This window comes from Pseudomonas putida (genome assembly GCF_050989985.1).
GTDB lineage: Bacteria > Pseudomonadota > Gammaproteobacteria > Pseudomonadales > Pseudomonadaceae > Aquipseudomonas > Aquipseudomonas putida_AI.
The window spans coordinates 4,724,023-4,954,708 of record NZ_CP158815.1; the positions used below are offsets into that span (position 1 = coordinate 4,724,023).

200 protein-coding genes, 5 tRNA genes and 1 other RNA gene (1 of these 206 cut by a window edge) are annotated in these 230,686 nt (G+C 59.6%); 76 read left to right on the plus strand and 130 right to left on the minus strand.

Features of this window, described 5'->3' with window-relative positions; translation table 11 throughout:
• Window positions 1-26: 26 nt before the first annotated feature.
• The 16 genes from ABTV29_RS21675 to leuC form a co-directional block, all read right to left on the minus strand.
• Entirely contained in the window at window positions 27-800 is a 774-nt protein-coding gene (locus ABTV29_RS21675) for an SDR family oxidoreductase (protein WP_110967340.1), read from the minus strand.
• Complete coding sequence (locus tag ABTV29_RS21680) at window positions 797-2,008, minus strand: O-succinylhomoserine sulfhydrylase (protein WP_433766713.1); 1,212 nt, start codon at window positions 2,006-2,008, stop codon at window positions 797-799. Before ABTV29_RS21680 ends, ABTV29_RS21675 begins: the two co-directional genes overlap by 4 nt.
• 73 nt (window positions 2,009-2,081) lie before the next feature.
• Window positions 2,082-3,587 (minus strand): amidophosphoribosyltransferase, encoded by a 1,506-nt coding sequence (gene purF, locus ABTV29_RS21685; protein ID WP_110967338.1) that lies wholly within the window; start codon window positions 3,585-3,587, stop codon window positions 2,082-2,084.
• Between the two features lie 41 nt (window positions 3,588-3,628).
• On the minus strand, window positions 3,629-4,189 hold the full coding sequence (locus tag ABTV29_RS21690; RefSeq protein WP_433766714.1) for a CvpA family protein: 561 nt from the start codon (window positions 4,187-4,189) through the stop codon (window positions 3,629-3,631).
• 98 nt (window positions 4,190-4,287) lie between these two features.
• Entirely contained in the window at window positions 4,288-4,968 is a 681-nt protein-coding gene (locus ABTV29_RS21695; protein WP_433766715.1) for an SPOR domain-containing protein, read from the minus strand.
• Complete coding sequence (gene folC / locus ABTV29_RS21700; protein WP_433766716.1) at window positions 4,952-6,259, minus strand: bifunctional tetrahydrofolate synthase/dihydrofolate synthase; 1,308 nt, start codon at window positions 6,257-6,259, stop codon at window positions 4,952-4,954. The genes ABTV29_RS21695 and folC overlap by 17 nt, the downstream gene beginning before the upstream one ends.
• Window positions 6,256-7,176, minus strand: a complete 921-nt coding sequence (gene accD / locus ABTV29_RS21705) for an acetyl-CoA carboxylase, carboxyltransferase subunit beta (RefSeq protein ID WP_433766717.1) — start codon at window positions 7,174-7,176, stop codon at window positions 6,256-6,258. Before accD ends, folC begins: the two co-directional genes overlap by 4 nt.
• 200 nt (window positions 7,177-7,376) lie before the next feature.
• Complete coding sequence (locus ABTV29_RS21710) at window positions 7,377-7,994, minus strand: phosphoribosylanthranilate isomerase (RefSeq protein WP_433766718.1); 618 nt, start codon at window positions 7,992-7,994, stop codon at window positions 7,377-7,379.
• Window positions 7,995-8,057: 63 nt separating this feature from the next.
• Window positions 8,058-8,882 (minus strand): tRNA pseudouridine(38-40) synthase TruA, encoded by an 825-nt coding sequence (truA, locus tag ABTV29_RS21715; protein ID WP_433771970.1) that lies wholly within the window; start codon window positions 8,880-8,882, stop codon window positions 8,058-8,060.
• A gap of 309 nt (window positions 8,883-9,191) precedes the next feature.
• Window positions 9,192-11,858 carry a FimV/HubP family polar landmark protein gene (locus tag ABTV29_RS21720; RefSeq protein WP_433766719.1) on the minus strand — a complete coding sequence of 889 codons (2,667 nt, stop codon included), beginning with the start codon at window positions 11,856-11,858 and terminating at the stop codon, window positions 9,192-9,194.
• 207 nt (window positions 11,859-12,065) lie between these two features.
• Complete coding sequence (locus ABTV29_RS21725) at window positions 12,066-13,076, minus strand: aspartate-semialdehyde dehydrogenase (RefSeq protein WP_433766720.1); 1,011 nt, start codon at window positions 13,074-13,076, stop codon at window positions 12,066-12,068.
• Window positions 13,077-13,315: 239 nt separating this feature from the next.
• Entirely contained in the window at window positions 13,316-14,428 is a 1,113-nt protein-coding gene (gene asd / locus ABTV29_RS21730) for an aspartate-semialdehyde dehydrogenase (RefSeq protein ID WP_433766721.1), read from the minus strand.
• Between the two features lie 68 nt (window positions 14,429-14,496).
• A complete protein-coding gene (leuB, locus tag ABTV29_RS21735; protein WP_433766722.1) occupies window positions 14,497-15,579 on the minus strand; it encodes a 3-isopropylmalate dehydrogenase in 1,083 nt (360 codons plus the stop codon).
• 65 nt (window positions 15,580-15,644) lie between these two features.
• Window positions 15,645-16,412, minus strand: a complete 768-nt coding sequence (locus ABTV29_RS21740) for a class I SAM-dependent methyltransferase (RefSeq protein ID WP_433766723.1) — start codon at window positions 16,410-16,412, stop codon at window positions 15,645-15,647.
• A 137-nt stretch (window positions 16,413-16,549) separates the two neighbouring features.
• Window positions 16,550-17,194, minus strand: a complete 645-nt coding sequence (leuD, locus tag ABTV29_RS21745; RefSeq protein WP_433766724.1) for a 3-isopropylmalate dehydratase small subunit — start codon at window positions 17,192-17,194, stop codon at window positions 16,550-16,552.
• A gap of 11 nt (window positions 17,195-17,205) precedes the next feature.
• Window positions 17,206-18,624 (minus strand): 3-isopropylmalate dehydratase large subunit, encoded by a 1,419-nt coding sequence (leuC, locus tag ABTV29_RS21750; RefSeq protein WP_433766725.1) that lies wholly within the window; start codon window positions 18,622-18,624, stop codon window positions 17,206-17,208.
• A gap of 147 nt (window positions 18,625-18,771) precedes the next feature.
• Between leuC and ABTV29_RS21755 the strand changes: the two genes are divergently transcribed.
• The 3 genes from ABTV29_RS21755 (at window position 18,772) to ABTV29_RS21765 (ending at window position 25,644) form a co-directional block, all read left to right on the plus strand.
• Entirely contained in the window at window positions 18,772-19,662 is an 891-nt protein-coding gene (locus ABTV29_RS21755) for a LysR family transcriptional regulator (protein ID WP_433766726.1), read from the plus strand.
• A 65-nt stretch (window positions 19,663-19,727) separates the two neighbouring features.
• On the plus strand, window positions 19,728-23,006 hold the full coding sequence (locus ABTV29_RS21760; RefSeq protein WP_433766727.1) for a PAS domain S-box protein: 3,279 nt from the start codon (window positions 19,728-19,730) through the stop codon (window positions 23,004-23,006).
• 361 nt (window positions 23,007-23,367) lie between these two features.
• Entirely contained in the window at window positions 23,368-25,644 is a 2,277-nt protein-coding gene (locus tag ABTV29_RS21765; RefSeq protein ID WP_433766728.1) for a nitric-oxide reductase large subunit, read from the plus strand.
• Between the two features lie 50 nt (window positions 25,645-25,694).
• Here the strand turns inward: ABTV29_RS21765 and ABTV29_RS21770 are convergent, their stop codons facing one another.
• The 10 genes from ABTV29_RS21770 to gltX all read right to left on the minus strand — a co-directional run bounded on the left by ABTV29_RS21770 (window position 25,695) and on the right by gltX (window position 31,688).
• The gene (locus ABTV29_RS21770) at window positions 25,695-26,141 is read right to left on the minus strand and encodes an Hsp20 family protein (protein ID WP_175388347.1); all 447 of its coding nucleotides are present in this window, start codon (window positions 26,139-26,141) and stop codon (window positions 25,695-25,697) included.
• Between the two features lie 131 nt (window positions 26,142-26,272).
• The gene (locus tag ABTV29_RS21775) at window positions 26,273-27,232 is read right to left on the minus strand and encodes a tRNA dihydrouridine synthase (RefSeq protein WP_433766729.1); all 960 of its coding nucleotides are present in this window, start codon (window positions 27,230-27,232) and stop codon (window positions 26,273-26,275) included.
• A gap of 166 nt (window positions 27,233-27,398) precedes the next feature.
• The gene (locus tag ABTV29_RS21780; protein ID WP_433766730.1) at window positions 27,399-27,854 is read right to left on the minus strand and encodes an acyl-CoA thioesterase; all 456 of its coding nucleotides are present in this window, start codon (window positions 27,852-27,854) and stop codon (window positions 27,399-27,401) included.
• A 48-nt stretch (window positions 27,855-27,902) separates the two neighbouring features.
• Complete coding sequence (locus ABTV29_RS21785) at window positions 27,903-28,736, minus strand: alpha/beta fold hydrolase (RefSeq protein ID WP_433766731.1); 834 nt, start codon at window positions 28,734-28,736, stop codon at window positions 27,903-27,905.
• A 30-nt stretch (window positions 28,737-28,766) separates the two neighbouring features.
• A complete protein-coding gene (locus ABTV29_RS21790) occupies window positions 28,767-29,306 on the minus strand; it encodes a TetR/AcrR family transcriptional regulator (protein WP_095193294.1) in 540 nt (179 codons plus the stop codon).
• A 184-nt stretch (window positions 29,307-29,490) separates the two neighbouring features.
• A tRNA-Glu gene (locus ABTV29_RS21795) sits at window positions 29,491-29,566 on the minus strand.
• A 79-nt stretch (window positions 29,567-29,645) separates the two neighbouring features.
• Window positions 29,646-29,721, minus strand: a tRNA-Ala gene (locus ABTV29_RS21800).
• A gap of 53 nt (window positions 29,722-29,774) precedes the next feature.
• A tRNA-Glu gene (locus ABTV29_RS21805) sits at window positions 29,775-29,850 on the minus strand.
• A gap of 79 nt (window positions 29,851-29,929) precedes the next feature.
• A tRNA-Ala gene (locus tag ABTV29_RS21810) sits at window positions 29,930-30,005 on the minus strand.
• Between the two features lie 201 nt (window positions 30,006-30,206).
• Complete coding sequence (gene gltX / locus ABTV29_RS21815; protein WP_433766732.1) at window positions 30,207-31,688, minus strand: glutamate--tRNA ligase; 1,482 nt, start codon at window positions 31,686-31,688, stop codon at window positions 30,207-30,209.
• 231 nt (window positions 31,689-31,919) lie between these two features.
• Here gltX and ABTV29_RS21820 point away from each other — a divergent pair, with 231 nt between their 5' ends.
• Both ABTV29_RS21820 and ABTV29_RS21825 read left to right on the plus strand, forming a co-directional pair.
• On the plus strand, window positions 31,920-33,008 hold the full coding sequence (locus tag ABTV29_RS21820; protein ID WP_433766733.1) for an HlyD family secretion protein: 1,089 nt from the start codon (window positions 31,920-31,922) through the stop codon (window positions 33,006-33,008).
• Between the two features lie 49 nt (window positions 33,009-33,057).
• A complete protein-coding gene (locus ABTV29_RS21825) occupies window positions 33,058-34,548 on the plus strand; it encodes an MDR family MFS transporter (protein ID WP_433771972.1) in 1,491 nt (496 codons plus the stop codon).
• A gap of 131 nt (window positions 34,549-34,679) precedes the next feature.
• On the opposite strand, the gene uvrB is transcribed toward ABTV29_RS21825, so the two are convergent.
• Window positions 34,680-36,695 (minus strand): excinuclease ABC subunit UvrB, encoded by a 2,016-nt coding sequence (gene uvrB, locus ABTV29_RS21830; RefSeq protein WP_433766734.1) that lies wholly within the window; start codon window positions 36,693-36,695, stop codon window positions 34,680-34,682.
• Window positions 36,696-37,044: 349 nt separating this feature from the next.
• Between uvrB and ABTV29_RS21835 the strand changes: the two genes are divergently transcribed.
• From ABTV29_RS21835 to ABTV29_RS21845, 3 genes are all read left to right on the plus strand, one after another.
• The gene (locus ABTV29_RS21835; protein ID WP_433766735.1) at window positions 37,045-38,241 is read left to right on the plus strand and encodes an amino acid aminotransferase; all 1,197 of its coding nucleotides are present in this window, start codon (window positions 37,045-37,047) and stop codon (window positions 38,239-38,241) included.
• A gap of 239 nt (window positions 38,242-38,480) precedes the next feature.
• Window positions 38,481-38,690 (plus strand): hypothetical protein, encoded by a 210-nt coding sequence (locus tag ABTV29_RS21840; RefSeq protein ID WP_433766736.1) that lies wholly within the window; start codon window positions 38,481-38,483, stop codon window positions 38,688-38,690.
• Between the two features lie 122 nt (window positions 38,691-38,812).
• Window positions 38,813-38,888, plus strand: a tRNA-Asn gene (locus tag ABTV29_RS21845).
• Window positions 38,889-39,024: 136 nt separating this feature from the next.
• Here ABTV29_RS21845 and ABTV29_RS21850 read toward each other — a convergent pair.
• Entirely contained in the window at window positions 39,025-40,542 is a 1,518-nt protein-coding gene (locus tag ABTV29_RS21850; protein WP_433766737.1) for a nucleobase:cation symporter-2 family protein, read from the minus strand.
• A gap of 244 nt (window positions 40,543-40,786) precedes the next feature.
• Between ABTV29_RS21850 and ABTV29_RS21855 the strand changes: the two genes are divergently transcribed.
• Both ABTV29_RS21855 and ABTV29_RS21860 read left to right on the plus strand, forming a co-directional pair.
• Entirely contained in the window at window positions 40,787-41,068 is a 282-nt protein-coding gene (locus ABTV29_RS21855) for a BrnT family toxin (RefSeq protein ID WP_433766738.1), read from the plus strand.
• 3 nt (window positions 41,069-41,071) lie between these two features.
• Complete coding sequence (locus ABTV29_RS21860) at window positions 41,072-41,395, plus strand: BrnA antitoxin family protein (protein WP_433766739.1); 324 nt, start codon at window positions 41,072-41,074, stop codon at window positions 41,393-41,395.
• Between the two features lie 64 nt (window positions 41,396-41,459).
• Here ABTV29_RS21860 and ABTV29_RS21865 read toward each other — a convergent pair whose 3' ends face one another.
• A complete protein-coding gene (locus tag ABTV29_RS21865) occupies window positions 41,460-42,287 on the minus strand; it encodes an arylamine N-acetyltransferase family protein (RefSeq protein WP_433766740.1) in 828 nt (275 codons plus the stop codon).
• 111 nt (window positions 42,288-42,398) lie between these two features.
• The gene (gene xth / locus ABTV29_RS21870; protein WP_433766741.1) at window positions 42,399-43,193 is read right to left on the minus strand and encodes an exodeoxyribonuclease III; all 795 of its coding nucleotides are present in this window, start codon (window positions 43,191-43,193) and stop codon (window positions 42,399-42,401) included.
• A 125-nt stretch (window positions 43,194-43,318) separates the two neighbouring features.
• On the opposite strand from xth, the gene ABTV29_RS21875 reads away from it, so the two are divergent.
• Window positions 43,319-43,909 carry a GNAT family N-acetyltransferase gene (locus tag ABTV29_RS21875; protein WP_433766742.1) on the plus strand — a complete coding sequence of 197 codons (591 nt, stop codon included), beginning with the start codon at window positions 43,319-43,321 and terminating at the stop codon, window positions 43,907-43,909.
• A 238-nt stretch (window positions 43,910-44,147) separates the two neighbouring features.
• A complete protein-coding gene (locus ABTV29_RS21880) occupies window positions 44,148-44,483 on the plus strand; it encodes a hypothetical protein (RefSeq protein ID WP_433771974.1) in 336 nt (111 codons plus the stop codon).
• A 31-nt stretch (window positions 44,484-44,514) separates the two neighbouring features.
• On the opposite strand, the gene ABTV29_RS21885 is transcribed toward ABTV29_RS21880, so the two are convergent.
• Window positions 44,515-45,924, minus strand: coding sequence for a DUF1254 domain-containing protein (locus ABTV29_RS21885; RefSeq protein WP_433766743.1), 1,410 nt, complete (start codon window positions 45,922-45,924; stop codon window positions 44,515-44,517).
• A 199-nt stretch (window positions 45,925-46,123) separates the two neighbouring features.
• A complete protein-coding gene (locus ABTV29_RS21890; RefSeq protein WP_433766744.1) occupies window positions 46,124-47,875 on the minus strand; it encodes a L,D-transpeptidase family protein in 1,752 nt (583 codons plus the stop codon).
• Window positions 47,876-47,958: 83 nt separating this feature from the next.
• Between ABTV29_RS21890 and ABTV29_RS21895 the strand changes: the two genes are divergently transcribed.
• Together ABTV29_RS21895 and ABTV29_RS21900 are read left to right on the plus strand one after the other, a co-directional pair.
• Window positions 47,959-48,663, plus strand: a complete 705-nt coding sequence (locus ABTV29_RS21895) for a murein L,D-transpeptidase catalytic domain family protein (protein WP_433766745.1) — start codon at window positions 47,959-47,961, stop codon at window positions 48,661-48,663.
• A gap of 92 nt (window positions 48,664-48,755) precedes the next feature.
• Window positions 48,756-49,541, plus strand: coding sequence for a transporter substrate-binding domain-containing protein (locus ABTV29_RS21900; protein WP_433766746.1), 786 nt, complete (start codon window positions 48,756-48,758; stop codon window positions 49,539-49,541).
• Between the two features lie 53 nt (window positions 49,542-49,594).
• Here ABTV29_RS21900 and ABTV29_RS21905 read toward each other — a convergent pair whose 3' ends face one another.
• Window positions 49,595-49,816, minus strand: coding sequence for a hypothetical protein (locus ABTV29_RS21905; RefSeq protein ID WP_433766747.1), 222 nt, complete (start codon window positions 49,814-49,816; stop codon window positions 49,595-49,597).
• A gap of 459 nt (window positions 49,817-50,275) precedes the next feature.
• Between ABTV29_RS21905 and ABTV29_RS21910 the strand changes: the two genes are divergently transcribed.
• Entirely contained in the window at window positions 50,276-50,545 is a 270-nt protein-coding gene (locus tag ABTV29_RS21910) for a short-chain dehydrogenase (protein WP_433766748.1), read from the plus strand.
• A 238-nt stretch (window positions 50,546-50,783) separates the two neighbouring features.
• On the opposite strand, the gene ABTV29_RS21915 is transcribed toward ABTV29_RS21910, so the two are convergent.
• A complete protein-coding gene (locus ABTV29_RS21915) occupies window positions 50,784-51,917 on the minus strand; it encodes a putative phage abortive infection protein (protein ID WP_433766749.1) in 1,134 nt (377 codons plus the stop codon).
• A gap of 957 nt (window positions 51,918-52,874) precedes the next feature.
• On the opposite strand from ABTV29_RS21915, the gene ABTV29_RS21920 reads away from it, so the two are divergent.
• Together ABTV29_RS21920 and ABTV29_RS21925 are read left to right on the plus strand one after the other, a co-directional pair.
• Complete coding sequence (locus ABTV29_RS21920; RefSeq protein ID WP_433766750.1) at window positions 52,875-53,444, plus strand: DUF4760 domain-containing protein; 570 nt, start codon at window positions 52,875-52,877, stop codon at window positions 53,442-53,444.
• Between the two features lie 198 nt (window positions 53,445-53,642).
• Window positions 53,643-54,557 carry a hypothetical protein gene (locus ABTV29_RS21925; protein ID WP_433766751.1) on the plus strand — a complete coding sequence of 305 codons (915 nt, stop codon included), beginning with the start codon at window positions 53,643-53,645 and terminating at the stop codon, window positions 54,555-54,557.
• 224 nt (window positions 54,558-54,781) lie between these two features.
• On the opposite strand, the gene ABTV29_RS21930 is transcribed toward ABTV29_RS21925, so the two are convergent.
• A complete protein-coding gene (locus tag ABTV29_RS21930) occupies window positions 54,782-55,147 on the minus strand; it encodes a hypothetical protein (RefSeq protein WP_433766752.1) in 366 nt (121 codons plus the stop codon).
• A gap of 275 nt (window positions 55,148-55,422) precedes the next feature.
• On the opposite strand from ABTV29_RS21930, the gene dusA reads away from it, so the two are divergent.
• Complete coding sequence (dusA, locus tag ABTV29_RS21935; protein ID WP_433766753.1) at window positions 55,423-56,418, plus strand: tRNA dihydrouridine(20/20a) synthase DusA; 996 nt, start codon at window positions 55,423-55,425, stop codon at window positions 56,416-56,418.
• A gap of 96 nt (window positions 56,419-56,514) precedes the next feature.
• Here the strand turns inward: dusA and ABTV29_RS21940 are convergent, their stop codons facing one another.
• The gene (locus ABTV29_RS21940) at window positions 56,515-57,348 is read right to left on the minus strand and encodes an undecaprenyl-diphosphate phosphatase (RefSeq protein WP_433766754.1); all 834 of its coding nucleotides are present in this window, start codon (window positions 57,346-57,348) and stop codon (window positions 56,515-56,517) included.
• 546 nt (window positions 57,349-57,894) lie between these two features.
• Between ABTV29_RS21940 and ABTV29_RS21945 the strand changes: the two genes are divergently transcribed.
• From ABTV29_RS21945 to ABTV29_RS21955, 3 genes are all read left to right on the plus strand, one after another.
• Window positions 57,895-58,638: a winged helix-turn-helix domain-containing protein gene (locus tag ABTV29_RS21945; RefSeq protein WP_433766755.1), complete on the plus strand. Its 744-nt coding sequence runs from the start codon at window positions 57,895-57,897 to the stop codon at window positions 58,636-58,638.
• Window positions 58,639-58,909: 271 nt separating this feature from the next.
• Complete coding sequence (locus tag ABTV29_RS21950) at window positions 58,910-59,569, plus strand: winged helix-turn-helix domain-containing protein (protein WP_433766756.1); 660 nt, start codon at window positions 58,910-58,912, stop codon at window positions 59,567-59,569.
• Window positions 59,570-59,948: 379 nt separating this feature from the next.
• Complete coding sequence (locus tag ABTV29_RS21955) at window positions 59,949-61,343, plus strand: undecaprenyl-phosphate glucose phosphotransferase (protein ID WP_433766757.1); 1,395 nt, start codon at window positions 59,949-59,951, stop codon at window positions 61,341-61,343.
• Between the two features lie 390 nt (window positions 61,344-61,733).
• Here the strand turns inward: ABTV29_RS21955 and ABTV29_RS21960 are convergent, their stop codons facing one another.
• The 6 genes from ABTV29_RS21960 to galE form a co-directional block, all read right to left on the minus strand.
• Window positions 61,734-63,812, minus strand: a complete 2,079-nt coding sequence (locus ABTV29_RS21960; RefSeq protein ID WP_433766758.1) for a YjbH domain-containing protein — start codon at window positions 63,810-63,812, stop codon at window positions 61,734-61,736.
• Window positions 63,809-64,570, minus strand: a complete 762-nt coding sequence (locus ABTV29_RS21965) for a capsule biosynthesis GfcC family protein (protein ID WP_433766759.1) — start codon at window positions 64,568-64,570, stop codon at window positions 63,809-63,811. The genes ABTV29_RS21960 and ABTV29_RS21965 overlap by 4 nt, the downstream gene beginning before the upstream one ends.
• On the minus strand, window positions 64,567-65,232 hold the full coding sequence (locus tag ABTV29_RS21970) for a YjbF family lipoprotein (RefSeq protein WP_433766760.1): 666 nt from the start codon (window positions 65,230-65,232) through the stop codon (window positions 64,567-64,569). The genes ABTV29_RS21965 and ABTV29_RS21970 overlap by 4 nt, the downstream gene beginning before the upstream one ends.
• 14 nt (window positions 65,233-65,246) lie before the next feature.
• On the minus strand, window positions 65,247-66,308 hold the full coding sequence (locus ABTV29_RS21975; RefSeq protein WP_433766761.1) for a polysaccharide biosynthesis/export family protein: 1,062 nt from the start codon (window positions 66,306-66,308) through the stop codon (window positions 65,247-65,249).
• 144 nt (window positions 66,309-66,452) lie between these two features.
• Window positions 66,453-66,689: a hypothetical protein gene (locus tag ABTV29_RS21980; RefSeq protein WP_433766762.1), complete on the minus strand. Its 237-nt coding sequence runs from the start codon at window positions 66,687-66,689 to the stop codon at window positions 66,453-66,455.
• A 250-nt stretch (window positions 66,690-66,939) separates the two neighbouring features.
• Complete coding sequence (gene galE, locus ABTV29_RS21985) at window positions 66,940-67,956, minus strand: UDP-glucose 4-epimerase GalE (protein WP_433766763.1); 1,017 nt, start codon at window positions 67,954-67,956, stop codon at window positions 66,940-66,942.
• A 387-nt stretch (window positions 67,957-68,343) separates the two neighbouring features.
• On the opposite strand from galE, the gene galU reads away from it, so the two are divergent.
• Both galU and ABTV29_RS21995 read left to right on the plus strand, forming a co-directional pair.
• Window positions 68,344-69,177, plus strand: coding sequence for a UTP--glucose-1-phosphate uridylyltransferase GalU (galU, locus tag ABTV29_RS21990; protein ID WP_433766764.1), 834 nt, complete (start codon window positions 68,344-68,346; stop codon window positions 69,175-69,177).
• A 53-nt stretch (window positions 69,178-69,230) separates the two neighbouring features.
• Window positions 69,231-69,647: a mannose-1-phosphate guanylyltransferase gene (locus ABTV29_RS21995; RefSeq protein ID WP_433766765.1), complete on the plus strand. Its 417-nt coding sequence runs from the start codon at window positions 69,231-69,233 to the stop codon at window positions 69,645-69,647.
• Between the two features lie 146 nt (window positions 69,648-69,793).
• On the opposite strand, the gene ABTV29_RS22000 is transcribed toward ABTV29_RS21995, so the two are convergent.
• The 8 genes from ABTV29_RS22000 to ABTV29_RS22035 are packed head-to-tail and all read right to left on the minus strand — an operon-like array spanning window position 69,794 to window position 79,289.
• Window positions 69,794-70,939: an SGNH/GDSL hydrolase family protein gene (locus tag ABTV29_RS22000; RefSeq protein WP_433766766.1), complete on the minus strand. Its 1,146-nt coding sequence runs from the start codon at window positions 70,937-70,939 to the stop codon at window positions 69,794-69,796.
• Between the two features lie 3 nt (window positions 70,940-70,942).
• Window positions 70,943-71,983, minus strand: a complete 1,041-nt coding sequence (locus ABTV29_RS22005) for an acyltransferase family protein (RefSeq protein WP_433766767.1) — start codon at window positions 71,981-71,983, stop codon at window positions 70,943-70,945.
• A gap of 17 nt (window positions 71,984-72,000) precedes the next feature.
• Complete coding sequence (locus tag ABTV29_RS22010; protein WP_433766768.1) at window positions 72,001-73,113, minus strand: hypothetical protein; 1,113 nt, start codon at window positions 73,111-73,113, stop codon at window positions 72,001-72,003.
• Window positions 73,104-74,333 (minus strand): phosphoribosylaminoimidazole carboxylase, encoded by a 1,230-nt coding sequence (locus ABTV29_RS22015; RefSeq protein WP_433766769.1) that lies wholly within the window; start codon window positions 74,331-74,333, stop codon window positions 73,104-73,106. The genes ABTV29_RS22010 and ABTV29_RS22015 overlap by 10 nt, the downstream gene beginning before the upstream one ends.
• The gene (locus ABTV29_RS22020) at window positions 74,330-75,442 is read right to left on the minus strand and encodes a polysaccharide pyruvyl transferase family protein (RefSeq protein WP_433766770.1); all 1,113 of its coding nucleotides are present in this window, start codon (window positions 75,440-75,442) and stop codon (window positions 74,330-74,332) included. Before ABTV29_RS22020 ends, ABTV29_RS22015 begins: the two co-directional genes overlap by 4 nt.
• A gap of 14 nt (window positions 75,443-75,456) precedes the next feature.
• Window positions 75,457-76,539, minus strand: a complete 1,083-nt coding sequence (locus tag ABTV29_RS22025) for a glycosyltransferase (protein ID WP_433766771.1) — start codon at window positions 76,537-76,539, stop codon at window positions 75,457-75,459.
• Window positions 76,540-76,580: 41 nt separating this feature from the next.
• Window positions 76,581-78,809: a polysaccharide biosynthesis tyrosine autokinase gene (locus ABTV29_RS22030; protein ID WP_433766772.1), complete on the minus strand. Its 2,229-nt coding sequence runs from the start codon at window positions 78,807-78,809 to the stop codon at window positions 76,581-76,583.
• A gap of 39 nt (window positions 78,810-78,848) precedes the next feature.
• Window positions 78,849-79,289 (minus strand): low molecular weight protein-tyrosine-phosphatase, encoded by a 441-nt coding sequence (locus ABTV29_RS22035; RefSeq protein ID WP_433766773.1) that lies wholly within the window; start codon window positions 79,287-79,289, stop codon window positions 78,849-78,851.
• Window positions 79,290-79,580: 291 nt separating this feature from the next.
• Here ABTV29_RS22035 and ABTV29_RS22040 point away from each other — a divergent pair, with 291 nt between their 5' ends.
• Together ABTV29_RS22040 and tal are read left to right on the plus strand one after the other, a co-directional pair.
• Window positions 79,581-80,546, plus strand: a complete 966-nt coding sequence (locus tag ABTV29_RS22040; RefSeq protein WP_433766774.1) for a cellulase family glycosylhydrolase — start codon at window positions 79,581-79,583, stop codon at window positions 80,544-80,546.
• A gap of 212 nt (window positions 80,547-80,758) precedes the next feature.
• Complete coding sequence (gene tal, locus ABTV29_RS22045) at window positions 80,759-81,685, plus strand: transaldolase (protein ID WP_433766775.1); 927 nt, start codon at window positions 80,759-80,761, stop codon at window positions 81,683-81,685.
• 73 nt (window positions 81,686-81,758) lie between these two features.
• On the opposite strand, the gene rssC is transcribed toward tal, so the two are convergent.
• From rssC to ABTV29_RS22060, 3 genes are all read right to left on the minus strand, one after another.
• Entirely contained in the window at window positions 81,759-82,241 is a 483-nt protein-coding gene (gene rssC / locus ABTV29_RS22050; protein WP_110967230.1) for an anti-sigma factor antagonist RssC, read from the minus strand.
• Window positions 82,241-83,422, minus strand: a complete 1,182-nt coding sequence (gene rssB, locus ABTV29_RS22055; RefSeq protein ID WP_433766776.1) for a two-component system response regulator RssB — start codon at window positions 83,420-83,422, stop codon at window positions 82,241-82,243. The genes rssC and rssB overlap by 1 nt, the downstream gene beginning before the upstream one ends.
• Window positions 83,423-83,802: 380 nt before the next feature.
• Window positions 83,803-84,492 (minus strand): MlaA family lipoprotein, encoded by a 690-nt coding sequence (locus tag ABTV29_RS22060; protein WP_433766777.1) that lies wholly within the window; start codon window positions 84,490-84,492, stop codon window positions 83,803-83,805.
• Window positions 84,493-84,688: 196 nt separating this feature from the next.
• On the opposite strand from ABTV29_RS22060, the gene ABTV29_RS22065 reads away from it, so the two are divergent.
• A complete protein-coding gene (locus ABTV29_RS22065; RefSeq protein ID WP_433766778.1) occupies window positions 84,689-85,309 on the plus strand; it encodes an HAD family phosphatase in 621 nt (206 codons plus the stop codon).
• Between the two features lie 124 nt (window positions 85,310-85,433).
• A complete protein-coding gene (locus ABTV29_RS22070; protein WP_433766779.1) occupies window positions 85,434-85,697 on the plus strand; it encodes a DUF4404 family protein in 264 nt (87 codons plus the stop codon).
• A 174-nt stretch (window positions 85,698-85,871) separates the two neighbouring features.
• On the opposite strand, the gene queF is transcribed toward ABTV29_RS22070, so the two are convergent.
• Both queF and copI read right to left on the minus strand, forming a co-directional pair.
• Window positions 85,872-86,702 (minus strand): NADPH-dependent 7-cyano-7-deazaguanine reductase QueF, encoded by an 831-nt coding sequence (gene queF / locus ABTV29_RS22075; RefSeq protein WP_433766780.1) that lies wholly within the window; start codon window positions 86,700-86,702, stop codon window positions 85,872-85,874.
• 61 nt (window positions 86,703-86,763) lie between these two features.
• Entirely contained in the window at window positions 86,764-87,312 is a 549-nt protein-coding gene (copI, locus tag ABTV29_RS22080) for a copper-resistant cuproprotein CopI (protein WP_433766781.1), read from the minus strand.
• A 155-nt stretch (window positions 87,313-87,467) separates the two neighbouring features.
• Here copI and ABTV29_RS22085 point away from each other — a divergent pair, with 155 nt between their 5' ends.
• Both ABTV29_RS22085 and ABTV29_RS22090 read left to right on the plus strand, forming a co-directional pair.
• Complete coding sequence (locus tag ABTV29_RS22085) at window positions 87,468-88,148, plus strand: heavy metal response regulator transcription factor (RefSeq protein WP_433766782.1); 681 nt, start codon at window positions 87,468-87,470, stop codon at window positions 88,146-88,148.
• A complete protein-coding gene (locus tag ABTV29_RS22090) occupies window positions 88,148-89,497 on the plus strand; it encodes a heavy metal sensor histidine kinase (RefSeq protein WP_433766783.1) in 1,350 nt (449 codons plus the stop codon). The genes ABTV29_RS22085 and ABTV29_RS22090 overlap by 1 nt, the downstream gene beginning before the upstream one ends.
• A 114-nt stretch (window positions 89,498-89,611) precedes the next feature.
• Here ABTV29_RS22090 and ABTV29_RS22095 read toward each other — a convergent pair whose 3' ends face one another.
• From ABTV29_RS22095 to ABTV29_RS22105, 3 genes are all read right to left on the minus strand, one after another.
• Window positions 89,612-90,856 carry a lipoprotein-releasing ABC transporter permease subunit gene (locus tag ABTV29_RS22095; protein ID WP_433766784.1) on the minus strand — a complete coding sequence of 415 codons (1,245 nt, stop codon included), beginning with the start codon at window positions 90,854-90,856 and terminating at the stop codon, window positions 89,612-89,614.
• A gap of 67 nt (window positions 90,857-90,923) precedes the next feature.
• A complete protein-coding gene (gene lolD / locus ABTV29_RS22100; protein WP_433766785.1) occupies window positions 90,924-91,607 on the minus strand; it encodes a lipoprotein-releasing ABC transporter ATP-binding protein LolD in 684 nt (227 codons plus the stop codon).
• A gap of 7 nt (window positions 91,608-91,614) precedes the next feature.
• A complete protein-coding gene (locus tag ABTV29_RS22105; RefSeq protein ID WP_433766786.1) occupies window positions 91,615-92,865 on the minus strand; it encodes a lipoprotein-releasing ABC transporter permease subunit in 1,251 nt (416 codons plus the stop codon).
• A 94-nt stretch (window positions 92,866-92,959) separates the two neighbouring features.
• Here ABTV29_RS22105 and ABTV29_RS22110 point away from each other — a divergent pair, with 94 nt between their 5' ends.
• Entirely contained in the window at window positions 92,960-93,541 is a 582-nt protein-coding gene (locus ABTV29_RS22110) for a PilZ domain-containing protein (RefSeq protein ID WP_433766787.1), read from the plus strand.
• A gap of 14 nt (window positions 93,542-93,555) precedes the next feature.
• The gene (locus ABTV29_RS22115; RefSeq protein ID WP_433766788.1) at window positions 93,556-94,278 is read left to right on the plus strand and encodes a glycerophosphodiester phosphodiesterase; all 723 of its coding nucleotides are present in this window, start codon (window positions 93,556-93,558) and stop codon (window positions 94,276-94,278) included.
• A 42-nt stretch (window positions 94,279-94,320) separates the two neighbouring features.
• Here ABTV29_RS22115 and sthA read toward each other — a convergent pair whose 3' ends face one another.
• The 3 genes from sthA to ABTV29_RS22130 all read right to left on the minus strand — a co-directional run bounded on the left by sthA (window position 94,321) and on the right by ABTV29_RS22130 (window position 98,541).
• The gene (gene sthA, locus ABTV29_RS22120) at window positions 94,321-95,715 is read right to left on the minus strand and encodes a Si-specific NAD(P)(+) transhydrogenase (RefSeq protein ID WP_433766789.1); all 1,395 of its coding nucleotides are present in this window, start codon (window positions 95,713-95,715) and stop codon (window positions 94,321-94,323) included.
• 207 nt (window positions 95,716-95,922) lie between these two features.
• Window positions 95,923-96,909, minus strand: coding sequence for an FAD:protein FMN transferase (locus ABTV29_RS22125; protein ID WP_433766790.1), 987 nt, complete (start codon window positions 96,907-96,909; stop codon window positions 95,923-95,925).
• Between the two features lie 168 nt (window positions 96,910-97,077).
• Window positions 97,078-98,541 carry a glyceraldehyde-3-phosphate dehydrogenase gene (locus ABTV29_RS22130; protein ID WP_433766791.1) on the minus strand — a complete coding sequence of 488 codons (1,464 nt, stop codon included), beginning with the start codon at window positions 98,539-98,541 and terminating at the stop codon, window positions 97,078-97,080.
• A 362-nt stretch (window positions 98,542-98,903) separates the two neighbouring features.
• On the opposite strand from ABTV29_RS22130, the gene mfd reads away from it, so the two are divergent.
• The 3 genes from mfd to ABTV29_RS22145 are packed head-to-tail and all read left to right on the plus strand — an operon-like array spanning window position 98,904 to window position 105,634.
• On the plus strand, window positions 98,904-102,353 hold the full coding sequence (mfd, locus tag ABTV29_RS22135; protein WP_433766792.1) for a transcription-repair coupling factor: 3,450 nt from the start codon (window positions 98,904-98,906) through the stop codon (window positions 102,351-102,353).
• 10 nt (window positions 102,354-102,363) lie between these two features.
• Window positions 102,364-102,930: a CsiV family protein gene (locus tag ABTV29_RS22140; protein WP_433766793.1), complete on the plus strand. Its 567-nt coding sequence runs from the start codon at window positions 102,364-102,366 to the stop codon at window positions 102,928-102,930.
• A 10-nt stretch (window positions 102,931-102,940) separates the two neighbouring features.
• Window positions 102,941-105,634: an SNF2-related protein gene (locus tag ABTV29_RS22145; RefSeq protein ID WP_433766794.1), complete on the plus strand. Its 2,694-nt coding sequence runs from the start codon at window positions 102,941-102,943 to the stop codon at window positions 105,632-105,634.
• A 97-nt stretch (window positions 105,635-105,731) separates the two neighbouring features.
• On the opposite strand, the gene ABTV29_RS22150 is transcribed toward ABTV29_RS22145, so the two are convergent.
• The 3 genes from ABTV29_RS22150 to ABTV29_RS22160 form a co-directional block, all read right to left on the minus strand.
• The gene (locus ABTV29_RS22150) at window positions 105,732-106,469 is read right to left on the minus strand and encodes an S-methyl-5'-thioinosine phosphorylase (RefSeq protein ID WP_433766795.1); all 738 of its coding nucleotides are present in this window, start codon (window positions 106,467-106,469) and stop codon (window positions 105,732-105,734) included.
• Window positions 106,470-106,481: 12 nt separating this feature from the next.
• Window positions 106,482-107,480 carry a beta-N-acetylhexosaminidase gene (gene nagZ / locus ABTV29_RS22155; protein WP_433771976.1) on the minus strand — a complete coding sequence of 333 codons (999 nt, stop codon included), beginning with the start codon at window positions 107,478-107,480 and terminating at the stop codon, window positions 106,482-106,484.
• Between the two features lie 168 nt (window positions 107,481-107,648).
• A complete protein-coding gene (locus ABTV29_RS22160; protein WP_433766796.1) occupies window positions 107,649-108,356 on the minus strand; it encodes a TetR/AcrR family transcriptional regulator in 708 nt (235 codons plus the stop codon).
• 229 nt (window positions 108,357-108,585) lie between these two features.
• On the opposite strand from ABTV29_RS22160, the gene lexA reads away from it, so the two are divergent.
• Both lexA and sulA read left to right on the plus strand, forming a co-directional pair.
• Window positions 108,586-109,194 (plus strand): transcriptional repressor LexA, encoded by a 609-nt coding sequence (lexA, locus tag ABTV29_RS22165; RefSeq protein WP_433766797.1) that lies wholly within the window; start codon window positions 108,586-108,588, stop codon window positions 109,192-109,194.
• Between the two features lie 10 nt (window positions 109,195-109,204).
• Window positions 109,205-109,681, plus strand: a complete 477-nt coding sequence (gene sulA / locus ABTV29_RS22170) for an SOS-induced cell division inhibitor SulA (protein WP_433766798.1) — start codon at window positions 109,205-109,207, stop codon at window positions 109,679-109,681.
• A gap of 85 nt (window positions 109,682-109,766) precedes the next feature.
• On the opposite strand, the gene ABTV29_RS22175 is transcribed toward sulA, so the two are convergent.
• The 7 genes from ABTV29_RS22175 to ABTV29_RS22205 form a co-directional block, all read right to left on the minus strand.
• The gene (locus ABTV29_RS22175) at window positions 109,767-110,000 is read right to left on the minus strand and encodes a hypothetical protein (protein ID WP_047538925.1); all 234 of its coding nucleotides are present in this window, start codon (window positions 109,998-110,000) and stop codon (window positions 109,767-109,769) included.
• Window positions 110,001-110,155: 155 nt separating this feature from the next.
• Window positions 110,156-110,680 carry a DUF6586 family protein gene (locus ABTV29_RS22180; protein WP_433766799.1) on the minus strand — a complete coding sequence of 175 codons (525 nt, stop codon included), beginning with the start codon at window positions 110,678-110,680 and terminating at the stop codon, window positions 110,156-110,158.
• Between the two features lie 125 nt (window positions 110,681-110,805).
• A complete protein-coding gene (gene topA, locus ABTV29_RS22185) occupies window positions 110,806-113,433 on the minus strand; it encodes a type I DNA topoisomerase (protein WP_433766800.1) in 2,628 nt (875 codons plus the stop codon).
• A gap of 114 nt (window positions 113,434-113,547) precedes the next feature.
• Window positions 113,548-113,784, minus strand: a complete 237-nt coding sequence (locus ABTV29_RS22190) for a DUF1653 domain-containing protein (RefSeq protein ID WP_008050054.1) — start codon at window positions 113,782-113,784, stop codon at window positions 113,548-113,550.
• A gap of 98 nt (window positions 113,785-113,882) precedes the next feature.
• Window positions 113,883-115,058: an acetyl-CoA C-acyltransferase FadA gene (gene fadA / locus ABTV29_RS22195; protein ID WP_433766801.1), complete on the minus strand. Its 1,176-nt coding sequence runs from the start codon at window positions 115,056-115,058 to the stop codon at window positions 113,883-113,885.
• 29 nt (window positions 115,059-115,087) lie between these two features.
• The gene (gene fadB, locus ABTV29_RS22200) at window positions 115,088-117,235 is read right to left on the minus strand and encodes a fatty acid oxidation complex subunit alpha FadB (RefSeq protein WP_433766802.1); all 2,148 of its coding nucleotides are present in this window, start codon (window positions 117,233-117,235) and stop codon (window positions 115,088-115,090) included.
• 580 nt (window positions 117,236-117,815) lie between these two features.
• On the minus strand, window positions 117,816-118,253 hold the full coding sequence (locus ABTV29_RS22205) for a hypothetical protein (protein ID WP_433766803.1): 438 nt from the start codon (window positions 118,251-118,253) through the stop codon (window positions 117,816-117,818).
• Between the two features lie 104 nt (window positions 118,254-118,357).
• On the opposite strand from ABTV29_RS22205, the gene ABTV29_RS22210 reads away from it, so the two are divergent.
• Window positions 118,358-118,798 carry a universal stress protein gene (locus tag ABTV29_RS22210; RefSeq protein ID WP_433766804.1) on the plus strand — a complete coding sequence of 147 codons (441 nt, stop codon included), beginning with the start codon at window positions 118,358-118,360 and terminating at the stop codon, window positions 118,796-118,798.
• 73 nt (window positions 118,799-118,871) lie between these two features.
• Here the strand turns inward: ABTV29_RS22210 and ABTV29_RS22215 are convergent, their stop codons facing one another.
• Entirely contained in the window at window positions 118,872-120,791 is a 1,920-nt protein-coding gene (locus ABTV29_RS22215) for an ATP-binding cassette domain-containing protein (RefSeq protein WP_433766805.1), read from the minus strand.
• Window positions 120,792-121,004: 213 nt separating this feature from the next.
• On the opposite strand from ABTV29_RS22215, the gene ABTV29_RS22220 reads away from it, so the two are divergent.
• The gene (locus tag ABTV29_RS22220) at window positions 121,005-122,933 is read left to right on the plus strand and encodes a transglycosylase SLT domain-containing protein (protein WP_433766806.1); all 1,929 of its coding nucleotides are present in this window, start codon (window positions 121,005-121,007) and stop codon (window positions 122,931-122,933) included.
• 181 nt (window positions 122,934-123,114) lie between these two features.
• Here the strand turns inward: ABTV29_RS22220 and ABTV29_RS22225 are convergent, their stop codons facing one another.
• Window positions 123,115-124,902 (minus strand): ABC transporter transmembrane domain-containing protein, encoded by a 1,788-nt coding sequence (locus tag ABTV29_RS22225; RefSeq protein WP_433766807.1) that lies wholly within the window; start codon window positions 124,900-124,902, stop codon window positions 123,115-123,117.
• A 250-nt stretch (window positions 124,903-125,152) separates the two neighbouring features.
• Here ABTV29_RS22225 and ABTV29_RS22230 point away from each other — a divergent pair, with 250 nt between their 5' ends.
• Window positions 125,153-125,332 carry a PA1571 family protein gene (locus ABTV29_RS22230; protein WP_433766808.1) on the plus strand — a complete coding sequence of 60 codons (180 nt, stop codon included), beginning with the start codon at window positions 125,153-125,155 and terminating at the stop codon, window positions 125,330-125,332.
• Between the two features lie 187 nt (window positions 125,333-125,519).
• Here the strand turns inward: ABTV29_RS22230 and pdxB are convergent, their stop codons facing one another.
• On the minus strand, window positions 125,520-126,662 hold the full coding sequence (pdxB, locus tag ABTV29_RS22235; RefSeq protein ID WP_433766809.1) for a 4-phosphoerythronate dehydrogenase PdxB: 1,143 nt from the start codon (window positions 126,660-126,662) through the stop codon (window positions 125,520-125,522).
• 257 nt (window positions 126,663-126,919) lie between these two features.
• On the opposite strand from pdxB, the gene ABTV29_RS22240 reads away from it, so the two are divergent.
• Complete coding sequence (locus ABTV29_RS22240; protein WP_433766810.1) at window positions 126,920-128,329, plus strand: MATE family efflux transporter; 1,410 nt, start codon at window positions 126,920-126,922, stop codon at window positions 128,327-128,329.
• A 45-nt stretch (window positions 128,330-128,374) separates the two neighbouring features.
• On the opposite strand, the gene tusA is transcribed toward ABTV29_RS22240, so the two are convergent.
• Window positions 128,375-128,626: a sulfurtransferase TusA gene (gene tusA, locus ABTV29_RS22245; protein WP_433766811.1), complete on the minus strand. Its 252-nt coding sequence runs from the start codon at window positions 128,624-128,626 to the stop codon at window positions 128,375-128,377.
• A 205-nt stretch (window positions 128,627-128,831) separates the two neighbouring features.
• Window positions 128,832-129,905 (minus strand): 23S rRNA (cytidine(2498)-2'-O)-methyltransferase RlmM, encoded by a 1,074-nt coding sequence (gene rlmM / locus ABTV29_RS22250; RefSeq protein ID WP_433766812.1) that lies wholly within the window; start codon window positions 129,903-129,905, stop codon window positions 128,832-128,834.
• 223 nt (window positions 129,906-130,128) lie between these two features.
• Here rlmM and acnA point away from each other — a divergent pair, with 223 nt between their 5' ends.
• The 3 genes from acnA to ABTV29_RS22265 all read left to right on the plus strand — a co-directional run bounded on the left by acnA (window position 130,129) and on the right by ABTV29_RS22265 (window position 135,571).
• The gene (gene acnA, locus ABTV29_RS22255) at window positions 130,129-132,870 is read left to right on the plus strand and encodes an aconitate hydratase AcnA (protein WP_433766813.1); all 2,742 of its coding nucleotides are present in this window, start codon (window positions 130,129-130,131) and stop codon (window positions 132,868-132,870) included.
• Window positions 132,871-133,108: 238 nt separating this feature from the next.
• Window positions 133,109-133,900, plus strand: coding sequence for a CPBP family glutamic-type intramembrane protease (locus tag ABTV29_RS22260; protein ID WP_433766814.1), 792 nt, complete (start codon window positions 133,109-133,111; stop codon window positions 133,898-133,900).
• Window positions 133,901-134,005: 105 nt separating this feature from the next.
• On the plus strand, window positions 134,006-135,571 hold the full coding sequence (locus tag ABTV29_RS22265) for a methyl-accepting chemotaxis protein (RefSeq protein WP_433766815.1): 1,566 nt from the start codon (window positions 134,006-134,008) through the stop codon (window positions 135,569-135,571).
• A 93-nt stretch (window positions 135,572-135,664) separates the two neighbouring features.
• Here ABTV29_RS22265 and ABTV29_RS22270 read toward each other — a convergent pair whose 3' ends face one another.
• The 3 genes from ABTV29_RS22270 to ABTV29_RS22280 form a co-directional block, all read right to left on the minus strand.
• Window positions 135,665-136,819, minus strand: a complete 1,155-nt coding sequence (locus ABTV29_RS22270) for a hypothetical protein (protein WP_433766816.1) — start codon at window positions 136,817-136,819, stop codon at window positions 135,665-135,667.
• An 83-nt stretch (window positions 136,820-136,902) separates the two neighbouring features.
• Window positions 136,903-138,408 carry a hypothetical protein gene (locus ABTV29_RS22275; protein ID WP_433766817.1) on the minus strand — a complete coding sequence of 502 codons (1,506 nt, stop codon included), beginning with the start codon at window positions 138,406-138,408 and terminating at the stop codon, window positions 136,903-136,905.
• A gap of 480 nt (window positions 138,409-138,888) precedes the next feature.
• Window positions 138,889-139,566: an alpha/beta family hydrolase gene (locus ABTV29_RS22280; protein WP_433766818.1), complete on the minus strand. Its 678-nt coding sequence runs from the start codon at window positions 139,564-139,566 to the stop codon at window positions 138,889-138,891.
• An 86-nt stretch (window positions 139,567-139,652) separates the two neighbouring features.
• Here ABTV29_RS22280 and ccoN (ABTV29_RS22285) point away from each other — a divergent pair, with 86 nt between their 5' ends.
• The 17 genes from ccoN (ABTV29_RS22285) (at window position 139,653) to ABTV29_RS22365 (ending at window position 155,553) form a co-directional block, all read left to right on the plus strand.
• Window positions 139,653-141,077, plus strand: coding sequence for a cytochrome-c oxidase, cbb3-type subunit I (gene ccoN, locus ABTV29_RS22285; RefSeq protein WP_433766819.1), 1,425 nt, complete (start codon window positions 139,653-139,655; stop codon window positions 141,075-141,077).
• A gap of 10 nt (window positions 141,078-141,087) precedes the next feature.
• The gene (ccoO, locus tag ABTV29_RS22290; RefSeq protein WP_433766820.1) at window positions 141,088-141,696 is read left to right on the plus strand and encodes a cytochrome-c oxidase, cbb3-type subunit II; all 609 of its coding nucleotides are present in this window, start codon (window positions 141,088-141,090) and stop codon (window positions 141,694-141,696) included.
• 3 nt (window positions 141,697-141,699) lie between these two features.
• Window positions 141,700-141,897, plus strand: coding sequence for a cbb3-type cytochrome oxidase subunit 3 (locus tag ABTV29_RS22295; protein WP_433766821.1), 198 nt, complete (start codon window positions 141,700-141,702; stop codon window positions 141,895-141,897).
• Entirely contained in the window at window positions 141,894-142,847 is a 954-nt protein-coding gene (gene ccoP, locus ABTV29_RS22300) for a cytochrome-c oxidase, cbb3-type subunit III (RefSeq protein ID WP_433766822.1), read from the plus strand. The genes ABTV29_RS22295 and ccoP (ABTV29_RS22300) overlap by 4 nt, the downstream gene beginning before the upstream one ends.
• A 482-nt stretch (window positions 142,848-143,329) precedes the next feature.
• A complete protein-coding gene (gene ccoN, locus ABTV29_RS22305) occupies window positions 143,330-144,772 on the plus strand; it encodes a cytochrome-c oxidase, cbb3-type subunit I (protein ID WP_110967184.1) in 1,443 nt (480 codons plus the stop codon).
• Window positions 144,772-145,380 carry a cytochrome-c oxidase, cbb3-type subunit II gene (gene ccoO / locus ABTV29_RS22310; RefSeq protein ID WP_095197330.1) on the plus strand — a complete coding sequence of 203 codons (609 nt, stop codon included), beginning with the start codon at window positions 144,772-144,774 and terminating at the stop codon, window positions 145,378-145,380. Before ccoN (ABTV29_RS22305) ends, ccoO (ABTV29_RS22310) begins: the two co-directional genes overlap by 1 nt.
• A 5-nt stretch (window positions 145,381-145,385) precedes the next feature.
• Window positions 145,386-145,571: a CcoQ/FixQ family Cbb3-type cytochrome c oxidase assembly chaperone gene (locus tag ABTV29_RS22315; protein WP_032831505.1), complete on the plus strand. Its 186-nt coding sequence runs from the start codon at window positions 145,386-145,388 to the stop codon at window positions 145,569-145,571.
• On the plus strand, window positions 145,568-146,551 hold the full coding sequence (gene ccoP, locus ABTV29_RS22320) for a cytochrome-c oxidase, cbb3-type subunit III (RefSeq protein WP_433766823.1): 984 nt from the start codon (window positions 145,568-145,570) through the stop codon (window positions 146,549-146,551). Before ABTV29_RS22315 ends, ccoP (ABTV29_RS22320) begins: the two co-directional genes overlap by 4 nt.
• Before the next feature lie 125 nt (window positions 146,552-146,676).
• Complete coding sequence (locus ABTV29_RS22325) at window positions 146,677-146,841, plus strand: hypothetical protein (protein ID WP_433766824.1); 165 nt, start codon at window positions 146,677-146,679, stop codon at window positions 146,839-146,841.
• Window positions 146,842-147,047: 206 nt separating this feature from the next.
• Window positions 147,048-148,463, plus strand: coding sequence for a cytochrome c oxidase accessory protein CcoG (gene ccoG / locus ABTV29_RS22330; RefSeq protein WP_433766825.1), 1,416 nt, complete (start codon window positions 147,048-147,050; stop codon window positions 148,461-148,463).
• Window positions 148,464-148,474: 11 nt separating this feature from the next.
• Window positions 148,475-149,014 (plus strand): FixH family protein, encoded by a 540-nt coding sequence (locus ABTV29_RS22335; RefSeq protein WP_433766826.1) that lies wholly within the window; start codon window positions 148,475-148,477, stop codon window positions 149,012-149,014.
• A gap of 127 nt (window positions 149,015-149,141) precedes the next feature.
• Window positions 149,142-151,592 carry a heavy metal translocating P-type ATPase gene (locus ABTV29_RS22340; RefSeq protein ID WP_433766827.1) on the plus strand — a complete coding sequence of 817 codons (2,451 nt, stop codon included), beginning with the start codon at window positions 149,142-149,144 and terminating at the stop codon, window positions 151,590-151,592.
• Between the two features lie 22 nt (window positions 151,593-151,614).
• On the plus strand, window positions 151,615-151,833 hold the full coding sequence (ccoS, locus tag ABTV29_RS22345; RefSeq protein WP_433766828.1) for a cbb3-type cytochrome oxidase assembly protein CcoS: 219 nt from the start codon (window positions 151,615-151,617) through the stop codon (window positions 151,831-151,833).
• Window positions 151,826-152,509: a sulfite exporter TauE/SafE family protein gene (locus ABTV29_RS22350; protein WP_433766829.1), complete on the plus strand. Its 684-nt coding sequence runs from the start codon at window positions 151,826-151,828 to the stop codon at window positions 152,507-152,509. Before ccoS ends, ABTV29_RS22350 begins: the two co-directional genes overlap by 8 nt.
• A gap of 203 nt (window positions 152,510-152,712) precedes the next feature.
• Entirely contained in the window at window positions 152,713-154,095 is a 1,383-nt protein-coding gene (hemN, locus tag ABTV29_RS22355) for an oxygen-independent coproporphyrinogen III oxidase (protein ID WP_433771978.1), read from the plus strand.
• 93 nt (window positions 154,096-154,188) lie between these two features.
• Complete coding sequence (fnr, locus tag ABTV29_RS22360) at window positions 154,189-154,923, plus strand: fumarate/nitrate reduction transcriptional regulator Fnr (RefSeq protein ID WP_433766830.1); 735 nt, start codon at window positions 154,189-154,191, stop codon at window positions 154,921-154,923.
• 81 nt (window positions 154,924-155,004) lie between these two features.
• Window positions 155,005-155,553 carry an adenine phosphoribosyltransferase gene (locus ABTV29_RS22365; RefSeq protein ID WP_433766831.1) on the plus strand — a complete coding sequence of 183 codons (549 nt, stop codon included), beginning with the start codon at window positions 155,005-155,007 and terminating at the stop codon, window positions 155,551-155,553.
• A gap of 122 nt (window positions 155,554-155,675) precedes the next feature.
• Here ABTV29_RS22365 and ABTV29_RS22370 read toward each other — a convergent pair whose 3' ends face one another.
• The 5 genes from ABTV29_RS22370 to dnaX all read right to left on the minus strand — a co-directional run bounded on the left by ABTV29_RS22370 (window position 155,676) and on the right by dnaX (window position 161,481).
• Complete coding sequence (locus tag ABTV29_RS22370) at window positions 155,676-156,824, minus strand: acyl-CoA dehydrogenase family protein (protein ID WP_433766832.1); 1,149 nt, start codon at window positions 156,822-156,824, stop codon at window positions 155,676-155,678.
• Window positions 156,825-157,025: 201 nt separating this feature from the next.
• Entirely contained in the window at window positions 157,026-157,628 is a 603-nt protein-coding gene (gene recR / locus ABTV29_RS22375; RefSeq protein WP_110967172.1) for a recombination mediator RecR, read from the minus strand.
• Window positions 157,629-157,702: 74 nt separating this feature from the next.
• The gene (locus ABTV29_RS22380) at window positions 157,703-158,737 is read right to left on the minus strand and encodes an NADP-dependent oxidoreductase (RefSeq protein WP_433766833.1); all 1,035 of its coding nucleotides are present in this window, start codon (window positions 158,735-158,737) and stop codon (window positions 157,703-157,705) included.
• A gap of 262 nt (window positions 158,738-158,999) precedes the next feature.
• The gene (locus ABTV29_RS22385; RefSeq protein ID WP_175377957.1) at window positions 159,000-159,338 is read right to left on the minus strand and encodes a YbaB/EbfC family nucleoid-associated protein; all 339 of its coding nucleotides are present in this window, start codon (window positions 159,336-159,338) and stop codon (window positions 159,000-159,002) included.
• A gap of 67 nt (window positions 159,339-159,405) precedes the next feature.
• Complete coding sequence (dnaX, locus tag ABTV29_RS22390) at window positions 159,406-161,481, minus strand: DNA polymerase III subunit gamma/tau (protein ID WP_433766834.1); 2,076 nt, start codon at window positions 161,479-161,481, stop codon at window positions 159,406-159,408.
• A gap of 134 nt (window positions 161,482-161,615) precedes the next feature.
• Between dnaX and ABTV29_RS22395 the strand changes: the two genes are divergently transcribed.
• On the plus strand, window positions 161,616-162,356 hold the full coding sequence (locus ABTV29_RS22395) for a substrate-binding periplasmic protein (RefSeq protein ID WP_433766835.1): 741 nt from the start codon (window positions 161,616-161,618) through the stop codon (window positions 162,354-162,356).
• Window positions 162,357-162,361: 5 nt separating this feature from the next.
• Here ABTV29_RS22395 and ABTV29_RS22400 read toward each other — a convergent pair whose 3' ends face one another.
• The 6 genes from ABTV29_RS22400 to ABTV29_RS22425 form a co-directional block, all read right to left on the minus strand.
• Complete coding sequence (locus ABTV29_RS22400) at window positions 162,362-164,062, minus strand: putative bifunctional diguanylate cyclase/phosphodiesterase (protein ID WP_433766836.1); 1,701 nt, start codon at window positions 164,060-164,062, stop codon at window positions 162,362-162,364.
• A gap of 389 nt (window positions 164,063-164,451) precedes the next feature.
• Window positions 164,452-164,548, minus strand: an RNA gene (gene ffs, locus ABTV29_RS22405) — signal recognition particle sRNA small type.
• 199 nt (window positions 164,549-164,747) lie between these two features.
• A complete protein-coding gene (gene ligA, locus ABTV29_RS22410; protein ID WP_433766837.1) occupies window positions 164,748-167,105 on the minus strand; it encodes an NAD-dependent DNA ligase LigA in 2,358 nt (785 codons plus the stop codon).
• A 151-nt stretch (window positions 167,106-167,256) separates the two neighbouring features.
• The gene (gene zipA, locus ABTV29_RS22415) at window positions 167,257-168,108 is read right to left on the minus strand and encodes a cell division protein ZipA (RefSeq protein WP_433766838.1); all 852 of its coding nucleotides are present in this window, start codon (window positions 168,106-168,108) and stop codon (window positions 167,257-167,259) included.
• 247 nt (window positions 168,109-168,355) lie between these two features.
• Window positions 168,356-171,844: a chromosome segregation protein SMC gene (gene smc, locus ABTV29_RS22420; RefSeq protein WP_433766839.1), complete on the minus strand. Its 3,489-nt coding sequence runs from the start codon at window positions 171,842-171,844 to the stop codon at window positions 168,356-168,358.
• A gap of 2 nt (window positions 171,845-171,846) precedes the next feature.
• Window positions 171,847-172,506, minus strand: a complete 660-nt coding sequence (locus ABTV29_RS22425) for a GntR family transcriptional regulator (RefSeq protein WP_433766840.1) — start codon at window positions 172,504-172,506, stop codon at window positions 171,847-171,849.
• 265 nt (window positions 172,507-172,771) lie between these two features.
• On the opposite strand from ABTV29_RS22425, the gene xdhA reads away from it, so the two are divergent.
• The 4 genes from xdhA to guaD all read left to right on the plus strand — a co-directional run bounded on the left by xdhA (window position 172,772) and on the right by guaD (window position 178,948).
• Window positions 172,772-174,226, plus strand: a complete 1,455-nt coding sequence (xdhA, locus tag ABTV29_RS22430) for a xanthine dehydrogenase small subunit (protein WP_433766841.1) — start codon at window positions 172,772-172,774, stop codon at window positions 174,224-174,226.
• Window positions 174,219-176,618 carry a xanthine dehydrogenase molybdopterin binding subunit gene (xdhB, locus tag ABTV29_RS22435; protein ID WP_433766842.1) on the plus strand — a complete coding sequence of 800 codons (2,400 nt, stop codon included), beginning with the start codon at window positions 174,219-174,221 and terminating at the stop codon, window positions 176,616-176,618. Before xdhA ends, xdhB begins: the two co-directional genes overlap by 8 nt.
• Window positions 176,619-176,760: 142 nt before the next feature.
• Entirely contained in the window at window positions 176,761-177,618 is an 858-nt protein-coding gene (xdhC, locus tag ABTV29_RS22440) for a xanthine dehydrogenase accessory protein XdhC (protein ID WP_433766843.1), read from the plus strand.
• A gap of 25 nt (window positions 177,619-177,643) precedes the next feature.
• Window positions 177,644-178,948 carry a guanine deaminase gene (gene guaD / locus ABTV29_RS22445; protein WP_433766844.1) on the plus strand — a complete coding sequence of 435 codons (1,305 nt, stop codon included), beginning with the start codon at window positions 177,644-177,646 and terminating at the stop codon, window positions 178,946-178,948.
• Between the two features lie 169 nt (window positions 178,949-179,117).
• Here the strand turns inward: guaD and ABTV29_RS22450 are convergent, their stop codons facing one another.
• Window positions 179,118-179,882 (minus strand): GntR family transcriptional regulator, encoded by a 765-nt coding sequence (locus ABTV29_RS22450; RefSeq protein ID WP_433766845.1) that lies wholly within the window; start codon window positions 179,880-179,882, stop codon window positions 179,118-179,120.
• A 326-nt stretch (window positions 179,883-180,208) separates the two neighbouring features.
• On the opposite strand from ABTV29_RS22450, the gene ABTV29_RS22455 reads away from it, so the two are divergent.
• From ABTV29_RS22455 to ABTV29_RS22470, 4 genes are all read left to right on the plus strand, one after another.
• A complete protein-coding gene (locus tag ABTV29_RS22455; RefSeq protein ID WP_433766846.1) occupies window positions 180,209-181,399 on the plus strand; it encodes a benzoate/H(+) symporter BenE family transporter in 1,191 nt (396 codons plus the stop codon).
• A gap of 248 nt (window positions 181,400-181,647) precedes the next feature.
• Window positions 181,648-182,928, plus strand: a complete 1,281-nt coding sequence (locus ABTV29_RS22460; RefSeq protein WP_433766847.1) for an OprD family outer membrane porin — start codon at window positions 181,648-181,650, stop codon at window positions 182,926-182,928.
• 34 nt (window positions 182,929-182,962) lie between these two features.
• Window positions 182,963-184,270: an amidohydrolase family protein gene (locus ABTV29_RS22465; RefSeq protein WP_433766848.1), complete on the plus strand. Its 1,308-nt coding sequence runs from the start codon at window positions 182,963-182,965 to the stop codon at window positions 184,268-184,270.
• A gap of 112 nt (window positions 184,271-184,382) precedes the next feature.
• Window positions 184,383-184,727 carry a YggL family protein gene (locus tag ABTV29_RS22470; protein ID WP_433766849.1) on the plus strand — a complete coding sequence of 115 codons (345 nt, stop codon included), beginning with the start codon at window positions 184,383-184,385 and terminating at the stop codon, window positions 184,725-184,727.
• A 3-nt stretch (window positions 184,728-184,730) separates the two neighbouring features.
• Here ABTV29_RS22470 and ABTV29_RS22475 read toward each other — a convergent pair whose 3' ends face one another.
• A complete protein-coding gene (locus tag ABTV29_RS22475) occupies window positions 184,731-184,952 on the minus strand; it encodes a hypothetical protein (protein ID WP_433766850.1) in 222 nt (73 codons plus the stop codon).
• Between the two features lie 41 nt (window positions 184,953-184,993).
• Between ABTV29_RS22475 and dacB the strand changes: the two genes are divergently transcribed.
• Window positions 184,994-186,454: a D-alanyl-D-alanine carboxypeptidase/D-alanyl-D-alanine endopeptidase gene (dacB, locus tag ABTV29_RS22480; protein WP_433766851.1), complete on the plus strand. Its 1,461-nt coding sequence runs from the start codon at window positions 184,994-184,996 to the stop codon at window positions 186,452-186,454.
• A 126-nt stretch (window positions 186,455-186,580) separates the two neighbouring features.
• Here dacB and ABTV29_RS22485 read toward each other — a convergent pair whose 3' ends face one another.
• Together ABTV29_RS22485 and rlmKL are read right to left on the minus strand one after the other, a co-directional pair.
• The gene (locus tag ABTV29_RS22485; RefSeq protein ID WP_433766852.1) at window positions 186,581-188,980 is read right to left on the minus strand and encodes a sensor domain-containing diguanylate cyclase; all 2,400 of its coding nucleotides are present in this window, start codon (window positions 188,978-188,980) and stop codon (window positions 186,581-186,583) included.
• Between the two features lie 142 nt (window positions 188,981-189,122).
• Complete coding sequence (gene rlmKL, locus ABTV29_RS22490; protein WP_433766853.1) at window positions 189,123-191,387, minus strand: bifunctional 23S rRNA (guanine(2069)-N(7))-methyltransferase RlmK/23S rRNA (guanine(2445)-N(2))-methyltransferase RlmL; 2,265 nt, start codon at window positions 191,385-191,387, stop codon at window positions 189,123-189,125.
• Between the two features lie 528 nt (window positions 191,388-191,915).
• Here rlmKL and rmf point away from each other — a divergent pair.
• Entirely contained in the window at window positions 191,916-192,131 is a 216-nt protein-coding gene (gene rmf / locus ABTV29_RS22495; protein ID WP_003223300.1) for a ribosome modulation factor, read from the plus strand.
• Between the two features lie 250 nt (window positions 192,132-192,381).
• On the opposite strand, the gene ABTV29_RS22500 is transcribed toward rmf, so the two are convergent.
• From ABTV29_RS22500 to ABTV29_RS22640, 29 genes are all read right to left on the minus strand, one after another.
• Window positions 192,382-193,401 carry a quinone-dependent dihydroorotate dehydrogenase gene (locus tag ABTV29_RS22500; protein ID WP_433766854.1) on the minus strand — a complete coding sequence of 340 codons (1,020 nt, stop codon included), beginning with the start codon at window positions 193,399-193,401 and terminating at the stop codon, window positions 192,382-192,384.
• 82 nt (window positions 193,402-193,483) lie between these two features.
• Window positions 193,484-194,683 (minus strand): hypothetical protein, encoded by a 1,200-nt coding sequence (locus tag ABTV29_RS22505; RefSeq protein ID WP_433766855.1) that lies wholly within the window; start codon window positions 194,681-194,683, stop codon window positions 193,484-193,486.
• Between the two features lie 215 nt (window positions 194,684-194,898).
• Window positions 194,899-195,336 (minus strand): hypothetical protein, encoded by a 438-nt coding sequence (locus ABTV29_RS22510; protein WP_433766856.1) that lies wholly within the window; start codon window positions 195,334-195,336, stop codon window positions 194,899-194,901.
• A complete protein-coding gene (locus ABTV29_RS22515; protein ID WP_433766857.1) occupies window positions 195,326-196,045 on the minus strand; it encodes an oxygen-regulated invasion protein OrgB in 720 nt (239 codons plus the stop codon). Before ABTV29_RS22515 ends, ABTV29_RS22510 begins: the two co-directional genes overlap by 11 nt.
• On the minus strand, window positions 196,017-196,583 hold the full coding sequence (locus ABTV29_RS22520) for a secretion system protein (RefSeq protein ID WP_433766858.1): 567 nt from the start codon (window positions 196,581-196,583) through the stop codon (window positions 196,017-196,019). The genes ABTV29_RS22515 and ABTV29_RS22520 overlap by 29 nt, the downstream gene beginning before the upstream one ends.
• Complete coding sequence (locus ABTV29_RS22525; protein WP_433766859.1) at window positions 196,570-197,292, minus strand: EscJ/YscJ/HrcJ family type III secretion inner membrane ring protein; 723 nt, start codon at window positions 197,290-197,292, stop codon at window positions 196,570-196,572. The genes ABTV29_RS22520 and ABTV29_RS22525 overlap by 14 nt, the downstream gene beginning before the upstream one ends.
• Window positions 197,289-197,597, minus strand: a complete 309-nt coding sequence (gene sctI, locus ABTV29_RS22530; RefSeq protein WP_433766860.1) for a type III secretion system inner rod subunit SctI — start codon at window positions 197,595-197,597, stop codon at window positions 197,289-197,291. The genes ABTV29_RS22525 and sctI overlap by 4 nt, the downstream gene beginning before the upstream one ends.
• Window positions 197,598-197,657: 60 nt before the next feature.
• Complete coding sequence (gene sctF, locus ABTV29_RS22535; RefSeq protein ID WP_433766861.1) at window positions 197,658-197,918, minus strand: type III secretion system needle filament subunit SctF; 261 nt, start codon at window positions 197,916-197,918, stop codon at window positions 197,658-197,660.
• A gap of 11 nt (window positions 197,919-197,929) precedes the next feature.
• Complete coding sequence (locus tag ABTV29_RS22540; RefSeq protein ID WP_433766862.1) at window positions 197,930-199,102, minus strand: PrgH/EprH family type III secretion apparatus protein; 1,173 nt, start codon at window positions 199,100-199,102, stop codon at window positions 197,930-197,932.
• Between the two features lie 122 nt (window positions 199,103-199,224).
• The gene (locus ABTV29_RS22545; protein WP_433766863.1) at window positions 199,225-199,677 is read right to left on the minus strand and encodes a transglycosylase SLT domain-containing protein; all 453 of its coding nucleotides are present in this window, start codon (window positions 199,675-199,677) and stop codon (window positions 199,225-199,227) included.
• The gene (locus ABTV29_RS22550) at window positions 199,674-201,317 is read right to left on the minus strand and encodes a winged helix-turn-helix domain-containing protein (RefSeq protein WP_433766864.1); all 1,644 of its coding nucleotides are present in this window, start codon (window positions 201,315-201,317) and stop codon (window positions 199,674-199,676) included. The genes ABTV29_RS22545 and ABTV29_RS22550 overlap by 4 nt, the downstream gene beginning before the upstream one ends.
• Before the next feature lie 186 nt (window positions 201,318-201,503).
• Window positions 201,504-201,800, minus strand: coding sequence for an acyl carrier protein (locus ABTV29_RS22555; protein WP_433766865.1), 297 nt, complete (start codon window positions 201,798-201,800; stop codon window positions 201,504-201,506).
• A gap of 109 nt (window positions 201,801-201,909) precedes the next feature.
• On the minus strand, window positions 201,910-202,989 hold the full coding sequence (locus ABTV29_RS22560; RefSeq protein ID WP_433766866.1) for an IpaD/SipD/SspD family type III secretion system needle tip protein: 1,080 nt from the start codon (window positions 202,987-202,989) through the stop codon (window positions 201,910-201,912).
• A gap of 12 nt (window positions 202,990-203,001) precedes the next feature.
• A complete protein-coding gene (locus tag ABTV29_RS22565) occupies window positions 203,002-204,051 on the minus strand; it encodes an IpaC/SipC family type III secretion system effector (protein ID WP_433766867.1) in 1,050 nt (349 codons plus the stop codon).
• A gap of 96 nt (window positions 204,052-204,147) precedes the next feature.
• Window positions 204,148-205,920, minus strand: a complete 1,773-nt coding sequence (sctE, locus tag ABTV29_RS22570) for a type III secretion system translocon subunit SctE (protein ID WP_433766868.1) — start codon at window positions 205,918-205,920, stop codon at window positions 204,148-204,150.
• A gap of 2 nt (window positions 205,921-205,922) precedes the next feature.
• The gene (sicA, locus tag ABTV29_RS22575; protein ID WP_433766869.1) at window positions 205,923-206,405 is read right to left on the minus strand and encodes a type III secretion system translocator chaperone SicA; all 483 of its coding nucleotides are present in this window, start codon (window positions 206,403-206,405) and stop codon (window positions 205,923-205,925) included.
• Between the two features lie 239 nt (window positions 206,406-206,644).
• Window positions 206,645-207,679 carry an EscU/YscU/HrcU family type III secretion system export apparatus switch protein gene (locus ABTV29_RS22580; protein ID WP_433766870.1) on the minus strand — a complete coding sequence of 345 codons (1,035 nt, stop codon included), beginning with the start codon at window positions 207,677-207,679 and terminating at the stop codon, window positions 206,645-206,647.
• Window positions 207,654-208,460 (minus strand): type III secretion system export apparatus subunit SctT, encoded by an 807-nt coding sequence (sctT, locus tag ABTV29_RS22585; protein ID WP_433766871.1) that lies wholly within the window; start codon window positions 208,458-208,460, stop codon window positions 207,654-207,656. The genes ABTV29_RS22580 and sctT overlap by 26 nt, the downstream gene beginning before the upstream one ends.
• 4 nt (window positions 208,461-208,464) lie before the next feature.
• On the minus strand, window positions 208,465-208,719 hold the full coding sequence (locus ABTV29_RS22590) for an EscS/YscS/HrcS family type III secretion system export apparatus protein (protein ID WP_433766872.1): 255 nt from the start codon (window positions 208,717-208,719) through the stop codon (window positions 208,465-208,467).
• Window positions 208,720-208,729: 10 nt separating this feature from the next.
• Window positions 208,730-209,389 (minus strand): EscR/YscR/HrcR family type III secretion system export apparatus protein, encoded by a 660-nt coding sequence (locus ABTV29_RS22595; RefSeq protein WP_433766873.1) that lies wholly within the window; start codon window positions 209,387-209,389, stop codon window positions 208,730-208,732.
• Window positions 209,386-210,318 carry a FliM/FliN family flagellar motor switch protein gene (locus ABTV29_RS22600; protein ID WP_433766874.1) on the minus strand — a complete coding sequence of 311 codons (933 nt, stop codon included), beginning with the start codon at window positions 210,316-210,318 and terminating at the stop codon, window positions 209,386-209,388. Before ABTV29_RS22600 ends, ABTV29_RS22595 begins: the two co-directional genes overlap by 4 nt.
• Window positions 210,315-211,217, minus strand: a complete 903-nt coding sequence (locus ABTV29_RS22605; RefSeq protein ID WP_433766875.1) for an invasion protein — start codon at window positions 211,215-211,217, stop codon at window positions 210,315-210,317. The genes ABTV29_RS22600 and ABTV29_RS22605 overlap by 4 nt, the downstream gene beginning before the upstream one ends.
• Window positions 211,214-211,669: a type III secretion protein gene (locus tag ABTV29_RS22610; protein WP_433766876.1), complete on the minus strand. Its 456-nt coding sequence runs from the start codon at window positions 211,667-211,669 to the stop codon at window positions 211,214-211,216. The genes ABTV29_RS22605 and ABTV29_RS22610 overlap by 4 nt, the downstream gene beginning before the upstream one ends.
• The gene (gene sctN / locus ABTV29_RS22615) at window positions 211,653-212,939 is read right to left on the minus strand and encodes a type III secretion system ATPase SctN (RefSeq protein ID WP_433766877.1); all 1,287 of its coding nucleotides are present in this window, start codon (window positions 212,937-212,939) and stop codon (window positions 211,653-211,655) included. The genes ABTV29_RS22610 and sctN overlap by 17 nt, the downstream gene beginning before the upstream one ends.
• On the minus strand, window positions 212,936-213,343 hold the full coding sequence (locus tag ABTV29_RS22620; RefSeq protein ID WP_433766878.1) for an Invasion protein B family: 408 nt from the start codon (window positions 213,341-213,343) through the stop codon (window positions 212,936-212,938). The genes sctN and ABTV29_RS22620 overlap by 4 nt, the downstream gene beginning before the upstream one ends.
• A 13-nt stretch (window positions 213,344-213,356) precedes the next feature.
• Complete coding sequence (locus tag ABTV29_RS22625; RefSeq protein ID WP_433766879.1) at window positions 213,357-215,408, minus strand: EscV/YscV/HrcV family type III secretion system export apparatus protein; 2,052 nt, start codon at window positions 215,406-215,408, stop codon at window positions 213,357-213,359.
• Between the two features lie 23 nt (window positions 215,409-215,431).
• Window positions 215,432-216,538, minus strand: a complete 1,107-nt coding sequence (gene sctW / locus ABTV29_RS22630) for a type III secretion system gatekeeper subunit SctW (RefSeq protein ID WP_433766880.1) — start codon at window positions 216,536-216,538, stop codon at window positions 215,432-215,434.
• Window positions 216,535-218,202 carry a type III secretion system outer membrane ring subunit SctC gene (gene sctC, locus ABTV29_RS22635; protein WP_433766881.1) on the minus strand — a complete coding sequence of 556 codons (1,668 nt, stop codon included), beginning with the start codon at window positions 218,200-218,202 and terminating at the stop codon, window positions 216,535-216,537. Before sctC ends, sctW begins: the two co-directional genes overlap by 4 nt.
• Window positions 218,203-218,206: 4 nt before the next feature.
• A complete protein-coding gene (locus ABTV29_RS22640) occupies window positions 218,207-218,941 on the minus strand; it encodes a helix-turn-helix domain-containing protein (RefSeq protein WP_433766882.1) in 735 nt (244 codons plus the stop codon).
• 226 nt (window positions 218,942-219,167) lie between these two features.
• Between ABTV29_RS22640 and ABTV29_RS22645 the strand changes: the two genes are divergently transcribed.
• From ABTV29_RS22645 to cobA, 5 genes are all read left to right on the plus strand, one after another.
• Window positions 219,168-220,379 (plus strand): CmpA/NrtA family ABC transporter substrate-binding protein, encoded by a 1,212-nt coding sequence (locus ABTV29_RS22645; RefSeq protein WP_433766883.1) that lies wholly within the window; start codon window positions 219,168-219,170, stop codon window positions 220,377-220,379.
• Window positions 220,380-220,394: 15 nt separating this feature from the next.
• A complete protein-coding gene (locus tag ABTV29_RS22650; protein WP_090323954.1) occupies window positions 220,395-220,970 on the plus strand; it encodes an ANTAR domain-containing response regulator in 576 nt (191 codons plus the stop codon).
• 311 nt (window positions 220,971-221,281) lie between these two features.
• Window positions 221,282-222,493: a nitrate/nitrite transporter gene (locus ABTV29_RS22655; RefSeq protein ID WP_433766884.1), complete on the plus strand. Its 1,212-nt coding sequence runs from the start codon at window positions 221,282-221,284 to the stop codon at window positions 222,491-222,493.
• A 7-nt stretch (window positions 222,494-222,500) separates the two neighbouring features.
• A complete protein-coding gene (locus ABTV29_RS22660; protein ID WP_433766885.1) occupies window positions 222,501-224,171 on the plus strand; it encodes a protein kinase domain-containing protein in 1,671 nt (556 codons plus the stop codon).
• Between the two features lie 49 nt (window positions 224,172-224,220).
• Window positions 224,221-224,985, plus strand: coding sequence for a uroporphyrinogen-III C-methyltransferase (gene cobA / locus ABTV29_RS22665; protein ID WP_433766886.1), 765 nt, complete (start codon window positions 224,221-224,223; stop codon window positions 224,983-224,985).
• 97 nt (window positions 224,986-225,082) lie between these two features.
• Here the strand turns inward: cobA and ABTV29_RS22670 are convergent, their stop codons facing one another.
• From ABTV29_RS22670 to ABTV29_RS22700, 7 genes are all read right to left on the minus strand, one after another.
• A complete protein-coding gene (locus tag ABTV29_RS22670; RefSeq protein WP_433766887.1) occupies window positions 225,083-226,129 on the minus strand; it encodes an OmpA family protein in 1,047 nt (348 codons plus the stop codon).
• A 107-nt stretch (window positions 226,130-226,236) separates the two neighbouring features.
• Complete coding sequence (gene sigX / locus ABTV29_RS22675) at window positions 226,237-226,827, minus strand: RNA polymerase sigma factor SigX (protein WP_110967126.1); 591 nt, start codon at window positions 226,825-226,827, stop codon at window positions 226,237-226,239.
• 90 nt (window positions 226,828-226,917) lie between these two features.
• The gene (locus tag ABTV29_RS22680) at window positions 226,918-227,742 is read right to left on the minus strand and encodes a mechanosensitive ion channel family protein (RefSeq protein ID WP_007916401.1); all 825 of its coding nucleotides are present in this window, start codon (window positions 227,740-227,742) and stop codon (window positions 226,918-226,920) included.
• Window positions 227,743-227,744: 2 nt separating this feature from the next.
• The gene (locus tag ABTV29_RS22685; protein ID WP_433766888.1) at window positions 227,745-227,993 is read right to left on the minus strand and encodes a CrfX protein; all 249 of its coding nucleotides are present in this window, start codon (window positions 227,991-227,993) and stop codon (window positions 227,745-227,747) included.
• 63 nt (window positions 227,994-228,056) lie between these two features.
• Window positions 228,057-229,052 (minus strand): zinc transporter ZntB, encoded by a 996-nt coding sequence (locus tag ABTV29_RS22690; RefSeq protein WP_433766889.1) that lies wholly within the window; start codon window positions 229,050-229,052, stop codon window positions 228,057-228,059.
• Between the two features lie 21 nt (window positions 229,053-229,073).
• Window positions 229,074-229,562, minus strand: coding sequence for a ribonuclease E activity regulator RraA (rraA, locus tag ABTV29_RS22695; RefSeq protein WP_433771980.1), 489 nt, complete (start codon window positions 229,560-229,562; stop codon window positions 229,074-229,076).
• A gap of 140 nt (window positions 229,563-229,702) precedes the next feature.
• A protein-coding gene (locus ABTV29_RS22700) for an alpha/beta fold hydrolase (protein WP_433766890.1) crosses the window boundary here: on the minus strand, window positions 229,703-230,686 show its 3' portion. Its footprint extends 6 nt past the window's final position; the window shows 984 of its 990 coding nt (coding positions 7-990); the start codon falls outside the window, past its right edge; its stop codon occupies window positions 229,703-229,705.

The following is a 230,686-nucleotide window of genomic DNA, read 5'->3' on the forward strand; positions in this document are numbered from 1 at the left end:
GTGCAGGAGACCACGCCCCTGCCCTGTCATTCGCTATAAATCATTTTCTTGGTCATGCCACCGTCCACCACGAACTCCTGGCCCGTGACGAACCCGGCATTCTTCGACAGCAGCCAGGCCACCATCGACGCCACGTCCTCGACCGTCCCTACCCTGCCCGCCGGATGCTGGGCGTGGTCGGCATCGGTCAGCGGTTCGGCACGTCGCACGGAAGGGTCGCGGGTATCGATCCAGCCAGGGCTGACGGCATTGACGCGAATCTCCGGCCCCAGGCTGATAGCCAGCGCGTGGGTCAGGGCAAGCAGGCCGCCCTTGCTCGCCGCATACGCCTCGGTGTCGGGTTCCGACTGCCTGGCGCGGGTCGAGGCCAGATTGACGATCGCCCCGCTATGGGCACGCAGGTACGGCGCACAGTGCTTGGCCAATAGCATTGGCCCACTGAGATTGACCGCCAGCACCCGGTTCCAGTAGTCCAGATCGAGGCTTTCCAGCGTGATGTTGTGCGGGTCTGCCACAGCCGCATTGCATACCAATGCATCGAGGCGCCCGAATTGCCCCAGCACCTCGGCAACACCCAATGCCACCTGCCCTTCGTTCGCGACATCCATGGCAATGAACCAGGCATTTTCGCCCAGCACCTTGGCCACTTTCGAACCGCGCGCCCGATCCAGATCCGTCAACACGACCTGCCAGCCTTCGCTGATCAGCCATGCGGCGATACCCAGACCGATACCTCGCGCAGCGCCGGTGACCAGCGCTACGCGACCATTGGAGCCAGCCGACGCAGACAGTTCGATCACAAGGCCGCCAGCCCGCGCGCCAGGTCGGCTTGCAGATCCGCCACGTCTTCCAGGCCGACCGCGATACGGATCAAGCTGTCACGAATGCCCGCGGCCTCACGCTCTTGTGGCGCAAGACGGCCGTGGGAGGTGGTGCTCGGGTGGGTGATGGTGGTTTTGCTATCGCCCAGGTTGGCAGTGATAGAAATCAGGCGGGTGGCATCGATGAAGCGCCAGGCGCCCTCTTTACCGCCCTTGACCTCGAAACTCACGACCGCACCGAAACCTTTCTGCTGACGCAGGGCCAATTCGTGCTGCGGATGGCTCTTGAGACCGGCGTAGTGGACCTTTTCGATGCCGTCCTGCTGCTCCAGCCACTCAGCCAGTTGCTGGGCGTTGGCGCAATGGGCCTTCATCCGCAGGTTCAGGGTTTCCAGGCCCTTGAGGAAGATCCAGGCATTGAACGGGCTCAGGGTCGGCCCGGCGGTACGCAGGAAACCGACCACTTCCTTCATTTGCTCGCTGCGACCGGCTACCACACCGCCCATGCAACGACCCTGGCCGTCGATGAACTTGGTCGCCGAGTGCACGACGATGTCCGCACCCAGTTTCAGCGGTTGTTGCAGCGCCGGGGTGCAGAAGCAGTTGTCGACCACCAGCATCGCGCCTTTGGTGTGAGCGATTTTCGCCAGTTCGGCGATATCCACCAGCTCTGCCAGCGGGTTGGACGGCGACTCGACGAAAAGCAGCTTGGTATTGGCCTTGATCGCCGCGTCCCAACCGGACAAGTCCGCCAGGGCCACGTAATCGACTTCGACGCCAAAACGCTTGAAGTACTTCTCGAACAGGCTGATGGTCGAGCCGAACACGCTACGCGAGACCAATACGTGGTCGCCGGCGCTGCACAGGCTCATCACCACGGCCATGATCGCGGCCATGCCGGTTGCCGTGGCCACCGCTTGCTCGGCGCTTTCCAGCGCAGCGATGCGCTCTTCGAACGCTCGCACGGTCGGGTTGGTGTAGCGCGAGTAGACGTTGCCCGGCACTTCGCCGGCAAAACGCGCGGCCGCGTCGCCAGCGGTGCGGAATACATAGCTGGAGGTGAAGAACATCGGGTCACCGTGTTCGCCTTCCGGGGTACGGTGCTGACCGGCGCGAACGGCCAGGGTATCGAACGCTACGCCTTCGAGGTCGCTGTCCAACCGACCGGCATCCCAATCCTGACTCATGCTGTGACTCCTTTCCCAATTCTCGTAAATGAAAAGCCAGATACAAAACCGGCCCCTCAGGGCCGGTAGTTACTCAGTTGTTGTACAGGTCGATGATCGCGCTGACTGCCTGCGTCTTGACCTTGGAGGCATCGTTGCGTGCCTGCTCGATCTTGTTCAGGTAAGCCTCGTCGACGTCGCCGGTCACGTATTGGCCGTCGAACACCGCGCAATCGAACTTCTCGATTTTGATCTTGCCGCCACCGACCGCTTCGATCAAGTCAGGCAGGTCCTGATAGATCAGCCAGTCGGCGCCGATCAGGTCGGCCACGTCCTGGGTCGAACGGTTGTGCGCGATCAGTTCGTGGGCGCTCGGCATGTCGATGCCGTAGACGTTCGGGAAACGTACGGCAGGCGCTGCGGAGCAGAAGTAAACGTTCTTCGCGCCCGCTTCCCGCGCCATCTGGATGATCTGCTTGCAAGTGGTACCGCGAACGATGGAGTCGTCCACCAGCATTACGTTCTTGCCGCGGAATTCCAGTTCGATCGCGTTGAGCTTCTGGCGTACGGATTTTTTCCGTGCAGCCTGGCCCGGCATGATGAAGGTACGGCCGATGTAGCGGTTCTTCACGAAACCTTCGCGGAATTTCACGCCCAGGTGGTTTGCCAGCTCCAGCGCCGCGGTGCGGCTGGTGTCCGGGATAGGGATGACCACGTCGATATCGTGATCTGGACGCTCGCGCTGGATCTTCTCGGCGAGTTTCTCACCCATGCGCAGGCGAGCCTTGTATACCGACACTCCGTCGATGATCGAGTCCGGACGCGCCAGGTAGACGTGTTCGAAGATGCACGGGGTCAGGGACGGGTTGGTTGCGCACTGACGGGTGTGCAGCTTGCCGTCTTCAGTGATGTAGACCGCTTCGCCCGGTGCCAGGTCGCGAATCAGGGTGAAACCGAGCACGTCCAGGGAGACGCTTTCGGAGGCGATCATGTACTCGACGCCTTCGTCGGTGTGACGCTGGCCGAACACGATCGGGCGGATGCCGTGCGGATCACGGAAACCGACGATGCCGTAACCGGTGATCATCGCTACAACGGCATAACCACCGACGCAACGGTTGTGCACGTCGGTCACGGCGGCGAACACGTCCTCTTCGGTCGGCTGCAACTTGCCGCGCTGGGCCAGTTCGTGTGCAAACACGTTGAGCAGCACTTCCGAGTCTGAACTGGTGTTGACGTGGCGCAGGTCGGATTCGTAAATCTCCTTGGCCAGTTGTTCAACGTTGGTCAGGTTACCGTTGTGCGCCAGGGTGATGCCGTAAGGCGAGTTGACGTAAAACGGTTGAGCTTCGGCCGAAGTCGAGCTGCCCGCAGTCGGGTAGCGCACATGGCCGATGCCCATGTGGCCGACCAGACGCTGCATGTGACGCTGTTGGAACACGTCACGTACCAGGCCATTGTCCTTGCGCAGGAATAACCGGCCATCATGGCTGGTCACGATACCGGCAGCGTCCTGGCCGCGGTGCTGGAGGACGGTTAGCGCGTCATACAGCGCCTGATTGACGTTCGACTTACCGACGATACCGACGATGCCACACATGCGACGCAACCCCTACTTAATGGATCTGAACTGAGCAACACTCACTGAGGCGTTTTGGCCGTCGGCAAGAGTTGCTCCTTGAACGGAATATCAACGGGTACGCTGATTCCGCTGGCAAGCCACTGACTGCTCCACCCGAGAATCAGGTTTTTGGACCAGTCCGCGACCAATAGAAATTTTGGCACGAGCTGGGACTGTAGCCACCACTCGTCGTGCTGTACCGGCCCCAGGCTCAACAGCCCGACCGCCACGACCACCAGCAACCCGCCACGCGCGGCGCCGAAGGCCATGCCGAGGAATCGATCGGTCCCGGAAAGTCCGGTGACGCGTACCAACTCGCCGATCAGATAATTGATCATTGCGCCTACCACCAGGGTGGCGACAAACATGATGGCACAGCCCGCGATCACGCGAGCCGAAGGTGTTTGAATATACGCGCCGAGGTACTCGGACAATGAGCCACCGAACATCCAGGCAACGACTCCTGCGATGATCCAGGTCACGAGCGAGAGCGCTTCCTTGACGAAGCCGCGGCTCAGACTGATCAATGCGGAGATGGCGACGATTGCAACGATCGCCCAGTCAACCCAGGTAAATGGCACAGTGCAGCCTACAGACGGATAAGGCGGCGCATTTTAGCAGAGCCCATGCTGATCGGTAAGCTGCGATTGTCAGTGCATTTCAAATCGGGTCGATAGATTTAGCCGCGTTCTGGCTGAAAGCGCACGACAAACCCCTTGAGGTTCTGCTGGCGGTTCAACAGATCACGCAGACGATCAGCCTCGGCACGCTCGATCAGCGGCCCCACGAACACCCGGTTCTTGCCGTCGGCAGAGCGGATGTAGGCGTTGTAACCCTGGCTGCGCAAGGTTTTCTGCAGCTTTTCTGCGCTTTCACGATTGGACAGGCTTGCCAGTTGCACCGACCAGCTGACCGACAGGCCGTTGGCGTCTACCCGGCTTTGCGTGGTGTCCGGCTTGCCTGGCGCTGCCGTGATTGGCTGGGCTGGTGCTGTCGCAGGCTTGGCAGCCAATGCCGGGACCGGCGCTGGAGCGGGTGCAACCGGTTTGGCGGCTGGAGCCGGTGTCGGGACTGGAGTCGTGGGCACAGCAGGTGTGGCCGGCGCCGCCGGAACATCCTGAGCGATATCTTCATCGCTCGGCACCGGCTCCTGAGGCAAGGCTTGCGGCTCGGGCACCACCACGGGCTGGACCTGCACTTGCGGCATGGCAGGTGCTTGCGGCGCAGCCGGGGCTTCAACCGTTACCTGGCGCTGCTCATCCTGACGGGAAAACAGCATCGGCAGGAAAATCACGGCCAGCGCGACCAGAACCAGGGCGCCGACCATGCGCTGTTTGTAGGCTTTATCCAGCAATGCCATTTGCCGCTTCCTCCGTGGAGCGCCGAGTCAGCCAATCCAGGGCCTCGGCGACACAATAAAATGATCCGAACAACAGAATTTCGTCATCGCTCGTTGCCAGCGCGCACTGCCCTTCCAGGGCGGCGGCGACGCTGTCATAGGACGTAACCGAAGCCCCGCGCCGATGCAGCGCCTCGTGCAACTCGACCACCGGTCGCGCCCGAGGTGAATCCAGCGGGGCAACGGCCCAGTGCTCGACACTAGCACTCAATTGTTCAATAACACCATCCAGATCCTTGTCCGCCAGCAATCCGAACACCGCAAGGCGTTTGCCCGCCGGTGGACGGCTGGCCAGACGCCGGGCCAGATACTCCGCCGCATGGGGGTTATGACCCACGTCGAGCAACAGACTCAAGCGTTTGCCCTGCCAGTCGAACTGCCGGCGATCGAGACGACCGACCACTCGCGTCGCCTGCAAGGCCTGGATGATCTGCGCATCGACCCAAGGCAACCCGAGCAGCAGATAAGCCTGGAGCGCCAGCGCCGCGTTTTCCATCGGCAAATCGAGCAAAGGCAGATCGCGCAGCTCGACCACACCGCCCTGGGCGTCAACACCGCGCCATTGCCAGTTGTGATCGGTGATGCCGAGGTCGAAATCGCGCCCACGCAGGAAAAACGGGCAATTGAGTTCGCGCGCCTTATCCAGCAGGGGTTGTGGAGGATTCAGGTCGCCACAGAGCGCCGGTGCGCCCTGGCGGAAGATGCCGGCTTTCTCGAAAGCCACGGATTCACGGGTATCGCCCAGATAATCCGCATGATCGACGCCAATGCTGGTGACCAGCGCCATGTCGGCGTCCACCACGTTGACGGTGTCCAGGCGCCCGCCCAGACCGACTTCCAGCACCACGGCATCGAGCCCGGACTGTTGAAACAGCCAGAACGCCGCCAGGGTGCCCATTTCGAAATAGGTCAGGGAAGTGTCGCCACGCCCTGCCTCTACGGCAGCGAAGGCCTGGCACAGCTCGGCGTCAGTGGCTTCGACGCCATTGACTTGCACCCGCTCGTTATAACGCAGCAGGTGCGGAGAGTTGTAGACACCGACTTTCAGGCCCTGTGCACGCAGCAAGGACGCCACGAACGCACAGGTGGAGCCCTTGCCGTTGGTGCCGGTGACCGTGATCACCCGAGGCGCCGGCTTGCCCAGTCCCATGCGGGACGCTACCTGTTGCGAGCGCTCAAGGCCCATGTCGATGGCCGAAGGGTGCAACTGCTCTAGGTAGGCGAGCCACTCGCCAAGGGTACGTTGGGTCATAGGTTGGCAGGCACCGGAGGAACGACGACTTTTTCGATTGGCGCGGCGACGAATTTCGGCGTCGGCAAGCCCATCATTTGCGCCAGCAGGTTGCCCAGACGCGGACGCAGCTCCTGACGATCAATGATCATGTCGATGGCACCGTGCTCCAGCAAGAATTCGCTTCGCTGGAAGCCTTCCGGCAGTTTTTCGCGCACGGTCTGCTCGATAACGCGTGGACCAGCAAAGCCGATCAGCGCCTTGGGCTCGCCGACGATCACGTCGCCCAGCATCGCCAGACTGGCGGAAACACCGCCGTAGACCGGGTCGGTCAGCACGGAAATGAACGGAAGGCCTTCCTCACGCAGACGCGCCAGGACCGCCGAGGTCTTGGCCATTTGCATGAGGGAAATCAACGCTTCCTGCATCCGCGCACCACCGGAGGCGGAGAAGCAGACCATCGGGCAGCGTTTTTCCAGCGCATAGTTGGCAGCGCGTACGAAACGCTCGCCGACGATGGCGCCCATGGAGCCGCCCATGAAGGAGAATTCGAAGGCCGAAACCACGACCGGCATGCCCAGCAGGGTACCGCTCATGGAGACCAGCGCGTCTTTTTCACCGGTCTGCTTCTGCGCAGCGGTCAGGCGATCCTTGTACTTCTTGCCGTCACGGAACTTCAGACGGTCAACCGGCTCCAGGTCCGCGCCCAGCTCGGTACGGCCTTCGGCGTCGAGGAAAATGTCGATACGGGCGCGAGCGCCGATACGCATGTGGTGATTGCACTTGGGGCAAACGTCCAGGGTCTTTTCCAGCTCCGGACGATACAGCACAGCCTCGCAGGACGGGCATTTGTGCCAAAGACCTTCAGGCACCGAGCTCTTCTTGACCTCGGAACGCATGATCGAAGGGATCAGTTTGTCTACTAACCAGTTGCTCATGCTTTCTTTCTCCAGTACCGGCGGCCCGAACGCTCTGGTTCGCAGCCCCGCGTATGCCCTTAGCTAAATTCATGTATGCGGCGATGATCGATGGATTGCCGGATCAGGGAACGTGACCTGCGTACAACCCAAAAAACTCTCAGCCATGCCTGCTTTGTGCAAGTGCTGTTATGGACGGCGGCAGACTGCCAGCCGTCACATCAACCACGTACCGCTTTGATGAATGCCCGAATCTTTTCGGGATCCTTGATGCCTTTGCTCGCCTCTACCCCGCCACTGACATCCACTGCGTAAGGCCGCACGCGCGCTACGGCCTCGGCGACGTTCTGCGGAGTCAGGCCGCCGGCCAGAATGATCGGCTTGCTCAGGCCCTGCGGTATCAGAGACCAGTCGAACGCTTCGCCGGTTCCACCGGGAACCCCCTCGACATACGCGTCAAGCAGGATGCCGCTGGCACTCGGATAAGCCTCGCAAGCCGCGGCGATGTCATCACCTGCCTTGACCCGCAACGCCTTGATGTACGGACGGTGCCAGCCTTCGCAGTCTTCGGCACTTTCATCGCCGTGGAACTGCAACAGGTCCAGCGGTACGGCGTCGAGAATTTCCCCCAGTTCGCAACGACTGGCGTTGACGAACAAACCCACGGTGGTGACGAACGGCGGCAGCGCCTTGATGATCGTCCGTGCCTGCTGGAACGTCACGGCCCGCGGGCTCTTGGCGTAGAACACGAAGCCGATGGCGTCTGCCCCGGCCTCGACGGCTGCCAACGCATCCTCTATGCGGGTAATCCCGCAAATTTTGCTGCGAACGGCTGACATGTCGATAAAACCCCACGGCAAATCCGAGAAAGTCCCGGATGGTAACAAAAGCGCCGGAGGGCGTCAGCCGTCAAGTTCGGAGAAACCGGTGAGGAAGTGCGGCCCGATAAAACGCTCAGGCAACTCGAACTCATCGCGGTACTCGACCTGCACCAGATACAGGCCGAACGGATGCGCCGTCACCCCGCCAGAACGGCGGATGCGGCTGTCCAGCACCCCCTTCATCCATTCCACCGGACGCTCGCCGGCGCCGATGGTCATGAGCACGCCGGCAATGTTGCGCACCATATGGTGCAGGAAGGCACTGGCACGGATATCCAGCACGATCATCTTGCCGTGGCGCGTGACGCGCAGGTGATGGAGTTCCTTGATCGGTGACTTGGCCTGGCACTGACCGGCGCGAAAGGCACTGAAATCATGGGTGCCTACCAGGTACTGCGCCGCTTCGGCCATGCGTTCGACGTCCAGCGGGCGGTGGTTCCAGGTGATTTCTTCGTTCAGGTGCGCCGGACGGATCTGATCGTTGTAGATCACGTAGCGGTAGCGACGGGCGATGGCCTTGAACCGCGCATGAAAATGCGCCGGCATGACTTTGGCCCAACTGACGCTGACATCGTGTGGCAGGTTGATGTTGGCGCCCATCACCCAGGCTTTCATCGACCGCTCGACCCGGGTATCGAAGTGCACAACCTGCCCGCAGGCATGCACGCCGGCATCGGTACGCCCGGCGCAAAGCAGCGAAACCGGCGAATCGGCGACTTTGGACAAGGCGTTTTCAAGGGTTTCCTGCACAGTGAGCACGCCGGAAGCCTGGCGCTGCCAGCCGCGATAACGCGAGCCTTTGTATTCAACGCCCAACGCGATCCGGAAAAAGCCCTCGGCCGCCATTTCGGCTTCCGGGTTATCTATATTTGCCAAGGAGTGACAACCTGCTGATGTACGCAAAGGCGGGCATTATAAGGCCGCCTGATGGGGATGCCAGTACAACAGTCGACGCAGCGCTGAATGCGATGCCCCATTCGCAAGCAGGCTCGCTCCCACAAGGGATGTGGCGTCGAACACAAATGCCCTGGACAGCCCCGATCACTGTGGGAGCGAGCCTGCTCGCGATAGCGTCCCGACAGACACCATCGCATCATCGCCAAAAACAAAAACGGCAGCCTCATCGGGCTGCCGTTTTGCTTTTACCTGTTTCGATCATGCCAGACGCGAAAGCATCTCCCTGGCTTCGCTCTTCTGACCGTCGTCACCCTCGCTCACCACTTCATTGAGGATGTCCCGTGCGCCATCGTTGTCACCCATGTCGATGTAGGCCTGGGCCAGATCGAGCTTGGTGGCGACTTCGTCGGTGCCGGACAGGAAATCGAATTCCGGCTCGTCATCCACGGTTGCCAGGGCGTCGTCTACGGTGAATGTGGGCTCGCTGATGCTCTGGGACAGGCGATCCAGCTCGGCGTTAACGTCGTCCAGCTCGGCGGCAAACGCATCCGGCTCGGCTGGCGCTTCCATTTCGTCTGCCAGGGACAGGTCGAAATCCGCCGGCAGATCCAGATCGTCCAGGGCGACTTCCGGAACCGCTGGCGCGTCGGCAACGTGCGGGTCCTTGACGTCGTCATCCAGGCTCAGCAGGAAATCGTCCTCGGCCAGGATGGCCGGCGAAGGCTCGGCACCGAGATCCATGTCCAGGTCGAATTCCGACAGGTCGTCGAGGTTTTCCCTGATCTCAGTCTGCTGCTGCAGGACCGAACCAAAGCTCAAATCGTCATCCAGCGGGAAATCTTCCAGCTCGTCCAGGGTCGTCTCTTCCAGCTCTGGAGCCGGCACTTCTGCAACGGTTTGCGGAGCAACGACTTCTGGAGCAGCAGCGGCTGGAGCAATGTTGTCCAGGTCATCCAGGCTCAAATCGAAAGCGCTATCGAAATCGTCATCGACCGGTGCCGGCGCTTGCGGCTCGTCCAGCAGCAGGTCCTTGACGTATTGCGCGTCCAGTTCGGCAGCAGCGGCGGCAGCGGCGATGCCACCGGCGGCGACCAGCGCCATGGCCGGGAAACGGCTCTTGAGTTTTTCGACCTGCGCAAAATTATCGCCATTGGCCACCAACTGACGCTCCTGCGTCACGAATGCGTCGCGATCGCCCTGCTGACCGTAAACCTCCATCAGTTTCAGACGCACATCGCTGCGCTGCGGCTCCAGCTTGACGCCCTCTTCCAGCAACGCGGCGGCCTGATTCAGACGACCGGCATCGATGTGCGACTGAGCCTGGCCCAATACATCACTGGAACGCTCGGCGGCCGGCGCCACCAACGGTGCGGCGATCGGCGGCGTCACCACTACCGGGGTAATCACCGGTGCTGGAGCAGGCGCGGGAGTGGGCGCAGGCGCAGGTGCGGTGGCGAGCTTCACGCTTGGTGGTGGCACTTCCAGACCTTCGAAGCTGCTTTCCGGCAGATCCAGGTCTGCGGAGAATGCTTGTTCTTCGGCCAGGGCACGGGCCATTCGCAGATGTTTCTCGGCTTCCTGCTGAGCCTTACGACGACGGGCCAGCAACAGCAACAACAGCAGCGCCACAACGGCGCCGCCACCGGCCAGACCCAACAGCCATGGGTTGGTCAGCAATTCGTTGAATGACTGCTCATCGGAAGCTGCCAGTGCCGGCTCGACCGGCTGCCCGGCCGGAGCCGGCACAACCTCGGGAGCCGCTGCAGCCGGCGCAGGTTCGGCAGGCGCTGGCGTCGGCGCAGGAGCAGAGGCCAGTTCAGCGGTGATCGCCGGAGCTGTCGCGGCCGCGTTGGCTGCCGGCGCACCTGAGGCACCTTCGGCCTGCAACTTGGCCAATTGATTGTTTTTCAGTTCGATCAGGCGTTGCAGCTTGTCCAGCTGGCTTTGCAGATCGGCCATGCGGCTTTTCAGTTCCTCGTTGTCACGACGGGTCGTGTCGAGGCTTTCCTGGGTGACCGCCAGCTTGTTGCTCAACGCCTTGGCTTCGCCTGCCGGCCCCTTGCCACGGGCGCCGGACTGGGCAGAAACCAGGCTCAGATTATCCCGCCCGACCTGCGTCGACGGCGCTTCACCGCGGCCACGGTTGGTGGCATCGAGTTGCTGCTGCCCCGTACCCGGCTTGGCGACATAACGACGGCCCTGACGCCACGCCGTGTTCTGCGCAGCCACCTCGGCAATCGCCTTGGGTTGCGGCAGGCTGGTGCTTTGCGCCTGATCGGGCAGGCGCAGGACCTGACCGGTTTTCAAGCGGTTGATGTTGCCATCGATGAAGGCATCCGGGTTCAGCGCCTGGATGGCCAGCATGGTTTGCTGGATCGACCCGCCATTACGCGCCTTCGCGGCGATTTCCCACAGGGTATCGCGCGGCGTGGTGGTGTACTGGGACGGTTTGGTCGCGCCAGTGACAGGCGTGGTGCCGGTCTGCGGTGCCGGTTGCGCAGCCGCCTCAGCGGTTTGCGGAGAGAACTTGGACGGGTCGAGCAGCACGCTGTAATCGCGCAGCAGACGACCGTTGGGCCACATCACCTGAACCAGGAATTTCACCATCGGTTCGGAGAGTGGTTTGCTGGAAGTCACACGCAGGATGCTTTTGCCGCCGGGGTTCAGCACCGGGGTGAACGTCAGGTCATTGAGAAACGCCTGGCGGTCGACACCAGCCTTGGCGAAATCTTCAGGCGAGGCCAGGCTCGGCACCACTTCGGCAGCGGTGAGTTCCTTGACGTCGAGCAATTCGATCTCCGCCACCAGCGGCTGGTTCTGCGCCGATTTCAGGGTCAGTTCCCCGAGCCCGAGGGCATGCGCCATACCGGAGGACAGCGCCGAGGCGGCCGCTATTGCTAACACCAGTTTGCGAACTTGAACCATAGCTCATCCTTAGTTTGAACATTCCTCGGCCAGCGAGAAGATATTGATTGCCGCTGCCGTAAGGCATTGCGCGCGGCGGCGAAGGTTCGTCGCGCGCGATCGTTTGCTGCATGCCCCGGAAAGCCCCACAGGGTGGCTTGCCTTCAGCATTCCCGGCAAGCATGTCACTCGCCCGGAACCATTCGAAAAATTGTTGCCAAGTATCTTTTACAGACCGTCTTTTATCAACAATTCGGCCAGCTGCACAGCATTGAGCGCGGCGCCCTTGCGTACGTTATCTGACGTCAGCCACAGGTTTAGTTCCGACAAGTCGTCGATACCATGGCGCACCCGACCAACGTAGACCACATCCTGCCCTACCGCATCGCCAACCGGCGTCGGGTAATCGCCGGCTTCCACCAGCTCGACACCCGGGGCATCGTCCAATGCGGCGTTGACTTTGGCCAGATCGATCGCGCTTGCCGATTGCAGGGTCACGCTAAAGCTATCGCCAAAAAACACCGGGGCTTGAATGCAAGTGACAGAAATCTTCAATGAAGGCAGCGCCATGACCTGACGCAATTCACGCACCAGACGTTTTTCCAGCAGCGTGTGGCCCTGCTCGTCCGGCTTGCCGACTTCGGCCAGCAGGTTGAAAGCCATCTGCCGATCGAAGAACTTCGGCTCCAGCGGACGCATATTGAGCAGTTCAGCGGTCTGGCGTGCCAACTCGGTTACGGCTTCACGGCCCTGGGTCGACACCGCCAGGCTCGCCGTCAGGTTGATGCGCTGCAGGTCGAGCAAACCCATCAACGGTGCGAGGACCACCGCCAGGATGGTCGCCGACGGACTGGGACTGCTGAGCAGGAACGGCTTTTTCAGGCCGGCCAGCACCTGGGCATTGGCTTCCGGCACCACCTGCGGTGCCTGATCAGCCGCCAAGGCACCCGACAGGTCGATCACCGAGCAACCGGCCGCCGTGGCACGCGAGGCGAAACTCAGGGTCACCGCCGGGCCTGCAGCAAAAAACACCAGCTGCACCTTGCTGAAGTCGAACTCATCGACTTCCCGCACCCGCACGTTCTTGCCGCGAAACAGCACCGAACTGCCAGCGGATTCGCTGCTGGCCAGCAGATGCAGGTTGCCGACCGGGAAGTCGCGCTCTTCGAGGATCTGTACCAGCGTTTCGCCAACAGTACCGGTGGCGCCGATCACGGCAATATCAAAGGACTGGGTCATGGTTCTACCTCTGGCGAAACGGGGGGAGCGGCACTTTACCGGGTGGTTGGCATGCAGGCAATTCGACAGGATCTGCGGCGCCGGTCATATCGCCTTCGCGAGCAGGTTCGCTCCCACAAGAAAATCACCGAGCCCTGTGGGAGCGAGCCTGCTCGCGAGAGGCCAGAACAGGCACCGTAGATCCCATAAAAAAACCCGCACCTCTTTCAAGGCACGGGTTCTTTCATTACATCAATCGATCAACGTTCAAGCAGGATCCGCAGCATGCGACGCAGCGGTTCGGCCGCGCCCCACAGCAGTTGGTCGCCGACGGTGAACGCGCCGAGGAACTGCGAACCCATGTTCAGCTTGCGCAGACGGCCAACCGGGATGTTCAGGGTGCCGGTGACCTTGTTCGGGCTCAGCTCCTGGATGCTTGCATCGCGGTTGTTCGGCACCAGCTTGACCCAAGGGTTGTGCTGGCTGATCAGGCCTTCGATATCGGCCATTGGCACGTCTTTGTTCAGCTTGATGGTCAGCGCCTGGCTGTGGCAGCGCATAGCGCCGATACGTACACAGATGCCGTCCACCGGGATCGGGCTCTTGAAGCGACCGAGGATCTTGTTGGTCTCGGCCTGGGCTTTCCATTCTTCACGGCTCTGGCCGTTCGGCAGTTCCTTGTCGATCCACGGGATCAGGCTGCCGGCCAGCGGTACGCCGAAGTTTTCAGTCGGGTACGCATCGCTGCGCATGGTTTCGGCAACACGACGGTCGATATCGAGGATCGCGCTGGCCGGGTCGGCCAGTTGATCGGCGACAGAGGCGTGGGTCGCGCCCATTTGCTTGATCAGTTCACGCATGTTCTGCGCGCCGGCACCGGAGGCCGCCTGATAGGTCATGGCGCTCATCCACTCCACCAGGCCGGCTTCGAACAGACCGCCCAGGCCCATCAGCATCAGGCTGACGGTGCAGTTGCCGCCGATGTAGTTCTTGGTGCCCGCATCCAGCTGCTGGTCGATGACCTTGCGGTTGACCGGATCCAGAACGATGACCGCGTCGTCCTGCATGCGCAGGCTGGAAGCGGCGTCGATCCAGTAACCCTGCCAGCCGGCTTCGCGCAGCTTCGGAAACACTTCGCTGGTGTAGTCGCCACCCTGGCAGGTCAGGATCACGTCAAGGGTTTTCAGCTCTTCAATGCTGTAAGCGTCCTTGAGCGGAGCAATGTCCTTGCCCACGGACGGGCCTTGGCCACCGACATTGGAAGTGGTGAAAAACACCGGCTCGATAAGATCGAAATCCTGCTCTTCCAGCATCCGCTGCATGAGCACGGAACCGACCATACCGCGCCAACCGATCAGACCTACACGTTTCATCGCAACTACACCTTCTTGAAAAGTGGACCGCTGCCTTCGGGGGTGAAATCGGCAGCGGGCCCGAGAGATTACAGATTCCGCAGCGCGGCGACTACTGCGTCACCCATTTCCTGCGTACCGACTTTAGTGCAACCGGTCGACCAGATGTCACCCGTGCGCAAGCCCTGATCCAGCACCAGGCTGACGGCTTTCTCGATGGCATCGGCCGCGGCCTGCTGGTTGAAGCTGTAACGCAGCATCATGGAGACCGACAGAATGGTCGCCAGCGGGTTGGCAATGCCTTTGCCTGCGATGTCCGGCGCCGAACCGTGGCAAGGCTCGTACATGCCCTTGTTGTTGGTGTCCAGGGACGCCGACGGCAGCATGCCGATGGAGCCGGTGAGCATCGAGGCCTGGTCGGACAGGATGTCGCCGAACATGTTGTCGGTCACGATCACGTCGAATTGCTTCGGCGCGCGCACCAGTTGCATGGCGGCGTTGTCGACGTACATGTGGCTCAGTTCGACCTGTGGGTAATCCTTGGCCACTTCCTCGACGATTTCACGCCACAGCTGGCTGGACGCCAGAACGTTGGCCTTGTCCACTGAGCACAGCTTCTTGTTGCGCACCATGGCCATGTCGAAACCGACACGGGCGATGCGACGGATTTCGCTTTCGCTGTACGGCAGGGTGTCGTAGGACTGACGCTCGCCGTTTTCCAGGGTACGAGTGCCGCGTGGCGCGCCGAAATAGATACCGCCGGTCAGCTCGCGAACGATCAGGATGTCCAGGCCGGAGACGATTTCCGGCTTCAGGCTGGATGCCTCGGCCAGTTGCGGGTACAGGATCGCTGGACGCAGGTTGCCGAACAGGCCCAGTTGCGCACGAATCTTCAGCAAACCGCGCTCAGGACGGATGTCACGCTCAATGGTGTCCCATTTAGGGCCGCCAACGGCGCCCAGCAGCACGGCATCGGCAGCGCGGGCACGTTCCAGGGTTTCATCGGCCAGCGGCACGCCGTGCTTGTCGATGGCCGCGCCACCGATCACGTCGTGGCTCAGCTCGAAGCCCAAAGCGAACTTGTCGTTGGCCAGTTCCAGCACCTTGACCGCTTCGGCCATGATTTCCGGGCCAATACCGTCACCTGGGAGAATCAGAATCTGCTTGCTCATGCTTTCCTCATGTCATCAGTCGGTGCGCCCGAAGGCGCGCCCGGAAAAAGTCTATCGATCGGGACTCATTTTTCGGCGAACAGTACCAACACATCGGTACTGAACGAACCATCGGCCTCGATCTCAAAATACTCGCGTACTTCGTTGCCCATCGACTGTTGCAGTTCGCGGATCGCCGCGCGCATCACTTGCGGTGTGCGCATGCGTTCGACCCAGGAGTTGTACTCCAGGCGCAGCCGTTGACGGGTGGTGCTGCGGGTATGCAACCCCGCCTCGCTGACCTGACGCAACCACTCGCCGGCGGAATAATCGCGCACGTGGCTGGTGTCGCGCAGCACTTCGACGCTTTGCAGGTAAGTGTCGAACAACGGGCTGCCCGGAGACAACACGTCGATGAACGCCGCCACGCCGCCAGGCTTCAACACCCGGCGCACTTCCCGCAAGGCCAGGCCGAGATCGCTCCAGTGGTGAGCCGAATAACGGCTGAACACGAAGTCGAACTCGCCGTCGGCAAACGGCAGACGCTCGGCCGCGCCATGGACCGTGGAGACATTGCCCAGGCCACGATCGACGGCTGCGGCGGCCACCACGTCGAGCATCTGCTGCGACAGATCGTAGGCCACCACTTCCTTGACCAGCGAGGCCACTTGAAAGCTCACGTGGCCCGCACCGCAACCCAGGTCCAGCACACGGGCATCGCCCTGCCCTGCCAGTTCAGCCTGTAGCAGTGCAAATTCGGTGCCTTGAGCGTGGACGGCGCTGCTCAGGTAGGCCGCGGCCTGTTCACCGAATTGTTTCTGGACTACCTGACTGTGCTGGGCGGTGCTGGTCATGGGGGACTTCCTTTCTGGGGTGAGTCTTGGGGTGTCTGTTCCGGCCTCATCGCGAGCAGGCTCGCTCCTACAGGGGAACGCATTTCAAATGTAGGAGTGAGCCTGCTCGCGATGGCGTCATTACGCCTTACGCAAGATCACGCGTCGCGAAACAACCAAGGCTGGCTCGCACGGTGCTTGGCTTCGAACGCCGCAATCGCATCGCCGTCCTGCAAGGTCAGGCCGATATCGTCCAGGCCGTTGAGCAGGCAGTGTTTGCGGAAGTCATCGATTTCGAAGTTGTATACCTTGCCGTCCGGACGGGTCACGGTCTGGGCCTGCAGATCGATCTGCAACTGATAGCCCGGCTCGGCCTCGACCTGCTTGAACAGCTCATCGACTTCCTCGTCGCTCAAGATGATCGGCAACAAGCCGTTCTTGAAGCTGTTGTTGAAGAAGATGTCGGCGTAGCTCGGCGCGATGATGCTGCGGAAACCGTACTCTTCCAGCGCCCACGGCGCGTGCTCGCGGCTGGAGCCGCAACCGAAGTTCTCACGGGCCAGCAACACGCTGGCGCCTTGATAACGCTCGGCGTTGAGGACGAAATCCTTGTTCAGCGGGCGCTTGGAGTTGTCCTGATACGGCTGGCCGACATCCAGGTAACGCCACTCATCGAACAGGTTCGGGCCGAAACCGGTGCGCTTGATCGACTTCAGGAACTGCTTCGGAATGATCTGGTCGGTGTCGACGTTGGCACGATCCAGAGGCGCGACAAGTCCAGTGTGCTGGGTAAAAGCTTTCATGCTGCGCTCCTTTAGATCAATTCACGGACGTCGACGAAACGACCGTTCACCGCCGCCGCTGCGGCCATGGCCGGGCTCACGAGGTGGGTACGACCACCGGCGCCCTGACGGCCTTCGAAGTTACGGTTGGAGGTCGAGGCGCAATGCTCGCCGGACTCCAAACGGTCCGGGTTCATCGCCAGGCACATCGAGCAACCCGGCTCACGCCATTCGAAACCGGCTTCGAGGAAAATCTTGTCCAGACCTTCGGATTCCGCCTGAGCCTTCACCAGGCCGGAGCCCGGCACCACGATGGCCTGCTTGATGGTCGACGCCACTTTGCGGCCCTTGGCGATGACGGCAGCCGCGCGCAAATCTTCGATCCGCGAGTTGGTGCAGGAACCGATGAACACGCGGTCCAGCTGGATGTCGGTGATCGCCTGATTGGCGCTCAAACCCATGTACTTCAAGGCGCGTTCGATGGAACCGCGCTTGACCAGGTCCATCTCCTTGGCAGGATCCGGCACGTTCTGATCCACAGCCAGCACCATCTCGGGCGAGGTGCCCCAGCTGACTTGTGGCTTGATCTGGGTCGCGTCGAGCTCAACGATGGTGTCGAACTTCGCATCGGCGTCGGACACCAGGTCTTTCCAGGCTTCGACCGCCAAATCCCATTCCGCGCCTTTTGGTGCGAACGGACGGCCTTTCACGTAGGCCACGGTTTTTTCGTCAGCTGCCACCAGACCTACGCGAGCGCCGGCCTCGATGGACATGTTGCAGATGGTCATGCGGCCTTCGACGGACAAATCGCGAATCGCGCTGCCGGCGAACTCGATGGCATGGCCGTTACCGCCGGCGGTGCCGATCTTGCCGATCACGGCGAGGACGATGTCCTTGGCAGTCACGCCGAACGGCAATTGGCCTTCGACGCGCACCAGCATGTTCTTCATTTTCTTGGCGACCAGGCACTGGGTGGCGAGCACGTGCTCGACCTCGGAGGTGCCGATACCGTGAGCCAGGGCACCGAACGCGCCGTGGGTCGAGGTGTGGGAGTCGCCGCAGACCACGGTCATGCCCGGCAAGGTGGCGCCCTGCTCCGGGCCGATGACGTGGACGATGCCTTGGCGCACGTCGTTCATCTTGAATTCGACGATGCCGTATTCATCGCAGTTATCGTCGAGGGTCTGGACCTGCAAACGCGAGACCTGGTCGGCAATGGCTTCGATGCCGCCCTTGCGCTCTGGAGTGGTCGGTACGTTGTGGTCCGGGGTCGCGATGTTGGCATCGATGCGCCAAGGCTTGCGCCCGGCCAGACGCAGGCCTTCAAAGGCTTGCGGCGAAGTCACTTCGTGAATGATGTGACGATCGATATAGATCAACGCAGAGCCATCGTCGCGCTGCTTGACCAAATGCGAATCCCAGAGCTTGTCGTAGAGCGTTTTGCCGGCCATCAGACGGTTTCCTCATCAGCTTGTTTCTATGCCCTGGGTCTTGAGCGATTCAATAACCCTTTGGCTTGTGAGGCTGATCCTATGGGGTTAGATTAAATAACTCAAATTCATATTTTTTATGCTTTGGATAACCAACTGGAATGCGATATGGACCTGGCCAACCTCAATGCCTTTATTGCCATCGCCGAGACAGGAAGCTTCTCCGGTGCCGGTGAGCGGCTGCACCTGACCCAACCTGCGATCAGCAAGCGCATCGCCGGGCTGGAACAGCAATTGAAGGTGCGGCTGTTCGACCGGCTGGGCCGTGAAGTCGGCCTGACCGAAGCCGGCCGCGCCCTGCTGCCCCGGGCTTATCAGATTCTCAATGTCCTTGATGATACGCGCCGTGCGCTGACCAACCTCACAGGCGAAGTGACCGGTCGTCTGACCCTGGCGACCAGTCACCACATCGGCCTGCATCGATTGCCGCCTTTATTAAGAGCCTTCACCCGCCGCTACCCGGATGTCGCCCTGGACATTCAGTTTCTCGATTCGGAAGTGGCCTACGAGGAGATCCTTCACGGCCGCGCGGAACTGGCGGTGATCACCCTGGCCCCGGAACCCCATGCGTTGGTCGCGGCCACCCCGGTGTGGGACGATCCGCTGGATTTCGTGGTCGCTCCGGAGCATTCGCTGCTCAATAACGGTGCGATCAGCCTGTCGGACATCGCCCGGCACCCGGCGGTGTTTCCCGGCGGCAACACCTTCACCCACCATATCGTCCAGCGCCTGTTCGAGGCCCAGGGCCTGACGCCGAACATCGCCATGAGCACCAACTACCTGGAAACCATCAAGATGATGGTGTCCATCGGACTGGCCTGGAGTGTCCTGCCGCGCACCATGCTCGATGATCAGGTTGCGCGAATACCATTGCCGGGCATACAACTCTCTCGCCAGCTAGGCTATATCCTGCACACAGAACGGACACTGTCGAACGCAGCACGGGCTTTCATGGCCTTATTGGATGCTCAGATCGATCTGCCAGGGACTCAAGGCTAACTTGTGCTACTCCTATAGAGCCGCGAAATCCCGTACAAACGCCCACATCAGTACAAGGCTTGCCAATGCCGAAATCTGTTGACCGAATCCCGCCGATGCCGCGTATTCAGGCGCTTGACCCCAAGCGCTCCGAGCAGAGCTGGGAAAGTGCCCCTCAATTGCTGGCCGCCTTGAACGGCGCGCGTCTGGGTGCGTGGTACTGGGATATCGAGCGCGGTCAGATCAGTTGGTCGCGGGGCACACAGGCACTGTTCGGATTCGATCCACGCCAGCCGCTGCCGGCCGATCTGGAATACCTCGACTTGCTGCCCCCCGAAGACCGGGCAAAAACCGTACGTGCGTTCCATGCGGTGATCGCCGGCGCGCCGCTGGAACAAGCGATGCATCATCGCATTCGCTGGCCCGACGGCAGCCTGCACTGGCTGGAAATCAACGGCAGCCTGTTGCCGGACAAAAACGGCCGGCCACGGATGATCGGGGTGATTCGCGAAATCACCCATCAGCGCCAACGCGAACAGGCGCTCAGCAGCTCGGAAAAGCGTTTCGCCACACTTTTTCACCTGTGCCCGAACATGGTCCTGCTGACGCGCCAGGACGACGGGCTGATTACCGAGGCCAACCAGTACTTCGAAAGCCTGTTCGGCTGGCCGGTGCAGGAAGCCATCGGCCGCACCACCCTGGAACTGGGGCTGTGGGTGCATCCCGAACAACGGGCCGAACTGGTCAAGGCCACCAAGGCCAAGGGCGACCTGATCAGCATGGAAGTGCAGTTTCGCGCCAGCAATGGGCAGATTCACGACGGCATTCTCAGCGCGCAAAAGGTCGAGCTGGAGGGTCAGCCCTATCTGTTGAGCACCTTCCTCGACACCACCGAACGCAAAGCCGCCGACCAGGCGCTCAAAGACAGCCAGGAACGCCTCGACCTGGCGCTGGACTCCGCACAATTGGGCACCTGGGACTGGCACATTCCCAGCGGCATGCTTTATGGCTCGGCCCGCGCCGCGCAATTGCACGGGCTGGAAGCCAAACCTTTCCATGAATCCTTCGAAGAGTTTTTCGAAGGCGTGCCCGGCAACGAACGCGACACCATGCGCGACGCCTATCGCAGCTTGCGCGAAGGCCCGGCGGGCAACTATCAATTGACCTACCGCGTTCAGTTGCCCGACGGCAGCACCCGCTACCTGGAAAGTCGCGCGCGCCTGTACCGAGACGAAAACGGTATGCCATTGCGCATGGCCGGCACCTTGCTCGATATCACCGACCAGGTGGAGCGCGAGCAGCGCCTGGTGGCTTCCGAAGAGAAGTTCGCCACCCTGTTCCAGGTCAGCCCGGATCCGATCTGCGTGACCCACCAGGACACCGGCCAGTTCATCGAAATCAACTCCAGCTTCACCCAGACCTTCGGCTGGACCACCGGCGACGTGATCGGGCGCAGCGCCGACGAAATCGGCCTGTGGGACGCCTCGGCGAAGAGCCTGCAACGCATCGAGCAGGTCATCCGCGAACAGGCGCTCAACAACGTGGCAATCATTGTCCAGCACAAGGACGGGCAACTGCTGACCTGCGTGATTTCCAGCCGCCAGATCAGCGTCGGCGAGCAGCCGTGCATCGTCACCACCCTGCGCGACATTACCCAACAGCAACGCTCGGAAGCGGCACTCAAGGCCAGCGAAGAGAAGTTCGCCAAGGCCTTCCACTCCAGCCCCGACGCCATCACCATCACCGAGCGTGATACCGGGCGCTATCTGGAGGTCAACGATGGCTTCTGCCGCCTGACCGGCTACCGCGCCGACGAAGTGATCGGTCGCACGGTTTACCAGGTCGGGATCTGGGCCGAAGAGAAACAACGCTCGGCGCTGCTGGCCGAACTGCAGATCAAGGGCCGGGTGCATCACCTGGAAATGCTCGGGCGCAACAAGCGTGGTGAATTGCTGACGGTCGAAGTCTCAGTGGAACCGATCACCCTCAATGAAACCGCGTGCCTGCTGCTGACCGCCCGGGACGTCAGCCTGCTGAAAAACGCAGAGGCGCAGATCCGCCACCTGGCCTACCACGACCCGCTGACCAACCTGCCCAACCGCGCACTGCTGATGGATCGCCTGAGCCAGCAGATTGCCCTGCTCAAGCGTCACAATCTGCGCGGTGCGCTGATGTTCCTCGACCTGGACCACTTCAAGCACATCAACGATTCGCTCGGCCACCCGGTGGGCGATACCGTGCTGAAAATCATTACCGCGCGCCTGGAAGCCAGTGTGCGCATGGAAGACACCGTCGCGCGGCTGGGTGGTGACGAATTCGTGGTGTTGCTCAGCGGCCTGGAAGGTTCGCGCAACGACGTCAGTGCACAGGTGATTGAACTGGCCGACACCTTGCGCGAATTGCTGTCCGAGCCGATGTTCCTCGACGGTCAGCGCCTGCAAGTGACGCCGAGCATCGGTATCGCGCTGATTCCCGACCACGGCTCCACGCCGACCGACCTGCTCAAGCGCGCCGATATTGCGCTGTATCGGGCCAAGGATTCGGGGCGCAACACCGCGCAGATGTACCACAACACCATGCAAAAGGCCGCGAGCGAACGCCTGCGCATGGAAACCGACCTGCGCCTGGCCCTGTCGCGGGGCGAGTTTCGTGTGCACTACCAGCCTCAACTCGATGCCCGGGAGAACCGCATCGTCGGCGCCGAAGCATTGGTGCGCTGGAATCATCCGGAACTCGGTGCACAATCGCCCACCGATTTCATCAAGGTGCTGGAGGACAGCGGCCTGATCCTGGAAGTCGGCACCTGGATCGTCGATGAAGCCTGCCAGGCCTTCAGGCAACTGATTGCCAACGGCCTGGTGGACCCGCAGGACTTCAGCCTGTGCGTGAACATCAGCCCCCGGCAATTCCGCCAGAACGACTTCGTCGAGCACATCGAAGAAAGCCTCGCCCATTACGGTCTGCCCAGTTCGATGCTGAAACTGGAAATCACCGAAGGCATCGTCATCCAGAACCTTGAAGACACCATCAGCAAGATGCGCCGCCTGAAAAAACTCGGTGTGAGCTTTGCCATGGACGACTTCGGCACTGGATATTCCTCACTGACCTACCTCAAGCGCCTGCCGGTCGACACCCTGAAAATCGACCAGTCGTTCATTCGCGACGCCACCACCGACCCCAATGACGCTGAGATCATCCGGGCCATCGTCGCCATGGCCCGCAGCCTGGAATTGAAGGTGATTGCCGAAGGCGTGGAGACGCCGGAGCAGCTGGAATTCCTGCAAGGGCTGGGTTGCCACTTCTATCAGGGGTATCTGCACAGCCAGCCGCTGCCGGTCGAGGAATTCCAGAAGCTGCTCATGTAGCCAATACCAATACGAATACTGTGGGAGCGAGCTTGCTCGCGATGGCGGAGTGTCAGGCAACATTGATTTCGACTGACTGTCCGCTATCGCGAGCAAGCTCGCTCCTACAGAGAGCACGTTGTTCATACCTCTGTATGACGTTCCTGACCCTCTGTACAAGTGACGCCATCCCCGCCTGCCCGTAAATTGGATCCCATGCATTCGGCAGGCGGCCAAGCACCCCGCCTCGCCGAAGAATGATCGCTGGCAGCCGATCATTCTCCCGTGCAACACCCCGGCTCCTCTTCCCGATCACAGGGCCGGTTTTTTTGCGCCCGCATACTCGTTATGCGGGCGCTTTTTTTTGATAGTGAGGTGATCCATGGGTGAATACCGCAAATTATGGTGGTCGCTGATTGGCGTCCTCGGCGTGACCTTCTGTCTGCTGGGATGGTTCGGCCACGAAATCTACCGACAGGCACCGCCGATCCCCGAGCAGGTAAAAGCCAGCGATGGCACCACCCTGTTCCGGGCCGCCGACATCCTTGACGGGCAAACCGCCTGGCAGAGTATCGGCGGCATGCAACTGGGCTCGATCTGGGGCCACGGCGCCTACCAGGCACCGGACTGGACCGCCGACTGGCTGCACCGCGAACTGCTCGCCTGGCTGGACCTGGCGGCACAGCAGAATTACGCCAGGGCGTACCAGGACATCGATGACGATCAGCAGGCCTTGCTGCGCCATCAACTCAAACGCGAATACCGTGGCAACCGCTTGGTCAACGGCACGCTGGTGCTCAGCGAGCGCCGCGTCCAGGCCATCGCGCAAACCGCGGCCTACTACCATGCCCTGTTCGGCAACGACGTTTCGCTGCATCACAGCCGCGAAAGCTTTGCGATGAAGGAAAACACCCTGCCCGATGCCGCGCGGCGCCAGCAGTTGACGCAATTTTTCTTCTGGACCGCCTGGGCTGCCGCCACCGAGCGCGACGGTCAGGCCGCGACCTTTACCAACAACTGGCCCCACGAGCCCTTGATCGATAACAATCCGACCGCCGAGAACATGGTCTGGTCGATTGTCAGCATTGTCGTGCTCTTGGCGGGTATCGGTTTTCTGGTCTGGGGCTGGGCGTTCCTGCGCAATCATGAAGAAGGCGAACCCAAGGTTCCGGCGCAGGATCCGCTGAGCCTGATCAGACTCACGCCTTCGCAAAAAGCCCTGGGCAAATACCTGCTGCTGGTCGGTGCACTGTTCGGCTTCCAGGTCCTGATGGGCGGCGTGACCGCGCACTACACGGTCGAAGGCCAGGATTTCTATGGCCTGCCACTGTCGAAGTGGTTCCCCTACTCGCTGACGCGGACCTGGCACTTGCAAAGCGCGATGTTCTGGATCGCCACCGGCTTCCTCGCTGCCGGGCTGTTTCTGGCGCCATTCATCAACGGCGGCAAAGACCCGAAATGGCAAAAGCTTGGTGTTGACGTGCTGTTCTGGGCCCTGGTGCTGGTGGTGGTCGGCTCGTATGCCGGCAACTTCCTCGCCATCGCACAACTGATGCCCTACGAATGGAGTTTCTGGCTCGGTCACCAGGGTTACGAGTACGTCGATCTGGGCCGCCTGTGGCAAATCGCCAAATTCGCCGGGATCGTGTTCTGGCTGGTGCTGATGTTGCGCGCAATGCTGCCTGCCCTGCGCCAGCCCGGCGATAAAAACCTGCTGGCGCTGCTGGCTTGCTCGGTGATTGCCATCGGCCTGTTCTACGGAGCCGGCCTGTTCTATGGCGAACGCACCAATCTGTCGGTCATGGAGTACTGGCGCTGGTGGGTGGTGCACCTGTGGGTCGAGGGCTTCTTCGAAGTGTTCGCCACCACCGCGCTGGCCTTCATCTTCACCAGCATGGGCCTGGTGTCCAAACGCCTGGCCACCACCGCGACGCTGGGGTCCGCTTCGCTCTTCATGCTCGGCGGCGTACCCGGCACCTTCCACCACATTTATTTCGCCGGCACCACCACGCCGGTCATGGCCGTGGGTGCAACCTTCAGCGCCCTGGAAGTGGTCCCCCTGATCCTGCTGGGCTACGAAGCCTGGGAAAACTGGCGGCTCAAGGAGCGTGCGGCGTGGATGTCGCGGATTCGCTGGCCCCTGCAGTTCTTCATCGCCACCGCGTTCTGGAACATGCTCGGTGCCGGGGTGTTCGGCTTCCTGATCAACCCACCGATTTCGCTGTATTACATCCAGGGCCTGAACACCACGCCACTGCATGCCCACGCCGCGCTTTTCGGGGTTTACGGCTCGCTGGCGCTGGGCTTCAGCCTGCTGATCCTGCGCTACTTGCGGCCGAACCTTGAGTTCAACGATCGCCTGATGAACACCGGTTTCTGGTGGCTCAACGGCGGCCTGATGCTGATGATCGTTACCAGCCTGCTGCCTATCGGCCTCCTGCAGTTCTATGCGAGCGCCAGCCAGGGCTTGTGGTACGCCCGCAGCGAAGCGTTCATGCAGCAGGATCTGCTGCAAACCCTGCGCTGGGTACGCACCTTCGGCGACATCGTGTTCCTGATCGGCGCGTTTGCGGTGATCTGGCAGATTGCGGGTGGATTGCTGTTTTCGTCCAGGCATCCGCGTGCGGTGCAAAGGCTCGACATCAAAGGACAGCGTTAAAACCCAGGCACAAAAAAGGGCGCCATTGGCGCCCTTTTTACTGTGCCGGCTTAGTGTTGCAGAGCCGGTTTTTGCGCCCCGTTGATCGGGATGCGCTTGGCTTTCGCCTCTTCCGGGATGACGCGCAGCAGGTCGATGCTCAGCAGACCGTTGCGCAGGTCCGCGGCCTTGATTTCGATGTGGTCCGCCAGACGGAAGGACAGTTTGAAGGCTCGCTGGGCGATGCCTTGATGCAGGAAGGTCACGCCTTCGCTGGCATCACGCTTGCCGCCACTGATGGTCAGCACACCCTTCTCCACTTGCAGCTCCAGGTCTTCTTCCTGGAAACCGGCTGCCGCCACGACGATGCGGTATTGATCGTCGCCATGTTTTTCGACGTTGTAGGGAGGGTAAGTGCTGCCAGGCTCGTTACGCAGGGCGGTTTCGAACAGGTCGTTGAAACGGTCGAAGCCCACCGAGGAACGGAACAGAGGCGCCAGGGAAAATGCAGTAGTCATGTTTCAAATCTCCTGAAAACAATCAGCAAGGTTTTTTGTCTCCGCGACCCGAATTCGGCATCGCGTAACCCTTAGATAGGGACCGCTGATTGCATTTCAAGAGATTTTTTTCAGATTTTTTTACAGACGGCTCAGGCCGCTTCAGCCACCTGCAACCCCAGCAAACGCGAAACCTGATCCAGCTCGGTCTCACGACGCAGGACGCTGAACAGCTCCACCGCCTCGGGATAATTGCGGGTCAGCATCGCCAGCCACTGCTTCAGGCGACCGGGTGCTTGTCGTGGTGTCATCTGCGCCACGGCTTGCAACCAGAAGTCCTGGATCAGCGGCAACAGCTCGGCCCAGGTCATCTCGACCACTTCTTCCCCGGCCCGCGCCGCGGCGATTTGCCGAGCCAGGTCAGGACGCGACACCAGGCCGCGACCGAGCATGATGTCTTCCACCCCGCTGATCTCGCGGCAACGGCGCCAGTCTTCGACGCTCCAGATATCGCCATTGGCGAACACCGGCACCTTGACCACGTCCTGCACGCGCGGGATCCACTCCCAATGCGCCGGCGGCTTGTAGCCGTCGGTTTTGGTCCGGGCATGGACCACGATGTGCTCGGCGCCACCTTCAGCGAGCGCCGTGGCGCAGACCAGCGAACCGTCCGGGCTGTCGAAACCCAGGCGCATTTTGGCCGTTACCGGGATGTGCGCCGGGACGGCACGACGGACATGCTCGACGATTTGGTTCAGCAGCTCGGGCTCCTTGAGCAGCACCGCGCCACCACGGGACTTGTTCACCGTCTTGGCCGGGCAGCCGAAGTTCAGGTCGATCACCTCGGAACCCAGCTCGCAAGCCAGCGCGGCGTTTTCCGCCAGGCACACCGGGTCCGATCCGAGTAGTTGCACACGTAGCGGCACGCCAGACGCCGTGCGGGCACCGGTGAGCAATTCAGGACCGAACTTGTGGAAATAGGCAGGCGTGAGCAGCTGGTCGTTGATCCGGATGAACTCGGTCACGCACCAATCGATACCACCCACTCGGGTCAGCACGTCACGCAGGATGTTGTCGACCAACCCCTCCATGGGCGCCAGGGCAATTTGCATGGAAAACACACTCAACGAAAAACGGGGGGCAGTTTACTGGTTTCAGCGGGATTGTGCAGAACATCGCAGATTCCCATGTGGGAGCGAGCCTGCTCGCGATGGCGGCCGAACATTCAACATTGATGTCGACCAATACACCGCTATCGCGAGCAGGCTCACTCCTACATCAGATTTTGGCTGCTTCCGGATTTTGGGACAGCAACGCCGGGCCATAGCCCTCGATGAACTCCGCCGGCATGCGCTTGGGTTTGCCGGTGGACAGTTCGATGCAGACGAAAGTGGTTTGCGCACGCAGCAACGTCGCATTGTCGCTGGGACGCTTCAACTGGAAATGACGGGTCATTTTCAGGCGCTGGTCCCAATCGACGATCCAGGTCGCCATCTGCAGCTCATCGCCTTCATAGGCGGCCGCCAGGTAATCGATCTCATGCCGCACCACCGCCATCGCCCGATCCAGCCGACGGTATTCGGCCAGGTCCAGCCCTAGGCGCTGCGAATGGCGCCACGCGCAGCGCTCGAGCCAGGTCACGTACACCGCGTTGTTGGCGTGGCCCAGCCCGTCGATGTCTTCGGCGGCCACTTGCAGATCAATGATAAATGGCGTTGTCCGATCCCAGCCCATGCCCCACTCCCGGTCAGATAATGTCGACCGGCGCAGTGTAACGGATGCTCAGGCCGATTGGCGCGATTGCAGGCTGCGACCGGCCAGCAGTGATAACACGCCATCAATCACCCGCGGGTCGGCGAGCACCCGCTGATGACCACCCTCTTCCAGGCGCAACAGGCGACTGTCGAACCAGGCTTCGTGGATCAATTGCGACTCGTTGACCGGGACGAAATTATCGTCTTCCGCATGAACGATCAGGCCGGGCATGTCGAGCTGATAGTGCGCGACATCCAGCGTCGATGCGCGCATCCCGACATCTTTCTCGACTTGGCGAATGAACGCCGACCGGGCTTTCGGCGGTAACCGTACATAACGAGCGAAGCCGCGCAACACGCCCAGGATCCGCGCTGGGGCGGCGATGCTGACCAGGGTTTCTGTACGCAGGCCCAGTTGCACGGCCAGCATGGCGCTGGCGCCACCCATGGAGTGGCCGATGACCGCTTGCAGCGGTGGCAATTCGGCGGCGGCTTCCAGCATGGCGCGGGCGAACAGCACGACATTCGCCTCGGTTCCCGGCGAGCGACCGTGAGCCGGGCCATCGAGGGCGACCACGGTGTAACCGGCATCGACCAGCGCAGTGATGAGGCTGGCAAATTGCGTTGGACGACCTTCCCAGCCATGCATCAGCAACACCGTCGGCCCTTGCCCCCAGCGCAACGCGGAGAGGCCGAAGCGCAAAGTGATTCGTTCGGATTTGGCCAGCAGCGGCAATTCCCAATCACGTGGCGGGAAATCCCGTGGCGTCATGAACGCCAGTCGCATTTTGCTTGCGACCAGTTTCGGAGCAAACCAACCCAAGGTGCCATTAACGCCACGAACCCACTTCAACGTGCTCATCGCTCTCTCCTCAGGCTGCCTGCCTTCAGGTCAACGTACCGCCGACTTGGCAGCGCGCAGTAATCGATCGGATAAATCGCCAGGCCCCAGCGCCCGTGCCAGCGCCAGGCCGCCCACCATCAAGGCCATGTCGGCCAGGGCTTTGTCGATGTCTTCAGGACTGGCCGCCAACTGCGCGACCATCAGCTCCAGGTGCTCGTTCAGCGCGATGCGGAATGTCTCGGGCAGACGTCCAAGCTCGCCAATCGAGGCCGGGATCGGGCATGCAGACTCGCTGGAATCACGGTGCTTGCGCGACAGATAGAATGCAGCGACCAAGGCGCGGCGCTCTTCACCGGTCAACTCGGCATCCATGTCGGCAATCAGGTCACGACGGCGGCCCAGCAACTGCTTGAACGCCTCCAGCATCATCGCGTCCTTGCTTTCGAAGTGCGCATAGAAGCCACCGACGGTCAGGCCGGCCGCGCCCATCACTTCGCCCACGCTCGGTTCTGCCGGGCCACGCTGGATCAGCGCTGCGCTGGCGGCCTTGAGAATGCGCTCGCGGGTTTGAGCTTTTTTATCGTTCATCGTTGCCTCCAAATATTACGACTAGAATATTATTCTCATAATAATTTTCTGCAAGTCGTGGATGTGACCGCTGGTCTGAAGAACAGTTTGAGAGAAATAGGGAGATTTGGCCAAACGCCAGACAAACAAAAGGGCCATTCAATAATTGAATGACCCTTATAAAATCCCGCAGAGCGGGTAATCGTGGCGTCCCCTAGGGGACTCGAACCCCTGTTACCGCCGTGAAAGGGCGGTGTCCTAGGCCACTAGACGAAGGGGACACAAACCCTTCTATACAACTGATCAGTGCTGAGAGCTGATCGATTCAAGGCCGGTGTGGCCAGACCTTGAACTGTAAATTGGTGGAGCTAAGCGGGATCGAACCGCTGACCTCCTGCATGCCATGCAGGCGCTCTCCCAGCTGAGCTATAGCCCCGGATTTTTCGCCTCTCGGCGGAGCGACATCTTGCAACATCGCTTCTGTAAAACTGGCGTCCCCTAGGGGACTCGAACCCCTGTTACCGCCGTGAAAGGGCGGTGTCCTAGGCCACTAGACGAAGGGGACGCAAACCCTTCTATACAACTGATCAACGCTGAGTGTTGATCGCTTCAAGGCCGGTGTGGCCAGGCCTTGAAGTGTAAATTGGTGGAGCTAGACGGGATCGAACCGTCGACCTCTTGCATGCCATGCAAGCGCTCTCCCAGCTGAGCTATAGCCCCTCATCGTTGATGTCATCGCTGAGGACGGGGCGAATCTTAAGGGCGTATCGAAAGGCTGTCAAACTTATTTTTCAAAAAATTTAAAATTTTTTGCCGACATAACAATCACTTACCGCCCTCCCCCCGAAAATCCGGGGCCTGATGGCCACTCTGCGTCCAATGTCGGCACACACAATGGCCATCAATCCTTCATCCAGCGTCTCAGGCGATGGCGCCGAGAAGCTTTTCCCACTCCTTGTTTTCTTTCTTCGACACGCCGCCCAGCAGGTCAATCGCCTGGCGCAAGCGGAAACGGGTCAGGTCCGGGCCGAGGATTTCCATCGCGTCGAGCACCGACACCGAGCTGGCCTGCCCCGTGATCGCGGCAAACATCAACGGCATGGCATCACGCAGCTTCAATTCCAGGGACTCGACAACGGCCTGAATCGTCGCCGTGATGCTGTCCTTTTCCCACTGACGCAGGCTTTCGAGCTTCCAGAGGATCAACTGCATCAGCTGACGCACCTGATCGCCCGACAGTTTTTTCGATTCGAACAGCTTGGCATCCGGGTTCACGCCACCGGCGAAGAAGAAGCCGGCCAGCGGTGCGACCTGGCTGAAGGTTTCAACCCGGCCCTGGACGTGCGGCGCGATCTTCATCATGTATTCGGAGTTGAACGCCCACTTCTGCACCCGCGCGGCGAACTCTTCCACCGGCAGGTCGCGCAGCCACTGGCCGTTGAGCCACGACAGCTTCTCGATGTCGAAAATCGGCCCGCCCAGGGAAACGCGGCTCAGGTCGAAGTGCTCGACCATTTCCTGCAACGAGAACTTCTCGCGCTCGTCTGGCATCGACCAGCCCATGCGACCCAGGTAGTTGAGCATGGCTTCGGGCATGAAGCCCATGCGCTCGTAGAACGTCACCGAAGTCGGGTTCTTGCGCTTGGACAGCTTGCTCTTGTCCGGGTTACGCAGCAGCGGCATGTAGCACAGCTCTGGTTGCTCCCAGCCGAAGTATTCGTACAGCAGGATCAGTTTCGGCGCCGACGGCAACCACTCTTCGCCGCGCAGGACGTGAGTGATACCCATCAGGTGGTCGTCGACCACGTTGGCCAGGAAGTAGGTCGGCAGGCCGTCGGTCTTCATCAGGACCTGCATGTCCATGCGATCCCACGGGATTTCAACGTCGCCGCGCAGCATGTCCGGCACCACGCAGACGCCTTCGCTCGGCACCTTCATACGGATCACGTGCGGCTCGCCGGCAGCGAGGCGACGGGCCACTTCTTCCTTGGATAGCAGCAATGCGCGGCCGTCGTAGCGCGGGGTTTCGCCGCGCGCCATCTGTTCGGCGCGCATCTGGTCCAGCTCTTCGGCGGTGCAGAAGCACGGGAAGGCATGGCCCATGTCGACCAGTTGCTGGCAGTACTTCTGATAGATATCGCCACGCTCGCTCTGACGGTACGGACCGTGCGGGCCGCCAACATCCGGGCCTTCGCTCCAGTCGATACCCAGCCAGCGCAACGCGTCGAAAATCTGCTGTTCGGACTCGCGGGTCGAACGCAACTGGTCGGTGTCTTCGATCCGCAGGATGAACTCACCGCCATGCTGCTTGGCAAAGCAGTAGTTGAACAATGCGATGTAAGCGGTACCTACGTGAGGATCCCCGGTAGGCGATGGCGCGATGCGAGTGCGGACGGTGGTCATGGCATGTCTCGAAAAGAATGAAAAGCAAAGAACAATCAAGCCGCGAATGGTAACAGGCGACCCCCACCCCGCTCCAGCGAACAGGGCATTTAGGCCAAGATTGCGTCTGGAACACCCGTATGACGTGGTGAATGGCCAAATATCAAGCGATGGCATTTACCGCTTATCGGCTGTATGCCAGATTCACCTGCTGATAACTTTCCTCACATATTCTCGACTACAGTTTGCCCCATGCCTGCCCAACTCAAGCGTCGCCTGTCCGTTTTCCTGTTGATTGTCCTGCTGATTGCCGGGGGCTTCTTCGCCCATTGGTTCTTCAAGGGGCGTTTTTATGAAAGCACCGACAACGCGTATGTCCAGGGCGAGATCACCCGCGTGTCGAGCCAGTTGGGCGCACGCATCGAGCAGGTGCTGGTGCAGGACAACCAGCACGTCGAGAAAGGCCAGTTGCTGATCCGGCTGGAAGGCGATGATTTCCGCCTCGCCGTCGACCGCGCCAACGCCACCCTCGCCACTCGCCAGGCCGAGCGCCTGCAGGCCCAGAGCAAACTGACGCAACAGGCCAGCCTGATTGCCGCCAGCGATGCGCAGGTCGCCTCCACCCAGGCCAGCCTGGGCCGCACGCAGATTGACCTGAACCGGGCCGAAACCTTGCGCAAACCCGGCTACGTGTCGGAAGAACGGGTCACCACCCTCTCCGCAGAATCCCATATCGCCCGGTCACAACTGAGCAAAGCCCAGGCCGATGCCCAGGCCCAGCGCCAGCAAGTCAACGCGTTGAGCGCCGAGATCAAGCGCCTCGACGCGCAGATCGCCAACGCCAAGGCCGACCTGGCCCAGGCCGAGTTGAACCTCACCCGCAGTGAAATTCACGCACCTATCAGCGGCCTGATCGGCCAGCGCGCGGCCCGTGAAGGCCAGTACGTGCAGGCCGGCGCTTATCTGCTGTCGATCGTGCCCGATGAAGACATCTGGATTCAGGCCAACTTCAAGGAAACCCAGATTGGCCACATGCAGCCCGGGCAGAAAGCCGAGCTGACCTTCGACGCCTACAGCGACACCCCGATCCAGGCCCGGGTCGACAGCCTGTTCGCCGCCTCGGGGGCGCAATTCAGCCTGTTGCCGCCGGACAACGCCACCGGCAACTTCACCAAGGTCGTGCAGCGGATCCCGGTCAAACTGACCTTTGCCGCCGACAATCCACTGCGCGGCAAGATCCGCCCGGGCATGTCGGTGACCGCCACCGTCAATATCAAGGACGCCCCTGAAGCAGTCACACCCAAGGTGAGCAGCAAAGACACCTCTGACGATGGCCGGTGATCAACTGATCCGCCCGGTCGGGGAACCGACCCGGCGGGACTGGATCGCGGTGATGAGCGTGATGCTCGGCGCCTTCATGGCCGTGCTCGATATCCAGATCACCAACTCATCACTCAAGGATATCCAGGGCGCGCTGTCGGCCACCCTCGAAGAAGGCTCATGGATTTCCACGTCCTACCTGGTGGCGGAAATCATCATGATCCCGCTGACGGCGTGGCTGGTGCAGCTGTTGTCGGCGCGGCGCCTGGCGGTGTGGGTATCCCTGGGCTTTCTCGTCGCCTCGCTGCTGTGCTCCATGGCCTGGAGCCTGGAAAGCATGATCGTCTTCCGCGCGCTCCAGGGCTTTACCGGTGGCGCGCTGATCCCGCTGGCGTTCACCCTGACCCTGATCAAGTTGCCCGAACATCACCGCGCCAAAGGCATGGCCATGTTCGCAATGACCGCCACCTTTGCGCCTTCCATCGGGCCGACACTCGGCGGCTGGCTGACGGAAAACTGGGGCTGGGAATACATTTTCTACATCAACATTCCGCCCGGCCTGATCATGATCGCCGGCCTGATGTACGGCCTGGAGAAGAAAGAAGCGCATTGGGAATTGCTGAAAAGCACTGACTACATGGGCATTGTCACCCTTGGCGTCGGCCTCGGCTGCCTGCAGGTGTTTCTGGAAGAAGGTCATCGCAAGGACTGGCTCGAATCGGACCTGATCGTGACGCTGGGCAGCATCGCCCTGATCAGCCTGATCACCTTTGTGATCGTGCAGTTTTCCAAGCCCAATCCACTGATCAACCTCGGCATCCTGGGCAATCGCAATTTCGGCCTGTCGAGTATTTCCAGCATCGGCATGGGGGTCGGCCTGTACGGTTCAATCTATCTGTTGCCGCTGTACCTGGCGCAGATCCAGAACTACAACGCCCTGCAGATCGGTGAAGTGATCATGTGGATGGGCGTACCCCAGTTGTTTCTGATCCCGCTGGTGCCCAAGTTGATGAAATATGTCTCGCCGAAATGGCTGTGCACGGTGGGTTTCGGCCTGTTCGGCCTGGCGAGTTTTTCTTCGGGCGTGCTGAACCCGGACTTCGCCGGACCGCAGTTCAATCAGATCCAGATCATCCGTGCGTTGGGGCAGCCGCTGATCATGGTCACCATCTCGTTGATCGCCACTTCGTACATCCTGCCGAAGGATGCGGGCTCGGCGTCGAGCCTGTTCAACATCCTGCGCAACCTGGGCGGCGCCATTGGCATCGCCCTCCTCGCCACGTTGCTGGATGCCCGGACCAAGACCTATTTCGATTACTTGCGCGAGTCCATTGTGCCGAGCAATCCGCAAGTGGCCGAACGCCTGGCGTCACTGACCGACAGGCTGGGCAGTGAAAATGCGGCGCTGGCCAAGCTCAGTGAAATCGCCCATCAGCAGGCGTCGATCATGGCCTACAACGATGCGTTTCATTTTGTCGGGATTGCGCTGGGGATCAGCATGTTGGCGGTGTTGCTGACCAGGACATTGCCGGCGGGGCTGAAGGCCGGGGAAGCACATTAAACCGAGGCGCCCCCATCGCGAGCAGGCTCGCTCCCACAAGGATTGAGGGTGGTCACAGGATTTGTGTACTGCCTCGAAACCTGTGGGAGCGAGCCTGCTCGCGATAAAGCCCGCACATTCACCGCAAAATCTCAGACCTCAATCAACCGCTCGCGCAACTTGGTAATCTCGTCGCGCATCTGCGCCGCGGCCTCGAATTCCAGGTCGCGGGCGAGCTGGTACATCTTCTCTTCCAACGCCTTGATGCGCTTGGCGACCTCGCCCGGCGAACGCAACTCGGCTTCGTACTTGGCGTTTTCCTCGGCCGCCTTGGCCATGCCCTTGCGCTTCTTGCTGCGCGAGCCCGGCACGGTGGCGCCTTCCATGATGTCGGCCACGTCCTTGGTCACCCCTTTGGGGACGATGCCATTGGCCAGGTTGAAGGCGATCTGCTTATCGCGCCGCCGCTCGGTTTCACCAATCGCCCGTTCCATCGACCCGGTGATGCGGTCGGCATACAGAATCGCCCGGCCATTGAGGTTACGCGCGGCGCGGCCAATGGTCTGGATCAGCGAGCGCTCGGAACGCAGGAAGCCTTCCTTATCAGCATCGAGAATGGCCACCAGCGACACTTCCGGCATGTCCAGACCTTCGCGCAGCAGGTTGATTCCCACCAGCACATCGAAGGTTCCCAGGCGCAAATCGCGGATGATCTCGACCCGTTCCACGGTGTCGATGTCCGAGTGCAGGTAACGCACCCGCACGCCGTGGTCGGCCAGGTAATCGGTCAAGTCTTCGGCCATGCGCTTGGTCAGCGTGGTGACCAGCACCCGTTCCTCCACCGCCACGCGCTTGGTGATTTCCGACAGCAAGTCGTCGACCTGGGTCAGCGCCGGACGGACCTCGATTTGCGGGTCCACCAGGCCGGTCGGACGCACCACCATGTCAATGACGCGCCCGGCGTGTTCGGCCTCATAGTTGCCCGGCGTCGCGGAGACGAAAATGGTCTGCGGGCTCACCCCTTCCCATTCGTCGAACCGCATGGGCCGGTTGTCCAGCGCCGATGGCAGGCGGAAGCCGTATTCCACCAGCGTCTCCTTGCGTGAGCGGTCGCCTTTATACATGGCGCCGACCTGCGGCACGCTGACATGGGATTCGTCGATCACCAGCAAGGCGTCGGCGGGCAGATAATCGTAGAGCGTCGGTGGCGCGGCACCGGCCGGCCGCCCGGACAAATAGCGCGAGTAGTTTTCGATACCGTTGCAATAACCCAGCTCGAGGATCATCTCCAGGTCGAAACGGGTGCGCTGCTCCAAACGCTGGGCTTCCACCAGTTTGTTGTTGGTGCGCAGGTACTCCAGGCGCTCCTGCAGTTCGACCTTGATGCCTTCAACGGCCTCGAGCAGGGTTTCCCGCGGCGTGACGTAGTGGCTTTTTGGATAAAAGGTGAAGCGCGGCAGCTTGCGCAGGACCTCTCCGGTGAGCGGATCGAATGCCGACAGGCTTTCCACTTCGTCATCGAACAACTCGATGCGGATCGCTTCAAAATCCGATTCTGCCGGATGGATATCGATCACATCGCCACGCACGCGGAAGGTCGCGCGGGCGAAATCCATGTCGTTGCGGGTGTATTGCAAATCGGCGAGGCGACGCAGCAATGCACGTTGGTCGAGCTTGTCGCCCCGATCCACGTGCAACACCATCTTCAGATAGGTTTCCGGGCTGCCCAGACCATAGATGCAGGACACCGTGGTGACGATGATGGCGTCCTTGCGCTCCAGCAGTGCCTTGGTGGCGGACAGGCGCATCTGCTCGATGTGATCGTTGATCGAGGCATCTTTCTCGATGAAGGTGTCCGAGGACGGAACGTAAGCTTCCGGCTGGTAGTAGTCGTAGTAGGAAACGAAGTACTCGACGGCGTTGTTCGGGAAAAACGCCTTGAATTCGCCGTACAGCTGCGCCGCCAGGGTCTTGTTCGGCGCCAGCACCAGGGTCGGGCGCTGCACCTGGGCAATCACGTTGGCGATGCTGAAGGTCTTGCCCGAGCCGGTCACACCGAGCAAGGTCTGGTGCGCCAGTCCGGCTTCGATGCCCTCGACCATCAGGCGGATGGCTTCCGGCTGGTCGCCGGCGGGCGCGAAACGGGTGACTAGCTGGAATTCAGACATGAAATCTCTCTCTGTTCTCGATGCAGCGATCGCCCCCACGCCGTCAAACCGGCAGGAACGGGAAAGGCCGCAAACGACTTACGCGCCCGAGGAAAATACTGGATTGTGCTGAATGTGGAGCCGATTGCCATCGCTTTCAAGGCAAACGTCCTACATCCGTTGAAGTCTTTGATTACGCCAATCGACTAACGGTCGATAAATATTCGGAAAAACTTGCGGTAAAAGCCAAATCGTCTGTCGCCATCAATCGCAGATGGCCTCTATACTAGCTCCCCGTTTGTGCACCGCTCTAGTGCATTCGGCTGGAGCGCCACACGTCCCTCCACTCTCCATTAGAGCTGCCGCAAAAATGAGCCTGTTCTCCGCTGTCGAAATGGCACCACGCGATCCAATCCTGGGCCTCAACGAAGCATTCAACGCCGATACCCGCACTGACAAAGTCAACCTGGGGGTCGGTGTTTACTGCAACGAGGAGGGGCGAATTCCACTCCTGCGCGCCGTTGTCGAAGCCGAGACGATTCGCGCTGCTCAACACGCTTCCCGTGGCTACCTGCCAATCGACGGCATTGCAGCCTACGACCAAGCCGTGCAAAAACTGCTGTTCGGCAATGATTCGCCGCTGATCGCCGCTGGCCGCGTCATCACCACCCAGGCAGTTGGTGGCACTGGCGCACTGAAAATCGGTGCCGACTTCCTCAAGCAACTGCTGCCGAACGCCGTCGTGGCGATCAGCGACCCGAGCTGGGAAAACCACCGCGCGCTGTTCGAAACCGCAGGTTTCCCGGTACAGAACTACCGCTACTACGACGCCGTGACCCACGACGTGAACCGCGCCGGCCTGCTGGAAGACCTGAACGCGCTGCCAAACGGCTCGATCGTTGTGCTGCATGCCTGCTGCCACAACCCGACCGGCGTTGACCTGAGCCCGGCGGACTGGAAAAACGTTCTGGAAGTCGTGAAAACCAAAGGTCACGTACCGTTCCTCGACATGGCCTACCAGGGCTTTGGTGACGGTATCGACGAAGACGCCGCTGCCGTGCGCCTGTTCGCCGAGTCGGGCCTGACCTTCTTCGTTTCCAGCTCGTTCTCCAAATCCTTCTCGCTGTACGGCGAGCGCGTTGGCGCCCTGTCGATCGTCAGCGAATCGAAAGAAGAAAGCGCCCGCGTACTGTCGCAAGTCAAACGCGTGATCCGTACCAACTACTCCAACCCGCCAACCCACGGTGCAACCATCGTGGCTGCCGTGCTCAACAGCCCGGAACTGCGCGCCCAGTGGGAAGCCGAACTGGCTGAAATGCGCCTGCGCATCAAGGGCATGCGTACCCAGATGGTCGACCTGCTGGCGAAAAACGCTCCGCAGCGCGATTTCAGCTTCGTCGGTCGTCAGTGCGGCATGTTCTCCTACTCCGGCCTGAGCGTTGAACAGGTTCACCGCCTGCGCAACGAGTTCGGCATCTACGCCCTGGACACCGGCCGCATCTGCGTGGCTGCGCTGAACCAGAGCAACATCAAGACTGTGACGGATGCGATTGTTCAGGTCATCTGAACCGTAGCCTGATACGAAAAACGGGAAGCCAGTCGGCTTCCCGTTTTTTATTTGGCGCAGATAAATCTCAACGCAGAGTCTGATCCCTCTAAACTTCATACAAATCCAATGTGGGAGCGGGCTTGCTCGCGAAAGCGTCAGTTCAGTCAATGATGTGTTGAGTTAACTATTGCTTTCGCGAGCAAGCCCGCTCCCACATTTGATTTGTGTACACCTTTTGAATTTCCAAGAGAACCAACATGAAAAACGACAACCTGCGCGCCGACCGCGACGACCTGGACGATCTGCACGACTTCATCCCCCGCGCCCCGGCCAAACGCGGCAATAACCTGGTGCTGCAAATCGCCGCCGGTGTATTTCTCGGTGGCCTGGCCCTGTGGCTGGTGCAACTGGGCGCCACGGTTCTGTACGCCAAACTGGCGGTGGCCACGATTACTTTCGGCGGCTAGGCCGGTTTGCTGTCGCTGCGGTAACCGTCAATCGCCGATAAACCACCGTTTATCCCGTGGAATCCGTCAATTTGCTATCGGACGCTTGACTTCTCTTTTTGAATCAGTAACATAGGCGCCATTCCGCGATAGCTCAGTTGGTAGAGCAAGTGACTGTTAATCACTGGGTCCCTGGTTCGAGTCCAGGTCGTGGAGCCAGACAGCAAAATCGAAAAGCCCCTGAATCGAAAGGTTCAGGGGCTTTTTTGTGGTCCTGCATAAATACCGGATTCTTTCGATCCAAAAAAAAGGCCGACCTGTCTCTCGACAGATCGGCCCTTTTCATCCGCGCATGTCAGACATGCTCACTGCTTTTGGCCAGTACCGGTCGCGGCTCCACCGCACCGTGCGCCGATTCCAACACCGGAATCTCCTTGCCGTCGCAGTCATGCAGCTTGCCGTCGCTGAAGTAATCCCCTTCGCGCAACGCCGCCAGATCCTGGTAACGAATGACCCGCTCGGTCCCTGCCGCAAACACCGATTGCTGATCGGAGTTACCGGCAGTCAGGTGGTTGAAGGCCAGGTTCAACACGATCGCCATGATCGCCGAGGAACTGATACCCGAGTGGAAAATCGTGGCGAACCAGCTTGGGAAGTGATCGTAGAAATTCGGCGCGGCGATCGGGATCATGCCGAAACCGATGGAGGTGGCGACGATGATCAGGTTGACGTTGTTGCGGTAGTCGACCTTGGACAGCGTGCGAATACCGCTGGCGGCCACGGTGCCGAACAGGACGATCCCGGCACCGCCGAGCACGGAGGTCGGCACGGCGGCAATGACCCGGCCCATGAATGGCAGCAGGCCGAGGAGCACCAGGAACAGACCGCCGGTGGCCACCACATAACGACTCTTGATCCCGGTTACCGCCACCAGCCCGACGTTCTGGGCGAAGGCGCTTTGGGTGAAAGAACCGAAGATCGGCGCGATCATGCTCGACAGCATGTCGGCACGCAGGCCGTTGCCCAAACGCTTGGAGTCGACCTTGGTCTCGATGATTTCACCGACCGCCAGGATGTCCGCCGAGGTTTCCACCAAGGTCACCATGACCACGATGCACATCGACAGGATCGCGGCGAAATGGAAGGTCGGCAGGCCGAAATGGAACGGCGTGGGGAAACCGAACATCGGGCCCTGGGTGACAGACGAGAAGTCCGCCATGCCGAGGAACACCGCGACGATCGTACCGATGACCATGGCCAGCAGGATCGACAGGCGGGAGATGGTCGCGCTGCCGATCTTGCTCAAAAACAGCACCAGTACCAGCGTCATCGCGGCCAGGCCGATATTGGCCATGCTGCCGAATTCCGGGGAATGGCTGTTGCCGCCCATGGCCCAGCGCGCGGCCACCGGCATCAACGTCAGGCCGATGGTGGTGATCACGATGCCCGTGACCAGCGGTGGAAAGAACTTGGTGATTCTGGAGAACACCGGCGTGATCAGCAGGCCGATCAGCGACGCCGCAATCACCGCCCCCAGAATCGCCTGGAAGCCGCCCTCACCTCCCGTGCTGACAATCGCCACCATGGTCGCGACACCGGAGAACGACACGCCCTGTACCAGCGGCAACTGACATCCGAAAAACGGCAGACCCAGGGTTTGCAGCAACGTGGCCAGCCCCCCCGCAAACAATGAAGCAGCAATCAACAAACCAATGTCCGCCGGCGACAGCCCGGCAGCCTGACCAATGATCAAAGGCACCGCGACGATGCCACCGTACATGGTCAGAACATGTTGCAGGCCGTAAGCCATATTCGCGCCGATCCCAAGATTTTCGTCTTCGGGCCGTTGGTGTGAAACATGGGGCGTTTTCATGTTAGGGGGTTCCCTGGTTTTTGTTATGCGCACACTGTATTCAAGATCAGAGACAAAAGTCTATAGAGTTGTATACAACTTACTCGTCAAGTTATGAACGGTCAGTCATGCAGACTGTATGCCAGTACGCTTCAAACCTTGAAATACATCCCCCCGCCCCATTTTCCTCCCCCCGCTAGTCTTTCGAATTCCTGACGACCATCGGTCGCAGCCACCCCTTTCATATACATATAAAGTATGCATAATGAAGTCATTCGAAATTCAATATCACAAGGCAAAGAACGCGGCGAACAAACTCAAGCACCGCGGCATCAGCCTGGCTGAGACGGAGCCGGTTTTCCATGACGAACGCGCCCTCACCTTCCTGGACGATCACCATGATGAACAGCGCTGGATCATCATGGGACTTGATGGCAAAGGTCGATTGCTGGTGGTTGCGTATACCTGGCGTGACCCGAATTTCGTGCGAGTTATTTCGGCGCGCCTCGCCAGCAAAAACGAGCGCCGCCAGTATCAAGAGGCCTGACCGATGAAAGACGAATATGACTTCAGCCATGCCAAGCGCGGAGCGGTTGCTTCCAGCAAAGGCAAAACCCGAATCACCATCATGCTCGATGATGTCGTCATCGAGGCTGCACGCGCGCTGGCGGAAAGCGAGGGATATGGTTACCAGACCGCAATCAACAACACCCTGCGCCGAGCCCTGCTGGCTGCGCCGGAAAAAGCAAAGCCCGAAGCTGCCGGACATCTCAAGCGGAACGTCACGACTTCCGAGTTGAAAGCCCTGGAGAAAAAACTTTCAGAAGCGCTCAGGGAAATTCATCGTGTGATGGAACCCGAAGCGCAGCCCTAGGACGAGCACAAAAAAGGGGCAGATTGATTCAATCTGCCCCTTTTTTGTATGCACGATCAAACGCTTAGTGCGGCTCGATCAAGCGCTGGAGGGTGTTGATCAATTTCCCGTGATCCGGCACTCGAATGCCGAATTCACGCTCCAGCACGGCAATCAGTTCAGATACATCGGCCAGTTCCCGGCGCTCACTGTCCTGGCCCAGGCGATGGATCGCGAAACTGCCGTTGTTAAGCGTACGGCGCCAGCCCTCCCCGGTCCGCGCCACCATCAGTTGCCGGGTGAAGGACGAGTCGGGATGGGTCGAGACGTACCAGTTGCCGATGGTGTAATCGATGTCTTCCTGGCGTTGCAGGTCGAAGATGTACATCTGCCGCCACTCGTCCCCGACCCTGGCGCGCAGCGTATATCCGTCGGCGTGCTGCTCGATGCGATAGGGTTCATGGGGCGTGGATTGCTCTTCACGGCTATCGAGCAGCAGCGGTGCGGTGGGGACCATGCCACCGAAACCGACATCGCTGATGTATCGCTCACCGTCCAGGGTCACCAGGCTCAAGCGATGGGTGCGAGCCGGCCAGGCGCCTTCTGGCTGGCCGATGACCACGCGCCCGCTGATGCCCCGCGCTTCAAAACCCAGCTCCTGAAGCAATGCCAGGTACAGATTGTTGAGTTCGTAGCAGTACCCTCCGCGCCCACCGTGCAGGACTTTGCGTTCGATCGAAGGTAGGTCGATCAGCACCGGTTCACCCGACAGCGTGGTGAGGTTTTCAAACGGGAAGACGCCGGTGTGGCGCAGTTGCAGTTGACGCAGGGTTTCCAGGGTCGGCGCCGGGGGCGCATCGAAACCCAGGCGTTGCAGGTAAAGCGCGGGGTTGGTCAGGCGTGGCTCGCTCATCGTTCAGTCCTTGTGTACGCAGGCGCGGATCGTTCCGCCAGTGGGCGCTATGTATAAAGGATGAACCGATGCCGCTGACAATTGATTTAGCCAATCGCCCGGCGAACGGCCTCAGCGGCGCTTGCGCGAGCCCAGTTGAATCCAGGTGGGCGCATGATCGCTGGCATGGGGTTCGTTGCGTACCCAGGCATCGACGCCCGCGTCCTGCAAGTAAGGACTCGACACCGGGTTGAGCAGCAGATGATCGATGCGCAGCCCGAAGTTCCTTTGCCAGTGCTGGCGAAAATAATCCCAGAAGGTGTAGATGCGCTCCTCCGGGTACACGTGCCGCAGGGCATCGGTCCAGCCCTGGTCCAGCAGGCGTTGATAACACTCACGACTCTCCGGTTGCAGCAACGCATCCTTGAGCCACGAGCGCGGGTTGTAGATATCCAGATCGGTGGGCACCACGTTGTAGTCACCGGCCAGCACCACCGGGTGCTCGCTGCCTTGCAGCGTTTGCGCATGGCGGATAAGCCGCTCGAACCACGCCAGTTTGTAGTCGAATTTCGGTCCGGGTTGCGGGTTGCCATTGGGCAGATACAGGCAACCGACGAGTACTCCGTGCACCGCCGCCTCCAGATAACGGCTTTGGCTGTCGCTGTCATCGCCCGGCAATCCTCGCCGGCTTTCCAGCGGCTGCGCATCCCGCGCCAGAATCGCCACGCCGTTCCACGACGCCTGCCCCTGCCAGATCGCGCCATAGCCGATGGCTTCCAGCTCGGCGGCGGGGAACGCACTGTCGACCGACTTGAGCTCCTGCAAGCAGGCGATATCCGGTTTCTCACGCTCAAGCCACGCCAGCAGGTTCGGCAGCCGCGCGCGCATGCCATTGACGTTGAAGGTCGCGATTTTCAGCTTTTTCATGGCCACCGATCCCTTTGGCTGGGTCTCTAGCCTGTGACCGCTTTGCGTGTGGGTGGTTGCGTCGGCGGTCCCGGGTACGGCGTAATAGACGCCCACGCCCGATCTGCCTGCCGAGAAAGACCTAGATGACCGATACCGTCTTACAGGGCCGCCGAATCAGCCTGCGCCCGCTGCAATATGCCGACGCCGACGCCCTGGTACATGCCGCTGCCGATGGAGAACTGTGGAACCTGACGGTCACCGTCGTACCCTCCGTCACCACCGTCGACGCCTACCTGAAAAAAGCCCTCGATGGTCGCGAGGCCGGGACGGTGCAGCCCTTCGTCATTGTGCTGAAGGACAGCGGTGAAGTGATCGGCTCAACCCGCCTGTGGAAAATCGACCCGCTCAACCGCAAGCTGGAAATCGGCAGCAGCTGGATCTCGGCACGCTGGCAGAAAACCTTCGTCAACACCGAAGCCAAGTACCTGCTGCTACGCCACGCCTTCGAGGAACTGGACTGCGTGCGGGTGCAATTCACTACCGACGAAAACAACCAGGCCTCGCGCAAGGCGATCCTGCGCCTTGGTGCGCAGCAGGAAGGTATCGTTCGCCACGAGCGCATCATGCCGGATGGGCGCAAGCGCAATTCAGTGCGGTTCAGCATCATTGATGAGGAATGGCCGCAGGTGCGACAGCAGCTGGAGGAGAAGCTGGCGGGATATGACCTTCGCTAAACCCCGAACTTCTGTAGGAGCGAGCCTGCTCGCGATGGACGTCAACGATGACGCGGGCTGTCTGGATGAACCCATTGTCTGTATTTTTTTCGCGAGCAGGCTCGCTCCTACAATTGAATAGGCACATCCGCGAAATAAGGTTTGCAGTGCCCTCTGCACCACTCGTCATCGCGCCGGCACCAATCCCCCCTCCACCCACACCAACTTCAGGTAACCACTTATTTTCCGGGGAGGCTCCCTGATGAAGATCAAAATCACTTCGCTGTTACTCGCCGGGTTGTTGTCCGCAACCTCACTGCTCACCGTCGCCGCTTCCAATGACGATGCCGATGTAACGCGCCCCAAGCCCCGCGCAACCGGCGGCCCGGTCATGCCGCCCGACAACACCCCCGCCTCGCCTTCAGGTGGCAACGCGGGCGACGGCGGCGCGACCGGGTCGTCAAGCGGCAGTGCCGGTAGCGCCAGCGGCGCTGGCTCAGGTTCGGGCGCAGGCGGCGGTACCGGCTCGGCCGGCGGCGGGACGGGTGGTGCCGGTGGCGGGACAGGCAGCTGGACGAACAAAGGCGGCCAATGATGAATCATCAGCGGCCACCTCTACTGGCAGATCACTGCATCTGCTTGACCGGTGGCGGGTTCCACTTGCCGTTCAAGGCTTCGGCCTTCGGCCCATATAGGCGCATGGTCAGGTTGAACGCCCCCTTGGGCGCCGGCAGCCAGTTAGCCTCAAGATCCTTGCCCGGGCTTTCATTCTGGAAGTAGATGTCCAGCGATCCATCGGCATTGTTCTTGAACGGCATCCAGCTGCTGACTGCAAAACGATTGAGGCCATTGGCGACCTGGAAGCCTTCGGGGTCATAGAGCGTGATCGACCAGAACGCGTTCACCGGTGGCGCTTCGCCCTTGTCGAAATGCAGCACGTATTTGTTCGCGCCATCCAGGGGCTTGCCGTTGGCGTCGCCTATGTTCAACGGATAAATCGCGTCCTCAGGCAGGTTGGCACCAAGCCCAAGCTGAGCCACGATCGCGCGCTTGAGGTAGTAATTGCCGTAGACCCCCATGGTGTCGGTGTTCATCGACCAGCCGTTGACCACCCGCGCCAGGGTTTCCACTTTCCAGTTCATCAGCGCCTGCGCGTCCTTCGGCGCGGTTTCCAGGGCGGCTTTGATCTCGGGATCCAGCGCATCCATGTTGAATGACTTGCCCGGCTCAATGCCCAATCGCTTGATCTGCGCCAGCATCGGTTGATCGGTGCTGTGGGCCGGATGAACCTTGAGCAACTCCGCGGCGTAGGCGAAGTAGTTGGTAGCCGACATGGAGTCGACCTGGATCTTCGGCGGTGTCTTCATGTCCACCGACGGGTCGATCTTGGCGCTCACCGGCTCAGCGCCTTTACCCAGCCGCGACAACGGCGTCACGGTGTAACCGGCCTGGATCTTGTGCACCGCCGCATAATCGGCGGCGCCATCGGTTTTGGTGCGACCGATGATCCAGACGTAAGGCGTCGGGGCCGGCAGATGCTGCAACCCGGCTGGCACCGTGCCGGTCCAGCCCGGCGGCGTCACCAGGAACTGCGAGGCCTCGGTGCCCGTGGTGCGCCAGCCCGGCGAGGCGAACACGTCGCTCCACATGTCGAGCATCGGCAGCAAGTAGAAACGCCCGGCCGTGTCCGGTGCGGCAATCACCAGCGGCTCCTTCGTCAAATCGAGCCAGGCAATGGAATACAGGGTGTCGAAGTTCGAGCGCACCACACCCTTGAAACTCGCTGGCGGATATTCCGGAACGCTCACGAACATATTCATCGGGCCTTTACCGAATTCCTTGCCCGGTTCGATGTTGGTGAACTGCTTGCGGGTGATGTCCATGGTCAGCAGCGGATAGAAATACACATAGGCATCCACGCCAATGGCGTGGGCTTCCTCAGATGTGAGTTTCGATTGAGCCTGCGCGGCAAACGGCAGCATGGCGGTGGCGGCAACGGTCAGAGCAACGGCTGTCAATGCTTGAGTTATCAACATATAGGCGATCGTCCGTGCGTAGGAGAGATCTGCCGGGTTTGGCAGAGCTACCAGAACTCTAGACGATCATTTGAAGCCGTTTTGACAGCTGGACAGCCGGCTTGCGGGACCTGTATCACGCCCGAAACACCTAACCATTGGTTGCTCGGTCGCAGCGGGTCAGGCGCGTCACTCCCGAATTCGACACGCCTCCTGCCGGCTACTGCTGACGTTGCCCGGTGACCACCATGGCTGTTTCGCCCCCCGGCAACGCCAGGGCGGGCAATTTCGACGGCATGTTCAACTGCTGCAACACCGGCGTGTCGTAACCATAAACATCCGGTTTAAACGCCACCCGCCCCTCGCTCCCCATATCCACTGTCCAATAGGCCAACAGCACGGGCACCCTGACCGGGAGCTTGATGTTTTCGGTTCGGCCATTGGCCAGTTGTTTCTGAATGCCCTCGCTGTTCCAGCGCACCGGGTCGTTGAACAGCAATTCGACCAGTTGCAGCGGGTTTTCTACCCGGATACAGCCGGAGCTGGTGGTGCGAATGGACTTGGCGAACAGCTCGCGATGCGGCGTGTCGTGCAGATAAATCGCGTAGTCGTTGGGAAACCGAATCACCACCCGCCCCAGCGAGTTTTCCGGGCCGGCATCCTGGCGCAAGGTCAGGCCACGGGCGTTGTACCAGTCGACGGTGGACGGATCGAGCACATTGCCCGCCCGATCCAGCACCCGGATCCGATTGGCCGCCAGGTAATCGGGGTTCTGTTGAATCTTGGGCAGCATGTCCTTGGTCAGGATCGTCGGCGGCACGGTCCAGGTGGGGTTGAAGGTGATGTAGGTGATTTCGGACTGAAACACCGGCGTGCTGCGGATCGGCTTGCCCACCTGCACCCGGGAACGCCAGACCGGCTGGCCGTCACGGTACAAGACCACCTTGTAACCGGCGATATCGACCACGACAAAGGTGCCACGCAGCTTGTACAGCAACCACCGGGCGCGCTCCAGGTTGACCCGGACCTGATCGATCCGTGCCTCCACAGGCACATTCAGCATCGCCAGAGTCGCCGCCCCGGCCACGCCATCGGCGCCCAGGTACTGCTCGGCCTGATATTTCTTCACCGCCGCGATGACTTTGTCGTCGTAACTGCTGCGCTTGCTCGCGTGCGGCTCCAAATAACCACCGGCCACCAGGCGCGCGCGCAACTGCGCAACCGCCGGCCCTTCCATGCCCGGCTTGAGCGACTGCCCTTCGGCGACCTTCGGCCAACCACCGGCATCGCGAACCTGACGCAACCGTGCCAGGGCCTCACGCATGCTGCCATACACCGCCTCCTGCGGCGGCGCCTGAGCAAACGCGCTGGCCACCTCGTGTTGATCGAGGGCGGCAAAGAAGCTGTTCACATCCTCCCGGGGATCGACCCCGACCGGATCGAAGTTCCAGTGAAAATCCAGCCGGGATGGATCAACCTTGCCGCGCCGCAATTGCAGCAAGGCGGTGATGTAGGTGCGGGTCAGGGCGATATCGAACGCTGCCGATTGCGCCGGGGTAGGCGCACTGGCCTGCAGCAGCACTTGCGCCTCGGCCAATTCGGCGCCGCGATAATCGGCAGGGTTCAAGCCGTCGGCCGCAGTGCCGTTCAAACCCTTGAGCAACTGAGTGACATCACGCCCATCGGTCCAGGCGGGGCGAAAATTACGATGAGCGTAAAAGTCGAGAACGACGCGGTTGATGTCCGCACGTTGATGCTTGCGCGAGGTGATCAGGGGTGGAAACGCCGATTGCAGGGGTTCGAGCATCGCCTGAATGCCCTGGCCGACCACATCATCGGGCGCTGCGGACAATTCGCTCGTTTTCGGAGATAGCGGCACGATCGGCGACGTTTCGCCAAGTGCAGTGCCGCTGATCAGAAAGACCATAAACAAACCGCGGCTTATGACGAATAACCTTGTTAATTGCACCATGGATAATCCCTAATCTCCCACAAATCAAAAAGCTAGCGTGGAAACCGCTGCTAGACTCGACATATTCCTGATGAGATTTACATATGGCGCTACATCGCTTTGGCTTGCAACTCACAGCGCTGCTGTTGACGTCGGCCTTCATAACCACAGCCTACGCCGAATCGCTTGAAATCGCGCTGGCCAAAGCCGCCCCTAACGCCAATGCCAAGGTCATCGCCCTGGCCGTCCGCGCAACACAATGCACCCGTGCCCAGGGCGCGGTTGCGCCGCAAAGATTAGCAGTGATCGATTACTCCCTGCCCTCGACCGAACAGCGTTTGTGGGTGTTCGATCTGAAAAAACGCAAGTTGCTGTTCCACGAACTCGTCGCCCATGGCCGCAACAGCGGCGAAAACATGGCCACCCAGTTCTCCAACCAGAACGAAAGCTTCGCCACCAGCCTCGGCCTGTTCCGCACCCAGGAAAGCTACCGCGGCCAGAACGGCTATTCCCTGCGCATGGAAGGCCTGGAACCGGGCTTCAACGATAACGCCTTCGACCGGGCAATCGTCATCCACGGCGCGCCATACGTCAGCCCGGTCCTGGCTCGCGCCAACGGCCGCATCGGCAGGAGCCTCGGCTGCCCGGCAGTCCGCCCGGCCATTGCGCACAAGCTGATCGACTCGATGAAAGATGGGCAGTTGCTGTTTTCCTACTACCCGGACCAGCGCTGGTTGAAGTCTTCTTCCTACATTAACTGTGGGAGCGGCACCGTGGCGTCGTCGGAGAAGACCACGAAGCGCCAGTAAAGCCTTGTCAATGCGGCTTGCGTGATGACGATCGGGAAGTTGTTTCACTACACTCCCCGGTCCAAACCACAGATCACAAAAGCCCGATAACAATGGACAAGATCAAAAGCACCCTGATGCTCGGTGGCCTGCTCGCCCTCTCAATGGGCGCTCAGGCACAGGACGGCGCGACCCACCTGGACAGCGTCATCCAACAAGGCCAGCTGCGCGTCTGCACCACCGGCGACTACAAGCCCTACACCTTCAAGGCCGAGGACGGCGAGTACTCCGGCATCGACATCGCCATGGCCCGCTCACTGGCCGACAGCCTCGGCGCCAAGGTCCAATGGGTGCCCACCACCTGGAAAACCCTGATGCCCGACATGCTCGCCGGCAAATGCGACATCGCCATGGGCGGCATCTCGGTCACCCTGGAACGGCAGAAAAAAGCCTTCTTCAGCACCACCCTCGACGTCGACGGCAAAATCCCGCTGGTGCGCTGCGAAGACCAGGCCAAATACCAGACCATCGACCAGATCAACCAACCCGGCGTACGCCTGGTCGAACCCGCCGGCGGCACCAACGAAGCCTTCGTCCACGCCTTCCTGCCAAAGGCGCAACTGCAACTGCACGACAACGTGACCATCTTCGAGCAACTGCTGGAAAAGAAGGCGGACGTGATGATCACCGACGCTTCGGAAGCGCTGTACCAGCAGAAGCTCAAACCGGGACTGTGCGCGGTGAACCCGACGCAATACATGCAGTACGGCGAGAAGGCGTACCTGCTGCCGCGGGATGACATGACCTGGAAGTTGTATGTGGACCAGTGGCTGCATTTGGCCAAGGTCACGGGCGGCTACCAGAAAATCCTGGGCCAGTGGATTGCGGTGCCCAAGTAATACCTCTACTTAAACGCAAACGGTGGACATCACTCCACCGTTTGCGTCATCGATCAATCATCATGCAACAGACCCGAACCGTACTCGCCGTAACTGCTGCCGAGCGCACTGCCGTGGAAGTTCATTTTGTTGGGGTTGCTGTTGGTGGGGCCCGGGCCGAATCCGCTGGGTTGCACGTTGTCGTAGGAATAATCGTGATGGGTGCCTGCACCGGAGCAGGCGCTCAGTAGGACAGCACCACTGATCAGGGCGATCTTGAGGAGGGTTGAGGTCATTTTTGGAGTTCCTGTGGTGCGAGGCGTGGTGGTTGGGCTTGTGTGTTCATCCTAGGTCGGGGGACTGGTGGGGATTATGAAATCTGGTGGGGTGACAGCGTTGGTTCAGCTTTTGTTGAAGAAGGGACAGTTAATCAAATAGAGCAGCGTCCTACATTACCTTGGGAAATGTCCGTACACTCCGCCATTGCTGCGTTTTTGTTACGAGGTCTATAGTCCCGACGCGCCCAAATAGCGCAATCGGGTTTGGCGACTCGACAACAACGACTCAGAAACCTCCGAGATTTTCGGGGCGTGACTGAACGCACATGGCTACCTCTTTTTTGGTAGCTGTGCGTGGGAGATCTTCGGATCTGCCGGTTCTACCGTTGTCCGGTTCGCCAACCCGCGTACAGCTACCACCCTATTGTTTGGCGACGATTGAGTGGTAGGACTTAGGCCTACAAACGGTAATCACTCATGAATGAATACATGGCTTTAACCAGCAACGCCGACGACCTTCCCTCGCTATACGTCAACACCAACCAACCCCTGCACTCCCTGCTCAGCACCGCCATCTACCGAATCCAGGCCGTGACGCAAATCCTCGAAAACCTCGCCATGCGGGGAGACATCACCACCGACTCAGTGATTCTCAGCGACTTTGCGTTGCTATGTTGTGTGCCACTGCGTGATGGGTGTGATGTGTTGGATGTGATTGCGCGGCGGATGGATGCTGAGACGGTGTGATGTAAAAAGGGCGTCCTGCATGGACGCCCCTTGGCTTCATACATAAAAATTGATCAACAACAGTACCAATAAGCTATATCCATGAGTACAAAAAACTCACTACAAACTTGTTCACTCGAAAGTAAGAGCCGTCAGGATAACTGAATAATTTAGTTGTGATTAATACTCACTAAAAAATTGCTCTAGGCATTGAGCATCAATCAAGCAGATTCGCACACCCTTGACTTGAGCTGAAAATTTACGAATGAGGAAACACACTTCCAAATGCTGAGGCCCCCTTCAGCTTTTGAAAATCCCTAATTTCGTCATCAGATATATTTTCGTAATCTGCGTAAGCAGTCACTCCGTAGACCCCAACCCAATTCCATTCACCGCTAATAAAATTAGTTCGATCTAGATGCTTCAACAAGGAAAACTTCTGCACATAATACCTTAAATCAGAACCAGACGAAGTAAGACAATTAAAATACAACAATTTTAGCTCATCATCTGATAACTGCGCGCGCAGTATGTTGCAATATTGTCGACGCTGAAAATACTCCAACCTTAGAAGCCGCTTTGACTTCCTTCCTCGCTCAACCCCATCATCAGAAATTTCAATCTTAAAATTATCTATCAACTTAAGCAACTGATACATATTTCGATAGTACTGAGATACTGCTATCTTGCTACTGCCATTCATAACCTCGTTTATAGCAAGCTTCAAACTCATTAAACCTTGACGTGTTTGCTCTTCTCGCAGCCTCAACTGAAGTTCATAAGAGTGGGCTGGCCGGGCAGGCTTTAGCCCAAGAGCCGAGACCTGTGCTCTATAGTTAGCGTGGGATCGTTTAAGTATTCGGGCTACTATCTCCTCAAAACCGTCGACCTTTACATCAGAAACTGGCCCTCTAACTCTATCTGTCAATCTATTATGAACATCCAGCAATCGAAACATTACAGACTCAAAGTTCTGCCTTTCAAATACTGCTGTTTGCTTATCTTGGATTCTATTCGCAATCCGGGTTTCTTCTCTCGCCTCCTTCAATTCGTGACTTTGCATTTTTATGGTAAAAAGAACCGCAATTAGAGCCATAAAACTAAGTAACGGATTTAGTACCCCGCCAAAAAAATCTCCTATTTGGCCCATATACTCAAGATGTTTTGGATTTGAGAACCCAAGCATTGGGAAGTCTACATTTACAGCAACCTTCAACCATAATACAAATGCTACAAACAAAATCAAAAAAACGCTTACAGCAAGAAACGCCGGAGCAAAACGTACCCACGAAAACTTTTCCACAACAAAAAACCAAGTGCGGAGACATTTTATTTTTATTTTTTCATTGCGGAGTATCCGGGCATACTCAGCACCCAATTTCTTCATATCCATTTTTTAAATTTCACCTCAAACAACTTAATCAAACACTAAAACTTACCTGCGTTTTCACTCGAGCATCCAGCTGGCAAATGCTATCTAATAGCCACTACCGCGTCTACGAGCAAATTTGCTTTATTCCTAAACATTCCGCTCCAGCAAACCATTTCCCTCAAGCACCATCTAGCAATTTGCTCAGCACTCACGAACTCCCGCTCACCCCAACTGCATAAGAACGCCAACGATTGTCTTCAATCCACGTATGCCCATTCTGACGCTCCCGGCGGGTTGAACATACTAAAGTCGCGAGCAACCACACCCAAAAACCTCGACAGCTATAATATCGCCCGTATCAGCCACATTCTATTTTGATTAGCGCGACAGTTACTTTAAAAGATTCTCGACCTCACAGAGAAATTTAAGACGGCCACCTTTAGTGAAAAGAGACAGATTCATTATTAAGTTTTCAGAAACAAAACCACTCCCCCCTACACGCCCATGTAGGTAGCGCCATAAACTTTCCAAAACTGAACATACCAGTAAATTATACGCGCAAATCGCAACACCCCATTAAAAACCTACCCACTTACGAACAAACCAAAAGCGGTCGCTTTAGTCGGCGCGCTACCCTTTTGAACAACAAACCATATAATGATCAACCTGACTCGTTATCGCAAAATATAAGCACTCACACTCGAGCACTGCTAAACTACATGATGAGTTTAGATATATTAACAACATCAGACCCGCGCAATAACAAAACGTCATTACAACTATGTCAAATAATTATACTCAAACCCATGCAAGCTTAAACACTGAAGCTATATTAGAGTCTTCACCAACGGTAAATTGAGGAAACACCATACCTTAATCAGTCAGCGTAATGTGCAATGGTGGTGTTTGCGCCACCTTCACTCCCGGCATTGCGGTGATATAAGGTCTCAATATATCAGCGAGCGTAAAGGAGAATATATGGACGCACAGTTCTGGGCTACGATTGTTGCGCCAATCGTACAGGCCGCAACATCTATTGCAGGCGTTGTGGGCCTGCTTCTCGTTTGGTATCAAGTCAGGATTACAAACGCATGGAACAGAGCCACAACACAGCACGCGCTTTTATCCAATCTTCCATCATTTGAACTTGAAGAGCGTGTATGGAAAATATTGGAACCATTACCGAAAGATGACCATTGGCGGCTTAAGTCAGATGCCTGCAGTATCTTGTACAAAAACATCACCGATTGGGTTGCGGTGAAAACGTACTTAAACAAGCACGAACAACTCTGTGCCGCAGTGTGTGCTAACGCGGTCAACGAGAGATACGCGTATGATGTACATGGAGCAAAAATAGTCGATACCTTTTTAACGTTTGAAAAATACATTGAGTATGCGCGCTCGCAAGCAGAAGACATCACGATCTATTTGGAACTGGAGAAAGTCGCAACCAAGTGGAGTGAGTTAGCACAGACAGAGAAGGCTTCAGTCAATGCGCAGCAAGCAGCGCTAAAGGCATCAAGAGGAACGAAAGACGCTGTCGGTTGAATGAAAAATATGATATTTCCAATTTTCAATGCACCACATATCGAGATTAGACCTATCTCTTTTTTCGTTCACCCCACTTTTTCTACGTTCGGACACAGGTTTCTGAGGATTTCTAGTCGCACATTTGGAGCTGCTATATAAACAGGCAACCATGTCCAACCATGAAATGACACCGACGCCGCCCTGGCCGGAGGCAACATGCCCGAGCCCAAATCGCCCGCTGCTTCGCCAATTAGCCCGCCTGCTCCTGTGGCGAACAAAACCGACCCATGGGAAAAGCTAAGAACAATCTCCTCGGTCATTGCCGCAATCGTCATTCCCGTCGCCGTCGCCTGGGTGGGCAATGATTTCTCGAAGGCGCTCAAAGAGCGGGAAATCCAGGGCAAGTTCGTTGAGCTGGCTGTTCAGATTTTGCGGGAGGAGCCCAGCAAGCAGGCAGCAGGGCTTCGCGACTGGGCGACGGAAGTCCTCAATAAATACTCCGGCGTACCGTTCTCGGCGGAGACTAAGAAAGCGTTGATCGAGAGCACGCCTTTGCCGTCCGGCTTCGAACGATACGAGGGAAGGACATCGCTCGGAAACGTTGAGCCAGGGGATGGGGCGAAGTTTCACGGGCGAGGCTATCTGTTGATCACGGGACGTGCGTTGTATCAACGCTACGGAGCTTCGTTGGGAATTGACCTGATTTCGGATCCCGACAAGGCCGCGGAGCCGGCGGTGGCCGCTGCGATCCTGGTGCGCTTTTTCAAAGACAAGGAAGCTCAATTCGCGCAGGCGCTTGCGCAAAACGACCTGGCTCGTGCGGGGCGCTTGGTGACCGGAGGTACGGCACAGCTGCAACAGAGAAACCAGCGTTACTCCGCCTATCTCGAGTGGCTCCAGAACCCTGAGCCCGATCTGCACAAGATTGCTGGCGTAACCAATCCCGCCTGGCCGACCAAACACCTGCCCATACTGATTGCGGAGCTGGACGAGCAGCAGATCGACGATCCGAAACTGCGCGCCTACATTCTCGCCGCGGCGGATTTCGAGACGATGCAAGGGCGAGTCATGGAGGAGAAACCTTCTCGCTTTACGTCGAGTCCGACAACAGACGCAAGTACAGAGCAATAAGTCCAAGCCCCAATTATTGGATTCTGAATATCCAAAACAAATTTGCCTATTTGGCACGCCCCATTTTTGATCCAGCGTCAATACCTCAACAACTCAATACGCCGATATGGGCAAAGTGGAACACTCATTAACCTTGGCTCGCGAGCGGCTAATTGGCGTCCCAACTTACAATCTATTTTCAGGCTACCAACGACTTTTTAGAGTTGCTGCAATCACTTTCGCACCTAATACGGGCTAACTCCAAAAGTTGCAAAAGTGAAAGGCGGCTTGACCGGCTCCACGGGCCGCACGGATGGATTGGGCAGCGCTCCGCTGACAGTGCCTGCTACAGCCAATATCAATCCGTTCACGAAAAACCTAGGTGTAGGCATGAGCATGCCGCTCTCACTGGAGGTTTTCACGAAAAGATTCGCCACGTCACAAAGTCGCACTTCATTTGATCCTGCACCTGAGTCAATAGCCACAAGCGTGCCATTACCTCCATGTGAAACAAACTTCCCAGCATAGATTTGACCAGATTTTACTTCGAGCTGAATTGAATCCCCTGGCTCCAAGCTCAATGTAACTTGCCCTTCGGCCTGCATTTTCATTTTAAATAACCTCCAATCTCCAAGTAGACTTCAGCGTGTCACCGTTATTTAAATCGGCCTACTGTCACAAATAACAGAACTTAAGAGTTAATAGAAATAAGGCTCTCTTTTTTTATGAGACAAAAAACGGAAAAGGTCAGTTTTCTCGCAGTGATTTAGTCATGCCCCCTTCTCTCGTGCACTGCTCTTGAGCATCATCCCTAAGCCCCCAAGCCCCACACCCCCATTCCTGTTAAACTCCCCCACCTCCCAGCCTCACCGATTCCAGATCCCCAATGTCCGCATCCATCGCCACACCCGCCCCACTCTCTCGCCGCTTTTCCGTTGCCCCGATGATGGATTGGACGGATAGACACTGCCGCTACTTCCTGCGCCTGCTGTCGAAAAACGCCCTGCTCTACACCGAAATGGTCACCACCGGCGCCCTGCTGAACGGCGACCATGACCGTTTCCTGCGTCACGACGAGGCTGAGCATCCGCTGGCGTTGCAGTTGGGTGGCAGTGTTCCGTTGGATCTGGCCGCTTGTGCGCGCATGGCTCAGGAGCATGGTTACGACGAGGTGAATCTGAATGTCGGCTGCCCGAGCGATCGGGTGCAGAACAATATGATTGGCGCGGTGTTGATGGGGCATCCGCAGTTGGTGGCCGATTGTGTGAAGGCGATGCGCGATGCGGTGTCGATTCCGGTGACGGTGAAGCATCGCATCGGGATCAACGGCCGCGACAGTTACGAGCAGTTGTGTGATTTCGTCGGCACGGTGCGTGAGGCCGGGTGCACGAGCTTTACGGTGCATGCGCGGATTGCGATTCTGGAGGGGTTGTCGCCGAAGGAGAACCGCGAGATCCCGCCCCTGCGTTATGACGTGGCGGCGCGGTTGAAGGCGGATTTTCCCGATCTGGAGTTCATACTCAACGGCGGGATCAAGACGCTGGAGGCGTGCCATGAGCATTTGCAGACGTTCGATGGTGTGATGCTGGGGCGCGAGGCGTATCACAACCCTTATGTGATGGCGCAAGTGGATCAGCAACTGTTCGGCAGCACGGCCCCGGTGATCAGCCGCGCCGAGGCGCTGGCGCAGCTGCGTCCTTATATAGCGGCACACCTCGATGCTGGCGGTGCGATGCACCACATCACGCGACATGTGTTGGGGCTCGGTACCGGGTTTCCGGGGGCGCGCAAGTTTCGCCAGTTGTTGTCGGTGGATATCCACAAGACCAAGGAACCGCTGGCGTTGCTGGATCAGGCGGGTGCGTTGCTTGAAGGGCGTTGATTCTCGTTGTTCGTGAAAACGCGGGCATTCAGGGAGCCCGCGTTATCGTTGTTCTCCATCGCGAGCAAGCTCGCTCCTACAGTAGAGCCGTGCAGGTCAGGCAGCCGCAGCAGCTGTCCAGTTCACCCAGCCGAAGATCCAGGTTGCCAGGATCAGCAATCCGAAGGCGATGCGATACCAGGCGAACGCGGCGTAGCTGTGGTTGGCAATGAACTTGAGCAAGCCGCGTACGGCGATCATTGCGAAAAGGAATGCGGTCACGAAGCCCGTGGCGAATACCGCCAGGTCGCCGGCCTGGAACAGATCCCGATATTTGTAGCCCGAGTACACCGCCGCTCCGACCATGGTGGGCATCGCCAGGAAGAATGAGTACTCGGTGGCCGCCTTGCGCGACAGGCCGAAGAGCAAGCCACCAATGATGGTGGACCCGGAGCGGGAAGTGCCGGGGATCATCGCCAGGCATTGCGCGAAGCCCACTTTCAGCGCGTCGGACCAACGCATGTCGTCGACATGGTCGATATGCACCACGTGCTCGCGCCGCTCCGCCCACAGCATCACAATGCCGCCCACCACCAGCGCGACCGCCACAGTGATCGGGTTGAACAGGTATTGGTGAATTTTGTCCGCGAACAGAACGCCCAGCACCACCGCCGGCAGAAAACCGATCAGCAGGTTCAGCGTGAAGCGTTGTGCATTGCGTTGGCTGGGCAAGCCTTTGACGATATCGAATATCTTGCGTCGGAACTCCCAGACCACGGCAAGGATAGCGCCCAACTGAATAATGATATTGAACGCCATGGCGCGTTCGCCGCCGAATTCCAGCAAGTCCGCGACGATAATCTGGTGCCCCGTACTGGAGATGGGCAAAAACTCTGTCAGGCCTTCTACGGCGCCTAATATCAACACCTTTATAAGGGTCAAGAAATCCATTAATCCTCTCTCAGGCCACTTTTACCGGGCGACCCGCTGATTGCATTCAGGTGTTGAGCAACTAAGAAAGAAGCCGGCGCGTGCATCTACTGGCCGATTTCAGCAGCGCAGAATAGGCCTTATCAAATAAGCCGCTCAAGGCTTGTTAATAATCGTCCGGGTATTGGGTTTTAAAAAACCGGAATTAACGGGTAGAAACTGCTGCGCCGGAGAGCAAATGTGATCGAATTCACAATCACTCGAAAATTGAGGGAAAAGGCCATTTGCCCTGAACTGAAAATCAGGGGTCAGACAGTGGCAAAAGGACATAAAAAACGCTTTTCGGTAATTACAAAATAGTGGCACAATCTCATATTGCCACCATCTAACGAGGCTATTTCACTAGTTCAGTCAGCCGAGAAAATCAACTAAAACCTTGAAAAGCTTAGTTATTGTTAAAAAACTCGGGACCCACGTCTGATTTCCGCGTGAATGTTACCAATTGTCAGTCACAGATGAGAACCGGTGCTTTAACATCCCGATGACAGCACCTTTTCGAGTCAATGCATGATGCTTACAGGTAACTTGGCGACTACTAGAACTCAGCACCGAAAAGATAGCGAACCAGGTATTCTCACCCTGGGTCGTACTCGTGGCGTGTCTGAACATTTTAGTGCATTAGTCGCAAGGCACGTACGCGCAGATATTACGCTTGAGGCAAATTCGTACACTCATTCGTATAACAGGAATGAACGCCTGGGTTCGTATCGCGCCATCTTCGTCATCATCGACAGCCCCCAGGCCATGGAAGAGAATCTCGCGCTGCTGGAAAGCCTGCGCGACGACAACTTTGGCCCTATCATTTGCGCGGTCATCACTGGCCGAGGCGCTTTCAACAAGATTAAGTACTATCTTGCCGGCGCCGACTTTTGTATCAAGTTCAATACTCTTTCCGATGAAAGCTTTGAGTTGCTTGCGGACTTTTTCAACAGTGAAGAGTGGCAAAGAGACATCAACCTGGTATTGGACCCCACTCGTATTTGCCTGTCGGATACCAGCAAGAGACTGGACATTTCCTTTGCTGAAATGAAGATTCTCGAAGCCTTTGCGCAAAACAGTAACCACATTCTAAGCCACGACGAAATCGCCAGTATCATGGGGCTCAACACGAATTTCTATGATCCCAGGGCGCTGGAAAAATCGATCAGCCGTCTGCGCGGAAAAATCAAGGAAATGTATGGCACCAACGCCATACAGAGCATTCGCGGGTATGGATACCGCCTGACGAGAGGGCTGATTTCGACAGCCTGAGTCAACTGAAAAAAGGGTCTGATCAAGGACCCTTTTTCAACTATACGAAGATATAGGCTTCACCCACTGCTTTACCGTTGTTTATCCAATTCCATGACCGTGTTAACACTAAAGCATAACAATAAAAGTTTATTATCCAGCCGATCGAGTGAAACCTATCGAGCCAGTTTGGGACCAATACCCTGCCTTTTCGATTAACTCCGCGGGAGCTCTTTGCTCCCACTGCCGATCCTCTTTTCGCCAAATTTGGTGTGTACTTCAGGAGAAAGACATGGAAACCAGTACGACTCTCCCAAGGAAATATTTTGTAGTTGTGACCCACAGCACAACTTCGCAACGCGAACTGGAAAGCCTCCTGTCCAGTTCGCGCTTCAATTCGTTCAGTACATCCCAGGCGCAAATGTTTATTGAAGACGCCACCCCATCTTCTGCTCCGGTGCTGATGGAGTTCACCTACCCTCGCGTGACCAGGAAAAACATTCCGCACACTATCGAACATGACACGCAGAAAATCCTGGCGACGCTGGAAGCCGAATGGAACGCCGCACAATCGGCAAATCCGTTCGCCAGCCTTCCAGCCAGGCCGCAGGAACCGCGAAAGATCGAAAGTGACGCGATTGATAGCCAAGTCTGGCAACTCGATGACGATCAAAACGTATTGATCAAGGACAATATCGAGATCAGCCTCACCGGGCTGGAAGCCGCGCTCGTGAGGAAAATGCTGCACCATGAAGAGCGGGTCGTCAGTCGCGACGAACTGATTCTCAGCATTGGCAGAGAGCCGGAACAGTATCGCGGCCTGGAAATGTGCCTGAGTCGCCTTCAGGACAAGTTCAAAAGTGCCAGTAACGGCGAACGACTGTTTCGTGCTGTCAGGAACCGTGGTTATTGCCTGATACAGGAAGTGGTATCGGAAACACCTTCGGCCTGAGCCAGCGACACACATACAGCCTGCAAACATCCATAGTGCGACTAAAACAACAAGAAGAGCACTTTGTTTGCTGTCCCTCCTGATTCAAACTCCTGCCTCCACCTCCTCCTACAATACCCAACATTTCCCGAATATTTCACTTCCTGTAATTGACCTTTTCTAACGATCGATCATCGCCAACTTTTAAAGTTGCAACACCCACCTCTTGTTAGAACTCGTCAGACACCCTTTCCGGCAATAACTTAATCTATTGACTGACGACAGTTCGCCTATCGACGTTGTTAGCCTCAGGACACTGGTTTCAATAACAACAATAAGCCTGCTTAAACAACTCGGTTTCGGCTGTCGAACCTGAACGGACGTCTTTTGGGGATATCGCATGGATCTTAGTTTACGAATCAATCGAAATACCGGCCTCAAGGGACTTACCTTTTGGGGCCAATGGGCGCTGGCGCAAGCCTTTGTCGTTTCGTTGTTATTCATACTTGCCGAACAGCACACCGGATCGGTCGAGTTTTATTACCGTATGTGCGCAGTTCTGGCGGTATTGGCCTCGGTCCCGGCCTACACCTTCAGCGGTGTGTATCGCAAAAGGGATAACTACGTGACCGGCCTTGGCCGCCTGTTCATGGGCTGGTCGATGACCATGGGGGGTCTGGCCTGCGTCGCCTTTATCTGCAAGGCCGATGCGCTGTTTTCCCGGGAGGTGATCCTGAGCTGGGCGGTGTACGGGTTCCTTGGGCAGGCATTCCTTTATGCGCCGTTGCACGCGTTTTCGAAGTACTACCAGCGGTCGCGCAAAAGCGAGCACAAGACCCTGATCGTCGGCACCGGCGAGTTGGCGCTGGGCCTGGCCCGAAAGCTCGGCCATCTGGAAAACCTGCCGCTGGTGGGCCTGGTCAGCGATGGCGCCCTTCCCGCCCTGGAGTCGGATGCACCGCGTATCGTCGGCGCCCAGGAAGAGTTGCTGGAACTGATCAAGGCCCACGACATCCGCCGCTTGTACATCACTCTGCCCCTGTCGGAAGCGGCAAAGATCGAAGCCATGTATGGCGAACTGCTGGATGCCAACGTCGACGTGGTCTGGGTGCCGGACCTGAACAGCCTGACACTGCTCAATCACTCGGTAAAAGTCGTGGATGGCCTGCCCGCGATCTACTTGAACGAAAGCCCGCTGACCAGCCGGCCGACCGCGGCATTGAGCAAAAGCCTGATGGAAAAAAGCGTGGCACTGCTGGCTGTCATTCTGCTGAGCCCTGTGCTGCTGATCATCGCGCTGGCGGTGAAACTCAACTCGCCGGGCCCGGTGTTCTTCAAGCAGGATCGCCATGGCTGGAACGGCAAGGTGATTCAGGTGTGGAAGTTCCGCTCGATGCGGGTTCACGATGACAAGGAGGTCAAGCAGGCCAGCCGTAACGATTCGCGGATCACCGCCGTCGGCCGCTTCATCCGCCGCACCTCGCTGGACGAACTGCCGCAGTTGTTCAACGTGCTGCAGGGGCATATGGCACTGGTGGGTCCAAGGCCTCACGCGGTTGCGCACAACAACTATTACTCCGGGAAAATCCTTGCCTACATGGCACGTCATCGAATCAAACCGGGTATTACGGGCCTGGCGCAGATCAATGGTTGCCGTGGTGAGACCGATACCTTGGACAAGATGCAGAAACGGGTCGAGATTGACCTCAAGTACATCAACAACTGGTCGTTGTGGCTGGACTTGAAGATCCTGGTGAAGACGCCGTTTACCTTGCTGTCGAAAGATATTTATTGATGGTTCAGGGTTGAGTGAGGCACCAGAACAAGGGGACGCGAGTCCCCTTTTTTGTGGGCGGGATTTGGGGGCCGCGGCTGGATTGGTACCAGGTGAAATTGGAGGTGACTGGACCTACGCCATCGCGAGCAGGCTCACTCCTACAAGGGGACTTTGGTGGTCACAGACTTTGTGCTCACTGAAGATCAAACTGTAGGAGCGAGCTTGCTCGCGATGGCGTCGTGTCAGTCAACCAAAGCCATCGCGAGCAAGCTCGCTCCTACAGGGATTGTGTGTTGTTCAGGGATGTTGTGATCGATGCAAAAACCTGTGGGAGCGAGCTTGCTCGCGATAGCGTCCTGTCAGTCAACCCAGGCTATCGCAAGCAAGCTCGCTCCTACAGGTCACCCACTATTCGGTAATCTTCTCGAAGTTACGGTAGAACATGTCGTCGTCGCGGCTGTCGGTCATGGAGTGCAGCTGGAAACTGCGGTTGAGCCGTGCGCCGCCGTCCCGGGTCAGGGGTGACCAGACCAGGTTGGCGCGGCGCATGGTCGACATGCTCATCATTTCGTCGAACGGAATGGAGAGGTAGATACCCTTGTCGAAACTGCCTTCACCGTATTGAGCGCCGACAACCGTGGTGATCGTCGCCCAGGCACCGAACCGTACGCCGTTGGAAAACTCCCGCGAGATGTCCAGCGTGCCGCCCCAGTCGCCCGCCAGGTAACGCCCGACACTGATAGCTGCCAGCGTATCGTACGGCAGGTCCGTGTAGCCGGTGATGTGGCCGGTCAACACCGAGTAATCCCGCAGGCCAAAGCCCTGGTCGAAATCGCGCTGGCGCACGTAGTTCAGATCCGCCCCCAGCGACCAGCGCGCGCCCGTCGGGCGGAACAACAGCTCGCCCCCGACGCCGGCGAACATCGACTCCAGATACCCCCCGTAGACCATGCCGTACAGGTCTTTGTCCAACTGTTGGGCGTGGGTGAACTGGAACAGCGGCATGGTGGTTTCGGAGGTCGTCAGGTACTGGCGCAAGTCGGTGCGAACACGAGGCAAGTTGCTGGGCGCGTCATAGGTGAACTTGTCGAAGTTGTTCGCCAGGTTGGCACTGAGCAAGCCGCTCCACCAGGTATTGGGCGTGAACCGGTACTCGGCATCCGCGTCCGCGGTGAATTGATAGAGCAAGCCATCCGGGCCACCGACGTTCTGCTTGAAGCCCAAGCCGACGCCATAAGCGAATGGCTGTGGCGCCTGGGTGTAGAGGGTCTTCTCGTTGTGCGGCATCGCGGCATTGATCTCGGTGGTGCGGTGCAGCGATTGCAGCGGTTCCTCGTTGTTGATCACTTCGCGGAAGGTCTGCCGGGGCACGCTGGTTTCTTCCAGTGGCAGGTCGTAGCGCTTGTTCACCACCGTGAACCAGTCGATATCGTCGTTGACGCTGTTGTCCAGGATCCGGCTCGCACGGCCAACGGCCTTGGCCGAATGGAAATACCGCGACTGCTCGCCATACACGATCAACTCGGGACCGCGCTGGCTGATGCGCTCGACCCTGTAGCCGGCATTTTGCTGCAAGCGCCGGGACACGTCGGCCCAGTCGACCTGATCCGCCGGTGTCGACGGCGCCTTGGCCGGCAGCGGTTCGGCCGGTGGATCGTAGGTCTTCACCGGCGCCTTGCGACTGACGAAGTTGGTGTGAAAGGTGATGCCAAACATCGCCGTGTTGCCACGTTCCCACGCAGCGCTGAGGTCGACCGAGTCGGTCAGCTTGAACACCGCGCCGAGGTTGATCGGCGAATCCTGCTTGATCTCGTTGTCCTTGGGCTCGTGCTTGTAATCGTTGCCTTCGTATTCGAGTTTCAGGCTCAGCCGGTCCCAGGGCGTCTGGTAGCTGACACCGCCAAAGAACGACGGACTGCCACGAAAATACGAGCCGGCGTTGACGTCACCGGTGCCTTCGCTGGCCGGCCGGGTCTTGAAGCGATCGTCGAGCTCGCCCAGCGGGTTTTCGAAATCGCCGCGATTGCCCAGGTAACCCCAGGCAATGCCGGCGCTGAAATCGAGATTCTCATAGCGCTTGTTGGCCACCAGAAACTCACTGGAGAACAGGCCCGTACCACCGATGTCTCGAAAGCCCAGCGCCACTTCAGGCGCCCAATGAGTTTCCTGCCACAGCCGGGCCTTGATATCGACCGCCTTGTCCTTATAGCTCTGGTTGCCGCTCAACGACTCGGGGCCATACGGGCGGTTGGTAATGGCGGTATAGCGAAACGAGCCTTCCAGCCATTCGAATGGCTGCAGCGATACGCTGTAGCGGCTGTAGGGGTCGGTCCGGTTGGCGTTCAGGCTCAATTCGCCGGCCGGTGCCATTCGCGCCGTCGGGGTCTGTAACAGGCCGGCGCCACCGAAGTCATGTTGGGTAATACGTGGTTCGGCATGGGCCAGGCCACAGGGCAATAACAACACCGCTGCAAAACGTAAATTCAACGAACCACCTCAGCCAGCTGCGTGGCAATGAATTCGGCCAACTGCTGATTCAGTTCAGGAACAGGCGGATCAAGATCATCGGTCTTGACCGGCACCAGGATCTTGCTGCCAGCGGCAGGTATCTGCCCGCTCTCGCGATTCCAGGCGGCGATGCCCACGCGCCGGGACACGCCATTGGGCTGGATCAGCCACAGGTAGTCGGCGTCGGCATCGTCCAGCGTCGCGCAGTCTTGCAGGTAGTCACTGGCGTCCTGCATGGGCACATAGGGCAAACGGCAGGTTTCGGCGACCGCGCCGAGCACTTCAACTTCATTGACGCGCATCGGGTAAGTGAGGCGATCGCCATCGTCCAGGCGCATGTTGCGGGCAAAGCCGACCTCCACCGCGATCGGGTCCAGCACCGCGATCTGACGCCCGGTGACCGGCATCTGCCCGACCTGTTCGGCCAGCCGCACCGCCAGCGCCGCCCGGCTCGGCCGGTCGAAGAGCAAGGCCAGGCGCTGCAACACCTGCAGATCGAACAATACGCCAGCCTTGAGTCGCTCCTGCTCTTCAAGCAGGGACTGACGTTGCAACTGCGCCGCCAGCCAGTAACTTTCGGCATTGGGTATGGCCACGCTGATCACGTCCAGCAGGCGACCGCCCGGTGGCAGCTCGACCGGCCCCGGATTGGCCACGTCCCCGGTAACGGTGACCGCTGCCTGGCTCAGGCCGGTGATCAATAGCAGGCACGCCGATAACACCCGAACCCGCTTCAAGGCGCGGTCCTGCGTTCAGGGGTCAATTGCACAATCTTGACCCGCAGTTGCGAGGTCAGTTGTTGCTCGCTCTGCACAATGAAACCGTCAACGGGATCGACCCAATAACGATTGGTCGCCCGCAGGCCGATGGCCGGGGCGTCAATCTGCTCATCGACACGTAGCACGGTGTATTCCTTGTTGAGAATTTCGAGGGTTTCCAGGGATTTTCGGGAGAAGCGGCTGCTCAGGGTCACGCCGACTTCCTGGCCTTGATAGAGATCGATCCAGCGCTGGCTGGTGTAGCCATCGGGCAATCGATGCAGGCCTTGCTTGAAGGGCGAAGCGGTGGCCAGGCGCGTGCCGTCCAGGTCGCCGCCCAGGCCCAGGCCGATGCTGCGTACCGCAAGACCATCGCGCAGGAGCAACACCTGTTTGCCGGACGCGACCCAGAACTGCAGGTCGCCACGCTCACGCACCAGCGCCAGCACCCCGGAGCCGGACGGCGTGGTCAGTTTGAGTTGCGGATAGCGAACGTCCGCCACCTGCGCCGCCGTGACCTCCACTTCACCCGGCCCCACCAGCGCCGATTGCAGGTTATTCACCGAGGCGACCATCAACGGGTTACAGCCACACAAAGACACGGCCGCTATCAAGCAGACGCCAACTTTCAACGTTCTCACTGTCGGACCCGGCCTTATTTGCTGTTACTGGTGACTTCGCTCGCGTTCTTCGCAGCGGAAGCGCCGGTGCCGACGATGGAAGCCGATGGCACCAACTGGCTGACGAAGCGATTCCAGCGCGTCACGTTGGCAGGGCCGACGTAGACAACATCCTGGGGACGAACCTGAAAGTGCGTGGCCAGGGCCATGGCGGTCGGCGATTCGGCCTCCAGTTGAAAGACCTTGGCCGGCTCCACATCGAGGTTTTCCACGCCCCGGATGACGTACACGGCATTGCCGTTGGAGGTGGTCTGGCTCAGCCCGCCCACCGAACCCAGGACATCGGACAGGTTCATGGTGGCGGTCTTGAAGCTCAGCGCGCGCGGCTGGTTGACCTCGCCCATGACGTAGATACGCTTGTTGTCGTTGTACGGCAGGTACAGCTGATCGCCACCTTTGAGGTAGACGTTCTGCAACTCGGAATCCGGCTGGTTGAGCCCGTCGAGATTGAGCTTGTACACCCGCCCGTTTCGCGTCAGCAGCAAGCCCGACAAATCAGCGTTCGCGGTGTCGACCCCGGCGGAACCCAGGGCTTCAACCACGCTCAGCGGGTTGGTGGAAATCGCCTGGGGACCGGCCTTCTCGACCGCACCCGAGACCACGACTTTCTGACTGGCGAAACGCAAGACGGCGACATCCACCTGTGGTTCGGCGATGAAGGCCGACAGCCGTTGTTCGATGTCCGCGCGCAGTTGCTGGATCGTCCGGCCCGCCGCCTGGACTTCCTTGATGTACGGGTAGAAGAGCGTGCCATCGGAACGCACCAGTCGGCCGTTGGCATCGATCTGCTGTTGCGCGCCCGACGGTGCCGTCAGCTCGGGGTGATCCCACACCGTGATGTACAGCACGTCGTTGCGACCGATGCGGTACTCGCTCGGAGCCGTCAGCAACTCGGCCGGCAACGTCTCAGGCTTGAACGTGGCCCGATCCATCGAAATCAGCTTGGGGGTGATCGGAATGAGCTCCACCCGGCTGCTTTCGCTGGCGCCCTGGCGAGTGATATCGCTGGTGCTCAGGTACTGACCGGGGGAAAACATGCAACCTTGTAAAGCGAAACTTGCCAACGTCAAAAGATAAACACTACGAGTCATAATGGCACTACGCTATTCAAGGGTAACTCTAAAAACAAAGTCACCCGATTTGCATCGGGCGACCTTGTACTACACGTGCAGGTTTTACACTTAGTTGTGGGTGCCGGTTGTACCCGTAGTACCTGTGGTACCGGTTGTACCGCCGTTGGCACTGCCACCACTGTTGGACGCCGCTATCGCACTTGCCACCATTGCAGTACTGGCCGCAGTGGCTTGAGTAGCCGCCACATTACCCAATACATTGGTTGCTGCCGTTAGCGGCGCTTCTACTGCGGATGCCCAGTTGCTCAACATCGTCAACAGGGCAATTGCCATCACTTTCTTCATATCAACTCCTTTCCAACATTCAACCGGACAACAAACCGGAAGTCCGTTGGAGGTGAGAGATCAAGTCGCAAACATTGCGAACAGGGCCGTTGTTCATTCACAGTTTTACCTGACAGCTAAATGTCGAACGGCGAGGTTTATATCTACGGACTTGCAAGTGGCAATTCCAGTCTATTTTCCCGACGATATCTAACATCCTGACCGGAAATAACATTCATCAAAATGACGGTTAACGGTCATTAAATTGACATCAACCGAGGTAACCCCTGGGGTGATTCGATTGCCAGCGCCAGGTGTCGGCCACCATGTCCTGCAGGTTGCGCGTCGCCTTCCAGCCCAGCTCCCGGGCCGCCTTGGACGGGTCGGCCCAGCTCTCGGCGATATCACCCGAACGCCGCGGCATGACCCGATAAGGCACCGGCCGCCCGCACGCCTGCTCGAAGGCCCGCAGCACCTGCATCACGCTGTAGCCATCGCCGGTGCCCAGGTTCCAGGTATGAATGCCGGTACGCCCGACAATGGATTGCAATGCCTTGAGGTGCCCGTCCGCCAGATCCACCACGTGGATGTAATCGCGCACGCCGGTGCCGTCGACCGTGGGGTAGTCGTCACCGAAAATCGACAACTCCTGCAGGCTGCCGACCGCGACCTGACTGATGTAGGGCACCAGGTTATTGGGGATGCCATTGGGGTCTTCACCCATTTGGCCGCTGTCGTGGGCGCCGATCGGATTGAAATAACGCAGCAGCGCAATGCTCCAGCGTGGTTCGGATTGGGACAGGTCACGCAGCACGTTTTCCACGATCAATTTGGATTGACCGTAGGGATTGGTCGGGGTGCCCGTGGGAAAGTCCTCGCGAATCGGCATCTGCTCAGGTTCGCCGTACACCGTGGCCGATGAACTGAACACCAGGCGGAACACACCGGCGGCAGCCATCGCCTGGCACAGCGTAATGCTGCCCCCCACGTTGGTTTCGTAATACTCCAGCGGCTTGCGCACGCTCTCGCCGACCGCCTTGAGCCCGGCAAAATGCAGGACCGCATCGATGGCGTGCTGCTGGAAAATCCGGTCCAGCAAGGCCCTGTCGCAAACATCGCCGTGAATCATCAGCGCACTCTTGCCACAAATGGCTTCCACTGCATGCAGCGCGGCGTCGGAGCTATTGCAAAGATTATCCAGTACAACGACTTCATAACCTGCTTCAAGCAATGCAAGTGTGGTATGCGAACCGATATAGCCGGTTCCACCGGTTACCAGAATCTTCATAGCGCGGTCCATAATGGGGAAAGTGCCAAGTAGTGTGTCAAGCCCTCTTTATTGAATGTGCGAACCAAGCCTCACAAACAAGGGCGACAACAACCGAAAACAAATTTAGTTCAACGACTGGCAATAAATATTTTTGCAGTCCAAACTGTATTGCCGGTTACTTATTAGCACTCGAACGCAATCACCACTATCAACAGATACCGACTAAAAATAACTAATAACTTTCAAACCGACATCTCATAACATTGCCCTGTTTCGCATGCATTGCCATTTGCCATCAACTAGCCGCCTCGGGTATTAAAGTAAGCCTTCAATAATCATTGAAACTTGCAATCACTCGTTATTGCGCACACTTGGCTGTGTGCCATGACTACCCGGGATATTTTTATGATTCGTAAATGTTTGTTCCCCGCTGCCGGCTATGGCACGCGTTTCCTGCCGGCCACCAAAGCCATGCCCAAGGAGATGCTGCCGATCGTCAACAAGCCGCTGATCGAATACGCCGTTGAAGAAGCGCGGGACGCCGGCCTTGAGCACATGGCAATCGTCACCGGGCGGGGCAAGCGCGCGCTGGAAGACCATTTCGATATCAGCTACGAGCTTGAACATCAGATTCGCGGCACCGAGAAAGAGAAATTCCTCGCCGGCACCCGCGAGCTGATCGATACCTGCACCTTCTCCTACACCCGTCAGATCGAAATGAAAGGCCTGGGCCACGCGATCCTCAGCGGCCGCCCGCTGATCGGCGATGAACCCTTCGCCGTGGTGCTGGCCGACGACCTGTGCCTGAACCTGGAAGGCGACGGCGTACTCGCGCAAATGATCCAGCTCTACAAGAAATTCCGCTGCTCGATCGTGGCCATTCAGGAAGTGCCACGGGACCAGACCCACAAGTACGGGGTGATTGCCGGCGAGCAGATCTCCGACGGCATCTACCGGGTCAACAGCATGGTGGAAAAACCGAGCCCGCAGGACGCCCCGTCCAACCTGGCGATCATCGGCCGCTACATCCTGACGCCGGACATCTTCGATCTGATCACCGATACCCAGCCTGGCAAGGGCGGGGAAATCCAGATCACCGACGCCCTGATGAAACAGGCGCAGAACGGCTGCGTGCTGGCCTACAAATTCAAGGGCCTGCGCTTCGATTGCGGTGGCGCTGAGGGTTACCTCGAAGCGACCAACTTCTGCTACGAGAACCTGTACCTCAAGGGCCGTTGACCGGCCCGTTTCACTCTAGAGCGACGCCCACTCTTCCATTCAGGCAGGCCACTATGAACATTGCACAACACTCGGCAGACATTGAACTGGAGGTGGGCAACCTCGGGGTGATGAGCTGGTTGTCACGGCACCAGACGCTGCCCAGCGCCAACGAACCCTGGCTGGGCACTCATTTGCTGGTGGAACGAATCGGCGTATTCCCCTCATCCGGGGACATTCGTCGGTCGATGGCCGACCCTTATCCCCTGCTCGCTCACCTGAAAACGCTGTATGGCGAGCAGGCCCTGGAGATCGACGACCGCGACGGGCTGAAAGTGATTTTCAGCGACTGGCGCTTCCGCGTCCGCCTGTGCTGCAACGAGCCGGCGATCATCATCAATGTGGAAACCCGTTGTGATTTGCAACTGATGCCGCTGAAAACGGCGGAGTTGCTGAGTCAGCTGGACGCTTTCGAAAAGGCTGCCCTGTAAACACCTCGATCACAGGGTTTGTGTACGACTCAAAACCCTGTGGGAGCGGGCTTGCCCGCGAAATCGGCCTGTCAGTCGACATAGATGTTGACTGGCACGACGCCTTCGCGGGCAAGCCCGCTCCCACAGTTTCGCGGTGTACCCACTTAAAATGCCTGGCCGCAGCCTTCCTGTGGCGAACCGCCAACAATCATCCGATAAAGATAATCGGCAATCACCCGCCCACCCGTCTCCGGGATCGGGTGGATGTTGTCGGGACCGATCATGGGGCTGGGTCCGCCAGCGGCGTAGCGCTTGAAATCCACACCAAACGCGCATTGCAGATTGGCATAACCCAGATGCTCCGCACGCGCCCACGGCTGCAGGACTTGTGCGTAGGCCGACATCGGGTAGGCACTGGAACGGGTGGTGTCCTGGCGCAGGATCAGGTTGATGCTCGCCGCTGGCTGAATGTCGCGCACCATCTGCACCAGCCCCTGAATGTTCTGCAGATACTGATCGGGCTTCACGCCAAAACCCTGGTCATTGCCACCGAGCATGATCAGGTAAATGTCCGCGGGGATCTTCGACACCACGCTTTTCCACTGCGCCTGCCACCGGCCATCGCGGTGATAGAAGTCAGCGGACGCCGCACCGGAGGCAGCGAGCTTGGACACCCGGACCCCGCCCTGGCCATTGCTCATCCACAAACCGAACAGCGTTGGCGCACCTGTCACCACCTCCAGCCGGAACGCCCAATCCGCCGTGTTGGAGACGCCGGTCAACGGGACTTCCTGAACGCCAGTCCCCGTGAGCTTCAGCGGCTGCCATGGCTGAGACGCCGACCAGCGATAGCGCACTTCACTGGAGGAGCCGTCACCCAAAAAGAGCAGTTTCGCCCCGGTGATAGTTGTATCGATGGCCTTGCCCGGGCTGGCGTCCACCTCCAGCCAGGCGCCGGGCCGCCCCATCACCGTGCGACTGTCGGGGCTGGCCTGACCGAGGCCGGACACCTGCCAATCACCGCCGAAGTACTTTTCGCTGCTGCGGGTGTATTTGAAGTGTGTGCCGCCGAGCGCCGCGCCATGGTTGAAGCCGACATAACCCGGCCCGGCGAAACCCGCTTCGCCGGCCAAGCGCTGCACCAGTTTGTTCAGATAAAAATCCTGCCCGGCGCTGTAGCTGTCACCGATCACCGAGATGGCCAGCACCTTCCCCGCCTTACCCTCGCGCCACTTTGCAAAGCGCTCGTTTACGTCGCCAACTTCTATCACCGAAGCCGCAACAGGCTGCGCATCATCCACTGCAAACATGGGTCACTGAGCCTGCGGCACAGGGACCACGGTTTCCCGGGGTTTCCTGGCCTTGGCGCGCTCGCCCAGAAAGAGCACGGACGTGAAGTTGAACCGACTGAACACCATCGACAACACCACCGGCCCCAGCAACCCGCAGAACAGGCCGCCAAACACCAGCAGGCTTTCGTCCTTAACCCCCAGGCGCCCCAGCACAAACCGCGACGTGGCGGCGAACAGCACATGAAACAGAAAGATCGCGTAGGAATAGCCACCGAGCCAGGTCAGTGCTTTGGAACGCATGTCACTCGACAGCAGCGCGATGCAGGACACGCAACCCACCGCCAAACCGACCAGGCTACGGCGATCGACGATCAACTCGCGGTCCACCGCCGCCACGTACAACAGCACCAGCGCAATCAACACGAACACCAGTGGGCCGACCACCTTCAGCGATTGCTTCAGCGCGGCGACCTTTTCCTGGCCGATCATCCCGGCCACGAAAAACGGCAGCAGATAGATCGCACCGTTGATACCGAATGCATCCACAGTGAACGGCGGCAGCAGGAACATCACCGAGGCAAACGCGAACAACAGGTACAAACGCGTCATGCCGCGCAACAGGCCACGCCACTGCAGCAGGCCGACGAACATGAAGATGATGAACACCGCCTGCAAGAACCAGAAGTGATTGACCGGCACGTAGAACGACAGCAACGCCTCCATCACACCCACATCCTTGTTCACGCCGGGGCCGACCGCCTGCAGCACGGAAAACGGCACGCCCACGCAGAACAACGGCACCAGCAGCCGCCGGACCTTGCCGGCAAAAAAGCTCTGGAAGTCATTGCCGCGGATTTTGTAGATGGAATAGATGTAGCCCGAGATGAAGGTGAACAACGGCATGCGCACGTACACCATGGAATCTGCAATCACTCGGAACGGCGAGCCCAGGTCTATTTTCAAGCCGCCGCCCAACGGACCGATCACGTGATAGAGCACCAGCAGCAGGCACGCCAGGCCGCGCAGGGTTTCGATCTCCAGGGACTTTTTATTGCTCGACATAAAGCACACGCCTCGACTCAGGTTTCCAGGTTCGGAATTCTCGATTCAACCAACACGGGTTTGCGGGCACGCAGCATCAAGCCCAGCCCGACGAACAGCACCGGCACCACCATGGAAAAATGCCGGGCGAATGAGCCGAAGTCCGGCTCGAACAAACCTTGGACCAGCAGAAAAGACAGGGGGATCGCGATCAGCTCCTTGGCTTTGGTCTGGATCGGCACGCCCTTGTAGTCCGTCGAGGTGATCACCTTGAACAGCAGCAACGCGGTCATGATCATCAACGACACGAAGATCACCTGGCCCGGACCGGAGAGCATGATCAGCTCCACGGGGAACGACAGCCGGAAGAAGATCACCAGCGAGTCCAATGCCTGGGAGACGAAATCACCACCGTTGATCCAGGACACGATCAACGACTTCGAGCCCTCCTCCCCCGCCGTGCGCAATTCGTTGTTGCTGGCGCGAATCGACGACACCGAGTAGCCAAGCGCCAGTTGAATCGCCGTGGCGATCGCCAGGTAGAACAGGAACAGCATCAGGAAGAAGGTCACGCGCGAGACGTACTTCTTCATCACGCACACCCCGACCCATGCCAGCGAGAACAGAATCCAGTAGGGCCGGATCAGCACGCCGTAAATCAGCGCGGACAAGAAAAACCCCACACGGTATCGACTGGAATACGACGTCAGCAGGATCGAAAGGACCGCCACCGAAACGATGATTTCCTTGGTCAGGTTTTCCAGGAAGAACGAGCGGACCACGCCCCACAGACACAGGGTCAGGAAAATCGTCAACGGCATGCGCCGGAAGATGAAGACCGGGATCGCCGTCAGGAAGAAATTGCAGAACATCCCGTAGGCCCAGGCATTGGTCAGATTGATGCCGGTTGGCCGCAGGAGGAACGCCGAACATTCGTAGGAAGATCGATCCGGCGAGAAGGGATTCCAGAAATTGCAGTTGTCGGCACGGGCATAGGACGACCACAAGGTCATGGCGTCCGGGCCCGGGTCCCGGGAGATCAGCAACGGCATGGCCACCGACAGGAACAGGCCAGTGAACAGAATCAGGAACGACAGCGACGAATCGAGTTTCCTGCCGCGAAACTCGATGCAGGGCAATTTCAATCCCATGCCAAAGCCCCTTTCGCCCGGGGCGCGCGGGTCAACAGGGCAATCACGCCGAGCTGCACGCAGATCGCGAAGACGTTCCCCCAGGCGGCGCCATAAATCGAGTGGTGCTTGATCAACAGATAGCTGACCGGCGTTGATACCAGCAGGCAGATGGCCGCGCTGGCGACGGACACCCGACGATTTTTCGAGGCAATCAGCCCTCCCCAGACGATGTCGCCGACGGCACGCAGGGCGAAGGAAAAAATCAGCACGCCGAGGATCGCGTTATCCGGACGCGGCACCGTTGCCGCCACGTAATCCAGCGCGACGTTGAAGAACAGATAAATCAGCACCGCCACCGCCGCGGACACCATCAGCGAACGCATGACCCACTGATTCACGAACAGTTGCCGGACACTGAAGGCTTGCTGGTCGCGCTGAAAGCGCTTGGACAGCACCGGAATGCCCACCACCGCCACTACCGCGTAGGACAAAGCCTGCAAGGTATTGGCCGCCGACCAGGCGTACACGTATTTGCCCAGGCTGGCGTAGGGTTCGAGGTCGATAATCAGGAACCGCTCGACGTACTGACTCAAGGCAATCAGGCCGGTGCCCAGATAAAACGGCAAGCCGGCCTTCCACACCGATGCCGCGCCCAGCTCACCCTTGGTCCGGCCCTGGTGAAGCCTGGCCACGATCAGGTAACCGGCCACCATCACCACCAGGTTGGCCGCCACCCACAACCACAGGACGGTATCGATCGCCGACACCTGGCCGAGCATCAGCCCGCCCACCGCCAGCAATGCCCAGAGGCCAGTCTTGATGAAAAACAGCATCGCGCCCCAGGTGGCTTTCTGCGCGGAGAACACGAAGGAGTTGATTTCGAACGACAGATGCTCGGTGAGCAGCACCAGCGTCACGCAGAGAATCAGCGCGACACTCGCCTGTACGTCCTGGAACAACGAATAGACCGCCAACGTCGCCACCGACAACACCAGCCCCACGGCCAGGTACAACAGCAGCACCTTGTCGACGACCCGGCGCGAGCTGAGGCCGACGCTGATCAGCCGATTGATTTCGGAACTGAAACCGACGCTGTAGAACTTCGAGGCAATCAGCGAAGCGGCCACCACCACGCCGTAGAAACCCAGGGCGTCATACCCCAGGTAATGGGTAATGGCCAACACCAGCAGAAACTTTGCGCCCAGGGCACCGCCCCGGAGCAACAGCCGAAATATCATCGAACGATTCCTTTGATGATGTCGTCCATCATCACCGACTTGGCTTCAATCTCCCGGCAGGTGTCGGTCAGGCGCTTGCCGAAACTGGACAAGGCGTTCGGCGCGTAAACGGTGTTGATGATGGTGTCGACATCGATATCCCCGCCGTTGATCACCCAGTCTTCCACGCCCATGTCCTGATAGGCGCCAAAGCCTTTGCGCTCATAGCTGATATGGAACGCCGGGACGCCGGCCAGCAACGACTCGATGGCGCCGTGCAGCCGGACGGAAATCACCAGGTCCGGCTGGTATTTGGCCAGGGCCGCCTTCAACGGCAGCAGGTCTTCGGTAATCCCCAGCTCCCGATAAAACGCGCCGTCGTCATTGCCACGCACGGCGGCCTGCACTGCGCAAACCACCTTGCTCTTGTTCTTCAAGCGTTGCAGCAGCAGCTTGAGGTTGGCCACGTAGGCGACCTTCTTCTCCTTGCTCCACTCCGGCGGCTTGCGCAGCACCACGCACACCACCGCAGGCGATGACGCACAGCGGGTGAACTTGGGCTGCATGAGGATTTTTCCGGCCAGCGCCTGGACGGCCAGGTCCGGCGCCCGATAGACATTTTCACAGGCCTCGAAGATCGCCGACGACCGATTGTCCCGCACGAAAACCGCGTCGGCGCTGGCGTAATGCTCGACGATCTTGCGGCCCTCGCCATGGAACGGACCGATGCTTTGCGGCAGGTAAACCGACGGCACCTTGCTGAGGATCGCCGTTTCCAGCTGCTTGGCGTGCCCCAGTTTCAACTTGATATGTTCGAAGGCGCTTTTGGAGCGCATGTAGCCGCCACCAACGCCAACGATCAAATCAGTGGTTTTCAGCAGATCCGCAAGCCCGGCGTACGACTGGTTGAGGAACACAGCCTGCTTGATCCGCCCCAGCCCCTTGGCCGCCATCACCGGCGCGTCATAACGCTTGTGGGGCAAGTAATTGAATGACTCGGGGTCAGACGCCACGACATTGATCGTGGTGTCTTCACCAAAGTTGCGTTGCACCAGGGCAATGGCCAGATCCACAAGCAGGCCGTCGCCGGAGTTGGACGCGCTGTAGCCGTGCAAAATCGTTACGTTCATGAGCTGATGTCTACTTAATAAGTTTGAGCGGAATACACGTCATAGGTTTGCCGGATCATCAACGCGGCACTGAAGCGTTCGCGGACGGTCTTGCGGCCTTCGGCACCCAGGTCCTGCAACTTGGGCTTCTGAATGTTCACCAGCACATCGGCCAGTGCCTGGTGATCGCCGGTAGGGAACACGTAGCCCGTCTCCCCGTGACTGACCAACTCGGGCAACGACGTGCAATCGCTGGCAATCACCGGCAACCCCATGGCCATGCCTTCCAGCGGCACCATGGCAAAACCTTCCCAGCGGCTGGGGACAATCAGGGCATCGGCCTTCTGGTAAAGCGCATTCACTTCCGCCGGAGTGACCCAGGGCAGGTATTCCACCGAATCCATCTCGGGCCGCTCGACGAATTCCTCGTTGACGGCACTGCCCACCACGGTCAGTTTCAGATCGCTGCGCTGAACCTTGGCGTAGGCCTTGAGCAGCACATCGAAGCCTTTCTGGTAGTCGAGCCGGCCGACAAACAGCAGATGGATCGGCTTCTGTTCATCGACCTTCTGCTGATCTTCCTTGTGATGAATGCCGTTGTAGATCAGCTTCATGCGGTGGCGATCGATGCCAAACTCAGCAGCCTTGTCCATCTCGTACTGGCTGACGCAAATGATCACGTCCGTGACCTTCTGCAACAGCCGCTCAATCAGCGAATAGGCTTTCTGCTTGGCCGGCGAGCTTTCCATCAGGAACGAAAAGGCATGGGGGCAGTAAACAATTTTCGGTGAGCGCCAAGGCTTCAGGACCAGGCACACGCAACGGCCGATCACCCCGGAAAAGGTGCTGTGCAAATGCACCACTTGGGGTTTTTCCTTGAGAATCACCCGGGTCAGTTGCCAGGCAAAGCGCAGCAGCGACAGCACATCGCGCCGGGTCCTGTCGAAGGTCCTGATCTGCCGCTCATCGATGCCGTGCAACTCTTTGCGCTGGTCGAACGGGATCAGGTAAACCAATTCATAGTTCGATGCATCGCCTTCCGGCGGGGCCGATATCGTCCGGATAACCGTGGCGACACCACCTTTTATCGTTTCGGCTACGTGCAATATTTTTTTCACAGCCCACTCACTTCCATGCATGTAATGACAGTCGCTGACACTCAGGATTTGTCCGACGCGTATTCGTAGTTGTAGTAACCGTAACCACCGTTGCCGTAGTAGCTCGCGGCGCGTTTCTCGACACCGTTGAACACGGCGCCCTTCAACTCGATTCCGTTCTGGGCAAAGCGACGAATCGTCAATTCGATTTCTTTGGCGGGGTTCACCGCGAAGCGCGTGACGATCAGGCTGATCCCCGCCTCACGGCCAACAATCGCTGCATCGGTCACTGCCAGCAGCGGTGGCGTGTCGATGATCACCACGTCATAGCGCTCGCTGAGTTCGGCCATCAACTCGCGGAAGTTGGCGTGCATCAACAGCTCCGACGGGTTGGGCGGGACCTGTCCACGGCTGATGAAATGCAGGTTGTCGACTTCGACGGTGTTGATCGCCTGCTCGATGCTGCAGCGCTTGACCAGCAGGTCCGACAGGCCATTGGTGATCGGCGTGTTCAGGGTCTTGTGCAGATGCCCCTTGCGCATGTCGGCATCGATCAGCACCACCCGCTGCCCGCTTTGCGCCATGACGGCGGCGAGGTTGGAGGAAACAAAGGTTTTGCCGACCTGGGGGCTGGGACCTGAAATCATGATGCGGTTGTTGGTCGAATCCAGCGCCGCGAAGTGCAGGCAGGTGCGCAGGCTGCGGATCGACTCGATGGAAAGATCCGTGGGGTTACGCAGGGCCAACAGGTAGGCCTGTTTTTCAGCCTCGCTCCTGACACGGACTTTCTTGTTGTCTTCTTCCTGTTGCAGCGCGCTGTAGGGAATCGACGCGTAGACCGGCAACCCCAGTTGCTCGATGGCCTCCGGTCCCTCCAGCCCGCGACTCAGGGATTTGCGCAGCAGCACCAGCGCCACGCCGAGAAATGCGCCGAGGAAGGTGGCGATCAACACGATCAGCGCCTTGCGTGGCTTGACCGGATTGGTCAGGTCGACATCCGCGGTGTCGATCAACCGCGCATTGCCCACTGCCCCTGCCCTGACGATGTCCAGTTCCTGGGATTTATTCAGCAGTTGCGTGTAGATCTGCGACGCCACTTCCACATCGCGGGTCAGGTTCAGCAACTCCTGCTGGGTCGACGGCAGGTTCTGGGACTTGCTCTCTAGCGCCTTCTGTTGCTGGGTCAATTCGCCGATCTGGGTCATCAGCGCGCGATACGCCGGATGCTGCTTGGTGAATTTGCGGTCCAGCTCCGCCTGCTGCATTTTCAGCTCGGAGATGCGCGTATCCAGGCTGACGATCTGTTCCAGCACCGATTGGGTTTCGAGGGAAATGTTCACGGTCTTGCCGCGGGTCTGGTAGCCGTTGAGTGCTTCGCTGGCCTTGGCCAGGTCGCGCTTGACCTGCGGCAGCTGGCCTTGCAGGAAGTCCAGGCTCTGCGCCGCTTCGGCGGACGTGCGTTGCACGTTCTGCTGCACATACAGCGACGAGACTTTATTGAGGATTTTCACGGCTTCGGCCGCATCGGTGCTGGCCAGGGCCAGGCGTATGATGCCGGACTCCTTGCCCTGCTCGGAAATATCCAGCCCGTCCTGGTAATTCTGGATGGTCACGATCCGCGGGTTGCGCACCACTTCGAAGCGGGTGCCAGGGTTGGCCTGCAGATGGGTGATCAGTCCTTCGACCCCGTCCTGGACGAATGCGCTTTCGGCCACGCCTTCGACCAGCAGATTGTCGTTGTCATCGAAGAGCTGGAAACGCTGCTGCTCGCCGGCAACCAGCGTGAGCTTCTTGCCCAACAACTCGTTGGGCAGGTTGAGCCGGGAAAACTCCAGCCGCTCACCGCCCCAGGCGTAGCTGTTCAAGCCGAAGCGCGGCGCCGCGACACTCTGCGGGGTATCTCCCCGGTAACGGCGGGCGAGAAAACCGCCGATCACCGGGAAGGTGTTGGGCGTGACGTCGATGTCCAGGCGCAGATCATCGACGGTTTTGCCGATGATTGCGCGGGACTTGATAATGCCGATCTCGGTCACCGACGGCGATTGCCCGCCGAGCATGCTGCTCAGATCGGAAAAACCGAGCATGTCGTTCTTTTTCGGTTCGACCTGAACCAGGGCGTTCGCCTGATACACCGGCGTCGACAAAATCGCATAGGCGACACCGGTGGCCATGAATGCACCGGTGAATGCGCCGATCAACCATTTCTGATCAATTAAAGTGCCGAAGATACCGAGAAGATCAATATTGTCTTGTTCGTTATCGCGGCTGCTGATGACTGACGGTAACTGCATAAGTCTGTTCTTACCATTCAAGGGTCTGAAGAATATTGATCAATGTCCGAGGCGCTGCGCCCATGAGCAAACTGCATCTTCAATCAATGCATGGGCATGAATAAACGCTGCTTTTCCTTGACGATAAGGGTCTTGTATTTCCCGTTCGTTCTGCCACTTACCGAGCAGAAACACCTTGCCCCGCGCGTGCGATGCAATCTTCAGCACTTGCTTTACATGCTCTTTTTCCATGACCAGAATCAGGTCTGAATCGTTAACGATGTCCGAAGTAATCTGCCGTGCCTTGAAGGCTTCAGCGCTGTGCCCGTGGTCCTCCAGGACTTGCCGCGCCGACGGCTCCATGGCTTCGCCGACCCTGGCGGCCAGGCCTGCGGAGGTCACGGTGATCGATGAAGTGGTCAGTGCGTTGCGCAGCAACAGTTCTGCCGTGGGACTTCGGCAAATGTTGCCCACGCAAACGACAAGAATCTTTTTGAACAAGGTAACTTTCCCGTTTAATGCCGATCGGCCAATGCGCCTGGCGGATTTGAATGAACCCGCAAGACCTTCCTGCACTCAGAAATAGATTCACCCTGCAAGTACAGGTGCATTAAGTACCACAGCCCCGGAAAGCCACCCAACCAGAATTGCCGGACCAAAAATAACGATAGTTACTTAACATCGGTTATCCGACAAAAAATAACATTCGTGCACTTCAGGCCTTAACCAACATCGAATTCAAAGTAACGGGATAATTAATGACTGATGTCATTTCTCATGAGGAGAACAGACATGAATTCGGTACATTTCAAACCACTGACACTCTCAACCCTGCTGATACTCGGTGCAGTCGGCCAGGCGCACGCCAACGAGCTGTTCGCAGCCCTGCCCGCCAACAAGTCCATCGGGGTTCAGGTCAAGATCCAGAACTTCACCCCTGCCGACGCCGAGGACATCAAGGCGCAGGGATTCGGCTTCGTGCGCTTTGGCGTCTGGACCAACAGCCTGGGTGGCTCGGCCTATCAAAAACAGGTCAGCGATGCGTTTGCCGCCGCCCGATCCTCCGGCTTGCCGGTACTGCTGACGGTACGCTCGACCAAGGCGCTGACCACCGCGTCAGGCAACACCAGTGAACTGGCTGCCGCAGGGGAAAACTTCGCCAGTTCGGTGATGAGCCTGGAGAAAGCCTACGGATCGCAGTTGGTCGCGATTGAGATCTGGAATGAGCCGGACCTGGGCACCTACTGGCCGACCGGGAGCTTCGACACCACCTTCGTGCCGTTCATGAGCGCGGTGTGCAATTCGCTGCAGCAAAAACCGCTGGCAACGCCGGTGGTCGGATTTGGCTTCGCCCGGCCGCCCAGTGCCGGCTCTGCATCGACGGTGGCGCTGAACAAGATCGTCAGTGCTTACCCCAAATGCCTGAGTGCCGTCTCCTATCACCCCTATGGCATGACGAGCGCCCAGATCAGCAACTCCCAGGCGTTCATCGCGCAGAACCTCCATATTCCAGGGGTCATCAGTGAATGGGGCGTGTCGGCGCTTATGTCCAATGGCGGGGTCGATGGACAAGCCAGCAAAGTCAGCGCATTCATTGCCGACGTGAAAAAGCAGAACATTGCCCTGGCATCGATTTACGAATGGAAAAACAGCGATTCAGGCAGTGACGATCGGGAGAAAAACTTCGGCTTGCTGACCTCCGACGGCCAGCCAAAACCGGCCAAGATGGCTGTCAGGACTCAATTGAATCCGCAATAGGACCCGGGGCATCGGCGTGGCTCACGGGGCGCTGGCGGTCAGTTGTTTTGAACCTGCGAGCGGTTTCGGGATCTTAATTACCGATATGTGCCCCGCCTTTCAAACAGCCGTTTTCAGGATGTTGCCACCGGGACCGTCTATACACGTATGTGCCCTTGAGCGGCTGTCGGCGCTCGGGTAATGTCATCAGACCCATAGGACAGAGCACGCTCATGACTTCCAAGCTGGAACAACTCAAGCAATTCACCACCGTGGTTGCCGACACCGGCGACTTCGAAGCAATCGCCCGCGTTAAACCGGTGGACGCCACCACCAACCCTTCCCTCCTGCTCAAGGCAGCGGCCATTCCCGGTTATGCCGATCTGCTCAATAGCTGTGTCAGCGACTGCAAGGGCGATGTCGGCCTGGCCAGCGACCGTTTTGGCGTCGCGGTGGGGCAGGAAATCCTCAAGGTGATTCCTGGCCGCATTTCCACTGAAGTGGATGCGCGCCTGTCGTTCGACACTGATGCGGTCCTGAAGCGTGCACACCGCCTGATCGAGCTGTACGAAAAAGCCGGCATTGGCCGTGACCGCGTGCTGATCAAGATCGCCTCGACCTGGGAAGGCATCCGTGCCGCAGAGATCCTGGAAAAGGAAGGCATCCAGACCAACCTGACCCTGTTGTTCTCCTTCGCTCAGGCCGCTGCCTGTGCTGACGCTGGCGTGTTCCTGATTTCGCCGTTCGTGGGCCGCATCTACGATTGGTACAAGAAAGCCACCGGCAACGAGTACACCGGCGCGGATGACCCCGGCGTGCAGTCGGTGACGCGTATCTACAACTACTACAAGGCCAACGACTACAAAACCGTCGTGATGGGCGCCAGCTTCCGTAACCTGAGCCAGATCGAGCATTTGGCCGGTTGCGACCGCCTGACCATCAGCCCTGACCTGATCGATAAACTGGCTGCCGACACCGGCAAGCTCGAGCGCAAACTGGCGCCGGGCCACGCGGGCGAAGCGCGCTTGAACCTCAATGAAGCGCAGTTCCGCTGGTTGTCCAACGAAGACGCCATGGCGACCGAGAAACTGGCTGAAGGGATTCGTCAGTTTGCCCGGGATCAGGAAAAGCTTGAGGCATTGCTGCAGGCCAAGCTGTGATCTGAAAGGCCGGAATGCAAAAAGGGCGAACCCTCACAGGTTCGCCCTTTTTCATGCATGGCCGGTTATGAAATCAGTGCCGCTCCAGCGCATTCACCAGGTCATGGAACGCTTCCCGATTGGAGTCGTTCAGGCCCATGAGGATCTTGTGCGCTTCGAGCACCTTGATCCGCACGACCTCTTCGGACTGGTCCTGATCCGGCAAATCGTCCAGGCATTCCGGGCATGGAATAGGCTTGTTGACGATGTTGAACACCTGCTCGAAGCCCATGGACTGCAGCAGACGGGTGATGTCTTCGTGGGTGGTGACGACAGTCGGCAGCAGGCCGACCTTCTGCCTCGACAGGATCGACAACTTGGCCAAGAGGCCCAGGGTCGTGCTGTCGATGCTGCGGGTTTCGGTCAAATCAATCACGATCGCGTTGAAATTCATCGCGGTGAAGATTTTCTCAATAGTCGCATCCAACGCCGAACACAGGGTCAGGCGAACTTCACCGACGAACTTGAGGACGAAGGTGCCGTCCTGCTCGGCGAACTGGATTCTACCGGTACTCATTAAAGATTCCTGCTCAACACCAACAGGGCGATATCATCCGGCATCTCCCCTAGCGTGGCCAATCCAAAAACCTGCCGCAGGCCATCCAGGCTGCCGCCCGCTGCCTTGACCCGTTGGGGCAACGCAGCTTCTTTTTCTTTGAGTGTGGGTTCTGGCAAAAGGTCCAGAATGCCATCAGACATCAGCGTCAGGCTGAACGTCGGTGGCAGCTCCAGCACGTGGTCTTCGTAGGTGGCTTCGTTGAAGAGGCCCACCGGCAAGCCACGCCCTTCCAGATAACGGACACTGTCGGGTGTGTACAACACTGGCAACGGCAAATGACCGCCGATGCTATAGGTCAACAAACCTGTCTCCTCGTCGATGACTCCACCGACCATTGTGACGTGTTTCCCCAGCTTACAACTGATCAGGCCCCGGTTGATATGACCAAGAACCTCTGAAGGCTTGAATTCTGGCAAAGTGCCGCTGCGCTTGGACTCGAACAACAGGCGCGTGGTCATGAACTTCAGCAGCACGGTGACGAAGGCTGAAGAGGCGCCATGACCGGATACGTCCGCCAGATAGAACGCGACCCGGCGCTCGTCGACCCGAAAATAGTCGACAAAATCACCCGACAGATACAGCGACGGGATGATCTGGTGGGCAAACTTGAAATCGTCGATGGCCCAGGGGCTGCCCGGCAGCATGTTCATCTGCACCTGGCGACCGGCATTCTGGTCTTCCTGGAGCAGGTTCAGGCTTGCGGCGAGTTCCCGGTTGGCCTTTTCCAGCTTCTCGCGATAGCGCTGGTTCTCCAGCAGCAGGCGCGCGCGATCCAGGGCTCGACGCACTGAATGCTCAAGCACGGCCAGATCTTCGAGAGGTTTGATCAGGTAGTCCGCCGCGCCCAGGCGCAGCGCCTCGACCGCGTCGTTCATCACGCCGGCACCCGAAACCACGATCACCGGGGTTTGCGGTGACAGCTCGGTAACCTGGCGAATGAGTTCGAGTCCACCCATCTGCGGCATGCGCAGATCGCAGATGACCAAGTCGGGCTTGTCTTGCTCGAATACCTGAAGACCCTGCTGGCCATTGCTGGCCTGCAAGACGCTGAAACCACTGTCTTCCAAATAGGCCGCGAGGCTCGCGCGCACTACTTCGTCATCATCGATTATCAGCAGCGTGGCACTGGTTTTTGGCATGTGGGCAAACGGCGCCAGAATTAGGTTGGCGTAGCGGTACGGGTTCAGGCCCGTTTCACACTACTGGATTCGCTTTCTAGCCTCTCTGTCGCACCGTTTTCGAGCACTTGCCCTACACACAGGTACACCAGAGGTGCCCTTCTAAGGCGCAGACGGTACTCCCATCCGCGAGGCGTTTCAAGCTCACGCCGATGGTCGCTTTGACGTGCGCATCGTTGAAATCACCGGGAGTTATAAGAACCTTCCAAACCGTAACTCAATGGAAGGTTAAAACCCGTAGGAGCGAGCAGGCTCGCGATGAATTTCAACGATTACACGCCCATGCTGAATGAACGCGGCGCACTTGAGTTCATCGCGAGCATGCTCGCTCCTACAGAGGATCAGAAATCGTCTTCGACCTGACCGTCCTTCACTTTGAACTCGCGGTTCTGCAGGTACGCGTTGCGGATGAAGATGTACTTGTCGCCGGTGATCAGCTTCTCGGAAGACAGCAGGTTGGCGCGGGTATCGACAATGTTCAGGCCGAAGATCGAGTTACGCACCGGCACATCGTTGATGTAAGGGTACGGGCCGGTGTAGCTGTCGACGAGTTTCGAAGGTGCATCGCGCAAGGTACTTGGACCCAGCAATGGCAGCATCACGTACGGACCGCTGCCCACGCCCCAGTAGCCGAGCGTCTGGCCGAAGTCTTCGTCACTGCGTTGCAGGCCCATTTTGGTGCCCACGTCGAAGAAGCCCAGCAGGCCGAAGGTGGTGTTGAAGATCAGACGTGCCGTGTCGACGCCCGCCGCCGCAGGTTTGGCCTGCAGGATATTGTTGACTAGGTTGGTCACATCGCCGACGTTGCGGAACATGTTGTGAATCCCGTCCTCGAGGAACTGCGGAGTCACGTACTGGTAGCCCTGCGCCAGAGGCTTCAGTGCATAGGTATCGAGCACATCGTTGAACTGGTAGATAGGACGGTTGATGCTTTCCCAAGGGTCGTCTTCCGAGGCTGCCTGAGCAACGAACGGAACCAGCAGTGCGCTGGCGCATACACAAAACCGGGCTAGAGGATGGGTCCAGCGCATAGAAAACTCCTTGGGTTGTACTGGCGCGGGCGCCTGGCCCGGCAACAAGCTGACAAGTATAAGTCGGAAACACCCTTCAGGCATATTGCACGAACCCAGCCCGGGAGGAATCAAACCAAATGTGAGCGATTCACATTAATGTCACTCAACTGTCACTGCCGCATTCTAGGCTTCTTGCTATTTCAGGGACGCTCACATGCCACACGCCGATGTCTTGCCGCAAAACGCACCCAGCCTGACCGCCGTACTTTTCGGGCTCAGTGGTTGCCTGGTGGATTTCGGCGCACACACGCACCGGTATGGCAGCCACTCGGCCGAACACACCGAAGCCACACCGGGTGCCCTCGACAGCCTGCGCAGCTTGCAGCGCCAGCAAATCCCCTGCGCCTGGCTCGACGAACTCCCCCCTGCCCTCAGCCAGTCCCTGGCCGTGACGCTGCCGGAATGGATCAAACCTTCGCAACACTGCGCAACAATTCAACCCTGGCCGGCACCGAATGCGTGTTGGCAGGCGTTGATGGCATTGAACGTCCAGCGACTGGACGGTTGCGTGCTGGTCAGCGGTGAACCGCGCCTGCTGCAATCGGGGTTGAACGCCGGGTTGTGGACCATCGGCCTGGCGTCCTGCGGGTCGCTGTGCGGGCTTTCGCCTGCGCAATGGCAGGCATTGCCGCCCCAGGAGCGGGATATCAAACGCGGCAAGGCAACGATGCAGCTGTTTGGCCTTGGTGTGCATTCGGTGATCGATCACCTGGGCGAGCTCGACACCTGCCTGGCGGACATCAACCTGCGCCGGCTAAAGGGCGAAAAGCCCTGATCGCAGCCTTACACCGATGAAGGCATGCAGGTTACGCGGGAGTGGATTAATCTTAGGAAAGCCATAGATCTTTGGCGTGCCGCCACGGTCTATGCCAGTGCCTATCGAGAAAAGGAAGAACGCCATGCCCGCCCGCGAACTGCAAGAACAGCTCAATGCCCTGCGCGAGCAATTGGATCAGAATCCTCCATTGTCCGAAGCCGAGCGCGAAGACCTGCACGTACTGATGAAACAGATCGAACTCAAGCTTGAGCTTGAATCCAAAACCCAGGACGCCAGCCTCGCCGACGGCGTCAACCTCGCTGTCGAACGCTTCGAACTCGAACACCCGACCCTTGCCGGCACCCTGCGCAACATCGCGCAAGCCTTGGGCAACATGGGCATCTGAATCCACCGGATGCAAAAAAGCCCTGCCAGCGATAGCAGGGCTTTTTCATTTTCAAGATCTGGAATGCATTCCCCTGTGGGAGCGAGCCTGCTCGCGAAGGCGGTGTATCAGTCACATCCAATGCTGAATGTGCCGCCCCCTTCGCGAGCAGGCTCGCTCCCACAAGGGTTACTTTTATTGACGGACCAGACGATGGTTCGGCAACTGCACGTCTTCAGTGCTGCGATACGGGTTGATATCCAGCCCGCCACGGCGCACATAGCGTGCATACACCGTCAATTTCTGCGGTTTCAACAGGCGCTGCAGATCAAGGAAAATCCGCTCCACGCACTGCTCATGGAAGTCCGAATGCTGGCGGAAGCTGACGATGTACTCCAGCAAACTGGCGTGATCCAGCGCCGCGCCGCGGTAATCCACCACCACGCTGCCCCAGTCCGGCTGGCTGGTGACCGGGCAGTTGGACTTGAGCAAATGGCTATGCACGCTCTCTTCGACAATGCGCAATGAATCGCAACGCAGCAGCTCCGGACGTGGATGCTCATAGTTGCTGACGCTGATATCCAGATCATCGATGCACACGCCCGGCAAGGCCACGACGCCCTCGGCTTCCACATCTTTCAGGCTGCGCACGCGCACGCCGACCGGTTTGCCGGCGGCGGCCGACAGGTCCCTGACCAGCGTCGCCTCAAGGCTCGCGGTGTCGGCGAACGGCGTCTGATTCAGGGAGTTGAGGTACAGCTTGAACGACTTGGATTCGATGATGTTCGGCGAATCCGCCGGGATGCTGAACTCGCCGATCGCCACGACCGGCTTGCCCGATGGCAGCAGCCAGGACAGTTCGAAGCAGTTCCAGAAATCCACGCCCTTGTACGGCAGCGTGTCAGCCGTCAGACCCAGCTCGGCCCACTTCGCGGTACGCGGAATCGGGAACAGCAGGGACGGCGTGTAGGTGGCGATGTATTCGCTGGATTTGCCCAGCGGCGAGTGTTCGGCTGCGGGATGCATGGCGGAAACCTGACTGAAGAATCAGCGGATTCTATCAGCCTTTGCTCCCGCCTTTGAGTGCTTACTGACTGACTGTCAGTTTGCCGACCATGCCAGCCTGGTAATGGCCGGGGATATTGCAGGCAAATTCCAGGTTGGTGGCCTTGCTGAAGGTCCAGGTCAGCTCGGCAGTCTTGCCCGGTTCCACCAAAATGCTGTTGGGGTCGTCGTGCTTCATGCCGCCCGTCATATCGTGCCCCATGGCACTGTGATCCATACCCGCCATGGCGCTGTGGTCCATGTCCTTCATGCCCGTCGGCGTCAGCATGCCGCTTTGCTGCATCTTCAGCATTTCCTGCTGGTGACTGGCGTGCATCGCCGCGTCACCGAGGTTGAACTCGTGCAGCAACTGGCCCTTGTTCACCAGCACAAAGCGCACGGTCTCCCCTGCCTTGACGTCGATGGCTTTGGGGGTGAACGACATATCCCCCATCACCACTTCGATACTGCGGGTCGCCTTGGCCGCCGGTGCCGGTTGACCGAAGTCATAGGTATGGGCCGGCGATGCCCCGACCTGCGAACTCAAGGCCAATACACAGGCAGCCAGCACCACTGATTTGCGCAAAAACATGGTCGTACTCCAACACAATAAGGTTCAGCCTGTGGAAAACACTAAACTGCCAGCGCTGCCGGTAACCTGACAGCCAGATTACAACTTTGTCAGCTTGACCTGCACCGTCGTTCCCCGCGGTATAAAGCGTTCGTTCCATTTAACCAGAGTCGCCCATGAAACTGCTGATCGTCGAAGACCAACCGAAAACCGGCCTTTACCTGCGCCAGGGCCTGGCCGAAGCCGGTTTCAATATCGAATGGGTGGCCGACGGCAGCACCGGCCAGCAATTGGCCTTGAGCGGTGATTACGCGCTGTTGATTCTCGATGTGATGCTGCCGGGGCGCGACGGCTGGCAGATCCTGCAGGCAGTGCGCAGCGCCGGCCTGGATACGCCCGTGCTGTTCCTGACCGCACGGGATGCGGTGGAAGACCGGGTTCACGGCCTTGAGCTTGGCGCCGACGACTATCTGGTCAAACCCTTCGCCTTTTCCGAACTGCTGGCGCGAGTACGCAGCCTGTTACGCCGTGGCAGTGCGGTGCCCCAGGAAACCACCCTGCAACTGGCCGACCTGTGCCTGGACCTGATTCGCCGTCGCGTGGAGCGCGGCGGCCAGCGTATCGACCTGACGGCCAAGGAGTTCGCCCTGCTGGAAATGCTCCTGCGCCGCCAGGGTGAAGTGCTGCCCAAATCGCTGATTGCATCCCAGGTCTGGGACATGAATTTCGATAGCGACACCAATGTCATCGAAGTCGCGATTCGCCGTCTGCGCCTGAAGATCGACGATAACTTCCCCAATAAACTGATCCACACCGTGCGCGGCATGGGCTACGTCCTCGAAGAGCGCAGCGCCTGATGCAACGGCTTTCATTGAGCAGTCGTCTGGCCCTGTTGTTTGCCGCTTGCACGGCCGTGGTGTCGCTGTTCGCCGGGGTGTTGTTCAGCCGCGCCAGCGAGGCGCACTTCATAGAGCTGGATCAGCAATTGCTGGAGGGCAAGTTGATTGGCCTGCGCCGGGCGCTGCACGATATTCAATCGAGTGACAGTGAAGTCAGGCTCAACGATGAATTGAGCCGACAGGCCGATCTGTCGCTACGCATCAGCGGCACCGATGGCAAGCCCTGGTATGACAGCTCGGCCAACCTGCCGGATGAACTCCCGCAAAAAACCGGGCTGTCGACGATCAACAACGCGGGCACCGATTACCGTGTGCTCAATGCGCCGCTGTTTCCCGGCCAGGCCGACTCCCCGCAATTGACCCTGCTGCTGGATATCACCCACCACCAGCATTTCCTGCAACGCATGCAGCGCCTGATCTGGCTGACAGTCGGATTGTCGGCCCTGGCCACTGCGCTGCTCGGCGCCTGGGCAGCCCGCAGCGGCTTGCGACCGTTGCGACGCATCAGTGCCGTCGCCAAGGGGGTCTCGGCGCAATCGCTGAATGCCCGCCTGCCCGAGGAAAACATGCCGCCGGAAGTGGCGCAAATGGCTCGCCACTTCAATGCCATGCTCGGGCGCCTCGACGATTCCTTCCAGCGACTGTCGGCGTTCTCCGCGGACATTGCCCACGAACTGCGCACACCGCTGTCGAATCTGCTGACGCACACGCAGGTCACCCTCACCCGTCCGCGCTCGATCGAGGACTACCGCGAAGCGCTGCACAGCAATCTGGAAGAGCTGCAATGGATGGCGCAGCTGGTCAACGACATGCTGTATCTGGCGAAAGCCGATCACGGCCTGCTCGCCCCCAAACGCCAACCGCTGAAACTGGCGGAAGAAGTGGATGTGCTGCTGGAGTTCTTTGCGCCATTGGCGGAGGACGCACGGGTGAGCCTCAGCCGCGAAGGTAGTGCCCGTTTCGAAGGCGATCGCAACATGCTGCGCCGGGCGCTTTCCAATCTGCTGGACAATGCGCTGCGCTTTACCCCGGTCGATGGCGAGATTCGGGTACGCATCGTCGATCTGCCCGAAGGCCTGAGCCTGACAGTCGAGAATAGTGGCGAAGGGATTGCCGAAGACTTGCTACCGCGCCTGTTCGACCGTTTTTACCGGGCTGATCCAGCGCGTCATGAAGGCAGCAGTGAGCATGCGGGGCTGGGGCTGGCGATTACCCAGTCGATCGTGCGGGCCCATGGGGGGCTGATTCGGTGTGAGTCGGCTGCGGGGTGGACCAGGTTTGTGATCGAGCTGCCGAAGGGATATTGAGGCCAGCAGTTCCGGCCTCATCGCGAGCAGGCTCGCTCCCACATTAGACCGCGCCCGTCTGGACAACGCGCTCAACTGTGGGAGCGAGCCTGCTCGCGATGGCGGTTTCAGGACTTACGAATACCGCAAGGCAGTAGCCGGCTCGACCTTCGCCGCCCGCCAGGCAGGGTAAACGGTGGCCAGGAAGCTCATGATGAACCCCGCCGAGCAGATCAACAGCACATCCCCACCCTGCAATTCGGAAGGCAGATTGCTGACGAAATACACGTCGGAACTGAAGATATGCTGTCCGGTGACGCGCTCGAACCAGCCCACCAGCTCACTGACGTTCAACGCCGCAATCACGCCGAGAATGCCACCGATCAGCGTGCCGACAATCCCGATCACCGTCCCCTGCACCATGAAGATCGCCATGATCTGCCGAGGCGTGGCGCCGATGGTACGCAGGATCGCGATGTCCGCACCCTTGTCGTTCACCACCATGATGAGGGTCGCGATGATGTTGAACGCCGCAACGGCCACGATCAGCATCAACAGCAGACCGATCATGGTCTTTTCCATCTTCATCGCGCTGAACAGGCTGCCCTGGGTATGGGTCCAGTCGTCAGCCTTGTAGGCCTCGCCCAGACCCGTGGCGATGGTGCTCGACACTTGCGGCGCGGCGTACAGGTCTTTCACCGCCAGGCGCACGCTCTGCACCTGATTCGGTTCCCAGTGCTGCATCTGCGCCGCGTCCGCGACGTTGATCAGCGCCATCGAACCATCCAGCTCGGCGCCGACCTTGAACACGCCAACCACATTCAAGCGCTGCATGCGCGGGGTGATACCACCCGGCGCATTGCTGACTTCCGGCACGATCAGGGTGATCTTGTCGCCGACGTTCAGGCGGAAGCGACGCGCGGTGATTTCACCGATCACCACGCCAAACTCGCCCGGCTTCAAGGCATCCAGACGCCCCTGGACGATGTGTTTGGCAACGATGGATACCTGGCCTTCCAGTGCCGGATCGACACCGCTGACCTGGATCGGCTGCATCGTGCCCTTGTAGGACAGCATGCCTTCCATCTCGGTGAACGGCACGGCCGCGGTCACTTGCGGGTTTTTCATGGCGGCTGCCGCAACGGGCTGCCAGTCATCAATCGGATTGACGCCCACGATGGTCGCGTGCGGCACCATGCCGAGGATGCGGGAGCTCATTTCGCGCTGGAAGCCGTTCATCACCGACAGCACCACGATCATCGCCAAAACGCCCAGGGCGAGGCCGATCATCGAAGTCATCGAGATGAAGGAAACAAAGCGATTGCGGCGCTTGGCGCGGGTATAGCGCGTGCCGATAAAGATCGATAACGGTCTGAACATTCGCTGGGGCACCGTATAGAAACAAAAAGACCCGACGTGCTCTTCAGCCCCGTCGGGTTTCGACCAGTCAGATAGGCGTCAGGCAACCTTCCTGCAGATGCAGGACGCGGTCCATCTGGCGGGCCAGGTTCATGTCGTGGGTCACGACCAGGAACGCCGTGCGCATCGACGTACTGAGTTCCAGCATCAATTCCTGGATGCCTTCGGCAGTGTGCAGATCGAGGTTGCCAGTCGGCTCGTCGAGCATCACCAGGCCGGGTGTGTTCACCAGCGCACGGGCGATGGCCACACGCTGACGCTCGCCGCCAGACAATTCGGCCGGTTTGTGCTCCAGGCGATGTCCGAGCCCTACCCGCTCCAGCAGCGCGGTTGCACGCTGGCGCGCTTCGGGGATTGCGGTCTTGCCGATCAGCAGCGGCATGCAGACGTTTTCCAGCGCGGTGAACTCGGGCAGCAAGTGGTGGAACTGGTATACGAAGCCCAACGCGCGGTTACGCAGCAGGCCACGCTTCTTCTCGCTCAGCGCCGACAGCTCTTCACCAGCAAGCCAGACGCTGCCCTTGGTGGGCGTATCGAGGCCACCAAGCAAGTTGAGCAAAGTACTTTTGCCCGAACCCGACTTGCCGACGATCGCCACGCGCTCGCCCGGGTGCAGCTCCAGCTGCAAATTAGCCAGGACCTCCACCGACTCCGGGCCTTCCTCGTAGGATTTGCCCAGGTTGCGGCAGCTCAAGATTGCTTTATCACTCATGCCCGACTCACTCATAACGTAGCGCCTCCGCAGGCTGGGTGCGCGCGGCACGCCAGGCTGGATACAGGGTGGCGAGGAAACTCAGGACCAACGCCGCGGAGCAGACCATCACCACGTCCTGGCTCTGCACCTGCGACGGCAGGTAATCAATGAAGTACACGTCGGCGTTGAGGAATTTGTGACCGATCAGGCCTTCAAGCGCCGAAATCGCGGCGCTGACATTCAACGCGGCAAAGATCCCGACCACCGCGCCGATGGCCGTGCCGACCACGCCAATCACCGTGCCCTGCACCATGAAGGTCCGCATGATGGTGCCCGGCGTGGCGCCCAGGGTACGCAGGATCGCGATGTCGCTCTTCTTGTCGTTGACCACCATGACCAGCGTGGAAATGATGTTGAACGCGGCGACGGCAACGATAAGCAGCAACAGCAGGCCGATCATGGCTTTTTCCATGCGGATCGCCTGGTACAGGTTGCCGTGGGTGCGGGTCCAGTCACGGGCGTAGTAGCGATCCTCGCCCAGATCGCGGGCGATGCTCCACGCAGTACGTGGTGCCTGGAACAGATCGTCGAACTTCAGGCGAATGCCCTGGACCTGATCCGGCTTCCAGCGATGCAGCCGCGCCAGATCCTGAAGATTGGTGATGCCCAGGTAGCCGTCGATTTCGCCGGCGCCAACATGGAAGATGCCGACTACGGTGAAGCGCTTCATGCGCGGGAACATGCCGGCCGGGGTCACGGTGACTTCCGGCGCCACGAATGTCAGCTTGTCGCCGATCGCCGCGCCGAGCTTGGCCGCCGCCTTGTCGCCAATGACGATGCCGAACTCGCCGGGCTTGAGGTCGTCGAGCTTGCCCTGCTGCATGAAGTTATCAATGATCGAAACCTGACGCTCCAGCGCCGGGTCGATGGCATTGAGCAGGACCTTGGAGACTTTGCCGTTGTTGGTCAGCAAACCCTGCATCTGGGTAAACGGTGCCACGGCCGTGACCTGCGGGTTCTGCTTGACCTTGGTGGCGAGGCTCGGCCAGTCGCTGATCGGCTCGGCGGATTCGATGGTCGCGTGGGGCACCATGCCCAGCACGCGGGTGCGCATCTCATGATCGAAGCCATTCATCACCGATAGCACCACGATCATCACGACCACGCCAAGGGCGAGCCCGATCATCGAAGTCAGGGAAATGAATGACACAAAATGATTGCGACGCTTTGCACGGGTGTAACGCGTGCCGATAAATACGAAGAGAGGTCTGAACATGTCGGGGCTTGTTCGGAGGGAAAAGGAACGTCCTTGTGGCGGGGGTCGATAACCAGCTTTACACTCAGACCACCGCCGCTACCATGGGTTCGCCATGTCGACATTAGATGAAGAAGATCGCCGCGAATACTACCGTATCGAGGACACGATCGCACTGGAAATTCGGCCCCTGTCCGCTCCCGAAGCCGCAGGCCAGGAAGTGTTGCAGGATGCTTCCCCACTCTTCAATCTGCTCAGCGAACTGCACCTGAGCGAATTCGAGTCGCAACACCTGTTGCGCCAGATCAGCGAACGCGATCGCAATCTCGCGGCCTTTCTCAAATCCCAGAACAAACGCATCGATCTGCTCAGCCAGGTGATTGCCATCACGGCGCTCGGCCATATCGGCGAGCCGCAGCCGGTGATCATCTCCGAAGGTGGCATCGACTTTCAGCACCCGACCCCGTTCGACGTCAATGCGCGCCTCTCGGTCAAGCTGGTGCTGATGCCGCAAGCCCTGGGCCTGCTGCTGCGCGCTCGCGTCACCCATTGCGACCGCAAGGGCGATGGTTACGACGTCGGTTCCGAGTTCGAGCACCTGACCGATGCCCAGCGACAATTGCTCGCCCGTCACATCTTGCAAAAGCAGGCTCAGGAACGACGTCTGGCCCGCGAACAACTCGACTCAGGCAATTAATTTAAGGAAGAACCGTGACTCTCATCTACGGCCATCGCGGCGCCAAGGGCGAAGCACCGGAAAACACCCTGACCAGCTTTCAGCAATGCCTCAAGCACGGCGTACGCCGCTGCGAACTGGACCTGCACCTGTCCATGGATGGCGAGCTGATGGTCATCCACGACCCGACTCTAAAACGCACCACCGATCGCCGCGGCAAGGTCGTGGAACACACGGCAGCTGAGCTTGTGACCTACGACGCGCGCAAGGGCGGCCCGGGCTGGATCAAGCCGTGCCCGATTCCGACGCTGGAGGAACTGTTCGAGAAATGCGACTTCGAGCACTGGCAGCTGGAGGTCAAGAGCGCTTCACGCACCCGTGCCGCGACCACTGTGCTGGCAATCCGTGAAATGGCGCAACGTCACGGCCTGCTGGACAAGGTGACGATCACCTCGAGTTCGCGAGAGGTGCTCAAAGCCGCGCTGGACCTGGTGCCGGATGTGTCCCGTGGACTGGTGGCCGAATACGCCTGGCTCGACCCGCTGAAGGTCGCGGCAAGCTATGGCTGCGAGATTCTGGCACTGAACTGGACCCTGTGCACGCCGGAGCGCCTGCAGAAGGCGCAGCGTCAGGGGCTGCATGTGTCGGTGTGGACCGTCAACGAGCCTGCGCTGATGCGCAGACTCGCCGACTTCGGCGTTGACAGCCTGATTACAGACTTTCCCGGTTTGGCCACTGCCACGCTCGAGAATTGCTGAAATCGGTCTCCCCGGCCGGCTCAGGCCACCGGCCGGAGCCGCTTAAAAAAGCCGGTTGAGGCCGTCGTACGCCGCTACCCGATAGGCTTCGGCCATGGTCGGGTAGTTGAACGTGGTGTTGACGAAGTACTTCAGGGTGTTGAGCTCGCCCGGCTGGTTCATGATCGCCTGGCCGATGTGCACGATCTCCGAGGCCTGGTAGCCGAAGCAGTGCACGCCCAACACTTGCAGGGTTTCGCGGTGGAACAGGATCTTCAGCATGCCTTGCGGCTCGCCGGCGATCTGTGCACGCGCCATGCTCTTGAAGAAGGCCTTGCCCACTTCGTATGGCACCTTGGCCTGAGTCAGCTCCTGCTCGTTCTTGCCGATCGAGCTGATCTCCGGAATGGTGTAGATGCCGGTCGGCACGTCATTCACAAAGCGCCAGCTGCCGTTATCCACGATGCTGCCAGCGGCCGAACGGCCCTGGTCGTGGGCGGCACTGGCCAGGCTCGGCCAACCGATCACGTCGCCTGCGCCGTAGATATTCTGGATACCGGTGCGATACGCCTCGTCAACTTCGATCTGGCCACGGCTGTTGACCTTCACGCCGATGTTTTCCAGACCCAACTGATCGGTGTTGCCGGTACGGCCGTTGCACCAGAGCAAGGCGTCGGCCTTGATCTTCTTGCCGGACTTGAGGTGCAGGATCACGCCGTTGTCCACGCCTTCGACGCGGTCATACTCTTCGTTGTGGCGAACGGTGATGTTGTTGTTGCTGAAGTGGTAGCTCAGGGCCTGGGAAATTTCCGAGTCGAGGAAGCTCAGCAACTGACCACGGTTGTCCACCAGCTCAACCAGAACCCCAAGGCCGCTGAAGATCGAGGCGTATTCGCAACCGATCACGCCGGCGCCGTAAACAATCAGTTTGCGCGGGGTGTGGCCGAGGCTGAGGATGGTGTCGCTATCGTAGATACGCGGGTGGTGGAAATCGATGTCGGCCGGACGGTACGGGCGCGAGCCGGTGGCGATGATGATGTGCTTGGCCACCAGCTTTTCGACCACGCCGTTGGCGCAGACCACTTCGACGGTTTGCTCGTCGGCGAAGCTGCCGGTGCCGAAGAACACATCGACGCGGTTGCGGGCGTAGTAGCCGGTACGCGATGCGACTTGTTTGGAGATGACTTTTTCAGCGCTTTTCAGCACGTCCGGGAACGAGAACCAGCGCGGCTCACCAATGGCCCGGAACATCGGGTTGGTGTTGAACTGCATGATCTGGCGGACCGAGTGACGCAGTGCCTTGGACGGGATGGTACCCAGGTGGGTGCAGTTGCCGCCGACCTGGCGACGGCTATCGACCATCGCCACCTTGCGTCCTGCCTTGGCGGCGTTCATTGCCGCGCCTTCTCCCGCCGGACCGGAACCCAGCACCACCACGTCGTAGTTGTAGACAGCCATGCGTACTCCTCAGAACAGGCCGCGGCGCCCTCGGCACCTGCGGCTAAATCACGCCAGTCAGTGGCGTGAAGGAACAATTTGGGGCCAATACCGAACCCGGACACAGTCTATAGAAGCGTCAACGCCGCGCACATTAACCCTTGGTCGCGTCGTAGGCTAGTTTTGCCTGCACAACAACGCCAGCCTTCGATGTTTGAATCGCCCGAATCACTGGGTTTTACCGCCCGCGAGGCGCTCAAAAGCGTGACTGGTTCGTGTGACGAAACCTGTATCGGCACGAATCACAAAAAATGCGCCGATATCGTGTTTTTCTGCGTAATCCCAACCGCGCTCCGGGCCAAGGATCAGCAAAAGCGTCGACAAGCCATCGGCCATCAGCGCCGAAGGATGAATCACCGTGACGGACGCCAGCGTGTGTGAGACCGGCGCACCGGTGCGCGCATCGAAGGTGTGGGAAAAACGCTGGCCGCCCTGCACGAAATAGTTACGGTAATCACCGGAAGTGGAAAGACCATAACCGTCGATGGCGACAATGCGCTCGGCCACCTGCTGATCGTCGCGAGGCTCTTCCAGGGCAATACGCCACGGCGAGCCATCGAGCTTCTTCCCCGCCGCCTTCAGCTCGCCGGTGGCCTCGGCCAGGTAATTGTGAATACCCAGCGCTTCGAGCCTGGCCGCGATCAGATCGACTGCGTAGCCGGCGGCAATACTGTTGAAATCGACTTCGACTGCGGCGTCCTTGCAAAGCTCATCACCTTCGATGTGCAAGTGCCTGTACCCGACACGCTGCCGCACCTCGGCCAGCGCTTGGGCGGTCGGGACTTTTTCTTCGCGCGCCTGAGGGCCGAAGCCCCAGAGATTGAGCAGCGGCTCCACCGTCAAATCGAAGGATCCGTCGCTCTGTGACGACAACTGCTCGCCGACTCGGACCAGCTCAAGGATCGACGGGGGCATTTTCTGGCAGGAATTGGCAGGCAACTGGTTGAAGCGTTCGATATCGGAGTCGCTGCGATAGGTCGACAGTTGCCGGTCGACGCCGGCCAGGATCCTTTCGACCTCCACCTGAACCGCTGCCGGCCCGGGCAGCCCCGTTTGACGTACGTACTTGATTGAATAAGTGCTACCCATGGTCGGGCCGCCGAAGCTTTCCATGGCGTCATCATTGCCACAGCCAGACAACATTCCAACAAGCATCAGGAAAATGCCCCACCACCTGATCAACAAATCCCGATTCTCCCTGCCAATCCCTGACACGCCGTCAAGGGTGGCCATTATGCGATTTGATCGACGCCAACCCAATCAAAAACACCCCAAACAAAAACGCCCCGAACAAGTCGGGGCGTTTTCATGAGCGGCTAAGGCTTAGCGCGGGAATGCAGGCGGGTTCACACCAGCCATGTCTTCCATCACGCGAACCACCTGGCAGCTGTAACCGAATTCGTTGTCGTACCAGACGTACAGAACAACGCGGTTATCCTGGGTGATGGTTGCTTCAGCATCCACGACGCCAGCGTGGCGCGAGCCAACGAAGTCGGTGGAAACCACTTCCTGGGAGCTGACGTAGTCGATCTGCTTGTGCAGGTCCGAGTGCATGGCCATCTGGCGCAGGTACTCGTTGATTTCGTCGCGGGTGGTGGCCTTTTCCAGGTTCAGGTTCAGGATGGCCATCGACACGTTCGGCGTCGGTACGCGAATCGCGTTGCCGGTCAGCTTGCCCTTGAGCACTGGCAGTGCCTTGGCGGCTGCGGTGGCGGCACCGGTCTCGGTGATTACCATGTTCAGCGGCGCGGCGCGGCCACGACGGCTGCCCTTGTGGAAGTTGTCGATCAGGTTCTGGTCGTTGGTGAACGAGTGAACGGTTTCGACGTGGCCGTTGACGATGCCGTACTGGTCGTTGACTGCCTTGAGCACCGGCACGATGGCGTTGGTGGTGCAGGAAGCCGCCGAGATGATCTTGTCGTCAGCGGTGATGTCGCCATGGTTGATGCCGTGAACGATGTTCTTCAGCGCGCCCTTGCCAGGTGCGGTGAGGATCACGCGGGCAGCGCCCGGGCAGGCCAGGTGCTGGCCCAGGCCGTCGGCATCACGCCATACACCGGTGTTGTCGACAATCAGAGCGTTTTCGATGCCGTACTGGGTGTAGTCGACTTCGCTCGGGCTCTTGGCGTAGATCACCTGGATCAGGTTGCCGTTGGCGGTGATGGTGTTGTTGGCTTCATCAATGGTGATGGTGCCATCGAACGGACCATGAACCGAGTCGCGACGCAGCAGGCTGGCACGCTTGACCAGGTCGTTCTCGGCGCCCTTGCGGACAACGATGGCGCGCAGACGCAGGCCGTCGCCACCACCGGTTTTCTCGATCAGGATGCGCGCCAGCAGGCGGCCGATACGACCGAAGCCGTACAGGACAACGTCGGTGCCTTTGCGGGCGGAAGCGTTCTGCTGGCCTACCACGTCGGCCATTTCTTCACGCACGAACTGCTCGGCGCTGCGGCCGTTGCCTTCTTGCTTGAACTTGTTGGCCAGCTTGCCCAGGTCAACCGAAGCGGCACCCAGTTTCAGCTCGCTCATGGCCTTGAGCAGTGGGAATGTCTCGTGGACGGAGAGTTCGGTTTCGTCGGTCTGGCGATGACGGGCAAAGCGGTGTGCTTTGAGGATCGAAATCACCGAGCGGTTGATCAGGCTGCGGCCATAGATCGAGCTCACCACGTTGTTATTGCGGTAGAGCTGACCGATAAGCGGAATCATCGCTTCTGCGAGTGCTTCACGGTCGATCCATTCACCAAGACACTGGTCGGGCTTCTGAGTCACGGGAACCTTCCACATGTAGGGGCAGAAAAAAGGGGCTACATTATGCCGCCGAGTGCAACGCGTAGCAATGCGCGCTTGTCGCACAGACCGTAACAATTTTCCGTTCAAAAAAACCGCGCCGCCCTGAAGCCCAATAAAACCGGGGCCTTCAGCATCGTCAATTTTTTGGGAACAGCGCTGCCTTGTCCGTAACCATCCGTAACACTCGTTGTTTTTGCCACTACATAATCGGCGATTTTCAGAAAAAAACCGCCCGATTTTGTCATTACCACTACATTTCGCCTCAGCCGCGTAATAGACACATCTGCAACTGACAGCCGGCATCCGAGACCGCTACAATTACCGACTTTGTCGCAACGCTTGGAGCTCAACCTTCCGTGCCCGTTCTGCGTCTACCGCATCTCCCTGCCGCGGCAGGTAAACAGCATTGGGGCAACCTGCCCGGTGCTTCCCTGAGCCTGGCCATTGCCGAGGCCGCCAGCGCTGCCAAGCGCTTTACCCTGCTGCTGACCGCCGATAGCCAAAGTGCCGAACGGCTTGAGCAGGAGCTGAGTTTCTTCGCCCCGGATTTGCCTGTACTGCATTTCCCCGACTGGGAAACCCTGCCCTACGATCTGTTTTCACCGCACCAGGACATTATTTCCCAGCGCATCTCCGCTCTTTATCGATTGCCGGAGTTGAGCCATGGCGTATTGGTGGTGCCGATCACCACCGCCCTGCACCGCCTGGCGCCGACCAAATTCCTGCTCGGCAGCAGCCTGGTACTGGATGTCGGTCAGAAGCTCGACGTCGAGCAGATGCGCACCCGGCTCGAAGCCACCGGCTATCGCTATGTCGATACCGTGTACGAGCACGGCGAATTCACAGTGCGCGGCTCGCTGATCGACCTGTTCCCGATGGGCAGCAAGCTGCCTTATCGCATCGACCTGTTCGACGACGAAATCGAAACCCTGCGCACCTTTGACCCGGAGAACCAGCGCTCCATCGACAAGGTCGACTCGGTCAAGCTGCTGCCGGCCAAGGAATTCCCGCTGGAGAAAGAAGCGGTGACCCGCTTCAAGGCGCGTTTTCGCGAGCGCTTCGATGTGGATTTCCGTCGCTGCCCGATCTTCCAGGACTTGAATAGCGGGATTACCCCCGCCGGCATCGAGTACTACCTGCCGCTGTTCTTCGAGGAAACCTCGACCCTGTTCGATTACCTGCCCCAGGACACCCAGGTGTTCTCGCTGCCGGGCATCGAGCAGGCGGCGGAGAACTTCTGGAACGATGTGCGCAATCGGTACGAAGAACGTCGCGTCGATCCGTCCCGTCCTTTACTGCCCCCGGCCGAATTGTTCCTGCCGGTAGAAGACTGCTTCGCGCGCCTCAAGAGCTGGCCGCGGGTGGTGGCCAGCCAACAGGACGTGGAAACCGGTGCCGGACGCGAACGTTTCCCCTCGCGGGAACTGCCGAACCTGGCCATCGAAGCCAAGGCCACCCAGCCGTTGGCGGCACTTTCGCAATTTCTCGATCAATTCCCCGGGCGCGTGCTGTTTACCGCCGAATCCGCGGGCCGGCGCGAAGTGCTGCTGGAATTGCTCGAACGTCTGAAGCTGCGACCAAAGACCGTCGACAGCTGGCCGGACTTTGTCAGCGGCAAGGATCGCCTGGCGATCACCATTGCGCCGCTGGATGAAGGTTTGCTGCTGGACGAACCGGCCCTTGCGCTGGTCGCCGAGAGTCCGCTGTTCGGCCAGCGCGTGATGCAACGCCGTCGCCGGGAAAAACGCGCGGACGCCAACAACGATGCGGTGATCAAAAACCTCACCGAGCTGCGCGAAGGCGCACCGGTGGTGCATATCGACCACGGCGTCGGTCGCTACCTGGGCCTGGCAACGCTGGAAATCGACAATCAGGCCGCCGAATTCCTTGCCCTGGAGTACGCCGAGGGCGCCAAGCTCTACGTGCCGGTGGCCAACCTGCACCTGATCGCGCGCTACACCGGCAGCGACGATGCCCTGGCCCCGCTGCATCGCCTGGGCTCCGAGACCTGGCAGAAAGCCAAGCGCAAGGCCGCCGAACAGGTGCGCGACGTGGCCGCCGAATTGCTCGACATCTATGCGCGTCGTGCTGCCCGCGAAGGTTATGCCTTCAGCGACCCGAAAGCCGATTACGCCACATTCAGCGCCGGCTTCCCGTTCGAAGAAACGCCCGACCAGCAAACCGCCATCGAAGCGGTGCGCGAAGACATGCTCGCGCCGAAACCGATGGATCGCCTGGTCTGTGGCGACGTTGGCTTCGGCAAGACCGAAGTGGCGATGCGCGCGGCGTTCATTGCCGTACACGGCGGCAGGCAGGTGGCGATTCTGGTGCCTACCACCCTGCTCGCCCAGCAACACTACAACAGCTTCCGCGACCGCTTCGCCGACTGGCCGGTGACCGTGGAAGTGATGAGCCGCTTCAAGTCGGCCAAGGAAGTGAATACCGCGGTGGCCGATCTGGCCGAAGGCAAGATCGACATCGTCATCGGCACCCATAAGCTGCTGCAGGACGATGTGAAAATCAAAAACCTGGGCCTTGTGATCATCGACGAAGAGCACCGTTTTGGTGTGCGCCAGAAAGAACAGCTCAAGGCGCTGCGCAGCGAAGTCGACATCCTCACCCTGACCGCCACGCCAATCCCGCGCACGCTGAACATGGCGGTATCGGGCATGCGCGACCTGTCGATCATCGCCACGCCACCGGCCCGACGCCTGTCCGTGCGCACCTTCGTCATGGAGCAGAACAAGAGCACGATCAAGGAAGCCCTGCTCCGTGAGTTGCTGCGTGGCGGCCAGGTCTACTACCTGCACAACGACGTGAAAACCATCGAGAAGTGCGCCGCCGACCTCGCCGAACTGGTGCCGGAGGCGCGGATTGGCATTGGCCACGGGCAGATGCGCGAACGCGAACTCGAACAGGTGATGAGCGACTTCTACCACAAGCGCTTCAACGTACTGATCGCCTCGACCATCATCGAGACCGGCATCGACGTGCCGAGCGCCAACACCATCATCATCGAACGCGCCGACAAGTTCGGCCTGGCACAGCTGCACCAGCTGCGCGGTCGGGTCGGGCGCAGTCACCACCAGGCCTACGCGTACCTGCTGACACCGCCGCGCCAGCAAATCACTCCGGATGCGGAAAAGCGCCTGGAAGCGATCGCCAATACCCAGGACCTCGGCGCAGGCTTCGTGCTGGCCACCAACGACCTGGAAATCCGCGGTGCCGGCGAGCTGCTCGGCGATGGCCAAAGCGGGCAAATCCAGGCGGTCGGCTTCACGCTGTACATGGAAATGCTCGAACGCGCCGTGAAATCGATCCGCAAGGGCGAGCAACCGAATCTTGATCAACCGCTGGGCGGTGGTCCGGAAGTCAACTTGCGTGTGCCGGCACTGATTCCCGAGGACTACCTGCCGGATGTTCACGCACGCCTGATCCTCTACAAGCGCATTGCTTCAGCCACCGACGAGGAAGGCCTCAAGGATCTGCAAGTGGAGATGATCGACCGTTTCGGCCTGCTGCCGGAGCCGACCAAGAACCTGATGCGCATCACCGCACTGAAATTGCAGGCCGAAGTGCTGGGCATCAAGAAAGTCGACGGCGGTCCACAAGGTGGTCGTGTCGAGTTCGCCGCACAAACTCCGGTCGACCCGCTGACCCTGATCAAACTGATCCAGAGCCAGCCCAAACGCTACAAATTCGAAGGCGCCACGATGTTCAAGTTCATGGTGCCGATGGAGCGCCCGGAAGAGCGCTTTAATACTGTAGAGGCGCTGTTCGAGCGCCTCATCCCGAAAACTGCTTGAAGGACGCCGCATGCGCCTGTTTCGCTCACTGACTTTACTGATGGCATTGGCCGCTCCTTCGGCATTCGCCGATGATCTGTATCAGATTGAAATGATTCTGGTGCGGCAGAACGCCGTGCCAGCCATTGTCAGCCGTGCCGCGCCGGAGGACTGGGATGCCGGCGCCCAGCGCCTCAAGCCTGACAGCCTGCGCACCCCGAGCCTCAACGGCGAGGTGGAAAAGCTCACCGCCAGCAATGAATACACGGTGTTGCTGCACAAGGCCTGGCAACAGAACCTTGGCGAGGAAGCCAGCAAGGTGGCAATCAGCGACGGCAAGGAACAATTCGGCCAATTCCCGATCGAGGGCACGTTGAATATGAAACTGGGGCGTTTTACCGACGTCGAGGCCGATTTCTGGGTCAACCAGATCAACCCGGATGGCCTGGTCACCGCCAGCGAACGCCTGAAGACAGACAGCCACACCAAAAACGGGCAACTGAACTTCCTCGACGCCGGCCACCTCGGCCTGCTGATCAAGATCACTTCGCTCACCGCCCCTGCGCCTCGGCCAGCCCCCGAAGAAATTCCGGACTGATCGAGTCCCTATGTCTGCCACTCTGAGCAAACCCCTGGCACCTTCCTGGGTCAGCCGATTCAAGGAACAGAGCCTGGAACGTGGCCGACGCTACGCGCTGGAAAATCGCGTCAGAATCGTCGAAGCCGGCGACGCCACCATTGTCGCCGCGTGCGAAGGCTCTGGCGGTAACGTTTACCGTCAGACCATTCGCTTGCGGGAGTCGGCCAAAGGCACTTTGCTGATGATCGATGCGACCTGCTCCTGCCCCGTCCACAGCAACTGCAAACATTGCGCGGCGGTATTGCTGCAAGTGCAGGAAACGCTCAACTACCCTGCTGCCGCCAAAGACGCCGAGCTGCTTGAAAAACTGCAGGCCGTCCTGGAAAACCGCAGCCCGAAAGCACCGCCGCAAGTGTTGGTGGACAACGTGCAACCGGTGCCGCGCCTGTGGCTGGCGAGCATCGAATTCAGTGCCTTCGAACCGCGCAACGGCAGGATGCAGCGTTACGTCCAGCACCGTGCGGCGCTGTCTTTCAGCTATCTGGATGAATATGTCAGCGGGCAGAAAAACACCGACATCCTGATTCGTCAGGAGACACAAACGCTACGAATAAAGCGCCACCCGGAAGTGGAACAATCCTACAGGGAACAGTTACGCATCCTCGGTTTCAGAATCGCCACCCGGCAAAGCAAGGCCTTGCCGGAGAGTGCTGGCGAACTGTACGAAATGGTCAACGACAGCGCCTGGCTGACCTTCACCCTCAACGAACTGCCGAAACTGCGTACCCAGGGTTGGGAGTTGCAGATCAACGAGGACTTCGGTTTCGACCTGACCGCCGTGGACGACTGGTACGCGACAGTCGAGCAGGCTCCGGAGCGCGACTGGTTCGATCTGGAACTGGGCATCATCGTCAACGGCGAGCGCCTGAGCCTGCTGCCGATCCTGTTGAACCTGATGCGCTCGCACACAGAAATTCTCAACCCCGAGCGCCTGGCCCGACGTCGCGACGACGAGCTGATCCTGGTGAACATCCCCAATCGCCCGAACTCCGAGCACGGCCCCCTGCAAGTCGCCCTGCCCTTCGGCCGCTTGAAGCCGGTACTGGCGACGCTCGGTGAGTTTTATCTGCAAGAACCCGGCGAGACCACACTGCGCCTGAGCAGGGCCGACGCCACGCGACTGAACTCGCTGGAAGACCTGCCACTGCTCTGGGAAGGCGGCGATCAGATCCGCACCTTTGCCCAGCGCCTGCGTGACATCAAGGACTACACCGCCACCGTGCCGGAAGGCCTGAACGCGATACTGCGTCCTTATCAACTGGAAGGATTGAGCTGGATGCAGTCGCTGCGCCAGCTGGAGGTCGGGGGCATTCTCGCGGACGACATGGGCCTGGGCAAAACCCTGCAAACCCTGGCGCACGTGCTCAGCGAGAAAAACGCCGGGCGCCTCGACCGTCCGTGCATGGTGGTGATGCCCACCAGCCTGATTCCGAACTGGCTCGACGAAGCCGCGCATTTCACGCCACAACTCAAGGTGGTGGCGCTATACGGCGCCAGTCGCAAAAAGCATTTCGAGAATCTGGCCGATTACGACCTGATCCTGACCACCTACGCACTGCTGCCCAAGGACGTCGAACGCCTCGCGGCGCAACCGTTGCACGTCCTGGTGCTGGATGAAGCGCAATACATCAAGAATCCGAACAGCAAGGCCGCGCAGGCCGCCCGCGAACTCAATGCTCGCCAGCGTCTGTGCCTGAGTGGCACGCCGCTGGAAAACCACCTGGGTGAACTGTGGTCGCTGTTTCACTTCCTGTTGCCGGGCTGGCTCGGCGATGTGAAGAGTTTCAACCGCGACTACCGCGTACCGATTGAAAAGCGCACCAGTGAAGTAAGACTTCAGCACCTTAACGGTCGGATCAAACCCTTCCTGTTGCGTCGGACCAAGGAACAGGTTGCCACCGAGCTGCCGCCCAAAACCGAAATCATTCACTGGGTCGAACTCAACGAAGCTCAACGCGATGTGTACGAAACCATGCGCTTGGCCATGGACAAGAAAGTCCGCGACGAGATCACCCGCAAGGGTGTGGCCCGCAGCCAGATCATCATCCTCGAGGCGCTGCTGAAACTGCGTCAGGTGTGCTGCGATTTGCGCCTGGTCAACGATGCCGCCCTGCCCACTCGCGGCAGTACTTCGGGCAAGCTCGACAGCCTGATGGAAATGCTCGAGGAGTTGTTTGAGGAAGGCCGTCGAATCCTGTTGTTCTCCCAGTTCACGTCAATGCTCTCGCTGATTGAAGACGAACTGAACAAACGTGGCGTGGCCTACGCCCTGCTGACCGGGCAGACCCGCGACCGACGTACGCCGGTAAAGGACTTCCAGAGCGGTAAGCGTCAGATCTTTCTGATCAGCCTGAAGGCCGGTGGTGTTGGCCTGAACCTGACAGAAGCAGACACCGTGATCCATTACGACCCGTGGTGGAACCCGGCAACCGAGCACCAGGCGACCGACCGCGCCTATCGCATCGGCCAGGAAAAGCCGGTATTCGTCTACAAGCTGATCGCCCGTGGCACGGTGGAAGAGAAGATTCAGCTTCTGCAGAAAGAAAAATCCGACCTGGCGGCCGGCGTGCTGGATGGGCGCCAGGCCGGGGACTGGAAACTGCAGAGCGATGATATCGAGGCGTTGTTTGCGCCGTTGCCGGATAAGCTGGAGAAGCGCTGAAAATTGTTGCGACTGGCAGGCTCGCTCCCACAAGGTTATTTGCCTGTCTGTGGGAGCGAGCCTGCTCACGAAAGAGTCAACTCGGTGTATCGACTAATCAGCCCTTGAGCACCCGAGCCAAGGTCGATTTCACCTTGCCCATCCCATCATGCAATGCCTGCTCGATCTCGGCCATGGTGATCACCGCCGTCGACTTGCCCGCCGCCGGGTTCACCACCAGCGCCAGACAGGCGTAATCCAGTTCCAGCTCACGGGCCAGTGCGGCTTCCGGCATTCCGGTCATGCCAACGATGTCGCAGCCGTCACGCTCCAGCCTGGCGATTTCGGCAACGGTTTCCAGCCGAGGCCCCTGGGTGCACGCGTACACCCCGTGGCTGCTGTAACCGACACCCTCTGCCGCCAGTGCCGCGATCAGTTGCTGGCGCAACGGTTCGCTGTACGGATAGCTGAAATCGATATGCGTGACCTGTTCCAGGTCATCGGCAAAATAGGTGTGCTGGCGACCGCTGGTGTAATCGATCAGCTGATGCGGCACGCAGAAATGCCCGGTACCCATCGCCGAATGAATCCCACCCACGGCATTCACCGCCAGAATCGCCTCGGCGCCCGCCTGTTTCAGCGCCCAGAGATTGGCGCGGTAGTTCACCTGATGCGGCGGAAAACGGTGCGGATGGCCGTGACGGGCAAGGAACAGCACTTCCTTGCCAGCGTATTCGCCGATCTGCACATCGGCCGAAGGGGCGCCGTAAGGTGTGTCGACCGCCAGGGACTGACGAATGCTCAAGCCTTCGAGCTGAGTAAGGCCAGTACCACCGATAATCGCGTAAACCGTCATAACAACCAGTCCTTAATCAATCAATTGAGCTTCTTTGAGCGCGCCGACGGCGGCCAGCCAGCGTGGATCCTGACGGTAGTCGGTGCACGCATGGGACTGACCGCGCATCCGCGCGATTCGCGCCGACGGCGTCACCTTCAGGCGTTGTGCGGCACTCAGCGCCAACTCGGCGGCGGCGCGATCATTGCACACCAGGCCCATGTCACAACCGGCAGTCAGCGCAGCCTCAATGCGGCTGGCGGCATCGCCCACCACATGAGCGCCGGCCATGGACAGGTCGTCGCTGAAAATCACCCCGTCAAATTGCAGCTCGCCGCGCAGGATGTCCTGCAACCAACGACGGGAGAAGCCCGCAGGCTGCGCATCGACCTGCGGATAGATCACGTGGGCCGGCATGACAGCGGCCAGCTGTTTGCTGAGCTTGGCGAATGGCACCAGGTCCTTGGCGCGGATCTCGTCGAGACTACGCTCGTCATTCGGGATCGCCACGTGGGAATCCGCCTCGGCCCAGCCGTGACCAGGAAAGTGCTTGCCGGTAGCGGCCATGCCAGCACTGTTCATACCACGAATGAAGGCACCGGCCAGCAGCGCTGCACGCTCTGGATCGCCCTCGAACGAACGGGTACCAACCACCGCGCTGCGCTGGTGATCGAGGTCCAGCACCGGGGCGAAACTCAGGTCGAGACCGACAGCCAATACTTCGGTGGCCATGATCCAGCCACACTGCTCGGCCAGGTATTCGGCATTGGCATTGTCGGCAATGGCGCGCATGGCCGGCAGGCGCACAAAACCCTGGCGCAGACGCTGAACCCGCCCGCCTTCCTGATCCACCGCCAACAGAAGATCGGGGCGAATGGCGCGAATCGCCGCGCTCAACTCGCGGACCTGGCGCGGATGCTCGATGTTACGGGCAAAAATAATCAGGCCGCCCACTTCGGGCTGGCGCAACAATTGGCGATCTTCGGCCGTCAGCCAGGTACCGGCGACGTCCACCATCAACGAGCCTTGCAAGCCAGCAGTCATAGAGATTCCTTGATAACGATAAATCCGCCTCGCACGAATTCGCCGCCGTGGGCAGTGCCCGGCAGGACAGCGATATCAGTGGGAAACGGATTCAGAACGAGAGTCGGCATGGGCGGCTAGCTTAACGGATGTCAGCTGCCGCGCCCACCCGTGCGGTCAAACCTTGGCGGCGACCGGTGTCGATTTGCTGCGAGGACGCAATTGCGCGGATGCCATCGCGGAGTCGGTGACACCCGACTCGGCACGCATGCCGGCGGCGAGAAACGGCACCATCAGCCGCATGACCTGCTCGATGGAGGTGTTCACGCCGAAATCGGTTTCGGCAATCGCACGCAACGCCTTGATGCCGGACATGCTGAACGCCGCGGCACCCAGCATGAAGTGCACGCGCCAGAACAGTTCGATTGGCGGAATGCGCGGCGCGGCTTCGTTGACCAGCATCATATAGCGGCGGAAAACCTTGCCGTACATGTCTTCCAGATAACGACGCAAATGCCCCTGGCTCTGACTGAAGGCCAGGCCGAGCAAACGCATGAAGATAGAGAGATCGTTACCGCTGCGGGGCTGTACTACCAGGGCCTGTTCGACCAGGATTTCCAGCAGTTCTTCGAGGGTTGGCTTGATTTCAGGCTTGGCCTGGCGCCGCTCCAGCTCTTTATCGAGGCTGATGCAGAACGGCCCGAGAAAACGCGAAAAGACCGCTTGGATCAGCGCCTTTTTCGATCCGAAGTGATAGTTCACCGCCGCCAGATTGACCCCGGCCTTGCTGGTGATCAGACGCAATGAGGTTTCGGCGAAACCTTTCTCCGCGAACAACTGCTCGGCAGCATCAAGAATGCGTTCAACGGTTTCCGACTGGGCCATGGCTACTCCGCCTGACAAACACTTGTTTGAAACATACGTTTCAAGCTATGTCTTGTCAAGTCTGGCAGTTCGTTTTGGGAATGGTCGGTCAGACATTTAACCATACAACCGCGAAGCTTCCACCAGCCGGCTTGTGGACCGTCCGGCGGCCTGCAGAAAAAGGGGCATTGCCAAGACCGCTTCACTGTATATAATCCCAGTCACTGTATAAAAAAACAGAGCGATCAATATGCTAAAGCTGACGCCACGCCAAGCCGAGATTCTGGCTTTCATCAAACGCTGCCTGGAAGACAATGGCTACCCTCCGACCCGCGCGGAAATCGCTCAGGAACTGGGTTTCAAATCGCCTAACGCGGCAGAAGAACACCTCAAGGCGCTGGCCCGCAAGGGCGCGATCGAAATGACCCCGGGCGCGTCACGCGGCATCCGCATTCCAGGCGTCGAAGCCAAGGCCGACGATTCCACCCTGCCTATCATTGGGCGCGTAGCCGCCGGCGCACCGATCCTTGCCCAGCAGCACGTCGAAGAATCCTGCAACATCAATCCTTCCTTCTTCCATCCACGTGCCGACTATCTGTTGCGAGTACACGGCATGAGCATGAAGGACGTCGGCATTTTCGACGGCGACCTGCTGGCGGTCCATACAACCCGCGAGGCCCGCAACGGGCAAATCGTGGTGGCGCGGATCGGAGACGAAGTGACCGTAAAACGTTTCAAGCGTGACGGCAGCAAGGTCTGGCTGATTGCCGAAAACCCGGAATTCGCCCCTATCGAAGTGAACCTTAAAGATCAGGAACTGGTGATCGAAGGCTTGAGCGTCGGCGTCATTCGCCGCTAAAGGAGGCTTTATGCAGTTCCCACACACATCTCAGCAAGCTCAACTGCCATTGCTGTTCGAGGCATTCCTGGCGCAGCCATTGGCGCCGATCCTGAATGAAGTGGTCGAGTCGCCCTGGAGCGCCGAACCCGAAGTCTTCAGTGAGCTGTCTCTACGAGGTGCAGCCGGGAACTGCCTGAACCTTCTGGCACCGATTCTCAGGGAGCTTAGCCAGGACCAGGATGCGCGCTGGCTGACATTGATCGCCCCACCTGCCAGCGTGACCCAAGCCTGGCTGAGGGACGCCGGCCTCAATCGCGAGCGCATCCTTCTGCTGCAACCGCGCGGCACCCAAAGTGCGCAGCAGTTGACCTGCGAAGCCCTTCGACTTGGTCGCAGTCACACGGTCGTCAGCTGGCTCAACCCGCTGAGCACAACTTCACGCCAACAGCTGATCAGCGCCGCCCGGACCGGGGACGCACAAAGCCTGAATATTCGACTGGGTTAACGTTGCGCCTGGAGCGGTGCAGGGCTTCTCCTGGGGCAGAGAAGCCGATCTGTGGCAGTATCGGCAAAAAAACCGACAGACGGGATCAATGAAGGACCCGCGGCCCCTCTTCCTTGTCCAATTCGCCTTCAACCAGGCGCCCGGCCATCTGAACACCGACGCTTAACATCGCCTTGGCGACTTCGACATGCTGGCCTTGCAGGAACGCTTTGGCATCCTCGGAGAAATCCAAAGTAACCAGAGAACCCTCGTCCTCGGCCCTGCGCAGCTCGATTCGGCCGTCTGGTAACTCGACAATTTCTAAAAAGGACGTTGGCATAAAGGTGTGTTCTCCAAGAAAGGCGGGGATTATATAGCCATCAAGCAGGCTTCGCTCGGGATCTTGACCAGATGCCATCTCGAAGAGAAATTTCCGACAACGCTCTCCCCTGAAATGGCAACCTTTGCGTACCGCCCGTCAATGAGCCCCGCCCCTCAGCACTCGTTCAAGCCTTCCCGGAAACGGATTGCCAGGCTCTTGAGGTTTTGGCGCCAACTCTCAAGTTCTTCCCGGCTCAATTCCTCGGGCGCCTCTTCTTCATCCAGATTGACCGCCAGGATCAAAGGCTGTGTCACGTCACCCTTGGGTTTGTGTGGCGCTCGTGGTGGCTGGAACAGCGCGGCGTGGGCCGCCAGCAGCTTGGCCAGCCAGGTTTCCGGATTGTTGGCCAGCTCGACCATCTCGGCCATTTCCGGAATGGCGATGCTTTCCAGCACCTCGCGAGTCAGCAGCGATTCTGCCCGGATAGCATTGGCCTGTGGCAATCGATAGAACCCGGCGATTTCATGGCACAGCCCCAGCAAGGCGCCATACAGGTGAAACAACGCCGATTCGCGGCCTGCCTGAATCAGCGCCAGGGAATTCATTGCCCGCGCCTCTTCTGCCTTGGCAAGCGCTTCCAGCGAAAGGCCGGCGAAATAGATCTTCTGGTTGGTACGGGTATAGAGCTCGTGGGCCATGACGGCAGCCTCCACAACGAAATGATGCTTCACGCAGGTCAAACAGTGTCGTGGATCAACCAAGCCCACCGCAAGCGCAAAAAAAGGCCGCATGGTTAGATGCGGCCTTTTCGATACAGCTCTGATTAAGACTTCGCGGCAGGACGCTTGTCTTCAACGGTCCATTTGCCACCGTCGTAATACGCTTTCCAGCCAGTCGGCTTACCGTCGACTTCCGTCTGCACGTATTGCTCCTTGGTCTTGCGGCTGTAGCGGATCACGGCCGGCAGGCCATCCGGATCTTTCTTCGGCGCTTCACACAGGAAGTGGTACTTCGGATCGATTTCATCCTTGTGCGGGATGATTTCCATCACCAGCGGAGCACGGGTTTCACGGTTTTTCGGGAACTGGCTGGCCGCCAGGAACAGGCCGGAAGCACCGTCACGCAGGATGTAGGTGTCGTTGACCTTTTCGCATTTCAGCTCAGGCATCTTCACCGGATCCATCTTCGGCGGCGCCGCATCACCACTCTTCAGTAGCTTGCGGGTGTTCTTGCAGGTCGCGTTGGTGCAACCGAAGAACTTGCCGAAACGGCCGGTCTTGAGTTGCATCTCGCTGCCGCACTTGTCGCATTCCAGGCTCGGACCTTCATAGCCCTTGATGCGATAAACACCCTCTTCGATTTCATAGCCGTCGCAATCCGGGTTGTTGCCGCAGATGTGCAGCTTGCGCTTCTCATCGAGCAGATAGGCGTCCATCGCGGTGCTGCAGATCGGGCAACGATGCTTGCCACGCAGTACCAGCGACTCCGACTCACCTTCGTCGTCCGCAGCAATTTCATCGCCCGGCACCAGGTTGACGGTAGCCTTGCAACGCTCCTTCGGTGGCAGGCTGTAGCCCGAGCAACCGAGGAACACGCCGGTCGACGCCGTACGAATCTGCATTGGACGGCCGCAGGTCGTGCACGGGATATCAGTCATGACCGGCTGGTTGGCACGCATGCCGTTATCCGGGCTCTCGGCCACTTCGAGTTTTTTCTTGAAGTCGCCATAGAACTCGTCGAGTACGTTCTTCCAGTCGCGCTCGCCCTGAGCCACGTCATCGAGATGCTCTTCCATGCCGGCGGTAAAGCCGTAGTCCATCAGGTTGGAGAAGCTCTCCGCCAGACGCTCGGTGACGATGTCGCCCATCTTTTCCGAATAGAAACGACGGTTGTGCAGCGCTACGTAGCCACGGTCCTGGATGGTGGAAATGATCGCCGCGTAGGTCGAAGGACGACCGATGCCGCGTTTTTCCATTTCCTTGACCAGGCTGGCTTCCGAGTAACGCGCCGGCGGCTTGGTGAAGTGTTGGGTCGGATCAAGCTTGATCAGCTTCATCGCATCGCCCTGGGCCATATCCGGCAATACATCGTCGTCGCCCGGCTTGGCGATTTGCGGCAGGACGCGAGTGTAACCGTCGAACTTGAGGATGCGGCCCTTGGCACGCAGCTCGAAATCGCCGGCACCTACGGTGACTGTGGTCGACAGGTATTGCGCCGGCAGCATCTGGCATGCGAGGAACTGGCGCCAGATCAGCTCATAAAGACGCTCGGCATCGCGCTCCATGCCCGACAGCTTGCTCGGCGTGGTGTTGGCGTCAGACGGACGAATCGCTTCGTGAGCCTCTTGTGCGCCTTCCTTGCTGCTGTAGACATTCGGGGTGTCCGGCAGATACTTCTTGCCGAACTCGCCTTCAATATAAGTACGCGCCATCGCCACGGCATCGGCCGAGAGGTTGGTGGAATCGGTACGCATATAAGTGATGTAGCCAGCTTCGTACAAACGCTGAGCCATCATCATGGTTTTCTTCACACCGAAGCCCAGGCGGTTGCTCGCAGCCTGTTGCAGGGTGGAAGTGATGAACGGTGCCGACGGCTTGCTGCTGGTCGGTTTGTCTTCACGCTTGACGATGCTGTAGCTGGAGGCCTTGAGCTTTTCCAGCGCGGCCATGGCCTGGGCTTCGTTCAGCGGCTTGAAAGCCTCACCTTTCTCGCGAGCGACGTCGAAACGCACGGTGGCGCCTTTGGCGGTGCCAAGGTCGGCGTGGACTTCCCAGTACTCTTCCGGGATGAATGCGCGGATTTCACGCTCACGCTCGACCACCAGTTTCACCGCTACCGACTGCACGCGACCGGCGGACAGACCGCGAGCGATTTTGGCCCACAGCAGCGGCGAAACCATGTAACCCACCACGCGGTCGAGGAAACGACGCGCCTGCTGAGCGTTGACACGATCGATGTCCAACTCGCCCGGTTCGGAGAAGGCTTCCTGAATCGCTTTCTTGGTGATTTCGTTGAACACCACGCGCTTGTAGCGGCTGTCATCACCACCGATGGCTTCGCGCAGGTGCCAGGCAATGGCTTCCCCCTCGCGATCCAAGTCGGTTGCGAGATAGATGGTGTCAGCATCCTTGGCGAGCCGGCGCAGCTCCTCGATGACCTTTTCCTTGCCTGGAAGGATCTCGTACTTGGCTTTCCAGCCGTGATCGGGATCGACCCCCATGCGAGCAACCAGCTGTTTGCGTGCCTTTTCCTTCGGCGACAGTGCCGGCGCTTCGCCCGCAGCAGCTTTGCCGCGCTTGGCGGCCGGTTCTTTGGTGGCACTCGCCGAACCGCTGGTGGGCAGGTCTCGGATATGGCCGATACTCGACTTCACCACGTATTGGTTGCCCAGATACTTGTTGATGGTCTTGGCCTTAGCCGGGGATTCCACAATGACCAGCGATTTGCCCATGGATCAGAAAATTCCTGAATTCTAGAAGTGAAAGGCGGTTGGCGCCTGACGCGGCACCGCTATATATAGTGGCTACAAGGTGAGGTCAAGCGCAGGGTTTTGCGCGCACTCAGCTCATGGCTTGTTAAAAAGGCTCTCTTCGGCCTGCACCAAAGCAAAGCGTGGCACCTGCTCGCCGTCAACTTCGACCGACTCCAGGAACATGCTCAAGGGGCGCACCCAAAAGCCATAATCGCCATACAGGGCTTGGTAAAAGACCACTTCTTCCTCGGTTTCCGAATGCCGCGCGACACTGAATACGCGGTACTGCGGACCCTTGTAATGTTGGTAGAGCCCTGGTTGTATCGGCATGCTTCGGCCCTCACTCAAATTTTTTCAAAAATAAAACAAATTAATCCCGGAAAAACAAAAACCGGGGCACTTGGCCCCGGCTTCCGTCGACGTAACGCTTAAACGCGTTCGAAGACGGTGGTGATGCCTTGGCCGAGGCCAATGCACATGGTGGCTACCCCGAGGGTACCGCCATTTTGCTTCATCACATTAAGCAAAGTGCCGGAAATCCGGGCACCGGAGCAACCGAACGGGTGACCCAGGGCGATCGCGCCGCCGTGCAGGTTAACCTTCTCGTTCATCTTGTCGAGCACTTTCAGGTCCTTCAGCACTGGCAGGGCCTGTGCAGCGAACGCTTCGTTGAGCTCGAAGAAGTCGATATCGTTGATGCCAAGGCCCGCGCGCTTCAGTGCTTTTTGTGTAGCCGGTACTGGACCATAGCCCATGATCGCCGGGTCCACACCAGCCACTGCCATCGAGCGAATCACCGCCATAGGCTGGATGCCCAGGTCCTGTGCACGCTGCGCCGACATCACGATCATGCACGAAGCACCATCGGTGATCTGCGACGAAGTACCGGCCGTCACGGTACCACCTTTCGGGTTGAACGCCGGCTTCAGATTCGCCAGGCTTTCCAGGGTAGTTTCCGGACGAATGGTTTCGTCGTAGTCGAACAGTTTCAGGAAACCGTTCTCGTCATAACCCTGCATCGGGATGATTTCGTCCTTGAACTTGCCTTCCACGGTCGCCTTGTGGGCGAGTTGGTGGGAACGCAGACCAAAGGCATCCTGTTGTTCGCGGGTAATGCCGTGCATTTTGCCGAGCATTTCCGCGGTCAGGCCCATCATGCCCGAAGCTTTTGCAGCGTACAGCGACATGTGCGGGTTCGGATCGACACCGTGCATCATGCTCACGTGGCCCATATGCTCGACGCCACCAACGACGAAAACGTCACCGTTGCCAGTCATGATCGCTTGTGCGGCAGTGTGCAGCGCGCTCATGGACGAGCCACACAGGCGGCTGACGGTCTGGCCGGCCGAAGTGTGAGGGATCTGGGTCATCAAGGACGCCATGCGAGCGATGTTCCAGCCCTGCTCCAGGGTCTGGTTCACACAGCCCCAGATCACGTCTTCGACTTCGTTCGGGTCGACCTTGGTGTTGCGTTCCAGCAGTTTGCTGATCAGGTGCGCCGACATATCTTCGGCGCGGGTATTGCGGTGCATGCCGCCCTTGGAGCGGCCCATCGGAGTACGACCGAAGTCGACAATCACGACGTCTCTAGGATTCAAGCTCATAAGTTCACTCTCACTCTAGTTGGGGGCGCTTAACCGAAGAAGCTCTGGCCGTTCTTGGCCATTTCGCGCAGCTTCGCGGTCGGGTGGTACAGCGCGCCCAAATCAGCGTACTGGTCAGCCAGGGCAACGAACTCTGCAACACCGATCGAGTCGATGTAGCGCAGCGCACCGCCACGGAATGGAGGGAAACCAATACCGTAGACCAGGCCCATGTCGGCTTCGGCAGCGGTTTCAACGATGCCGTCTTCCAGGCAACGCACGGTTTCCAGGCACAGCGGGATCATCATCCAGTTGATGATGTCTTCGTCAGTGACTTCGCGCTGTTCAAAGACGATTGGCTTGAGCACTTCCAGCACCGATGGATCGGCGACTTTCTTCTGCTTGCCCTTCTTGTCGGTCTCGTAGGCGTAGAAGCCCTTGCCGTTCTTCTGGCCCAGGCGCTTGGCTTCGTAAAGCACGTCCACAGCCGAACGACGGTCGTCTTTCATGCGGTCCGGGAAGCCTTCAGCCATTACGTCGCGACCGTGGTGGCCGGTGTCGATGCCGACCACGTCCATCAGGTACGCCGGGCCCATTGGCCAGCCGAATTTTTCCATGACCTTGTCGATGCGCACGAAGTCGACGCCGGCGCTGACCAACTTGGCGAAACCGCCGAAGTACGGGAACAGGACACGGTTGACCAGGAAGCCCGGGCAGTCATTGACCACGATCGGGTTCTTGCCCATTTTCTTGGCGTAGGCAACGGTGGTGGCAATTGCCAGCTCGCTGGACTTCTCGCCACGGATCACTTCCACCAGCGGCATCATGTGCACCGGGTTGAAGAAGTGCATGCCGACGAAGTTTTCCGGATGCTTGAGGGCCTTGGCCAGCAGGCTGATGGAAATAGTCGAGGTGTTGGAGGCCAGAATGGTGCCTTCTTTGACCTGGGCTTCGACTTCCGCCAGAACGGCTTGCTTGACCTTCGGGTTCTCGACGACGGCTTCAACCACCAGGTCCACATGACCGAAGTCACCGTAGGACAGGGTCGGACGAATGCCGTTGAGCACTTCAGCCATTTTCGCGGCGGTCATGCGGCCTTTGTCGACACGGCCAACCAGCAGTTTGGCGGCTTCGGCCAGACCCTGCTCGATACCGTGTTCGTTGATGTCCTTCATCAGGATCGGCGTGCCTTTGGAAGCCGACTGATAGGCGATACCGCCACCCATGATGCCAGCACCCAGTACAGCGGCCTGCTTCACGTCCTTGGCGATTTCGTCGTAGGCCTTGGCCTTTTTCTTCAGTTCCTGATCGTTCAGGAACAGGCCGATCAGGCTTTGCGCAGCCGAAGTCTTGGCCAGTTTCACGAAACCGGCGGCTTCGACTTCCAGCGCCTTGTCACGACCGAAGTTCGCGGCTTTCTGGATGGTCTTGATCGCTTCGACCGGCGCCGGGTAGTTCGGGCCCGCCTGGCCGGCAACGAAACCTTTGGCGGTTTCGAAAGCCATCATTTGCTCGATGGCGTTCAGCTTGAGCTTTTCCAGCTTCGGCTGGCGCTTGGCCTTGTAATCGAACTCGCCGGAAATGGCGCGCTTGATCAGTTCCAGAGCAGCCTGTTGCAACTTTTCAGGGGCAACCACAGCGTCGACGGTGCCGACTTTCAGCGCGTCTTCAGCACGGTTTTCCTTGCCGGCGGCAATCCATTCGATCGCGTTGTCGACACCAATCAGGCGCGGCAGGCGCACGGTACCGCCAAAGCCCGGGTAGATGCCCAGTTTGACTTCCGGCAGACCGATTTTGGCGCTGGTGGACATGACGCGGTAGTCCGCGGCCAGGCACATTTCCAGGCCGCCACCCAGCGCGATGCCATTGATCGCGGCAACGGTGGGGACGTTGAGGTCTTCGAAATCGCTGAAAATCTTGTTGGCTTCGAGGTTGCCAGCAACAAGCTCTGCATCCGGCAGCTTGAAGTTGTCGACAAATTCGGTGATGTCGGCGCCGACGATGAATACGTCCTTGCCACTGCTGACGATCACGCCCTTGATCGAAGCATCTGCCTTGATGGCGTCCACGGCCTGACGCAGTTCGTTCAGGGTTAGACGGTTGAACTTGTTGACGGACTCACCCTTGAGGTCGAACTTCAGTTCGACGATGCCACTTTCAAGAGCCTTAACCGTGATGGCTTTACCTTCGTAAATCATCAACTGATCTCCACGATATGGAAGCTGAACAGTACACGTCGGAAGCAGGCGAAGGGCTGGCAGGGACGTCAATCGTCGATGCTACGCCAATCCACCCGGCACACCCGCCAACGCGATAGTCGGGATTCTGTAGGAGCGGTCTGATAATACAAACGCTCAATTCATACGCCCGTTTGATTTGGGTACGCCACCTTCACGGAATTTCCGCCAATTGTCAATCGCCCAAAATGCGGGTTGAAACGCGACTTTGCGGTCATTTCTGTAGGACAACGGCCTATTACATGCGTTTGCATGCAGGGACATTCATAGGATCAATCATTAGAAAAGTCGCCCTAATTCGCTGCAACCTTTGTGTAACAGGCTACGCTGGCGAAACCACTGGGAAATTTTGAACGCCAATGGCGAACGCCAGGCGCAAGATGAGACAAAACGGAATTACCGGCCTGCCTGGCCATCCCGCCCGATGATGTTGTCGGGCTTTTTATTGCCTGCGAGAACAGGCTCGCGATGAACGCAAGATCTCAGCCGGATTTCAGGCACCCAGCGTCAGCGTTGACGACCATCGCGAGACAGGAAGGGATCAGGCGAGCGCCTTGAGTGTGGCGTCGATGTGCTGCAAGACCTCGGCTTCGCCCTTCTCGCCCCAATACAGGGCGATCATTTGCTTGTCGGCCTCGACCTTGTAGACATTGTCCGGCAATTTTTCGAAATGGCTGAGCAGCGTCTGGTCCTCGCAAGGCTCCTGCCACTGATTCACCCACAAGCCCGGTGATTTTTGCCAGTAAATCCAGCAAGCCGGTTGCGTGCCTCGTCTTGGCCGGTGGTACTGCGCACAAGGGTTTGGCGGCTCCTGGCCAAGCCAGTGCGGCCATTCCTGAGGCGCCAGCTGCATGGCCAGCCCGATGCGTCGCGCTTCCATGCGCAGGGCCATGCGACCACTCTGCTGGCGCGACGGGCGCAACCATGCCAGGGGGCTGAGCACCACCAGCAGGATTGACACCACTATCCAGACCGTCATATCTGTACTCCCGATTTTGAATGAGCGGATTGGGTCTCTTTGGAACCAATACGCCTGAAACCAGCCATACTTACCAATATTGCGTTTCTCAGGAGAAGCACCTCATGCCCTACGAGCATATTCTGGTCGCTGTAGATCTAACCGAAGAGTGCGACCCTGTAATCCACCGGGCTCGCGAACTGTCGGTGAGCAACGGCGCAAAATTATCCATGGTCCACATTGTCGAGCCAATGGCCATGGCCTTTGGTGGTGACGTGCCGATGGACCTGTCACAACTGCAACAGCAGCAATTCGATCAGGCCAAGGAGCGCCTCGATCGCTTGATCGTGAAGTATCCGGAGCTTCACAGGGAAAACTGCCACCTGACCTACGGCCAGCCACGCCAGGAGATTCATCACCTGGCCAAGGAGCAGGACTGCGACATGATCGTGGTGGGCAGTCATGGCCGGCATGGCCTGGCACTGCTGCTGGGCTCTACCGCCAATGACGTGCTACACGGCGCGCCTTGCGATGTACTGGCGGTGCGCCTGCAAAGCAAGAACTGACCACTCCTGGTTGCAAACGTGAAAAAGCCCGGCGCTCAGTAATGAACGCCGGGCTTTTTCATGGCCGGATCAATCACGCATCCAATTCGGCCCAACGCTCGACCATCACGTCGAGTTCAGCCTGCAATTGCGCCAGCTGAGCGATCACCGCAGCAGTCTCGGTAGCCGGACGCAGGTAGAAACCGGCATCCGCCATCTGCGCTTCAACGGCGGCAATCTGCTGCTCCATTTCGTCAATCTGACCTGGCAACGCTTCCAACTCGCGCTGCAACTTGTAGCTGAGCTTCTTCTTCGCCGCCGGTGCTTCGACTACGGGTGCGACAGGTGCCGGCTCGGCCTTGACTATCGCGGAGTTCAGATCGGCCTTGCCGGATTTGCTTTCCGTCACGCCCAGCAGGCGTGGCGAACCGCCCTGGCGCAACCAGTCCTGATAACCGCCGACGTATTCACGAATCCTGCCCTCACCTTCGAACACCAGGGTGCTGGTCACTACGTTATCGAGGAATGCCCGGTCGTGGCTGACCATCAGTACGGTGCCGCTGAAGGTCAGCAAGACCTCTTCCAGCAGTTCGAGGGTTTCGACGTCGAGGTCGTTGGTCGGTTCGTCGAGGACCAGCAGGTTCGCCGGTTTGCTGAACAATTTGGCCAGCAACAGTCGCGCACGCTCACCACCGGACAGCGCCTTGACCGGCGTGCGGGCACGCTGCGGGCTGAACAGGAAGTCGCCGAGATAGCTCAGCACGTGGCGGCTCTGGCCGTCGATGTCGATGAAGTCGCGACCTTCGGCGACGTTGTCGATCACGGTTTTTTCCAGGTCCAGCTGGTGGCGCAACTGATCGAAGTAGGCAACGTCGATCTTCGTGCCCTCTTCCACCGTACCGCTGGTTGGCTGCAAGCCGCTGAGCATCAGTTTCAGCAGCGTGGTCTTGCCGGTGCCGTTGGCGCCGAGCAGACCGATACGGTCGCCGCGCTGCAACACCATGGAGAAATCCTTGATCAGGAACGGACCGTCCGGATGCGCGAAACTCACGTTATCCAGCACCATGACCTGCTTGCCGGATTTCTCCGCGGTGTCGAGCTGAATGTTGGCCTTGCCGGTGCGCTCACGACGCTCGCTGCGTTCGACGCGCAGGGCCTTGAGGGCACGTACGCGGCCTTCGTTACGGGTACGCCGGGCCTTGATGCCCTGGCGAATCCACACTTCTTCCTGGGCCAGTCGCTTGTCGAACAGCGCGTTGGCGGTGGCCTCGGCGGCCAGCTCGGCTTCCTTGTGCACAAGGAAACTGGCGTAGTCGCCGTTCCAGTCGATCAAGCCACCACGATCAAGTTCGAGGATGCGGGTCGCGAGGTTTTGCAGGAAGGAACGGTCGTGCGTGATGAACAGCACGGCGCCCTGGAAGTCCTTGAGGGCTTCTTCGAGCCAGGCGATGGCGCCGATATCCAGGTGGTTGGTCGGTTCGTCGAGCAGCAGCAGATCCGGCTCGGAAACCAGGGCCTGGGCCAGCAGGACGCGACGACGCCAGCCGCCGGACAGCTCGGCGAGGGTCTTGTCGGCCGGCAGTTGCAGGCGGCTGAGGGTGCTGTCGACCAGGGTTTGCAAACGCCAGCCGTCACGGGCTTCGAGGTCGTGTTGGACGTGCATCAGCTTTTCCAGGTCGGCATCGGTGACGATGTTCTGGCTCAGGTGGTGATATTCGGCGAGCAACGCACCGACACCGTCCAGGCCTGCGGCCACCACATCGAAGACCGTCCGCTCGTCGGCTACCGGCAATTCTTGCGGCAATTCGCCGATCTTGAGCCCGGGCATGCGCCAAACGGAGCCGTCATCGGGCTTCTGGTCGCCCTTGACCAGCTTCATCATGCTGGACTTGCCAGTGCCGTTGCGGCCGATGATGCACACCCGCTCTCCACGGGCGATCTGCCAGGACACCTTGTCCAACAACGGCATAGCGCCGAATGCAAGGGACACATCGCTGAATTTGAGCAGGGTCATGAGCTTCTCCAAAAACCGGGCGCGCATTCTACCTGAATCGAGGCTTCAGAAGGCCGGCAATTTCACTGTCGTAGCACTCTGCAGCACAAATGTTGCGAACTGATGCGGACAGGTCCGCAAACCTTTCACCCACTGCTGGCAAAAGGCTAAGCTACGGATAATTCAGTGTGGGCATCGCCAGCACTTGTCATGGTTTTTCTGTCCGGACGTCTCATGCGCAGTCGCCTTTTCAATCTTTTGTCCTGTTTTTTACTTTCTGCCGCTGCCGTCCAATCCGCCCAGGCGGTGGACCTGTCCACCCAACGCCAGTATTACGATGAAGCCAAACGCGCCCTGGCCAAGGGCGACACCGGCCCATATTTCCGTTACAGCCAGGCCCTGGCGGACTATCCGCTGGAACCGTATCTGGCCTATGACGAGCTGACCGCGCGACTGAAAACCGCGAGCAATGCCGAAATCGAAAAATTCCTCGCCGAACACGGTGACCTGCCCCAGGCCAACTGGATGAAGCTGCGCTGGTTGCGCTGGCTGGCGGATCGCGGCGACTGGGCGACGTTCGTCAAATATTACGACCCCAAAATGAACTTCACTGAGCTGGACTGCCTGAATGCGCAGTATCAGATCAGCCACAACCTCAAGTCCGAAGGCTACGCCAACGCCAACAAGCTTTGGCTGACCGGCAAATCCCAGCCCGCCGCCTGCGATGCGCTGTTCGGCATGTGGGCCGCCGAAGGCCAGTTGACCGAGCAAAAACGCTGGGAACGCACCAAGCTCGCAGCCCAGACGCGCAACTACCCGCTGGCCGCCAGCCTGGTCAATGGCCTGACCACCCTCGCCCCTCGCGGTCGCCTGTTGATCGACGTGGCGCAGAACCCCGAGCTGCTTAATCAACCATCGCGTTTCACGCCGGCGGACGAAGCGATGTCGGATGTGGTCAGCCTTGGCCTGCGCCGCCTTGCCCGGCAGGACCCGGACAGAGCCATGAACCTGCTCGACGGCTATGCCAGCAGCATGCACTTCTCCCGCGATGAAAAAGTGGCGATCGCCCGGGAAGTCGGCCTGACCCTCGCGCGCCGTTTCGACAGCCGCGCGCTGGACGTCATGACCAAGTACGACCCGGAGCTGCGCGACAACACCGTGTCCGAATGGCGCCTGCGCCTGCTCTTGCGCCTGGCCCGCTGGGACGATGCCTATCAGTTGACCCGCCGCCTGCCCCAGGACCTGGCCACCACCAATCGCTGGCGTTACTGGCAGGCCCGCAGCCTTGAATTGGCGCAGCCGCAGAACCCGGAAGCGCAGTCGCTTTACAAGAGCCTGGCTCGCGAGCGCGACTTCTATGGTTTCCTCGCCGCCGACCGCTCACAGTCGCCCTACTCGCTGATCAACAAGCCGCTGGTGCTGAGCCAGGCCACCATCAATAAAGTGCGCAACACGCCGGGGGTGCGCCGCGCCCTGGAGTTCCACGCCCGCGGGCAGATCGTCGACGGACGCCGCGAGTGGTATCACGTCAGCCGCCACTTCAGCCGTGACGAAATGGTCGCCCAGGCGAAACTGGCCTACGACCTGAAATGGTATTTCCCGGCGATTCGCACCATTAGCCAGGCCCAGTACTGGGACGACCTGGACATCCGCTTCCCGATGGCCCATCGCAACACACTGGTGCGTGAAGCGAAGAATCGCGGACTGCACTCGAGCTGGGTGTTCGCCATCACCCGTCAGGAAAGCGCATTCATGGACGACGCCCGCTCCGGCGTCGGTGCATCGGGCCTGATGCAGCTGATGCCTGCCACCGCCAAGGAAACCTCGCGCAAGTTCAGCATTCCTTATGCCTCGCCACAGCAACTGTTTGACCCGGACAAGAACATCCAGCTCGGCGCCGCTTACCTGAGCCAGGTTCACAGCCAGTTCAACGGCAACCGCGTCCTGGCCTCCGCCGCCTACAACGCAGGCCCGGGCCGCGTCCGCCAATGGCTGCGCGGCGCCGACCACCTGAGTTTCGACGTGTGGGTGGAAAGCATTCCGTTCGACGAAACCCGCCAGTATGTGCAGAACGTGCTGTCGTACTCGGTGATCTACGGCCAGAAGCTCAACTCGCCGCAGCCGCTGGTGGATTGGCATGAGCGGTATTTTGACGATCAATAACCCGGTCATGCAGGAGCTGCCGAAGGCTGCGATCTTTTGATCTTGCTCTTGAAAAATACCCGCATCGATTGATGCGGGTATTTTTTTGGGGCTGAGATGGGCTGAAAAGATCGCAGCCTCGTTTCACTCGACAGCTCCTACACATCTCCTACACGGCTCCCGCACACATCCTGCAGAACGCCTACAGATGAAGATCGAGTTCGGTCTTGCCATCACTGAACTGCAACGCCGCCAACCGCGCATACAGCGCATTACTGGCGATCAACTCCTGATGCGTGCCCACCGCTACCAGTTTTCCCAGGTCCATGACTGCGATGCGGTCGGCGTTTTTGACGGTTGCCAGACGATGGGCAATGACCAGGGTGGTGCGGTTTTTCATCAGGCTTGGCAGCGCCTGCTGGATCAAATGCTCGCTCTGGGCATCCAGGGCGCTGGTGGCTTCATCGAGCAGCAGAATCGGCGCATCCACCAGCAGCGCCCGGGCGATGGCCAGGCGCTGGCGCTGACCACCGGACAAGCCCAGGCCACCATCTCCCAGATGTGTCTGATAACCATTGGGCATCGCTTCGATGAAGTCGTGGGCGTAGGCGATTCTGGCCGCTTCCTGAACCTCGGCCAGGGTTGCCGTCGGCTTGCCGTAGCGGATGTTGTCCTCGATGCTGCCGAAGAACAGCGCCGGGGTTTGCGAGACCAGGGCGAAGCAGCGACGCAGGTCCATTGGATCAAGCCTTGTCAGTTGCACACCATCCAGCAGGATGCGCCCTTCGGCGGGGTCGTAGAAACGCAGCAACAAGTCATACACCGTCGATTTGCCCGCGCCGGACGGCCCCACCAGCGCCAGGGTCTCTCCAGCCCTGACGGTCAAGCTCAAGCCATCGACCGCATAGCTTTCCGGACGGGACGGGTAGGAAAAGCGCACTTCCTGCAACTGCAAATTGCCCTGCACCCTTGCAGGCAACGTCACCCGGTCGGTGGCTGGCGGCACGATGATGTTTTCCGAACGCAGCAATTCCGCGATTCTTTCCGCCGCGCCTGCCGCGCGCTGCAATTCGCCGATCACCTCGCTCAAGGTACCGAACGCACTGCCCACGATCAGGCTGTAGAAGACAAACGCGGCCAGTTCGCCCGCGGAAATCCGCCCGGCAATCACATCCATGCCGCCAACCCAGAGCATGACGCCGACGGCACCCAACACCAGGACGATCACCAGCGTGATCAGCCAGGCCCGCTGGAAAATACGCTTGCGCGCCGTGTTGAACGCCTCTTCCACAGTCACGGCGAAACGCTGTTCGTCCTGCGCCTGATGGTTGTAGGCCTGCACCGTTTTGATCTGGCCGAGGGTTTCCGAGACGTAGCTGCCAATATCGGCGATCCGGTCCTGGCTCAACCGCGACAAATTGCGTACCCGGCGGCCGAAGATCAGGATCGGCGCGATCACCAGCGGCAAGGCGACTACCACGATGCTGGTGAGTTTGGGGTTGGTAATAAACAGCAGGACAATCCCGCCGATGACCATCAACAGGTTGCGCAAGAACAGCGACAGCGAAGAACCGATCACCGATTGCAGCAACGTAGTGTCGGCGGTCAGGCGTGACTGGATTTCCGAACTGCGGTTGTTTTCGTAGAACCCCGGATGCAGATAAATCAGATGGTTGAAGACCTGCTGGCGGATGTCGGCGACGCAGCGCTCGCCGATCCACGACACCAGGTAAAACCGCGCAAATGTGCCCAGCGCCAACCCGATCACCAGCAGCATGAACAATCCGATGGACTGATTGAGCAAGTGTGGCGACTGGGTCATGAAGCCCTGGTCCACCAGCAGGCGAATGCCCTGCCCCATGGACAGGGTGATGCCTGCTGTGACGATCAATGCGAACAAGGCGCCGAACGCGTGCCAGCGATATGGCGCGATGAAGCGGCTGGCGAGACGAATGGCACGACGGTGGCGAACTGAAAGCATTGGCATCATCCAGGCGAAACAGTGGTCAGGTTCACCCTGGACCGCTCAATGGAGTGGAACTCGGTGAATCACAATGAGTCGGGTTAATTATGACCGCCAATACCAGATCCTAGTCGTTATCGATCTAAAGTCCGGGTAGCAACGTCGCGTTATTTCTGGTGGACTGGTGTTGCCGCCATGAAACGATCGCAGGGAGATGTCACAGCCCGGTCACCTGACGGTTATACAGTAGGCACACAACCTGAAGAGGAGACAGGCCATGTCCTTGCAAAAAAGCAGCGATGACAAGATTCAAGTGATCCGCACGCAGCCACACCAGTCTCTGGGTTGCTCGATTATCGATGAGAAAGGGCGCGAAGTACCGATCACTGAAGACATGATCCAGAAAGCGTGCCGCGACCTGGAAAAGCGATTGGTCAAGCCTGCCGAACAAAAGTGATATAGCCACCGTCTTCTTGACCCGGCCCTGAGTTGGCCGGGTTTTTTATGGGCGCTTATCCGGAAACAGCGGTGCGACCCATCGCGAGCAGGCTCGCTCCCACAATGGATCTGTGCCGTACAACGCCTCTGTGTTCACCGCAGAACCTGTGGGAGCGAGCCTGCTCGCGAAGGGGGCGACTCGACTTTCAGATAGACGAAGCCCCCAACGCCGCCACAATCTTCTGCAACTGCGGCGCCTCCCCGTCAATCCGAACCTTCAACCCATCGATTTCCCGCCGCGGTGGGTAGTTCTTGCGCAATGCATCGAACGCGGCCCGCTGCTCACTGACACTGCCGACAAGGCTGCGGCGGAAATCCGCATCGTCGCGGCGCGGGTCGTAGACGCCACGGCACAACATGGCCAATGCCCAGGCCGGATCGCTCTCGGCATTCAAGGTGACCTGCGACAACCAGGGTGCCGGCAGCAGATCGCTCAAGCTGACCCGGGCGGGCTGGCCGAGAAAATCGCAATACGCCTGGTAGATCTGCGCTGTGCCGCGCTGCTTGCCATCGAGGCTGTACCCGGCAATGTGCGGCGTCGCCAGCACGCAGAGTTCGGCCAGCGCCACGTCGACTTCCGGCTCGCCTTCCCAGACATCCAGCACCGCTTGCAGGTCTTCTCGGTCCAGCAGCACATCACGCAGGGCCGAGTTATTGACCACCGGGCCGCGACTGGCGTTGATCAGCCAGGCGCCTGGCTTGAGTTGGTTAAGCTGTTTCTTATCGAACAGGTGCCAGGTCGACTGCGGGCCTTTTTTGGTCAGCGGCGTGTGCAGGCTGATCACATCGCACTGCTCGATAATCTGCTCCAGACTGACGTAATCGCCACCTTCGGCGGCTTGCCGTGGCGGGTCACAGACCAAGGTATTCCAACCCAGACCGCGCAGGACCTTGACCAGGCGCCCGCCTACCTCGCCGGCACCCACCACGCCATAAGTACGTTGAGTCAGGTCGACGCCTTCGATTTCGGCCAGGGTCAGCAGGCTGCCGAGTACATAGTCGACCACGCCCCGGGCATTGCAGCCTGGCGCGCTGGACCAGCTGATGCCGGCCTGCGCGAAATACTCCAGGTCCAGGTGATCGGTGCCGATGGTGCAGGTGCCGACAAAGCGTACCTTGCTGCCCTCAAGCAACGCGCGGTTGACGTTGGTCACCGAACGCACCAGCAGCACATCGGCCTGTTCGACGCTGGCGCGGTCAATGGAACGTCCCGGCACCCGGCGGATTTCGCCAAAGCCTTCGAAGAAGGCATCGAGCAGGGGGATATTTTCGTCGGCAACAATCAGCATGGCAGGCTCCTTTGGCGGATCGGCAGTGTAGGCCCAGAATTCATCCCTGTGTAGGAGCGAGCATGCTCGCGATGGACGTTAACGATAACGAGGGATGCCTGAATGAATGCATAGCTCTCGAACCCATCGCGAGCATGCTCGCTCCTACAGGGGAAGCCACGTGATTACAAATCACTAACACGGGTCTTTTCCTGACTGCTGCGTCAAAGCGTAGAATGCGCCGCCTTGCGCATCAAAACCCTTTGGACGCTTCGCCTGTGAATTCCGTGACTGACACTACTGCCACAACCGCCCAACCTCGCACGACCCCAGTGCGCCAGGAACTCAAAGGCCTGCTCGCGCTGGCCCTGCCGATCATGGTCGCGCAACTGGCCACCACGGCCATGGGCTTCGTCGACGCCGTCATGGCCGGCCGCGTCAGCCCACGGGACCTGGCTTCGGTAGCCCTGGGCAACTCGATCTGGATTCCGGTTTACCTGTTGATGTCCGGCGTGCTGCTGGCCACGACACCCAAGGTCGCCCAACGCTTTGGCGCTGCGCAATTTGACGAGATCGGTCCGCTGGTGCGCCAGGCCTTGTGGCTGGCGCTCTGTGTCGGGCTGATCGGCAGCGGCCTGCTACTTAGCGCCGAGCCGATCCTGCACTGGATGAAAGTCGATCCACAGTTGATCGAACCGAGCATGGGGTATCTGCACGGTATCGCCTTCGGCCTGCCCGGCATTGCCTTCTATTACGTACTGCGCTGCTACAGCGACGGCATGGGCCGCACCCGCCCGAGCATGGTCATCGGCCTGTGCGGACTGTTGTTGAACATCCCGTTGAACTACGCGCTGATCTACGGCCATTTCGGCATGCCCGCCCTGGGCGGCGTCGGTTGTGGCTGGGCCAGCGGCATCGTTATGTGGTTCATGGCATTGAGCATGGCCGGCTGGACCTATTGGGCGCCCTTCTATGCCCGCACCCGGGTACTGGCGCGTTTCGACTGCCCGCAGTGGTCAGTGATCAAACGCCTGGTGGGCATCGGTTTGCCGATCGGTATCGCGGTGTTCGCCGAGTCCAGCATCTTCGCCGTCATCGCCCTGTTGATCGGCAGCCTCGGCCCTACCGTGGTCGCCGGGCACCAGATCGCCCTGAACATCAGCTCGCTGCTGTTCATGATTCCTTACTCCCTGGGCATGGCGGTAACGGTCAGGGTCGGTCAGGCACTGGGCGCCGGCAACCCTTGGCAGGCGCGCTTTGCGGCGAAAGTCGGATTGGGCGCGGCCCTGGTGTTTGCCGCATTCTCGGCCAGCCTGATCATGTTGCTGCGCGAACCTATCGCTTCGATCTACACCCCTGACGGGACCGTGATCCAGATCGCTTCGATGCTGATTGTCTACGCCGCGCTGTATCAGTTCTCCGACGCCATCCAGGTGATCTGCGCCGGCGCGCTGCGCGGCTATCAGGACACTCGGGTGACGATGATCCTGACGCTGTTCGCCTATTGGGGCATCGGTCTGCCAGTAGGTTACGTGCTGGGGCTGACCGACTGGTTCGGACCGGCCAGCGGCCCGAGCGGGCTGTGGGAAGGCTTGATCGCAGGCTTGAGTTGCGCGGCACTGATGCTGTCGATCCGCCTGACGCGCAGCGCACGCAAACGGATTCGCATCAGTCAGTCGGTGGGTTGAGCACACAAAAAAGGCCTGCAGATGCAGGCCTTTTTTTGCCGCCGGTCAGCCGGACTTCTTGCGGATCCAGTACAGGTAAGTACCGGCGTCTTCGTGCTGCGCCACCAGTTCGTGGTCGAGAAACACGCAGAACTTGGGAATGTCGCGGCGGGTCGACGGATCGGTGGCGATCACCTTGAGCAGGCCGCCAGGCACCAGGTCACGAATGTGCTGGTGCAGCATCATCACCGGTTCCGGGCAGTTGAGGCCGGTGGCGTCGAGGGTGCCGTCAACCGGCGTATCAAGCATTTCACTCATGATCTACTCCTGAAACTGGCCGGCATTGTCGCGCATTGCCGGGTGCTCAGTCATCTGTGGCATTACGCCGCCCCCCCCTGTAGGAGCGAGCCTGCTCGCGATGGTCGTTAACGATAACGCGGGATGCCTGATACCCCAATGCGCTCTCAGGTTCATCGCGAGCAAGCTCGCTCCTACAGTGATCGGGACAACCCAATCGGCTCGTTCAGCGGGATTTCGGCTTTTTCACGTCCAATCGACGCAAATGGCAGGTCACTTCCTCACGATCGTGGTACAGCTGCTTGCAGCCGATCTCGACCTTGATGCCCCGCGCCTTGAAACCATCGGCGATGCGTTCCAGCAGACGCTTCACTTCGGCGTAACGCTGTTTCATCGGCAACTTGAGGTTGACCACGGCTTCGCGGCAATGCCCCTCGCCAATCCACTCTTCGAGCATCGCGGCGTTGCGCGCCGGTTTTTCGACGATGTCGCACACCATCCAGTCCACCGGTTGTTTGGGCTTGAAGGTAAAACCATCGGCCATCAGGTGCTGGACCAGACCGGTTTCCATCAGGCTTTCAGCCATCGGGCCGTTGTCGATGGCAGTCACCAGCATGCCGCGATTGACCAGCTGCCAGGTCCAGCCACCGGGTGCGGCGCCGAGGTCCACACCGGTCATGTCGCTGTGCAGGCGCTCGTCCCATTGATCCCGCGGGATGAAGTGATGCCAGGCTTCTTCCAGCTTCAGGGTCGAACGGCTGGGCGCCTCGCGGGGGAATTTCAGGCGCGGAATGCCCATTGGCCACATGGCCTGGTTGTTCGATTCCGCCAGGCCGACGAACACTTCACGGCCGCTCTTGAACGTCAGCAGCAAACGCGGCTTGCTGGCGTCGTCCACCAGCTTGCCCGCGCCGATCAACGCCTTGCGCAACGGGCCTTCGAATTTTTTGCAGAAGTTCGATAGCTCCTTGCCATCGTTGGTGTCGAGCACTTCCAGCCACAGGCTGCCGCAGGTCGGAAAGTCCGCCAAGTGCGCGAGGAGGACGCTGATGCGGTCGGTTTCCGGCAACTCGACGAACATCCCCCGAGCCCATTGGCGCGGGAAGATCAACTGGTCGAAACGCTGGCCGCGCATCAGGCGTTCGGCGCCGTCTTCTTCGCTGCAGACAAATTCGGCGCAGGCACTGGCGGGCTTGGCCTTGGCATAACCGGCCACGTTCAGCCGGGCGGCGATGTCGGAAATCTCAGAACAGACTTCACCTTCGAAGCCCGGCCGGCAATGCATAAAGAGGGTATTCATTCTTACTCCTGGGCAGATGGCGAAAAATTCGGCCACTGCGCGATGCCCAGGCTTGCGCTGGAGCAAAGCCTGTCACGAAAACCGGCGCATGATAGCCGAGTTCGGAACCCCGGACTTGCCCATAGAGTCCAGTTATTAGCCAGCTACCGAAAACAGGGCTAGGTTTAATGCTCTGCCCGTTCCCCTCAGTCCGTAGCCGTGCGGACGTAAAGGAGTGATCGTAATGCCCTCCCTTAATAGCCTGAACACCCTCAAGACCCTGCAAGTCGACGACAAGACCTACCACTATTTCAGCCTGCCGGATGCCGCCAAAAGCCTGGGCGATCTCGACAAGCTGCCGATGTCGCTGAAAGTGCTGCTGGAAAACCTGCTGCGCTGGGAAGACGCCAAAACCGTGACCGGCGCCGATCTCAAGGCGATTGCCGCCTGGCTCAAGGAGCGTCGTTCCGACCGCGAGATCCAGTACCGCCCGGCGCGGGTTTTGATGCAAGACTTCACCGGCGTCCCAGCCGTGGTCGACCTGGCCGCCATGCGTGCGGCGATGGCCAAGGCCGGTGGCAATCCACAACGAATCAACCCGCTGTCGCCCGTGGACCTGGTGATCGATCACTCGGTCATGGTCGACAAATTCGCCAGCAGCAGTGCCTTCGAACAGAACGTCGATATCGAAATGCAGCGCAACGGCGAGCGTTACGCGTTCCTGCGCTGGGGCCAGAATGCCTTCGATAACTTCAGCGTGGTACCGCCGGGCACCGGGATCTGCCATCAGGTAAACCTGGAATACCTGGGTAAAACCGTGTGGACCAAAGACGAGGACGGCCGCACCTACGCCTTCCCGGACACCCTGGTGGGGACCGACTCCCACACCACCATGATCAATGGCCTTGGCGTCCTCGGCTGGGGCGTCGGCGGGATCGAGGCGGAAGCGGCGATGCTTGGCCAACCGGTGTCGATGCTGATTCCCGAAGTGATCGGCTTCAAGCTCACCGGCAAGCTCAAGGAAGGCATCACGGCCACCGACCTGGTCCTGACCGTCACCCAGATGCTGCGCAAGAAAGGCGTAGTCGGCAAATTCGTCGAGTTTTATGGCGACGGTCTCGCCGATCTGCCGCTGGCGGACCGCGCGACCATCGCCAACATGGCCCCGGAATACGGCGCCACCTGTGGTTTCTTCCCGGTGGATGAGGTCACGCTGGACTACCTGCGCCTGTCCGGCCGCTCCCCCGAGACCGTGAAACTGGTCGAGGCCTACAGCAAGGCACAGGGTTTGTGGCGCCTGCCGGGCAAGGAACCGGTGTTCACCGACAGCCTGGCGCTGGACATGTCCAGCGTCGAGGCCAGCCTCGCCGGCCCCAAGCGCCCACAGGACCGCGTTTCACTGCCGAATGTCGCGCAAGCGTTCAGCGACTTCCTCGGCGTCCAGCTCAAACCCACCAGCAAGGAAGAAGGCCGCCTGGAAAGCGAGGGCGGTGGCGGCGTGGCGGTGGGCAATGCGGACATGGCGGGCGAAGCGGACTATGAATTCGAGGGCCAGACCCACCGGCTGAAAAACGGCGCGGTGGTGATTGCCGCGATCACCTCCTGCACCAACACCTCCAACCCGAGCGTGATGATGGCCGCCGGCCTGGTGGCGAAAAAAGCCGTGGAAAAAGGCCTGCGACGCAAACCCTGGGTGAAGAGTTCTCTGGCGCCCGGATCGAAAGTGGTGACCGATTACTACAAGGCGGCCGGGCTGACGCAATACCTCGACGAACTGGGTTTTGACCTGGTCGGGTATGGCTGCACCACGTGCATCGGCAACTCCGGCCCATTGCCGGAACCGATCGAGAAAGCCATCCAGCAAGCCGATCTGACCGTGGCCTCCGTACTGTCGGGCAACCGCAACTTCGAAGGCCGGGTCCATCCGCTGGTGAAAACCAACTGGCTGGCCTCACCGCCGCTCGTGGTCGCCTATGCACTGGCCGGCACCGTGCGCATCGACCTCAGTCGCGAACCATTGGGCGAGGACAGGAACGGCCAGCTGGTTTACCTGCGGGACATCTGGCCCAGCAGCAAGGAAATCGCCGACGCCGTGGAGCGGGTCAACACCTCGATGTTCCACAAGGAATACGCCGAAGTGTTCGCCGGTGACCAACAGTGGCAAGCCATTGAAGTGCCGCAAGCAGCCACCTATGTCTGGCAGGACGATTCGACCTACATCCAGCATCCGCCATTTTTCGACGAAATTGGCGGCCCGCCGCCGGTGGTCAGGGATGTGAAGGCTGCGCGGGTGCTGGCGTTGCTCGGCGATTCGGTAACCACCGACCACATCTCCCCGGCCGGCAACATCAAGGCCGACAGCCCGGCGGGTCGCTATCTGCGGGAGAAAGGCGTGGAACCGCGGGACTTCAACTCCTACGGCTCGCGACGCGGCAACCATGAAGTGATGATGCGCGGCACCTTCGCCAACATCCGCATTCGCAATGAGATGCTGGGCGGCGAAGAAGGCGGCAATACCCTGTACATCCCGACCGGGGAAAAACTGGCGATCTACGACGCAGCCATGCGTTATCAGGCCGCGGGCACACCACTGGTGGTGATCGCCGGGCAGGAATACGGCACCGGATCGAGCCGCGACTGGGCGGCCAAGGGCACCAATCTGCTGGGGGTCAAGGCGGTCATCGCAGAAAGCTTCGAGCGGATTCACCGCTCCAACCTGGTGGGCATGGGTGTGTTGCCGTTGCAGTTCAAGCTGGATCAGAACCGCAAGAGCCTCAACCTTCGTGGCAGCGAAACCGTCGATATCCTCGGCCTGACCGGCGTCGAACTGACGCCGCGGATGAACCTGACCCTGGTCATCACCCGTGAAAACGGCACGCAGGAAAAGGTCGACGTGCTGTGCCGGATCGATACGCTCAATGAAGTGGAATACTTCAAGTCGGGCGGGATCCTGCATTACGTGTTGCGACAGCTGATCGCTTCGTAAATTGACGCTGACAACGACACCGCCTTCGGGCGGTGTTTTTGTTTGGGTGCCAGCCCTTACAATCCCCCACCGTATGCCCACGAAGTGATGCACAACACATAACCACTGTGGGAGCGAGCTCGCTCGCGATGGCGATAAAACATTCAACACAAATGTCGACTGCCCCACCGCTATCGCGAGCAAGCTCGCTCCCACAGGGGACTGGGGTGCAGCCCAAATATCGACACAAGGATTTTCAATGCTCGCCTTGCCATGGACCCACCTGGCCCTCCTCTCCCTCGGTTACGGCATGGCCCTGGCCTACGGCCGCCTCGGCGGTTTGGCTGCCATCTCATTCGCATTGCTGCTGATCGCCGGCTTCGCCGTTCGCCAACAAAAACTCGCCCTCGGCCGTTACCTCGGCCACGGCCTGTTCATCGTGCTGGCACTGGCCCTGGCGACCCACTGGCTCCCTGGCTTCTACAACGGCCGCGTCATTGACCCGCAGCGTTTCACCGACGATGCCGTGCCGTTTTCCATGTATCTGAACCTGGACAAACCCCTGATCGGTTTCTGGCTGTTGCTGGCCTGTCCGTGGATCGTCAGCCAGCGTTCACTGCGCATCACCGCGTATGCCACCGCCCTGGCGCTGTTGCTCAGTGCCGTGCTGGCACTGGGCGGCGCGTTGTTGCTGGGGGTTATCGGTTGGGCGCCGAAATGGCCGGAGCATGCCTGGTTGTGGCTGCTCAACAACTTGATCCTGGTAACGCTGGTGGAAGAGGCACTGTTTCGCGGCTACATCCAGGGCGGTCTGAGTCGATGCTTCGAACGCCTGCGCCATGGCGAAACACTCGCCCTGCTGCTGGCGTCATTGCTTTTCGGCCTGGCGCACACGGGTGCCGGCTGGCAATGGGTGCTGCTGGCGAGCCTGGCCGGTATCGGCTATGGCCTGGCCTATCGCTTTGGAGGACTGGCAGCTGCGATCGCCACCCACTTCGGATTGAACCTGCTGCACTTCGGGCTGTTCACCTATCCGATGCTCGCCGGCTGACGCAAGGGTCATTTTGCGACGCGCCGCTGATTATCGGAAAAAATTCTCAACAAACCGCAACAGTGGCCGATACAGCACGTGAAAGCCTTGCGGATTAAAAAAGCCATGCGTAATAACCAGCCAATTACACAACGCGAACGGACCTTCCCGGCTCAGCAACGGTTGATTTCCACTACCGATGCCAAGGGCGTAATCACCTACTGCAACGACGCCTTCGTCGAGATCAGCGGGTACTCCCGTGAAGAACTGCTCCGTGCGCCGCACAACCTGGTGCGTCATCCCGACGTTCCTGCCGCGGTATTCGCGCACATGTGGGCCACACTCAAACAAGGCTTGCCATGGATGGGCATTGTCAAGAACCGCTGCAAGAGCGGTGATCACTACTGGGTCAACGCCTATGTGACACCGGTCTTCGAAGGCAATCAGGTGATCGGTTACGAGTCGGTGCGGGTCAAGCCCACCGCCGAGCAGATCAGCCGCGCCGAAGCGCTCTACCAGCGCATCAACCAGGGCAAGCCGGCCATCCCAGCGACCGATAAATGGTTGCCGGTCCTGCAAGACTGGTTGCCGTTCATTCTGGTCAGCCAGTTGAGTTTCATGATCGGTGCTTCGCTCAATTCTCACTGGGGTTTTGCCCTGGCCGCCGGTCTTTCGGTACCGCTGGGCCTGATGGGGTTGAGCTGGCAGCAACGCGGCATCAAGCGTTTGATGCGCCTGGCCGAACAGACCACGTCCGACCCGCTGATCGCGCAGATGTACACCGACAGCCGTGGCGCCCAGGCGCGTCTGGAGATGTCGATCCTCAGCCAGGAAGCCCGCCTGAAAACCTGCCTGACCCGCCTTCAGGACACCGCCGAGCACCTGACCGAGCAGGCGAAGCAGTCCGATGCCCTGGCGCATAACAGCTCCTCCGGCCTGGAACGCCAGCGCGTGGAGACCGAGCAGGTGGCCACCGCCGTCAATCAGATGGCCGCTACCACCCAGGAAGTCGCCAGCCATGTGCAGCGCACCGCCGATGCGACCCAGGAGGCCAATCGCCTGACCGGCCGTGGCCGTGACATTGCCGGGGAAACCCGCGAAGCCATCGAGCGCCTGTCGGTGGTGGTCGGGGAAACCGGTCAGACCGTGACCCAACTGGCCAGGGACAGCGACGAGATCGGTGGCGTGGTCGATGTGATCAAAGGCATTGCCGACCAGACCAACCTGCTGGCGTTGAACGCAGCCATCGAAGCGGCCCGTGCCGGTGAGATGGGTCGTGGCTTCGCAGTGGTGGCCGACGAGGTACGCCAGCTGGCGCAACGCACCAGCGAATCCACCGGGCAGATTCACGCCCTGATCGCCAAGCTGCAGCAAACCGCCGGCACCGCGGTGCAAACCATGGAAGCCGGGCATCGTCAGGCCGAGGAAGGTGTGGCGCGGGTGCTGGAAGCGGACCAGGCGCTGGTGGGGATCAGCGAAGCGGTGGCCAACATCACCGACATGACCACCCAGATCGCGGCGGCGACCGAAGAGCAAAGTGCCGTGGCCGAAGAAATCAGCCGCAACATCAGCAACATTTCCGAACTGGCCGACCTGACTTCGGAACAGGCACAGAACTCGGCCCTGCTGAGTGAAGAGCTGACCAAGACCGCCAATACCCAGTATTCGTTGGTGGAGCGGTTTAACCGCTGATGCGTCTGACCAAAACACCAGGTTACTCTAATTAATTAAGGCGCCCGATGCATGACATCGGGCGCCTTAATTTCAGAAACCCGATTTAACCGCTCAGGGTCGCTTCCATGGGTTGGGAACGTAGGTGACCGGAATACCCTCGTATTGTTTTTTGTTTGAAACTGAATTGAAAGATATGAACAGGCCTGACTTGGTTTTTGCCGAAAGTCCAAGGAGATGATCCTGAATAGCACTGTCTGGAACAGCATCGTCTTGCAGGACGCTCAGCAGTTTATCCAAGCTAAGGATGTTGGTATCGGCCTCCCCTGCTGCTGGTCTCTGATTGACCCGGACATGAACATGAAGCCCTGCAGTAGCGTCACCAAAAAGCGGACCATGCAAGAACATCTGTACGTTATCTTTATCCGGGTGAAACCCATAAACTACTTCTAAATGCTTCAAGCTCATATTCTTGAACTCTTCAAGCATCGGTTGATGGTGTTTTTGTACATCAATCAAATTGACAATAAACTGCGTCTTAGTACGTTTATTGTATTCACTTACCGTTTCGCGAACATCGACTGCCATACCGGCTCCACTATTCGAACCAAATAGCTTAAAGAACGGCACCCGTCCCTCAAAGACGTTTGGAGGGATCCAATAGCCAACCAGGGCATAACCGGCATTGTTGCGAGTCCGCTCTGTCAGGGTCATCGCGTCCGGAAAAACTTCGGGATAACCTTCGATATGCCTCACGTTAGGCATGAGCATCATTCCGCCTACTTGAGTAAAGGTCGTCGCAGGAAACTGTTCGGGATTTTTTTGAAAAGCCCGAAACTTTGGATCATCAGGTCGTGTAAAAAAATCATGAATAAAATCTGGAAGAATTTTGTTTTGATCAAAGCGAGAAATTCGCTCCTTCATTCCCTCAAGACGTAACAGGCCAACTTGGGTTTTGTCGTACTTTATCGCGGACTTTTTCGATACCTGTTGGCTGTTATTCGGCATTGGCCGTTTTGTCAACGGAGCCAGGTCATAACAATCATGGGACTTAGGGTAAAAACGTGGATCAGCGCCCTGTCGGGACGAAAGGATTTCTTTATCAGATGTTCCGATGACATGTTCCGCCTCCCGACATCCAAAAGTAGTGTGAGAATTCGCAGCAAAAACGAGATGTTTCACAACAGGTGAATCCGGGGAGGATTCTGCTGTCGCTGAAACGGACAACAGAGAGCCCGTTGAAGAACTCTCTATTTTTACATTCAACATTATATTTTCACTTCAACACTGGAAAGTTAATTTACTAAAACGAATGTTTTTTTGCTATTACTCTCAACTCCTGCACAGCCAACCTAGACTGTAAGACCTTGAACAGATAGAGGCGCAACTAAATACTTAGCCTTAATCACACTTTCAAGACTCTTCTCGACTTCCCCTCTCACCCGCGCAGCCTGTAACGGATTCCGTTCTTCCCAGCGCGAAACCACATCCGCGGAAAAGTATTCAATAAATGAGTTTTTTCGATCCTTTATCACACTTACAATTTTTTTAACATCCACATTGTTTTGCACATCCTTATCCCTGTAAGGAAACTCATCAGAACCCATAACCCAACTTTCGGACAAGTACCGCTCAATTGCTGCCTCAGGCAATACAGACAGTCGATAAGCGACTTCCAGGGCAGGCTCCAGATTCTTGTTATAGGAATTGAAATTTCGCGCCTCATAAACTTCGGTTTCCAACCTTATAAAATCCTTGATAGTCGACAAAAGGGGACGACTGCGGGGAATCGTGCTTATCCCTGACAACGACTTCGGAAAATCACTAGAAAAAGTCGAGTCCTTTCTTTCGAACAAACTAGTAGATTCAAGAGGGTTTTCTGGTCGAGCCCCTTTGGTCGCTCGCTCAAAGCTCTCACCCTTCGAGTATCCTCCAAAACCTAACGTGCCTGAACCGCCGAAATCCACCGTCATCCCCCTGAACTGCAAGTCATCGTTTCCGTCAGGCAGGAAATATCCAAAATTACAAAATGAGAAATTCAAATAATCCCAATTATTAATTAATCGTGATACAAAAAAGTGCTTTTGCTGCTCGACAAACAGATCTTCAGGAAGATATTTATTCAATGCCTCCAGCGCATTAAACTTTATCAAGTTTTCTTTTTTTACTTCCACCAAAACTTTTGCGAAATTTCGATGACTATTATCAGGGTATTTTTTGTAAATATCGCTCAATCGACTATCGGCATCCTGATAGGTCTTTACAACATCCTGATACCCAGCAAGCCTTTCAGCCACATGAGACGCCGAGGCATGAACTTCAGATTTTCTTATAAGCTGTTCCATCACTTTCGCATCAAGTAAAAAACCCCCAAGATCCTTATAGCTGGGCTCAAGCCTTGAAGCAACACAAGCAAAGTCGGACAAATTAGAATCATCTTTAAAGTCTGCTCTTGTTTTCTTACTGAATGAAAAAAAATCCTCACAACCATTGCATAACAACATCGCCGGAGCGTCCAACCCCGTCATTCTGAACAAGCACCCCATAACGACCTCCTCGGCAGCAACATAGTTGCTATAGAAGGGATTTTTCACTCGATACACATCACCCTCGTACTCTACAAAGCGTGCATCTCGAGTGTACAAAGCACCGCCACTGTCTTTATCAAGTAGCTGTCCAGCCTTAAGACTCACCACCCCGATATTCGCCGACTCGACTTTCTTTAACAGACTCACCGCAGGAAAACTAATGTTTAAATCTGTATTCTTGGCAGTGCTCAACGTCGATGACAGCATTGACGTTTTATCATCTAATGCAAGCGAACCGCGCGACGCAACAGAATTAACTTCTACTTTCATATTAAGCAGCTCTCACAGCCAAGAAAATCAAACCTCTATATTCTGAAGACATGAATCAATTGGGAAATTGCTTAATGCAATTCACAGCGCCCGACTCCATCCTCAGCAGACAAAAATTAGACCCACCGATTAAAATGAATGCAAGATTTAAATCGCACCACCTCTTAAAAAATCTCAGCCCCTTCATGCGATTTGAGCGTTTTTTGACAGAAAACAACATATGTTTTATGCAAGAGAACTATACATTCCGTCGCCAGCCACCCTAAGAACTATTTAAAGCCGACTAACAATTAACAATTAAAACTTCCGGCAGCTTACAAACAAACCAATATCACCAGATACTTCAATCTATAACAAGCACCGTCACACAGCAAAATTACCGACGTTTCTTGCGCCCCCTGAAAAACAAGTACGCGACATGCGCCATTCCAAAGTTCAACACCCCCTAAAACTACAGCACACGCATGTTTGATTTGATATTCACTGAATATACCCGACAACTTTCTTTGCAGCTGTCGCCAAATGCGCATCATGCGTAAACCCCGAAGCCTTCAACGGCTTCAAATCATGATCCCCCGCCACCAGCCAGGACACCTCGATACTCGGCGATAAAACATACCCTTCTACCGCCTCACGATTGCCCAACGCATCCCGTTCACCCTGCACGATCAACGTCCGCGTCTTCAACCCGGCCAGATGCTCGACCCGGGGTTTCTCCGGCTTGCCCACCGCATAAAACGGATAACCCAGGCACACCAGCGCGTCCGCACCCAGTTCATCGGCGAGCAGACTGGCCACCCGCCCGCCCATGGACTTGCCACCGATGGCCAGGGGCCCGGCGACATGGCGTCGCACCTGGGCATACACCTCACGCCAGCATTCGAGCAATTTCGGCATGGGATTCGGTGGTCGCTTGCCGCCATCGACACGCCGTTGCGCCATATACGGAAACTCGAAACGCAGCACGTTGACGCCAAGCGCCGCGAGGCGTGCGGCCATGTCGTTCATCCAGTCGCTGTCCATCGGCGCACCGGCACCATGGGCGAGGATCAGCGTCGCCGACGCCGGCGCCATGGCCGCATTCCACAGCCATCCATGATCCTGCACGCACTGCGCCCATTGATCCCCGTCAATACCGGCCTTGTGCCGTTTGTCCATGCTTGCCTCGCATTTAGTCTGCCTATAACTCCAGGCGAAGGACGCGCCATTGGCGCTCGCTTCGGCTGAACCGTGGATGGGGAACCATGAACACTTCTATCAGTACCGCCTACAACTATAAGGTGGTCCGCCAATTCGCCATTATGACGGTGGTGTGGGGCATCGTCGGCATGGGGCTCGGGGTTTTTCTCGCCGCCCAGTTGGTCTGGCCCGAACTCAACTTCAACTTGCCGTGGACCAGTTTCGGTCGCTTGCGCCCGCTGCACACCAACGCGGTGATCTTCGCCTTCGGCGGCTGCGCCTTGTTCGCCAGCTCGTTCTACTCGGTGCAACGCACCTGCCAGACGCAGCTGTTTGCGCCGAAAATCGCCGCGTTCTGCTTCTGGGGCTGGCAACTTGTGATTCTGCTGGCGGCCATCAGCCTGCCGCTGGGCTACACCAGTTCCAAGGAATACGCCGAGCTGGAATGGCCGATCGACATCCTGATCACCATCGTCTGGGTCGCCTACGCCATCGTGTTCTTCGGCACGGTGATGAAGCGCAAGACCAAGCACATTTACGTAGGCAACTGGTTCTTCGGCGGGTTCATCATCACCGTCGCCATCCTGCACATCGTCAACAACCTTGAACTGCCGGTGAGTTTCACCAAGTCCTACTCGCTGTATTCCGGTGCCACCGATGCGATGGTGCAGTGGTGGTACGGCCACAACGCCGTGGGCTTTTTCCTCACCGCCGGCTTCCTGGGGATGATGTATTACTTCGTGCCCAAGCAGGCCGAACGTCCGGTGTATTCCTATCGCCTGTCGATCGTGCACTTCTGGGCGCTGATCACCCTGTACATCTGGGCCGGTCCGCACCACCTGCACTACACCGCGCTGCCGGACTGGGCGCAGTCGCTGGGCATGGTGATGTCGCTCATCCTGCTGGCGCCGAGCTGGGGCGGGATGATCAACGGCATGATGACCCTGTCGGGCGCCTGGCATAAGTTGCGCAGTGACCCGATCCTGCGCTTTTTGGTCGTATCCCTGGCCTTCTACGGCATGTCGACCTTCGAAGGTCCGATGATGGCGATCAAGACCGTGAACGCCCTCTCCCACTACACCGACTGGACCATCGGCCACGTACACGCCGGCGCGCTCGGTTGGGTAGCGATGATTTCCATCGGCGCGCTGTACCACATGATTCCGAAAGTCTTCGGCCGTGAGCAGATGCACAGCATCGGCCTGATCAACGCGCACTTCTGGCTCGCCACCATCGGCACCGTTCTGTACATCGCCTCGATGTGGGTCAACGGCATCGCCCAGGGCCTGATGTGGCGTGCGGTGAACGAGGACGGCACGCTGACCTACTCCTTCGTCGAAACCCTGGTGGCCAGCCACCCGGGCTTCATCGTGCGACTGATCGGCGGCGCAGTCTTCCTCAGCGGCATGCTGCTGATGGCCTACAACACCTGGCGCACCGTGCGGGCCTCGCAGCCTGCCGACGTCGCCGCTGCCGCGCAGATGGCTTGAGGAGTCCGCCATGAAACACGAAACAATCGAGAAAAACGTCGGCCTGCTCTTGATTCTGATGGTGCTCGCCGTGAGCATCGGCGGCCTGACCCAGATCGTCCCGCTGTTCTTTCAGGACGTGACCAATAAACCGGTAGACGGCATGAAGCCCTACACCGCGCTGCAACTCGAAGGTCGCGACATCTACATCCGCGAAGGCTGCGTCGGCTGCCACTCGCAGATGATCCGTCCGTTCCGCGCCGAGACCGAGCGCTATGGCCACTACTCGGTCGCCGGTGAAAGCGTCTGGGATCACCCGTTCCTGTGGGGTTCCAAACGTACCGGTCCGGACCTGGCCCGGGTCGGCGCGCGTTACTCCGATGACTGGCACCGCGCGCACTTGTACAACCCGCGCAACGTGGTGCCGGAATCGAAGATGCCAGCCTACCCGTGGCTGGTGGCTAACCCGCTCGACAGCAGCCACACCGAAACCAAGCTGCGCGCCATGCGTACCCTCGGCGTGCCTTACACCGACGACGACATCGCCGGTGCAAAAGAGTCCGTCAAAGGCAAGACCGAGATGGACGCACTGGTCGCCTACCTGCAAGTGCTCGGCACTGCCATCAAGAGCAAGAGGTGAGCCATGGTCTTTGAACTTAGCACTGGAATGATTCGCGGCCTGGGCACGGTAGTAGTGTTCGTCGCCTTCGTCGGCCTGACCCTGTGGGTGTTCAACGCCAAGCGCAGCCCGGAATTCGCCGAGGCACGCCTGTTGCCGTTCGCCGACGAACCACAACCCGACACGACCCAAGAAACCGTCACAAGGAGTACCCGGCCATGACCACCTTCTGGAGTACGTGGATCTGCGTACTGACCATCGGCAGCCTGATCGGCCTGACCTGGCTACTGATCGGCACCCGCCGGGGCGAAACCAAGGGCAGCGTCGACCAGACCATGGGCCACAGCTTCGACGGCATCGAGGAATACGACAACCCGCTGCCGCAATGGTGGTTCATGCTGTTCGCCGGCACCCTGGTATTCGCCGTCGGCTACCTGATCCTCTATCCGGGCCTGGGCAACTGGAAAGGCATCCTGCCCGGCTACGAAAATGGCTGGACCGGTGCGCATGAGTGGGAAAAGGAGATGGCCAAGGCCGACGCGAAGTTCGGGCCGATCTTCGCCAAATTCGCCGCCATGCCACTGGAAGAAGTGGCTCAGGACCCGCAAGCGCTGAAAATGGGTGGCCGCCTGTTTGCCTCCAATTGCTCGGTCTGCCATGGCTCGGATGCCAAGGGTGCGTTCGGTTTCCCCAACCTGACCGATAAAGACTGGCGCTGGGGCGGCGACGCGCAAACCATCAAGACCACCATCATGGGCGGACGCATGGCGGCGATGCCGGCCTGGGGTGAAATCCTGGGCGAGGCCGGCGTGAAAAACGTCGCGGCCTATGTGCGTCACGGGCTGGCTGGCCTGCCGCTGCCGGCGGATGACACCGCCGACCTGCAAGCGGGGCAGCAAGTGTTCAGCACCACCTGCACAGCCTGTCACGGGGCAAACGGCCAGGGCACCGAAGCCATGGGCGCGCCGAACCTGACGCACCCGGGCGCGTTCATCTACGGTTCGAGCCTGGCGCAGCTGCAACAGACCATTCGCCATGGTCGCCAGGGTCACATGCCGGCGCAGAGCGAGTTGCTGGGTAACGATAAAGTGCAACTGCTGGCCGCGTATGTGTACAGCCTGTCCCACGGATTGAATACCGAACGATTGCAGGCCGAAGGTAAAAGCCAGTAATCGCTGACCGCTCTACTGCCGCATTCTCCCGAATGCGGCAGTTCCCTTCTTCTTTGCGACTCATTGTCGCACCCTCAAATAGTCCGCCTTTCGAATCCTCGGATTCGGGTCTACGCTTTCCCCGAAGCGGACTGGCCGGTGCCGGTTCCAGGTCGACCCGGAACGATGTGTTCGACGAATCTGCCCGATGACAGGCCGCAAAGGCTGGTAGATACCGGCTGTCGCGACAATTGCCTTCGGTCACCTGATCGTTGCAATTGAACACACCTCGTTACATCCGACCTGACCCCCTCACCTGATCAGTCTTTCGGGACGTTTTGTCCACGGGCAATTTTGTCCCTACGCGGCGCATGGAAAGGCCGCAGAATCAGCATTTGAAAGCATTGACCCAGGTCATGGCGCGTTGCAATGACCCTACGCTTTCTACATACTTGCGGCCGATTTTTAATCCTAATAAAACACCCAAACCGTGGAACCTTAGAATGAGCACAGCAATCAGTCCGACTGCTTATAACTATAAGGTAGTCCGCCAGTTCGCCATCATGACGGTGGTCTGGGGGATCCTTGGCATGGGGCTCGGTGTCTTCATCGCCTCTCAACTGGTCTGGCCGGAATTGAACTTCGGTCTGCCCTGGACGAGCTTTGGACGCCTGCGCCCGTTGCACACAAACCTGGTGATTTTCGCCTTCGGTGGTTGTGCACTGTTTGCCACTTCCTACTACGTCGTGCAGCGAACCTGCCAAACGCGACTGATTTCCGACAGCCTCGCGGCCTTCACCTTCTGGGGTTGGCAAGCGGTGATCGTCGGCGCCATCGTTACCTTGCCGCTGGGTTACACCACCACCAAGGAATACGCTGAGCTGGAATGGCCCCTGGCTATTCTGCTGGCCATCGTCTGGGTCACCTACGGTCTGGTGTTCTTCGGCACCATCACCAAGCGCAAGACCAAGCACATCTATGTGGGCAACTGGTTCTACGGTGCCTTCATCGTTGTGACTGCGATGCTGCACATCGTCAACCACATGTCGCTGCCGGTCAGCCTGTTCAAGTCCTACTCCGCCTACTCGGGCGCGACCGACGCGATGATCCAGTGGTGGTACGGCCACAACGCCGTAGGTTTCTTCCTGACCACGGGCTTCCTGGGGATGATGTACTACTTCGTGCCGAAACAGGCCGAGCGTCCGATCTACTCCTATCGCCTGTCGATCGTGCACTTCTGGGCGCTGATCACCCTCTACATCTGGGCCGGTCCTCACCACCTGCACTACACCGCACTGCCGGACTGGGCCCAGTCCCTGGGCATGGCCATGTCGATCATCCTGCTGGCACCAAGCTGGGGCGGCATGATCAACGGCATGATGACCCTGTCGGGTGCCTGGCATAAGCTGCGCACCGACCCGATCCTGCGTTTCCTGGTCGTCTCCCTGGCCTTCTACGGCATGTCGACCTTCGAAGGTCCGATGATGGCGATCAAGACCGTGAACTCGCTGTCGCACTACACCGACTGGACCATCGGCCACGTACACGCCGGCGCCCTGGGCTGGGTTGCGATGATTTCCATCGGTGCGGTCTACCACATGATTCCAAAACTGTTCGGTCGCGCGCAGATGCACAGCGTCGGCCTGATCAACGCGCACTTCTGGCTCGCGACCATCGGTACCGTTCTGTACATCGCCTCGATGTGGGTAAACGGCATCACCCAGGGCCTGATGTGGCGTGCAATCAACGATGACGGCACCCTCACCTACTCGTTCGTCGAAGCGCTGCAGGCCAGCCACCCGGGCTTCATCGTTCGCGCATTGGGCGGCGCATTCTTCGCCACCGGCATGCTGCTCATGGCCTACAACGTATGGCGCACCGTCCGTGCCTCGAACCCGGCAGAAGCTGAAGCCGCCGAACAGATCGCTGTAGTTGGAGCTCACTGATGAAGCATGAAGCAGTCGAGAAGAACATTGGCCTGCTGGCCTTCTTCATGGTTATCGCCGTCAGCGTTGGCGGCCTGACCCAGATCGTTCCGCTGTTTTTCCAGGACGTGACCAACAAGCCGGTCGAAGGCATGAAGCCTCGCTCCGCCCTTGAACTGGAAGGCCGCGACATCTACATCGCCAACGGCTGTGTCAGCTGCCACTCGCAGATGATCCGCCCGTTCCGTGCTGAAACCGAACGTTACGGCCACTACTCGGTCGCCGGTGAAAGCGTCTGGGATCACCCGTTCCTGTGGGGTTCCAAGCGTACCGGTCCGGACCTGGCCCGCGTCGGTGGTCGTTACTCCGATGACTGGCAGCGTGCGCACCTGTACAACCCGCGCAACGTGGTGCCGGAGTCGAAAATGCCGGCCTACCCGTTCCTCGTGGAAAACAAGCTCGACGGCAAAGACACCGCCAAGAAAATGGAAGTCTTGCGCGCGCTCGGCGTCCCTTACACCGACGAAGACATCGCCGGTGCCAAGGATGCCGTGAAGGGCAAAACCGAAATGGACGCGCTGGTGGCCTATCTGCAAGGCCTGGGCACCATCATCAAAAGCAAACGGTGATCTAAATGGATATCGGGATGATTCGTGGCCTGGGCACCGTCGTCGTGATGGTGGCCTTCGTAGGTCTGGCCTTGTGGGTGTTCAGCCCCAAGCGCAAGTCGGAGTTTGAAGACGCGACCTTGCTGCCTTTCGCGGATGATCCCGAAGCCATCAAGCACGTCGAGCAAGCTTCTAGGAGTAACAAAGAATGACTACATTCTGGAGTCTGTACGTCACAGTCCTCAGTCTCGGTACGATCTTTTGCCTGACCTGGCTGCTGCTGTCGACCCGCAAGGGCCAGCGCAGCGAGGCGACCGAAGAGACGGTTGGACACTCTTTCGACGGGATCGAGGAGTACGACAACCCGCTGCCGAAATGGTGGTTCATGCTGTTCGTGGGCACCATCGTTTTCGCCTTGGGCTACCTGGTGCTGTACCCGGGCCTGGGTAACTGGAAAGGCCTGCTGCCAGGCTACAACTACCTGGATAACGAAAAGCAGACCGCGTTCGCCAACGGCCAGACCGGCTGGACTGGCGTTCACGAGTGGGAAAAGGAAATGGCCCGTTCGGACGCCAAGTTCGGTCCGATCTTCGCCAAATTCGCCGCCATGCCGATCGAAGAAGTCGCCAAGGACCCGCAAGCCCTGAAGATGGGCGGCCGCCTGTTCGCCTCCAACTGCTCGGTTTGCCACGGTTCCGACGCCAAGGGCGCCTACGGTTTCCCTAACCTGACCGACGCCGACTGGCGCTGGGGTGGTGAGCCGGAAACCATCAAGACCACCATCATGGGCGGCCGCCACGCGGTCATGCCGGCGTGGGCTGAAGTGATCGGCGAGCAAGGCGTTGCGGACGTTGCCGCGTTCGTACTGACCAACCTCGATGGCCGCAAGCTGCCGGAAGGCACCAAGGCCGACCCGGTCAACGGCCAGAAGCTGTTCGCCGCCAACTGCGTGGCTTGCCACGGTCCGGAAGGCAAAGGCACCCCGGCCATGGGCGCACCTAACCTGACTCATCCGGCTGCGTTCATCTACGGTTCGAGCTTCGCTCAACTGCAGCAGACCATCCGTTACGGTCGTCAGGGCCAGATGCCTGCGCAAGAGCAAATGCAGGGCAACGACAAGGTTCACCTGCTGGCCGCTTACGTCTACAGCCTCTCTCATGGCGAGAAAGCTGCTGCGGAAGGTGCCCAGTAAGGCAAACGCTTGATGCAACAAAAAAGGCCCCGCCAATGTGAATTGGCGGGGCCTTTTTTATCGTTGCCCTGAAACGCGACAGGCACTAGGTTTGGAAGGCTCGGATTTCCAACAAGGGTTGAATCATGAAAGACACCCCCGACTTGCCACCAAACCTCAATCAACAAGAAGATCAAACCCCCGACTGTGCCAGCGATTGCGACCTTGTTGAGAGTCTACGGATGCCTGAAGACAACATCGACTTCCAACCTCCGCGAGCAATCATCATCAGAAGGCCATTGCAGGATTGACTCCGTCCCACCTGAAAACCGGCCATAATTCACAAGTCAATTGATACAGGTCATTACACGGTCATTTGGATTCCACCAACGTGACCAAAGGTCGCACCCTTGAGCCAGAGCGACAGGCGTATCATTGCGCCACTGCAACACCCCTTTTTGACCGCGGTCGGCACGTACTGACCGAGGCATTTTTCCACTGCCGTGGGATGCAACCGATGAGCAACCAGATTCCGGTACACGACGTTACTCCGCCCGCCAAAAACGCGAATAACAGCGTCGACCTCTACGCCTCCCGGGAAAAGATCTACACCCGCGCCTTCACCGGCCTGTTTCGCAACCTGCGGATGGCAGGCGGTGCCTTTTTGTTTCTGCTGTATTTCGGGACGGTGTGGCTGAACTGGGGCGGGCATCAAGCCGTCTGGTGGAACTTGCCAGAGCGTAAATTCTTCATCTTCGGCGCGACCTTCTGGCCCCAGGATTTCATACTGTTGTCGGGCATGCTGATCATCGCTGCGTTCGGCCTGTTCTTCATCACGGTTTACGCCGGCCGGGTCTGGTGCGGTTACACCTGCCCGCAGAGCGTCTGGACCTGGATCTTCATGTGGTGCGAAAAGGTCACCGAAGGCGACCGCAACCAACGGATCAAGCTCGACAAGGCGCCGATGAGCGCCAACAAGTTCCTGCGCAAGTTCAGCAAGCACGCGATGTGGCTGCTGATCGGCTTCGTCACCGGCATGACCTTCGTCGGCTACTTCTCGCCCATCCGCGAACTGACCATCGACTTCTTCACCGGCGAGGCCGATGGCTGGTCGTATTTCTGGGTCGGTTTCTTCACGCTCGCCACCTATGGCAACGCCGGCTGGCTGCGTGAACAGGTGTGCATTTACATGTGCCCCTACGCGCGCTTCCAGAGCGTGATGTTTGACAAGGACACCCTGATCGTCTCCTACGACCCGCGCCGTGGTGAAGGCCGTGGCCCGCGCAAGAAAGGCATCGACTACAAGGCCCAGGGGCTGGGCGACTGCATCGATTGCACCATGTGTGTCCAGGTCTGCCCGACCGGCATCGACATCCGCGACGGCCTGCAGATCGAATGCATCGGCTGTGCCGCCTGCATCGATGCCTGCGACGCCATCATGGACAAGATGGAGTACCCGCGCGGCCTGATCAGCTACACCACCGAGCACAACCTGTCCGGGCAGAAAACCCACAAACTGCGTCCGCGCCTGATCGGCTATGCCGTGGTGCTGCTGGCCATGATCAGCTTGCTGGTGACGGCGTTCTTCATGCGTTCACTGGTGGGCTTCGACGTCAGCAAGGACCGCGTGCTGTATCGCGAAAACGCCGAGGGCCGGATCGAAAACGTCTACAGCCTGAAGATCATGAACAAGGATCAGCGCGACCACACCTATGTCCTTGAAGCCAGCGGCCTGCCGGACCTCAAGCTGCAAGGTCGACGCGAGATCAAGGTGGCGGCCGGCGATATCGTCAGCCAGCCGGCCGAACTGTCCGTGGCCCCGGAACACCTGCCATCGAGCACCAACGAGGTGAAATTCATCCTCAAGGACGCCGATGACGCCAGCATTCACGTTGAAGCCAAGAGCCGATTCATCGGCCCACAAAATCGTTGAGAGAAGTGATCATGCCCGCAGCAAACGCCGCAAGCCCCTGGTACAAGCACCTTTGGCCATGGATCATCATCGGGATTCTGGCCTGCTCGGTGACCCTGACCTTGTCCATGGTGACTATTGCGGTGAACCACCCGGACAACCTGGTCAATGACAACTACTACGAGGCCGGTAAAGGCATCAACCGCTCCCTCGACCGCGAACTGCTGGCGCAGACCCTGTTGATGCGCGCCAGCGTTCGCATGGACGATGTCACCGGTGAAGTCGACTTGCGCCTGAGCGGCAACAGCCAGCCCAAAACCCTCGAGCTCAACCTGATCTCGCCGACCCAGCCTGAGAAGGACCGCAAGATCGTCCTGACCCGTAGCGAAACCGAGCAGGGTCGCTACCTCGGCCAGTTGAGCGACAAGATCGAGGGCCGGCGCTTTGTCGAATTGCTCGGCACTCAGGACGACCATATCTGGCGCTTGTTCGAGGAAGAATCGGTCGACCATGAAAAGGACCTGCTGCTGGGTGACGAACCCCTGCAGGGCGCGGAAGACCTGAAAAAGTAAACAGCGCGCTTCGCGCATCGCGAGCAGGCTCGCTCCCACAATGGACCGCTATCTCCTGTGGGAGCGAGCTTGCTCGCGATGAGGCCCTATCCGACGCTACAGTTTCAGCGGTATCAATGAAAATCCAATGACCACCCCACTCCCCTGCTACCACTGCGCCCTGCCCGTCCCGGCCGGCAGCCGCTTCACCGCGGCGGTCCTTGGGCAAACCCGCGAATTCTGCTGCCCGGGCTGCCAGGCGGTGGCCGAAGCGATTGTGGCCGGTGGGTTGGAAAGCTATTACCAGCATCGCAGCGAAGCCTCGGCCAACCCCGAAGCGCTGCCTGTGCAGTTGGTCGATGAACTGGCGCTGTACGACCGCGCCGATGTGCAGCAACCCTTTGTCCGCCATGAAGGCGAGCTGGCGGAAACCACGCTGCTGATGGAAGGCATCAGCTGCGCTGCCTGTGGCTGGCTGATTGAGAAACACCTGCGCGCGATGCCGGCGGTGGCTGAAGCGCGGTTGAACCTGTCGAACCATCGTTTGCACGTACGCTGGGCCGACGCGCAGTTGCCCCTCAGCCAGGTACTCAGCGAACTGCGCCACATCGGCTACGCGGCCCACCCTTACCAGCCCGACCGCGCCAGCGAACAACTGGCCAGCGAAAACCGCCTGGCCCTGCGCCAACTCGGGGTCGCCGGCCTGTTGTGGTTCCAGGCGATGATGGCGACCATGGCCACCTGGCCGGAATTCAACATCGACCTCAGCCCAGAGTTGCACGCGATTCTGCGCTGGGTGGCGATGTTCCTCACCACCCCGATCGTGTTCTACAGCTGCGCACCGTTTTTCAAGGGCGCCATGCGCGACCTGCGCACCCGCCACCTGACCATGGACGTTTCCGTATCGCTGGCGATTGGCAGTGCCTACATCGCCGGGATCTGGACCTCGATCACCGGCGTCGGCGAACTGTATTTCGATGCGGTCGGCATGTTTGCTCTGTTCCTGCTGGCCGGGCGCTACCTCGAGCGCCGCGCCCGGGAACGCACCGCCGCCGCCACCGCGCAGCTTGTCAACTTGCTGCCAGCCTCCTGCCTGCGCCTGTCCGACAACGGCCAGAGCGAACGCATTTTGCTGAGCGAACTGAAGGTGGGCGATCAGGTGCTGGTGCATCCGGGGGCGATCCTTCCAGCGGATGGCAAGATTCTCGACGGCCAATCAAGCATCGATGAATCGCTGCTGACCGGTGAATACCTGCCGCAACCTCGCACCCCAGGCGACGCTGTCACCGCTGGCACCCTGAATGTCGAAGGCGCGTTGACCGTACAAGTCCAGGCGCTCGGCCAGGACACTCGGCTCTCCGCCATCGTCCGCCTGCTGGATCGCGCCCAGGGCGAAAAACCGCGACTGGCGGAAATCGCCGACCGCGCCTCGCAATGGTTCCTGTTGCTGACACTGATCGCCTCCTTCTGCATTGGCGTGCTGTGGTGGCAGCTGGATTCATCGCGAGCGTTCTGGATTGTCCTGGCCATGCTGGTCGCCACCTGCCCTTGCGCCCTGTCCCTGGCCACGCCGACCGCCCTCACCGCCGCCACCGGCACCCTGCACAAACTCGGTTTGTTGCTGACCCGCGGCCATGTGCTCGAAGGCCTGAACCAGATCGATACGGTGATTTTCGACAAGACCGGCACCCTGACCGAAGGCCGACTGGCGCTGCGCTCGATCCGCCCCTTGGGCGCCCTCGACCGCGATCAATGCCTGAGCCTGGCCGCCGCCCTGGAAAATCGTTCCGAGCACCCCATCGCCCGTGCCTTCGGTCGCGCGCCACTGGCCGCCGAAGAGGTGCACAGCTCTCCCGGCCTGGGCCTTGAAGGGCGGGTTGGCGAGCAGCGCCTGCGTATCGGCCAGCCCGGTTTTGTCTGCGAACTCAGCGGTGTCGCCGAACCCTTGATGCCGGATGAAGCCGGGCAATGGCTGCTGCTGGGGGATCAACAGGGGCCACTGGCCTGGTTCGTGCTCGATGACCGTCTGCGCGCCGACGCCCCGGCCCTGCTGGCCGCGTGCAAGGCGCGCGGTTGGCGTACCTTGCTGCTGTCCGGCGACAGTTCGCCGATGGTTGCCAGCGTCGCGGCCGAACTCGGCATCGACGAAGCCCTGGGCGGCCTGCGCCCGGACGACAAGTTGCAGGTTCTGCAGCAGCTGCACCAACAGGGCCGCAAGGTGTTGATGCTCGGAGATGGTGTCAATGATGTGCCGGTACTGGCCGCTGCCGACATCAGCGTCGCCATGGGCTCGGCCACCGATCTGGCGAAGACCAGCGCCGATGCGGTGTTGCTGTCCAATCGCCTTGATGCCCTCGTAGAAGCGTTCAGCCTGGCCCGGCGCACCCGGCGGGTCATCATCGAGAATTTGCTGTGGGCCGGGCTGTACAATGGCCTCATGTTGCCATTCGCCGCCCTCGGCTGGATCACCCCGGTGTGGGCCGCGGTTGGCATGTCCATCAGTTCGTTGACCGTGGTGCTCAATGCCCTGCGCCTGACTCGCCTGCCAAGTGCGCCGGTTGCAGCCACCACGCCAGAAACCCGCCCGCTGCCGGCCTGAGCCGCTCGGGCATGGAGTCCAGATGCCAGCTCTTTACGTGATGATCCCGGCCGCACTGCTGATCGTGGCCATCGCTATCTTCATTTTCTTCTGGGCAGTCGACAGCGGTCAGTACGACGACCTCGACGGTCCGGCCCACAGCATCCTGTTCGACGACCAGGACCCGAACCACACCGCAGCCGTCGACGAGGCCAGCGGCCAGCCGGGCAAACCCGACGACAAGGCGCCGCCCCATGCTTGAATTGGCGCCATTGCTGGTGTCTGCGGTGATTCTTGGTCTGCTCGGTGGCGGTCATTGCCTGGGCATGTGCGGCGGCTTGATGGGCGCGCTGACCCTGGCGATTCCCAAGGAACAGCGCAGCCGCCGCTTTCGCCTGCTGCTGGCTTACAACCTCGGTCGAATTCTCAGCTATGCCACTGCCGGCCTGCTGATTGGCCTGGCCGGCTGGGCGGTGGCCAACAGCCCGGCGGCGATGTTCATGCGCGTGCTCGCCGGCTTGTTGCTGATTGCCATGGGCCTGTACCTGGCTGGCTGGTGGAGCGGCCTGACACGCATCGAAAGCCTCGGCCGCGGCCTGTGGCGGCATATCCAGCCCATTGCGAACAAACTGTTGCCGGTGTCGAGCTTTCCCCGCGCATTGCTGCTGGGCGCACTCTGGGGCTGGCTGCCGTGCGGCCTGGTCTACAGCACCCTGCTGTGGTCGGCCAGCCAGGGCAATGCGCTGGACAGCGCGCTGCTGATGCTCGCGTTCGGCCTCGGCACCTGGCCGGTGCTGCTCGCCACGGGGCTGGCGGCGGAGCGGGTGACGGCGTTGTTGCGCAAGCGTAGCGTGCGCATGGCCGGCGGGTTGCTGGTCATGCTGTTTGGCATCTGGACCTTGCCGGGGCCGCATCAGCATTGGTTGATGGGGCACTGATCCTGTGGCGAGGGAGCTTGCTCCCGCCGGGCGCGAAGCGGCCCAAAAGAAACAGGCCTGCTGCGCAGTCCAGCGGGAGCAAGCTCCCTCGCCACAAAAAGCATCAAAGCCAACAACCACCCTTGACGCAAATCAAGATCCCCAACCCTCCCGCCCCCTAGACTGGCCAGCACCGCCAGCCCATTCCGGGGGATGCCCGCATGCTGCTCGACGCCATTCGTTGGGACACCGATCTGATCCGCCGTTATGACCTGGCGGGACCGCGCTACACCTCCTATCCGACCGCCATGCAATTCAACGCCCAGGTCAGCAGCTTCGATCTGCTTCACGCCCTGCGCGACAGTCGCAAGGCCCTGCGGCCCTTGTCGCTGTACGTGCACGTGCCGTTCTGCGCGAACATTTGCTACTACTGCGCCTGCAACAAAGTCATCACCAAGGATCGTGGCCGCGCCCTGCCCTACCTGCAGCGCCTGGAACAGGAAATCCAGCTCATCGCCTGCCATCTGGACCCGGCGCAAAAAGTCGAACAGTTGCATTTCGGTGGCGGCACGCCGACCTTCCTCAGCCATGACGAATTGCGTCAACTGATGGCGCACCTGCGCGAGCACTTCAATTTGCTCGACGACGATTCCGGCGACTACGGCATCGAAATCGACCCCCGTGAAGCCGATTGGTCGACCATGGGGCTGTTGCGCGAGCTGGGCTTCAACCGGGTCAGCATCGGCCTGCAAGACCTCGATCCGGCGGTACAGCGCGCGGTCAATCGCCTGCAGACCCTGGAGCAAACCCGTGCGGTGATCGACGCGGCCCGCACCCTGCAATTCCGCTCGATCAACATCGACCTGATCTACGGCTTGCCGAAACAGACCCCGGACAACTTCGCCCGCACCGTCGAGGAGGTCATCAACCTGCAACCGGACCGACTCTCGGTCTTCAACTACGCCCACCTGCCGGAACGGTTCATGCCGCAACGGCGGATCAACAGCAATGACCTGCCGACGCCCGCGCAGAAACTGGAGATGCTGCAGCGCACCATCGACCAGTTGACCGCTGCCGGTTACCGCTACATCGGCATGGATCACTTCGCCCTGCCCGACGATGAACTGGCGATTGCCCAGGAAGAATCGACCCTGCAACGCAACTTCCAGGGCTACACCACCCACGGTCACTGCGACTTGATCGGCCTGGGAGTATCGGCAATCAGTCAGATCGGCGATCTGTACTGCCAGAACAGCAGCGACCTGACCCAATACCAGAACAGCCTGGCCTCTGCGCAACTGGCCACCAGCCGTGGCCTGGTGTGCGACGCCGATGACCGGCTTCGCCGCGCCGTGATTCAACAGTTGATCTGCCATTTCAGCCTGGACTTCGCCGAGGTCGAACAGGCTTTCAACATCGATTTCCAGGGCTATTTCGGCGAACTTTGGCCGCAATTGCAGCAAATGGCCAAGGATGGGTTGATCGAACTGGATCGCGAAAGAATCAACGTATTGCCTGCCGGGCGCTTGTTGGTGCGTTCGGTGTGCATGGTATTTGACGCCTACTTGCAGCAGCACAGCCAGCAGCGCTTTTCCCGGGTGATCTAGCCAGCTGCGACAAATCCGCCATGCGCTGGCCCCAACCTCCTGCGCTGAGTTACCCTTACAGCCTATGTGTGTTTTCCCACAAGGATTGAAGAAATGTCCGAGCCAGTAAAACTGCGCACTCATAATCAGGCTCACTGCAAGGACTGCAGCCTGGCCCCGCTGTGCCTGCCACTGTCGCTGAATCTGGAAGACATGGATGCACTGGACGAAATCGTCAAACGTGGCCGGCCGCTGAAAAAAGGCGAATTCCTGTTCCGCCAGGGTGACACCTTCGATTCCGTTTACGCCGTGCGTTCCGGCGCGTTGAAAACCTTCAACCTGAGCGATGCCGGCGAAGAACAACTCACCGGCTTCCACCTGCCAAGCGAGCTGGTCGGCCTCTCGGGCATGGACACCGAAAAACATCCGGTGTCGGCACAGGCCCTGGAAACCACCTCGGTATGTGAAATCCCCTTCGAACGACTCGACGAACTGGCCCTGCAACTGCCACAGCTGCGCCGTCAGTTGATGCGGGTGATGAGCCGTGAGATTCGCGACGATCAACAGATGATGTTGCTGCTGTCGAAGAAGACCGCCGACGAGCGTATCGCCACCTTCCTGGTCAACCTGTCGGCACGTTTCCGTGCCCGGGGCTTCTCTGCCAACCAGTTCCGCCTGAGCATGTCGCGCAACGAAATCGGCAACTACCTGGGCCTGGCGGTGGAAACCGTGTCGCGGGTGTTCACGCGCTTCCAGCAGAACGAGCTGATCGCCGCCGAAGGCAAGGAAATCCGCATCCTCGACCCGATCCAGCTGTGCGCCCTGGCCGGTGGTTCGGTCGAAGATTGATCCCGCCGATTTGCGGCTGAGCGAAACGGTTCAGCCGCCGTTATAATGCGCCGTTTGCAGCCCTGCCAGGACAACACCACGATGGCCCTCGACTCCTTCGACATCAAATCCCTTATCCGCCCAGTGATCGACTTTCCCAAGCCGGGCGTGATTTTTCGCGACATCACCCCGCTGTTCCAGTCGCCAACGGCCATGCGCGTGGTGATGGACAGCTTCGCCCATCGTTATGTCGAGGCCGATTTCACCCACATCGGCGCCATGGACGCCCGTGGCTTCCTGATCGGCTCGGTGCTGGCCTATCAACTGAACAAACCGCTGGTGCTGTTCCGCAAGCAAGGCAAGTTGCCCGCCGACGTGCTGGCCGAGGGTTACGCGACCGAATACGGCGAAGCCTTCCTGGAAGTTCATGCCGACAGCTTGTGCGAAGGCGATTCGGTGGTGATGTTCGATGACCTGATCGCGACAGGCGGCACCCTGATTGCAGCGGCGAACCTGATCCGCCGCATGGGCGCCCGGGTGCATGAAGCGGCGGCGATCATTGATCTGCCGGAACTGGGTGGGTCGCAGCGTCTGCAAGACATGGGGATTCCGACGTTCTGCCTGACGCAGTTTGCCCTCTCCGAACAGTAAACATCATCGCGAGCAGGCTCGCTCCCACAGTTGATTTTTGTCGTACACAACATTTGTGTTCACAGAAAATCCCTTGTGGGAGCGAGCCTGCTCGCGATTGCGCCTGCCACAGCACCACATATTCAAAGCCCCATCTGCTTGCTGATGATCTCGTTCATCACTTCCCGCGTCCCCCCGCCAATCGACAGAATCCGGTTATCCCGGTACAGCCGCTCCACCAGGCTTTCGCGCATGTAACCCAGGCCGCCGAGGATCTGCACGGCGTCAAAGGTAATTCGGTCAGCAGTGTCAGTGGCGACATTCTTGGCCATGGAAATTTCCTTGATCACGCTCTGCCCGGCAGCCATTTTCGCCGCCTGCCGGTAGGTGAATTCCCTTGAGACTTCCAGCGCCGTGGCCATTTCCGCGAGGCGGTGCTTGATCACCTGGAACTTGCCGATGGGCTTGCCGAAGGCCTCGCGCTCGCGTGCCCACTTCAGGCTTTCTTCCAGCGCAAGCTGCGCGGTCATGTTGGCCATCAGGGCCAGCGCCAGGCGCTCGCTCTGGAAATTGCCCATGATGCAGGCGAAGCCCATGTTTTCCCCGCCGATCAGATTGTCCACAGGCACCTTGCAGTCATCGAAGAACAGTTCGGCGGTGTCCGATGCCCACCAGCCCATCTTTTTCAGCTGCCGCCCCACGGTGAAGCCGGGAGTGCCCTTCTCGATCAACAAAAGGCTGATGCCGGCGAAACCCGGCTCGCCGGTGCGCACCGCGACCGTATAAAAATCTGCGCGTACGCCACTGGTAATGAAGGTCTTGCTGCCGTTGACCCGGTAAACATCGCCGTCGCGCACGGCGCGGGTTTGCAGGTTCGCTACATCGGAACCGCCGCCGGGTTCGGTGACAGCCAGGGCGCTGATCTTCTCGCCCGACAACACCTGCGGCACGACCCGGTCCCGGACTTCGGGCCTGGCCCACTTGAGGATCGGCGGCAGACCGATATCCAGCGACCCCAGCCCCGCCACCAAGCCGCCGGAGCCACAACGCATCAGTTCTTCGCTGGCGGCGACCTTGGCAAACAGGTCGCCTTCATGGCTGCCGCCGAAACGTTCCGGGTAACCGATACCGAGAATCCCCGCCGCGCCGGCCTTGAGATAGAGCTCACGGGGGAAGCTTTCGGCCTCTTCCCACTGGTCGATGCCCGGAAGAATCTCGCGCTCGACGAAACGTCGGACGCTGTCGCGGATCAATTGGTGGCTGGGGTCGAAGTATTCGGCAAAGGCAGGCATCGGCGAACTCCACGGAAGGGGTTCGCCGACGTTAACCGAGCGCTTGCTTGGTTTTCAACAGAAAGGTGTGAATCAGGGAGACCGAGGCGCCTGCATCGCGGGCAAGCCCGCTCCCACAGGATATCCACCATCTTGAGATCGGCGCAGAACCTGTGGGAGCGAGCCTGCTCGCGATGGCGTCAATCCATATAGCGCCTGACTTCAGAGAGAAATCGGCTTACGCCCGGCAAACGAATGCGCCAACGTCCCGCCATCCACCAACTCCAGCTCCCCGCCCAGCGGCACGCCATGGGCAATGCGCGAAGCGACCAGGCCTTTGCTGCTGAGCAACTGGGCGATGTAATGCGCCGTGGCTTCGCCTTCGACGGTCGGGTTGGTGGCGAGGATGACTTCGGTGAACGTCCCCGCTTCTTCGATCCGCGCCATCAACTGCGGAATGCCAATGGCCTCCGGCCCCAGGCCATCGAGGGGTGACAGGTGCCCCTTGAGCACGAAATAGCGACCGCGAAAGCCCGTCTGCTCCACCGCGTAGACGTCCATCGGTCCTTCCACGACGCACAGCAAAGTGTCGTCGCGCCGGGTGTCGGCGCATTGCGGGCACAGGTCATCTTCAGTCAGCGTGCGGCACAGACGGCAGTGGCCGACCCCTTCCATGGCCTGGCTCATGGCCTGCGCCAGTCGCACGCCACCACTGCGATCACGTTCGAGCAACTGCAACGCCATGCGCTGGGCGGTTTTCTGACCCACGCCCGGCAGCACGCGCAGGGCATCGATCAGTTGGCGAATCAAAGGGCTGAAGCTCATGGGGAAACATCCGACAAAACAACGAGACGCGGTTTATACCCGCGCCTCTGGTTAGCGTCAAATGGCTATGCCACTCAGGCCTGGGCGACCCGAATCACCAGCTTGCCGAAGTTGCGCCCCTCCAGCAGACCGATGAACGCCTGGGGTGCGTTCTCCAGGCCATCGACCACATCTTCGCGGAACTTGACCTTGCCGTCGCGCACCCAGGGCGCCATGGCGCTGGCAAATTCCGGCTGGCGGTCGCCATAGTCGTCGAACACAATGAAACCCTGAATCCGCACGCGCTTGGTCAGCAGCGTCCGCTGCAACTGAGGCAGGCGATCCGGCCCGCTCGGCGCCTGGGTGGCGTTGTAGGAAGCAATCAGGCCACACAGCGGAATCCGCGCCTTGGGATTGAGCAACGGCACCACCGCGTCGAACACCTTGCCGCCGACGTTTTCGTAATAGATGTCGATGCCCTTGGGGCAGGCTTTGGCCAGTTCATCGGCGAAGTCCACACTCCTGTGGTCGATGCAGGCGTCGAAGCCCAGCTCTTGCACCACATAGCGACATTTGTCCGCGCCCCCGGCCACACCCACCACGCGCAAGCCCTTGAGCTTCGCCACTTGCCCGACCACCGAACCCACTGCACCGGAAGCGGCCGCGACCACCAGGGTTTCGCCGGACTTCGGCTGGCCGATATCCATCAGGCCCATGTAGGCCGTCATGCCCGGCATGCCCAGCACGCCGAGGGCCATGGAGGGGCTCGGCAGCCCCGACGGGATCGGCATGATGCTGCGGCCGTCATTGATGCTGTGGCTCTGCCAGCCCGTGGCGCCCACCACCAGATCGCCTTCCTGAAACTTCGGATTGAGCGAACGCTCGACCCGACTGACCGCGCCACCGGTCATCACCGCACCGATTTCCACCGGTGCCGCGTAGGACGGCGCGTCACTCATGCGCCCACGCATGTAGGGGTCCAGGGACAGATATAGCGTCTTGAGCAGCACCTCGCCGTCGGCCAGCTCGGGCAGTGCTACACGCTCCAGGCGGAAGTTCTCGGGGGTCGGCGCGCCGACGGGGCGCGAGGCCAGGACGATGCGTTGGTTGAGGGTCAGCGGGTCAGTCATGGCAGCGTCTCCTGTGATCGATGATCGGGGATAGTAAGGAGCAGACCTTTGGGGCGGTGGAGCGTTCGATGATTCGTCAGTGATACCGCATCGACCTCATCGCGAGCAGGCTCGCTCCCACAGTTAATCGTATTCCTCCTGTGGGAGCGAGCCTGCTCGCGAAGGCGATTTCACGGGCGCTACAGCACCAACAGGCAAAAACAAAAATGCCAGGCGCAATGCCTGGCACTTTTTTGTAGCTCATCCGACGCCCAAAGGCGAATCAGAATGGCAGCTTCATGCCTGGAGGCAGTTGCATGCCAGCGGTCATGCTGCCCATTTTTTCCTGGCTGTTGGCTTCGATCTTGCGCACGGCGTCGTTGAAGGCGGCAGCGATAACTGCTTCCAGCATCTCTTTGTCGTCTTCGCTCAGGCCTTCGACCAGGCTCGGGTCGATGCTGATGCTCTTCACGTCGTGACGACCGGTCATCACCAGGGTGACCATATCGCCACCGGCACGGCCGGTGACTTCGGCATTGGCCAGTTCTTCCTGCATCTTGGCCATTTTTTCCTGCATCTGCTGCGCCTGCTTCATCAGGCCGGCCATGCCACCTTTCATCATGGGAATCACCTCAAAAGTACCGGATTTAAAACGGCGCCCGGGGCTTACGGCCGGACGCCTTCAGTTATTAGCCCTGACTGACCAGGGCTTCGACAGGTTCAATAGTATCGTTACGGATCACCGCACCGAACTGCTGCATCATTTGCTGGATGAACGGATCACCGTGGATCGATTCCTCAGCCTCGCGCTGACGGTCTGCACGCCGGCGAGAGGCGGCCTGGGCCGGGGTTTCCTGCTCGGGCTTGATCAGCTCCATGGTCAGCGTCAGGGTTCGCCCGTGATACTGGTTCAGCGCATCGTTCAGGCGACGCTGCTGCGTGGCGTTGAACAGGGCACTGTGGGCCGGGTCCAGGTGCAGCAGCCAATTGTCGCCATCCACGGCGATCAGCGTGCAGTTGGCGGCGATGCTGCCGGTCATGCCGGAAATCGGCAGTTTCGGGAACAGCTCCAGCCATTGCAGCGCCAGGCCGGTGGCCGGCGCGGCGGCGGGTTCCGGTTCGGGTTCCGGCGCAGGCTCGGCGGTATGTTCACTGGCCAGGTCATCGAGGTAGCTGTAGGCCGAATCCATGTCCGGCTCGATGTAATCCTCGTCCAGCGGCGGCTCATCGTCCAGATCCATGCCCGGCGTGGCGGCATCGACCTCGGCCACGGTCGGCTCCGGGATCGGCGCGGCGGCCCATTCCGGTGCGTCCGGAACCACGCTGTCAGGCGTCGGCGCCATCACCGGAGGCAATTCGGGTTGTTCGCTGACGGTCTCCAGCAGTGGCTCCACGGCAGGCTGCTGCATGGACGCAGGTTCGACCGGATCATTCCATGGCAGGTCGATCACTTCTTCGGCCGGAACCGCTTCGACCACAGGCTCCGGCACAACCACTGGCGCAACCGGTTCGGGTTCAGGCGCGGGAGCCGGCTCAGGGGCCGAGACCGCCGCAACCGGAGCAACTGCCGCAGCGACTACCGGCGCAGCAACCGGCGCGGCAGCCACGGATTTGGCGGAATCAACTGTGGCCTGGCTGATCCCCACTGGCTTTAGCGGTTGCCTTGGGGCGTCCGCGGTGTCGGCGGGCCGGAAGGCAAGCATCCGCAGCAACACCATTTCGAAGCCGCCCCGCGGATCCGGCGCCAGAGGCAGGTCGCGGCGGCCGATCAGGCCCATCTGGTAGTAGAACTGTACGTCTTCAGCCGGCAGGGCCTGGGCCAGCGCCAGCACCCGGTCACGATCGCCGTGGCCGTTGTCGACGCCATCAGGCAGAGCCTGGGCAATGGCGACACGGTGCAGCACGTTGAGGATTTCCGAGAGCACGCCATTCCAGTCAGGGCCTTGTTCGGCGAGGTGGCGGACCGCTTCGAGCAAGGCCTTGGCATCGCCCTCGATCAGCGCATGCAGCACGTCATAGACCTGACCGTGATCGAGGGTGCCGAGCATCGCTCGCACATCGGCGGCCAGCACCTTGCCTTCACCAAAGGCTATCGCCTGGTCGGTCAGGCTCATGGCATCGCGCATCGAACCATCGGCGGCGCGACCCAGCAGCCACAGCGCATCGTCTTCGAACGGCACGTTCTCGACGCCCAGCACGTGGGTCAAATGCTCGACCACACGCTCAGGTGTCATGTTTTTCAGGGAGAACTGCAGGCACCGCGAGAGAATCGTTGCAGGAAGTTTCTGCGGGTCGGTGGTGGCCAGGATGAACTTGACGTAGGGTGGCGGTTCTTCGAGGGTCTTGAGCAGCGCATTGAAGGAATGGCTGGAGAGCATGTGCACTTCGTCGATCAGGTAGACCTTGAAGCGCCCACGGCTCGGGGCATATTGCACGTTGTCCAGCAGTTCGCGAGTGTCCTCGACCTTGGTGCGGCTGGCGGCGTCGATTTCGATCAGGTCGACAAAGCGGCCTTCATCGATCTCGCGACACACCGAACACTCGCCACAGGGTGAGGAAGTGATACCTGTTTCACAGTTCAGGCATTTAGCGATGATTCGAGCGATCGTGGTCTTGCCGACCCCACGCGTACCGGTGAACAGGTAGGCGTGGTGCAATCGCTGGCTGTCCAAGGCATTGATCAGAGCCTTGAGCACATGGGTCTGGCCGACCATTTCGCGGAACGAGCGCGGACGCCATTTACGTGCAAGAACCTGATAACTCATCGAAAACCATCGCAGCGAAAGAAGCAGAAGCGGCTAATGCTAGCGGAGCAAGGGCAAAATTGCATCCGGTGTGCTCGTCTATTCTGGCTAAGCTGCTTTTTGGGGGCTTTTGTATAAAAAATCGCGGAGCGTTTATGCGGCTGGCCATGGGGGCATTGCTGTTGATCAGCCTGAACGGCGTTGCTGCCGAGGCGCCATTGCGCTTCGTGGTGCCCGACAGTTGGACGATGCCGATGGTGCAGCTGGAACATGGCCGGCCGACCCAGGGCATCCTGTACGACGTGATGCTCAGCCTCGCGACCCAGGTGGGCGCCCCCGCGGAATTTCACGTTTTGCCTCGCAGCCGGGTACAAAACGCGATGGAACAGGGCGAAGTCGATGTCCGTTGCTACGCCGCACAGTCCTGGCTGCCCAACCAGTCCGGCAACTATCTGTGGAGCATCCCGCTCTGGACCCAGCCCGATCTGCTGGTCAGCCGCCCTTCCCCGCAATCATCCGTGCTGCCTGCGAGCCTGCCGCGACAGACCATCGGCACCGTGCTCGGCTACAGCTATCCGACCCTGCAACCGCTGTTCGACGCCAATCAATTGCAACGGGACGACGCCCGCAATCAGGAACTGGTGTTGGAAAAACTCCTGGCCGGCCGCAATCACTATGCCGTCAGCAATCAATGGACACTGGACTGGTTCAACCAGCGCTTGTTGCCGGACCAGCAACTGCAAGGCGTGGCGGTACTGCAGGTGCAAAATGTCGGCTGCTATGTGCGCAATGACCCCGAAGTGCCTGCGCAACGGATATTGCGCACACTGGTACAGATGAAAATGTCCGGGGAAATCGATGACATCATCAGGCTATATATCGGCGGCAAGCCGTAATTGCCTCAGACCGTCGGGTCCATCGCCCGCCACTGCGGCGGCGCGACAAATCCCGCCACCCAGCCCGGCACTGCCGAAGGTGGCATCGGTTGGGCGATGAAATATCCCTGAGCCACATCGCACCCCAATTGCAGCAACAATTCACCGTGTTCGGCGCTTTCCAGCCCCTCGGCAATCACCTGCCGACCGAATGCCCGGGCCAGGCCGATGACTGCTGTGGTCAGGGCAAGGTCGTCGCGGTCATGCAGGATGTCGCGCACAAAGGACCTATCGATCTTGATGGCTTGGGTCGGCAAGCGCTTGAGGTAGCTCAGGGACGAATATCCCGTGCCGAAATCCCCCAGCGAAAACTGCACCCCCAGCGCCTGACAGGCCCGCAGACAATCGCTGACGTGCTGGATATTTTCGATGGCGACCGCCTCGACGATTTCCAGATCGAGCCGCTGCGGGACAACGTTCGGGTGCCGCGCCAGCAGGTTTTTCAGGCGCTCGACAAAATCCGTCCGCTGAAAATGCCGCGCCGCGATGTTGACGCTCACCGGCCAGCCATGCCCGGCTTGCCGCCACTGATCCAGCTGCGCCAGCACTTGATTCATCACCCAGTCGCCGATTTCGATGATCAGGTCGGTCTCTTCAACCAGCGGCAAAAACTCACGGGCAGGCACCGTGCCATTCTGCGGGTGCTCCCAACGCAACAACGCCTCGAACCCAACGACTTCGCCACTGCGCATGTTGACCTTGGGTTGGAAGTGCAGACACAGCTCGTCGCCGGCCAGCGCCTGACGTACCTGCTCCACGGTCTGGTGAGTAGCCTTGACCTCCTGGTCCCGGGATACATCGAATAGATGAAAGCGCTTGCGACCGCCCTGCTTGGCCACGTACATCGCCTGATCGGCATGGCGCAGCAGGGTTTCGGCATCTTCATTGTCCTGGGGAAACAGCGTGACACCGATGCTGGCGAATACGTTGATGTCCTTGCCCCTGAACGAGTAAGGCAACGAAATCTCTTCCAGCACCCGGTCCAGCGCGCAGCGCAATTCCGGCAAATCGTGCACATGGCGCAGCACCAGCACGAATTCGTCACCGGCCAGGCGCGCCACCACATCCTCGCCGCGCACGATACCGCGCAATCGTTTGGCAACTTCCACCAACAATAGATCGCCGGCAGCATGCCCATAGCCATCGTTGACCGCCTTGAAGCCGTCGAGGTCGAGCATGCACACCGCCAGCGGGGTATTTTCCTGTCGGGAGAACTCCAGCGCCTGGTCCAGCAGGTCAGAGAGGAATGCGCGATTGGGCAACCCGGTCAGCACGTCATGCCCCACGCGCCATTGCAGCGTGTGCAGCAACTCGCGCTTTGCGCTGATATCGAAACGAATCGACAGGTAGCGCTCCACGTGCCCCGTGGCCTTATCGAGAACGGGCACGACGGTGCTTTCTACCCAATACAGGCTGCCATCTTTTGCGCGATTGCAGATTTCGCCCTTCCAGACGTTGCCAGACGCGATGGTGCGCCACATCCCGGCGAAAAACTCCGCCCGATGTACGCCGGAATTGAGCAGACGATGGTTTTGCCCGAGCAGTTCTTCCCGGCTATAGCCAGAGACTGCGCAGAATTGATCATTGACGTGGGTAATCCGGCCGGACGGATCGGTCTCGGAAAAAATGGCGGCGGCATCCACGGCCCTGCGGTACTTCTCATCCATGAGTCAGACTCGCTGTTGCTGGCATTGACGGCGCTTGCCTGTGCGGAATCAGGACATCAAGACTGTCCAATGACTCTCGAAACGCGGCTGAGCGAACGCCATGCTGGCTTGTATTATTTTTCTAACTTCCGGGAACAGGCCGTTAACTACCTGTTTGGGGCGGCGATTCTACGAGATGCGTCATATTTTGCAAGACAAGGCGAAAGTCGCGCCTACCCGCCGATGCCGGTGACTGTCGTTAAGTTCTTGATTCGGAATGGAAATTGAACGCTGAATCGATGTTTCGATCACAAACGGCAAAACACCGCGATGGAAAGGTCCATGGCAGCAAAATTGAAGTCTTCAGGAAAATAACGCGAGAGAGGATTCGCGGAGCGTTAAGGTGGCGACCCCACCAGCCACACCCCGGCACACAATGTTCCCGCTGTGGCTGCTGCCTTCCGGCTCTGACCAGGTTCACGGGTAATCGTTGCGGGGGGACCGATGGGGTCACCATAACGACGCTCACCTGTCGGCGAGCCGCGCCATTGTACCTATCTGAGACGAAGTTACAACCGTTCGTGCGGATTAAAAAAAATGAACTGCTTCAAGGACATGGATCGCTGAAAGGATCGCAGCCTGCGCCAGCTCCGACACAGAACGCATTCTTCTGCAGAAGCTTGAGCAGGCCCCGATCCTTTAGTGGTCAAACCGTGATGCCGTGCTCCTTCAGGAACGCGACGAACGCCTCTTCATCCAGCACCTTCAAGCCCAGCTCATTGGCCTTGGTCAACTTGGAGCCAGCCCCCGGCCCCGCGACCACACAATGGGTCTTGGCGGACACGGAACCGGCCACCTTGGCGCCAAGGCTTTCGAGCTTGTCCTTGGCCGCGTCGCGGCTCATCAACTCGAGGGAGCCGGTCAGCACCCAGGTCTGGCCGGTGAGCGGCAAGCCTTCGACGGCTTTCTTTTCGCTGTGCCAGTGCATGCCGAAATCAGCCAATTGCTTCTCGGCCTCGATCGCCTGAATGCGGTTTTCCTCGATAGCGAAAAACTCGCGTACCGAATTGGCCTGCTTCTCCGGCAACGCCTGGCGCATGTCCAGCCAGTCAGCTTCGATCACCGCTTGCAGCGAGCCGAACTTGTCGGCGAGTTTCTGCGCGCCGCCCGGCCCGACCGAAGGGATGTGCAGTTTGTCGAGCAATCCACCCAGCGTGGTACTGGCGGCAAACTCGGCGCCCAGCTCGCCCTGATCCTGAATCTGCATGCCATGCCGGAGCAGATCGGCGATCACCTGCTGGTTGTGTGCATCCTCAAAGAAACTGTGGATCTCGTGAGCGACCTCCAACCCGACATCCGGCAGGTAGGTCAGCACTTGCGGCAAGGCCTTCTGCACCCGTTCCAGCGAACCCAGGGAACGCGCCAGCACCTTGGCCGTTTCCTCGCCGACATCGGGAATCCCGAGGGCATAGATGAAGCGCGCCAGCCCCGGTTTCTTGCTGTCTTCGATGGCGCCAAGCAGGTTGCGACTCGAAAGCTCGGCAAAGCCTTCCAGATCCACTATCTGCTCGAACGTCAGGGCATACAGGTCGGCCGGCGAACTCACCAGGCCTTCATCCACCAATTGCTCGACACTCTTCTCGCCCAGGCCTTCGATATCCATCGCCCGACGGGAAACGAAGTGAATGATCGCCTGCTTGAGCTGCGCACCGCAGGCCAGTCGGCCGACGCAGCGATACACCGCACCCTCGCTGACCGTCTCGCGCCCTTTGCTGCGCTTGATCAATTGCGTGCGCTCGACATGGGAGCCGCACACCGGGCATTGCTCGGGAATCTGCACTGGCCGGGCATCGTCAGGACGACGCTCGGCGACCACTTGCACCACTTGTGGAATCACGTCGCCCGCGCGGCGAATGATCACCGTGTCGCCGATCATCAGGCCCAGGCGCGCCACTTCATCCATGTTGTGCAAGGTGGCATTGGCCACGGTGACACCCGCGACCTTGACCGGCTTGAGACGCGCCACCGGCGTGACCGCACCGGTGCGCCCGACCTGGAATTCCACATCGAGCAGTTCGGTGAGCTCTTCCATGGCCGGAAACTTATGGGCAATGGCCCAGCGCGGCTCACGGGCGCGGAAACCCAATTCGCGCTGCGAGGCGATGCTGTTGACCTTGAACACCACACCGTCGATTTCATAGGGCAGCGCGTTGCGACGCTCACCGATATCGCGGTAGTAATCCAGGCACTCGTCAATACCGTTCGCCAGTTTCAGCTCGTGGCTGATCGGCATGCCCCACGCCTTGAGCTGTTGCAGATTGCCGATGTGCGTATCGGAGATGTCCGCGGACACCTGGCCGATGCCGTAGCAGCAGAACTCCAATGGCCGGTTGGCGGTGATCTTCGAATCCAGTTGCCGCAAGCTGCCCGCCGCGGCGTTGCGCGGGTTGGCGAACGTCTTGCCGCCGACTTCCAGTTGCGTGGCGTTGAGCCGCTCGAACCCGGCCTTGGACATGAACACTTCGCCACGTACTTCCAGGGTCGCCGGCCAGCCGGTGCCGTGCAACTTGAGCGGGATGTTGCGCACCGTGCGTACGTTGACGCTGATGTCCTCGCCGGTGGTGCCGTCGCCGCGCGTCGCCCCGCGCACCAGCAAGCCATCCTGATACAGCAGGCTGACTGCCAGGCCATCGAGCTTGGGTTCGCAGCTGTATTGCACCGCCGCACCGCCACCGAACAGATCGCCAGCCGGCAGATCCAGACCCTCGGTGACCCGGCGATCGAACTCGCGCATGTCGGTTTCTTCGAAGGCGTTGCCGAGGCTGAGCATCGGCACTTCGTGGCGGACCTGGGTGAATGCCGACAACGCCGCGCTGCCCACTCGCTGGGTCGGTGAGTCGCTGGTGATCAGGTCCGGATGCTCGGCTTCGAGGGCCTTGAGTTCCTTGAACAACCGATCGTACTCGGCGTCCGGAATGCTCGGCTCGTCCAGCACGTGATAGCGGTAGTTGTGCAGATCCAGCTCGGCACGCAGCTCTTGAATGCGGTCTTTGGCGGCAGTCATGGGTGTTCTCTCATAAAGCAAAAGAGCAGCCGAGGCTGCTCAATCTCATCAAGATCAAGAGATCGCAGCCTCGTTTCACTCGACAGCTCCTACAGGTATTGCGATTTACTGTAGGAGCTGTCGAGTGAAACGAGGCTGCGATCTGTTGCTTTTATCGTTTCTGGGTCAGGGCGCGACGCTCGAATTCGACGATGCGCTGACGGTAGTGTTCGATGGTCTGGGCGGTCAGTACGCTGCGCTGATCGTCTTTCAGTTCGCCGTTCAGCTCCTGGGACAGCTTGCGTGCCGCAGCCACCATCACGTCGAAAGCCTGTTTCGGATGACGCGGACCTGGCAGACCGAGGAAGAAGCTCACCGCCGGTGTGCTGAAGTGGTCGATATCGTCCAGGTCGAATACGCCAGGCTTGACCGCGTTGGCCATCGAGAACAGGACTTCGCCGTTACCCGCCATGCTTTCGTGACGGTGGAAGATGTCCATCTCGCCAAAACGCAGGCCGCTTTCCAGAATGTTCTGCAACAGCGCCGGGCCCTTGAAGCCGGCAGCGTCGCGGCAGATCACGCTGATCACCAGCACTTCTTCAGCCTGTGGCTGTTCCTTGTCGCTGGCCGATGCCTGGGTCTTGGTGTCTTCAACAAAATCGTCGTCGCGGCTGCTGAAGCTCGGGCCGCCATCCAGATCCAGGCTCAGGTTCATATCGCCCTGGGCCGGCTCGCTGCCACGCTTGCCGCGCTTGGAACCCGACTCACGGGGTTCGCGGGCCGGCATGCTCACCGACGGCAGATCATGCTCGTCCAGTTGCGGTTCCTTATGGTTGTCCAGTACGCGGGACGGGCCCAACAGCTCGGCGCTGGTGTCCTCGTCCGGCAGGTTGGACAGGCTCCGGTCAAGACGGAATTTGAGTTTTCCCTTGCCGCCGCGCATACGGCGCCAGCCATCGAAAAGAATACCGGCAATGACAATGATGCCGATGACGATCAGCCACTCGCGCAGACCGATTTCCATGTAATCCCGTGCCTCTATAAAAAATGCTGAAAAATAAGGGGTTTACAATCTGCAAACCGCTTTAAAACGTGGCGCCAACTCTATGTTCTGACAGGCGTTTTGCCCACGTATACGAAAAATTGACATTAAACTAGCACGACCAAAGGCAACTTTACACCGTCTGTCACTGTGGCTACTGCGAATATGTCGATTGGCCAGCAAGTCCGGACAACCAAACAACCTGTAGTCCCTCTCTTACAGAGGTTCGTCAGGCATCCACCATTGCCATCGCCTCCTCGACATCCACCGCCACCAGACGCGAACAGCCCGGCTCGTGCATCGTCACCCCCATCAGTTGATCGGCCATTTCCATGGCGATCTTGTTGTGGGTGATATAGATGAACTGCACCGTCTGCGACATCTCCTTGACCAGTCGTGCGTAGCGTCCCACGTTAGCGTCATCCAGTGGCGCGTCAACCTCGTCGAGCATGCAGAACGGCGCCGGATTCAACTTGAAGATCGCAAAAACCAGGGCCAGTGCAGTCAGGGCCTTTTCGCCACCGGAGAGCAAATGGATGGTGCTGTTCTTCTTTCCTGGCGGCCGCGCCATGATCGTCACCCCTGTATCGAGTAGATCTTCGCCCGTCAGTTCCAAATACGCGCTGCCACCACCGAAAACTTTTGGAAAAAGCGCCTGTAAACCGCCATTGATCTGATCAAAGGTATCCTTGAAGCGGTTGCGCGTTTCCTTGTCGATCTTGCGAATCACGTTCTCCAGGGTCTCGAGCGCTTCCACCAGATCGGCGTCCTGGGCATCCAGATAACGTTTACGCTCGGATTGTTGCTGGTATTCGTCGATGGCCGCGAGGTTGATCGCACCGAGGCGCGCAATACGCGCGGCGATGCGTTCGAGTTCTTCCTCGGCGGCTTTTTCACTCGCCTCGGCGGTCAGCGTGGCGAGCACGCCATGAAGGTCATAGCCGTCTTCGAGCAATTGATCCTGCAAGGCCTTGCGCCGTACGGTCAGGGCTTGCCAGTCCATGCGCTGCTGTTCCAGCTGGCTGCGGATCAGCTGGGATTGCTGCTCGGCCTGACTGCGGCGTTTCTCGGCGTCGCGCAGTTCGCGGTCGGCGTCCTCCATGGCGATCTGTGCGGTCTTGAGTTCTTCGTCGACCGTCATGCGCTTGTCGAGCAACTCTTCGAGTTTCAGGCGCAGCTCCTCCAGCGGTGCCTCGCCCTCCTCCAGATTCAGACTCAACTGCTCGCGCTTTTCGGTCAGGCGCTCGGACTGCATTTCCAGGCGTTCCAGCGCCTGGCGGGTCGAATCATGCTGCGCCTTGAGCGAACCCAAACGCACCGCCAGTTGATGGGCGTGATCCTTGTGCTGGCGCGCTTCCTGGCGCACCCGATCCAGACGCTCGCGCAAGCTGTCGCGCTGGGCCAGCAGCAATTCGCGCTGCTCGGTGTCCAGCGCCATGCTGTCCAAAGCTTCCTGCAAGTGAATGCGCGCCTCGCCGATCTGTTCGTGCTCCAGTTCGCGTTGTTCGCCCAACTCGGCAATCTCTTCATCGAGGCGAGTGCGGCGCAAGGTCAATTGCTCGGCCTTGGCTTTGCCGGCCGACAACTGGGCTTTCAATTCACCTTGCTGACGGGCTTCGTCCTGCAGCAGTCGGCGCAGGTGCTCACGACCATTTTCCTGCTGACGCTGTTGCGCCCGAAGGTTCTGCAGCTGGGTTTCCAGGGTTTCGACGGCAACCTCGCGCTCTTCGCGCTCAAGGCTCAGCTGCTGGATTTCCTGGCCACGGGCCAATACGCCGCTTTCCGCCTCGCTGGCCCGGCGCACCCGCAGGAAATGCCGGCCAACCCAGTAGCCATCGCGGCTGATCAGGCTTTGCCCGGCGGCCAACTGACCGCGCAGTGCCAGAGCCTGCTCAAGGCTTTCTACCGGTTTGACCTGACCCAGCCACGGCGAAAGATCAATCTGCGCCTCAACCTTGTCCAGCAAGCTGCCCGGCATGCGAACGCCATCGCTGGAAGGGCTGAGCAAACGCAGATCGCCCTGGGTGAAACCGGACAAATCGAAATCGTTGAAATCGTCCACCAGCACCGCTTGCAGGTCGGCGCCGAGCACGGTTTCCACCGCCAGCTCCCAACCCGCCTCGACTTTCAGGCCTTCGGCCAGGCGCGGGCGGTCCGCCAGATGTTGCTCGCGCAGCCATTCGGCGGTGCCGGTGCCGGGGTCGAGCGCGGCTTGTTGCAAGGCTTCCAGCGAAGCGAGGCGACCATTGAGTCGTTGCAGATCACCCTGGGCCTGCTGCTGCGCAGTCAGCGCCTGCTGCAATTGCTGGCGCAGTTGCTCAAGCTTTTCGACCTGGGCTTCTTCACTGGTCTGCAAATCCTCAAGGGTCGCCTCGGATTCAGCGAGCTGCTCGCTGAGTTCCATGATCGCCGCGTCTTCCGGGTTCGCCGCAAGCAGGTCGCGCTCTTCGCCGAGTCGCTTCTGGCGGTCGGCCAGACGCTCCAGGCTGGTTTCCAGCTGCTGGATGCGCGACTGCTGAACTTCGGCCTGACGCCGCGGTTCGGCGGCGGTCTGGTTGAACGCATCCCACTGTTCCTGCCAGCCGTGCATGGTGGTTTCGGATTCTTCCAGCGCAGCAGCGGCCTCTTCGGCGGCGGCGCTGGTGACTTCCTGCTCGGGGGTGAGCATGTCCAGCTCTTCACCGAGGGTCAGCAGCAAGGTGCGGTCATGGCCCAGGTGCGATTCGGTTTCCAGGCGCGCGCGCTCGGCTTCCTTCAAATCGTCCTGCAGCTGTCTCAGGCGTTGCTGGCCATGCTGGATGCTCTGCTCGACCCGGGCGATATCGCCACCGACCGAATAGAAGCGTCCCTGCACCAGATTGAAGCGCTCGGAGAGATCATGGTGCCCGTCGCGCAGGCGTTCGATGCTGGCATCGGCGTTGCGCTGCTCGGCCACCAGGGCTTCGAAACTGATTTCCTGGGTGCCAATGATCGCCTCGCGCTGGCCGACCTGGTCATTCAGATCCTGCCAGCGCAGGGCCGACAGTTGCGCCTTGAGCTGACGTTCCTCGCCTTTGTATTCCTGATACTTCTTGGCTGCCTCGGCCTGGCGGTGCAAGCGTTCGAGCTGGCGTTCGAGCTCCTCACGCAGGTCGGTCAGGCGGGCGAGGTTTTCGTGGGTGCGGCGGATGCGGTTTTCGGTCTCGCGCCGGCGCTCCTTGTATTTGGAGATCCCCGCCGCTTCCTCGATGAAATTGCGCAGGTCTTCCGGCTTGGCCTCGATCAGCTTGGAGATCATCCCCTGCTCGATGATCGAATAGCTGCGCGGGCCCAGGCCGGTGCCGAGGAAAATGTCGGTGATGTCACGACGACGGCATTTGGCGCCGTTGAGGAAGTAACTGTTCTGGCTGTCGCGGGTCACTTTGCGGCGAATCGAGATCTCCGCGTAGGCGGCGTACTCGCCGATCAGCGTGCCGTCGGAGTTATCGAACACCAGCTCGATGCTCGCCTGGCTCACCGGCTTGCGGCTGGTGGAGCCGTTGAAGATGACGTCCGTCATCGACTCGCCGCGCAGGTTCTTGGCCGAGCTTTCGCCCATTACCCAACGCACGGCGTCGATGATGTTCGACTTGCCGCAACCATTGGGCCCGACCACCGCCGCCATGTTACTGGGGAAGTTCACCGTGGTCGGATCGACGAAGGATTTGAACCCCGCCAGCTTGATGCACTTGAGCCGCACGCTCAGGCGTCCGTCAGGGCGGAGATCACCAGATCGCAACTGCGCTGGCCGTAGGCCGTCAGCACTTCGCGAATCTGTGGAAAGTCACGGGCGATGACGGCGGCCAGCAGGCGTTCGAACAGCTCCAGGTACTCGCTCATCGAGGCTTTGCGCTGGTCCAGGGCCAGGAAGTAGGCACGGCTCATGGCCGGCTGCAGGTTTTCTACGGTTTCCTGCAGATAGGGATTGTCGGCGAACGGATACGTGGCGCGCATCACGTTGAAACTGTCGTCGACGAAGGTGTGAATGTCCTGACGCTCGTAGCTGGCGGTCAGGCGCTGCTGAATTTGCACGAATGGCGCAAGGTCAGCCTGGACTTTCCAGCCGGTGGCCACGGCGTTGGCCAGCAGGATGTACATCTCGCTCATCAGCGTGCACAGGCTCTTGACCTTGTGCGCGGTCAGTTCAGTCACGTGGGCGCCACGGCGCGGCAGGATCGCGATCAGGTGGCGACGTTCGAGAATCAGCAATGCCTCGCGGACAGAACCACGGCTGACGTCGAGCGCCTGCGTGACCTTCAGTTCCTGAATACGCTCCCCCGGCTTCATTTCACCGCGAATGATGCGTTCGGCGAGGTGGTGAGCGATTTGCTCGGCGAGGCTGTCCGGCGCCTTGAACGTCATGGTTGTCCTTCAAACTCTTCGATCTGCACAAGCGGCGCAGTGTAGCGCAATTGATACGTCATGGCGGAGTGCCCAACCGGCGGAATTTGGCACGATTCAAGCAAAAAGCAGCCTATCCCGCGAGGGTCAATACTGTAGGAACGAGGGGTTGATCGACGAAATGCACTTTCCTGACCTTTAAGTCAGAAAAACATTGACCGAAAAGTCAGACCTGCTAAATTCGGTCACATCGGTTAACAACAATAATGAGTCTGCGAGGCCATCCGTGATCCAGTTTTTACTCAACCAGGAACTCCGTAGCGAGCACGCCCTGGACCCGAACCTGACCGTGCTCAACTATCTGCGCGACCATGTGGGCAAACCCGGCACCAAAGAAGGCTGCGCCAGCGGTGACTGTGGCGCGTGCACCGTGGTGGTCGGCGAGTTGCAGACGGATGACACCGGCCGCGAACACATGCGCTATCGCAGCCTCAATTCCTGCCTGACGTTCGTTTCGTCGCTGCACGGCAAACAACTGATCAGCGTTGAAGACCTCAAGCACAAAGGCGAACTGCACAGCGTGCAGAAAGCCATGGTCGAGTGCCACGGCTCGCAGTGCGGTTTCTGCACCCCCGGTTTCGTGATGTCGCTGTTTGCCCTGCAAAAGAACAGCGATCAGCCGGATCATCACAAGGCCCACGAAGCCCTGGCCGGCAACCTCTGCCGCTGCACCGGCTACCGGCCGATCCTGGAAGCGGCCGAGCAATCCTGCTGTGGCAAGCAGCCAGACCAGTTCGACGCCCGTGAAGCCGAAACCATCGCCCGCCTCAAAGCCATCGCACCGACTGACATCGGCGAACTCAACAGCGGCGATAAGCGCTGCCTGGTGCCACTGACCGTCGCCGATCTGGCGGATCTCTACGATGCTTATCCACAGGCCCGCCTGCTGGCCGGCGGCACCGACCTGGCACTGGAAGTGACGCAGTTCCACCGCACCCTGCCGGTGATGATCTACGTCGGCAACGTCGCCGAGATGAAAAAGATCGAACGCTTCGACGACCGCCTGGAAATCGGCGCCGCGACCGCCCTCTCCGATTGCTACGACGCCCTGAAGGCCGAATACCCGGACTTCGGCGAACTGCTGCAACGCTTCGCCTCCCTGCAGATCCGCAACCAGGGCACCCTGGGCGGCAACATCGGCAACGCCTCGCCGATCGGTGACTCGCCTCCCCTGCTGATCGCATTGGGCGCCCAGATCGTGCTGTGCAAGGGAGAAACCCGCCGCACCATGGCTCTTGAGGATTACTTCATCGACTACCGCGTCACCGCGCGTCAGGAAAGCGAGTTCATCGAGAAGATCATCGTGCCGCGCGCCAGCGGCGAGCAGCTGTTCCGCGCCTACAAGGTCTCCAAGCGCCTGGACGATGACATCTCGGCGGTTTGCGCGGCCTTCAATATCCGCCTGGAAAACGGCGTGATCGCCGATGCCCGCGTGGCGTTCGGCGGCATGGCGGCCATCCCGAAACGTGCCAACAGTTGCGAAACCGCGTTGATCGGTGCGCCCTTCAACAGCGCCACCCTGGAACGCGCCTGCGCCGCTCTGGCCGAAGACTTCACACCGCTCTCGGACTTCCGCGCCAGCAAGGAATATCGCCTGCTCAGCGCGCAGAACCTGCTGCGCAAATACTTCATCGAACTGCAAACACCGCACATCGAGACCCGGGTGACCGCTTATGTCTAATCATCACGCCGTAGAGAAGACCCAGGCCGAACTGGCTGAACTGTTCGCCAAGGACCTGACCACCGGTGTCGGCCGCAGCGTCAAGCACGACAGCGCCGCCAAGCATGTGTCCGGTGAAGCGCAGTACATCGACGACCGCCTGGAATTCCCCAATCAGCTGCACGTGTACGCACGGCTGTCGGACCGCGCCCACGCGAAAGTCCTCAGCATCGACACCTCGCCTTGCTACGCCTTCGAAGGTGTGCGCATCGCCATTACCCACGAAGACGTGCCGGGCCTGAAAGACATCGGCCCGCTGATGCCCGGTGACCCCTTGCTGGCCATCGACACGGTGCAGTTCGTCGGTCAGGTGGTGCTGGCCGTGGCCGCCCGTGACCTGGAGACCGCACGCAAGGCCGCCATGGCCGCCGTGATCGAATACGAAGACCTGGAACCGGTGCTGGACGTGGTCGAGGCCTTTCGCAAAAAGCATTTCGTACTGGACAGCCATACCCATGAACGCGGTGATTCGACAGGTGCGCTGGCGACCGCGAAAAATCGCATCCAGGGCACCTTGCACATTGGCGGCCAGGAGCACTTTTATCTGGAAACCCAGATCTCTTCGGTAATGCCTACTGAAGACGGCGGCATGATCGTTTACTGCTCCACGCAAAACCCCACCGAAGTGCAGAAGCTGGTGGCCGAAGTGCTGGACGTGTCGATGAACAAGATCGTCGTCGACATGCGTCGCATGGGCGGCGGTTTCGGTGGCAAGGAAACCCAGGCGGCGAGCCCGGCCTGCCTGTGCGCGGTGATCGCGCACCTGACCGGCCAGCCGACCAAGATGCGTCTGCCACGGGTCGAAGACATGCTGATGACCGGCAAGCGCCATCCCTTCTATGTCGAATATGACGTGGGCTTTGACGACAGCGGGCGCCTGCACGGCATCCAGCTGGAACTGGCGGGCAACTGCGGCTGCTCGCCGGACCTGTCGAACTCGATCGTCGACCGGGCGATGTTCCACTCGGACAACTCCTATTACCTGGGCGATGCGACCATCAACGGTCACCGCTGCAAGACCAACACCGCCTCGAACACCGCCTACCGTGGCTTCGGCGGCCCGCAAGGCATGGTCGCCATCGAAGAAGTGATGGATGCCATCGCCCGGCATCTGGGGCTCGACCCGCTGGCTGTGCGCAAGGCCAACTACTACGGCAAGACCGAGCGCAACGTCACCCACTACTACCAGACCGTCGAGCACAACATGCTCGAGGAAATGACCGCGGAGCTTGAAGAAAGCAGCCAGTACGCCGAGCGCCGCGAAGCGATCCGTCGCTACAACGCCAACAGCCCGATCCTGAAAAAAGGCCTGGCGCTGACCCCGGTGAAATTCGGTATTTCCTTCACTGCCAGCTTCCTCAACCAGGCCGGCGCGCTGGTGCACGTCTACACCGATGGCAGCATCCATTTGAACCACGGCGGCACCGAAATGGGCCAGGGCCTGAACACCAAGGTTGCGCAGGTGGTGGCCGAAGTGTTCCAGGTGGAAATGGACCGCGTGCAGATCACCGCGACCAACACCGACAAGGTGCCGAACACCTCGCCGACCGCAGCGTCCAGTGGCGCCGACCTGAACGGCAAGGCCGCCCAGAACGCCGCCGAAACCATCAAGAAACGCCTGGTGGAATTCGCCGCGCGGCAATACAAGGTCAGTGAAGAAGATGTGGTGTTCCACAACGGCCACGTCCGCGTGCGCGATCACATCCTGACCTTCGAAGCCCTGATCCAGCAGGCCTATTTCGCCCAGGTCTCGCTATCGAGCACCGGCTTCTACAAGACCCCGAAAATCTACTACGACCGCAACCAGGCCCGTGGTCGTCCGTTCTACTACTTCGCCTTCGGCGCGGCGTGCTGCGAAGTGCTGGTCGACACCCTGACCGGCGAATACAAGATGCTGCGCACCGACATCCTCCACGACGTCGGCGCCTCGCTGAACCCGGCCATCGACATCGGCCAGGTCGAGGGCGGTTTCATCCAGGGCATGGGCTGGCTGACCATGGAAGAACTGGTGTGGAACAACAAGGGCAAGCTGATGACCAACGGCCCGGCCAGCTACAAGATCCCGGCCGTGGCGGACATGCCGCTGGACCTGCGGGTGAAGCTGGTGGAAAACCGCAAGAACCCCGAAGACACGGTGTTCCATTCCAAGGCCGTGGGCGAGCCGCCGTTCATGCTCGGCATCGCCGCGTGGTGCGCGATCAAGGATGCCGTGGCCAGCCTGGGCGATTACCGGCATCAACCGAAGATCGACGCGCCGGCGACCCCGGAGCGGGTGTTGTGGGGCTGTGAGCAGATGCGCCGGTTGAAAGCGGTGAAAGCCGTTGAAACCGAAACCGAGTTGGCTCCGCTCTAAGACCGAGACGCGCCCATCGCTGGCAAGCCAGCTCCCACAGGATCTGAGTTGAATCCAAATTCTGTGGACACCACAAAACACTGTGGGAGCTGGCTTGCCAGCGATGAGGCCCGAACAGACAACAGCGATGTTGAGGTGAGACATGTACAACTGGATCGACGCCCTCGCCGACCTGCAAAACCGGGGTGAACCCTGCGTCCTGGTGACCATCATCGAAGAGCTCGGCTCGACGCCGCGCAATGCCGGTTCGAAGATGGTCATCAGCGCCCACCAGACCTTCGACACCATCGGTGGCGGGCATCTGGAATACAAAGCCATGCAGATCGCCCGCGAGATGCTCGCCAGCGGCAAGCAGGACACCCATCTGGAGCGCTTCAGCCTCGGCGCCAGCCTGGGCCAGTGCTGCGGTGGCGCGACGGTTTTGCTGTTCGAACCCATGGGCCAGGTCCAGGCACAGATCGCCGTGTTCGGCGCCGGTCATGTCGGCCGTGCACTGGTACCGCTGCTGGCCAGCCTGCCCTGCCGGGTGCGCTGGATCGACTCGCGCGAGGATGAGTTCCCCGAACAGATCCCCCACGGCGTACGCAAGATCGTCAGCGAAGAACCGGTGGACGAAATCGATGACCTGCCCGCCGGCAGCTACTGCATCGTCATGACCCACAACCACCAGCTCGACCTCGAACTCACCGCCGCGATCCTCAAGCGCAACGACTTCGCCTACTTCGGCCTGATCGGTTCGAAGACCAAGCGGGTGAAGTTCGAACACCGCCTGCGCGACCGCGGTTTCGACAGCGGCGTGGTGCAACGCATGCGCTGCCCGATGGGCATCGGCGAAGTCAAAGGCAAGTTGCCTGTGGAAATCGCCATCTCCATCGCCGGCGAGATCATCGCCACCTACAACGCCAACTTCGGCCAGCAAACCGCCAGCGCCGAACCGATTGCCAAGTTGCTGCCAGTTTCACGCCGCAGCCAGGCCACGAATTTGAAAGCTTCGAACTGATAAGCCTCATAAATAGAGAACAACCATGCCTCTGACTCGCAAAGCCTATCGCGCCGCCATCCTGCACAGCCTCGCCGACCCCGCCGAAGTGGGCATCGAAGCCTCCTACGAGTATTTCGAGGACGGCTTGCTGGTGGTCGATAACGGCAAAATCAGCGCCCTGGGCCACGCCAGCGAATTGCTGCCGACCCTGCCGGCGGACATCGAGATCACCCACTATCAGGACGCGCTGATCACCCCGGGCTTCATCGACACCCACATCCACCTGCCGCAAACCGGCATGGTCGGTGCCTATGGCGAGCAACTGCTGGACTGGCTCAACACCTACACCTTCCCCTGCGAAAGCCAGTTCGCCGACAAGGCCCATGCCGATGAAGTCGCGGACATTTTCATCAAGGAACTGCTGCGCAACGGCACCACCACCGCGCTGGTGTTCGGCAGCGTGCACCCGCAATCGGTGAACTCCTTCTTCGAGGCCGCCGAGCAGTTGGACCTGCGCATGATCGCCGGCAAGGTGATGATGGACCGCAACGCCCCCGACTACCTGACCGACACCGCCGAATCGAGCTACCTCGAAAGCAAGGCGCTGATCGAGCGTTGGCACGGCAAGGGCCGCCTGCACTACGCCGTCACCCCGCGCTTCGCCCCGACCAGCACCCCGGAACAGCTCACCCTGGCCGGCCAGTTGCTGACCGAATACCCGGATCTGTACATGCAGACCCACATCAGCGAAAACCTCAAGGAAATCGAGTGGGTCAAGGAACTGTTCCCGGAGCGCAAGGGCTACCTGGACGTCTACGATCACTACCAATTGCTGGGTGAGCGCTCGGTGTTCGCCCATGGCGTGCATCTGTGCGACGACGAATGCGCGCGCCTGGCCGAAACCGGCTCGGCGATCTCGTTCTGCCCGACCTCGAACTTCTTCCTCGGCAGTGGCTTGTTCAACCTGCCGATGGCCGAGAAGCACAAACTGAATGTCGGCCTGGGCACCGACGTTGGTGGCGGCACCAGCTTCTCGCTGCTGCAAACCCTCAACGAGGCGTACAAGGTCATGCAGCTGCAAGGCGCGCGCCTGAGCCCGTTCAAGTCGCTGTACCTGGCCACCCTCGGCGGCGCCCGTGCGCTGCGCCTGGAAGACAAGATCGGCAACCTGCAACCAGGCACCGACGCCGACTTCCTGGTGCTGGACTACAACGCCACGCCGCTGCTCGGTTATCGCTTGAAGCAGGCGAACAACATTGCCGAGACGTTGTTTGTGCTGATGACGCTGGGGGATGACCGGACGGTGCAGCAGACCTATGCGGCGGGGAATCTGGTGCATCAGCGGTAGGAAATCGCAGACCAAAAAAATCCCCCGCAATCATCGGATTCCGGGGGATTTTTTATGTCCTGTAGGAGCGAGCCTGCTCGCGATGGTCGTTAACGATTACGCGGGGCATCTGAAACCCCGCGGCGTCTTCCAGTTCATCGCGAGCAGGCTCGCTCCTACAGGGGCGGTGTTAGATTTTCGCCGACGACCGCCCAGGCTTCTTGGTCTGCAACAAATGCGAGAACACCGCATGCAAATCATCCGACGCACTTTCTTCGTCGAGGTTGAGTTTGCTGTCGATGTGATCCATGTGATGCATCATCAAGTCCACCGCCAACTCAGCATTGCGCGCTTCGATGGCGTCGATCAGCTGGGTGTGTTCGTCATAGGAGCAGTGGGAACGGTTGCCGCTTTCGTACTGGGCGATGATCAGCGACGTCTGGGACACCAGGCTGCGCTGGAAACTGATCAACGGTGCGTTTTTCGCCGCTTCGGCCAGTTTCAGGTGAAATTCGCCCGACAGACGGATGCCGGCGCCACGATCGCCGCGGGAGAAGCTGTCGCGTTCGTCGTTGACCATCTGGCGCAACTCGGCGATCTGCTCCGCCGTGGCGTGCTGGACTGCCAGCTCGGTGATCGAACGTTCAACCAGACGGCGTGCGAAGAACACCTGACGCGCCTCTTCGACGCTTGGGCTTGCAACCACGGCGCCGCGATTGGGCCGCAGCAGCACCACGCTTTCATGGGCCAGGCGCGACAACGCGCGGCGAATGATGGTGCGACTGACCCCGAAAATCTCCCCCAGCGCTTCTTCGCTCAACTTGGTGCCGGGCGCCAGACGCTGTTCGAGGATGGCCTCGAAGATATGCGCGTAGACAATATCGTCCTGGGTACCGCTGCGGCCGGCTTTGCCTGCTCGCGGTTGTTTCTTGAGGGGCTGCAACTGTTCGTTCATGGGCACTCGAGTCGGGAGAACTGCGGCGAATTGACCGTGACTGTAATACGGCACAGTGGGTCGCTGGCAAGTATCGCGTAAAAAACACTGCGATTGTACACAATGGTTAGTGTCAAAACGACTGTACGGCTGTTTGTCGCCTCGGCTGTATTGCAATGATTCCTTACGTTTGAGTTTAGGCTTGAACTCGCAATTTCCCATTCATTGTAGGAGCGAGCTTGCTCGCGAAAGAAACCGTGACGCTGCGGGGCGTCAGGCCGCCAGCGTCATCGTTGACGACCATCGCGAGCAAGCTCGCTCCTACAGGTACAAGGATCACTGCCGTCATGAACGACGCCACGCATACGCAGCTGCGCCCATTGGCCGATACCTCTCCATCGGCCATCGTTGCCGGTTTCATCGCGATGATGACCGGCTACACAAGCTCCCTGGTCCTGATGTTCCAGGCCGGCCAGGCGGCGGGGCTGACCAGCGGACAGATTTCGTCGTGGATCTGGGCGATTTCCATCGGCATGGCCGTGTGTTCGATCGGCCTCTCTCTGCGCTATCGCACACCGATCACCATCGCCTGGTCGACCCCCGGCGCGGCGCTGCTGATCACCAGCCTGGGTGGCGTCAGCTACGGCGAAGCCATCGGTGCCTACATCACTTGCGCGGTGCTGGTGACCCTTTGCGGGCTGACCGGCAGCTTCGAACGCCTGGTGAAGAAAATCCCCGCCTCACTGGCGGCCGCGTTGCTGGCCGGCATCCTGTTCAAGATCGGCAGCGAAATTTTCGTCGCCGCCCAACATCGCACCGCACTGGTGCTGGGCATGTTTTTCACCTACCTGGTGGTCAAGCGTTTGTCGCCGCGTTATGCGGTACTGGGCGCGCTGTTGATCGGCACCGCATTGGCCGGGTTGATGGGCCTGCTGGATTTCAGTGCCTTTCGCCTGGAAGTGGCCACACCGGTCTGGACCACACCGCACTTCTCCATCGCCGCCACCATCAGCATCGGCATTCCGCTGTTCGTAGTCGCGATGACCTCGCAAAACATGCCCGGCATCGCCGTGCTGCGCGCCGACGGCTATAACGTGCCGGCCTCGCCGCTGATCACCACCACCGGTATCGCCTCGCTGCTGCTGGCGCCCTTTGGCTCCCACGGGATCAACCTCGCCGCCATCAGCGCGGCGATCTGCACCGGGCCCCATGCCCACGAGGACCTCAACAAACGCTACACGGCGGCGGTCTGGTGCGGGATTTTCTACGGTATTGCCGGGGTCTTCGGTGCGACGCTGGCCGCGCTGTTCGCCGCATTGCCCAAGGAACTGGTGCTGTCGATTGCCGCACTGGCGTTGTTCGGCTCCATCATCAACGGCCTGAGCATTGCGATGAGTGAAGCGAAGGAGCGTGAAGCTGCACTGATCACCTTCATGGTCACGGCATCGGGGCTGACGCTGTTTTCCATCGGTTCCGCGTTCTGGGGGATTGTGGCGGGCGTGCTGACCCTGCTTATCCTGAATTGGCGCAAGAGCTGAAGCTTTCAAAAAATAAACGTCCGACTCTTTGTGGGAGCGAGCCTGCTCGCGATGGACGACAACGATAACGCGTGCTGTCTGAATGAATGCGTTGTCCGGTCGTTTTTCGCGAGCAGGCTCGCTCCCACAATTTTTATGCATTCCTCACATCGAATTAATGCACAGACATCACTGTAATTCCCGCTACCCCCGGCACATTCTTGGCCTGCAGGCGTTCCCTTAAAACAATAAGAACCCAAAGGCCTCCAATGAAAAATCGCCCACTGTTGGGACTGTTTGTCTTTTCAATCTCTGCCAACTCTCTGCAAGTACAAGCCGAAGAAACACCGGAAGGTTTTATTGAAGGCGCAAGCGCCAAAGTGCTTGCACGCAATATGTACTTCAACCGCAACTCCCTCTCCCACTATCCCGACTCCATAGGCTGGGGACAGGGTTTCCTGATGGACTATCAGTCCGGGTTCACCCAGGGCGTCATCGGTTTCGGTATCGATGCAAGTGCCTATACCGCCTACAAGCTCGACGGGGGACGCGGCACGGTGGGCACGGGAATGTTTCCCGCCGAGGGTGACGGCGAAAGAACGGAGTCGTCGACATTCAACGGCTCTGTAAAAGCGAAATGGTCGAACACCGTTTTGAAGTTTGGCGACCTGCGTCCTTATAACCCGGTATTCGCAACGCCCGACTTGAGATTGATGCCGATGACCACCAGAGGCTTTCAACTCTTAAGCGACGACATCGAAACAATCAGTATCGACCTCGGGCACTTCTATTCCTCCCGAGGCTACACGACCACCAACCACGACGAGGGGTTCAAGGCTGGGTATGCCGGGGTCGACGCCGGCGACGTGGACTATGCCGGCTTGACCTGGCAACCGGTCGAGCAAGGCAGCGTCGGCTTCTATGCATCACGGGCTGAAGATCTGTGGCGCCAGTACTACGTGAACGCAAACTACACCGCTCCCCTGGCTCAAGAGCAGACACTGGGTTTCGACTTCAATCTCTATCGCTCGCTGGATACCGGCCAGGCCAATGCCGGCTCGATCAACGTCACCGCATGGTCGCTGGCGACCTCGTACGGCAGTGGCCCGCACACTTACACCCTGTCCTTTCAAAAAGTGCACGGCAGCCAACCGTTCGACTATTTGATGTCGTCCGACGGTACTTACATGGACTCCATCTACCTGGCCAACTCCTCGCAATACGGCGACTTCAACGGCCCGGGCGAACAATCGATAGGCCTGGGTTATGCCTATGACTTTGGCAGCACGGGTTATTTACATACAACGCTAGGACTTCGTTATGTCTACGGCTTTGATATCGATAACGAGAAAGTTGACCCCGATGGCCTCTACGCCTATTTCGCCCACGCGGACAAACAGATCGAACGCGATATCGATCTGAAAACAGTCGTGGAAAGTGGCGCCCTGAAAAACCTCTCCGTGCGCATCCGCTACGCCGATCACTCATTCAGCGGTGACAGCGTCCGGCAACTTCGAATCATTACCGAATACCCCTTCGATCTTTTTTGATCTGTCTCAACACAATAAAAACCCGAGGTTTCATATGAAGAACTTCCAGATCAAGTGTGTGGCGCTGGCTATCACCCTCTCTTCGATGGCGTTGTCCGCACAGGCAGGCACGGTGTATGTGCATGCCGGGCATTTGGTGGATGTCGAGAAAGGCAAGGTGCTGAGCGACCAGCGCATCAAGATCGATGGAGACCGCATCGTCGCCGTTGAGCCCTGGAGCGCGCCGCCGGCCAATAGCACAGTGATCGACTGGTCGACCAAGACCGTGTTGCCGGGCCTGATCGATATGCACACGCACATTTCCGACTGGGACATGACCAACAACGTCGCTGAACCGCTCCTGCATTCCCCTCAAGACGTTGCGCTGATGGGTGCCAAGCATGCCTATCAAACCCTGCGCGCGGGTTTCACCACCGTGCATGACCTGGGCACCTATCGAGCCTTCACCGATGTCGCCCTGCGCGATGCAATCAATGCCAATCGGGTGCTGGGGCCACGCATGAACGTGGTGGGTGCCTACATCACCGTCGCCGGCGGTGGTGGCGAGGTGACCGGATTTGCCCCCGGCGTGGAGATCCCCGCGGATATGCGGGTCGGCGTCTACCGCGATGCCAACGACGCCAAGTTGAAGACCCGCTACCTGTTCCAGCACGGCGTGGACACCATCAAGATGATGGGCACCGGTTCGGTACTGGCAGAGGGCACGGAACCTGGCCAGATGGAAATGACCGAAGAAGAATTGCGCACCGTGGTACAGGAAGCCAAGGTTCACAAAAGCTACGCCACCGTACACGCCCATGGTGCAGAAGGGATCAAGGCGGCCATCCGCGCCGGCGTCAAATCGGTCGAGCATGCATCGCTGCTGGATGACGAAGGCATCAAGCTGGCCAAGGACAACGGCACTTACCTGGTGATGGACATCTACAACGGCGACTACATTAATGAGGTCGGTCGCAAGGAAAACTGGCCGGAGAGTTACCTGCGCAAGAACGCCGAAACCACCGACGTGCAGCGCCAGGCCTTTCGCAAGGCAGTCAAGGCCGGGGTGAAAATCGCTTATGGCACCGACGCCGGCGTGTATCCCATCGGCACCAATGCCAAGCAGTTCACCTACATGGTGAAGTTCGGCATGACGCCGATGCAGGCGATTCAGTCCGCCACCGTGGTCGCCGCCGACCTGCTTGACTGGCAACAGGATGTCGGCGCCGTCAGCGCCGGTCGCTTCGCCGACATGATTGCCGTCGACGGCGATCCGCTTGCCGACATTACCGTTCTGGAGAAATTGCCCGTGGTGATGAAGGGCGGAAGCATCGTGCCAGCCGATCTGCTACCCGGCCTTTGAAAGGCGCAATGAAACCGGCGGTCTGTATGGGGTTTTAATTGAAAAACTCGACCGGCAGGGAAGTTGCTTAGCTGGTAAGATGCGCCGCGTTAATACTCTAGAGGATTGTTTCATGGCCACTAACCGCTCCCAGCGTCTGCGCAAAAAGCTCTGTGTAGATGAGTTCCAGGAATTGGGCTTCGAATTGAACCTGGACTTCAAGGAAGATCTGGCTGACGAGGCAATCGACGCATTCCTCGACGCGTTCCTGAAAGAAGCCATGGAAGCCAACGGCCTGGGCTATGTTGGCGGCGACGACTTCGGTCTGGTTTGCCTGCAAAAGCGCGGCTCGGTCTCCGAAGAGCAGCGTGCTGCCGTTGAATCCTGGCTCAAGGGCCGCAGCGAACTGACCGAAGTCACCGTCAGCCCGCTGATCGACGTCTGGTACCCGGAAAAGCCGATCAATCCGGTAGCTTGATGTTCAAAAGGGCCATCCACTGTGATGGCCCTTTTTGTTTCTCCCCCCCTGCCACATCCCCCCTTCTTCGCGCTTCTTGTTACAAAAACTGTCTCGATTTACGCCTGATTTCAGTACCGCCGGTAAAAAAAATAGCGGATTGGAAGGCCAAGGCACGGCACAAGCCGTAACACCTTGGGGCATAATGCCGACACTTTTGTGACCGCTGAGGGCTTTCATTTTCATGCCCTCGTCTTTTCCCCCTCGACTGCAGGGCCTTATTTCTCATGATCAAATCGTTGCGTCCTTTGCTGCTGGCCAGCTTTCTTTTGCCCCTGGCCCTCCCCGTTTACGCTGAACCGATCAACACCGCCCTGTCGCCCAACGTTGAAAAAGCCCTCAAGGCCAGCAAGTTGCAGGACAACGCCCTGTCGCTGGTGATGATTCCGCTCACCGGACCCGGCACCGCCACCGTTTTCAACGCCGACGTGTCGGTCAACCCGGCCTCGACCATGAAACTGGTCACGACCTACGCGGCCCTGGAAATGCTCGGCCCGAACCACCAGTGGAAAACCGAGTTCTATACCGATGGCACCCTGAGCGGCGGCATTCTCAACGGCAACCTCTACCTCAAGGGTGGCGGCGATCCGAAGCTGAACATGGAAAAACTCTGGCTGTTGATGCGCGACCTGCGCGCCAATGGCGTGACCCAGGTCACCGGCGATCTGGTGCTGGACAAAAACTTCTTCGTGCAGCCGCAACTGCCCGAGTTCAACGACGACGGCAACGACGAGAACAAGCCGTTCCTGGTCAAGCCTGATGCGCTGCTGGTCAACCTCAAGGCCCTGCGCTTCGTTGCCCGCAATGATGGCGGCCGGGTGCTGGTCTCGGTGGAGCCACCCATCGCCAGCATCCGCATCGACAACCAGGTCAAGGCGCTCAACTCCAAGCAATGCACCGGTGGCGTACGCTACAACCCGGTGCCTCAGGCCGATGGCAGCGTGACGGTCACCGTTGGCGGCCAGTTGGGTGACGGCTGCAGCTCGCAGACTTACCTGTCGCTGCTCGATCACGCGACCTACACCGCCGGCGCCGTACGTGCGATCTGGAAAGAGCTGGGTGGCAGCATCCAGGGCAAGGACGTGCTGGCGCCAACGCCGAAAGATGCCAAGGTCCTGGCCCGGGCGTTCTCCCCGGACCTGGCGGAAATCATCCGCGATATCAACAAGTACAGTAACAACACCATGGCCCAGCAGCTGTTCCTGAGCCTGGGGCAGAAATTCCGCACCGACGCCGACGCCGACGACGCCAAGGCCGCCCAGCGTGTGGTTCGTCAGTGGTTGGCGAAGAAAGGCATCACCGCGCCGCACCTGGTCATGGAAAACGGCAGCGGCCTGTCCCGTGCCGAACGCGTCAGCGCCCGGGAAATGGCTTCGATGCTGCAAGCCGCGTGGCACAGCCCTTACGCCGCCGAGTACATCAGCTCGATGCCGATTGCCGGCACCGACGGCACCATGCGCAAACGCCTGAAGACCACCGCGATGCGCGGCGAAGCCCACGTCAAGACCGGTACCCTGAACACCGTGCGCGCCATCGCCGGTTTCAGCCGCGATATCAACGGCAATACCTGGGCCGTGGTGGCGATCCTCAACGACAAGGCCCCGTTCGGCGCTTCGTCGGTACTCGATCAGGTGCTGCTGGACCTGTATCGCCAGCCGAAGCTGCCGCAGACGGCTTCGGTTTTGTAAGCACGCCTCAATCAACTGTGGGAGCGAGCCTGCTCGCGAAGACGGCAGCACATTCAACATCGATGTGACCGATAGACCGCTTTCGCGAGCAGGCTCGCTCCCACAGTGATTGTGTTCAGACCTGGCTCAGTTCATCTCCCCCTGCACCCGATCCCTGCCCGCCTGCTTCGCTGCATAGACCCCCGAATCCGCCCGCAACAGCAGCGCATCCGCGCCCTCGCCGAGTCGCCAACTGGCAATACCGAAACTGGCGGTGACCACCCCGACCACATCGATTGGCGCACTGCGCAGGCTTTGCCACAACTCCAGGGCCAGGGTATGGGCCTGTTCGCCGCTGATGTCCGGGCAGAGCACCATGAACTCTTCGCCGCCCAGGCGGCAGAACACGTCGGTGCGCCGCAGCCGGTTGCCGATGCGCTCGCAAACGGCCTGCAATACCCGATCGCCCACGGCATGCCCATATTGGTCGTTGATCCGCTTGAAGTGGTCGATGTCGAGCATGATCACCGACAACTCGCCGCCGCCGCGCTCCACCCGCGCCATCTCTGTAGTCAGGCGCTCCTGGAAATAACGACGGTTATGGATACCGGTCAGGGAATCGGTGACCGACAACGCGCGCAATTCTTCTTCTACCCGCTTCATATCGGAAATGTCCGAGATGTAGCCGTGCCACAGCACCCCGCCGCCGGGGAGTTCCTCCGGCGTCGCCTCGCCACGGACCCAGCGCAGGCCGCGCTGGGGCAGCTGCACGCGATACTCTTCGCGCCAGGGGCTGAGGTTGTCCGCCGAAGCGCGGATCGACGCGCGAACCCGGGTCGTGTCTTGTGGATGAATGCGGGTGAAGATCGCTTCGGCATTGAGCAGCAGCACGTCCGGCTCCAGCTCGTAGATTTCGCGAATGCCGTCGCTGGCGTAGATCACACTGAAGCGCCCGTCGAACTCCATCTTGAACTGGTAAATCCCGCCAGGCACATGGGCACTGAGCTTCTTCAACAATACATCCCGCGCCGCCAGTGCCTCGTGCACCCGCTTGCGTTCGGTGATGTCGATGCAGACGGCCAGATGCCCGACCCACAGGCCTTGTTCGTCGAGCACAGGCGTGGCCAGCATGTTGACCATCAAATGACTGCCGTCGTTGCGCACCAGCGTCCATTCCCGCGTCTCGTGCCTGCCTTCGACACTGGACTCGACCAGCATCGCCTGGCAGGTCGGCACCGGCTTGCCGAAACGCGCACTCAACTCCACGGAACGGGCCGTGAGCTCCCGAGGCAGATGCAGGTTTTCCAGGGTCATGCGGCCCACCACTTCGGCGGCGGTGTAGCCGAGCATTTGTTCGGCGCCGGCATTGAAGGTACTGATCACGCCGCGCAGGTCCGTGGCGATGATCGCCACCTGGGTCGCGGCATTGAGCACGCCGCGCAATTGACCGTGGGTGCCGCGCAACTCCTGTTCGCGGGCGCGCAATTCCTCGGTCCGCTGCTCGACCATTTTCAGCGCTCGCTGACGCTGGCTCACCAGCACGTAGAGCAATGCACTGAGCAGCACACTCAGCAAACCACCGAGCACCACCATGGTGGTCACCGACGAATGGTTGGCCTGGAGAAAGGCTTCACTGGGGTAAATGTCGACCTGATATTCGTGATCGGCCAGGCGCAACAGGCGGCTGGCGGCCAAGTCACTGACAGCGGGCGGGTTGGGCGATTCAAACAGCACCTCGTGCGCATCCTCGACGGACAGGTCGAGGATGCGCACCGAGAGATAATCGCGCCCCGCTTCCGGCAAGCCGTCGGACAGCAACTGGCGCATGCTGATCACCGCCATCACATAACCGAACGGTTTGCCGGTTGCAGGCTTCGGATCATCACGCAGCATGACCGGCGCCACCAGCAGCACACCCCGCGCATAAGCCGGTTCGATACTGACCAGATACATTGGCTGCGACACCGCCATGCGCCCATGCTGATCGGCACGCTCGAGGGTGGCACGGCGCAACGGTTGCGCCAGCAAGTCGTAACCCAACGGCGCCCCCAGTTTGCTTTGCGTCTGGCTGTACAGCACCGCCACGTACTCATCCCGTTGGGCGGCCGGTTGCAACTGGCCGTCGGCGTTGAGTTCGCGCAGGGTAAAGTTCGTCAAACCCTCGCTCCGCGCGCGTTGTTCGAACGCCGCCCGCTGCTCGCCACTGACCCGTTCGGCGAACGAATAGGCCTGGGTCCGATGCAAAAGGGGTTGGGTATAGCCGTTGAATTCCTCTCGGGAAACCGAATCGGAATTGGCAAAGAAGCGCCGCAGGCCATCGAGGCGCTGTTCCTGATCTTCGAAACGCTCTTCAATGCGGCTGTAACGTTCACTGGCCAGCAGCTGAAAACGTTGGCGCAATTGATGCTTGAACAGATCCAGCGTCGACCACGCCAGAAAGCCGGTGAGCACGCCGCCGACGAGCAATACCAGCAGCGCGACCAGCCAGGCCGAAACATCTTCGCTGATAAAACCCAGGATCTTTGGGCGCACGGCGTGCAACGACATAAACACAACTCAGAACGCCAGGTGCGGGAAAGCCCTTTGGCCCTGAGTTGAGTTATAGCTATTAGCCACTAATTTGACCAGTACCGAGGGAATCCAAGAGCCCATTAAAATCAAGGCTCTGTGGATCCAATCACAACAAGCGTCAACGAGCCGTGATTTTCCAGGCGCGGTGGATCTTGGCATTGCGGGCAAAATCCGGATCGATGGTCTGGGTTGTGATCTCTTCGATCGCGTAACGCTCAGATAGATTGGCCTCCAGCTCGAACTTGCGAAAGTTGTTCGAGAAATACAGAACACCGCCGGCTGCCAGGCGTGCCATGGCCAGGTCGATCAGTTGCACCTGGTCGCGCTGCACGTCGAAGACGCCTTCCATGCGCTTGGAGTTGGAGAAGGTCGGCGGGTCGATGAAGATCATGTCGTACTCGTCCCGAGCGTTCTCCAGCCAGGCCATTACATCGCCCTGCTCCAGGCGATTCTTGTCCGAGAAACCGTTGAGCGACAGATTGCGCCGCGCCCAGTCCAGATAGGTTTTCGACAGGTCGACGCTGGTGGTGCTGCGTGCACCGCCCTTGGCCGCATGAACACTGGCGGTGGCGGTATAGCAGAACAGATTGAGGAAGCGCTTGCCGGCGGCCTCTTTCTGAATACGCATGCGCATCGGCCGGTGGTCGAGGAACAGGCCGGTGTCGAGGTAATCGGTGAGGTTCACCAGCAGCTTCACGCCGCCTTCATTGACTTCGACGAACTTGCCTTGGGCAGCCTGGCGCTCGTACTGCTTGATGCCACTCTGGCGCTCACGACGCTTGACCACCACGCGGCTCTTGTCGATGTTCAGCGCCTGCGGAATCGCCGCCAGCGCATCGAACATGCGCGCCGAGGCCTTTTCCGGGTCGATGGATTTGGGCGCGGCGTATTCCTGGACGTGGACCCAATCGTGGTACAGGTCGATGGCCATGGAGTATTCCGGCATGTCGGCATCGTAGACGCGGTAGCAATCGACGCCATCACGCTTGGCCCATTTGCCCAGGGCCTTGAGATTCTTCAGCAGGCGGTTGGCGAACATCTGCCCGCCTTCACTCAGGCGCGGCTGCTCGATCACAGGCGCCGGGGCCGGCTTGATCGGGTTGCCATTCTTGTTGTACTTGCGCTCTTGCGGCTCGTTCGGCGACTGATCGTACGCAGCCTGTTCACGCTCGGCCTGACGCTGCTCCGGGGTACGACGCTCGCCGGTGACGAACTGGCTCGGCTGCACCTTGATCAGCAACAGCTTGCACGGCAAGGCGCCGTTCCAGAACGAGTACTGCTTGTGGCTGCGAATGCCCATGCGCTTGCCCAGGTCCGGCGCGCCGGTGAACACCGCCGCTTCCCAGTTCAGGCAGGCCTGACGCAGGCGTTCGCCGAGGTTCTGATAGAGGTAGAGCAGGCTCGCCTCTTCGCCCAGACGCTCGCCGTAGGGTGGGTTGCAGATCACCAGGCCTTTCTGGTTCTGGTCCGGGCGCGGCTCGAAGGTCGCGACTTCGCCCTGGTAGATCTTGATCCAATCGCTCAGGCCGGCACGCTCGACGTTGTTGCGACCCGGCTGGATCAGGCGCGGATCGGCTTCATATCCGCGAATCCACAGCGGTGTCTTGGCCAGACCGGCCGCGGCACGTTCGGCAGCTTCTTCATGCAGTTTTTTCCACAGCGCCGGCACGTGGCCGAGCCAGGCAGTGAAGCCCCATTGCTCGCGACGCAGGTTCGGCGCGATATCGGCGGCGATCATTGCCGCTTCCACCAGGAATGTCCCCACACCGCACATCGGGTCCGCCAGCGCGCCGCCTTCGGCCGCGATACGGGGCCAGCCGGACCGGATCAGGATGGCCGCCGCGAGGTTTTCCTTCAGCGGCGCCGCACCTTGCTGCAGACGATAACCGCGCTGGTGCAGGCTGTGGCCCGAGAGGTCGAGGGAGAGAATGGCTTCGCCACGGTCCAGGCGCAGGTGGATGCGCAGGTCCGGGTTGAGTTTGTCGATGGATGGACGATCGCCCTGCGGGGTGCGCAGTTTGTCGACGATGGCGTCCTTGACCTTCAGGGCGCCGAAGTGGGTGTTGTCGATGCCCGAGCCATGGCCGCTGAACTCCACGGCCAGGGTCCCGTCATTGAGCATGTGGTCTTGCCAGTCGATGTCGTGCACGCCGTGATAGAGGTCTTCGGCGTTTTTCATCGGGAAACGCTTGAGCACCAGCAGCACCCGGTTGGCCAGGCGCGACCACAGGCACAGGCGATAGGCGGTTTCCATGGTAGCCATGCCGCGCACGGCAGAGGTGTGCTCACGTGCATCCTCAAGGCCAAGCCCGGCGGCTTCCTCAATGAGCAGGCCTTCAAGGCCCTTTGGACAGGTGAGGAAGAGTTCGAAACGATCGGACATGAGGATACGTAGCCTTTAGCTGAGTGGACCGACAACGCATTGCCGGCCCGGTTTTCAATCAGGCGCTTTTCTCGAAGAGCGCCCGCGTGGCACGAAGGTGTGCCGTTCCACCCTGACTGCTCGGGTTAAAAGAGCTTAGATGCCAGGACAGATAAAAAAGTTGATGCAATAAAATGTCATAAGTCGACCCTTCGTCGAAAACTGTCGCATTGCAACGCGAGACATTCTCAGCAAAGGATTAACCCCTTCATCTTGCGGGGGGCCGATCATACAGGGCTTTGATCAATAAAAACGGGACAACATCGTGTTACTTATGGCCGTAGCATCTTTTTGGTTACGTTCTTATGACAAAACGATCATTCCCTCGATGTGACGCATTGGTTAGAAATCAATACAGGTTGGCGCCGCCATGACGCCAACACTTTGGCTCGCCACGCCGGCAGCGGGCCCCAAATGGCAGAGTCTTTCTGCCTGACCTCGATAGAGGTCGACGCGATAAAAACAGTCAACAAGTGAGGGCAACACCCTATGAGAAGACTTAAGCGTGATCCTTTGGAACGAGCATTTTTGCGCGGCTATCAATATGGGGTTGGTGGTAAATCCCGTGAGCTTTGCCCATTTACTCTACCGTCGGTACGTCAAGCCTGGATCAACGGCTGGCGAGAAGGACGCGGCGACAACTGGGACGGTATGACCGGCACTGCGGGAATCCACAGACTCAACGAACTTCACGCTGTCGGCTAACACAGGGCACACATTCTTCCGACACGACAATCTGATCAGTTAACGAATTAACCACGCACGTCCCATCCGGACGGCGGGCTCCGGCCCAGGGGCTCCTTTAAAGGAGCCCTTTTTTATGCCTGATCGTTTACCCAAAACAATCACCTGTAGGAGCGAGCATGCTCGCGATGGACGGTAACGATCACACGTGCGTTTTGGAAACACGCGGTGTTCTTCAGTCCATCGCGAGCATGCTCGCTCCTACAAGGGTTCAGCGCAGGGCTGCGATGGCATCCACGGACTCGCGAATCAACGCCGGGCCTTTATAGATGAAGCCCGAATAGATCTGCACCAGGCTCGCACCCGCGGTGATTTTCTCCGCCGCATGCTTGCCCTCGGTGATGCCGCCCGCTGCGATGATCGGCAAGCGACCGCCCAGTTCCGCCGCCAGCACCTTCACGGTATGGGTGCTCTTCTCGCGAACCGGTGCACCCGACAGACCGCCCGCCTCGTCACCATGCTCCATGCCCTCGACGCCCACGCGACTCAGGGTGGTGTTGGTGGCGATGACCGCGTCCATGCCGGTTTCGATCAACGCTTGCGCAACTTGTGCGGTTTCTTCGTCGCTCATGTCCGGGGCGATCTTGATTGCCAGTGGGACGTGTTTGCCGTGACGCAGCGCCAGCTCGGCGCGGCGGGTGGCCAGGTCGGCCAGCAATTGCTTGAGCGAGTCACCGAATTGCAGGCTGCGCAGGCCCGGGGTGTTAGGCGAGCTGACGTTGACCGTCACATAGCTGGCGTGGGCATAGACCTTGTCCAGGCAAATCAGGTAATCGTCGACTGCGCGCTCGACCGGCGTGTCGAAGTTCTTGCCGATGTTGATGCCCAGCACGCCCTTGTATTTGGCCGCCGCGACGCGGGCCAGCAGGTGATCGACGCCGAGGTTGTTGAAGCCCATGCGGTTGATGATCCCTTCGGCTTCCGGCAGGCGGAACAACCGTGGCTTGGGGTTGCCCGGCTGCGGGCGCGGGGTGATGGTGCCGATTTCGACGAAACCGAAACCCAACTGGGCGAAACCGTCGATGGCCGCGCCGTTCTTGTCCAGGCCGGCCGCCAGCCCCACAGGGTTGGGGAAGTCCAGGCCCATGACCGTCACCGGCTTTTTCGCCGGCGCCTTGCACAGCAAACCGTTGAGCCCCAGACGCCCGCCTGCGCCGATCAGGTCCAGGGACAGATCGTGGGAGGTTTCCGGGGAAAGTTTGAACAACAGCTGACGGGCCAGGGTGTACATGGGCGGCTTGGACTCGGGGCGGCGAAAAGTGGCGGCGATTATAGCCGGGGTTGAGGTCGACAGGCGACCTCTTTGCCTGGGCTCAAGGGCTTTCGATCTGTTGTAGCGCGTAGGTATTGTCAGTCCGTTTGCCACTGCCAAAGATCAGCGGGAAGTAGATCAACATCGCCATCATTGCCAGACAGCCGGTCAGGATATGTGCCTGATAACCTTCATCGAGATCGGACTCACTCAGCAAATGACCTACCGCGCCAACGACCAAACTGATCGCATGTCCCGCCGAAAGTCGCATCGCCCCAATATCAAAAGCCGCATCGCCTAACTGCGCCGCGGTGGGTAGCTGTATGCCGGCGCGCACGTTCACCTCCGTTTGCCTCCAGGACTCAAGGTCAAACAACACCGAGTCCCGTCCCAGGGACGGATTCAACATATTCAGGCTTTTGAAGACAACGGTGAGGACATCATCCAGGGCCATGCCAAAGCCGTTCAACGCCCCTTTAATTGCATCTGCCCCCAGGCTGTAGCCAAGCCCCGCGGCAGCTCGTGCGGCGCCGCTGAGGGGGGCCATTTGCCCCAACTCCGCCAGTAAAAACTGAGCCGCGCCATAAGCAGCGGTTGTGGCCCCAGTGTTCCGCGCGTTGGCGGCCCCTGCATTGCTCGTTAGAGGAAACACGGCGTTAAGCAGGCCTCTGACCAGCGTGTAAATCACTCCACCGGCCACTGCCGGCAACAACGTACTGGTTGCACCGGTCGAATGCGCCAAAATCAGTGCGCCCACTGAAATAACCGCCATACCGACACGCCCCAGTCGCGACGCCGGGCTCGCCGTCCCGTCACGTTCGTGTCGAATGGCTCCAATCAAAGTCAACGCCGGTCCAACCATTGAAATAGCGGCGACCATCCACGCGCGCGTGGCTTCAGTGGAATCGCCTTCGCGCAAGGCTTGCTCAATGTGGTAATTCACGACCTGGCGCAGCACTTCACTGAACGCAACAATCAAACCCGTACGGCCGGTGATATGAAGCAGATTGAGCCCGGGGCCTTTGGCCGTTTCAAGCCACTCCATGCCCGCTTGAAGCATGGTTTGCATTCGACTTTCGCGGGTTTGTTCGGTGTCTGCGGTAGTCAACGAATAGACCCGGTCAAAGAACTCTCCAACAGGTTCCCTGGGCAAGTTTCTATCTTGATCGATGAATGCGGTGACCCTACCCACCACATTTTGGTCAGTCTCACCTAATTGCCTGTAGATCTCCCCGATCTGAGTCGTCACTGCACGGTTCATCAACTCCATGCTGGCTGCGATTTGCCTCGGCGTCCCCAAAGTGGCCATCCGAAAACTCGGGGATTGAGCAAACGCTGATGGGTCAAGCGCAGTTGAACTGTGCGTTGTTGCGTGGGTGTCGGGTAATGCAATGTCTCGTACTACCGATCCCGAAATCGATTGAACCATTGCCATGCCTCTTTTTGATTAAGGATGTCGTACCTGGAATGTGCCGCTCACCACTCACTCTTCTCCCACGAATCGTCACCCTTGGGCTGGAAGACATCAAAAATGAAGCTCTTCATAAAAAGCTCCACACTGAACGCCAGGGTGTTGGCACCCATGACCTCCTTGAAAAGCAGCGAGTCGCTCAACTTTTCGTCTTTCAAGCGAACCAGTAGCTGTTGCGTGATGGCCATTAACGCCTTGGCACCGTTGTAGGCAGGTGATTGGCCATCCGCTCCCCGCAGTGAACGAAGAAACTCATAAATCGCCTTCGCGCCCTGCCCCTCCATGGCCAACAACATTTGATACACACGCTCGAACTCAGGATCCGGGCGCTTGCTTGCAGGTAGTTCTTGGCTGGCTGCCAGCAGGCGCGACTCCAGGGACTCGACCGACGGGATCCCACTGCGTTCGAACGCCCTGGAACCGCTCACGGTTTCAATCTTCATCACAGGCCTCGCCAGGGACACATTGAGTGGAGCCGGCACTGCGCCCGGCGAAGCTCGAGCACAGGTCCGTGAGCGCCTGCATGGAGGCATGGTCCAGGGTACGAACCGACTCCGGCAGTTTGGCGACGCACGCCAACAACCGCGGTTCCAGGCGTTGCCGGGTCGCTTCAATATCGAATTCGAGCAGTTGATCCGCCAGTCGCGCCACGCAACGCTCCTGGGGGTGAAAGTCGAGGACCAGTTCGCCAGGCCAAAGCCTGCGCCAACGCTCGCGCATTGCATTGGCCTGCGGCTGATATTGCGTCGGCAGCAGCACTTGCAACACGGCACTGCAATCGCCGGACTGCTCCGCCAGCCAACGCTCCAGCATTTCGTCCAGCCATTCGGGGCGACTCAAGACTTGTACGAGCATATCGCGGGCAGCCTGCACCAGATTTTTACGCAGCTGCAGCCCGAGCGCCTGGGACTCCTGCAAGCCAGCCGCCAGGTGCCCGGTCGCGCGCAAGATGCCCTCGGCATAACCTTCCCGAAAGGCGTGGGCATGAATCATCTCGGCGTCATATCGGGCCTGGTCGACACAGTCACGGGCCCAGCGCCGGGCCTGCTGCTGCAACACGCGGCGTCGACGCTCGGCGGCAATGTCTTCGCCGCTCAGATGCACATCGTCGGACTCGGGAATTTCAGTCAGTGTTCGAATAGCGTCGAGCATGCTGCACCGCCAAAAAGAAAAGGGCTGTATCGGGTTCTGTGACCGGCCATTGCTCGTGCAGGCGAACGACCGGCTCGGGAAACTGCAAGACCAGCCGTTGCAGCAAGCTCGAGGGCACCTGCTGGTGCCAGCTCCATAACGCATTGAAACCGGCGGCTTCGACCTGCTGCGCAGAAACAGGCAGTCGCTCGATCGGCAGACCGCTCCTGGCTCCCTGGCTGTAACCGGCGAACCGACGCACCGGTATTGGCAGGCATGACAAGGCTGCGCCGCGCGCCAGTTCGGGCATCAAGCGATAAGCGCCCATCAACTTTGCGACATAGGGCAATCTGCGCCAATGACGGACCCATTGAGCAGCCACAGCGGTCAGCGGTGTCGAAGGCCATGGCGCTTGTAACGCGAGACCTTCAAGCAGTATCCCGTTGAGCCGCTTTCGTGCCGGCGCCCCATCAAATCCCGCCGGTAGGGACAAGCGCTGCGGATGCAGGTAACTCAACGGCTCGGCAAGAATGACCTGTAGACGTTCAGCGTTTGTCATCACGCTGCCCTGCACTCGATTGACGGTAGGACCAGGCTGCAGCGCCGGCCAACAACAACCCGGCCACCAGGGCCAGCGACCACACCCAGTGAGCTTGCCCCTGCGTTGCCGCCGCGGACGGCGCGACATGCTGTGTTGGCGAACGCTTGGACAGAATGACCGAGATGTTCTCGTACTCGACCGCAGCAAAACTGTTCTTGAGAAATCGCTTGATGTCGGTGATCAACAATTGCGGTTCAACGTCGCGTTCATGGATCGCCACTGCCGCCAGATGGATCGGCGGTGACTTGCGCCCGCCTTCGCCGGCATCCAGGTCGTAACTGACATGCACCCGTGCCGAGACCACGCCTTCAAGCACGCCCAGCGACTGCTCGATGCGCTGCTCCAGTGCCGAATAGAGCCGGGCCTTTTCAGCGCGGGGCGAGGCCACCAGCGAGTCGGCAGGAAACATTTCCGCTACTTGCAGCCGAGGCCTTGAAGGCAACGAATAGAGGTTGAGCAAATCGACAGCGGCGGAGAAGTCGACCTGATCGATTTTCACCGCGTAACCGGATTTGCCGGCGTCGACTTTTACCGCTGCGATGTTGTTGCGTTGCAGCACCGAAAGCACTTCATTGGCCTGTTGCTGGTCGAGCCCCTCCAGCAGATTCGGCTGGCGACAGCCTGCCAGCGCCAGGCACAACAGCATCAACAACACGCCTGGCTTCATGATGCGCGCAACAGGGTTTCGGCCGTGCCCACCGCTTTGCGCACCAGCACGTTGAGCAAGTTGATGTCCACGTTGTATTGCCCGGTCATCTCCTGCAACTGAGCCAGTACTTCGGGGTTGGTGATATCCGGGCGCTGCAGCATCTGATTGATCGCTGAAACGTCCTGCTCGCTGTTGACCGCGGAACCGGCGAACGCGTCGATCAATCGTGACTCCAGGGATACGATGGGGCCTTCCTGCGGACTGCGTAGCTCAGTGAAAGATGCAGGCTCGATGTCGGACAGGAAAATGCTTTCTAAAAACATGCGATGCACTCATGAAAGTGGCCATCGTCATACACCGATGGCCGGTCAATGAAGGAAGGGTCAGCGCGCCGCCTGGATGATCGCCATGTCGATATCCTTGAAGCCCTTGATCGTGTTGGTCTGGGCGTTGCGGAACACGGTGTAGGAGGAAAATGCGGTCTGGTAGGCAGCCAACTTGCCAGGGTCAGAAGCATCTTTCTTCAATTCTTCCAACGCCTTGTCCAGAGCATCCTTCAGTCCCATGGCACCTGTTTCAAATGCCTCGGCCTGACGCCCGAGAAAGTCATCGGGAAAGTCGATCGGAATACCAATGTCAGCCATGCGTCACCTTTTTAGTGGGTTGTTGGAAAGTGCCAGGATGACGAGGTCATCTTGATGTAGCCCTGCGGGCCGGTTTGAAACGACTTGCCCTTGAGCGCGTCGTCCGTGAGCGCGACAGTGAAATGCACGTAGCGATCACCCCACTGTCGGTAAAAACCATCGACATACTGACGAGCAGCGGCCAACTCGGAATCCTGCAGATTGCCCACCAGGGCAAAGGTGACACTGTCCTCGCTTTCGACCCGATCGAAGGCCAGTGAAAGGCGTTGCAATCCTTCCTGCGCCAGGTCGGCGAGCAGGTGGTCATCCTGCATTTGCACCGCAATATCCCGGGCATAGGGCGCAGCCGCCAACAGCGCATCGGACAGTTCTTTCTGCCTCAGGGGCGTCAACAGGTTGCGCTGGGTGCTGAGCAGCAGGCGCGGCATCGAAGGGTCCTTGAGGTCGAGCGAATGCCAGGCCAATTGCGGATCATGATCGACCAGCAACTGCTCCAGCCGACGGCGCTCCTGGTCAATCACCAGCACCTGGCTGTCCGGCGTTTTGTGGCGCACCAGCACTTGTCGACTCCAGCTGGCGTCGCGTTCGGAATTCACAAAGACATAAACCGCTTCGTCACGCCCGCGCAGCACCTCGACCTGCGCACTGGCGCCTGCGATCAACGCTCGAATATCGGTTTCGGGTGTCGGCGCCGGTAACGACCAGACACTCGCCACCGTGACCAGCGCAGCCAGCGCCATGCCGCCGGCGATCCATCGAGTAATGGGGCTGCGTCGCCCAGTAACAGCCTCTACAGCGGATGAGTCGGCCTGTTGCTGCTGCAGAAGTTCGGGCGCCCAGGATTGGCCTTCAGGGCGCAAGGCGATTTTCAGACCACCGATCTGTACCCAGGTCTGAAAGGCACACTGGCGTAACTCGCCGCAATCATTGAGCACGCGTACTGGCAGACCATCAGGTGTGACTTGATCGGCCAGTACCTCGAAATTGCACCCGCCCTGCTCCAATGGAATGAAGATGGCATCCTCCGGGACGCTGGCAGTCATTGCCCCATCACCGAGCAATTCCAGAGCGCCTACCACGAACAAGGTCGAGGTTTCGCCAAGAGGGAATTCACAGCCCTGCAGCGGACCGTTGAGTATCCGAACTACGCAAGACTGCTGGGTGGGGGCCGTCAGAACTGTCACCGTTCAAGCTCCAGAGCTGTGAAATGAACGGGTATGTTAGGAAGGCTGGCTGAAGGATTCCTGATCGAATTCTGCCGATGAAACCCGGCAGGGGATCAGAATCTTCAGCCAGCGTTGCGTCCTCATTCGCGCGCCTGGGCCAACACCCGATAGCGCTGCCACACCTTGCGCGCATAACGAAGACGCGCAGCTTGCCGGCGCGGCGAATTACCGGCGTTGTAGGCGCCCACTGCTGTCCAGTTGTAACCGTAGCGAGCGATGAAACCGGCCAGTACCGAAGCGCCGATTTCGACCGACAGGCAGGGCTCTGCCAGCAAGCGCTGCTCGGTAATACCCTGGCTTTCCAGGCGAGAGAGGTGACGGCTGTTGATCTGCATCAGCCCAATGTCGCGCGTGCCGTCTTTGTTGTAGTTGATTGCATCCGGCATTTGTCCGGACTCGACCTCGGCAATCGCCCGCAACAGTTCGGGCTCGATGGAATGCTGCCGCGCAGCCTGACTCCAGCAAAAAGCCTGCACCTGCCCCGCGCCAAAACACGCGACGATGAGCAGCCACTTGATCCTGCGCGGATTCATGCCAGACGCCGCCCGTCATCTGGCGCCAATTGCTCCCTGACCCGGAAGTCGAGCGCCGGCGTCTGATGGCGAACATCGGTTGCACGCAGCAACGATTGCCAGAGGGGGGCCACCACCGATCCACCCTGCAACGGCACGCCATCCATGGCTTGCGGCTTCATCAGGCGCAACCAGTTTGCATATTGGTTGCGGGCCATGAGCGGATTGCCTCCGAACAGCACATTCCAGGCAGCCAGTCCCTGTTCCCCGATAGCGTTTTCAATCAGGCCGGCTTGCTCGAGCTCATGCCAGGCAGCCGCATGCTGATCGAAATATGCCAACACCACAGCGTGCAAAATGACCAGCAACGGATTGCTCCCCCCACATCGCGGTAATGAACGACGAGCCAGGAACAGTGCTTGCGTCGGGCTTTGCGACAGAGCGATGCGAACCCGCAAGACCTGCGCCCGGACGCAATCACGGTCGTGCTGCAAACACGTTTCGATGCTTTGCGTTGCCTGCTCGTCGCGGCGCCAGAACCAGTGATGCCACGCATGGAAGTAATGAGCGTCAGCTTGATCGGCCGTCAATAAACAGCGTCGGAAAAGTACCTGGGCAGCCTGCTCGCAGCCGCGAAGACTGGTGAGCAGGGCCAGGCGCGTCAACACCAGAGGACTGGAAGGGTCAAGCGCCAACGCGTTAGATATTGCCGCCTGGGCCTCTTCAATCGCCCGGCCCTGATAACACAAACCGATCATCGCCTGCCCCAGCCAGGCATCTGCCAATCCGCACCAGCCAGGTGCGTACCCGACATCCTGTTTAAGGCATTGGCGAAACTGCACCAGGGCATCGCGCAGGCTTTGCGGAGTGTGCTGATACAGGCGGCATAAACCATTGAGATAGGCCACTGCGGCCGGATATGACTGGCAGGAATCTCCGACGGGACGCAACCGCGGAACGTGTTGGGCAACCAGACACGTCAGCGCGCCAAGTGCCTCCCCAAGGTCACGGGCGTCCAGCGTCTGTCCATGCAACAGCACCTGATCACTGCCACGGATCAACTCGACCGACCATTGATGTTGCTCACTCGTGCCGGTAGCGCGCCCACTCAGGTAGTAGTCCACCGACAATTGCCCAACCAGCGAACGCACATCGACAGGGTTTTGGCAGACGCCCATCAAACCCGAAGGAATGACATGCAATGCCCCGCCGAAAGCCATGGTCAATTGACGGATCATCACATCCTGCAAATCCAGCGCAGCTGTTTCGTCCAAATTGCGAAAAGACAGAACGGCCAGTGAAGGCACCGTGGCCCGCGCCTGTCCCGGTGCATCGAGTTCGACAACCGGAGAGGTGAATCGATAACCCTGACCATACACCGTCGCGATGAAATCCTTGTTCTCCCGGAGCAGTTTGCGCAGTGTGTAAATACAGCGGGTCAACGACTCTTCGGCAGCATCCGTTTCGGGCCAGACCTGGTCCAGCAAATGGTCCTTGCTGACGACCGCACCCGCCGATTTCAACAACAGGCGCAATACGTTCAATTCTTTGGGTGGGACGTGAACTCCTTGTCCATCTCGCATCAGCGTTCCATCGCTTTGCAATTGCCAGCAGTCAAAAACGAATGACCTGACCGGCATCTGATCAGTTGCACTGTCCATACTCTGAGACTTCTCTATAGAAAGGTACTGAAGCGCAAATAAGCCTGTGGGTGGGCAGGCTCAAGATGACAAGCGGCGTGACTATAGGAAGATGGCCGGGACTAATCCGTAGGACTAATGCCGTTACAACCCCGCGAATTCTCAACGAAAGTTGTAGGTATTTTCGCCAGTAGGCCTGCGATATCGCTATCGACCTTCGCGAGCAAGCTCACCCCTGCAAGGAAGCACATACGCTGTTTTCTTCACCAACAGACAGATATCCTTCACTGTCTTCCACTCTCCTGCCTCCGTTTCAGGCAGTTCAATATTGAACGTTTCATTCAGCGCTAATACGACCTCAACAAAGCCTATGGAATCCATATATAAATCCTGGACCAATCGTGAACTCATTCCTATCTTGTGGTGACTCGCAGGAAAATAATTCGACAATACTTTGATGACTTGATGTTCAATTTCAAGTTCAGCACGCGGATCATCCGACATCTTTTATCCAATGCAGTAAATGGCAGGTGCAAGCCAGATTCAAACGAACCAGCGATGCGCCCGCCCAGTGACATTAAAATTTATTGACTACATGTTGTCCGTATTCACATCAAAAATTCAGCATGGCCTTAAGCATGTCTGCGAACTGATTAAGATGCGAAGAGAGAACCTTATTAAAGTTGTCGTGATAAGCGTTGGCATTTGAATACTTCTGCGTGAGGGATTGCAAAAGGTTTTTCATGCGCTCCTCCTGGGCGTTGAAACCGGTTTGCCAGGACTGGAATCTGGAGGGGTCCCAATGCACGAAATCCTGTGCCGGCAAGCCGTCCTTCATGAGACGCAACGGTCCCGTATCAATGACAACGCAATAGGAACCATCCGGGTTTTTCACGAGACAACTCTCAGGCAAACCCAACGCTTTTAGCCACTTCTCCGCCTCTTCCTTGCTCGCGCCTCCTTGGCCAGGTTTCGGGAACAGCACGGCGGCAGGATTTGGCAGGGTGTACTTCTGTATAAGTTTTTCCAGAGCGGCTCTAAAAGGACCGGTTGAAACTGCGATGTATTTACCTTCATCGATGGCTATGATCCAGTCCTTCATCACCGCGGTTATTTCCGCGTTGAAGTCAGAAAAGAAAGCCGAATAGGCCTTGAGAATGTGTTCATACCCGGCCAGGTAGCCGTTCTTGATCAGGTCAATGAGTTCGAGCAGCTTGTCGAAAAAATCATTCGATGATTTCACGCCAGGATCCAGTTCTTCTGCGATCTCATCCGGGAGAGGTCTGCTCAACAGATCACTCCAGATGCGTTGCAGCTCTCCAACAAGTTGCTGTTGCTGCTCCCCAGGCATCGCCGCCATGCAGTGGGTCATGACCGCGCCACACTGCTGCAACTGCTGAGTGAACATCTGTGAGCGGATACGTTTGGCATGGACTTGCTCCATGAACTCGGCGATGACCAGTTCCGCAGTTCCTCCGGCGAGTAACACTTCGGCCATCTTTTGGGCATTCGGCTGGACCTTTAACATATTCTCGAGATTGCGATTAAACGCTTTCATAGAGCGGTCCAGCAATTGCGTCAGGGAAAAAGCGGCGTGGACTTCAGGTGGCATTTCAGGTGGTAAAGGTGCGTCGGCGGTCGCATTGAAATCGACTGCTGTTGGTAGTGGCGGGGTGAAATCGTTAATTCTCATGCTGAACCCTCATCAAGCCTTCGCAACTGTGCCAATGACTCCAATCTTCGACTGGCTGATCTGTGCCATCATCTCCACCAGTTGTTGACGCAATTTCTCCTCGGCCGCATCTTTCTGGGCGACTTCATCACTCAAACTCTTCTGGGTGTTCTGCACACTTTGCTGCAATACCTCTTGCTCGCGCGCCGCATGTTCGGTCATGCGAACGGCGCTGGATATCATCTGGCTCATGCTCATCGCCATGGCGTTGAGGAAGCGACCGATTTCCAGTTTTCTTTCGATGCTCTTGGCACCCATCTCGCTCTGCCAATCCGAGGTCTTGCTTACCTTCTGCGCGTTGAGGATTCCATTGTCGAACAGGGCCTGTTCCTGAGGTGTCAGCGTCGAGCCCTTGGGCTTGAGATTGAACGACGTCATGCGTCCCAAGTCATCGAAGGTCTTGATTTTGTAGGTGGTTTGCGGGTCCCAGTCATCGCGGTTGCGATCCCGCTGGAGGTCACGCTTGATGTTGCTGGCGTCGAGTGAATCGCGCTTGTTCAGGTTGATGTCCGCATGTTTGAACGCTTGTCCCTGAAGGTTTTTGATCATGGCGAACCCGGCGATGACACCGGAAACCACGGCGTTTGTGATGGCCGCGTTCAATGCGGCCTTGCCCGACTCGACAATGGCGGCGCCCTGCGCTTTGGCGGCATCGGCCGCCATGACGCTGAAATGCCCGCGCAGATGGGCGTTGGCCACCCGCGAGATGCTCAGCGCAATGATGGCTGCCACCAATACGTTGGCATGTTTCTCCCAGGCACCGGGGTCGAATAGAAGGTCGTTTCTGACTTCATCGTTAACCAGACTCATCGCCACGACAAAATCTTGCCAGTCGGACTCGGTGGATTCGTGGCGATCGATTGCCTTGGCAAGTTCCTCAGCGAGTTCCTTAGCGTCAGGCGCTCTCGACTCATCGCTCTGCAGTATTTGATTTCCTGTGATTCGGTCCATCAATGCCGAATCGGAAAGGCGCTTGCTCTTGAGTTCCTTCGAAAACTGTTCCTGGGCAATCAATTCGCTCAAGCCAGCATCGTTGACCGGATCGTGAGCCAATACCGGTGGTGCGGTTCTGACAGCAGTGTTAATGGTCGTCATCAAAAACTCCTTTTACTTATCCGATCAAACATGTCGAACCATGTGCAGGCTGACGGAATGGCTGAGCTGCATATCGGAAAACAGCTGCTCGATCTGCCGGGTCCGGTCTTGCATTGCCTTGCCGTAGTCCTCGACTAACCGGGTGAGGTAGGAGCTGATTTCTTCACTGATCGCCGTGCGCACTCGCACCTCGGCCAGATGCTCGGCAGCCTGGGCCTGATGCATACCGCTCCTGATCTGCAACCCGCCCTGCACCGCCACATTGCCGAACTCGGTGACGGCTTGAGCAATCTCCAGATTGGCGGCGTAACGGGCGAGGGTCACCGGGTCGGCGCCGTGGGTGATGAAGCCGCGAAATTGCGTCAGCAACTGGGTCATCGAGTTGCCCAGCGACGTTGCCAATTGCCGCATGGCCTGCATCGCCGCAGGCGCCGCCTGAGCAACTACCGAAGCCAGTTTCGAAGCGATGGCGCCGATCATGGGGCCGATCACCTGCACCCCGACCACGGCCACCAGCGCAACGGCTGCAATCGTTGAAGCAATCCCCTGGATCATGCCGGCGATTTGCGCGATGTCTTTCGCGGTTTCCTCGTCGACGCCAACAGCTATCAGCAATTTGGTATAGAGCTCGGTGAACAGCTTGATGGCCTCCTGCATCACCGTGGTCAGCGGCTTCATGGCCTGCTCCATGAATGAAACGCCCGTCGCCTCCTTGACCACCGCATCGGAAATCATCACCGCCGCGCCGATCACGCCCACGGCGATGAGCACCGGGTTGGCGGTCAATACGCCGGCGGCAATGGTCGCCACGGTCAATATCGCGCCAACGATTTTACCGATGCAGCCCATGGTTTTTTGCAGCGCCTCGGCCTTGCGCACTTCTTCCAGATACTTTTCCGACTCAAGCTTCATGTGCTCCTGAATCTTGGCCTGCAGCTTGAGGAAAACATCCTGATTGAGTTCTTCCTTGTTCTGCGCTGCCTCGCCGAGCATTTCGATGACCTTCATCCGCAGTAGCAGTGCCTGACCGCTGCTGCTCAGCGCCTTCTCCTGCATGGCCTTGACGCCAGGCCCCACAAGCCCTGCCTCCATTACCCGGGCTGTTATGGCCGCGACGGATTTGGCGGCAGTGTTGGCAATCTCGATCAGTTTCAGATGGGCATCAGTGGCTTTTTGAAACGTCTGGGTATGTTCCGCCAGCTCACCTTTGAGCTGGTCACGTCGCGCCAACTCGCTCGCATATTCCGGTGACTCGGGATCGAGCCCGGCCAGGCGGGCTTCGCTTTCTTCCAGCAAGCCCTGAAAATGCTCAACCCGTTCGCGCAGTTTCTCGAGTTTTTCCTGGCTGCCGCCAACCGCCTCCTCGGCCGCTGCCAGCGCTTCAACCGCGGCGTTGTATTCAGCCGACAGTTTTTCAAGACCTTGCTGTTTCGCGCCGGCCATGGTTTGCAGCATGGCCAGGCGATTTTTCAGCTTGTTAACGTCAATCTCGCTGAACAGTTCGCTGATCAGCGCCATCAACAGCGTGAACACATCGCCGTCCGTTTCCTGTCTATTGCCGTCGGCGCGCGGCGGTGGCGCATGCAACTGCGGCCGTACCGAACCGGCGGTGGAGTGACGGTGTTCGCCACTTTCGTAACTCACCGACATCAGTGCGGCCAACGCCTCTTGGCCGGCCTTTTGAAAATCCGCCGTCCTGGCAGCCTCGGCGGCGGCCTTGCCGTATTTCTCAAAGGCTTCAGTTCGGCTCAATACCCCCTGAATGACCGGATTGAAGGTGCTTGTGATTTCACTCATGTTCAGTCCTCCGAACAGTGCTGTTCCATTTGCCCCAGGGTGTCGAGATACACCCGGGCCTGATCTCGCAGATCGTCTTGCGCGGCTTGCTCAAGCACGTATTCGAAACAGAGCCGGGCCTTGCCGACCCTGCCCAGGGCAAGCTGGCATTGGCCGGTGTAAAACATCGGCCGCCAATCGCTCTTGCCTTGGGCGAAAGCGATCGCGTACAGATCGATCGCTTTTTGATGGTTCTGCTTGAGCTGGTGCACCGCCGCCAGCCCCATCCAGTAATGGCTGTTGTAGAAGTCGTAGATGCACAGGAAGTGGAAAAACTTCTCGGCATCGTCCAGCCGACCCTGCTCATAAAACTGGTAGGCGAAGGCGTACAGGCTGTTCATCTGCTCATCACTGATGCCCTGCACATCCTTCAACGGCGCACCGGCGAGTACCGCATCCACCACTTCAAGGGCGACCTGTTCAGCTTGTTTGTTGTTGCGACTCATCAGCCACACTCCTGAAAAAACGTCAGCGTTGCTGACCCATGCATTGAGCCGAAGCGCCGGGGAGAACGCTGCCAAATTGCGCTCATGCCGACACCCGAATGGATAAAGACTCCCGTCTCTCTGTAGGAGCGAGCTCGCTCGCGATGGACGTCAACGATGACGCTGGTTGTCTGAATGAACGCAGCGCCCTCTCGCTCTTCGCGAGCAAGCTCGCTCCCACAGTTGGCGGGTCATGGGAATCAGGCTTGTTCGACTTGTTCGAGCCAGATCAGCAGGCGCAGGACTTCTTCGATTTCCTGCACCTGGAGGAAGCTGTAGCGTTGGTGGGTCTTGAAGATCCGTCGGGCCAGTGCGATGTCGTGGATCACCGGTACACCGACTTCTTTGGCATAGGCTCGGACAGCCAGGGCGCGCTGGTTGGTTTCCATCAGGGAGATGAACGGCAGCAGAGTGATTTCCGGGCGGAAGTACACACCGATGGCAATGTGGGTCGGGTTGGCGATGATCATCCGCGAGCTGCGTATAACGGACTTGATCTGCTCCGACAGCAATTCCCGATGCAGGTCGCGACGGCGTCCCTTGATTTGCGGATTGCCGTCCTGTTCCTTGTGCTCGCGCTTGACCGAGTCCTTGTCCATCATCTGATCTTTCATGAACAGCCAGTACTCGCTCAAGGCATCGAGTACGACGATCAACAGGACGCAGCCCAGAAACGCCAGCACCAGTACCAGTAGCAGATGCCCCCAGATGGCGAACAGGTCCGGTGCCTGGGCGAACAGTTGGGCGAACAGCAATTGCCGCTGGGTGATCCAGACGATCCACAGCGCCATGGCAAAACTGCCCAGGTACAACAGCGCCTTGAACGTGTCCTTGACGGTGCGCAGGCTGAACAGTTTCTTGAAACCATTAATCGGGTTCAGCGCGCCGAAGTTGAGCTTCAAGGCTTCGCTGGCCAGGGCAAATCCACTTTGCAGCAACGCGGGCAATGCGCTGGTCAGGACACACACCAGCAACAGCGGCAGCAACGCCTTGAGCCCCACTACAACCAGGGTCGCCGAATACTTTTGCAAGTCAGCGTCGAAGCCGCTGGCGATGATGCGCCGATAGACCTCCATGATTTCAATCAGCGAGCTGTTGAACACCATGTAGCTGATGCCGCACAGGGTCAGGCAGGTGATCACCAGATCCTTGGCCTTGAAGGTCTGCCCTTTGCGAGCAGCATCGCGCAGGCGCTTGGCGGTGGGCTTCTCAGTCTTCGAGGCGCTGGACGACATCGCCACCCTCCCCGCTTGCACCCAGATAGTGTTCCAACGCCCCGGGCTTCAAGCCCATGCGCAGCACTTCGTCTGGCAGGTGCACGCCGAAATACAGCATCAACACCCCCAGCGCCACCAGGCTCTTGACCGTCAATGACACCGAGAATGCATTCATTTGCGGCGCGTATCGCGAGAGCAAGCCCAGCAACGCCTCGCTGACCAGCAGGGTTGCCACCACCGGCGCGCTGATCACCAGCGTCTTGCTCACCAGCGCATCCAGCAGGCTCAGCAAGGCTGGCACGTGCACCTCGCAGCCGTTCGCCGGCATGCAGATGCGGTAACTGTGGCCAACCGTCTCGAGCATCAACAGCATGCCGCCACCTTCGAGGTACACAGCAGCGGCGAACAGCTGGAGAAAGTTCGCCAGTTCCGAGGTATCCACGCCGTTGGCCGGATCCACCGTACTGCTCAGCATCGCCCCGCGCTGGTTGTCGATCAGGTTGCCCATGGCGTGCAACACCCAGAATGGCCAGCACAACAGGCACCCCAGCAACACGCCGATCCCTGCCTCGCGCAATACCAGGCCGAAGAACGCCAGACTATCCAGCGCCGGCAACGGCACACCGACATAGCTCCAGAACCCCAGCGCCACCAGGACAATGACGGCCTGGCGCGGCGCCCCGGTGAGCACCCCGCTGTTGAGAAACGGCAGCATGAAAAAGATCGGTGCCAGGCGCGCAACACCGACAATCGCAGCGGCGAACAACGCGTACAGATCGAAAAACAGAGTCACCGGCATCAACCTAACCCAGGGCCAGGCGCATGACTTCACGACTGAAATCGAGCAGGGTTTCGCCATACCAACCCGAGAGCAAAAACAGGCACCCGGCGACCGCCAGCAGCTTGAAGCCGAACGGCAACGTCTGCTCCTGCAACTGGGTCACGGTCTGGATCAACCCGACCACCAGGCCGACCACCGTGGCCACGATGATCGGCCAGGCCACCATCAACAGAATCAGATACAGGGTTTTGTTGCCGGCATAGACCAGATCGTTCATGAGCGCCGTCCTATGCCAGCAAGGTCAGGTATTGCTTGACCAGCCCGGTCGACAGCAACGCCCAGCCATCGAGCGCGACAAACAGCACCAGCTTGATCGGCACCGAAATGATCACCGGGCTCATCATCATCATGCCCAACGCCAGCAGGATGCTGGAGATCACCAGATCGACGATCACGAACGGCAAATACAGATAGAAACCGATCTTGAAGGCGCTTTTGATTTCGCTCAGCGCGTAGGCCGGCAGCAGCGAAAACAGCGAGGGAGTCAGCTCTTCATCGGCGGGCAGGCTGACCTCGGTTTCACTCTGCACCGCTTGGGCCCGTTCGAAGAACAACGCCAGTTCCGGGTCGGTGTACTTGCGCAGATAGTCCTTGTAGCCACCCAAACCGTTCTCGGCGAAATTCACCACCGACTCGATATCGGTGAACGCCACCGCCTCTGTCTTGTAGTAGCCGTAGCCCTGCTTCATCACCGGCGTCATCACGAAAATCGCCAGCATCAGGGCGATCGCATTGAGGCTCATGTTCGACGGTACCTGCTGCAACCCCAGGGCGTTGCGCACGATGACAAAGACGATGGAAAACTTGATGTAGCAGGTGCCCGCCGCCACCAGAAACGGCAGCAAGGACGCGAACGCCAGCAGCGCGATCAGCGAGACGTCGTTCATCGCGTGCGTTCCGACAAGTTCCTGTAGACCTCAAGCAATTCGACGCCCAACTGATCGTCGAGCTGCACCAGTTCGCCACGGGCGACAGGCTTGCCATTGGCGCGAATCTCGATGTGCTGCGCGGTATCGTCGGCCAGCGGGATCAGTTGCCCGTCGATGATCTGCGAGAGCCTGGCGAGGTCGGTTTCATGGGTAGCCAGCACGAACTCCAGGCGCACCGGCACAGCGCCCTGGTCGAACACTTCTCGCGGTTCTGGCGCGTTCTGTTCATTGGCATCGGCCACGGTCGTTTGCATGTGTAATCCCCCTTCGGTAAACGTGAAAGCGCCCAGGCACAGATCCGCCAGCCAACACTGTTGAGTGCGCTGAATGATCCGCAGGACATCGCCCTCGTTCAGTCGTATCCGACTCGCAGGGCGCAGGTGACTGATGCCCAGCATCAGCGTCAGGCGCAGCGGCAAATCGCTCAGCCATGCATCGGCTGACACAGGGCCGCATGCGGTGATGGGTGTCGATGGCAACTGCGTCAACCACACTCGCCCCCGAGGCGTATCGAGCCAGGGCAAATCGTGGGTTGGCAGTTGGTCCGGGACGAGGCACTCGATGTCGCAAAGCTCCCGGTCATGCAACCCTTCCACGCCCAGCTGCAAAGGTCGCTGCACGGCCTGAAACAAACCGGCGATACTCGCCAGCGAGCACTCGACCGTCAGCAATGACCGCAACGCCGGGAGTGCGTGATCAAGCCAGTCGCGGGCGTCAACCAGCCCACGCCAGTCCGCGGCGTCACCTTGCGCGCGAAAACCCAGATAGCCGGGTTGCCGGTCCGGCATGCCCAAACCTGCAACGTGCCCGGCGCGTTGCCATCGTTGAACCCACTGCGTAACGGCCTGCGCCTGAGCGTCGACCCGACGCAACTTCAGCACGTTCATGCCGGCAGGTCCTGCTGCTCGGCCGGCTCTTCGTCGGGCGGCTGATGTGAGCCCCTGCCCTGCTGTTCGCCCTCGTTATCGGTCAATTGCCATGCGGGGTCGCGAGTCAGGTCAAGGGCCGTCTTGATTTGGTCGAAGACCAGGGCATTGCTCGGACTGAGCAGCAGGTTGCGGGTCGGTTCGTCAGCCATTCGACTGATCGTCACCTGCCCGCTGGCAGCACCGCTGTTGAATGGCACCTGTAGCAAGCCGCGATCCGGACCGGGCAGGGTTTCGGGCATCAGGTCGAGCGCAGGCAATGCTTGCGCAATCACTGCTGAAGCAACGGGAGGTGGTGCAACAGGTGGTGCATGGCGCATGGTTGGAAGGCTTGCCACGGCTTCGGACAATTGCCTATCGACAGTGGGAGCCGAAGGCGTGCTGGAACTGACGGGATGCTCGACCGGCAGCGGTTCGAACCTGCTCGATGGACTCTCGACCAACGCTGGTTCAACCCTGATTGCAGATGGCATCGGTTGTGGAGTTGATGGCGAAATCTGTGACATGGGTTGTAGCGACGATGACGAGACCGGTTCTGGCTTCAGGTGTGGAATCGGCTTGTGCGGCAACGAGCCTGGTTGTGGATAAGACACGCCCACCGGGGCAGGCGATCGTGCTTCGCCGCGCTCGACCTCCACCGTTTCCTGACCGCTGGCCATCGAATACCAGGCCACCGCGTGTCCGGTTTCCATCGCCGGTCGATGACGCAGGATCAAGGTCGCCATCAGCTCGAGCGCACCTTGCGGCAGCTCGTCCTCTTGCGCCGGTACGAGTGGTTCTTGCAACTCATCCAGAGGGCCTTCGGTGACGGGGTCCGGAACCTGGACCGGTGGAGGCAAAACCGCAGACACTTCCTTCATCGCCGAACTCCGCTCATCTCTTCAATCTCTCTTTCTTCCAGGCGCACTTGCTCAAGCCGTCGCTCACGCAGCAACTGCCGGACAGACCGCTCGTACTTGTCGTGTTTGCGCTGCGCACACCGCAGCTGTTCGCGTTGTTCCAGTAACACCTGCTCAATCTGTCGGCACTGCTGATCCATTTGGTCTCGCTCGACACGCAGCAAATCGATCTGCCGGCGGATGACCGCCTGCCTTCGCAGCAGCGCCAACAGCTGCCCGTGGTCCAGCACGCAGTCGTTCGCGCGATGGCTGGCCAGCAGCTCCTGCAGCGCAGCCTCTTGCCCTTCGAACCCCGCTCGCTCCTGCAGCAGCGGCTGCAATTGCTGTTGCGTACGCAGCACGGCCTGCTCGCCACGCTGGCGACGCAATTGACTGAACGCCAACAGGCGTCGGCGATCAGGCAAGGAGTTCATTCAAGCTCCGTAGGGTTTCCTGCGGTTCACAAGATGCTCGCGTGGGCTGACGCAGCCATTGAGTGAGGGCGTCGCGGCGCTGCAATGCGTAGTCATTGGCGGCGTCCGCTCCCTGGGTGTACTCGCCCATATCGAGAAAAACCTGCAGCTGCTCAAGACGCGCCAACATTTCCCGGGTCGACGCCGCCAGTTGCTGTTGCTGTGGCGTGGTGACTTGCGTCGTGACGCGACTGACGCTGCGCAGCACATCTATCGCCGGGTAATGCCCCTTGGCCGCCAGGGCACGGCTGAGATAGACGTGGCCGTCGAGAATCGAGCGAATTTCCTCGGCGATCGGGTCCGGCTCATCGTCACTTTCCAGCAACACCGTGTACCAGGCGGTGATGCTTCCGGCAGCGGTCATGCCAGGGCGTTCCAGCAAGCGTGGCAAGACATCGAACACCGAGGCCGGGTAACCTCGTCGCGCCGGCGCCTCTCCAGCCGCCAGGGCCAGGTCGCGTCGGGCCCTGGCGTAACGGGTCAACGAGTCCAGCAACAGCACCACACGCTGGCCCTGGTCACGGAAATACTCGGCGATGGCCGTGGCCTGGAGGGCCGAGTTGCAGCGATCCACCGACGAAAAATCCGATGTGGCATACACCACCACGCAACGGGAGCGTTTTTCGGACTGGCGCAGATGCTCGATGAACTCGGTCACTTCACGCCCGCGCTCGCCGATCAGGCCAATGACAAAAACGTCGGCGTCCGTGTGCTGGATCAGCATGTTGATCAAGGTGGTTTTTCCTGAGCCGGCGGCGGCGAAAATACCGATGCGCTGGCCGACACCGCAGGTCAGCAAGCCGTCGATGACGCGAATGCCAGTGTGCAAGGGTTCCGTCACCGGACGCCGCTGCTGGTACGAGGGTGGGTCGGCATCCACGGGATAGTCTTGTTGTGCAAAGGTCGAAGCCGGCGCAAGGCGCTCGACGATGGTGCCCAGGGGATCGACCACGCTGCCGAGCAAGGCGTCACTGCAGGTCAGCCGCAGTGTCGAGCCCGTGGGCACGATCATCGACTCCCTGGACAAGCCTTTCGCATCGCCCAGCAAACTGAGCAACACGGCACCTGGCTTGAAGCCGATGACCTGTGCCCTGGCCGCGACCTCTGGCAAGCGCCAATGCCGGCGCACTTCACATACTTCGCCGATCACCACATTGCCCAACGCCGCTTCCATCAGGGGCCCGCTCAAGCGCAAGGGATGAGCCGCATGCCGCTCCAGAAGTCCGTTCATTGGCGCAGAATGCCGCACAGCTTTTCGACCACCGCGACAAAGTGGTCCAGCGCCTGAGCAAAGTCCCTGGCATCGCCCAAGGCACGCCCATTGCACAACAGGCGCAGTTCGAGCTGCCCCTCTACCTCGCACAGATGCAACTGCCCGCTGCGGGACCAGGGGCAGCCTTGAAGCAGAATCCGCAACAACTCAGGGGCACATCGGTCCAATTGCCTCGGCCCGAACTCCATCACCGCCGCCCACACCCAGGCTTCCCCGTCCACGGTGCCGACGTTGATATTGGGCAGATCCTTCATCTGCATCTCAATGGTGCTGTGACTGTCGAAGTGCCCGATCTGGCTGTCCACGCAGCCACTGTGACGCAGCGCTTGGCGCAGCAGATCGGCGATATCCATCGTTAACATTTACAGGCTTTCCTCAGACGGTCTTGATGACGTTGACGGAGACGGTTTCGCAGATTTCGCCGAACGACATCACGTCCAGCTCCCGAAATCGCCCCTCGATCAGTTTCTTGATGTAGCGCCGCACATCGACCGAGCACAGCAGCACCAAGTCCTTGTGCGCGATGTGCACGCTGTCCAGGCCGACGGTCAGGCGGTCCATCAGGTCTTCCGATTCGGCCGGTTCCAGATTGATGAAACTGCCACCCGACGTTTGCCGAATGCCTCGACGCACCACCTCTTCGAACTCCGGCGACAGCAGCACCACACGCAAGTCATTGCCCTGGGCAAATTTATTGCTGATGTAGCGGGCCATCGCGCCGCGAACGTGTTCGACCAGCGCCAGTGGATCCTTTTCCCGCGATGCCCAATGGGCCAGCGATTCGAGAATCAGCTTCATGTTGCGCACCGAAATGCGCTCGCCGACCAACCGCTGCAATACCTCGGCGATCTTCTGCACCGTGACGTGGCGATAGACCTCCTTGAGCAGGTCGGGGCAGCGCGCCTCCATTTCGTCGAGCAGTTGCTTGGTTTCCTGCACGCCGAAAAACTCCTGGATATTGCGCGCCATCAGCGTGACCAGGCAGCGATAGCATTCCTCGTCGGCTGGGCGCAGGTGATAACCCAGCTGCTGTACCCGCTCCCGGTCGGCCGCATTGACCCAGACACCGCTCATTCGATTGCTGTCGCTGCCGCGCACCAGGGCGAAACCCAGGGGTTCCAGCTGCGGCGAGTAGTCGAGCAGACGCCAGTGATCGAAATGGATGTCGAATTGCTCGGCGCGCACTTCGTTGATCAGTACCGCCACTTGATGCGCTGGCAGTGCCTCGCTTGCACGAATCTGCGGCTCTGGAATGCGCAGCCCGTAATCGACGAAAAACTGACTGCGAAAACGCCCTGCCCATCGAGCCTTGTGCAGTTCTTCCAGTCGCGCGGTGGGCACCAGCAACATCAAGGCGACGGTCTCGGTGGCAATGTTGTCGATGTCATCGAGCAGGCCCGATCCGCTGGGCATCGCATCGCCCTGCGCCTGTGCAACACGGTTATCTCCCTGGCCCTGCGCCCTGGAGGCCTTGCGTTGGCGCACGAACACCACCAGCGCAAGGACGGCCGCGATGGGCAGGAAGGTCATCAGCGGAAAGCCCGGCAGCAGACCGACACCCACCGCCAGCAGCGCCGTCACCCCCAGCACGAACGGGTGCCCGAGCATTTGCGCGAGCATGTTGCGCCCCAGGTTGCTGTCATCGCCGTTGACGCGGGTGACGATGAAGCCGGCGCCGATGGCGATCAGCAAGGCGGGAATCTGCGCCACCAGGCCATCGCCGATGGTCAGCAAGGTGTAGGTCGACAGGGCCGTGGACATGTCCATGCCCATCTGCCCGACGCCGATGGCCATGCCGCCGATGAAGTTGACGAAGATAATGATGATGCCGGCGATGGCGTCGCCCTTGATGAACTTCATCGCGCCGTCGAACGAGCCATATAACTGGCTTTCGCGCTCCAGCACGCTGCGTTTTTCCTTGGCCTCCTCGGCCGTGATTGCGCCAGCCTTGAGGTCGCCGTCGATGCTCATTTGCTTGCCGGGCATGCCGTCCAGCGAGAAGCGCGCCGCGACTTCCGCAACCCGTTCCGAGCCTTTGGTGATCACGATGAATTGAACGATGGTGACGATGGAAAAAATCACGAAACCCACCACCAGGCTTTCACCGATCACGAACTCACCGAAGGACGCGATGATCTCCCCCGCATCGGCCTGGCTGAGGATCAATCGGCTGGTACTGATCGACAGCGCCAGGCGAAACAGCGTGGTCAACAGCAACAGCGCCGGGAACGTCGAAAAACTCAGGATGCGTTCGATGTAGAACGAACCCATGAACACCAGCAGCGAAATGACGATGTTCAGGCCGATCAGGAAATCCACCAGCACTGTCGGCAGAGGAATGATCAGCATGGCGATGATCATCACCATCAGCGTCAGGATCAGCAGCTCGGGACGCGCGCCGACGTTGCGCAAAAACACATTGAGCATGGCAGGTCAGCTCCGGGAAAAAATCATGGGTAGGCGCCCAGGCGTCGCCGTTCGATGCATTCGTGGGCGTAGGCGATGTCAGCCAGTTGCGTGAACTGCCGGGCCAGGCGTTGCGGTGCTTCGTCATCGGCAAACAGCGGCACGGGCAGTTGCAGGCTGAGTCGGCGCAGCTTCTGCAACAGGGTCGAACGCTCACGATGCGCACTCAACAGCACGCGTTCGCCCAGCACGCCAAGCAGCAGTTGGTCGAGTTCATCGGGGTAGGCCAACACGCCGAACAGGAACACCAGCCAGTCGGGCTCATGGGGGTTGTGCCGGCAGATGAGGGCATCATTGAGCAGACTGCCGATGAACAGCGCGTCGGCTGAACGCAGGCGTTTGAGGTCGTTCACCCGGGCCAGCAAGTGACCGAATTCCACGCATGAACAACTGGGGTCCTGGGCACTGATATCGGTGAGCAATGCCGCTTCGATAAAGGTCAGGACGTTGACTCGTTGCGCAGCACCGTACAGCGCGATCCAGTCCTGGTAACAACTGACGGGGCCTTCGTCGGACTCGAGAAAATCGCGGTAGGTCTCGCGCAACAGAGCCGCATGCACCGCCATGCTTGCACCGAACATTCGGGCCTTGAGGGCGGCGTTGATCCCGGCATTCATGCGTTTGGGGGACGCCTGGGCGACCACCGTCTGCAACAGCGTTTCGAGTCTTTGACGGGTGCGTGCTTCCAGTTTTTTCCGGCGCAAGAGTTCTCGCAGCACCAATGCCAGGTCGCTGTCATCGGGAAACAGGCTGCGCGCCATCTGCAGCAGCCATTCCACGGGTTTATCCGTCAGTCGTGCCAGCTTGAGCACCTGCTGCGCCTTGGGGAGGGTGTCGTCTTCCAGGACTCTTTCGAAAGTATCTGTCAGCGCATCGGACTTGAGTTCGAACAGCCGCCGGCCACGAAACTGTGCGAGCGCCGCGGACATTTCATCGCTGATCTGCACAAAGCGCCCAACAGCGGCGGCCATGCCGCTGTCGTCGACATCGATGTCGGCGTCTGCCTGTGGCTGCGGATGCTCAGCGGCCTTCTCGGCATTCAGCCTTGCCTGGGCAGCTCGCCCGCCCGTGGATATCGGCGGCAGGATCATTGGATGGCCGCCCGAAAATAGGAGCGGCGCACGCGTTCGTGCTGCTCCGGGGTCAGCAAGCGCGAGGCGGGCCCCGAGTTGTCTGGCTCGAATGCGTCGCGAATCTCCTTGGGCTGGATCAGGAACACCCGCACCGTGTTCGCCGAGCGGCTCTGCCGATAGCTGAACAGGCGCCCGATCCAGGGAATCGAACCCAGTACCGGTATCCGTCCGACTTGCTCGCTGTTGTCATCGCGGGTGAACCCGCCCACCAGCAAGCTCTTGCCCTGCGGCACCCGCGCCACTGTGCTGATTCGCGTGCGACCGACCGTCGGCAAGGTATTGGGTTGCTCACCCTGGCCCGGGCTTTCGATCTCATTGCCGTCTTCGATATTGAGCGACATTTCGACCTCGTCCGCCTGGGCAAAACGCGGAAGTACGCTGACCAGCGTGCCGTAGGTCACGTGTTGCAGATCGACACTGCGCTCACCCACCAGCGGGGCATAAAAGGTGCGGTTGTTGTCGAAGATCGCCGGCACGTTTTCCTGTGTGAGGATCACCGGCCGCGAGACCACGTTGGCCCGGTTGGTTTGCTCCAGCGCCATGACCTGGGTCACGAAAGAGACGCCATCGAGGGTGGTCGCCGAGCCGGCATTGAGCGATGCGGAAAATTTGCCCCCCGAATTCACCGTGCCTTGCCAGTTGATGCCCAGCTGATTGAGTTCATCCTTGTGCAGATCAATGATCCACAGCGACAACTCGACGTGCCGTTTCGGTGTATCCAGTGCGCTCACCAGGTTCTCGATAAAGCGCACTTGCTCCGGCAAACCCTTGACCAGCAGGCTGTTGGTGTCGGGATAGGCCACCACGCGAATGTTTCCGGCAGCTGTGTCCCGCGCAATGATTTGTGGTGCCGCCGGATCCTGATCCGGGGATGGGGTCGCCAGACCCTCCAGGGGAAACGCCGGCATCAAACCCTGTGGTCGTTGTACTGGGCCTTGGGCCGGGACCTGCGCCACCGACGGCTCGACCTCACGTTTCTCGCCGCGCAGCAATTGCTCGATCACCGTGGCCAGCCCGGGGATGGTGACCTTGTCATCACGCAGCTCGTATTTTCGATCGCTGACAAAGGTGTTGCGCACCTGGATGACGCCGATCTGCTGCTTGCCCAGCAACAGGTCCGAGCGCTGGTTATCCATCATTCCGGCCGCTTGGACCACCAGATCGACATACATCGGCGGGCCCGACACATGAAATGTGCGCAGGCCGTCGTGGCGCAGTGGATAACGCCTGTCGTACAACCCGGAACGCTCCAGAAAACCTTGGAGCCTGTCCACGGTCAGGGTCTGCAGCGAGACCATCGAGCTTTTGATTTCCGGGGCGTCATACAAATAAATCGCCTGGCCGTCGCTGTACCAGATCAGGCCCATCTGCAAGGCGATTCGCTCAAAGGTGCGTTGCGGTGTGCGCAAATCGAAGCTGCCGGAAACCCGCTTGACCGCTGCCGCCTTGCTGACGATCACCGGTTTGCCCAGGGATCCGGACAGCTCGCTGAAAAACGTCCGCGCGCTTTGCTCGCGGGCCTCGAAATTCTGGACAGTGGCCTGGGCGGCAATCGGCGCGATCAGCAACGCGGCGCCGAGCCAGAAGGGCAAGACAGACAGGGAGGACATTCTGCGGTTCATCGATTCACTTGCCTGACAGGTAGGTAATGTCGGCCAGGCTGCTGGGGGGGAACCCCACCAGTTCGCGGATCTCCTTGGAGAAATGCGAAGACGAGGCAAAGCCGAACTCCAGCGCCACATCCGTCAGGGAGCCTTCCTGCAGGCTCATGTTCAGCAGCGCCTGGGCCGTACGCCAGCCACGCAAGGCTGGCTTGGCCGCCGTGCCCAGCGCCTCTCGGCACAGCCGGCGAAAATGCGACACCGAAACGCCGTAGCGCTGCGCCAGGGTGGTCAGTTTTTCGCTGCGGGTGCCCTGCTCCAGCAAAAAACGGACAAGCCCGTAACTCTCGGTATGCCGCAATACGCTGGCGAAGGCTTGCCAGGCCTCGCTACCGGCCATCGCCTGGGCGATGTACCAGCGCTCAAGCGCCCGCTCGGACGCGACACTCGGATAAGCCACCGGCAACAGGGCCCAGGGCGCCTGATGAGGTCGTTGATCGTTCAGCGCGTTGCCCAGATCGATAAACACCTGCAATTTCATCAGCGGTGCTTGCGCTATCGATTGCGACTGCAAACGGCCTTCGACCTCAAATGCGCCGTTGATCGCAATCAGCCCCTCCCAGCCAACCGGGAGAGAGCAGGTCTGCGCGCACTGATTCGAGACCAGATGAACGGGGGATTGGCTGACACGCAGATGCAGTACCCGATCGCTGGAACGGGTATCCGGAAAACCTGTGGCGCTGGATGATTCGATGTGCACGCCAACCTCCTTTGGACCTTTCGATGTAGCTCGACAGGATGAAAGAAATGGCGCGCGCAATCCTGATGCAAAACTGATGAAACCCTGGCTGGCATATGCCTTGCAGCCGTTCGGACATCAGCACACATGCCAACGGCGGGATGCGTGCCAGGACAATGGCGTCGTCGCTCGGCCTTGCGCGTGCAGGGACCCGGGACGGCGCTTTTTTTTGCAAGGTGAACAGACGATGAACGAACCATCAGCCGGCCCTCTGGCCTGGGTCAATGGCAGCGATGCTCCGGAAAAGCGCGAAATCAATCTCGGCTTCATGGCCCTGAGCGACTGCGCTTCGGTGGTGGTCGCCGCCACCCAGGGCTTCGCCCAGCCCTACGGCCTGACCCTGAACCTCAAGCGCCAGTCGTCATGGGCCAACCTGCGGGACAATCTGGTCAGCGGCGAACTCGATGCCGCCCACAGCCTGTACGGCCTGATCTACGCGGTGCACCTGGGCATCGGCGGCGTCGCCCCGACCGACATGGCCGTGCTCATGGGCCTGAACCAGAACGGCCAGAGCATCCATCTTTCCCGTGCCTTGCAGGGGCTGGACGTGACCGGTCCTGAAGCACTGCACCGGCACGTGCACCAAACTCGCTCAAAGCTGACCTTCGCCCAGACCTTTCCCACCGGCACCCACGCCATGTGGTTGTATTACTGGCTCGCCAGCCAGGGCATTCATCCGTTGCTGGATGTGGACAGCGTGGTGGTGCCCCCGCCGCAAATGGTTGCGCACCTGCAAGCGGGCCGCATCGACGGCTTGTGCGTCGGTGAGCCGTGGTCGGCAAGTGCGGTGCAACAGGATCTGGGCTTCACCCTGGCGACGACCCAGGCCATCTGGCCCGATCACCCGGAAAAAGTCCTCGGCTGCACCCGCGCCTTCGTCGAGCAATACCCCAATACCGCCCGCGTGCTGGTGATGGCGATCCTCGAAGCCAGTCGTTTCATCGAAGAGAGCACCGAGAATCGCCGCAGCACCGCGCAACTGCTGAGTGCGCCGCAGTACCTCGATGCTCCGCTGGACTGCATCGAACCGCGCTTTCTGGGCGACTACGCCGACGGCCTGGGCAATCGCTGGCAGGATCCGCACGCCTTGCGTTTGCACGGTGATGGCGAGGTCAACTTTCCATACCTGTCCGATGGCATGTGGTTCATGACCCAGTTCCGCCGCTGGGGTCTGTTGCGTGACGACCCGGATTACCTGAGCGTGGCCCGCCAGGTCCAGCAACTAAACTTGTACCGTGAGGCCGCCAGCGCCGTGGGTGTCGCCTCCCCGAGCCAGGAAATGCGCAGCAGCCAGTTGATCGACGGCAAGGTCTGGGACGGCTCCGATCCCGTCGGTTATGCCCGTGGTTTCAAACTGCACGCGATGAGCGACAACGCCCATCGACTCGCCAGCCGCTGACAGGAGACCACGACCATGTTGCGTATCCTGCTGATCAACGACACCGCGAAAAAAGTCGGGCGCCTGAAAGCGGCCCTGACGGAAGCCGGCTTCGAGGTGATCGATGAATCCGGACTGACCATCGACCTGCCCGAACGCGTCGAAACGGTGCGTCCGGACGTCATCTTGATCGATACCGAGTCACCGGGCCGCGATGTCATGGAGCAAGTGGTGCTGGTCAGCCGCGACCAGCCACGCCCCATCGTGATGTTTACCGACGAACACGACCCCGACGTGATGCGCCAGGCGATCAAGTCCGGCGTCAGTGCCTACATCGTCGAAGGCATCCACGCACAGCGCTTGCAGCCGATTCTCGACGTGGCCATGGCGCGCTTCGAAAGTGACCAGGCCCTGCGCGCGCAACTGCATGCCCGCGACCAGCAACTGGCCGAGCGCAAGCGCATCGAGCTGGCCAAGGGGCTGCTGATGAAGATGAAGGACTGCAACGAAGAAGAGGCCTACACCCTCATGCGCCGCCAGGCCATGAGCCGCCAGCAGAAGCTGATTCAGGTGGCGGAGCAGATTATTGCCATGAGTGAGTTGTTGGGTTGAACCTCAAAAGATCGCAGCCTTCGGCAGCTCCTGCATTTGAAATGCGATCCCCTGCAGGAGCTGCCGAAGGCTGCGATCTTTTCGACCACGACATAAAAAACCGGCACATGGCACAAATCTCGCTAAGCATTACCCACAGGTAACCAACGGCGGTTGCCCCACCAACGACAAAGACGTCGCTCACCCCATTTGCCCAGGCAAGTCGGGTAGCGGCGTTTTTTTGTTCTGGCCCCATTGCCCGGGGCCGGTGGTGCCGCCCGGCGGCGCCCCACCTGACTCCCGTTCGAGACTCCTTTCAGCTGAGGTGCGCGATGAATTCAAGCTTCTGGAAATCCGGCCATACCCCGACCCTGTTTTCGGCCTTCCTCTACTTCGACCTGAGCTTCATGGTCTGGTACCTGCTCGGCCCCCTGGCGGTGCAGATCGCGGCCGACCTGCACCTGACCACCCAGCAACGCGGGCTGGTAGTCGCTACGCCGATTCTGGCCGGCGCGGTCTTGCGTTTCGTGATGGGGATGCTGGCCGATCGACTGTCACCAAAAACCGCCGGCCTGATCGGCCAGGTGATCGTGATCTGCGCGCTGTTCGGCGCCTGGAAGCTCGGCATCCACAGCTACGAGCAAGCGCTGCTGCTGGGACTGTTCCTCGGCATGGCCGGCGCGTCCTTCGCCGTGGCCCTGCCCCTGGCCTCGCAGTGGTACCCGCCGCAGCACCAGGGCAAGGCCATGGGCATCGCCGGGGCCGGTAACTCGGGCACTGTCCTGGCCGCGCTGATTGCGCCGGTACTGGCCGCGGCGTTCGGCTGGAGCAACGTCTTCGGCTTCGCCCTGATCCCGCTGGTCCTGACCCTGATCGTCTTTGCCTGGCTGGCGAAAAATGCCCCGGAGCGGCCAAAAGCCAAGTCGATGGCCGACTACTTCAAGGCCTTGGGCGACCGCGACAGCTGGTGGTTCATGTTTTTCTACAGCGTGACCTTCGGCGGTTTCATTGGCCTGGCCAGCGCCCTGCCCGGCTATTTCAACGACCAGTACGGCCTGAGCCCGGTGACCGCCGGCTACTACACCGCTGCCTGTGTGTTCGGTGGCAGCCTGATGCGTCCTTTGGGCGGTGCCCTGGCGGATCGCTTCGGCGGCATCCGCACCTTGCTGGCGATGTACACCGTGGCGGCAATCTGCATCGCTGCCGTGGGTTTCAATCTGCCAAGCTCCTACGCTGCCCTGGCACTGTTTGTGTGCACCATGCTCGGCCTGGGGGCCGGTAATGGCGCAGTGTTCCAGTTGGTGCCACAGCGCTTTCGCCGGGAAATCGGGGTGATGACCGGGCTGATCGGCATGGCCGGCGGCATCGGCGGCTTTGCCCTCGCGGCCGGCATGGGCGCTATCAAGCAAAGCACCGGCAGCTACCAACTGGCGCTGTGGCTGTTCGCCAGCCTCGCGGTTCTCGCCTGGTTCGGCTTGCACGGTGTGAAACGTCGCTGGAGAACCACCTGGGGTTCGGCCGCCGTCACGGCTGCGCGGGTCTGAAGTCGCCATGAGCCTGCAATTGAGTTTTGCCGAAGCCAGCGCCATCGGTCCGCGCGAGGAGAACCAGGACGCCCTGCGCCTGGTCACGCCGGCCCCGGCACTGGCCGCGAGCAAGGGCTACCTGTTCGCCATCGCCGACGGCGTCAGCCAGTGCGCTGATGGTGGCCTGGCCGCCCGCTCGACCTTGCAGGCCCTGGCGCTGGACTACTACGCCACCCCGGAAACCTGGGGCGTCGCCCAGGCGCTGGATCGCCTGCTGTTGGCCCAGAATCGCTGGCTGCAGGCCAACGGCGGCGGGCAACCCTTGCTGACCACAGTCAGTGCGCTGGTCATGCGTGGCCGTCGCTTCACATTGGCCCATGTCGGCGATTGCCGAGTGTATCGCTGGCATGCCGATCAGTTACAGCGAGTCAGCGAAGACCATGTCTGGGATCAACCGGGCATGCAGCACGTGCTCAAGCGCGCACTGGGGCTCGATCAGCATCTGGTGCTGGATTTCCTCGACGGTGAACTGCGGGTCGATGAGAGCTTTGTGCTACTCAGCGACGGGGTCTGGGCGGTGCTGGGCGATACCGCGATTGCGGCGATTCTGCGCGATCAGCCGGATCTCGACAGCGCTGCGCAAACCCTGGTGAACGCAGCGCACCTGGCCGGCAGCCAGGACAACGCCAGCGCCATGCTGGTGCGGGTCGATGCCCTGGGAGAAACCAGCATCGGCGATGCGCTGATTCATTTGCAGCAATGGCCGCTGCCACCGGCGCTGAAACCGGGCCAGGACTTCGAAGGCTGGCATGTCGAAACCATCCTTGGCCAGAGTCGGCAGTCGCTGCTGTACCGGGTGCGTGACGCTCAACAGCAACCCTGGCTGCTGAAAACCCTGCCCGGTGCGCTGCGCGACGATCACCTGGCCGGGCAAGCGTTGCTGTCGGAAGAATGGTTTCTCAAGCGGGTCGCGGGGCGGCATTTTCCTGAAGTCCATGTCGCCAGCCAGCGTCAGCATTTGTACTACGTGATGCGTGAATACGCAGGTTCGACCCTGGCGCAACTGTTCACGCAGGTCGGGCCGTTGCCGCTGGCCCAGTGGAGGGACCTGGCCGAACGCCTGCTCAAGGCGGTCGGCCTGCTGCATCGACGGCAGATTCTGCATCGCGACATCAAGCCGGAAAACCTGCTGCTGGGGGACGACGGCGAGTTGCGCCTGCTGGATTTCGGCCTGGCCTGGTGCCCCGGCCTGTCCGAAGACCAGCCCTGCACCCTGCCCGGAACCCCCAGCTACATAGCGCCGGAAGCGTTTCGCGCAGAAAGGCCGACACCGCAACAGGATCTGTATGCGGTCGGTGTGACCTTGTATTACCTGCTCACCGGACACTATCCCTACGGCGAGATCGAAGCCTTCCAGCGTCCGCGCTTCGGGGTGCCGGTCAACCCCAGCCGCTATCGCCCGGATCTGCCGGAATGGCTCACGCAGTGCCTGGAGCGTGCGGTCGCGGCGGATCCGGCCCAGCGTTTTGAAACGGCGGAGGAATGGTTGCTGCTGATGGAACAGGGCGAACGCCGCAGTTTGAGCGTACGTCCCAGGCCCTTGCTGGAACGCGAGCCGTTGAAGGTATGGCGCGCACTGGCGTTGGGCTCGTTATTGATCAATCTGGCGCTGATGTTTGCGCTGTTTCATGGCTGACAGGGTTCGTGATGATGAATCGACGGACATTGCAAATGAGGACAACACGATGAACGCAAAAGTCTGGCTGGTCGGTGCAGGGCCTGGTGATCCGGAATTGCTGACGCTCAAGGCCGTTCGGGCGATGAGAGAAGCGGATGTCGTGCTGATCGATGATCTGGTGAATGACGCCGTCCTTGAACACTGTGGCCATGCGCGGATCATTCCCGTGGGCAAACGCGGGGGCTGCCGCTCAACGCCGCAGGCCTTCATTCATCGGCTGATGCTGCGTTACGCGCGCCAGGGCAAATGTGTGGTGCGGCTCAAGGGTGGCGATCCCTGCATTTTCGGGCGTGGAGGTGAAGAAGCGCAGTGGCTGCGTGAACGCGGGGTCGAGGTGGAACTGGTCAACGGCATCACGGCCGGGCTTGCCGGCGCCACGCAATGCGACATCCCGCTGACACTACGCGGCGTAGCGCGCGGCGTAACCCTGGTGACCGCCCATACCCAAGACGGCAGCAGCCTGAATTGGCGGGCGCTGGCTCAGGGTGGTACGACTCTGGTGATCTACATGGGGGTGGCCAAACTTGGGGAAATTCGTGAACAGCTGCTGGCCGGAGGAATGGCGGCAGATACGCCGGTGGCGATGATCGAGAATGCCTCATTGCCGCATCAGCGGGAATGCCGCAGCGATCTGACAACGATGGAAGAAGATGCCTACGCCTTCGAGTTGAAAAGCCCGGCCATCTTGGTGATCGGCGAGGTCGCAGCCGCAGATACGATCAAAAGATCGCAGCCTTTGATGGCTCCTGCATTGGCCAGTGTGGCTCAGTAGTAGCTGCCGCAGGCTGCGACTTCTGCGGCCATCGCACCAAATCGCAGACAAAGAAAAGCCCGGCCTGAGCCGGGCTTTTCTCGGAGCGGCGAGCTAATTACTTAGCTTGAGCTTCAACCTGCGCTTCTACGCGACGGTTAACAGCACGGCCAGCTTCAGTTTTGTTGTCAGCAACTGGGCGGGATTCGCCGTAGCCAACAGACTGAACGCGGGACGATTCAACACCGTACTGGTTGGTCAGAACTTGCTTAACGGCGTTTGCACGACGCTCAGACAGTTTCTGGTTGTAAGCGTCAGGACCGACGTTGTCAGTGTGACCTTCAACAGTAGTGGTGGTGGATGGGTACTGCTTCATGAAGTCAGCCAGGTTCTTGATGTCGCCGTAGCTGTTTGGCTTGACGACCGACTTGTCGAAGTCGAATTTCACGTCCAGCTCTACACGAACAACTTCAGCAACTGCCGGGCAGCCATCAGCGTCAACAGTTACGTTGGCTGGGGTGTCTGGGCACTTGTCAACGTTGTCGCAAACGCCATCGTTGTCGCTGTCGGAGCAGACTTCAGGTGCTGGAACTGGAGCAGCAGCTGGCTTGGAGCCGCCACCGAAGTTCACACCCAGACCTACGGAAGGGATGTAGTCCCACTTGCCGTTGTCCAGCTTGTAGTCGGCTTCTACGCCAGCACGAGCGAAGAAGTTTTCGAGGAAGTAGTACTTAACGCCACCGCCTGCAGTCAGGAAAGTCGACTGGTCACGACCGGTGTGGCCATCAGCGGCTACGTTGGTCATGCTGCCGTGCTTAACACCACCTTGAACGTATGGACGCAGAGCGTCGCCAGCGTTGTTGAAGTGGTACTGAGCGTTCAGACCGAACTGGTCGCCTTCGATCTTCTGGTGACCAGTGCCGTTGTTCGAACGGGTGTGGTCATCATTGTTGTAGGTCGCGTTCAACGATACGTCGTCGGTCAAGAAGTAACCGATGGAGGCGCCAGGAGTGTAGCCGTCTTCAACGTTTTTCACGCTGTCGTTGTACTTTTTCCCGTAGTTGAGCTCGCCTTCAACTGCGCCTTGGCCTTGTGCCAGTGCGCCGAAAGAAGTAGCGGCAATAAGAGTACCAATGGCCAAGCCCAAGGTGTTTTTCAGTTTCATCCGTTAAATCCCCATCTGGTGATTGTGAAGCAGTCCCGCAAACCGGGGGACAACTCGGCGGCAATTCTATCAGAACTTGCCTACACGTAAGAGAATTTTGCGCCGAACTAAGTTTCGGCAATGCCTGCAAATTTCTCACGCAATTTATCTAGAGCACGTTTGTACCGCATTTTTGTTGCACTCAAGCCCATGTGCATGATGTCTGCGATCTCCTGAAACTCCAGCTCTGCGACAAATCGTAGCACCAGAATTTCACGGTCAATCGGGTTCACATACACCAACCAGCGATCAAGTCCGCCCTTCTCCTCGGGTTTCGGCGCCTTTTCCTCCGACGCTTCTTCGAGGGGGTCAAGACTCAATGCATCCATCAAGCGACGCTTTCGCCGTTCTTTCCGATACTGCGTGATGCACTCGTTGTACGTGATGCTATATAGCCATGTCTTGAACTTCGACTTGCCTTCGAAGTTCTTCAAGCCATACAACACCTTCAACATCACTTCCTGACAGACATCATCTGCATCACGATCGTTCCCGAGATATCGCGCACAGACATTAAATAATGTTCGTTGGTAACGCCGCATCAGTTCTTCATAGGCGCGCGTTACGTGAAACAGCTCGGTATGCGAGCGCGCGACCAACTCCTCATCAGAGAGCTCGCGGGGGTCGTAGCGCATGGATAGCGGTTGGGCTTTATTCAAAACAAGTCGGGCCGACAGTCAGGTCAATGTCCGCCGCAGCCAGCATCAGCAGGCATTTTGCGGCGGCATACATTAGCAGGATTTGCCGGGTTAGCGGCTACTCACATGCTGCTCGAGGAGGATCCGATTGGAAAGAGAGACTAGCTCACCCTCATCCGTCAGCAATGTGGTTTTAACCGTGCCAATCTCCTCGATCTGCCCTTCGACCTCTCCAACACGCACTTGTTGCCCAACCTGGTACAACTCACGCACATAGATTCCCGCAAGAATCTGACCGGCAATTTCCCGGCTTCCCAACCCCATGGCCAGCGCAACCGCCAGACCAACGGTAATCAAAACGATCACGATCACATGGTTGAGCAGGTCAGTCTTGACCTCCAACTGGCTGATCGCGACCGAGATACTGATGATGATGACCAGCCCCTGGGCGATTCGCCCCAAGCCGGAAGCGTAGTCCAGACCTACGCCTTCCGCAGCGCCGCGCACCAGGCCATTGGCCAGCTGCGCCAGCAAAACCCCCACCAGCAGCACCAGCGCGGCACCGAATACCTTCGGCAAATACAGCGCAAGCATGTCCAGCGTAGCTGAAACCCGCTCAAGTCCAAGGGATTCGGCGGCAGAAACGAGGAAAATCAGCAGAACGAACCAGTAGACGATCTTGCCGATGAGCGTCGAAATCGGAACCTGCAGGCCCGCGCGCGACATCAGTTTGGTCAGACCGGTACCGCCCATCAGGCGATCGAGACCCAGTTTGGCGAGCAATTTGGAAAGCAGCGTGTCCAGCAACTTGGCCACGACAAAACCCAGCAGCAGCACAACCAGTGCGCCAAAGAGGTTCGGAATGAAGTTCGCAACCTTGGTCCATAGCGCAGTCATTGCAGTGACGAGGCTCTGTGTCCAGAGATCAAGTTCCATATTCAATCAGCCTTATCAGCAGTGCGAGCGGTAGGTTTACGAAGACGGGACACCGGCGCAACGTGAGCCGAGCCGTTATTGAGGGCGATCATCAGGGCGGGCAGCCAGCGGCCCAGCAGACTGAACAGATCGCCGGCGCCGACCTGGCGGTTGGCGGTTTTCAGTACGCGGCCAAGGCACGCAGCGTCGTCCCGGGTGGACGGTGTGGCCTTGAGCATGTCACGCAAAGACTGTTCAAACGGATCGTGCATACGCACCTCTCGTGATGTCTGTGAAAGACGCGGTCAAATTTGGTCGGGTCACAAGGTTTACATTCAAACCCAGCGCAAACGTCGGAATAACCACCACTGCCCGAGCGCCACCGCGATCATCAGCAGGCAGGCGACGAGGAAGCCATAAGGGCTGCCGGATAACGGAATCCCCCCAACGTTTATCCCCAAAAGACCGGTCAAAAAACTCATCGGCAAAAAGACCCCGGTGATGATCCCGAAGCGATACATCGTGCGGTTCATGCGCACGCTCAATCTTCGGTCTTCAGCCTCCAGGACCAGCCCCACGCGCTCCCGGGTCAATTCCAGCTCCTCGAGATAGCGGGTCAGGCTGTTGTTCAATTCATTCCAGTAATCCCCGTCGTCCTCGACGAACCAGGGCAATTTGATCCGCGTCAGTTGACCGAAAATATCGCGCTGCGGAGCGAGAAACCGCTTCAACGCAGCAGCCCGACGACGGATCTGCAAAACCTCACCATGCTCAGGCGTATACCGTTCGTCGGTATCCAGCTTTTCCTCTTCCTCATCGACCACTTCCGAGAGGCAACTGACCAGATCCTGCACCTTGTTGGTCAGGTACTGCGCCATATAAAGGATGAGTTCGGAAGCGGTTTTCGGCCCCTTGCCCTCCTCCAGTTGCGTCAACAGTTCTTCCGTGGCGCGCAATGGACGCAAACGCAGGGAAATCACCCGCTGGGCGGAACCGAAGATCCGCACCGATACCATGTCTTCCGGCTCGGCCCCCGGGTTGAGGTTCACCCCGCGCAAAAATAGCAGCAGTTCGCTGTCGGAAAGCTGTAATAGACGCGGACGGGTGTTTTCTTCCAGCAACAGATCGCAGCTGAATTCGCTCAGGCCACTGGATTTGCGCAACCAGGTCTGGGTCTGCGGATGACTGCGATCCCAGTGCAACCACAGGCTTTCATGGGCCTGCAGCTGCAAGTCATCGAGTTCTGTCCGGGCTATCGAACGCGCACCGCCTTTACCGTCCAGCACCAGGGCGTGGACCAACCCCCACTGCGCGTTTTCTTCCTCGAACATCCGCATTCCTTCGGTCAAATCTTACTCGGGCATTGCAAGCGGGCTTGGCGAGATGATCACGCCGTTGTTGTCCGCATAAATGTAGTGGCCTGGATGGAAAGTCACGCCGGCAAAAGTGACGGCAACGTTCAGGTCGCCGATACCGCGCTTGTCGGTTTTCATCGGGTGACTGGCCAGCGCCTGAACGCCCAGGTCGGTTTGCGCGATGACGTCGACGTCACGGATGCAACCGTAGATCACCAGCCCTTCCCAGCCATTCTTCGCGGCCTTCTCGGCCAGCATGTCGCCCAGCAGTGCGCGACGCAGGGAGCCACCGCCATCGACCACCAGCACCTTGCCGTTGCCCTTGAGTTCGACCTGTTCCTTGACCAGCGAGTTGTCTTCGAAGCATTTGATGGTCACGATTTCGCCGCCGAAGGAATCACGGCCACCGAAATTGCTGAACATCGGTTCCAGTACCTGCACCAGCTCCGGGTAGGCGTCGCACAGGTCAGGCGTGAGGTAGTGGATCATCGAGAAACTCCTGTAAAGAGGAAGACAGCACGAACATCATTGATGATTCAATCATCGAAAATGACCAGAACAGCTCAATCCGTCATATCTTATCCGCAAGCCGACAAGAGCGAAATGCCCCTGATAGAGCGTCCAGCTTAGATTGCCGCGGCCACATCCGCCTGCGCACCCGGCAACGGCGCGTGCTGATCCGCCAACCAGCGGGCCACCAGCGGCCAGACCTCGGCCTGAGCCGCCTTGCTGACCAGCATCTCCACGTGACCGAAATTGTCGGCAAAACCCTGCTCACGTCCCAGATTGATGAATTGCTTTTGCTCACAGCCCAACTGATCGAACAGCTTGCGGCAAGCCCAGGCCGGATCCTGATGATCCCCCGCAGCGCTCACCGCCAGCACCGGTACATTGACCTCGGCCAGGCCCGCCCACCAGTCCTTGTCAGCATCGCCAAAGCGCCCGAACAGGCCATACCAGCGCATGCTCTCCAGAGCCAGGCCAATGGGCTCGTCTTCCGGCCCGCGCTTGAGTCGTGAGCCGGACAACTGGGCGAAACGCTTGAGAATGAAGCGCCCGCTCCACTCCACCGGCGGGATCTTCAACGGCCAGTAGGTACGGCTGACCTGGGTGCCGAAAAACGCCGCGGACGCGACCACGGGTTCACCGATGTACTGCCCACCCAGCGCCGCCGCCAGGGTAATGCCACCCAGCGAGTGGCCGATCCAGTGCGGGATCTGGCCGCTTTGTTCACGCACGAATGCACCAATGGCCGGCAGATCGTAGCGCGCGTAGTCAGCGACGCGGTTCTTGCGGTAGTCCTGGTTGCGCTGGGACAAGCCATGGCCGCGCATTTCCGGAATCCACACGTCGAACCCCAGGCGCGTCAAGTAAGCGCCCAGACCCACGCCCTTGGGGGAAAACCAGAAGCGTCGATTGGAAAAGCTGCCGTGCAGCAGGATGACCGGCACGCCGCGCACCGCTGGCTCATCGGCCATGCCCAGGCGCGTCACCGCGATTTCGACGGTAGCGTCAGGGCTGTTCGCGGGCTTCAAACGATAGACATCTTCGCTCAGATCACCGCGCCGCTCGGCGCTGATCAGGGCGACAGGAAATAGGTTGCTGCTGCT

Coding starts and splice junctions, on each gene's coding strand:
- zipA (WP_433766838.1), bottom strand. CDS start 168,108: ATGGAAATCGGTCTGCGCGAGTGGCTGATCGTCATCGGCATCATTGTC.
- ABTV29_RS22350 (WP_433766829.1), top strand. CDS start 151,826: ATGCTTGAATTGGCGCCATTGCTGGTGTCTGCGGTGATTCTTGGTCTG.
- ccoN (WP_433766819.1), top strand. CDS start 139,653: ATGAACACTTCTATCAGTACCGCCTACAACTATAAGGTGGTCCGCCAA.
- sctW (WP_433766880.1), bottom strand. CDS start 216,538: ATGATCCTGCCGCCGATATCCACGGGCGGGCGAGCTGCCCAGGCAAGG.
- dacB (WP_433766851.1), top strand. CDS start 184,994: ATGATCAAATCGTTGCGTCCTTTGCTGCTGGCCAGCTTTCTTTTGCCC.
- ABTV29_RS22205 (WP_433766803.1), bottom strand. CDS start 118,253: ATGACGGTCTGGATAGTGGTGTCAATCCTGCTGGTGGTGCTCAGCCCC.
- ccoN (WP_110967184.1), top strand. CDS start 143,330: ATGAGCACAGCAATCAGTCCGACTGCTTATAACTATAAGGTAGTCCGC.
- fadB (WP_433766802.1), bottom strand. CDS start 117,235: ATGATTTACGAAGGTAAAGCCATCACGGTTAAGGCTCTTGAAAGTGGC.
- fadA (WP_433766801.1), bottom strand. CDS start 115,058: ATGAGCTTGAATCCTAGAGACGTCGTGATTGTCGACTTCGGTCGTACT.
- xdhC (WP_433766843.1), top strand. CDS start 176,761: ATGTACAACTGGATCGACGCCCTCGCCGACCTGCAAAACCGGGGTGAA.
- rssC (WP_110967230.1), bottom strand. CDS start 82,241: ATGAGTACCGGTAGAATCCAGTTCGCCGAGCAGGACGGCACCTTCGTC.
- ABTV29_RS22270 (WP_433766816.1), bottom strand. CDS start 136,819: ATGTTGAATGTAAAAATAGAGAGTTCTTCAACGGGCTCTCTGTTGTCC.
- ABTV29_RS22230 (WP_433766808.1), top strand. CDS start 125,153: ATGTCCTTGCAAAAAAGCAGCGATGACAAGATTCAAGTGATCCGCACG.
- leuD (WP_433766724.1), bottom strand. CDS start 17,194: ATGAAAGCTTTTACCCAGCACACTGGACTTGTCGCGCCTCTGGATCGT.
- ABTV29_RS21980 (WP_433766762.1), bottom strand. CDS start 66,689: ATGAAGAAAGTGATGGCAATTGCCCTGTTGACGATGTTGAGCAACTGG.
- ABTV29_RS21905 (WP_433766747.1), bottom strand. CDS start 49,816: ATGACCTCAACCCTCCTCAAGATCGCCCTGATCAGTGGTGCTGTCCTA.
- ABTV29_RS21720 (WP_433766719.1), bottom strand. CDS start 11,858: ATGGTTCAAGTTCGCAAACTGGTGTTAGCAATAGCGGCCGCCTCGGCG.
- ABTV29_RS21895 (WP_433766745.1), top strand. CDS start 47,959: ATGGCGCTACATCGCTTTGGCTTGCAACTCACAGCGCTGCTGTTGACG.
- sctF (WP_433766861.1), bottom strand. CDS start 197,918: ATGGCTGACATTGGTATTCCGATCGACTTTCCCGATGACTTTCTCGGG.
- ABTV29_RS22060 (WP_433766777.1), bottom strand. CDS start 84,492: ATGCGCTGGACCCATCCTCTAGCCCGGTTTTGTGTATGCGCCAGCGCA.
- ABTV29_RS22380 (WP_433766833.1), bottom strand. CDS start 158,737: ATGACTGACCCGCTGACCCTCAACCAACGCATCGTCCTGGCCTCGCGC.
- ABTV29_RS22145 (WP_433766794.1), top strand. CDS start 102,941: ATGTCTGCCACTCTGAGCAAACCCCTGGCACCTTCCTGGGTCAGCCGA.
- ABTV29_RS22130 (WP_433766791.1), bottom strand. CDS start 98,541: ATGTGGAAGGTTCCCGTGACTCAGAAGCCCGACCAGTGTCTTGGTGAA.
- ABTV29_RS22485 (WP_433766852.1), bottom strand. CDS start 188,980: ATGTCGTTGCACGCCGTGCGCCCAAAGATCCTGGGTTTTATCAGCGAA.
- ABTV29_RS22295 (WP_433766821.1), top strand. CDS start 141,700: ATGGTCTTTGAACTTAGCACTGGAATGATTCGCGGCCTGGGCACGGTA.
- ABTV29_RS22650 (WP_090323954.1), top strand. CDS start 220,395: ATGTTGCGTATCCTGCTGATCAACGACACCGCGAAAAAAGTCGGGCGC.
- dnaX (WP_433766834.1), bottom strand. CDS start 161,481: ATGAGTTATCAGGTTCTTGCACGTAAATGGCGTCCGCGCTCGTTCCGC.
- xdhB (WP_433766842.1), top strand. CDS start 174,219: ATGTCTAATCATCACGCCGTAGAGAAGACCCAGGCCGAACTGGCTGAA.
- folC (WP_433766716.1), bottom strand. CDS start 6,259: ATGACCCAACGTACCCTTGGCGAGTGGCTCGCCTACCTAGAGCAGTTG.
- rlmM (WP_433766812.1), bottom strand. CDS start 129,905: ATGAATACCCTCTTTATGCATTGCCGGCCGGGCTTCGAAGGTGAAGTC.
- ABTV29_RS22325 (WP_433766824.1), top strand. CDS start 146,677: ATGAAAGACACCCCCGACTTGCCACCAAACCTCAATCAACAAGAAGAT.
- ABTV29_RS21755 (WP_433766726.1), top strand. CDS start 18,772: ATGGACCTGGCCAACCTCAATGCCTTTATTGCCATCGCCGAGACAGGA.
- ABTV29_RS22550 (WP_433766864.1), bottom strand. CDS start 201,317: ATGGACAGTGCAACTGATCAGATGCCGGTCAGGTCATTCGTTTTTGAC.
- rmf (WP_003223300.1), top strand. CDS start 191,916: ATGAGAAGACTTAAGCGTGATCCTTTGGAACGAGCATTTTTGCGCGGC.
- ABTV29_RS21995 (WP_433766765.1), top strand. CDS start 69,231: ATGAACATTGCACAACACTCGGCAGACATTGAACTGGAGGTGGGCAAC.
- ABTV29_RS22220 (WP_433766806.1), top strand. CDS start 121,005: ATGCGCAGTCGCCTTTTCAATCTTTTGTCCTGTTTTTTACTTTCTGCC.
- ABTV29_RS22605 (WP_433766875.1), bottom strand. CDS start 211,217: ATGAAGGAAGTGTCTGCGGTTTTGCCTCCACCGGTCCAGGTTCCGGAC.
- ligA (WP_433766837.1), bottom strand. CDS start 167,105: ATGACTGCCGCCAAAGACCGCATTCAAGAGCTGCGTGCCGAGCTGGAT.
- ABTV29_RS22520 (WP_433766858.1), bottom strand. CDS start 196,583: ATGACAAACGCTGAACGTCTACAGGTCATTCTTGCCGAGCCGTTGAGT.
- ABTV29_RS22110 (WP_433766787.1), top strand. CDS start 92,960: ATGTCGACATTAGATGAAGAAGATCGCCGCGAATACTACCGTATCGAG.
- cobA (WP_433766886.1), top strand. CDS start 224,221: ATGAACGCAAAAGTCTGGCTGGTCGGTGCAGGGCCTGGTGATCCGGAA.
- ABTV29_RS22500 (WP_433766854.1), bottom strand. CDS start 193,401: ATGTACACCCTGGCCCGTCAGCTGTTGTTCAAACTTTCCCCGGAAACC.
- ABTV29_RS22335 (WP_433766826.1), top strand. CDS start 148,475: ATGCCCGCAGCAAACGCCGCAAGCCCCTGGTACAAGCACCTTTGGCCA.
- ABTV29_RS21950 (WP_433766756.1), top strand. CDS start 58,910: ATGGAAACCAGTACGACTCTCCCAAGGAAATATTTTGTAGTTGTGACC.
- ABTV29_RS22040 (WP_433766774.1), top strand. CDS start 79,581: ATGAATTCGGTACATTTCAAACCACTGACACTCTCAACCCTGCTGATA.
- tusA (WP_433766811.1), bottom strand. CDS start 128,626: ATGAGTGAAATGCTTGATACGCCGGTTGACGGCACCCTCGACGCCACC.
- ABTV29_RS22065 (WP_433766778.1), top strand. CDS start 84,689: ATGCCACACGCCGATGTCTTGCCGCAAAACGCACCCAGCCTGACCGCC.
- ABTV29_RS21890 (WP_433766744.1), bottom strand. CDS start 47,875: ATGGTGCAATTAACAAGGTTATTCGTCATAAGCCGCGGTTTGTTTATG.
- purF (WP_110967338.1), bottom strand. CDS start 3,587: ATGTGTGGCATCGTCGGTATCGTCGGTAAGTCGAACGTCAATCAGGCG.
- ABTV29_RS22470 (WP_433766849.1), top strand. CDS start 184,383: ATGGCCACTAACCGCTCCCAGCGTCTGCGCAAAAAGCTCTGTGTAGAT.
- ccoO (WP_433766820.1), top strand. CDS start 141,088: ATGAAACACGAAACAATCGAGAAAAACGTCGGCCTGCTCTTGATTCTG.
- ccoS (WP_433766828.1), top strand. CDS start 151,615: ATGCCAGCTCTTTACGTGATGATCCCGGCCGCACTGCTGATCGTGGCC.
- ABTV29_RS21725 (WP_433766720.1), bottom strand. CDS start 13,076: ATGACCCAGTCCTTTGATATTGCCGTGATCGGCGCCACCGGTACTGTT.
- ABTV29_RS22260 (WP_433766814.1), top strand. CDS start 133,109: ATGCTCGCCTTGCCATGGACCCACCTGGCCCTCCTCTCCCTCGGTTAC.
- ABTV29_RS21940 (WP_433766754.1), bottom strand. CDS start 57,348: ATGGATTTCTTGACCCTTATAAAGGTGTTGATATTAGGCGCCGTAGAA.
- ABTV29_RS21785 (WP_433766731.1), bottom strand. CDS start 28,736: ATGAGCACGTTGAAGTGGGTTCGTGGCGTTAATGGCACCTTGGGTTGG.
- ABTV29_RS22085 (WP_433766782.1), top strand. CDS start 87,468: ATGAAACTGCTGATCGTCGAAGACCAACCGAAAACCGGCCTTTACCTG.
- ABTV29_RS22670 (WP_433766887.1), bottom strand. CDS start 226,129: ATGAAACTGAAAAACACCTTGGGCTTGGCCATTGGTACTCTTATTGCC.
- sctC (WP_433766881.1), bottom strand. CDS start 218,202: ATGAACCGCAGAATGTCCTCCCTGTCTGTCTTGCCCTTCTGGCTCGGC.
- ccoP (WP_433766823.1), top strand. CDS start 145,568: ATGACTACATTCTGGAGTCTGTACGTCACAGTCCTCAGTCTCGGTACG.
- ABTV29_RS21930 (WP_433766752.1), bottom strand. CDS start 55,147: ATGAAAATGCAGGCCGAAGGGCAAGTTACATTGAGCTTGGAGCCAGGG.
- galU (WP_433766764.1), top strand. CDS start 68,344: ATGATTCGTAAATGTTTGTTCCCCGCTGCCGGCTATGGCACGCGTTTC.
- ABTV29_RS22620 (WP_433766878.1), bottom strand. CDS start 213,343: ATGTTAACGATGGATATCGCCGATCTGCTGCGCCAAGCGCTGCGTCAC.
- ABTV29_RS22600 (WP_433766874.1), bottom strand. CDS start 210,318: ATGAACGTGCTGAAGTTGCGTCGGGTCGACGCTCAGGCGCAGGCCGTT.
- ABTV29_RS21975 (WP_433766761.1), bottom strand. CDS start 66,308: ATGTTTTCCCCCGGTCAGTACCTGAGCACCAGCGATATCACTCGCCAG.
- ABTV29_RS22555 (WP_433766865.1), bottom strand. CDS start 201,800: ATGTCGGATGATCCGCGTGCTGAACTTGAAATTGAACATCAAGTCATC.
- sthA (WP_433766789.1), bottom strand. CDS start 95,715: ATGGCTGTCTACAACTACGACGTGGTGGTGCTGGGTTCCGGTCCGGCG.
- ABTV29_RS22365 (WP_433766831.1), top strand. CDS start 155,005: ATGGCCCTCGACTCCTTCGACATCAAATCCCTTATCCGCCCAGTGATC.
- topA (WP_433766800.1), bottom strand. CDS start 113,433: ATGGGCAAATCGCTGGTCATTGTGGAATCCCCGGCTAAGGCCAAGACC.
- ABTV29_RS22580 (WP_433766870.1), bottom strand. CDS start 207,679: ATGTCGTCCAGCGCCTCGAAGACTGAGAAGCCCACCGCCAAGCGCCTG.
- fnr (WP_433766830.1), top strand. CDS start 154,189: ATGTCCGAGCCAGTAAAACTGCGCACTCATAATCAGGCTCACTGCAAG.
- ABTV29_RS22000 (WP_433766766.1), bottom strand. CDS start 70,939: ATGTTTGCAGTGGATGATGCGCAGCCTGTTGCGGCTTCGGTGATAGAA.
- ABTV29_RS21900 (WP_433766746.1), top strand. CDS start 48,756: ATGGACAAGATCAAAAGCACCCTGATGCTCGGTGGCCTGCTCGCCCTC.
- ccoG (WP_433766825.1), top strand. CDS start 147,048: ATGAGCAACCAGATTCCGGTACACGACGTTACTCCGCCCGCCAAAAAC.
- rlmKL (WP_433766853.1), bottom strand. CDS start 191,387: ATGTCCGATCGTTTCGAACTCTTCCTCACCTGTCCAAAGGGCCTTGAA.
- ABTV29_RS22425 (WP_433766840.1), bottom strand. CDS start 172,506: ATGACGTTCAAGGCGCCGGACAGCCTCGCCGAGCAAATCGCTCACCAC.
- sctI (WP_433766860.1), bottom strand. CDS start 197,597: ATGTTTTTAGAAAGCATTTTCCTGTCCGACATCGAGCCTGCATCTTTC.
- ABTV29_RS22160 (WP_433766796.1), bottom strand. CDS start 108,356: ATGGCCCAGTCGGAAACCGTTGAACGCATTCTTGATGCTGCCGAGCAG.
- ABTV29_RS21915 (WP_433766749.1), bottom strand. CDS start 51,917: ATGGATATGAAGAAATTGGGTGCTGAGTATGCCCGGATACTCCGCAAT.
- leuB (WP_433766722.1), bottom strand. CDS start 15,579: ATGAGCAAGCAGATTCTGATTCTCCCAGGTGACGGTATTGGCCCGGAA.
- ABTV29_RS22610 (WP_433766876.1), bottom strand. CDS start 211,669: ATGAACTCCTTGCCTGATCGCCGACGCCTGTTGGCGTTCAGTCAATTG.
- ABTV29_RS21710 (WP_433766718.1), bottom strand. CDS start 7,994: ATGTCAGCCGTTCGCAGCAAAATTTGCGGGATTACCCGCATAGAGGAT.
- ABTV29_RS22685 (WP_433766888.1), bottom strand. CDS start 227,993: ATGCACGATCCGTTTGAACAGTCTTTGCGTGACATGCTCAAGGCCACA.
- ABTV29_RS22010 (WP_433766768.1), bottom strand. CDS start 73,113: ATGGGATTGAAATTGCCCTGCATCGAGTTTCGCGGCAGGAAACTCGAT.
- ABTV29_RS22265 (WP_433766815.1), top strand. CDS start 134,006: ATGCGTAATAACCAGCCAATTACACAACGCGAACGGACCTTCCCGGCT.
- ABTV29_RS22070 (WP_433766779.1), top strand. CDS start 85,434: ATGCCCGCCCGCGAACTGCAAGAACAGCTCAATGCCCTGCGCGAGCAA.
- ABTV29_RS21885 (WP_433766743.1), bottom strand. CDS start 45,924: ATGTTGATAACTCAAGCATTGACAGCCGTTGCTCTGACCGTTGCCGCC.
- ABTV29_RS22395 (WP_433766835.1), top strand. CDS start 161,616: ATGCGGCTGGCCATGGGGGCATTGCTGTTGATCAGCCTGAACGGCGTT.
- ABTV29_RS22210 (WP_433766804.1), top strand. CDS start 118,358: ATGCCCTACGAGCATATTCTGGTCGCTGTAGATCTAACCGAAGAGTGC.
- truA (WP_433771970.1), bottom strand. CDS start 8,882: ATGGCGGCCGAGGGCTTTTTCCGGATCGCGTTGGGCGTTGAATACAAA.
- sctN (WP_433766877.1), bottom strand. CDS start 212,939: ATGAACGGACTTCTGGAGCGGCATGCGGCTCATCCCTTGCGCTTGAGC.
- ABTV29_RS21790 (WP_095193294.1), bottom strand. CDS start 29,306: ATGAACGATAAAAAAGCTCAAACCCGCGAGCGCATTCTCAAGGCCGCC.
- dusA (WP_433766753.1), top strand. CDS start 55,423: ATGTCCGCATCCATCGCCACACCCGCCCCACTCTCTCGCCGCTTTTCC.
- ABTV29_RS22660 (WP_433766885.1), top strand. CDS start 222,501: ATGAGCCTGCAATTGAGTTTTGCCGAAGCCAGCGCCATCGGTCCGCGC.
- ABTV29_RS21875 (WP_433766742.1), top strand. CDS start 43,319: ATGACCGATACCGTCTTACAGGGCCGCCGAATCAGCCTGCGCCCGCTG.
- sctT (WP_433766871.1), bottom strand. CDS start 208,460: ATGCCGGTGACTCTGTTTTTCGATCTGTACGCGTTGTTCGCCGCTGCG.
- ABTV29_RS21840 (WP_433766736.1), top strand. CDS start 38,481: ATGAAAAACGACAACCTGCGCGCCGACCGCGACGACCTGGACGATCTG.
- ABTV29_RS21835 (WP_433766735.1), top strand. CDS start 37,045: ATGAGCCTGTTCTCCGCTGTCGAAATGGCACCACGCGATCCAATCCTG.
- ABTV29_RS22190 (WP_008050054.1), bottom strand. CDS start 113,784: ATGCCGATACAACCAGGGCTCTACCAACATTACAAGGGTCCGCAGTAC.
- ABTV29_RS22465 (WP_433766848.1), top strand. CDS start 182,963: ATGAAGAACTTCCAGATCAAGTGTGTGGCGCTGGCTATCACCCTCTCT.
- ABTV29_RS22455 (WP_433766846.1), top strand. CDS start 180,209: ATGAACGACGCCACGCATACGCAGCTGCGCCCATTGGCCGATACCTCT.
- asd (WP_433766721.1), bottom strand. CDS start 14,428: ATGAAACGTGTAGGTCTGATCGGTTGGCGCGGTATGGTCGGTTCCGTG.
- ABTV29_RS22595 (WP_433766873.1), bottom strand. CDS start 209,389: ATGAACGACGTCTCGCTGATCGCGCTGCTGGCGTTCGCGTCCTTGCTG.
- accD (WP_433766717.1), bottom strand. CDS start 7,176: ATGAGCAACTGGTTAGTAGACAAACTGATCCCTTCGATCATGCGTTCC.
- tal (WP_433766775.1), top strand. CDS start 80,759: ATGACTTCCAAGCTGGAACAACTCAAGCAATTCACCACCGTGGTTGCC.
- ABTV29_RS22690 (WP_433766889.1), bottom strand. CDS start 229,052: ATGTTCGAGGAAGAAAACGCGCAGTGGGGGTTGGTCCACGCCCTGGTG.
- ABTV29_RS22505 (WP_433766855.1), bottom strand. CDS start 194,683: ATGAACCGTGCAGTGACGACTCAGATCGGGGAGATCTACAGGCAATTA.
- ABTV29_RS21910 (WP_433766748.1), top strand. CDS start 50,276: ATGAATGAATACATGGCTTTAACCAGCAACGCCGACGACCTTCCCTCG.
- ccoO (WP_095197330.1), top strand. CDS start 144,772: ATGAAGCATGAAGCAGTCGAGAAGAACATTGGCCTGCTGGCCTTCTTC.
- ABTV29_RS21860 (WP_433766739.1), top strand. CDS start 41,072: ATGAAAGACGAATATGACTTCAGCCATGCCAAGCGCGGAGCGGTTGCT.
- ABTV29_RS21865 (WP_433766740.1), bottom strand. CDS start 42,287: ATGAGCGAGCCACGCCTGACCAACCCCGCGCTTTACCTGCAACGCCTG.
- leuC (WP_433766725.1), bottom strand. CDS start 18,624: ATGGCCGGCAAAACGCTCTACGACAAGCTCTGGGATTCGCATTTGGTC.
- guaD (WP_433766844.1), top strand. CDS start 177,644: ATGCCTCTGACTCGCAAAGCCTATCGCGCCGCCATCCTGCACAGCCTC.
- ABTV29_RS22545 (WP_433766863.1), bottom strand. CDS start 199,677: ATGAATCCGCGCAGGATCAAGTGGCTGCTCATCGTCGCGTGTTTTGGC.
- ABTV29_RS22385 (WP_175377957.1), bottom strand. CDS start 159,338: ATGATGAAAGGTGGCATGGCCGGCCTGATGAAGCAGGCGCAGCAGATG.
- sctE (WP_433766868.1), bottom strand. CDS start 205,920: ATGAGTGAAATCACAAGCACCTTCAATCCGGTCATTCAGGGGGTATTG.
- ABTV29_RS22560 (WP_433766866.1), bottom strand. CDS start 202,989: ATGAGAATTAACGATTTCACCCCGCCACTACCAACAGCAGTCGATTTC.
- ABTV29_RS21945 (WP_433766755.1), top strand. CDS start 57,895: ATGATGCTTACAGGTAACTTGGCGACTACTAGAACTCAGCACCGAAAA.
- ABTV29_RS21775 (WP_433766729.1), bottom strand. CDS start 27,232: ATGCAAATTGCCCTGGCGCCCATGGAGGGGTTGGTCGACAACATCCTG.
- ABTV29_RS22150 (WP_433766795.1), bottom strand. CDS start 106,469: ATGACGGTTTACGCGATTATCGGTGGTACTGGCCTTACTCAGCTCGAA.
- ABTV29_RS21765 (WP_433766728.1), top strand. CDS start 23,368: ATGGGTGAATACCGCAAATTATGGTGGTCGCTGATTGGCGTCCTCGGC.
- xth (WP_433766741.1), bottom strand. CDS start 43,193: ATGAAAAAGCTGAAAATCGCGACCTTCAACGTCAATGGCATGCGCGCG.
- ABTV29_RS22400 (WP_433766836.1), bottom strand. CDS start 164,062: ATGGATGAGAAGTACCGCAGGGCCGTGGATGCCGCCGCCATTTTTTCC.
- ABTV29_RS22225 (WP_433766807.1), bottom strand. CDS start 124,902: ATGATGCCAATGCTTTCAGTTCGCCACCGTCGTGCCATTCGTCTCGCC.
- ABTV29_RS22625 (WP_433766879.1), bottom strand. CDS start 215,408: ATGCTCAATGTGTTTTTGCGCAACGTCGGCGCGCGTCCCGAGCTGCTG.
- ABTV29_RS22590 (WP_433766872.1), bottom strand. CDS start 208,719: ATGAACGATCTGGTCTATGCCGGCAACAAAACCCTGTATCTGATTCTG.
- ABTV29_RS22095 (WP_433766784.1), bottom strand. CDS start 90,856: ATGTTCAGACCGTTATCGATCTTTATCGGCACGCGCTATACCCGCGCC.
- queF (WP_433766780.1), bottom strand. CDS start 86,702: ATGCATCCCGCAGCCGAACACTCGCCGCTGGGCAAATCCAGCGAATAC.
- ABTV29_RS21920 (WP_433766750.1), top strand. CDS start 52,875: ATGGACGCACAGTTCTGGGCTACGATTGTTGCGCCAATCGTACAGGCC.
- ABTV29_RS21820 (WP_433766733.1), top strand. CDS start 31,920: ATGCCTGCCCAACTCAAGCGTCGCCTGTCCGTTTTCCTGTTGATTGTC.
- copI (WP_433766781.1), bottom strand. CDS start 87,312: ATGTTTTTGCGCAAATCAGTGGTGCTGGCTGCCTGTGTATTGGCCTTG.
- ABTV29_RS22460 (WP_433766847.1), top strand. CDS start 181,648: ATGAAAAATCGCCCACTGTTGGGACTGTTTGTCTTTTCAATCTCTGCC.
- ABTV29_RS22125 (WP_433766790.1), bottom strand. CDS start 96,909: ATGCTTGTTGGAATGTTGTCTGGCTGTGGCAATGATGACGCCATGGAA.
- ABTV29_RS22655 (WP_433766884.1), top strand. CDS start 221,282: ATGAATTCAAGCTTCTGGAAATCCGGCCATACCCCGACCCTGTTTTCG.
- ABTV29_RS21740 (WP_433766723.1), bottom strand. CDS start 16,412: ATGACCAGCACCGCCCAGCACAGTCAGGTAGTCCAGAAACAATTCGGT.
- ABTV29_RS21780 (WP_433766730.1), bottom strand. CDS start 27,854: ATGGGCTGGGATCGGACAACGCCATTTATCATTGATCTGCAAGTGGCC.
- ABTV29_RS22515 (WP_433766857.1), bottom strand. CDS start 196,045: ATGCTCGACGCTATTCGAACACTGACTGAAATTCCCGAGTCCGACGAT.
- sulA (WP_433766798.1), top strand. CDS start 109,205: ATGCAGTTCCCACACACATCTCAGCAAGCTCAACTGCCATTGCTGTTC.
- acnA (WP_433766813.1), top strand. CDS start 130,129: ATGCCCTCCCTTAATAGCCTGAACACCCTCAAGACCCTGCAAGTCGAC.
- sicA (WP_433766869.1), bottom strand. CDS start 206,405: ATGAGTCGCAACAACAAACAAGCTGAACAGGTCGCCCTTGAAGTGGTG.
- ABTV29_RS21695 (WP_433766715.1), bottom strand. CDS start 4,968: ATGGCATTGCTGGATAAAGCCTACAAACAGCGCATGGTCGGCGCCCTG.
- lolD (WP_433766785.1), bottom strand. CDS start 91,607: ATGAGTGATAAAGCAATCTTGAGCTGCCGCAACCTGGGCAAATCCTAC.
- ABTV29_RS22680 (WP_007916401.1), bottom strand. CDS start 227,742: ATGGAACTTGATCTCTGGACACAGAGCCTCGTCACTGCAATGACTGCG.
- ABTV29_RS22005 (WP_433766767.1), bottom strand. CDS start 71,983: ATGTCGAGCAATAAAAAGTCCCTGGAGATCGAAACCCTGCGCGGCCTG.
- lexA (WP_433766797.1), top strand. CDS start 108,586: ATGCTAAAGCTGACGCCACGCCAAGCCGAGATTCTGGCTTTCATCAAA.
- ABTV29_RS22475 (WP_433766850.1), bottom strand. CDS start 184,952: ATGAAAATGAAAGCCCTCAGCGGTCACAAAAGTGTCGGCATTATGCCC.
- pdxB (WP_433766809.1), bottom strand. CDS start 126,662: ATGCTGATTGTTGCCGACGAAAATATCCCCCTGCTCGATGCCTTCTTC.
- ABTV29_RS22105 (WP_433766786.1), bottom strand. CDS start 92,865: ATGTTCAGACCTCTCTTCGTATTTATCGGCACGCGTTACACCCGTGCA.
- ABTV29_RS22215 (WP_433766805.1), bottom strand. CDS start 120,791: ATGACCCTGCTCAAATTCAGCGATGTGTCCCTTGCATTCGGCGCTATG.
- ABTV29_RS21680 (WP_433766713.1), bottom strand. CDS start 2,008: ATGAGTCAGGATTGGGATGCCGGTCGGTTGGACAGCGACCTCGAAGGC.
- ABTV29_RS22090 (WP_433766783.1), top strand. CDS start 88,148: ATGCAACGGCTTTCATTGAGCAGTCGTCTGGCCCTGTTGTTTGCCGCT.
- ABTV29_RS22315 (WP_032831505.1), top strand. CDS start 145,386: ATGGATATCGGGATGATTCGTGGCCTGGGCACCGTCGTCGTGATGGTG.
- ABTV29_RS22510 (WP_433766856.1), bottom strand. CDS start 195,336: ATGAAGATTGAAACCGTGAGCGGTTCCAGGGCGTTCGAACGCAGTGGG.
- ABTV29_RS22275 (WP_433766817.1), bottom strand. CDS start 138,408: ATGAAAGTAGAAGTTAATTCTGTTGCGTCGCGCGGTTCGCTTGCATTA.
- ABTV29_RS22020 (WP_433766770.1), bottom strand. CDS start 75,442: ATGAACGTAACGATTTTGCACGGCTACAGCGCGTCCAACTCCGGCGAC.
- ABTV29_RS22340 (WP_433766827.1), top strand. CDS start 149,142: ATGACCACCCCACTCCCCTGCTACCACTGCGCCCTGCCCGTCCCGGCC.
- ABTV29_RS22280 (WP_433766818.1), bottom strand. CDS start 139,566: ATGGACAAACGGCACAAGGCCGGTATTGACGGGGATCAATGGGCGCAG.
- ABTV29_RS21955 (WP_433766757.1), top strand. CDS start 59,949: ATGGATCTTAGTTTACGAATCAATCGAAATACCGGCCTCAAGGGACTT.
- ccoP (WP_433766822.1), top strand. CDS start 141,894: ATGACCACCTTCTGGAGTACGTGGATCTGCGTACTGACCATCGGCAGC.
- ABTV29_RS22370 (WP_433766832.1), bottom strand. CDS start 156,824: ATGCCTGCCTTTGCCGAATACTTCGACCCCAGCCACCAATTGATCCGC.
- ABTV29_RS22015 (WP_433766769.1), bottom strand. CDS start 74,333: ATGATATTTCGGCTGTTGCTCCGGGGCGGTGCCCTGGGCGCAAAGTTT.
- ABTV29_RS21760 (WP_433766727.1), top strand. CDS start 19,728: ATGCCGAAATCTGTTGACCGAATCCCGCCGATGCCGCGTATTCAGGCG.
- ABTV29_RS22175 (WP_047538925.1), bottom strand. CDS start 110,000: ATGCCAACGTCCTTTTTAGAAATTGTCGAGTTACCAGACGGCCGAATC.
- ABTV29_RS21850 (WP_433766737.1), bottom strand. CDS start 40,542: ATGAAAACGCCCCATGTTTCACACCAACGGCCCGAAGACGAAAATCTT.
- ABTV29_RS22645 (WP_433766883.1), top strand. CDS start 219,168: ATGAACGAACCATCAGCCGGCCCTCTGGCCTGGGTCAATGGCAGCGAT.
- gltX (WP_433766732.1), bottom strand. CDS start 31,688: ATGACCACCGTCCGCACTCGCATCGCGCCATCGCCTACCGGGGATCCT.
- rssB (WP_433766776.1), bottom strand. CDS start 83,422: ATGCCAAAAACCAGTGCCACGCTGCTGATAATCGATGATGACGAAGTA.
- recR (WP_110967172.1), bottom strand. CDS start 157,628: ATGAGCTTCAGCCCTTTGATTCGCCAACTGATCGATGCCCTGCGCGTG.
- uvrB (WP_433766734.1), bottom strand. CDS start 36,695: ATGTCTGAATTCCAGCTAGTCACCCGTTTCGCGCCCGCCGGCGACCAG.
- ABTV29_RS21855 (WP_433766738.1), top strand. CDS start 40,787: ATGAAGTCATTCGAAATTCAATATCACAAGGCAAAGAACGCGGCGAAC.
- ABTV29_RS22030 (WP_433766772.1), bottom strand. CDS start 78,809: ATGCAGTTACCGTCAGTCATCAGCAGCCGCGATAACGAACAAGACAAT.
- ABTV29_RS21770 (WP_175388347.1), bottom strand. CDS start 26,141: ATGACTACTGCATTTTCCCTGGCGCCTCTGTTCCGTTCCTCGGTGGGC.
- ABTV29_RS22180 (WP_433766799.1), bottom strand. CDS start 110,680: ATGGCCCACGAGCTCTATACCCGTACCAACCAGAAGATCTATTTCGCC.
- ABTV29_RS22525 (WP_433766859.1), bottom strand. CDS start 197,292: ATGAAGCCAGGCGTGTTGTTGATGCTGTTGTGCCTGGCGCTGGCAGGC.
- ABTV29_RS22140 (WP_433766793.1), top strand. CDS start 102,364: ATGCGCCTGTTTCGCTCACTGACTTTACTGATGGCATTGGCCGCTCCT.
- galE (WP_433766763.1), bottom strand. CDS start 67,956: ATGAAGATTCTGGTAACCGGTGGAACCGGCTATATCGGTTCGCATACC.
- ABTV29_RS21925 (WP_433766751.1), top strand. CDS start 53,643: ATGCCCGAGCCCAAATCGCCCGCTGCTTCGCCAATTAGCCCGCCTGCT.
- ABTV29_RS22450 (WP_433766845.1), bottom strand. CDS start 179,882: ATGAACGAACAGTTGCAGCCCCTCAAGAAACAACCGCGAGCAGGCAAA.